The sequence below is a fragment of the Pseudomonas sp. GW821-FHT11D10 genome, assembly GCF_058808435.1.
Map to the genome: position 1 here is coordinate 56314 of NZ_JBXARR010000003.1, position 230686 is coordinate 286999.

Annotated in this window: 209 protein-coding genes and 1 pseudogene (2 of these 210 running past the window's edge); 74 read left to right on the top strand and 136 right to left on the bottom strand. The window is 60.4% G+C overall.

What is annotated here, in order from left to right; genetic code table 11:
* The 5 genes from AC1RT4_RS10400 to sdhC all read right to left on the bottom strand — a co-directional run.
* Window positions 1-1495 carry the 5' portion of a 2-oxoglutarate dehydrogenase E1 component gene (locus AC1RT4_RS10400; protein ID WP_007959032.1) on the bottom strand. It extends 1337 nt beyond the left edge of the window, so only the first 1495 of its 2832 coding nucleotides appear in the window; it begins with the start codon at window positions 1493-1495; its stop codon lies beyond the left edge, outside the window.
* 253 nt (window positions 1496-1748) lie between these two features.
* Complete coding sequence (locus AC1RT4_RS10405) at window positions 1749-2453, bottom strand: succinate dehydrogenase iron-sulfur subunit (RefSeq protein ID WP_007959035.1); 705 nt, start codon at window positions 2451-2453, stop codon at window positions 1749-1751.
* 11 nt (window positions 2454-2464) lie between these two features.
* Window positions 2465-4237 (bottom strand): succinate dehydrogenase flavoprotein subunit, encoded by a 1773-nt coding sequence (gene sdhA, locus AC1RT4_RS10410; protein WP_007959037.1) that lies wholly within the window; start codon window positions 4235-4237, stop codon window positions 2465-2467.
* A gap of 3 nt (window positions 4238-4240) precedes the next feature.
* Entirely contained in the window at window positions 4241-4609 is a 369-nt protein-coding gene (sdhD, locus tag AC1RT4_RS10415) for a succinate dehydrogenase, hydrophobic membrane anchor protein (RefSeq protein ID WP_007959040.1), read from the bottom strand.
* A complete protein-coding gene (gene sdhC / locus AC1RT4_RS10420) occupies window positions 4603-4977 on the bottom strand; it encodes a succinate dehydrogenase, cytochrome b556 subunit (RefSeq protein ID WP_011333113.1) in 375 nt (124 codons plus the stop codon). Before sdhC ends, sdhD begins: the two co-directional genes overlap by 7 nt.
* Before the next feature lie 364 nt (window positions 4978-5341).
* On the opposite strand from sdhC, the gene gltA reads away from it, so the two are divergent.
* The gene (gene gltA / locus AC1RT4_RS10425) at window positions 5342-6631 is read left to right on the top strand and encodes a citrate synthase (RefSeq protein ID WP_007959044.1); all 1290 of its coding nucleotides are present in this window, start codon (window positions 5342-5344) and stop codon (window positions 6629-6631) included.
* A gap of 864 nt (window positions 6632-7495) precedes the next feature.
* Here gltA and AC1RT4_RS10430 read toward each other — a convergent pair.
* The 3 genes from AC1RT4_RS10430 to AC1RT4_RS10440 all read right to left on the bottom strand — a co-directional run bounded on the left by AC1RT4_RS10430 (window position 7496) and on the right by AC1RT4_RS10440 (window position 10544).
* Window positions 7496-9154, bottom strand: a complete 1659-nt coding sequence (locus AC1RT4_RS10430) for a cation acetate symporter (RefSeq protein WP_007959309.1) — start codon at window positions 9152-9154, stop codon at window positions 7496-7498.
* Window positions 9151-9462, bottom strand: a complete 312-nt coding sequence (locus tag AC1RT4_RS10435; RefSeq protein ID WP_007959307.1) for a DUF485 domain-containing protein — start codon at window positions 9460-9462, stop codon at window positions 9151-9153. Before AC1RT4_RS10435 ends, AC1RT4_RS10430 begins: the two co-directional genes overlap by 4 nt.
* 230 nt (window positions 9463-9692) lie before the next feature.
* Window positions 9693-10544 carry a glycine betaine ABC transporter substrate-binding protein gene (locus AC1RT4_RS10440; protein ID WP_007959306.1) on the bottom strand — a complete coding sequence of 284 codons (852 nt, stop codon included), beginning with the start codon at window positions 10542-10544 and terminating at the stop codon, window positions 9693-9695.
* Window positions 10545-10844: 300 nt separating this feature from the next.
* On the opposite strand from AC1RT4_RS10440, the gene AC1RT4_RS10445 reads away from it, so the two are divergent.
* Window positions 10845-12440, top strand: coding sequence for a glycoside hydrolase family 17 protein (locus AC1RT4_RS10445; protein ID WP_493085313.1), 1596 nt, complete (start codon window positions 10845-10847; stop codon window positions 12438-12440).
* Window positions 12441-12470: 30 nt separating this feature from the next.
* Here the strand turns inward: AC1RT4_RS10445 and AC1RT4_RS10450 are convergent, their stop codons facing one another.
* On the bottom strand, window positions 12471-12839 hold the full coding sequence (locus AC1RT4_RS10450) for a hypothetical protein (RefSeq protein ID WP_007959296.1): 369 nt from the start codon (window positions 12837-12839) through the stop codon (window positions 12471-12473).
* A 223-nt stretch (window positions 12840-13062) separates the two neighbouring features.
* Between AC1RT4_RS10450 and AC1RT4_RS10455 the strand changes: the two genes are divergently transcribed.
* From AC1RT4_RS10455 to AC1RT4_RS10485, 7 genes are all read left to right on the top strand, one after another.
* Window positions 13063-14361, top strand: coding sequence for a serine/threonine protein kinase (locus AC1RT4_RS10455; protein WP_115077035.1), 1299 nt, complete (start codon window positions 13063-13065; stop codon window positions 14359-14361).
* Window positions 14354-15142 carry an MlaA family lipoprotein gene (locus AC1RT4_RS10460; protein ID WP_011333106.1) on the top strand — a complete coding sequence of 263 codons (789 nt, stop codon included), beginning with the start codon at window positions 14354-14356 and terminating at the stop codon, window positions 15140-15142. The genes AC1RT4_RS10455 and AC1RT4_RS10460 overlap by 8 nt, the downstream gene beginning before the upstream one ends.
* Before the next feature lie 516 nt (window positions 15143-15658).
* Window positions 15659-16924, top strand: coding sequence for an MFS transporter (locus AC1RT4_RS10465; RefSeq protein WP_493085314.1), 1266 nt, complete (start codon window positions 15659-15661; stop codon window positions 16922-16924).
* A gap of 106 nt (window positions 16925-17030) precedes the next feature.
* Window positions 17031-18230: a hypothetical protein gene (locus AC1RT4_RS10470; protein ID WP_493085315.1), complete on the top strand. Its 1200-nt coding sequence runs from the start codon at window positions 17031-17033 to the stop codon at window positions 18228-18230.
* Window positions 18231-18244: 14 nt separating this feature from the next.
* Window positions 18245-20104 carry an aminotransferase class I/II-fold pyridoxal phosphate-dependent enzyme gene (locus AC1RT4_RS10475; protein ID WP_493085316.1) on the top strand — a complete coding sequence of 620 codons (1860 nt, stop codon included), beginning with the start codon at window positions 18245-18247 and terminating at the stop codon, window positions 20102-20104.
* The gene (locus tag AC1RT4_RS10480) at window positions 20091-20765 is read left to right on the top strand and encodes a formyl transferase (protein ID WP_493085317.1); all 675 of its coding nucleotides are present in this window, start codon (window positions 20091-20093) and stop codon (window positions 20763-20765) included. The genes AC1RT4_RS10475 and AC1RT4_RS10480 overlap by 14 nt, the downstream gene beginning before the upstream one ends.
* A 73-nt stretch (window positions 20766-20838) precedes the next feature.
* Window positions 20839-21663, top strand: coding sequence for a Cof-type HAD-IIB family hydrolase (locus AC1RT4_RS10485; RefSeq protein WP_493085318.1), 825 nt, complete (start codon window positions 20839-20841; stop codon window positions 21661-21663).
* 15 nt (window positions 21664-21678) lie between these two features.
* On the opposite strand, the gene AC1RT4_RS10490 is transcribed toward AC1RT4_RS10485, so the two are convergent.
* On the bottom strand, window positions 21679-22593 hold the full coding sequence (locus AC1RT4_RS10490) for a DUF808 domain-containing protein (protein ID WP_493085319.1): 915 nt from the start codon (window positions 22591-22593) through the stop codon (window positions 21679-21681).
* Window positions 22594-22727: 134 nt separating this feature from the next.
* Here AC1RT4_RS10490 and AC1RT4_RS10495 point away from each other — a divergent pair, with 134 nt between their 5' ends.
* Window positions 22728-23333, top strand: a complete 606-nt coding sequence (locus AC1RT4_RS10495) for a TetR/AcrR family transcriptional regulator (RefSeq protein WP_007959290.1) — start codon at window positions 22728-22730, stop codon at window positions 23331-23333.
* Window positions 23334-23424: 91 nt separating this feature from the next.
* Here the strand turns inward: AC1RT4_RS10495 and AC1RT4_RS10500 are convergent, their stop codons facing one another.
* Complete coding sequence (locus tag AC1RT4_RS10500) at window positions 23425-23865, bottom strand: GlcG/HbpS family heme-binding protein (protein ID WP_011333104.1); 441 nt, start codon at window positions 23863-23865, stop codon at window positions 23425-23427.
* Window positions 23866-24133: 268 nt separating this feature from the next.
* On the opposite strand from AC1RT4_RS10500, the gene gcl reads away from it, so the two are divergent.
* From gcl to AC1RT4_RS10540, 8 genes are all read left to right on the top strand, one after another.
* Window positions 24134-25909 (top strand): glyoxylate carboligase, encoded by a 1776-nt coding sequence (gene gcl, locus AC1RT4_RS10505; protein WP_085747087.1) that lies wholly within the window; start codon window positions 24134-24136, stop codon window positions 25907-25909.
* Between the two features lie 61 nt (window positions 25910-25970).
* Window positions 25971-26753 (top strand): hydroxypyruvate isomerase, encoded by a 783-nt coding sequence (gene hyi, locus AC1RT4_RS10510; protein WP_007959286.1) that lies wholly within the window; start codon window positions 25971-25973, stop codon window positions 26751-26753.
* A gap of 42 nt (window positions 26754-26795) precedes the next feature.
* Window positions 26796-27689 (top strand): 2-hydroxy-3-oxopropionate reductase, encoded by an 894-nt coding sequence (locus AC1RT4_RS10515; protein WP_085605836.1) that lies wholly within the window; start codon window positions 26796-26798, stop codon window positions 27687-27689.
* Between the two features lie 177 nt (window positions 27690-27866).
* On the top strand, window positions 27867-29141 hold the full coding sequence (locus AC1RT4_RS10520; RefSeq protein ID WP_039769767.1) for a glycerate kinase type-2 family protein: 1275 nt from the start codon (window positions 27867-27869) through the stop codon (window positions 29139-29141).
* Entirely contained in the window at window positions 29138-30553 is a 1416-nt protein-coding gene (gene pyk / locus AC1RT4_RS10525) for a pyruvate kinase (protein ID WP_085605833.1), read from the top strand. Before AC1RT4_RS10520 ends, pyk begins: the two co-directional genes overlap by 4 nt.
* 145 nt (window positions 30554-30698) lie before the next feature.
* Window positions 30699-31613 (top strand): urea transporter, encoded by a 915-nt coding sequence (locus tag AC1RT4_RS10530; protein ID WP_493085320.1) that lies wholly within the window; start codon window positions 30699-30701, stop codon window positions 31611-31613.
* 21 nt (window positions 31614-31634) lie between these two features.
* Entirely contained in the window at window positions 31635-32459 is an 825-nt protein-coding gene (locus AC1RT4_RS10535) for an ion transporter (RefSeq protein ID WP_493085321.1), read from the top strand.
* Between the two features lie 106 nt (window positions 32460-32565).
* Window positions 32566-33564: a sulfate ABC transporter substrate-binding protein gene (locus tag AC1RT4_RS10540; protein WP_127797317.1), complete on the top strand. Its 999-nt coding sequence runs from the start codon at window positions 32566-32568 to the stop codon at window positions 33562-33564.
* 55 nt (window positions 33565-33619) lie between these two features.
* On the opposite strand, the gene AC1RT4_RS10545 is transcribed toward AC1RT4_RS10540, so the two are convergent.
* Complete coding sequence (locus AC1RT4_RS10545; RefSeq protein WP_493085322.1) at window positions 33620-34240, bottom strand: hypothetical protein; 621 nt, start codon at window positions 34238-34240, stop codon at window positions 33620-33622.
* A 241-nt stretch (window positions 34241-34481) separates the two neighbouring features.
* Here AC1RT4_RS10545 and AC1RT4_RS10550 point away from each other — a divergent pair, with 241 nt between their 5' ends.
* Complete coding sequence (locus AC1RT4_RS10550) at window positions 34482-35669, top strand: MFS transporter (protein ID WP_258713091.1); 1188 nt, start codon at window positions 34482-34484, stop codon at window positions 35667-35669.
* A 46-nt stretch (window positions 35670-35715) separates the two neighbouring features.
* Here the strand turns inward: AC1RT4_RS10550 and AC1RT4_RS10555 are convergent, their stop codons facing one another.
* On the bottom strand, window positions 35716-36120 hold the full coding sequence (locus tag AC1RT4_RS10555) for a type II toxin-antitoxin system HicB family antitoxin (protein ID WP_085666700.1): 405 nt from the start codon (window positions 36118-36120) through the stop codon (window positions 35716-35718).
* A gap of 102 nt (window positions 36121-36222) precedes the next feature.
* Between AC1RT4_RS10555 and AC1RT4_RS10560 the strand changes: the two are divergent.
* The 3 genes and pseudogenes from AC1RT4_RS10560 to AC1RT4_RS10570 all read left to right on the top strand — a co-directional run.
* Window positions 36223-36315 (top strand): annotated as a pseudogene (locus AC1RT4_RS10560) (LysR family transcriptional regulator); the annotation flags it as partial.
* An 84-nt stretch (window positions 36316-36399) separates the two neighbouring features.
* Window positions 36400-36867, top strand: a complete 468-nt coding sequence (locus tag AC1RT4_RS10565) for a helix-turn-helix domain-containing protein (RefSeq protein WP_493085323.1) — start codon at window positions 36400-36402, stop codon at window positions 36865-36867.
* Complete coding sequence (locus tag AC1RT4_RS10570; protein ID WP_493085324.1) at window positions 36864-37439, top strand: PIN domain-containing protein; 576 nt, start codon at window positions 36864-36866, stop codon at window positions 37437-37439. Before AC1RT4_RS10565 ends, AC1RT4_RS10570 begins: the two co-directional genes overlap by 4 nt.
* Window positions 37440-37491: 52 nt before the next feature.
* Here the strand turns inward: AC1RT4_RS10570 and AC1RT4_RS10575 are convergent, their stop codons facing one another.
* The 10 genes from AC1RT4_RS10575 to ccmA form a co-directional block, all read right to left on the bottom strand.
* Window positions 37492-37899, bottom strand: a complete 408-nt coding sequence (locus tag AC1RT4_RS10575) for a hypothetical protein (RefSeq protein WP_493085325.1) — start codon at window positions 37897-37899, stop codon at window positions 37492-37494.
* Between the two features lie 25 nt (window positions 37900-37924).
* A complete protein-coding gene (gene ccmI, locus AC1RT4_RS10580) occupies window positions 37925-39127 on the bottom strand; it encodes a c-type cytochrome biogenesis protein CcmI (protein ID WP_493085326.1) in 1203 nt (400 codons plus the stop codon).
* A complete protein-coding gene (locus AC1RT4_RS10585) occupies window positions 39124-39594 on the bottom strand; it encodes a cytochrome c-type biogenesis protein (RefSeq protein ID WP_011333089.1) in 471 nt (156 codons plus the stop codon). Before AC1RT4_RS10585 ends, ccmI begins: the two co-directional genes overlap by 4 nt.
* Entirely contained in the window at window positions 39591-40127 is a 537-nt protein-coding gene (locus tag AC1RT4_RS10590) for a DsbE family thiol:disulfide interchange protein (RefSeq protein ID WP_007959246.1), read from the bottom strand. Before AC1RT4_RS10590 ends, AC1RT4_RS10585 begins: the two co-directional genes overlap by 4 nt.
* On the bottom strand, window positions 40124-42112 hold the full coding sequence (locus AC1RT4_RS10595) for a heme lyase CcmF/NrfE family subunit (RefSeq protein WP_127797311.1): 1989 nt from the start codon (window positions 42110-42112) through the stop codon (window positions 40124-40126). Before AC1RT4_RS10595 ends, AC1RT4_RS10590 begins: the two co-directional genes overlap by 4 nt.
* Before the next feature lie 3 nt (window positions 42113-42115).
* Window positions 42116-42571, bottom strand: a complete 456-nt coding sequence (ccmE, locus tag AC1RT4_RS10600) for a cytochrome c maturation protein CcmE (RefSeq protein WP_011333086.1) — start codon at window positions 42569-42571, stop codon at window positions 42116-42118.
* Window positions 42568-42744 (bottom strand): heme exporter protein CcmD, encoded by a 177-nt coding sequence (gene ccmD / locus AC1RT4_RS10605; RefSeq protein WP_011333085.1) that lies wholly within the window; start codon window positions 42742-42744, stop codon window positions 42568-42570. Before ccmD ends, ccmE begins: the two co-directional genes overlap by 4 nt.
* Window positions 42741-43496 (bottom strand): heme ABC transporter permease, encoded by a 756-nt coding sequence (locus AC1RT4_RS10610; protein ID WP_115077018.1) that lies wholly within the window; start codon window positions 43494-43496, stop codon window positions 42741-42743. Before AC1RT4_RS10610 ends, ccmD begins: the two co-directional genes overlap by 4 nt.
* A gap of 78 nt (window positions 43497-43574) precedes the next feature.
* Window positions 43575-44243, bottom strand: a complete 669-nt coding sequence (gene ccmB, locus AC1RT4_RS10615; protein ID WP_007959235.1) for a heme exporter protein CcmB — start codon at window positions 44241-44243, stop codon at window positions 43575-43577.
* The gene (gene ccmA / locus AC1RT4_RS10620) at window positions 44240-44875 is read right to left on the bottom strand and encodes a cytochrome c biogenesis heme-transporting ATPase CcmA (RefSeq protein ID WP_007959232.1); all 636 of its coding nucleotides are present in this window, start codon (window positions 44873-44875) and stop codon (window positions 44240-44242) included. The genes ccmB and ccmA overlap by 4 nt, the downstream gene beginning before the upstream one ends.
* A gap of 197 nt (window positions 44876-45072) precedes the next feature.
* Here ccmA and fliK point away from each other — a divergent pair, with 197 nt between their 5' ends.
* Together fliK and AC1RT4_RS10630 are read left to right on the top strand one after the other, a co-directional pair.
* Entirely contained in the window at window positions 45073-46647 is a 1575-nt protein-coding gene (fliK, locus tag AC1RT4_RS10625; RefSeq protein ID WP_493085327.1) for a flagellar hook-length control protein FliK, read from the top strand.
* Window positions 46644-46973 (top strand): EscU/YscU/HrcU family type III secretion system export apparatus switch protein, encoded by a 330-nt coding sequence (locus tag AC1RT4_RS10630; RefSeq protein WP_007959228.1) that lies wholly within the window; start codon window positions 46644-46646, stop codon window positions 46971-46973. The genes fliK and AC1RT4_RS10630 overlap by 4 nt, the downstream gene beginning before the upstream one ends.
* A 186-nt stretch (window positions 46974-47159) precedes the next feature.
* On the opposite strand, the gene AC1RT4_RS10635 is transcribed toward AC1RT4_RS10630, so the two are convergent.
* The 14 genes from AC1RT4_RS10635 to flhA form a co-directional block, all read right to left on the bottom strand.
* Window positions 47160-47552, bottom strand: a complete 393-nt coding sequence (locus tag AC1RT4_RS10635; RefSeq protein ID WP_085605812.1) for a DUF2802 domain-containing protein — start codon at window positions 47550-47552, stop codon at window positions 47160-47162.
* Entirely contained in the window at window positions 47553-48038 is a 486-nt protein-coding gene (locus AC1RT4_RS10640) for a chemotaxis protein CheW (RefSeq protein ID WP_007959223.1), read from the bottom strand.
* Window positions 48039-48122: 84 nt separating this feature from the next.
* Window positions 48123-49076 carry a CheW domain-containing protein gene (locus tag AC1RT4_RS10645; RefSeq protein WP_493085328.1) on the bottom strand — a complete coding sequence of 318 codons (954 nt, stop codon included), beginning with the start codon at window positions 49074-49076 and terminating at the stop codon, window positions 48123-48125.
* Window positions 49077-49078: 2 nt separating this feature from the next.
* Window positions 49079-49867 (bottom strand): ParA family protein, encoded by a 789-nt coding sequence (locus AC1RT4_RS10650; RefSeq protein ID WP_007959220.1) that lies wholly within the window; start codon window positions 49865-49867, stop codon window positions 49079-49081.
* A gap of 43 nt (window positions 49868-49910) precedes the next feature.
* Complete coding sequence (gene motD / locus AC1RT4_RS10655) at window positions 49911-50801, bottom strand: flagellar motor protein MotD (RefSeq protein WP_007959218.1); 891 nt, start codon at window positions 50799-50801, stop codon at window positions 49911-49913.
* A gap of 12 nt (window positions 50802-50813) precedes the next feature.
* Window positions 50814-51554 carry a flagellar motor protein gene (locus tag AC1RT4_RS10660; protein WP_064384022.1) on the bottom strand — a complete coding sequence of 247 codons (741 nt, stop codon included), beginning with the start codon at window positions 51552-51554 and terminating at the stop codon, window positions 50814-50816.
* A complete protein-coding gene (locus AC1RT4_RS10665; protein ID WP_007959216.1) occupies window positions 51554-52690 on the bottom strand; it encodes a protein-glutamate methylesterase/protein-glutamine glutaminase in 1137 nt (378 codons plus the stop codon). The genes AC1RT4_RS10660 and AC1RT4_RS10665 overlap by 1 nt, the downstream gene beginning before the upstream one ends.
* Window positions 52691-52739: 49 nt before the next feature.
* Window positions 52740-55010 (bottom strand): chemotaxis protein CheA, encoded by a 2271-nt coding sequence (locus AC1RT4_RS10670; protein WP_493085329.1) that lies wholly within the window; start codon window positions 55008-55010, stop codon window positions 52740-52742.
* A 39-nt stretch (window positions 55011-55049) separates the two neighbouring features.
* A complete protein-coding gene (locus tag AC1RT4_RS10675) occupies window positions 55050-55838 on the bottom strand; it encodes a protein phosphatase CheZ (RefSeq protein ID WP_221534229.1) in 789 nt (262 codons plus the stop codon).
* 18 nt (window positions 55839-55856) lie between these two features.
* Window positions 55857-56228: a chemotaxis response regulator CheY gene (locus AC1RT4_RS10680; RefSeq protein ID WP_003183998.1), complete on the bottom strand. Its 372-nt coding sequence runs from the start codon at window positions 56226-56228 to the stop codon at window positions 55857-55859.
* Window positions 56229-56395: 167 nt separating this feature from the next.
* The gene (fliA, locus tag AC1RT4_RS10685; RefSeq protein ID WP_007951959.1) at window positions 56396-57136 is read right to left on the bottom strand and encodes an RNA polymerase sigma factor FliA; all 741 of its coding nucleotides are present in this window, start codon (window positions 57134-57136) and stop codon (window positions 56396-56398) included.
* Window positions 57133-57963: a flagellar synthesis regulator FleN gene (gene fleN / locus AC1RT4_RS10690; RefSeq protein WP_003222917.1), complete on the bottom strand. Its 831-nt coding sequence runs from the start codon at window positions 57961-57963 to the stop codon at window positions 57133-57135. Before fleN ends, fliA begins: the two co-directional genes overlap by 4 nt.
* 113 nt (window positions 57964-58076) lie before the next feature.
* Window positions 58077-59417, bottom strand: a complete 1341-nt coding sequence (gene flhF, locus AC1RT4_RS10695) for a flagellar biosynthesis GTPase FlhF (protein WP_236181608.1) — start codon at window positions 59415-59417, stop codon at window positions 58077-58079.
* Window positions 59418-59428: 11 nt separating this feature from the next.
* Entirely contained in the window at window positions 59429-61558 is a 2130-nt protein-coding gene (flhA, locus tag AC1RT4_RS10700; RefSeq protein WP_011333069.1) for a flagellar biosynthesis protein FlhA, read from the bottom strand.
* 527 nt (window positions 61559-62085) lie between these two features.
* Here flhA and AC1RT4_RS10705 point away from each other — a divergent pair.
* Window positions 62086-62460: a DUF6124 family protein gene (locus AC1RT4_RS10705; protein ID WP_493085330.1), complete on the top strand. Its 375-nt coding sequence runs from the start codon at window positions 62086-62088 to the stop codon at window positions 62458-62460.
* 122 nt (window positions 62461-62582) lie between these two features.
* Here AC1RT4_RS10705 and flhB read toward each other — a convergent pair whose 3' ends face one another.
* The 53 genes from flhB to AC1RT4_RS10970 form a co-directional block, all read right to left on the bottom strand.
* Window positions 62583-63722, bottom strand: coding sequence for a flagellar biosynthesis protein FlhB (gene flhB / locus AC1RT4_RS10710; RefSeq protein WP_127797305.1), 1140 nt, complete (start codon window positions 63720-63722; stop codon window positions 62583-62585).
* Window positions 63723-63725: 3 nt separating this feature from the next.
* Entirely contained in the window at window positions 63726-64511 is a 786-nt protein-coding gene (gene fliR, locus AC1RT4_RS10715) for a flagellar biosynthetic protein FliR (RefSeq protein WP_102717471.1), read from the bottom strand.
* 3 nt (window positions 64512-64514) lie between these two features.
* Window positions 64515-64784, bottom strand: a complete 270-nt coding sequence (gene fliQ, locus AC1RT4_RS10720) for a flagellar biosynthesis protein FliQ (RefSeq protein WP_007951951.1) — start codon at window positions 64782-64784, stop codon at window positions 64515-64517.
* The gene (gene fliP / locus AC1RT4_RS10725; RefSeq protein WP_007951950.1) at window positions 64781-65539 is read right to left on the bottom strand and encodes a flagellar type III secretion system pore protein FliP; all 759 of its coding nucleotides are present in this window, start codon (window positions 65537-65539) and stop codon (window positions 64781-64783) included. Before fliP ends, fliQ begins: the two co-directional genes overlap by 4 nt.
* The gene (gene fliO / locus AC1RT4_RS10730) at window positions 65539-65997 is read right to left on the bottom strand and encodes a flagellar biosynthetic protein FliO (protein ID WP_493085331.1); all 459 of its coding nucleotides are present in this window, start codon (window positions 65995-65997) and stop codon (window positions 65539-65541) included. The genes fliP and fliO overlap by 1 nt, the downstream gene beginning before the upstream one ends.
* Entirely contained in the window at window positions 65998-66456 is a 459-nt protein-coding gene (fliN, locus tag AC1RT4_RS10735; protein ID WP_007951948.1) for a flagellar motor switch protein FliN, read from the bottom strand.
* A 57-nt stretch (window positions 66457-66513) separates the two neighbouring features.
* The gene (gene fliM, locus AC1RT4_RS10740) at window positions 66514-67482 is read right to left on the bottom strand and encodes a flagellar motor switch protein FliM (protein WP_003222890.1); all 969 of its coding nucleotides are present in this window, start codon (window positions 67480-67482) and stop codon (window positions 66514-66516) included.
* 9 nt (window positions 67483-67491) lie between these two features.
* Window positions 67492-67995 carry a flagellar basal body-associated protein FliL gene (gene fliL, locus AC1RT4_RS10745; RefSeq protein ID WP_085666707.1) on the bottom strand — a complete coding sequence of 168 codons (504 nt, stop codon included), beginning with the start codon at window positions 67993-67995 and terminating at the stop codon, window positions 67492-67494.
* 145 nt (window positions 67996-68140) lie between these two features.
* A complete protein-coding gene (locus AC1RT4_RS10750) occupies window positions 68141-69502 on the bottom strand; it encodes a flagellar hook-length control protein FliK (RefSeq protein WP_493085332.1) in 1362 nt (453 codons plus the stop codon).
* A 105-nt stretch (window positions 69503-69607) separates the two neighbouring features.
* On the bottom strand, window positions 69608-69955 hold the full coding sequence (locus tag AC1RT4_RS10755; protein WP_493085333.1) for an Hpt domain-containing protein: 348 nt from the start codon (window positions 69953-69955) through the stop codon (window positions 69608-69610).
* Between the two features lie 30 nt (window positions 69956-69985).
* A complete protein-coding gene (locus tag AC1RT4_RS10760; protein WP_493085334.1) occupies window positions 69986-71689 on the bottom strand; it encodes an ATP-binding SpoIIE family protein phosphatase in 1704 nt (567 codons plus the stop codon).
* Between the two features lie 5 nt (window positions 71690-71694).
* Window positions 71695-71994 (bottom strand): STAS domain-containing protein, encoded by a 300-nt coding sequence (locus AC1RT4_RS10765; RefSeq protein ID WP_011333053.1) that lies wholly within the window; start codon window positions 71992-71994, stop codon window positions 71695-71697.
* Between the two features lie 101 nt (window positions 71995-72095).
* Window positions 72096-72545 (bottom strand): flagellar export protein FliJ, encoded by a 450-nt coding sequence (gene fliJ / locus AC1RT4_RS10770; protein ID WP_493085335.1) that lies wholly within the window; start codon window positions 72543-72545, stop codon window positions 72096-72098.
* 6 nt (window positions 72546-72551) lie between these two features.
* The gene (gene fliI / locus AC1RT4_RS10775; protein WP_493085336.1) at window positions 72552-73910 is read right to left on the bottom strand and encodes a flagellar protein export ATPase FliI; all 1359 of its coding nucleotides are present in this window, start codon (window positions 73908-73910) and stop codon (window positions 72552-72554) included.
* On the bottom strand, window positions 73900-74706 hold the full coding sequence (fliH, locus tag AC1RT4_RS10780; RefSeq protein ID WP_493085337.1) for a flagellar assembly protein FliH: 807 nt from the start codon (window positions 74704-74706) through the stop codon (window positions 73900-73902). Before fliH ends, fliI begins: the two co-directional genes overlap by 11 nt.
* A 4-nt stretch (window positions 74707-74710) precedes the next feature.
* A complete protein-coding gene (gene fliG, locus AC1RT4_RS10785) occupies window positions 74711-75730 on the bottom strand; it encodes a flagellar motor switch protein FliG (RefSeq protein ID WP_007958288.1) in 1020 nt (339 codons plus the stop codon).
* Window positions 75723-77510, bottom strand: a complete 1788-nt coding sequence (gene fliF / locus AC1RT4_RS10790) for a flagellar basal-body MS-ring/collar protein FliF (RefSeq protein ID WP_493085338.1) — start codon at window positions 77508-77510, stop codon at window positions 75723-75725. The genes fliG and fliF overlap by 8 nt, the downstream gene beginning before the upstream one ends.
* Window positions 77511-77525: 15 nt before the next feature.
* Complete coding sequence (gene fliE / locus AC1RT4_RS10795) at window positions 77526-77855, bottom strand: flagellar hook-basal body complex protein FliE (protein ID WP_007958292.1); 330 nt, start codon at window positions 77853-77855, stop codon at window positions 77526-77528.
* 128 nt (window positions 77856-77983) lie between these two features.
* On the bottom strand, window positions 77984-79375 hold the full coding sequence (locus tag AC1RT4_RS10800; RefSeq protein ID WP_007958294.1) for a sigma-54-dependent transcriptional regulator: 1392 nt from the start codon (window positions 79373-79375) through the stop codon (window positions 77984-77986).
* A 5-nt stretch (window positions 79376-79380) separates the two neighbouring features.
* Window positions 79381-80592 carry a sensor histidine kinase gene (locus AC1RT4_RS10805; RefSeq protein WP_493085339.1) on the bottom strand — a complete coding sequence of 404 codons (1212 nt, stop codon included), beginning with the start codon at window positions 80590-80592 and terminating at the stop codon, window positions 79381-79383.
* Window positions 80593-80702: 110 nt separating this feature from the next.
* Window positions 80703-82178, bottom strand: coding sequence for a sigma-54 dependent transcriptional regulator (locus AC1RT4_RS10810; RefSeq protein ID WP_493085340.1), 1476 nt, complete (start codon window positions 82176-82178; stop codon window positions 80703-80705).
* A gap of 172 nt (window positions 82179-82350) precedes the next feature.
* The gene (gene fliT, locus AC1RT4_RS10815; RefSeq protein WP_011333045.1) at window positions 82351-82647 is read right to left on the bottom strand and encodes a flagellar protein FliT; all 297 of its coding nucleotides are present in this window, start codon (window positions 82645-82647) and stop codon (window positions 82351-82353) included.
* Between the two features lie 10 nt (window positions 82648-82657).
* Window positions 82658-83056 (bottom strand): flagellar export chaperone FliS, encoded by a 399-nt coding sequence (gene fliS, locus AC1RT4_RS10820; RefSeq protein WP_493085341.1) that lies wholly within the window; start codon window positions 83054-83056, stop codon window positions 82658-82660.
* Window positions 83057-83185: 129 nt separating this feature from the next.
* Complete coding sequence (gene fliD / locus AC1RT4_RS10825) at window positions 83186-84640, bottom strand: flagellar filament capping protein FliD (RefSeq protein ID WP_493085690.1); 1455 nt, start codon at window positions 84638-84640, stop codon at window positions 83186-83188.
* A gap of 80 nt (window positions 84641-84720) precedes the next feature.
* Complete coding sequence (locus AC1RT4_RS10830; protein WP_493085342.1) at window positions 84721-85077, bottom strand: flagellar protein FlaG; 357 nt, start codon at window positions 85075-85077, stop codon at window positions 84721-84723.
* Between the two features lie 71 nt (window positions 85078-85148).
* On the bottom strand, window positions 85149-86000 hold the full coding sequence (locus AC1RT4_RS10835) for a flagellin domain-containing protein (protein ID WP_011333041.1): 852 nt from the start codon (window positions 85998-86000) through the stop codon (window positions 85149-85151).
* A gap of 243 nt (window positions 86001-86243) precedes the next feature.
* Window positions 86244-86510, bottom strand: a complete 267-nt coding sequence (locus AC1RT4_RS10840) for a hypothetical protein (RefSeq protein ID WP_493085343.1) — start codon at window positions 86508-86510, stop codon at window positions 86244-86246.
* The gene (locus AC1RT4_RS10845; RefSeq protein WP_493085344.1) at window positions 86507-87799 is read right to left on the bottom strand and encodes a motility associated factor glycosyltransferase family protein; all 1293 of its coding nucleotides are present in this window, start codon (window positions 87797-87799) and stop codon (window positions 86507-86509) included. Before AC1RT4_RS10845 ends, AC1RT4_RS10840 begins: the two co-directional genes overlap by 4 nt.
* A gap of 86 nt (window positions 87800-87885) precedes the next feature.
* On the bottom strand, window positions 87886-88812 hold the full coding sequence (locus tag AC1RT4_RS10850) for a ketoacyl-ACP synthase III (protein ID WP_011333038.1): 927 nt from the start codon (window positions 88810-88812) through the stop codon (window positions 87886-87888).
* A 226-nt stretch (window positions 88813-89038) separates the two neighbouring features.
* The gene (pseI, locus tag AC1RT4_RS10855; RefSeq protein WP_493085345.1) at window positions 89039-90091 is read right to left on the bottom strand and encodes a pseudaminic acid synthase; all 1053 of its coding nucleotides are present in this window, start codon (window positions 90089-90091) and stop codon (window positions 89039-89041) included.
* Window positions 90088-91590 carry a UDP-2,4-diacetamido-2,4,6-trideoxy-beta-L-altropyranose hydrolase gene (pseG, locus tag AC1RT4_RS10860; protein ID WP_493085346.1) on the bottom strand — a complete coding sequence of 501 codons (1503 nt, stop codon included), beginning with the start codon at window positions 91588-91590 and terminating at the stop codon, window positions 90088-90090. The genes pseI and pseG overlap by 4 nt, the downstream gene beginning before the upstream one ends.
* A complete protein-coding gene (gene pseF, locus AC1RT4_RS10865; RefSeq protein ID WP_493085347.1) occupies window positions 91587-92282 on the bottom strand; it encodes a pseudaminic acid cytidylyltransferase in 696 nt (231 codons plus the stop codon). The genes pseG and pseF overlap by 4 nt, the downstream gene beginning before the upstream one ends.
* A complete protein-coding gene (locus AC1RT4_RS10870) occupies window positions 92279-92899 on the bottom strand; it encodes a pseudaminic acid biosynthesis-associated methylase (RefSeq protein ID WP_493085348.1) in 621 nt (206 codons plus the stop codon). The genes pseF and AC1RT4_RS10870 overlap by 4 nt, the downstream gene beginning before the upstream one ends.
* 31 nt (window positions 92900-92930) lie before the next feature.
* Window positions 92931-94088: a UDP-4-amino-4,6-dideoxy-N-acetyl-beta-L-altrosamine transaminase gene (gene pseC / locus AC1RT4_RS10875; protein WP_493085349.1), complete on the bottom strand. Its 1158-nt coding sequence runs from the start codon at window positions 94086-94088 to the stop codon at window positions 92931-92933.
* Window positions 94085-95086: a UDP-N-acetylglucosamine 4,6-dehydratase (inverting) gene (pseB, locus tag AC1RT4_RS10880; RefSeq protein WP_129973390.1), complete on the bottom strand. Its 1002-nt coding sequence runs from the start codon at window positions 95084-95086 to the stop codon at window positions 94085-94087. Before pseB ends, pseC begins: the two co-directional genes overlap by 4 nt.
* 29 nt (window positions 95087-95115) lie before the next feature.
* On the bottom strand, window positions 95116-98040 hold the full coding sequence (locus tag AC1RT4_RS10885) for a glycosyltransferase family 2 protein (protein ID WP_493085350.1): 2925 nt from the start codon (window positions 98038-98040) through the stop codon (window positions 95116-95118).
* Window positions 98041-98091: 51 nt separating this feature from the next.
* On the bottom strand, window positions 98092-98820 hold the full coding sequence (locus tag AC1RT4_RS10890; protein ID WP_493085351.1) for a cephalosporin hydroxylase family protein: 729 nt from the start codon (window positions 98818-98820) through the stop codon (window positions 98092-98094).
* Window positions 98821-98850: 30 nt separating this feature from the next.
* Entirely contained in the window at window positions 98851-99516 is a 666-nt protein-coding gene (locus AC1RT4_RS10895) for an acetyltransferase (RefSeq protein WP_493085352.1), read from the bottom strand.
* A complete protein-coding gene (locus tag AC1RT4_RS10900) occupies window positions 99513-100634 on the bottom strand; it encodes a DegT/DnrJ/EryC1/StrS family aminotransferase (protein WP_493085353.1) in 1122 nt (373 codons plus the stop codon). Before AC1RT4_RS10900 ends, AC1RT4_RS10895 begins: the two co-directional genes overlap by 4 nt.
* Window positions 100631-101857, bottom strand: coding sequence for a methyltransferase domain-containing protein (locus tag AC1RT4_RS10905; protein ID WP_493085354.1), 1227 nt, complete (start codon window positions 101855-101857; stop codon window positions 100631-100633). The genes AC1RT4_RS10900 and AC1RT4_RS10905 overlap by 4 nt, the downstream gene beginning before the upstream one ends.
* The gene (rfbC, locus tag AC1RT4_RS10910; RefSeq protein WP_493085355.1) at window positions 101854-102414 is read right to left on the bottom strand and encodes a dTDP-4-dehydrorhamnose 3,5-epimerase; all 561 of its coding nucleotides are present in this window, start codon (window positions 102412-102414) and stop codon (window positions 101854-101856) included. Before rfbC ends, AC1RT4_RS10905 begins: the two co-directional genes overlap by 4 nt.
* Window positions 102411-103493 carry a CDP-glucose 4,6-dehydratase gene (rfbG, locus tag AC1RT4_RS10915; protein WP_493085356.1) on the bottom strand — a complete coding sequence of 361 codons (1083 nt, stop codon included), beginning with the start codon at window positions 103491-103493 and terminating at the stop codon, window positions 102411-102413. The genes rfbC and rfbG overlap by 4 nt, the downstream gene beginning before the upstream one ends.
* Entirely contained in the window at window positions 103475-104248 is a 774-nt protein-coding gene (rfbF, locus tag AC1RT4_RS10920; protein WP_493085357.1) for a glucose-1-phosphate cytidylyltransferase, read from the bottom strand. Before rfbF ends, rfbG begins: the two co-directional genes overlap by 19 nt.
* Window positions 104249-104535: 287 nt before the next feature.
* The gene (locus tag AC1RT4_RS10925; RefSeq protein WP_493085358.1) at window positions 104536-108207 is read right to left on the bottom strand and encodes a beta strand repeat-containing protein; all 3672 of its coding nucleotides are present in this window, start codon (window positions 108205-108207) and stop codon (window positions 104536-104538) included.
* Between the two features lie 230 nt (window positions 108208-108437).
* Window positions 108438-112034, bottom strand: a complete 3597-nt coding sequence (locus AC1RT4_RS10930) for a glycosyltransferase (RefSeq protein WP_493085359.1) — start codon at window positions 112032-112034, stop codon at window positions 108438-108440.
* Between the two features lie 112 nt (window positions 112035-112146).
* The gene (locus AC1RT4_RS10935; RefSeq protein ID WP_493085360.1) at window positions 112147-113718 is read right to left on the bottom strand and encodes a flagellar hook-associated protein 3; all 1572 of its coding nucleotides are present in this window, start codon (window positions 113716-113718) and stop codon (window positions 112147-112149) included.
* Window positions 113719-113731: 13 nt separating this feature from the next.
* Entirely contained in the window at window positions 113732-115777 is a 2046-nt protein-coding gene (gene flgK / locus AC1RT4_RS10940; RefSeq protein WP_493085361.1) for a flagellar hook-associated protein FlgK, read from the bottom strand.
* Between the two features lie 21 nt (window positions 115778-115798).
* On the bottom strand, window positions 115799-117091 hold the full coding sequence (flgJ, locus tag AC1RT4_RS10945) for a flagellar assembly peptidoglycan hydrolase FlgJ (protein WP_493085362.1): 1293 nt from the start codon (window positions 117089-117091) through the stop codon (window positions 115799-115801).
* Window positions 117092-117102: 11 nt separating this feature from the next.
* The gene (locus AC1RT4_RS10950; RefSeq protein WP_045121865.1) at window positions 117103-118191 is read right to left on the bottom strand and encodes a flagellar basal body P-ring protein FlgI; all 1089 of its coding nucleotides are present in this window, start codon (window positions 118189-118191) and stop codon (window positions 117103-117105) included.
* Between the two features lie 27 nt (window positions 118192-118218).
* Window positions 118219-118914, bottom strand: coding sequence for a flagellar basal body L-ring protein FlgH (gene flgH / locus AC1RT4_RS10955; protein WP_493085363.1), 696 nt, complete (start codon window positions 118912-118914; stop codon window positions 118219-118221).
* Window positions 118915-118967: 53 nt separating this feature from the next.
* Complete coding sequence (gene flgG / locus AC1RT4_RS10960) at window positions 118968-119753, bottom strand: flagellar basal-body rod protein FlgG (RefSeq protein WP_011333017.1); 786 nt, start codon at window positions 119751-119753, stop codon at window positions 118968-118970.
* 45 nt (window positions 119754-119798) lie between these two features.
* Complete coding sequence (locus tag AC1RT4_RS10965; RefSeq protein ID WP_007958343.1) at window positions 119799-120539, bottom strand: flagellar basal body rod protein FlgF; 741 nt, start codon at window positions 120537-120539, stop codon at window positions 119799-119801.
* Between the two features lie 204 nt (window positions 120540-120743).
* On the bottom strand, window positions 120744-122306 hold the full coding sequence (locus AC1RT4_RS10970) for a sigma-54-dependent phenylalanine hydroxylase transcriptional regulator PhhR (RefSeq protein ID WP_011333015.1): 1563 nt from the start codon (window positions 122304-122306) through the stop codon (window positions 120744-120746).
* A gap of 280 nt (window positions 122307-122586) precedes the next feature.
* Between AC1RT4_RS10970 and phhA the strand changes: the two genes are divergently transcribed.
* The 6 genes from phhA to AC1RT4_RS11000 all read left to right on the top strand — a co-directional run bounded on the left by phhA (window position 122587) and on the right by AC1RT4_RS11000 (window position 127011).
* Complete coding sequence (phhA, locus tag AC1RT4_RS10975) at window positions 122587-123378, top strand: phenylalanine 4-monooxygenase (protein ID WP_039765515.1); 792 nt, start codon at window positions 122587-122589, stop codon at window positions 123376-123378.
* 110 nt (window positions 123379-123488) lie between these two features.
* A complete protein-coding gene (locus AC1RT4_RS10980) occupies window positions 123489-123845 on the top strand; it encodes a 4a-hydroxytetrahydrobiopterin dehydratase (RefSeq protein ID WP_003222798.1) in 357 nt (118 codons plus the stop codon).
* A complete protein-coding gene (locus tag AC1RT4_RS10985) occupies window positions 123845-125038 on the top strand; it encodes an amino acid aminotransferase (protein WP_493085364.1) in 1194 nt (397 codons plus the stop codon). The genes AC1RT4_RS10980 and AC1RT4_RS10985 overlap by 1 nt, the downstream gene beginning before the upstream one ends.
* Window positions 125039-125343: 305 nt before the next feature.
* Window positions 125344-125475: a hypothetical protein gene (locus AC1RT4_RS10990; protein ID WP_007958347.1), complete on the top strand. Its 132-nt coding sequence runs from the start codon at window positions 125344-125346 to the stop codon at window positions 125473-125475.
* Window positions 125476-125548: 73 nt separating this feature from the next.
* The gene (locus AC1RT4_RS10995; RefSeq protein WP_493085365.1) at window positions 125549-125728 is read left to right on the top strand and encodes a hypothetical protein; all 180 of its coding nucleotides are present in this window, start codon (window positions 125549-125551) and stop codon (window positions 125726-125728) included.
* A 95-nt stretch (window positions 125729-125823) separates the two neighbouring features.
* A complete protein-coding gene (locus AC1RT4_RS11000) occupies window positions 125824-127011 on the top strand; it encodes an MFS transporter (RefSeq protein WP_493085692.1) in 1188 nt (395 codons plus the stop codon).
* Here the strand turns inward: AC1RT4_RS11000 and arfB are convergent.
* The 8 genes from arfB to AC1RT4_RS11040 all read right to left on the bottom strand — a co-directional run bounded on the left by arfB (window position 127008) and on the right by AC1RT4_RS11040 (window position 134707).
* On the bottom strand, window positions 127008-127421 hold the full coding sequence (gene arfB, locus AC1RT4_RS11005) for an alternative ribosome rescue aminoacyl-tRNA hydrolase ArfB (RefSeq protein WP_011333010.1): 414 nt from the start codon (window positions 127419-127421) through the stop codon (window positions 127008-127010). The genes AC1RT4_RS11000 and arfB overlap by 4 nt on opposite strands.
* A gap of 90 nt (window positions 127422-127511) precedes the next feature.
* On the bottom strand, window positions 127512-128930 hold the full coding sequence (locus AC1RT4_RS11010; protein ID WP_493085366.1) for an amino acid permease: 1419 nt from the start codon (window positions 128928-128930) through the stop codon (window positions 127512-127514).
* An 848-nt stretch (window positions 128931-129778) separates the two neighbouring features.
* The gene (gene rluB, locus AC1RT4_RS11015) at window positions 129779-130996 is read right to left on the bottom strand and encodes a 23S rRNA pseudouridine(2605) synthase RluB (protein ID WP_007958356.1); all 1218 of its coding nucleotides are present in this window, start codon (window positions 130994-130996) and stop codon (window positions 129779-129781) included.
* Between the two features lie 154 nt (window positions 130997-131150).
* Entirely contained in the window at window positions 131151-131342 is a 192-nt protein-coding gene (locus tag AC1RT4_RS11020) for a DUF1289 domain-containing protein (protein ID WP_007958358.1), read from the bottom strand.
* Window positions 131343-131344: 2 nt separating this feature from the next.
* Entirely contained in the window at window positions 131345-132370 is a 1026-nt protein-coding gene (scpB, locus tag AC1RT4_RS11025; RefSeq protein ID WP_493085367.1) for an SMC-Scp complex subunit ScpB, read from the bottom strand.
* An 11-nt stretch (window positions 132371-132381) separates the two neighbouring features.
* Window positions 132382-133200, bottom strand: coding sequence for a segregation and condensation protein A (locus AC1RT4_RS11030; RefSeq protein ID WP_007958362.1), 819 nt, complete (start codon window positions 133198-133200; stop codon window positions 132382-132384).
* The gene (locus AC1RT4_RS11035) at window positions 133201-133830 is read right to left on the bottom strand and encodes an L-threonylcarbamoyladenylate synthase (RefSeq protein WP_045121866.1); all 630 of its coding nucleotides are present in this window, start codon (window positions 133828-133830) and stop codon (window positions 133201-133203) included.
* A 13-nt stretch (window positions 133831-133843) separates the two neighbouring features.
* Window positions 133844-134707, bottom strand: a complete 864-nt coding sequence (locus tag AC1RT4_RS11040; protein ID WP_493085368.1) for a PHP domain-containing protein — start codon at window positions 134705-134707, stop codon at window positions 133844-133846.
* Between the two features lie 87 nt (window positions 134708-134794).
* Here AC1RT4_RS11040 and AC1RT4_RS11045 point away from each other — a divergent pair, with 87 nt between their 5' ends.
* From AC1RT4_RS11045 to AC1RT4_RS11070, 6 genes are all read left to right on the top strand, one after another.
* The gene (locus AC1RT4_RS11045; protein WP_085699543.1) at window positions 134795-135391 is read left to right on the top strand and encodes a septation protein A; all 597 of its coding nucleotides are present in this window, start codon (window positions 134795-134797) and stop codon (window positions 135389-135391) included.
* Between the two features lies 1 nt (window position 135392).
* Complete coding sequence (locus tag AC1RT4_RS11050) at window positions 135393-135692, top strand: YciI family protein (RefSeq protein ID WP_011333002.1); 300 nt, start codon at window positions 135393-135395, stop codon at window positions 135690-135692.
* Window positions 135693-135812: 120 nt separating this feature from the next.
* Window positions 135813-136223: an SH3 domain-containing protein gene (locus AC1RT4_RS11055; RefSeq protein ID WP_493085369.1), complete on the top strand. Its 411-nt coding sequence runs from the start codon at window positions 135813-135815 to the stop codon at window positions 136221-136223.
* 7 nt (window positions 136224-136230) lie between these two features.
* A complete protein-coding gene (locus AC1RT4_RS11060) occupies window positions 136231-136908 on the top strand; it encodes a response regulator transcription factor (protein ID WP_007958370.1) in 678 nt (225 codons plus the stop codon).
* Window positions 136909-137044: 136 nt separating this feature from the next.
* A complete protein-coding gene (locus AC1RT4_RS11065) occupies window positions 137045-137494 on the top strand; it encodes a Spy/CpxP family protein refolding chaperone (protein WP_007958371.1) in 450 nt (149 codons plus the stop codon).
* 67 nt (window positions 137495-137561) lie between these two features.
* Window positions 137562-138902 carry a sensor histidine kinase gene (locus tag AC1RT4_RS11070; RefSeq protein WP_493085370.1) on the top strand — a complete coding sequence of 447 codons (1341 nt, stop codon included), beginning with the start codon at window positions 137562-137564 and terminating at the stop codon, window positions 138900-138902.
* A 5-nt stretch (window positions 138903-138907) separates the two neighbouring features.
* On the opposite strand, the gene AC1RT4_RS11075 is transcribed toward AC1RT4_RS11070, so the two are convergent.
* The gene (locus tag AC1RT4_RS11075; protein ID WP_493085371.1) at window positions 138908-139474 is read right to left on the bottom strand and encodes a nitroreductase family protein; all 567 of its coding nucleotides are present in this window, start codon (window positions 139472-139474) and stop codon (window positions 138908-138910) included.
* Between the two features lie 121 nt (window positions 139475-139595).
* Between AC1RT4_RS11075 and AC1RT4_RS11080 the strand changes: the two genes are divergently transcribed.
* Window positions 139596-141050: a TrkH family potassium uptake protein gene (locus AC1RT4_RS11080; protein WP_007958377.1), complete on the top strand. Its 1455-nt coding sequence runs from the start codon at window positions 139596-139598 to the stop codon at window positions 141048-141050.
* Here AC1RT4_RS11080 and AC1RT4_RS11085 read toward each other — a convergent pair.
* Window positions 141007-142068 (bottom strand): AraC family transcriptional regulator, encoded by a 1062-nt coding sequence (locus AC1RT4_RS11085; protein ID WP_493085372.1) that lies wholly within the window; start codon window positions 142066-142068, stop codon window positions 141007-141009. The two genes, AC1RT4_RS11080 and AC1RT4_RS11085, sit on opposite strands and share 44 nt — an antisense overlap.
* 167 nt (window positions 142069-142235) lie before the next feature.
* Here AC1RT4_RS11085 and AC1RT4_RS11090 point away from each other — a divergent pair, with 167 nt between their 5' ends.
* Both AC1RT4_RS11090 and AC1RT4_RS11095 read left to right on the top strand, forming a co-directional pair.
* The gene (locus AC1RT4_RS11090; protein ID WP_493085373.1) at window positions 142236-142547 is read left to right on the top strand and encodes an Mpo1-like protein; all 312 of its coding nucleotides are present in this window, start codon (window positions 142236-142238) and stop codon (window positions 142545-142547) included.
* A gap of 24 nt (window positions 142548-142571) precedes the next feature.
* A complete protein-coding gene (locus AC1RT4_RS11095; protein WP_085605701.1) occupies window positions 142572-143162 on the top strand; it encodes an HD domain-containing protein in 591 nt (196 codons plus the stop codon).
* A 14-nt stretch (window positions 143163-143176) separates the two neighbouring features.
* Here AC1RT4_RS11095 and AC1RT4_RS11100 read toward each other — a convergent pair whose 3' ends face one another.
* On the bottom strand, window positions 143177-143992 hold the full coding sequence (locus tag AC1RT4_RS11100) for a UDP-2,3-diacylglucosamine diphosphatase (RefSeq protein WP_007958385.1): 816 nt from the start codon (window positions 143990-143992) through the stop codon (window positions 143177-143179).
* 132 nt (window positions 143993-144124) lie between these two features.
* On the opposite strand from AC1RT4_RS11100, the gene AC1RT4_RS11105 reads away from it, so the two are divergent.
* Window positions 144125-144889 (top strand): AraC family transcriptional regulator, encoded by a 765-nt coding sequence (locus AC1RT4_RS11105; protein WP_493085374.1) that lies wholly within the window; start codon window positions 144125-144127, stop codon window positions 144887-144889.
* A 72-nt stretch (window positions 144890-144961) separates the two neighbouring features.
* On the top strand, window positions 144962-145855 hold the full coding sequence (locus tag AC1RT4_RS11110; RefSeq protein ID WP_011332994.1) for a DMT family transporter: 894 nt from the start codon (window positions 144962-144964) through the stop codon (window positions 145853-145855).
* Here AC1RT4_RS11110 and AC1RT4_RS11115 read toward each other — a convergent pair.
* Complete coding sequence (locus AC1RT4_RS11115) at window positions 145849-146136, bottom strand: Rdx family protein (RefSeq protein ID WP_011332993.1); 288 nt, start codon at window positions 146134-146136, stop codon at window positions 145849-145851. The two genes, AC1RT4_RS11110 and AC1RT4_RS11115, sit on opposite strands and share 7 nt — an antisense overlap.
* Window positions 146137-146207: 71 nt before the next feature.
* On the opposite strand from AC1RT4_RS11115, the gene AC1RT4_RS11120 reads away from it, so the two are divergent.
* Window positions 146208-148397: a patatin-like phospholipase family protein gene (locus AC1RT4_RS11120; RefSeq protein WP_493085375.1), complete on the top strand. Its 2190-nt coding sequence runs from the start codon at window positions 146208-146210 to the stop codon at window positions 148395-148397.
* Window positions 148398-148403: 6 nt separating this feature from the next.
* Here the strand turns inward: AC1RT4_RS11120 and AC1RT4_RS11125 are convergent, their stop codons facing one another.
* The 3 genes from AC1RT4_RS11125 to recQ all read right to left on the bottom strand — a co-directional run bounded on the left by AC1RT4_RS11125 (window position 148404) and on the right by recQ (window position 153008).
* Complete coding sequence (locus tag AC1RT4_RS11125) at window positions 148404-150182, bottom strand: motility hub landmark protein FimV (protein WP_493085376.1); 1779 nt, start codon at window positions 150180-150182, stop codon at window positions 148404-148406.
* A 127-nt stretch (window positions 150183-150309) separates the two neighbouring features.
* Window positions 150310-150744 carry a MarR family transcriptional regulator gene (locus tag AC1RT4_RS11130; RefSeq protein WP_039765478.1) on the bottom strand — a complete coding sequence of 145 codons (435 nt, stop codon included), beginning with the start codon at window positions 150742-150744 and terminating at the stop codon, window positions 150310-150312.
* A gap of 134 nt (window positions 150745-150878) precedes the next feature.
* Window positions 150879-153008, bottom strand: coding sequence for a DNA helicase RecQ (gene recQ, locus AC1RT4_RS11135; protein WP_127797260.1), 2130 nt, complete (start codon window positions 153006-153008; stop codon window positions 150879-150881).
* 276 nt (window positions 153009-153284) lie between these two features.
* On the opposite strand from recQ, the gene AC1RT4_RS11140 reads away from it, so the two are divergent.
* The 5 genes from AC1RT4_RS11140 (at window position 153285) to AC1RT4_RS11160 (ending at window position 157176) form a co-directional block, all read left to right on the top strand.
* On the top strand, window positions 153285-153872 hold the full coding sequence (locus tag AC1RT4_RS11140; RefSeq protein WP_085710385.1) for a UPF0149 family protein: 588 nt from the start codon (window positions 153285-153287) through the stop codon (window positions 153870-153872).
* A gap of 10 nt (window positions 153873-153882) precedes the next feature.
* Window positions 153883-154278, top strand: coding sequence for a YbaN family protein (locus tag AC1RT4_RS11145; protein ID WP_493085377.1), 396 nt, complete (start codon window positions 153883-153885; stop codon window positions 154276-154278).
* 123 nt (window positions 154279-154401) lie between these two features.
* Entirely contained in the window at window positions 154402-155796 is a 1395-nt protein-coding gene (locus AC1RT4_RS11150) for an AAA family ATPase (RefSeq protein ID WP_493085378.1), read from the top strand.
* A 13-nt stretch (window positions 155797-155809) separates the two neighbouring features.
* A complete protein-coding gene (ptuB, locus tag AC1RT4_RS11155) occupies window positions 155810-156457 on the top strand; it encodes a retron Ec78 anti-phage system effector HNH endonuclease PtuB (protein WP_493085379.1) in 648 nt (215 codons plus the stop codon).
* A gap of 341 nt (window positions 156458-156798) precedes the next feature.
* On the top strand, window positions 156799-157176 hold the full coding sequence (locus AC1RT4_RS11160; protein ID WP_493085380.1) for a DUF6124 family protein: 378 nt from the start codon (window positions 156799-156801) through the stop codon (window positions 157174-157176).
* A 197-nt stretch (window positions 157177-157373) separates the two neighbouring features.
* Here AC1RT4_RS11160 and AC1RT4_RS11165 read toward each other — a convergent pair whose 3' ends face one another.
* Window positions 157374-167531, bottom strand: a complete 10158-nt coding sequence (locus AC1RT4_RS11165) for a retention module-containing protein (RefSeq protein ID WP_493085381.1) — start codon at window positions 167529-167531, stop codon at window positions 157374-157376.
* 531 nt (window positions 167532-168062) lie between these two features.
* Between AC1RT4_RS11165 and AC1RT4_RS11170 the strand changes: the two genes are divergently transcribed.
* Genes AC1RT4_RS11170 through AC1RT4_RS11180 form a run of 3 tightly spaced genes read left to right on the top strand, consistent with a single transcriptional unit; the run spans window position 168063 to window position 172986 of the window.
* Window positions 168063-169421 (top strand): TolC family outer membrane protein, encoded by a 1359-nt coding sequence (locus AC1RT4_RS11170; protein ID WP_493085382.1) that lies wholly within the window; start codon window positions 168063-168065, stop codon window positions 169419-169421.
* A 33-nt stretch (window positions 169422-169454) separates the two neighbouring features.
* Complete coding sequence (locus AC1RT4_RS11175; RefSeq protein ID WP_493085383.1) at window positions 169455-171614, top strand: type I secretion system permease/ATPase; 2160 nt, start codon at window positions 169455-169457, stop codon at window positions 171612-171614.
* A gap of 10 nt (window positions 171615-171624) precedes the next feature.
* Complete coding sequence (locus AC1RT4_RS11180) at window positions 171625-172986, top strand: HlyD family type I secretion periplasmic adaptor subunit (protein WP_085605682.1); 1362 nt, start codon at window positions 171625-171627, stop codon at window positions 172984-172986.
* Between the two features lie 111 nt (window positions 172987-173097).
* Here AC1RT4_RS11180 and AC1RT4_RS11185 read toward each other — a convergent pair whose 3' ends face one another.
* Both AC1RT4_RS11185 and AC1RT4_RS11190 read right to left on the bottom strand, forming a co-directional pair.
* On the bottom strand, window positions 173098-173694 hold the full coding sequence (locus AC1RT4_RS11185; RefSeq protein ID WP_493085384.1) for a tRNA-uridine aminocarboxypropyltransferase: 597 nt from the start codon (window positions 173692-173694) through the stop codon (window positions 173098-173100).
* Between the two features lie 4 nt (window positions 173695-173698).
* Window positions 173699-174592, bottom strand: a complete 894-nt coding sequence (locus AC1RT4_RS11190; protein WP_007956593.1) for a LysR family transcriptional regulator — start codon at window positions 174590-174592, stop codon at window positions 173699-173701.
* Between the two features lie 429 nt (window positions 174593-175021).
* On the opposite strand from AC1RT4_RS11190, the gene speB reads away from it, so the two are divergent.
* The 6 genes from speB to AC1RT4_RS11220 all read left to right on the top strand — a co-directional run bounded on the left by speB (window position 175022) and on the right by AC1RT4_RS11220 (window position 180533).
* Window positions 175022-175972, top strand: coding sequence for an agmatinase (gene speB, locus AC1RT4_RS11195; protein ID WP_003222717.1), 951 nt, complete (start codon window positions 175022-175024; stop codon window positions 175970-175972).
* 10 nt (window positions 175973-175982) lie between these two features.
* Window positions 175983-176405, top strand: coding sequence for a YybH family protein (locus AC1RT4_RS11200; RefSeq protein WP_493085385.1), 423 nt, complete (start codon window positions 175983-175985; stop codon window positions 176403-176405).
* A 56-nt stretch (window positions 176406-176461) separates the two neighbouring features.
* Window positions 176462-177973 (top strand): purine-cytosine permease family protein, encoded by a 1512-nt coding sequence (locus tag AC1RT4_RS11205; RefSeq protein ID WP_007956582.1) that lies wholly within the window; start codon window positions 176462-176464, stop codon window positions 177971-177973.
* 79 nt (window positions 177974-178052) lie between these two features.
* Complete coding sequence (locus AC1RT4_RS11210; protein ID WP_007956580.1) at window positions 178053-179432, top strand: sodium:solute symporter family protein; 1380 nt, start codon at window positions 178053-178055, stop codon at window positions 179430-179432.
* Between the two features lie 82 nt (window positions 179433-179514).
* A complete protein-coding gene (locus tag AC1RT4_RS11215; protein WP_493085386.1) occupies window positions 179515-180240 on the top strand; it encodes an MBL fold metallo-hydrolase in 726 nt (241 codons plus the stop codon).
* A gap of 44 nt (window positions 180241-180284) precedes the next feature.
* Window positions 180285-180533: a hypothetical protein gene (locus AC1RT4_RS11220; RefSeq protein ID WP_007956577.1), complete on the top strand. Its 249-nt coding sequence runs from the start codon at window positions 180285-180287 to the stop codon at window positions 180531-180533.
* Between the two features lie 93 nt (window positions 180534-180626).
* Here the strand turns inward: AC1RT4_RS11220 and AC1RT4_RS11225 are convergent, their stop codons facing one another.
* The gene (locus tag AC1RT4_RS11225) at window positions 180627-180755 is read right to left on the bottom strand and encodes a PA1414 family protein (RefSeq protein ID WP_003184145.1); all 129 of its coding nucleotides are present in this window, start codon (window positions 180753-180755) and stop codon (window positions 180627-180629) included.
* 142 nt (window positions 180756-180897) lie between these two features.
* Entirely contained in the window at window positions 180898-181791 is an 894-nt protein-coding gene (gene ptrR, locus AC1RT4_RS11230; protein WP_007956575.1) for a putrescine utilization regulator PtrR, read from the bottom strand.
* Window positions 181792-181895: 104 nt separating this feature from the next.
* Between ptrR and AC1RT4_RS11235 the strand changes: the two genes are divergently transcribed.
* Window positions 181896-183077 (top strand): MFS transporter, encoded by a 1182-nt coding sequence (locus AC1RT4_RS11235; protein ID WP_493085387.1) that lies wholly within the window; start codon window positions 181896-181898, stop codon window positions 183075-183077.
* Here AC1RT4_RS11235 and AC1RT4_RS11240 read toward each other — a convergent pair.
* From AC1RT4_RS11240 to AC1RT4_RS11250, 3 genes are all read right to left on the bottom strand, one after another.
* Entirely contained in the window at window positions 183022-183954 is a 933-nt protein-coding gene (locus AC1RT4_RS11240) for a DMT family transporter (RefSeq protein WP_493085388.1), read from the bottom strand. The genes AC1RT4_RS11235 and AC1RT4_RS11240 overlap by 56 nt on opposite strands.
* Before the next feature lie 163 nt (window positions 183955-184117).
* The gene (locus AC1RT4_RS11245) at window positions 184118-184507 is read right to left on the bottom strand and encodes a DUF2177 family protein (RefSeq protein WP_493085389.1); all 390 of its coding nucleotides are present in this window, start codon (window positions 184505-184507) and stop codon (window positions 184118-184120) included.
* Between the two features lie 45 nt (window positions 184508-184552).
* Window positions 184553-185389 (bottom strand): CvfB family protein, encoded by an 837-nt coding sequence (locus AC1RT4_RS11250; protein ID WP_127797242.1) that lies wholly within the window; start codon window positions 185387-185389, stop codon window positions 184553-184555.
* 351 nt (window positions 185390-185740) lie between these two features.
* Here AC1RT4_RS11250 and AC1RT4_RS11255 point away from each other — a divergent pair, with 351 nt between their 5' ends.
* The 3 genes from AC1RT4_RS11255 to AC1RT4_RS11265 all read left to right on the top strand — a co-directional run bounded on the left by AC1RT4_RS11255 (window position 185741) and on the right by AC1RT4_RS11265 (window position 187809).
* Window positions 185741-185929, top strand: a complete 189-nt coding sequence (locus AC1RT4_RS11255) for a PFL_1563 family small protein (protein ID WP_016985943.1) — start codon at window positions 185741-185743, stop codon at window positions 185927-185929.
* A gap of 216 nt (window positions 185930-186145) precedes the next feature.
* Window positions 186146-186862, top strand: coding sequence for a TorF family putative porin (locus AC1RT4_RS11260; protein ID WP_493085390.1), 717 nt, complete (start codon window positions 186146-186148; stop codon window positions 186860-186862).
* A gap of 77 nt (window positions 186863-186939) precedes the next feature.
* Window positions 186940-187809, top strand: a complete 870-nt coding sequence (locus AC1RT4_RS11265) for a DUF6279 family lipoprotein (RefSeq protein ID WP_493085391.1) — start codon at window positions 186940-186942, stop codon at window positions 187807-187809.
* A 62-nt stretch (window positions 187810-187871) separates the two neighbouring features.
* On the opposite strand, the gene AC1RT4_RS11270 is transcribed toward AC1RT4_RS11265, so the two are convergent.
* Window positions 187872-188264, bottom strand: coding sequence for a transcriptional regulator (locus AC1RT4_RS11270; protein ID WP_493085392.1), 393 nt, complete (start codon window positions 188262-188264; stop codon window positions 187872-187874).
* A 177-nt stretch (window positions 188265-188441) separates the two neighbouring features.
* On the opposite strand from AC1RT4_RS11270, the gene AC1RT4_RS11275 reads away from it, so the two are divergent.
* The 4 genes from AC1RT4_RS11275 to AC1RT4_RS11290 all read left to right on the top strand — a co-directional run bounded on the left by AC1RT4_RS11275 (window position 188442) and on the right by AC1RT4_RS11290 (window position 190978).
* Complete coding sequence (locus AC1RT4_RS11275; protein ID WP_493085393.1) at window positions 188442-189176, top strand: DUF899 domain-containing protein; 735 nt, start codon at window positions 188442-188444, stop codon at window positions 189174-189176.
* Between the two features lie 80 nt (window positions 189177-189256).
* A complete protein-coding gene (locus tag AC1RT4_RS11280; RefSeq protein WP_007956561.1) occupies window positions 189257-189532 on the top strand; it encodes a hypothetical protein in 276 nt (91 codons plus the stop codon).
* A gap of 249 nt (window positions 189533-189781) precedes the next feature.
* Entirely contained in the window at window positions 189782-190366 is a 585-nt protein-coding gene (locus AC1RT4_RS11285; RefSeq protein WP_207985355.1) for a papain-like cysteine protease family protein, read from the top strand.
* A 12-nt stretch (window positions 190367-190378) separates the two neighbouring features.
* Window positions 190379-190978 (top strand): hypothetical protein, encoded by a 600-nt coding sequence (locus AC1RT4_RS11290; protein WP_493085394.1) that lies wholly within the window; start codon window positions 190379-190381, stop codon window positions 190976-190978.
* Window positions 190979-191041: 63 nt separating this feature from the next.
* Here the strand turns inward: AC1RT4_RS11290 and AC1RT4_RS11295 are convergent, their stop codons facing one another.
* Window positions 191042-192382 (bottom strand): DEAD/DEAH box helicase, encoded by a 1341-nt coding sequence (locus AC1RT4_RS11295; protein WP_375745952.1) that lies wholly within the window; start codon window positions 192380-192382, stop codon window positions 191042-191044.
* A gap of 191 nt (window positions 192383-192573) precedes the next feature.
* On the opposite strand from AC1RT4_RS11295, the gene AC1RT4_RS11300 reads away from it, so the two are divergent.
* Window positions 192574-193872: a mechanosensitive ion channel family protein gene (locus AC1RT4_RS11300; protein ID WP_493085395.1), complete on the top strand. Its 1299-nt coding sequence runs from the start codon at window positions 192574-192576 to the stop codon at window positions 193870-193872.
* Between the two features lie 67 nt (window positions 193873-193939).
* On the opposite strand, the gene AC1RT4_RS11305 is transcribed toward AC1RT4_RS11300, so the two are convergent.
* From AC1RT4_RS11305 to AC1RT4_RS11345, 9 genes are all read right to left on the bottom strand, one after another.
* Window positions 193940-195418, bottom strand: coding sequence for a S41 family peptidase (locus AC1RT4_RS11305; protein ID WP_493085396.1), 1479 nt, complete (start codon window positions 195416-195418; stop codon window positions 193940-193942).
* Window positions 195419-195448: 30 nt separating this feature from the next.
* Entirely contained in the window at window positions 195449-196780 is a 1332-nt protein-coding gene (locus AC1RT4_RS11310; RefSeq protein WP_493085397.1) for a TolC family protein, read from the bottom strand.
* Between the two features lie 73 nt (window positions 196781-196853).
* Window positions 196854-198944 carry a peptidase domain-containing ABC transporter gene (locus tag AC1RT4_RS11315; protein ID WP_493085398.1) on the bottom strand — a complete coding sequence of 697 codons (2091 nt, stop codon included), beginning with the start codon at window positions 198942-198944 and terminating at the stop codon, window positions 196854-196856.
* 12 nt (window positions 198945-198956) lie between these two features.
* Window positions 198957-200207 (bottom strand): HlyD family secretion protein, encoded by a 1251-nt coding sequence (locus AC1RT4_RS11320; RefSeq protein WP_493085399.1) that lies wholly within the window; start codon window positions 200205-200207, stop codon window positions 198957-198959.
* A gap of 18 nt (window positions 200208-200225) precedes the next feature.
* Window positions 200226-201374 carry a JmjC domain-containing protein gene (locus tag AC1RT4_RS11325; RefSeq protein ID WP_493085400.1) on the bottom strand — a complete coding sequence of 383 codons (1149 nt, stop codon included), beginning with the start codon at window positions 201372-201374 and terminating at the stop codon, window positions 200226-200228.
* 37 nt (window positions 201375-201411) lie between these two features.
* Window positions 201412-202407 (bottom strand): radical SAM protein, encoded by a 996-nt coding sequence (locus tag AC1RT4_RS11330; RefSeq protein WP_493085401.1) that lies wholly within the window; start codon window positions 202405-202407, stop codon window positions 201412-201414.
* A 68-nt stretch (window positions 202408-202475) separates the two neighbouring features.
* Window positions 202476-202697 carry a hypothetical protein gene (locus AC1RT4_RS11335; protein WP_410237583.1) on the bottom strand — a complete coding sequence of 74 codons (222 nt, stop codon included), beginning with the start codon at window positions 202695-202697 and terminating at the stop codon, window positions 202476-202478.
* 449 nt (window positions 202698-203146) lie between these two features.
* On the bottom strand, window positions 203147-203968 hold the full coding sequence (locus tag AC1RT4_RS11340; protein ID WP_493085402.1) for a GIN domain-containing protein: 822 nt from the start codon (window positions 203966-203968) through the stop codon (window positions 203147-203149).
* Between the two features lie 177 nt (window positions 203969-204145).
* On the bottom strand, window positions 204146-204790 hold the full coding sequence (locus AC1RT4_RS11345; RefSeq protein ID WP_493085403.1) for a hydrolase: 645 nt from the start codon (window positions 204788-204790) through the stop codon (window positions 204146-204148).
* 169 nt (window positions 204791-204959) lie between these two features.
* On the opposite strand from AC1RT4_RS11345, the gene AC1RT4_RS11350 reads away from it, so the two are divergent.
* Complete coding sequence (locus tag AC1RT4_RS11350) at window positions 204960-205847, top strand: LysR family transcriptional regulator (protein ID WP_493085404.1); 888 nt, start codon at window positions 204960-204962, stop codon at window positions 205845-205847.
* On the opposite strand, the gene AC1RT4_RS11355 is transcribed toward AC1RT4_RS11350, so the two are convergent.
* From AC1RT4_RS11355 to AC1RT4_RS11380, 6 genes are all read right to left on the bottom strand, one after another.
* On the bottom strand, window positions 205810-207399 hold the full coding sequence (locus tag AC1RT4_RS11355; protein WP_493085405.1) for an S-type pyocin domain-containing protein: 1590 nt from the start codon (window positions 207397-207399) through the stop codon (window positions 205810-205812). The two genes, AC1RT4_RS11350 and AC1RT4_RS11355, sit on opposite strands and share 38 nt — an antisense overlap.
* 83 nt (window positions 207400-207482) lie before the next feature.
* The gene (locus AC1RT4_RS11360) at window positions 207483-207758 is read right to left on the bottom strand and encodes a bacteriocin immunity protein (protein ID WP_273902222.1); all 276 of its coding nucleotides are present in this window, start codon (window positions 207756-207758) and stop codon (window positions 207483-207485) included.
* The gene (locus AC1RT4_RS11365) at window positions 207748-210339 is read right to left on the bottom strand and encodes a pyocin-S2/colicin E7-DNase domain-containing protein (RefSeq protein ID WP_493085406.1); all 2592 of its coding nucleotides are present in this window, start codon (window positions 210337-210339) and stop codon (window positions 207748-207750) included. Before AC1RT4_RS11365 ends, AC1RT4_RS11360 begins: the two co-directional genes overlap by 11 nt.
* Before the next feature lie 98 nt (window positions 210340-210437).
* The gene (locus AC1RT4_RS11370) at window positions 210438-211304 is read right to left on the bottom strand and encodes a carboxylate/amino acid/amine transporter (RefSeq protein WP_493085407.1); all 867 of its coding nucleotides are present in this window, start codon (window positions 211302-211304) and stop codon (window positions 210438-210440) included.
* Between the two features lie 212 nt (window positions 211305-211516).
* Window positions 211517-212116 (bottom strand): FMN-dependent NADH-azoreductase, encoded by a 600-nt coding sequence (locus AC1RT4_RS11375; RefSeq protein ID WP_007956545.1) that lies wholly within the window; start codon window positions 212114-212116, stop codon window positions 211517-211519.
* Window positions 212117-212275: 159 nt separating this feature from the next.
* Window positions 212276-212590, bottom strand: a complete 315-nt coding sequence (locus AC1RT4_RS11380; RefSeq protein ID WP_011332961.1) for a hypothetical protein — start codon at window positions 212588-212590, stop codon at window positions 212276-212278.
* A 49-nt stretch (window positions 212591-212639) separates the two neighbouring features.
* On the opposite strand from AC1RT4_RS11380, the gene AC1RT4_RS11385 reads away from it, so the two are divergent.
* The 5 genes from AC1RT4_RS11385 (at window position 212640) to aqpZ (ending at window position 217754) form a co-directional block, all read left to right on the top strand.
* Complete coding sequence (locus AC1RT4_RS11385; RefSeq protein WP_007956543.1) at window positions 212640-213563, top strand: PA3225 family LysR-type transcriptional regulator; 924 nt, start codon at window positions 212640-212642, stop codon at window positions 213561-213563.
* 14 nt (window positions 213564-213577) lie between these two features.
* Entirely contained in the window at window positions 213578-214381 is an 804-nt protein-coding gene (locus AC1RT4_RS11390; RefSeq protein WP_262161366.1) for an alpha/beta fold hydrolase, read from the top strand.
* Between the two features lie 3 nt (window positions 214382-214384).
* Complete coding sequence (locus AC1RT4_RS11395) at window positions 214385-214948, top strand: peptidylprolyl isomerase (protein WP_493085408.1); 564 nt, start codon at window positions 214385-214387, stop codon at window positions 214946-214948.
* An 88-nt stretch (window positions 214949-215036) separates the two neighbouring features.
* Window positions 215037-216869: an ABC transporter ATP-binding protein gene (locus AC1RT4_RS11400; protein ID WP_493085409.1), complete on the top strand. Its 1833-nt coding sequence runs from the start codon at window positions 215037-215039 to the stop codon at window positions 216867-216869.
* Window positions 216870-217058: 189 nt separating this feature from the next.
* Window positions 217059-217754, top strand: coding sequence for an aquaporin Z (gene aqpZ / locus AC1RT4_RS11405; protein WP_064383176.1), 696 nt, complete (start codon window positions 217059-217061; stop codon window positions 217752-217754).
* Between the two features lie 15 nt (window positions 217755-217769).
* Here aqpZ and AC1RT4_RS11410 read toward each other — a convergent pair whose 3' ends face one another.
* The gene (locus AC1RT4_RS11410) at window positions 217770-218894 is read right to left on the bottom strand and encodes a GNAT family N-acetyltransferase (RefSeq protein ID WP_493085410.1); all 1125 of its coding nucleotides are present in this window, start codon (window positions 218892-218894) and stop codon (window positions 217770-217772) included.
* A 283-nt stretch (window positions 218895-219177) separates the two neighbouring features.
* On the opposite strand from AC1RT4_RS11410, the gene AC1RT4_RS11415 reads away from it, so the two are divergent.
* The gene (locus AC1RT4_RS11415; protein ID WP_493085411.1) at window positions 219178-220500 is read left to right on the top strand and encodes a putative porin; all 1323 of its coding nucleotides are present in this window, start codon (window positions 219178-219180) and stop codon (window positions 220498-220500) included.
* A gap of 129 nt (window positions 220501-220629) precedes the next feature.
* On the opposite strand, the gene AC1RT4_RS11420 is transcribed toward AC1RT4_RS11415, so the two are convergent.
* From AC1RT4_RS11420 to aceK, 5 genes are all read right to left on the bottom strand, one after another.
* Window positions 220630-220866: an anti-sigma factor family protein gene (locus AC1RT4_RS11420; protein WP_007956536.1), complete on the bottom strand. Its 237-nt coding sequence runs from the start codon at window positions 220864-220866 to the stop codon at window positions 220630-220632.
* On the bottom strand, window positions 220860-221471 hold the full coding sequence (locus tag AC1RT4_RS11425; protein ID WP_230736075.1) for an RNA polymerase sigma factor: 612 nt from the start codon (window positions 221469-221471) through the stop codon (window positions 220860-220862). The genes AC1RT4_RS11420 and AC1RT4_RS11425 overlap by 7 nt, the downstream gene beginning before the upstream one ends.
* 150 nt (window positions 221472-221621) lie before the next feature.
* Window positions 221622-222743, bottom strand: coding sequence for a beta-ketoacyl-ACP synthase III (locus AC1RT4_RS11430; protein ID WP_115076920.1), 1122 nt, complete (start codon window positions 222741-222743; stop codon window positions 221622-221624).
* 212 nt (window positions 222744-222955) lie between these two features.
* On the bottom strand, window positions 222956-226867 hold the full coding sequence (gene hrpA, locus AC1RT4_RS11435; RefSeq protein ID WP_493085412.1) for an ATP-dependent RNA helicase HrpA: 3912 nt from the start codon (window positions 226865-226867) through the stop codon (window positions 222956-222958).
* A 135-nt stretch (window positions 226868-227002) separates the two neighbouring features.
* Window positions 227003-228724 carry a bifunctional isocitrate dehydrogenase kinase/phosphatase gene (gene aceK, locus AC1RT4_RS11440; RefSeq protein ID WP_007956529.1) on the bottom strand — a complete coding sequence of 574 codons (1722 nt, stop codon included), beginning with the start codon at window positions 228722-228724 and terminating at the stop codon, window positions 227003-227005.
* Window positions 228725-229130: 406 nt separating this feature from the next.
* Here aceK and AC1RT4_RS11445 point away from each other — a divergent pair, with 406 nt between their 5' ends.
* On the top strand, window positions 229131-230686 hold the 5' portion of the coding sequence (locus AC1RT4_RS11445; RefSeq protein WP_493085413.1) for a methyl-accepting chemotaxis protein. It continues 70 nt past the right edge of the window; the window shows 1556 of its 1626 coding nt (coding positions 1-1556); it begins with the start codon at window positions 229131-229133; the stop codon falls past the right edge of the window.

The window sequence follows — 230686 nt, forward strand, 5'->3', positions numbered from 1 at the left end:
GGGTCAGACGATCAGCGTACAGCTCACGGGTGGTGCGCTGCTTGGTGATCTGCTGATACATCAGAGGCTGGGTGCCGCTTGGCTCGTCGGCCTCGTTGTGGCCGCGACGACGGTAGCAGACCAGGTCGATCACCACGTCACGCTTGAACTGCATGCGGTAGTCGATGGCCAGCTGGGTCACGAACAACACGGCTTCCGGATCATCACCATTCACATGGAGGATCGGCGCCTGGATCATTTTCGCAACGTCGGTCGCGTACTCGGTGGAACGCGAGTCCAGCGGGTTGCTGATGGTGAAACCAACCTGGTTGTTGATCACGATGTGCACGGTACCGCCGGTCTTGAAACCGCGGGTCTGCGACATCTGGAAGGTTTCCATCACCACGCCTTGACCGGCGAATGCCGCGTCACCGTGGATGGAGATCGGCAGAACCTTCTCACCGGTCGGGTCGTTGCGACGATCCTGACGGGCGCGAACCGAACCCTCGACCACCGGGGAAACGATTTCCAGGTGGGACGGGTTGAACGCCATGGCCAGGTGAACTTCACCGCCGGTGGTCATTACGTTGGACGAGAAGCCCTGGTGGTATTTAACGTCACCGGAACCCAGCTCGACCTTCTTCTTGCCTTCGAATTCGTCGAACAGCTCGCGCGGGTTCTTGCCGAAGGTGTTGACCAGAACGTTCAGACGGCCACGGTGGGCCATGCCGATGACGACTTCCTTGGTGCCGTAGGAACCGGAACGCTGGATCAGTTCGTCGAGCATCGGAATCAGGCTTTCGCCGCCTTCCAGACCGAAACGCTTGGTGCCCGGGTATTTGGTGCCCAGGTATTTTTCCAGGCCTTCACCGGCAGTCACGCGCTCGAGCAGGTGGCTCTTGATGTCCGCGGAGTATTCCGGACGGCCACGCACGCTTTCCAGACGCTGCTGGAACCACTGGCGCTGCTCGGAATCGGTGATGTGCGTAAATTCAGCGCCGATGGTGCGGCAATATGTCTGCTGCAACGCTTCGTGAATTTCGCGTAGGCTCGCTTCCTCTTTGCCGATGAACAGGTCGCCGGCACGGAAGGTCGTATCAAGATCGGCATTGGTCAAGCCGTAGTGATTGATCGACAGGTCTGCAGGTGCAGGACGCTGCCACAGCCCCAGCGGGTCAAGCTGGGCTGCCTGGTGGCCACGCATACGGTAGGCCTGGATCAATCGCAGCACTTCAACTTGCTTCTTCTCGTGCTCACTGCTCACGCTGCCGGCGGAAACCGGTTGGGCGCGGCGCTGGTTCTTTGCCAGCAGCACGAAATGATCGCGAATTGTGGAGTGCGAAACATCTGTGGCAGAGCTGCCGTCGGCAGGCAGCTTCTGAAAGTAGGTGCGCCACTCTTCTGGCACAGCGTTAGGGTCGTGCAGGTAGAGCTCGTAGAGCTCTTCCACATAGGCAGCGTTTCCACCTGAAAGGTAGGCGCTGTTCCACATGCGCTGCATCACGCTTTCTTGCATGCTTGGTCACCCTCGGTTAGGGGAACACCATCGGTGTCGACACCGAGCAAGCTTGCAGAAGTCCGAATGCAGCGACCAAAACAAGCCACTTAGGATCACACTGATAGTCCGGGTACCAGCCCGGATGCCCCTGCTTGTCTCATTTCTTCAAAATAAGAGCCGCAGCTTATGGCTGCTGCTCTGGTTATAGCCATGGCGCGGGTTGAAGCCCGCGCCTAAGCCCTCTACGGGTACAGCGGTTACAGCAGCTGAATCACACGCCGCTCGAAAGCAGCATGTTACGGATGTGACCGATGGCCTTAGTCGGGTTCAGGCCTTTCGGACATACGTTGACGCAGTTCATGATGCCCCGGCAGCGGAAGACGCTGAACGGGTCATCGAGGGACGCCAGACGCTCGGACGTCTTGGTATCACGGCTGTCTGCCAGGAAGCGGTACGCTTGCAGCAGGGCAGCTGGACCCAGGAACTTGTCCGGGTTCCACCAGAAGGACGGGCAAGAGGTCGAGCAGCAGGCGCACAGGATGCACTCGTACAGACCGTCGAGCTTTTCACGCTCTTCAGGGGACTGCAGACGCTCGATGGCCGGAGCCGGCGTGTCGTTCTGCAGGAATGGCTTAACCTTCTCGTATTGCTTGTAGAAGATGCTCATATCGACAACCAGGTCACGGATAACCGGCAAACCTGGCAGCGGACGAACGATCAGCTTGTTACCTTTTACGACAGCGGACAGCGGCGTGATGCACGCCAGGCCGTTCTTGCCGTTGATGTTCATGCCGTCGGAGCCGCAGACGCCTTCACGGCAGGAGCGACGATAGGAGAAACCTTCGTCCTGCTCTTTGATCAGGGCCAGCACGTCCAGCACCATCAGGTCTTTACCACCGGTATCGACCTGGAATTCCTGCATGAACGGCGCAGCGTCCTGATCAGGGTTGTAACGATAAACACTGACTTGCAACATGGCGGTCACCCTTAATAAGTCCGGACTTTAGGTTCGAAAGTCGGAACAGTCTTCGGCGAGAAGTTCACGGCACGCTTGGTGACGCGCTTGTCACCCGGGAAGTACAGGGTGTGGCACAGCCAGTTTTCGTCGTCACGATCTTCGAAGTCTTCACGGGCGTGAGCGCCGCGGGACTCTTTACGTACTTCGGCAGCGATGGCGGTAGCTTCAGCCACTTCCAGCAGGTTTTGCAGTTCCAGCGCTTCGATACGTGCAGTGTTGAACGCCTGCGACTTGTCGTTGATCTTCACATTCGCGATGCGCTTGCGCAGATCAGCCAGCTGGGCAATACCTTTCTGCATGTATTCGCCGGTACGGAATACACCGAAGTAGTTCTGCATGCAGCTTTGCAGCTCGCGACGCAGGGTAGCGACGTCTTCGCCGTCGGTACGATTGTTCAGGGCGTTCAGACGTGCCAGGGCAGCTTCGATGTCGGCTTCGGTAGCGTCGTCGTATTCGATGCCGTCGGTCAGCGCCTTCTCCAGGTGCAGGCCGGCAGCGCGGCCGAATACCACCAGGTCGAGCAGCGAGTTGCCGCCCAGACGGTTGGCGCCGTGAACCGATACGCAAGCCACTTCACCTACCGCGAACAGACCAGGAATGATCTGATCCACGCCCTCGGCGTCCTGGGTGATCGCCTGGCCGTGAATGTTGGTGGCAACGCCGCCCATCATGTAGTGGCAAGTCGGAACAACCGGAACCGGAGCAACCACCGGGTCAACGTGTGCGAAAGTCTTCGACAGTTCGCAGATGCCTGGCAGACGGCTGTGCAGCACTTCCTCGCCCAGGTGGTCGAGTTTGAGCATTACGTGGTCGCCATTCGGACCGCAACCGTTGCCGGCGATGATTTCCTTAACCATCGAACGGGCAACAACGTCACGACCGGCAAGGTCTTTGGCGTTCGGAGCATAACGCTCCATGAAACGCTCGCCGTGCTTGTTGATCAGGTAACCACCTTCACCACGGCAGCCTTCGGTAACCAGTACACCGGCGCCGGCGATGCCGGTCGGGTGGAACTGCCACATTTCGATGTCTTGTACCGGCACGCCAGCACGCAGAGCCATGCCGACGCCGTCACCGGTGTTGATCAGGGCATTGGTGGTGGATGCGTAGATACGACCTGCACCGCCGGTAGCCAGTACGGTGGCCTTGGCGCGGATGTAGGTGGTTTCGCCGGTTTCGATGCAGATCGCGATCACACCGACGAATTCGCCTTCCTGGTTTTTCACCAGGTCGACAGCGTAGTACTCGTTCAGGAACGTGGTACCGGCTTTCAGGTTGCCCTGATAAAGGGTGTGCAGCAGCGCGTGACCGGTACGGTCGGAAGCGGCGCAGGTACGGGCAGCCTGCCCGCCTTTACCGTAATCCTTCGACTGACCGCCGAACGGACGCTGGTAGATACGGCCTTGCTCGGTACGCGAGAACGGCAGACCCATGTGGTCCAGCTCGAAAACGGCAGCCGGGCCTTCCTGACACATGTATTCGATAGCGTCCTGGTCACCGATGTAGTCGGAACCCTTGACGGTATCGTACATGTGCCAGCGCCAGTCATCGTTCGGGTCGGCCGAAGCGATGGCGCAGGTGATGCCGCCCTGTGCGGACACAGTGTGCGAACGCGTCGGGAAAACCTTGGTGATCACGGCAGTCTTGTGACCGCCCTGTGCCAGTTGCAGCGCTGCGCGCATGCCGGCACCGCCGCCACCAATAATGATGGCGTCGAAAGAAATCGTTGGAATGTTAGCCATGAATCAGATACCCCAGAGAATCTGCACACCCCAGACGAAGTAAGCGAACATCGCGACGCCGCATACTGCCTGGAAAAGGAAACGTACTGCAGTCGCGGACTTGCCCAGCGCCATTGGCGTCAGGTAGTCGGTCGCGATGGTCCACATGCCGACCCAGGCGTGAGCGCCCAGGGCAACCAGTGCCAGCAGACTGAAGATACGCATTCCGTTGTGGGCGAACAGGCCGTGCCATTGGTCGTAGCCAATGCCCGGGTTCGCGACGAGGTAGCCGATCAGGAAGATGAAATAAGCCGCGAGAACGACCGCAGACACACGTTGTGCCATCCAGTCATAGAGGCCCGAACGCGAAAGGTTTGTAACGCTGGTTACCATATCCAAACTCCTGCCAGAACGATCAGCACCACGGAAACGGCGATGATCAGTTTCGAGCCCAGGCGGCCGCCTTCCAGCGTCTCACCGATGCCCATGTCCATGATCAAGTGGCGCACACCGGCAACCAGGTGATACAGAAGAGCGGACAGGAGGCCCCATGCTACGAACTTGGCCAGCGGGCTGGTCAAGCATGCCTTCACCTCGACATAACCTTCCTCGGAACCCAGGGATTTGCCCAATGCATAAAGCATGATGCCAAGGCCCAGGAAGAGGATGATGCCGGAAACACGGTGAAGAAACGACGTAACGCCGGTGATGGGGAGTTTGATGGTCCTTAGGTCTAGGTTTACAGGTCGTTGGCTTTTCACGGCTTTTTTTTCACACTGAAGAGCCCCTAACAATCAGGGCAAAGTTGTTGGGGAGTGCACTGGTCAGGTAACCACCACCCAGGGATGCGACCCCCAATGAAAGCAAGCCCAAAAGCCCTTGGCGGTCGGTCGCCGAGTATAGACAGTTAGGCTACTAATGACAACGCAATCGCCTACCCCCAATAGCGGATTGCACAAGTCGTATAAAAGGCGTAAATGGCAGGCAATTTCGAGGAAAAAGTACGGTTAAAGCCTTCTGGAGCAAGACTTTAGGCAAATTGACATTCGAATTTATCTCACTATAGTGGTGCGGGCCCTGCGTGGGGGGTCTGTCTGATGATTTCAAGCATAAATAGGAGGCCACATGGCTGACAAAAAAGCGCAGTTGATCATCGAGGGCGCAGCCCCCGTCGAGCTGCCCATTTTAACCGGCACCGTTGGTCCCGATGTTATCGATGTTCGGGGCCTGACGGCCACGGGCCGCTTCACTTTCGACCCCGGTTTCATGTCGACCGCTTCCTGCGAATCGAAGATCACCTATATCGACGGCGACAACGGCATCCTGCTGCACCGCGGCTACCCGATCGAACAGCTGGCTGAAAAGTCGGACTACCTGGAAACCTGCTACCTGCTGCTGAACGGCGAACTGCCGACTGCAGAGCAAAAGGCCCAGTTCGTCGGCACCGTGAAGAACCACACCATGGTTCACGAGCAGCTGAAAACCTTCTTCAACGGCTTCCGCCGTGACGCCCACCCGATGGCCGTCATGTGTGGCGTAGTCGGCGCCCTCTCGGCCTTCTACCACGACTCCCTCGACATCAATAACCCGCAGCATCGCGAAATCTCCGCGATCCGCCTGGTTGCCAAGATGCCGACCCTGGCCGCGATGGTTTACAAGTACTCCATGGGCCAACCCATGATGTACCCGCGCAACGACCTGTCGTACGCGGAAAACTTCCTGCACATGATGTTCAACACCCCGTGCGAGATCAAACCGATCAGCCCGGTACTCGCCAAGGCCATGGACCGGATCTTCATCCTCCACGCCGACCACGAGCAGAACGCTTCGACCTCCACCGTGCGTCTGGCGGGCTCCTCGGGTGCCAACCCGTTCGCCTGTATCGCCGCCGGCATCGCCGCACTGTGGGGCCCTGCCCACGGCGGTGCGAACGAAGCCGTGCTGACCATGCTCGATGAAATCGGCGATGTTTCGAACATCGACAAGTTCATCGCCAAGGCCAAGGACAAGAACGATCCGTTCAAGCTGATGGGCTTCGGTCACCGCGTCTACAAGAACCGCGACCCTCGCGCGACTGTAATGAAGCAGACCTGCGACGAAGTGTTGAAGGAACTGGGTATCCAGAACGATCCACAACTCGAACTGGCCATGCGCCTGGAAGAGATCGCCCTGACCGATCCGTACTTCATCGAACGCTCGCTGTACCCGAACGTCGACTTCTACTCGGGGATCATCCTCAAGGCGATCGGCATTCCGACCAGCATGTTCACTGTGATTTTCGCCCTGGCACGTACTGTCGGCTGGATTTCGCACTGGAAGGAAATGCTCTCCAGCCCGTACAAGATTGGCCGTCCGCGCCAGCTGTACACTGGCTACGAGTCGCGGGATATCACCAAGCTGGAAGACCGCAAATAAGGGCTGTCTTGCGATAGCGCCTTAAGTTGTATCGGAAACGGCCTCCATGAGAATGGGGGCCGTTTTTTTTGTGGTTTTTTATTGGGGGCATATCCGTTGCTTCGGGTGCTGCCGCTGGCGGTTTCGCTCTTACAGCGAGTCACTTTTGACAAACGCCTCAAAAGTAACCAAAAAGTCTACGCCCCGGCGTACGGCACTTCGCTTAGGCTCAGTGTTCCCTCGCTACGGTGTCCATCAGGGGGCATCGCCTACGGTTTGCTTCGCTGCACCTCCTCTCGATGTATGCGGCTTCGCCGCACGGCGCTGCGCGCCTCCCCCCTGATGGACACCTCCGCTCGGCCTGCCGAAGGGGCAAAAATCAAAAGCCGAAGCAAAAGCCAGATCAAGAGCCCCTCTCCCTAACCCTCTCAACCAGCCCCGCAGCAAAACCAAAGCCAAACACGCCCCGCCCCCCCCCACTCAAAACGATGAGCGTTAGCTCGAGTACCGCTTTTGATCGCAGGGCCCGTCGGCAGGCTGAGTGGAGGGATTGATCCGGGGGTGGGAGCGCAGCGACCGTGCGGCGCAGCCGCATGCATCGAGAGGAGGTGCAGCGAAGCAAACCGTAGGCGATGCCCCCGGATCAATCCCGGAGCGAAGGAACCCCGAGCCCCAGCGAGGGGCCGAACGCCGGGGCCCAAGACCTTTGGTTACTTTGGGGCGTTTGCCAAAGTGACCCGCCGTAAGGGCGGAACCCCAAGAAGCCGTTACCGCAGCAACGGATATACACCCAACCCCCAAGAACATCCGATAACCGCCCACAAAAAAAATGCCCCAATCTCTCGACCAGGGCATTTCCATTCAACTCAACCTACACAAAAAGCCTCAGTGCGAAACGGCCCCACTAGCCCCCAACCCCGTCTGCGAACGCACAAACTGCGGGAAGAACGCCGCACGCTCGTTCTCAGCCGCCGCCGACTTGTCGGTAACGGAGAAGAACCAGATCCCGATAAACGCAATGATCATCGAGAACAACGCAGGATACTCGTAAGGGAAAATCGCCTTCTCATGATGCAGAATCTGCACCCAGATGGTCGGGCCGAGGATCATCAGACCCACCGCACTCACCAGACCCAACCAGCCGCCAATCATCGCGCCACGGGTGGTCAGCTTCTTCCAGTACATCGAAAGCAGCAGCACCGGGAAGTTGCAGCTCGCCGCGATGGAGAACGCCAGGCCAACCATGAACGCGATGTTCTGGCTTTCGAACAGGATGCCCAGGCCGATGGCCAGAACGCCCAGCGCGATGGTGGTGATCTTCGAAACGCGGATTTCATCCTTCTCGTTGGCCTTGCCCTTCTTGATCACGCTGGCGTACAGGTCGTGAGACACAGCCGAAGCTCCGGCCAGAGTCAGACCGGCCACTACCGCCAGAATGGTCGCAAACGCCACCGCCGAGATGAAGCCGAGGAACACGCTGCCGCCCACGGCGTTGGCCAAATGCACCGCCGCCATGTTGTTGCCGCCGAGCAGCGCGCCCGCCGCATCTTTAAAGGCCGGATTGGTGCTGACCAGCAGGATCGCGCCGAAGCCGATGATGAAGGTCAGGATGTAGAAGTAGCCAATGAAACCGGTCGCGTAAAGCACGCTCTTACGGGCTTCTTTCGCATCGCTGACAGTGAAGAAGCGCATCAGGATGTGCGGCAGGCCAGCAGTACCGAACATCAGTGCCAGGCCGAGGGAGAACGCCGAGATCGGATCTTTTACCAGACCGCCCGGGCTCATGATCGCTTCGCCCTTGGCGTGAACCTTGATGGCTTCGGAGAACAGGGTGTTGAAGTCGAAGTTGACGTGCTTCATCACCATCAGCGCCATGAACGAGGCACCGGACAGCAACAGCACCGCCTTGATGATCTGCACCCAGGTGGTCGCCAGCATGCCGCCGAACAGCACGTACAAGCACATCAGGATACCGACCAGAATCACCGCAACGTGGTAGTCGAGACCGAACAGCAGCTGTATCAGCTTGCCGGCACCGACCATTTGCGCGATCAGGTAGAACGCCACCACCACCAGCGAACCGCAGGCAGACAGAGTGCGGATCTGGGTTTGCCCGAGGCGGTAGGACGCCACGTCGGCAAAGGTGTATTTGCCCAGGTTGCGCAGACGCTCGGCGATCAGGAACAGAATGATCGGCCAGCCCACCAGGAAGCCGATCGAGTAGATCAGGCCGTCGTAGCCGGAGGTGAACACCAGCGCGGAAATACCCAGGAAGGACGCCGCCGACATGTAGTCACCGGCAATCGCCAGACCGTTCTGGAAACCGGTGATCTTGCCGCCCGCTGCATAGTAGTCGGCGGCCGAGTTGTTGCGCTTGGACGCCCAGTAAGTGATGCACAGGGTCGCGCCAACGAACGCCACGAACATGACGATCGCGGAAACGTTGAGTGGTTGTTTGTGGACTTCGCCGGTCAGGGCGTCAGCGGCCCAGACGGCTGGAGCGAACGCTGCGATGCTCAAAAGAGCCAGTAGACGCCGGATCATTGCTGAGCCTCCTTGAGAATCGCGTTATTCAGGTCGTCGAACTCGCCATTGGCGCGGCGCACGTAAATGCCGGTCAGGATGAAGGCCGAGATAATCAGCCCGACACCGATCGGGATGCCCCAGGTGATGGACGATTCGGGACTGATTTTCGTGCCGAGCACTTGCGGCCCGTACGCGATCAGAAGGATGAAGCCGGAGTAGAGCCCGAGCATGATCGCCGAGAGTATCCAGGCGAACCTTTCTCTTTTCTTGACCAGCTCCTTGAAGCGCGGGCTGTTCTGAATCGAGAGGTAAATGCTGTCGTTCATTGTTTTTATCCTCGCAGCACAGATTTTTATTTTTGGAACATATCCACTGTATGCGGCTGCGAGCCGGGTTCCAGACGACCTTAGTAGTAGAACGCCATGACGTTTTTGCCAATTTCCAGACAAGCCGAAAACGCCCATCCCTGCTTATTAATAGTGGGCAAACAAAAAAGGCCGCCCGACTGTCATGTCGGGCGGCCCTGGGAAGCGCAGATTAGACGCTTCGGCTTAAATCACTTGGTCCAGTCGGCAACACGCTCAGGGTGCTTGGCAACCCAATCCTTGGCCGCTGCGTCAGGTTTTGCACCGTCCTGAATCGCCAGCATGACTTCGCCGATTTCGTCTTTCGAAGCCCATTGGAAGTTCTTCAGGAACTTGGCCACTTCCGGCGCCTTGGTCGCCAGTTCCTTGCTGCCGATGCTGTTCACGGTTTCAGCCGCGCCGTACACGCCTTTCGGGTCGTCGAGGAAGCGCAGTTTCCACTTGGCAAACATCCAGTGCGGTACCCAGCCGGTGACAGCGATGGATTCGTTTTTCTTCTCGGCACGGGTCAGCTCGGCAATCATGCCGGCGCCGGAACTGGCCTTGAGTTGATAGCCGGTCAGGTCGTAATCCTTGATCGCCTGATCGGTCTTGAGCATCACGCCTGAACCGGCGTCGATGCCGACGATGCGTTTCTTGAAGGAGTCGTCGGTTTTCAGGTCTTCGATGGTCTTGGCCTTGACGTACTCCGGCACGATCAGACCGATTTTCGCGTCCTTGAAGTTCGGGCCGTAATCGACGACCTGATCCTTGTTCTTGGTCCAGTATTCGCCGTGGGTCACGGGCAGCCAGGCCGAGAGCATGGCGTCGAGTTTGCCGGTGGCAACGCCCTGCCACATGATGCCGGTGGCGACGGCTTGCAGTTTCACGTCGTAGCCGAGTTTCTGCTTGATCACTTCGGCCGCCACGTGGGTGGTCGCGACGCTGTCGGACCAGCCGTCAACGTAACCGATGTTCAGGGTCTTGGTTTCAGCACTGGCGAGTGTGGAGCCCATCGCAAGCACCAGAGCGGCACCTGCGCCTAAAAGTCGTCGCATCTTCATCGTTACTTCCCCGAAATGCTGCGCCCGACGGATGCCGGGCATCGTCAACGTATTGTTATGGTGCACAGCGCCCCCATCACGCCTGACCGCAAACTCGTTAGTACATCAGCCGGATTATCAATAAGGGTACTGACGAGTTCGATCATCAACCTGACGCTCGTTAAGACCTGCTCTGTCAGCGACCTCAAGGCAACGAGAAACGACATCAGAAAGCCATTAACTGCGTCCGGATATTTGGCGCCAGACAATCCGCCCGAACTTTGCATGTCAAAATCGTGCGAGCCACCAACCTGCTTATAAATGCAGGTAACATGCGCCGCTTTGCAGCCACTCGGCCTGACCATGTCCGCGACTTCCCGCTTCCCCTTTCTTCCTTATCTGTTCGCCTGCCTGCTCGGGCTGTTTGCCCTGTGCGGCTTCTGGTACGGCCTGGGCAAACCGGTGATCCTGCCGGACGTCGCCACCCCGACCCTCAAGCTGCAATGCGCCTCCTACACCCCGTTCGACAAAGACCAGTCGCCGTTCGACGTACCGTTCAAACTGCGCCCGGAGCGCATGGACGCCGACCTCGCCCTGCTCGCCACCCGCTTCGAATGCATCCGCACCTACTCGATGACCGGCCTCGAAGCCCTGCCGGAGCTGGCGCGCAAGCACGGTTTGAAGTTGATGATCGGCGCGTGGGTCAACAGCAATCCGGTGGACACCGAGAAAGAAGTCGACTTGCTGATCGCTTCGGCCAATGCCAATCCGGACGTGGTCAACGCGGTGATCGTTGGCAACGAAGCCTTGCTGCGCAAGGAAGTGACCGGCGCGCAACTGGCAAAGCTGATCAACAAGGTCAAGAGCCAGATCAAGCAACCGGTGACCTACGCCGATGTCTGGGAGTTTTGGCAAAAACACCCGGAAGTCGCCCCGGCCGTGGACTTCATCACGATTCACTTGCTGCCTTACTGGGAAGACCATCCATGGGACGTCGACGTCGCCCTGTCGCAGGTAACTGCCGTACGTGAGATGTTCGGAAAAATGTTCGCACCCAAGGATGTGATGATCGGGGAAACAGGCTGGCCAAGCGAAGGACGCCAACGCAAGACCGCCCTGCCGAGTCGCGCCAACGAGGCGAAATTCATTCGTGGTTTTGTGAGTCTGGCGGAACAGAAAGGCTGGAACTACAACTTGATCGAAGCCTTTGATCAACCGTGGAAGCGTGCCAGTGAAGGCGCGGTCGGCGGTTACTGGGGGCTATTCGATGCCGATCGACAGGACAAAGGCGTACTCGCAGGCCCCGTGACAAATGTGCCGTACTGGAAACAGTGGCTGGCGGTCGGCGGGCTGATTTTCCTCGGAACATTGCTGCTGGGCGGTCGGGTTCGCACAACGCGTTCGGCGCTGATCCTGCCGCTGCTCGGCGCCCTCGCCGCCTGTTCGATCGGTGCCTGGGGTGATCTGGCCCGGGTGACCACGCGATTTGCCAGCGAATGGCTGTGGGTCGGGTTGCTGACGGCTCTGAATCTGTTGGTGCTGGCCCATGCCGCGCTGACCTTGAGCGCCCGCAGTGGCTGGCGTGAACGGGCGTTCAACGCTTTCGAGCGACGGGCCGGCTGGCTGGTCGCGGCAGCCGGTTTCGCCGCTGCGGTGATGATGCTGGAGCTGGTGTTCGATCCGCGCTATCGCAGTTTTCCGAGCGTGGCGTTCATTCTGCCGGCGCTGGTTTACCTGTGCCGCCCGGTCAGCGTGGCCCGGCGGGAGATCGCGCTGCTGACCTTCATCATCGGCGCCGGCATTGCGCCGCAGCTGTTCCGTGAAGGATTGCAGAATCAGCAGGCGTGGGGCTGGGCGCTGGTCAGCGTGTTGATGGCCGTCGCGTTGTGGCGCTGCTTGCGGGTTCGCAAAGCCTGATTCACAGAGAATGCCCGCGATGACTGACGATCAGGCCTCGCGGGATTCCCGGACCAGCCGCAACCCGGCAATCACCACCGCAAACACCGCCAAGGTCGTGTTGTACAGCGCCAACGCGGGCAACCCGAACACCAGCGCCAGCACCGCCAGCCACCACCCTGCCCGTCCTGGCACGACAAAACCGATCACCGCAGCCGCGACCGCCGCCCAGCCCAGCATCTGGAAATGAATCATCAGGCCCAGGTTCGAGCGCACCGAGCATTCCCAACGACTCGCCTCATCCACGCAGATGCCCACCCACTGCGCGTCCTCCATGAAGCCATAACGCGCGCCATAACTGGCGGCCAGCCACAACGGCAATAGAACGAGCAGCAGAATCACGGGCAAGCGGCGGGACATGGAACACTCCAATCGATGAAATCGGCGGCCAGCTTAATCTGCCGCCGCGCATACGCAAGGGCTAACAACTCTTAACTGGTCATTCATTCCGTGCAAAGTGTATCGTCCGGCTACTATTACTCCGAATTCCGTCAGTTTGGTGCCGTGGCATGGCACTTTGGCGCAAACCCGGTGGTCATAGCCTGCGAACCTCATTCGGCACCTTCCTCTAAGGGATCTAGTCATGCTCCGTTCCTTGCGCTTCGCCGCCCTGTTTGGCGGCCTTATTCTGAGTGCGTCCGCGCTGGCGGTGGATATCGACGCCGCCAGCTATGGCTATCCCCTGACCAATCCGTTCGAGGCGACCATCGCCACCACGCCGCCGGACTTGCGCCCTGAACTGCCACTGGACGACGACATCGATCAGACCGATCGCAGCGTCACCCTGCGCCCCGAGCGCGAATTCATCCTGCCGGACAATTTCTGGCCGGTGAAAAAACTCACCTACCGTATCGCCACCCAGGACAAGGCCGCGCCGCTGATCTTCCTGATCGCCGGCACCGGCGCGCGCTACGACAGCACGCTCAACGAATACCTGAAGAAGCTTTATTACAAGGCCGGCTACCACGTGGTGCAGCTGTCGTCGCCGACCAGCTTCGACTTCATGAGCGCCGCCTCGCGTTTCGCCACCCCCGGCGTGACCAAGGAAGACGCCGAAGACATGTACCGGGTGATGCAGGCCGTGCGGGCGCAGAACCCGAAACTGCCGGTCACCGACTATTACCTCAGCGGCTACAGCCTCGGTGCGCTGGACGCGGCGTTCGTGGCCCATCTGGATGAAACCCGTCGCAGCTTCAACTTCAAGAAAGTCCTGCTGCTGAATCCGCCGGTCAACCTCTACACCTCGATCACCAACCTCGACAAACTGGTGCAGACCGAGGTCAAGGGCATCAACAACAGCACCACCTTCTATGAGCTGGTGCTGAACAAACTGACCCGCTACTTCCAGCAAAAGGGCTACATCGACCTCAACGATGCACTGCTCTACGACTTCCAGCAGTCCAAGCAACACTTGAGCAACGAGCAGATGGCGATGCTGATCGGCACTTCGTTCCGTTTCTCGGCGGCGGATATCGCGTTCACTTCGGACCTGATCAACCGTCGCGGCCTGATCACCCCGCCGAAATTCCCGATCACCGAAGGCACCAGCCTCACGCCGTTCCTCAAGCGTGCGCTGCAATGCGACTTCGACTGCTACCTCACCGAACAGGTGATTCCGATGTGGCGCGCCCGCACCGACGGCGGCAGCCTGCTGCAACTGATCGATCAGGTCAGCCTGTACGCATTGAAGGATTACCTGCACGACAGCCCGAAAATCGCTGTCATGCACAACGCCGACGACGTGATCCTCGGCCCGGGCGACCTCGGTTTCCTGCGCCGCACCTTCGGCGATCGCCTGACCGTTTACCCGCTGGGCGGCCATTGCGGCAACCTTAACTATCGCGTCAACAGCGACGCCATGCTGGAGTTCTTCCGTGGCTAAATATCTCCTGCTGATTGCAGCGCTCCTCAGTGCAGGTATGGCCCAGGCCGACAACAGCAAAGCCAATGCACCGGTGGTCATCGACAGCGACGGCTTCAAGGAGCCGCTGTCCAAACTCAAGTTCAACCCGGGACTGGATCAGCGCGAGTTCGAACGCTCGACCCTCAGCGCGCTGAACGTCTACGACCCGCTGGAAGAGTGGAACCGCCGCGTCTACCACTTCAACTACCGCTTCGACCAATGGGTGTTCCTGCCGGTGGTCGATGGCTATCGCTACATCACCCCGAGCTTCGTGCGCACCGGCGTGAGCAACTTCTTCAACAACATTGGCGACGTGCCGAACCTGGTCAACAGCCTGTTGCAGTTCAAGGGCAAGCGCTCGATGGAAACCACCGCGCGCCTGCTGCTCAACACCACCATCGGCATCGCCGGGCTCTGGGATCCGGCCACCGCGATGGGCCTGCCGCGCCAGAACGAAGACTTCGGCCAGACCCTGGGCTTCTACGGCGTACCGGGCGGCGCTTACTTCGTGCTGCCGATCCTCGGCCCGTCGAACCTGCGCGATACCGCAGGCCTGGCTGTTGACTACACCGCCGAGTCCGCGATCAACTTCCTCAACGTCTCGGAAGTCAGCTCCAATCACCCGGAAGTCTGGGTACTGCGTGGCGTCGACAAGCGCTACCAGACCAGCTTCCGCTACGGTCAGCTGAACTCACCGTTCGAGTACGAGAAGGTGCGCTACGTCTACACCGAGTCGCGCAAGTTGCAGATTGCCGAATAAACGCTGCATAGCGCTGGCAAGCCTTGATTCAAACCTGGCTTGCCGGCGCCCTCGCTCGCCCCCCGCTCGACACCGACTCATAAGTCACCAGCAAAACCGCATTCGAAATCGAACATGAAAATTTAAAATGTGAATTTTTTATTAACATTTTGTGACATCCTATGTAGACTCGGCTCAACACTGCTAAGGAAGCAATGACGTGTTCAACGATATCCATGGATTGATGTCGGTCCAGCCTTACCCCCCCTCTCGACATTCGCCTGCTTGCCATCTTTGGCAAATTGCTCACTGCGCCATTAGTTCGCTGATGCCCAGCGAAATATGCATATAGCCTGTCGCCCGCGTTATCGGTAAATCATCCGTAGATACGTTCAGACAAGCCCTTTGAAGGGCATGACGTGGCGTGCACTTTAAAATTGCTACGGATAATCACGATAACCAGCGGAGTCTTCAACGCGTTGACTCAACAACTTCAGCCTGCCTTCACACATGGGCTGAACAGCGATCACCATTTATATGAAAATTTCATTGAAAAGCGCTATTACCCGATACCTGTCCGAGATGCCTTTGTTCATTTGGATATTGTTTATTGGCACCTTCGTCACCCGCGCCACTTCGATGATGGTCTGGCCATTCATCTCGATCGTGCTGTACACGCGATTCGGTTTCAGTGCGACATTCATTGGCCTGATTCTGACATTGTCCATCGCACTTTCCTCGGTAGCGAGTTTCTACAGCGGCTATTTATCAGACAAAATCGGCCGTATGAAAATCATCGTCCTCGGGTGCGTGGTAGCGGCATTTTCTTATCTATTGCTGGGTATCAGCAACAGCGTTTACGGCTATATTGCAGGCACTCTACTGGCGAACCTTTCCTGGGCGCTGGTGAACAATCCGATCAAGACTGTTATCGGTGATGTCATCGAATCGCGCGCACTTGTCGAGCGCGCCATGCATCTACGCTACTTTTTCCTGAACGCCGGCGCGGCGATCGGCCCGTATTTCGGTCTCAAACTGGGTATTACTGCTGACTCTGTGTCGTTCGTGCTGGTAACTCTCTCCTATGCGCTACTTCTGGCCGGCGTGCTGATCTTCGGTAAAGGCGTACGCCTGAAGGCGGTCAATTCCACCAGCTTCAAAAGCACCATGGCCGTACTCGCGAAGGACCACTTGTTCCTCGCGCTGGTGGTCAACAACATCATCATGATGTTCATCTTCGGCAGTTTCGACTCAAGTTTGCCGCAACTGATAGCCGCCTTGGCTTTCGACGGCTACCTGCCCTTTGTCGCATCGTTGATTGTCTTGCATGCCTCAACCATCGTAATACTGCAGTTGCCGCTTGCGAGTGCCTTATCGTCAGTATCACTGAACACCAAGATCTATTCAGGCTCAACACTACTAGTGATCAGTGAGATAGGCTTCGCATTGGCCGCGCATTACCAAGACGTCAAACCGTTGTGGTACAGCGCAGTGCTGATCATGAGTATCAGCCAGACCCTGCTGTTTCCGTGCATCAATATGTTTGTCGACAGTCTGGCTCCAGCCAATCTGCGCGGTGCCTACTTCGGTGCAGCTTCGCTATACAGCATAGGCTTTTCTCTATCACCTATCGTAGGCGGATTGTTCATCCAGAAACTGAGCGGAACGGCACTCTATATATTCCTCACATTCGCCAGTGTCTTGATGTTGATTATATTTATGGGGATTTTTCGAAGAAGGTACGCCACCGAAACTTCAGGCGCACCCATACTAAACGTCGGAACCGCGCCCATTAATAACTAACCACTCTTTTCTTGAGAGTTCCCCCTGCGCGCCAAACAAAATGGCGGGAATTTCTTCGCCCAGAAAAAAACAATCCTCTTCAACTTTCACACTTCAGGCAATCATCATGAATACGCCGATTTATGACCTCATTCTATGTGGCGCCGGGCCAGCCAATATTTCGTTGCTGCCGGATCTTATTCAAAATGAAAACATTCAACGCTGTCTGATCCTTGAAAAATCCGCAACGTTGGGCAGCGGTGAAATCGGTCAATACCGGATAACCGCCAACTCGCTCGGGGTGGTTTTTCTGGAAAAATTTCAGGATCGCACGGATGACCTCAGCCTCTTTCTGCAGGGCACGCCGGAGTGGACCTATTTCACCGAGCGACGCGGTGAAGCAGTGGAATTGCGTTATGTCGGGCGCTTCCTGGAAAACATCGGCAACTATGTTGCTCGGGAAAAAACCCTCTACAAGCGCTTTGAAATATCCACGGAGTCGACGGTCTGCGAAATTCGCCTCACCGAGCAAGGTCACTACTGCGTGAGCTATCTGGTTGACGGCCAGTGCGTGCAGGCGACAGGCAAAAAAATCGTCTTCAATATCGGTGGTCGCGCAAGTAACGCCGCCTTGCGCCATCCGCAGGCCAACATCAACTCGGACGCACTTCTCAAGGGTACGCACGACGCGGCACTGCGAAGTGGCGCATACAAAAGCCTGACCATCCTGGGTTCCTCGCACAGCGCAATTTCCTGCCTGATTCGCCTGGTGGAGCAACTGGATTACCAAGGCAGCATCACATTACTGACCAAACGCGACTTCAAATTATTTTTCGATTCTCCCGCCTCTGCGCGTGAGCAGGACTATCCGTTTATCGATGCCGATGTTTGCCAGGCAAGCCAACGGGTCAATCGCTATTCGGGCCTGCGATATGACTCGTTCAAATTCGCTCGCAAGATCACACAAGGGCTGATCCCCAACCTGAACATCGTAAAGATTGCCGATGCTTCTGCCGATGAGGTTCGCCAGCAAGTTGCCCAAACCGACCTGCTGATCCACTGCACCGGATACAAGGCCGAGCTGGTGCCATTGCTGGATGTCGACGGTAAAGCGCTGGAACTTCAACAGGACGCGTTCGGTTTACTCACCAATCAGCAATTAAACCCGGTCACCCGAGACGGCCAGGTACTGGAACACTTCCATACCTTCGGCCTCGGCGCAGGGATCAAGACCGGTGGAGACAGCGGTGGTGAGGAAAGCTTTCACGGAAGAATCGACGGCGTATGGGTATACCAGCACATGGTGCCCGGACTCATTTTTCAATAATAAGGACGTTACCAATGAACAACCAGACAGCCATTATTCTTTGCGCCGGGCGCGGAAGTCGCCTCGGCAAGCGCACGAGCCACACACCCAAGCCATTGGTGAAGACCAACAATATCGCATTCATCGATAATGCCCTGAACAACCTCGAAACGTTGGGCATAACGCGTGTGGTGGTCGTGGTCGGCTATCAGTCCGAGATCATCACCGCCCATCTTCGGGCGATGGACACCGATATAGCGTTCGAATTCGTAAGTAACCCGGACTGGGCAACGACCAACAACATCTATTCCCTGTATCTGGCACGCGAGCACATTACGCAAGACACGCTGATCATCGAGGGCGACATCTATTTCTCGGTTTCCAGCCTGCAACAACTTCTACAAAAGCCCGGTGATCTGGTGGCTTTGGTCTCCCCTCTCGGCAAGAACATGGAAGGCACTTACGCGGTACTCGAAGGGGACCAACTGCAAGGCTTCGGCTCAACCAAGGATATAGGCCATCAAACTCAGGACGGGCAATACAAAACCGTCAACCTGTACCAGATCGGGTCGGCCGGTTTCGCCGAGCACATCAAAAAACAACTCGCCAGTAACGTCAGAAAAAACAACCTCAACGCGTATTACGAGGACGTATTCAAAAAAGCCTCACTTGAAGGCAAGTGGGATATTCAGACCGTCGTGGTCCCGGCCACCGAGTGGTATGAAGTCGACAACTATTACGACCTGACGATCTGCAACTACATTTCCAGCCGTGATCGCCTTGGCCTCGTACAAAATCGTCACGGCGGTTACTGGCGCTATCCGATGCTGGATTTCGCGCTGATCTACAATTTCCACTTCCCACCTCAGCAGATGAAAGACAAGATCAAGGACAACTTTGATCAGATCTTCCTGAACTACCCAGGCGCCCGAAAATTGATCGAGGAGTCGCTCTGCGAGTTCCTCGGGGTTTCCGCAAGGCAGCTGTGCGTATCCAACGGTGCCGCGGAAATCATCAAACTGCTGCCGTCCGTCTATTCCGGCAGTGCTCTCGTCACCGTACCGTCCTTCAACGAATACGCCAACGTGTTCGGTGAGGAGCGGACGCTCTGCCACTACACCCGCGAAGAAGATAATTTCGCTATCGATATCGAGGCACTGCTAGCCACCTGCAAACAGCAGCGTCCAGAGGTGGTGATCATTGAGTCACCTAACAATCCGACAGGCGCACTGACGCCCGCCGCCGCCCTTTCGGCGCTTGCCACCGAGTTGTTGGAACTGGATATCTCGCTGATCGTCGACGAATCATTTCTCGATTTCTCCAGTCACGCCAGCAGCACGCTGCTCAACGTACTCGACGACCACCCCAACCTGGTGGTGATTCGCAGCATGAGCAAGACATTTGGTATCGGCGGTATTCGTATCGGTTACCTGGCCAGTGCCAACCAGACTTTACTGGCGTTGATCAACTCGCTGTTGCCAATCTGGAACATCAATGGTTTTGCCGAAGAGTTCCTGTTGCACCTGCCGCAATATCGACAAGAGTATCTGGCAAGTTGCCAACAAGTGATCAGCGACACCCGCGCGTTTCAGCAAGCGCTGAACGCAATCGACGGCATCAGCGGTTTTGAGACCGAGTCAAACTTCATTTACTGCAAGGCTCATTACGCGGACGCCGAGACCATCACCAGGTTGTTGCTGGACAAACATCACATGTACATCAAGGAATGCTCTGGCAAACGCAATTGCGATTCCGATAAATATTTCCGCGTGTCTTGCCGTACGCCCGACGAAAATGCCCGGTTGATCAAGGCCCTGACCAGCGTCATGCAAGAGCTTGCACATAGCAAAGACACCCGCATCCAGCCGCAGGAGAGCGCCTTTGAAATTGCCTAAAAAAGTAGTGATTTGCGGCAAGGGTGAACTGGCAATTTTCGCTTGCGAGTATTTCAACGCATCCCCCGAGCATGTTGTGTCGTACGTGGTCGCAGACCCTTTCGAGCCCGTCAGCACGGAACAAACACTGATTGAGTACTGCCGCCAGCACGCGATTGAGGTGATCGACAGCGGCCTGGTCGAGCACTTGCCCGGTTATGCAGATGGAACGTTCGCTTGCGACATCTGCATGGTGATCTTCCACAAGAGAATATTGCCCAAGCGTTTCATCGATTGCTGCTCGAAGATCATCAATCTGCACCTTTCCTATTTGCCGCGATATCGCGGCGTGCGCCCGGTCAACTGGGCATTGAAGAATGGCGAGCGGACTCACGGCGCGACGCTGCACGAGATCACCGAGGGCATCGACGAGGGCCCGATCATCAATCAGGTGGCGTTCGGCATCTATCCTGAGTTTGAAGAAGTGATCGACACCTACACCCGCGCGATGGGCTATGCCCGTCAGTTGCTGGTGGATACCTTGCCGCTGATCGAGCGTATCGTCCCGGTCCCGCAGCAACATGCCGAGATGAGCATCTACTACGAAAAGGATAACCACCGACTGGAAGAGCGCATGACCTTCACCAAAGAACAATCCCTGAAACTGCTCGAGCGCCAGTAGCTTTTGCAACACGGCTCGATTGCATGCACCTGCGGCAATCGAGCGGACGGCTGATCACTCCCGAGGAATCACAATGTACTCGCTAATTGCCTCTGACCTGGATGGCACGCTGCTGCTGCCGGGCGATACCTTCGGCGCCTTTACCCAAAGCGTGATTCACAGCCTGAACCGTGCAGGCCATCACATCGTGCTGGCCACGGGCCGACACCAAGCCGATGTCGAGTCGCTGCTCGACAGTCAGTCGCTGCCAGTTCATCTGATCACCTCCAATGGCGCTCGCATTTCCAGCGCCTGCGGTGGTCTTTCACTGAGCAAAGAACTACCCGCCGTCGTTGCTCAGACACTGCTTGAGGCAACCCGAGATGATGCGGGCTTGACCATCAACCTATACTGCAAATCCGGCTGGCTGATGAACAGCGAAGACCCGAACCTGCGCGACTTCAGTCAGAATCAGGGCTTCCAGCCGGTGCTTTGTGCTACGGACAAGCTGCCGCTGGTCGGCGTGGAGAAGGTGTTCTTCTTTCAACGGAACAAGGATCATGACGCCCTGATCGGGCTACAGGCCCGGCTGCATGAGCTGCTGGGCAACCAGATCGGCACTGTCTTCACGTTTCCATGGTGTCTGGAAGTCATGAGCGCAGATGTGTCCAAGGGCAATGCTCTGAAGCAGCTCGTCGACTTCCTCAACGTCCCGATTCATACATGCATCGCTTTCGGCGACGGCCTGAACGACCTCGACATGCTGTCCGGGGTCGGTAAAGGGCTGTTGATGGGCAATGCTCATGCCGAGGTCATGCTTGCGCTTCCCGATGTCGAGGTTATCGGCCACTGCACAGAGGAAGCCGTCGCGCACTACCTCTCCCGACACTTGCTCCAGAGCACCCCACTCCCGGTATGAAACAGCGCGGGCAACTTATGCCCGTGCGGCTTTCCAGACCCTGCCGATCACGGACACGCCCGCCAGCACCACTGCACCCGCGATGATCCCCGCCACGCCGTTCAACAGCATCGGCACCACAAACCCGGCGCCACCGGCCGCTGCGCCGACGCTTTCGATCCAGTGATGCACCACCGGTACGCCGTGGGTCAGGATGCCGCCACCGACCAGGAACATCGCTGCGGTGCCGATCACCGACAGGCTTTTCATCATGTACGGCGCCGCGTGCAGGATGCCGTTGCCGATACTTTTGGCCGTCTGCCCGGGCTTCTGAGTCAGCCACAGACCGAGGTCATCGAGTTTGACGATACCGGCCACCAGGCCATACACGCCCACGGTCATGACAATGGCGATGCCCGACATCACGATCACTTGCTGGGTCAGCGAAGCATCGGCCACGGTACCGAGGGTGATGGCGATGATTTCCGCCGAGAGAATGAAGTCGGTGCGAATCGCGCCTTTGATCTTGTCCTTCTCGTACGCCACCAGATCGGTTGCCGGATCAGCCACGGCCTCAACCAGTTGCGCATGCTCCGCTTCATCTTCGGACTTGTTGTGCAGGAACTTGTGCGCGAGTTTTTCGAAACCTTCGAAACACAGGTAGGCACCACCGACCATCAACAGCGGCGTCACCAGCCACGGCACGAACGCACTGATCGCCAGCGCCGACGGCACCAGGATCAGTTTGTTGACGAATGAACCCTTGGCCACCGCCCACACGACGGGGATTTCCCGCTCCGCGCGTACGCCGGAGACCTGCTGGGCATTGAGCGCCAAGTCGTCGCCGAGCACACCGGCGGTCTTCTTGGCAGCCATTTTGGTCATCAACGCAACGTCGTCCAGAACGGTCGCGATGTCGTCGATCAGCACCAGCAAACTGCTTCCTGCCATGAATCTTGTTTCCTTATGTGAATAATGCCGCGCAGCATACCGCGACTGCAGGCCACACGGGGCATTGTTGAGCGCCGCGCGAGGCCGGTGCTACCATGCGCAACCGCCAGAACAGGCAAGGAACCACCGGGTTTATGAGCACAATCCGCGAGCGCAACAAAGAACTGATCCTGCGTGCAGCCAGTGAAGAGTTTGCCGACAAGGGCTTCGCTGCGACCAAAACCAGCGACATCGCCGCCAAGGCAGGACTGCCCAAGCCCAACGTCTATTACTACTTCAAGTCCAAGGAAAACCTCTACCGCGAGGTGCTGGAAAGTATCATCGTGCCGATCCTGCAGGCCTCGACCCCGTTCAACCCGGACGGTGTACCGAGCGAAGTGCTGAGCGGCTATATCCGCTCGAAGATCCGCATCTCCCGCGACCTGCCCTTCGCCTCCAAGGTGTTCGCCAGCGAAATCATGCACGGCGCCCCGCACCTGAGCGCCGACCTGGTCGAGCAGCTCAACGGCCAGGCCAAGCACAATATCGACTGCATCCAGACCTGGATCGACCGCGGCCAGATCGCCCCGATCGACCCCAACCACCTGATGTTCAGCATCTGGGCCGCAACCCAGACCTACGCCGACTTCGACTGGCAGATCTCCGCCGTCACCGGCAAGGACAAGCTCGACGAAGCCGACTATGAAGCGGCAGCACAAACCATCATCCGGTTGGTGCTAAAGGGCTGCGAGCCGGACTGAAGTCCGCACCTCCAGACACAAACAAGCCCGCCCCCACATCATCCTGTGAGGGCGGGCTTGTGCGTTTCAGCGACTATCCGGTTCTAGCCACTCAGGCAGCCACCCCCGCATCCGCCCGCAGGTCCAGGGCCTCCACGGCCTTGATTGCCACCTGCTCATCGATGTCCGACAGATCGCCGCTGATGCCGATCGCACCCAGCACATTCCCCGCCTGATCACGAATCAACACACCACCCGGTGCCGGCACGACGCTGCCCTGCCCCATGCTGTTAAGTGCGGCGATGAACGCCGGGCGTTGTTGCGCGTCCAGCGCCAGCAGGCGTGAACCCTTGCCCAGGGCGATGGCGCCCCAGGCTTTGCCGATGGCGATGTTCGGGCGCAGCAGGCTGGCGCCGTCTTCACGTTGCAAGGTGACCAGATGGCCGCCGGTATCCAGTACCGCAATGGTCAGCGGCGCAGCGGAGATGGCCCGCCCTGCATTGATGGCTTCGTTGACCAGCTTGACTGCGACTTTCAAGGTTAAAGCGCTCATGGTGCCGTCCTCATTTTGTTATTGGGAAAGTCGTTGGGCTGCGCTTTTCTGCCGCAGCCCGATGCAACAAATAGAACACAATGAATTATTTTTTTGTATACAATAATTCTCGAAAAGCGCCTCATGCGACGAAAAGCCACAGCAGAACAGGCTTCCGACGAATGAAACAGGCGCTTGAGAAAATGGATTGACCTGCGCCGTCCGCCGTGAATACACTCTGCGCAAAGCCACTTGTATACAATTACAAAACGTAAAGAGGCACAAAACCATGAGCAAAATGAGAGCAATCGAAGCCGCCGTTCTGGTGATGCGCCGTGAAGGGGTTGATACCGCTTTTGGCATTCCAGGCGCTGCAATCAACCCGCTGTACTCCGCCCTGCAGAAAGTCGGTGGCATCGATCACGTCCTCGCTCGCCACGTTGAAGGCGCCTCGCACATGGCCGAGGGCTACACCCGCACCAAGGCCGGCAACATCGGCGTGTGCATCGGTACTTCCGGCCCGGCCGGTACCGACATGGTCACCGGTCTGTACAGCGCCTCCGCGGACTCGATCCCGATCCTCTGCATCACCGGGCAAGCACCGCGTGCCCGGATGCACAAGGAAGACTTCCAGGCCGTCGACATCACCAGCATCGTCAAGCCGGTGACCAAGTGGGCGACCACCGTTCTGGAGCCGGGCCAGGTGCCTTACGCCTTCCAGAAAGCCTTCTACGAAATGCGCTCCGGCCGTCCAGGCCCGGTTCTGATCGACCTGCCGTTCGACGTGCAGATGGCTGAAATCGAATTCGACATCGACGCTTACCAGCCACTGCCGCTGGCCAAGCCGAGCGCCACCCGCGTGCAAGTCGAAAAAGCCCTGGCGATGCTGGATCAGGCCGAGCGTCCATTGCTGGTCGCCGGTGGCGGCATCATCAACGCCGACGCCAGCGAACTGCTGGTCGAGTTCGCCGAGCTGACCGGCATTCCAGTGATCCCGACCCTGATGGGCTGGGGCACCATTCCTGACGATCACCCGCTGATGGTGGGCATGGTCGGTCTGCAGACTTCGCACCGTTACGGCAACGCCACGATGCTGAAATCCGACGTGGTACTGGGCGTCGGCAACCGTTGGGCGAACCGCCACACCGGCTCGGTCGACGTTTACACCGAAGGCCGCAAGTTCATTCACGTCGACATCGAACCGACCCAGATCGGCCGCGTGTTCACCCCGGACCTGGGCATCGTTTCCGACGCCGCCGCCGCGCTGACCGTGTTCATCGAAGTCGCCCGTGAATGGCAAGCCGCCGGCAAGCTGAAAAACCGCTCTGCCTGGCTGCAGGACTGCCAGCAGCGCAAAGCCAGCCTGCATCGCAAGACCCACTTCGACAACGTGCCGGTCAAGCCGCAGCGCGTTTACGAAGAAATGAACCAGGTGTTCGGCAAGGACACCTGCTACGTCAGCACCATTGGTCTGTCGCAGATTGCCGGCGCGCAGTTCCTGCACGTCTACAAGCCGCGTCACTGGATCAACTGCGGCCAGGCCGGCCCGTTGGGCTGGACCATTCCGGCAGCGCTGGGCGTGGTGAAGGCCGATCCGAACCGTAAAGTCGTGGCCCTGTCGGGGGACTATGACTTCCAGTTCATGATCGAAGAACTGGCGGTCGGCGCTCAGTTCAAACTGCCGTATATCCACGTCGTGGTGAACAACTCGTACCTGGGGCTGATCCGTCAGGCCCAGCGCGGGTTCGATATGGACTACTGCGTGCAGCTGTCCTTCGATAACCTGAACGCGCCGGAACTCAACGGTTATGGTGTCGACCACGTCGCAGTCGCCGAAGGCCTGGGCTGTAAAGCGCTGCGTGTGTTCGAACCGGCTGACATCGCCCCTGCCCTGCGCAAGGCCGAAGAGCTGATCGAAGAGTTCAAGGTGCCGGTGATCGTCGAGATCATTCTGGAGCGTGTGACCAACATCTCCATGGGGACCGAGATCAACGCCGTCAACGAATTCGAAGACCTGGCGCTGGTCGGCAACGATGCGCCAACGGCGATTTCGCTGCTCGATTAAAACTGCTTGCCGTTCGTTCCCGCGCCGGGCGCGGGAACGATCAATCCAACGGGAGACCACCATGCCGCGTTTCGCAGCCAACCTGTCCATGCTGTTCACCGAACAGGATTTCCTTGCCCGTTTCGACGCCGCCGCCAAGGCTGGCTTCAGCGGTGTCGAGTACCTGTTCCCGTACGATTTCAGCTCTGCCGAAATCAAGGCCAAACTCGACGCCAACGGTCTGACCCAAGTGCTGTTCAACCTGCCGGCCGGTGACTGGGCGAAGGGCGAGCGCGGTATCGCGTGCCTGCCGGACCGGGTCGAAGAGTTCCGCGCCGGGGTCGATCTGGCCATCGCTTACGCACAGGTTCTGGGCAACACCCAGGTCAACTGCCTGGCCGGTATCCGTCCGCAGGGCGTGGACGATGCCACCGTTGAAAAGACCTTCGTCGCCAACCTCAAGTACGCCGCCGACAAGCTGCAAGCCGTCGGCATCAAACTGGTGATGGAAGCGATCAACACCCGCGACATCCCGGGCTTCTACCTGAACAACACGGCGCAGGCCCTGTCGATTCGCGAGCAGGTCGGCAGCGCCAATCTGTTCCTGCAATACGACATCTATCACATGCAAATCATGGAAGGCGATCTGGCCCGCACCCTGCAATCGCACCTGGCCGAGATCAACCATGTGCAGCTGGCCGACAACCCGGGCCGCAACGAGCCGGGCACTGGCGAAATCAACTACCGCTTCCTGTTCGAACACCTCGATCGCATCGGTTATCAGGGCTGGGTCGGCTGCGAGTACAAACCGCTGACCACCACTGAAGCAGGCCTCGGCTGGCTGAAGACCCACAACGCGATCTGACCCTTATTTGCTTGAGCAAGACAAAAACAAGAGGATTTTCTCATGGCTAAAATCGGATTCATCGGCACCGGCATCATGGGCCACCCAATGGCGGCGAACCTGCAGAAAGCCGGTCACAGCCTGTTCCTGTCGGCGCACCACGACGCCGCCCCTGCCGACCTGGTCGCCGCTGGCGCCGTCGCTCTGGCCAACCCACGCGAAGTGGCCCAGGAAGCTGAATTCATCATCGTCATGGTGCCGGATACCCCGCAGGTCGAAGACGTGCTGTTCCGCGCCGACGGCGTCGCTGCCGGCATCGGCAAAGGCAAAGTCGTGATCGACATGAGCTCGATCTCGCCGACCGCCACCAAGGCCTTCGCGGCGAAGATCAACGAGAAAGGCGCGCAATACCTCGACGCCCCGGTGTCCGGTGGTGAAGTCGGTGCCAAGGCCGCGACCCTGAGCATCATGGTCGGTGGCGACGCCGATGCCTTCGAACGCGCACTGCCGCTGTTCCAGGCCATGGGCAAGAACATCACCCTGGTCGGTGGCAATGGCGACGGCCAGACCGCCAAGGTGGCGAACCAGATCATCGTTGCCCTGAACATTCAGGCCGTGGCCGAAGCCCTGCTGTTCGCTTCGAAAAACGGTGCCGATCCGGCCAAGGTGCGTGAAGCGCTGATGGGCGGTTTCGCCTCCTCGAAGATCCTCGAAGTACACGGCGAGCGCATGATCAAGGGCACCTTCGATCCGGGCTTCCGCATCAGCCTGCACCAGAAGGACCTGAACCTGGCCCTGCAAGGCGCCAAGGAGCTGAACATCAACCTGCCGAACACCGCCAACGCCCAGCAAGTGTTCAGCACCTGCGCGGCCATCGGTGGCAGCAACTGGGACCACTCGGCGCTGATCAAGGGCCTGGAACACATGGCCAACTTCTCGATTCGCGACAAGAAGTAAGCCCTGCCCCGTCGCTCGTTCCCACGTCGAGGCGTCGAACCGTCTGCGTGGGAATGCAGCCCGGGACGCTCCGCGTCCCTGCCGAAGCGGACGCAGAGCGTCCATTGAGGCATTCCCACGCAGAGCGTGGGAACGATCACCTGCACTAACCAAGAACAATAAGAATGGGAGCCCGCCATGTCGGTCGATCCGCAACAACTGCTGCGCGAGCTGTTTGCCACAGCCATCGACGCGGCCCATCCGAACCAGGTCCTCGAAGCGCATCTGCCGGCTGATCGCACAGGTCGCGTGATCGTCATCGGCGCCGGCAAGGCTGCCGCTGCCATGGCGCAAGTGGTCGAGCGCTGCTGGGAAGGTGAAGTCTCGGGCCTCGTGGTGACCCGCTACGGTCACGGCGCCCCGTGCGAAAAAATCGAAGTGGTCGAAGCCGCGCACCCGGTGCCGGACGCTGCCGGTCTGGCCGTGGCCAAACGCGTGCTGGAACTGGTCAGCAACCTGACCGAAGACGACCGCGTGATTTTCCTGTTGTCCGGCGGCGGCTCTGCCCTGCTGGCGCTGCCGGCCGAAGGCATCACCCTGGCCGACAAACAATCGATCAACAAAGCCCTGCTCAAATCCGGCGCGACCATTGGCGAGATGAACTGCGTGCGCAAGCACCTCTCGGCGATCAAGGGCGGACGCCTGGGCAAAGCCTGCTGGCCAGCGACTGTTTATACCTACGCGATTTCCGATGTACCGGGCGACCTCGCCACGGTCATCGCCTCCGGCCCGACCGTGGCCGACCCGAGCACCAGCGCCGAAGCGCTGGCCATCATCAAGCGCTACGGCATCGAGATTCCGGCGTCGGTGCGCAGCTGGCTGCAAAGCCCGGAATCGGAAACCGTCAAACCCGGCGATCCGAGCCTGGCCCGCAGTCACTTCCAGTTGATCGCCCGCCCTCAGCAATCGCTGGATGCCGCGGCGGTGAAATGCCGTCAGGCCGGTTTCAGCACGCTGATCCTCGGCGACCTGGAAGGCGAATCCCGCGAAGTGGCGAAAGTCCACGCCGGCATCGCCCGCCAGATCATCCATCACGGCCAGCCACTGGCGGCGCCGTGCGTGATTCTCTCCGGCGGTGAAACCACGGTGACCGTGCGCGGCAATGGCCGTGGCGGACGCAACGCCGAATTCCTCCTCAGCCTCACCGACAGCCTCAAGGGCCAGCCCGGCGTTTATGCGCTGGCCGGTGACACCGACGGCATCGACGGCTCGGAAGACAACGCCGGCGCGATCATGACCCCGGACAGCTACGCCCGCGCCGCCGCCCTCGGCCTGAGCGCCAGCGACGAGCTGGATAACAACAACGGTTACGGCTACTTCGAGGCGCTCGATGCGCTGATCGTCACCGAGCCGACCCGCACCAACGTCAACGACTTCCGCGCCATCCTGATCCTCGAGAGCTCTAAATCATGACGCCTGATAAAAAGGTCAAAATCCTCGCCACCCTCGGGCCTGCCGTCGACGGCATCGAAGACATCCGCGAGCTGGTCGAGGCCGGGGTCAATATCTTCCGCCTCAACTTCAGCCACGGCGATCACGCCGACCACGCCAAGCGCTATCAGTGGATCCGCGAAGTCGAGCGCCAGCTCAACTATCCACTCGGGATCCTGATGGACCTGCAAGGGCCGAAACTGCGGGTCGGCAAGTTCGCTGACGGCAAGGTTCAGTTGCATCGCGGTCAGGCGTTCCGCCTCGATCTGGACGCAACACCGGGCGACGAACGCCGGGTGAACCTGCCGCATCCGGAGATCATCGCCGCGCTGGAAGCCGGGATGGATCTGCTGCTCGATGACGGCAAACTGCGCCTGCGGGTCGTCACCAAATACACCGACGCGATCGACACCACCGTGCTCAATGGCGGCGAGCTGTCGGATCGCAAAGGCGTGAACGTGCCGCAAGCGGTGCTCGACCTGAGCCCGCTGACCGCCAAGGATCGTCGCGACCTGAGCTTCGGTCTGGAGCTGGGCGTGGACTGGGTCGCACTGTCGTTCGTGCAGCGTCCGCAAGACATCATCGAGGCTCGCGCGTTGATCGGCGACAAGGCGTTTCTGATGGCGAAAATCGAGAAGCCGTCGGCCGTCGAGCAACTGCGCGAAATCGCCGAACTGAGCGACGCGATCATGGTGGCTCGCGGTGACCTGGGCGTGGAAGTGCCGGCCGAAAGCGTGCCGCAGATCCAGAAAAACATCATCACCACCTGCCGCCAGCTCGGCAAACCGGTGGTGGTGGCGACGCAGATGCTCGAGTCGATGCGCTTCTCCCCGGCACCGACCCGCGCTGAAGTCACCGACGTGGCCAACGCCGTGGCCGAAGGCGCTGATGCGGTGATGCTGTCGGCAGAAACCGCGTCCGGCGAGTACCCGCTGGAAGCCGTGCAGATGATGAGCAAGATCATCCGCCAGGTCGAAAACGGGCCGGACTATCAGACCCAGCTCGACGTCAGCCGACCGAAAGCCGAAGCGACCGTGTCCGATGCGATCAGCTGTGCGATCCGCCGCATCAGCAACGTGCTGCCGGTGGCGGTGCTGGTCAACTACAGCGAGTCCGGCGCATCGAGTCTGCGTGCGGCGCGGGAGCGGCCGAAAGCGCCGATCCTCAACCTGACGCCGAACCTGCAGACCGCCCGCCGCCTCAGCGTGGCGTGGGGCATTCACTCGGTGGTCAATGATCGCCTGCGTCAGGTCGACGAGGTGTGCTCGACCGCGCTGGAAATCGCTCAGGCTCAAGGAATGGCCGAGCGTGGCGATACGTTGCTGATCACCGCGGGTGTGCCGTTTGGCCAGCCGGGATCGACTAATTCGCTGCGTATCGAAACATTGATTTAAGCAACACCTGTGTGGCGAGGGAGCGTGCTCCCGCCGCCCGGCATGACGGTTTCCACAAGAGACACCGCATTCACCGGGCACGAGCTCCCTCGCCACCGCTTCACGCAAGACCTTTTGATTTTCCTACTGCCCAGATTCTCCAGACATGCCTGCCAATCATTTCAACACCCACTGCCCTGACTGGGCCGAGGCTTTGCTCAACGGCTTCAGTCAAATCTTCCTCCAGCGCCATCCGCTGTGTGGACTCCTGTGCCTTTTGGCCATTTTATTCACCGCCCCGGTGCTGTTTGCCGGTGCGCTACTGGGCGCTGTCGCCGGTTTGCTCACCGCGCAACGGCGCAACTACGCGAAGGCGGATCGTCAGGCCGGACTGTTCAGCTACAACGGCGTGCTGGTCGGCCTGTTGCTGAGCCTGTATTTCCCCTGGTCGCCGATGCTGCCGCCGCTGATTCTGGCGGCCGGCGGTCTGAGCGCGATGATCACGCAGCAGTGGCTCAAACGCGCACGCCTCACCGAGTACCTGCCCGCCTACACGGCGCCGTTCGTATTGTTGAGCTGGGTGTTCCTGTGTTTCGCCGAGCCTTCGACGCCGGCTCCGGCGCTTGAACTGAACACCGTGAACCTGCTCAGTGCCGCCCTGAAAGGCTTCGGTCAGGTGATGTTCCTCGACCATCCGTTGGCCGGTGGATTGATCGCTACCGGTTTGCTGATCGCCGATCGCCGGGCCTTTGCCTGGGCGCTGCTGGCTTCGGTAATCGGTCTGGGTTCCAGTCTGTTGCACCACGACAGCCAGGTCGCGCTGCTGGGTCTGGGCGGCTACAACGCCGTCCTCGCCGCGCTCGCCTTCAGCGCCCAGCGCCAGCAACCGTGGTTGCCGCTGTTCGGCATCGGCCTGGCGCTGCTGCTGACGCCGCTGTTCAGTGCCCTGGGTCTGGCGACTCTCACGGCACCGTTCATTCTTGCCTGCTGGCTGCTGCGTACCGGCATTCGCCTGATGCGCCAACCGGAGATCAATGTCACGCCTTGCGCTAACGGGGAGAATCAACCTAGGCTGCGCTGATTGATGGCCAAGGCGATGTGCATGAACGGCAACAACACGTGGCGTGATCGCCTGTACGTGATCATTTTCCAGACCGACACGGTGGCGGGCCGCCGTTTCGACAAGACCCTGCTGCTGATCATTCTCGCCAGTCTGGTGATCGTGATCCTCGACAGTATCGATGAAGTCCACCAGAACTACGCCAATGTGCTGGCGTACATCGAATGGGGCTTCACGATCATCTTCCTCGGCGAGTATTTGCTGCGCCTGTACTGCTCGCCCAAGCCTTTGCGCTACGCCTTCAGTTTCTACGGGCTGGTGGACTTGCTCGCGATCGTGCCGGGCATCCTCGCGCTGTATTACAGCGATGCCCAATACCTGCTGATCATCCGGGTGATCCGGATGCTGCGGATCTTCCGCGTACTCAAACTCGGGCCGTACCTGAAACAGGCGCATTACCTGCTCGATGCCCTGCGCGGCAGCAAGCAGAAAATCCTCGTGTTCCTGCTCAGCGTCTGCACCCTGGTCACGGTGTTCGGTACCTTGATGTACGTGGTCGAAGGCCCGGAACATGGCTTCACCAGCATTCCCAAAGGCATCTATTGGGCTATCGTGACGCTGACCACCGTGGGTTACGGCGACATCGTGCCGAGGACCGTGCTGGGACAAGTGATTTCGTCGCTGGTAATGGTCACCGGTTACTCGATCATCGCCGTCCCGACCGGGATTTTCACCGCTGAACTGGCCACGGCCATGCGCGGCGGTCAGTTGCAACACGACTGCCCCGTGTGCAAGAAAAACAGCCACGAACATGAAGCGTCGTTCTGCTCCCGTTGCGGCAATGCGCTGTTCAAGAAAATGGAATAAGCAAAGTTCTTTTTAATCTTTAAACGACTATGCGTGCCCCGCTATAGTCGCTGGCAAATGGCCTCATCTTTGTAAAAAAACACCCCCACAGAACAAGGAATGCGCAGTGAAAAAACTCTTTGGCGCCTCACTTCTCGCCGCTGGTCTTGCCTTCGGCAGCGTGGCTCAGGCCGCACCGACCCTGCTCAACGTTTCCTACGACGTGATGCGCGATTTCTACAAGGACTACAACGCTGCCTTCCAGAAACACTGGCAAGCCGAGCACAAGGAAGACATCACCGTGCAGATGTCTTTCGGCGGTTCGAGCAAGCAAGCCCGTTCGGTGATCGACGGCCTGCCGGCTGACGTCATCACCATGAACATGGCCACCGACATCAACGCCCTGGCCGACAACGGCCAACTGGTACCGAAGGACTGGGTTACCCGTCTGCCGAACAACAGCGCGCCATTCACCTCGGCCACCGTGTTCATCGTCCGCAAGGGCAACCCGAAAGCCCTGAAAGACTGGCCTGACCTGCTCAAGGACGGCGTGCAAGTGATCGTGCCGAACCCGAAAACTTCGGGTAACGGCCGCTACACCTACCTGTCCGCCTGGGGCTACGTGCTGAAAAACGGCGGTGACGAGAACAAGGCCAAAGACTTCGTCGGCAAGCTGTTCAAGCAGGCGCCAGTGCTGGATACCGGCGGCCGCGCTGCGACCACCACGTTCATGACCAACCAGATCGGCGACGTGCTGGTGACCTTCGAAAACGAAGCCGAAATGATCGCCCGCGAGTTCGGCCGCGACCAGTTCGAAGTCATCTACCCAAGCGTCTCCGCCGAAGCCGAGCCACCGGTGTCGGTGGTCGACAAAGTGGTCGAGAAGAAAGGCTCCCGCGCCGCTGCCGAGGAATACCTGAAGTTCCTGTGGTCGCCGGAAGGTCAGGAAATCGCGGCCGCCAACTACCTGCGTCCACGTGACCCGGCGGTATTGGCCAAGTACACCGACCGTTTCCCGAAAGTCGACTTCCTGTCGGTCGAGAAGACCTTCGGCGACTGGCGCACCGTGCAAAAGACCCACTTCAATGACGGCGGGATCTTCGACCAGATCTACTCGGGCCAGTAAGGTTTGAGCTGACATGAAAAAGGCGACCTGAAGAGGTCGCCTTTTTTGTGGCCGGTTACATGGGCGGCTTGACGCCATCCTTGCCCGCCGAAATCGACTGTGCGGTCAGCGTGCCGTCCGCGCTCTGGGTCACGAAGGTGACGATCTTCACCCCGACCTTGAGCAGGCTGCGATCGCCCGGCGTCAGGTTGACGATCGGTACGTCCTCCGGCACCAGGATCTTCTGCTGGCCGCCCTTGTAGTTGACGGTCAGCACCCGGCCGTTGCTCACCACCAGATCACCGACGCTGCCATTGGTCATGCTGCTGCCCTTGGTCAGGTCGAACGGCCGATGGCCATCGCCGCTGCCGGCCAGCTCCGGCGGGAACACGTGAACCTCCAGCGCCTTGAGCGTGCCATCCTCCTGGGGAATGGCGGCCGAGCCGATGTAGCTGCCGGGCTTGATGTCTTCAATATTGGCCAACGTGACCGCGCGGACCTTGGTGTCCGGGGTCAACTGGACCACCACGTTTTCACCGCTGTTGACGTGGACCTTGAGCGAGTCGGTGCTGACTCCGGTGATCTCGCCGCGCACGCCCATGCGCATGCCGGGCGCTTCGGCGGCCTGTGCGGCAGTGGCGCCGAGCAGACTGATCAGGGCAATCGTTGTGGTGTGGCGAAGCAACTGACGAAACATCGCAATCCTCCGTTGATGAACGCTGAAACCCGGTCACAACATAAGCACGCTATCGAACAAGATGTAAGTGAATGTATCATCGCCACTCAACGGTCGGACGCAAGGTTCGCCGATGAACAATGGATTGTTCGGCGCCACCTATTCCGCAACGGAATAACTGATATCGATCAGAAGCCTCTACTGCCGGCTCGGCCCGTCCCTTAGCCTCACCGCATTCCTTTTCGCTGGATCGAGAAACCCTATGACCGCCACAACTCACGCAATGACCCGAGGCATGGTGCTGCTGTTCGCTTTCTGCTGCGGCGCCATCGTTGCCAACATCTACTACGCCCAGCCGATCATCGGCCTGATCGCGCCGGACATCGGCCTGACCGACACCATGGCCAGTTTCATCGTGTCGCTGACCCAGATCGGCTATGCGCTGGGCCTGTTCTTCCTGGTGCCGCTGGCGGACCTGCTGGAAAATCGCCGACTGATGATCATCACCACCGTGGTGGCGATTGCCAGCCTGCTCGGCGCGGCGTTTACCGATCAACCGAATGTGTTCCTGCTGATTTCGTTGCTGGTGGGGTTCAGCTCGGTGTCGGTGCAGGTGCTGATTCCATTGGCGGCGCATCTGGCGCCGGAAGAATCCCGTGGCCGGGTGGTCGGCGGGATCATGGGCGGTCTGCTGCTGGGGATTCTGCTGGCGCGGCCGGTGTCGAGCGTGGTCGCCGACCATCTCGGCTGGCGGGCGATGTTCATGATCGCCGCAGCCTTGATGGCGGCGATTAGCGTGGTGCTGGCGTTGACCGTGCCCAAGCGCCAGCCGGATCACAGTGCCTCTTACGGCCAGTTGCTGGGTTCGTTGTGGACGCTGCTGCGCAAACAACCGGTGCTGCGTCAGCGGGCATTTTACCAGGCCTGCATGTTCGCCACGTTCAGCCTGTTCTGGACCGCCGTGCCGCTGGAACTGGCGCGCAACCATGGCCTGTCCCAGAGTGAAATCGCGATCTTCGCCCTGGTCGGCGCCATCGGTGCCATCGCCGCGCCGATCAGCGGACGCCTGGCCGACGCCGGTCACACCCGCATCGCCTCGCTGCTGGCCATGCTGTTCGCCAGCCTGAGCTTCCTGCCCGCCTTCATCCACCCGGCCTACAGCGTGATCGGCCTGGCCGTGACCGGCGTGGTGCTCGACTTCTGCGTGCAGATGAACATGGTGCTCGGCCAGCGCGCGGTCTACTCCCTCGACGCCAAAAGCCGCGGCCGCCTCAACGCGCTGTACATGACCAGCATCTTCGTCGGTGGCGCCTTCGGTTCGTCGGTAGCCAGTGCGGTGTACGAGCATGGCGGCTGGTTGTGGATCGTGATTGTTGGCAGCGCGTTCCCGCTGCTGGCGCTGGTGCGGTTTTTGAGTGCTTCGCAGAAGCCTGTTCTGGCAACGGCCTAAAATCTGAAAAGCACTGCCGGATCGCTGATCCGACAGTGCTCGAGGCTCAATGCCGGACCAGCTTCTCCATGGCGGCATCCGCCAGAAAGGAAGAGCGGCTTTTGACGTTGTGCTCACGCACGTAGCGGTCGATCCGCTGGATGACATAGCCGGGCAACGTCACATTGACCTTTTCCGTCTTGCCCATGTACGGCGAGATGTCCAGCTCGAGCATGCCCCAGCCCATGTCGGCAAACTCCGGGTTATTGCGGTGGGTGGCCGCAGAAGTCGGCATCGGAATCGAATCACCATCCGCCGCGATCTCCTGCAGCATGATGTGGGCAATCTCGACGGCCGCGTTGTAGGCATCCTCAAACGTATCCCCGGCCGTTACCGCGCCGGGAATATCGGGGATCTGAATCCCGATGGCGGTGTTCTCGTCACCCCACTCGATGCAGATTGGGTATTGCATTGTGAAATTGCCTCGACCATTAAAGTAACTCTAGAGATACCTTTAGTAGCCTGCGGAAGCCTGTGACACAACGTTGGTTGTTTTGCAGGATGTTTTGACTACCTGTCGGCGGTGTTTCCGACGGTCAGGCTGGCCAGTGTCAAGGCTCGGGCGTTCGTTGAATATGTGCAGGATTTGTTGGCGAAAAAACCATAAAACCCACACTTGTTTCGTTTATTGCGATTTTCGCTTATTTCGAATAACGTTCCGGCATTCCTCATTTCCAAAGCCGGACTCGCCATGTCGACCGTTATTCATCACTCCATCAGCCTCCCCGTAGAACGCGAAGTAAAAGCCGCCATTGAAGGGCAGCGTGCCCTGGCGGCTTACCTCGCGACCCATTTCGAGACTCAGCACATCCAGATTTTCGACGAACAGAACGAAGCTCATCGCGTCGAACTGCCCACCTCGGCCCTGCGCTTGCTGATCGACATTCTGGCGGAGCTGGCAGCCGGCAACGCGGTTCAGGTCGTCCCGGTGCATGCCGAATTGACGACCCAGGAAGCCGCCGACCTCCTCAACGTCTCACGTCCACACCTCATAAAACTGCTGGAAAGCGGCGAGTTGTCCTACCACAAAACAGGCAAGCACCGACGTGTGCGTTTTGCCGATCTGATGGACTATAAGACCCGGCGCACCACCGCCAGCGAGCAGGCAATGGCGCTTCTCGCAGAGCAGGCTCAGGCGTTAAGGACAGGATACGAGTGAGGCATTCCTCTTTTACAGCTTTGTACGATGCATGCGTCTTGTACCCCGCCCCCTTGAGAGATTTTCTGATGTGGCTTGCGCTCTCAGGAAGATTTCGGGCGCGATGGACCCAGGAGATTCACTGCGAATGGAAACGCAATCTGCTGAAGAACCGCCCTGACCTGACGATGGAACAGCTGGATCGTACGTCCGGCCTGATGGATCAAGCGATACCCGACGCCTGTGTCCATGACTATGAAGACCTGATTGCCGGACTCAGCTTGCCCGACTGCGATGACCGTCATGTTCTGGCGGCGGCAATCCGTTGCGGCGCAAGCGTGATAGTGACGTTCAACCAGAGAGACTTTCCCTGCAAAGCGCTCGAGCCTTTCGGCATCGAAGCGCAACATCCGGACGAGTTCGTCGACAACCTCTTGGGGCTTGATCCGGCAGCAGTGGTTGCAGCGGCCCCAAAACAGCGTCGGCAGCTGAAAATGCCTGCCATGGACGTCGAACCCTTTCTTGATCTGCTGCAACGACAAGGCCTGATTAAATCGGTCCAGGCACTCAGCGGCTATCACACGATTCTTTGAAAGCTCATTACTCCACACAGCAAAACGGCGATCCAAAGATCGCCGTTTTTCATTACTGCCCGAACTGCTTGCCCAGTCCCGCCGGTACGCCGTGGATGTTGGTTTCTTCCCATGGGCCGTTGGGGCTGATCGACCGGCTCCAGCCGTTGTTCCAGCGGTAGTAGGTGCGCTGGCGGTAGAAGGTGTTGGTCTGGTCATCCAGCACGTACACGCCCAGCTTCTGGTCCCAGTGGCTGTTGCCGCCCGGGGGCGGGGCGAAGCTGGCGGAGGTGCGCGGGACCGGTTTGGCGGGTTTGGCCGGGATGCCCGGTTTGCTTGGCGTCGGGGTGGTCGACGGGGTCGGGCTGGGTTGTGACGGCGGGATCGGCGGCAGCCGTGTGGTGGGCTCCGGTCGTTGCACCGCACATGCGCTCAAGCCCAGGGCCAGTGTGAGGACTGTGATTCGGGCGATGGCGTTCATGGCGGTGCGTTCCTGTTGTGTCCGGCTATTTGTCCGGGCTGTCGATGGTCAATGTCTGCGGCGCGGTGGTGCTGCTGGCCAGAGGCCCGCTGCGGCCGACCCACTCTCCAGCGGTCGGCTGACCGGCACGAGAGATGCGCGCAACCAGTTGGACTTCGGGGAAGTTCGACAGTTTCAATTGCGGCATCATCGCGTCGGCATCGCTCAGTTCCACGGTGACCGGCAGATCGGCGACGGTCAGGCGCTTGGCCGCCAGCGGTGCCGGCGGGCCCGAAGTGGCGCGGGCAAAAATGAACACGCTGTCGCCCGGTTGCACCTTGGCTTTGAGCTCGCTGGCCAGATCCACACGCACTTTCAACAACGCCGCCGCTTTCGCCGCCGGTGCCTGGGCGACCTTGCCGCCGCTGGCCTGCAGTTTTTCGGTGGCGCGGGTGATGCCGCCCTGCAGGGCCTCGCGGGATTTGTCCTGTGGCGGCAGTTGCACCAGCAGACGGTTCCAGTAGTCGATGGCTTCCTGATAACGCTCGCCTTCGAACGCGGCGATGCCCAGCAGGCCGAGGCTAGTGACTTCCTTCGGATCGGCTTTCAGCGCTTCGTCGGTCAGAGCCTGAACCTTGTCCGACCATTTTTTGTTGTCGGCAAAGTACTGGGCCTGCGCCCACTGGCCGAGCAGTTCCGGCTGGCGACCGGCAAGATTGACCGCGCGTTCGAACATCTTCGCCGCGTCCGCCGGACGATCCTGGGCCATGTAGGTGCGACCGAGGAAATACACGCCTTCAGCCGAATCCGGTTGCGCGGCAACTGCGCGCTCCAGACGCTGAGTCATCTCTTCCATCGACTGCGGCGCCTGGGCGAACTCGCGGGTCAGTTCGACCTTGTCGCTCGCGCCAAAGTGCAGATACAGACCGAGGCCCAACACCGGCACCAGCACGGCTGCCAGCAATGGAAGTGGTTTACCCAAACGCGAAACCCGCGCCGGCGCCACACCTTCGGTATCGGCCAGCAACTCACGGGCTGCTTCGGCACGGCCGCTGTCCATTTGCGCAGCATCGAGCACGCCTTCGGCCTGCTGCGATTGCAGTTCGGCGACGCGTTCCTGATACAGGGCGACGTTGAGAGCGGTTCGATCCTCTTCACGCTGGGCGCGACGCTCACGCAGGACAGGGATCAACAGAAAACTCAGGGCGACCAGAAGCAACAGCCCTGCGGCAAGCCAGAAATCAATCATTCTTGGTTTTTATCCAACAGTTGGTCGAGGCGCTGACGCTCTTCAGGGGACAGCGATTGCGGCGTCTCGGCGCGTTGCCCGCGACGGCGGCGGACGATCACGGCGATGACGACAAAACCGCCCAGCAACAGTCCCGCAGGGCCAAACCACAGCAGTGCGGTCTTGGCATTGAGCGCCGGTTTGTAGCGGACGAAATCACCGTAGCGGTCGACCATGAAGTCGATGATCTGCTGATTGTCCTTGCCCTCGCCGAGCATGCGGAAAATCTCTTTGCGCAGGTCAGCGGCAATCGGCGCGTTGGAGTCGGCGATGTCCTGGTTCTGGCACTTGGGGCAGCGCAGTTCCTTGGTCAGCTCGCGGAAACGCTCGCGATCGCCTTCTTTGGCGAACTCGTAGGTGTCGATGGCGGCGTGGGCCACACCGGCCAGGCTCAGGCCCAGCACCATGGCAGCTAAAAAGCGCTTCATGGCTTGGCCTCGTCGACCAGTGCCTGATATTTGGCCGCCAGTTTTTCCCGCCAGACCTGCTCGTCGATCACGCCGACGTACTTGTCGCGGATGATGCCCTTGGCGTCGATGAAGAAGGTTTCCGGCGCGCCGTAGACCCCGAGGTTCAGGCCCAGGGAGCCTTCGTCGTCGCGGATGTCCAGTTGATACGGATTGTGGAATTCGGCCAGCCACTTCAGCGCATCGGCGTTGGTGTCCTTGTAGTTGATGCCGTAGATCACCACGCCGCGCTCGGCGAGTTTGTTCAGCACCGGATGCTCGACCCGGCAGGAAATACACCAGGTACCCCAGACGTTGACCAGTGCCGGTTTGCCGAGGATGTCGGCCTTGGTCAGGGTCTTGTCACCCTGCACCGCCGGCAGCGAAAACTCCGGGAACGGCTTGTTGATCATCGCCGACGGCAGTTCCGCCGGATCCAGGTACAGACCGCGATAAAGGAATACGGCCACCAGCAGGAAAATCGCCAATGGCACCAGCATCAACCAACGTCTCATGCAGCGGCTCCTTCCATGCCCAGCGCTTCACGCACTTTGGCTTTGACCTTGACCCGGTAACGCCGATCCAGCGCCGCCAGCAGACCACCGAAACCGGTCAGCAGACCGCCGAACCAGATCCAGCGCACGAACGGTTTCACATGCACCCGCACCGCCCAGGCGCCATCGCCCAGCGGTTCGCCCAGGGCGACGTAGAGGTCGCGGGTGAAACCGGCGTCGATCCCGGCCTCGGTCATCACCGAGTTCTGCACGGTGTACAGACGTTTTTCCGGGTGCAGCACGCTGACTTCCTGACCGTTGCGGATCACCCGGACGGTGCCCTTGTCGGAAGTGAAGTTCGGGCCTTCGAAGTGCTTGGCGCCTTCGAACACGAACTGATAACCGGCCAGGTCCATCGACTCGCCCGGTGCCAGACGCAGGTCACGCTCGGCGCTGTTCTGACTCGACAACACCACGCCCAGCGCGCAGACGGCGATCCCGAGGTGGGCGATCTGCATGCCCCAGTAACTGCGGGTCAAGGTCGGCAGGCCTTTGATCAGACCTTTGTGGCGAGTCTTGTCGAAGATGTCGCGCACACCGGCCAGCAACACCCAGGCGGCGAGCAGGAATGTCGCAATCACCGCCCAGTTGAAATCGCCGTAAGCGACACCGGCCACCACCGCCAGCGCAACACTGCCCAGCAGCACCGGGGTCAGCATGCTGACCAGCCATTTCACCGGGGTGTCTTTCCAGCGCACGATCACACCGACCGCCATCACCAGCATCAACAGTGCCATCAACGGAATGAACAGCGCGTTGAAGTACGGCGGGCCGACCGACAGCTTGGCGCCGCTGATCGCATCAAGAATCAGCGGATACAGCGTGCCGAGCAGGATCATCGAAGCCGCCACCACCAACACCAGGTTGTTACCCAGCAACAGCGTTTCCCGCGACCACAGGTTGAAGCCGACCTGGCTCTTGACCACCGGCGCACGCAGCGCAAACAGGGTCAGCGAACCACCGACCACGAACAGCAGGAAGATCAGGATGAACACGCCGCGCTCCGGATCGGAGGCAAACGCGTGCACCGAGGTCAGCACGCCGGAACGCACGAGGAACGTCCCGAGCAGGCTCAGGGAGAACGCGGCAATTGCCAGCAACACCGTCCAGCTCTTGAACACACCACGTTTCTCGGTGACCGCCAGCGAGTGAATCAGCGCCGTGCCCACCAGCCATGGCATGAACGAGGCGTTTTCCACCGGGTCCCAGAACCACCAGCCGCCCCAGCCGAGTTCATAGTAGGCCCACCACGAACCGAGGGTGATGCCGATGCCGAGGAAGGCCCAGGCAACGATGGTCCAAGGACGCGACCAGCGTGCCCACGCCGCATCGAGACGACCGCCGAGCAATGCAGCGATGGCGAACGCGAAGGCCACCGAGAAACCGACGTAGCCCATGTAGAGCATCGGCGGATGCACGATCAGACCGATGTCCTGCAGCAACGGATTAAGGTCACGACCGTCGGCCGGGATCTGCGGCAGGATCCGCGAAAACGGGTTGGAGGTGAGGATCAGGAACAGCAGGAAACCGGTGCTGATCATGCCCATCACCGCCAATACGCGAGCGAGCATGACTTGTGGCAACTGCCGGGAGAACACCGACACCGCGAAAGTCCAGCCGCCGAGGATCAACGCCCATAGCAGCAGCGACCCTTCGTGGGCGCCCCACACCGCGCTGAACTTGTAGTACCACGGCAGCGCGCTGTTGGAGTTCATCGCGACGTAAGCCACGGAGAAATCGTCGGTCATGAACGCATAGGTCAGGCAACCGAAGGCGAACAGCAGGAATGCGAACTGCCCCCACGCTGCCGGCTGGGCCAGGCCCATCCACAGACGGTCGCCGCGCCAGGCACCGAGCAACGGCACCACGGCCTGCACCAGCGCGAAACACAGCGCGAGGATCATGGCCAGATGGCCGAGCTCGGGAATGAATATGGTGGATGTCATCGATCAACCCTCCTTCGCAGGGGTTGGCGCGGATTGACCGCTGTCCTTCAGGGCTTTGGTCACTTCCGGCGGCATGTATTTCTCGTCGTGCTTGGCCAGCACTTCATCGGCAACCACCACGCCATCGGCGTTGAGCTTGCCGAGCGCGACGATGCCCTGCCCTTCGCGGAACAGGTCCGGCAGGATCCCGCGATAGGTGATGGTCACGGACTTGTTGAAGTCGGTGACCACGAATTTGACGTCCAGCGAATCCGTAGAGCGTTGCAGCGAGCCCTTCTCGACCATGCCGCCGGCGCGGATGCGGGTGTCCTGCGGCGCTTCGCCGTTGGCGATCTGGGTCGGGGTGTAAAACAGGTTGATGTTCTGCTGCAGGGCGCTCAGGGCCAGGCCGACGGCAGCGCCGACCCCGACCAGAATTGCCAGGATGATGATCAGACGCTTTTTACGCAGCGGATTCACTTGCCGTTCTCCCGGCGCAGACGACGCGCCTCTTGTTGCAGATAACGCTTGCGGGCCGCGATCGGCGCCGCCACGTTGAGGATCAGTACCGCCAGACAGATGCCGTAGGCTGACCAGACATACAGGCCGTGATGGCCCATGGCGAGGAAGTCGCCGAATGACGCGAAACTCATCGAGCGGCCTCCAGGCTGTTCTGCACTTCTTCTTTCACCCAACTGGCGCGGGCTTCGCGCTTGAGCACTTCAAGGCGCATGCGCAGCAACAGCACGGCGCCGAAGAAACAGTAGAAACCCAGCACGGTCAGCAGCAGCGGCAGCCACATCTCGACGGGCATCGCCGGTTTTTCGGTGAGGGTGAAGGTCGCGCCCTGGTGCAGGGTGTTCCACCACTCCACCGAGTATTTGATGATCGGGATGTTGATCACGCCGACGATGGCCAGCACCGCGCAGGCCTTGGCGGCGCTGTCGCGATTACTGATCGCGTTGCCCAGCGCGATCACGCCGAAGTACAGGAACAGCAGAATCAGCATCGAGGTCAGTCGCGCGTCCCAGACCCACCACGAACCCCAGGTCGGCTTGCCCCAGATCGCCCCGGTGACCAGCGCCACGGCGGTCATCCACGCGCCGATCGGTGCGGCACATTGCAGGGCGACGTCGGCCAGTTTCATCTTCCACACCAGCCCGACCACGCCGCACACCGCCAGCATCACGTAGATCGACTGAGCAAGCATCGCGGCGGGCACGTGGATATAGATAATGCGAAAGCTGTTGCCTTGCTGATAGTCCGGCGGCGCGAAGGCCAGGCCCCAGATGACGCCAACGGAGATCAGCAACAACGCTGCGATGCTCAACCACGGCAGAAACTTGCTGCTGATGCCGTAGAACCACTTGGGCGAGCCGAGCTTGTGAAACCAGGTCCAGTTCATACTGTTTCCATCACGGGTGCCGCTCATCGGTGTGAGCAGTCTCAGGGTCTTTGCTGGTTAAATTTTAACCAGACCTCATTATTCGCCGACGCTGATCTTCAGGCCAGCAGCTATTGCAAAGGGTGTCAGGGTTATTGCCAGGGCGGTCAGGCTACCAAGCCACAACAGATAACCAATCGCCGGCATGCCCTGCAACGCCGCCTGCAAGGCGCCACTGCCCAGGATCAACACCGGGATGTACAACGGCAGAATCAGCAGCGCCAGCAACAGGCCACCGCGTTTCAGACCGACCGTCAGCGCCGCGCCCACCGCGCCGAGCAAGCTCAGCACCGGTGTTCCCAGCAGCAACGAAAGCAGCAAAACCGGCAGACACGCAGCCGGCAACCCGAGCATCAACGCCAGTAACGGCGAGAGCAAAACCAGTGCCAGCCCGGAAAAAAGCCAGTGTGCCAGCACCTTGGCCAATACCAGAAGTGGCAGGGGGTGCGGCGAAAGGACCCACTGTTCAAGGGAGCCATCTTCGAAATCACTGCGGAAAAGCCCGTCCAGCGAGAGCAGGACCGACAAAAGTGCCGCCACCCAGACTAACCCCGGGGACAAGTTTTGCAATACTTGAGTTTCCGGTCCGACGGCCAGCGGGAACAACGCGATGACGATGGCGAAGAAAATCAGCGGATTGGCCAGTTCCGCCGGGCGGCGGAACAGCAGTCGGGATTCACGGGCAACCAGCAGGCCGAACACACTCATACCGCCCAATTCCCCAGATCGATGTCGCGATAACCGGCTGGCATCCGGCTCAGCGTGTGGTGCGTGGTGAGCACCACCAGGCCGCCCCGTTCGCAGTGCCCGGCCAGGTGTTCTTCAAGCTGCGCCACGCCCTGTTTGTCCAGCGCAGTGAACGGTTCGTCGAGAATCCACAACGGCGGACTGTCCAGATACAACCGCGCCAGCGCCACGCGGCGCTGCTGGCCGGCGGACAGGCTGTGGCAGGGAACATCCTCGAAACCACGCAATCCAACCGCTGCCAGGGCCTGCCAGATCGCGTCGCGTTCGGCGGGTTGATGCAGGGCGCAGAGCCAGGCGAGGTTTTCTTCCGGCGTGAGCAAGTCCTTGATCCCGGCGGCGTGGCCGATCCACAACAGATTGCGCGCCAGCTCGCTGCGTTGCTCGCCCAGCGGCTTGCCGTTGAGCAGCACCTGACCGTCGGTCGGCTGCATCAGACCGGCCAGCAAACGCAGCAGGCTGGTCTTGCCGCTGCCGTTGGGACCGCTGATCTGCACCATATCGCCACTGGCCAGTCTCAATTCGAGATTGTCGAAGAGCAGTCGCAGATCACGTTCACACGCGAGGGCAACGGTTTGCAGGACAGGACTGGTCAAGGGATCACGGGCCTTATACGGTTCAAGTCGGCTCTGGCGCGGCCGTTAAAGAGTTGCAGCATAAATGCAATGACGGCTCAATCCAGAGAGCTGCGTCAAACAATTGCTATGTTTTTTGAACGAATGGAAGGACGGGCGGCATTATACATGTCGCCATCCTCTCTCCAGAGTGCATTTTCCTCAGGTTGTGTCCGCGTATGACAGGCGAAATGAACATCCTCCCGCTCCCGCCCACCACTCCGGCGACCGTTCGCCCGCAGGTGGGTGAGCTGCTGAAGTTGCTGACGCCGGTCGACGGGCTGATTGCCGCCGGCCAGAGCGCCAAGGCCGAGGTGTTGTCGCTCAAGCAGGCGGATCAGACCTTTCAGTTGCTGCTCAAGGTGACACTGGACAGCGGCCGTCAGACCACCGTGCAGGCGACCAGCAATCTGCCGCTGCCTCAGGGCACCAGCCTGGCGATCACCCAGCCGTCGGCGGGCAATCTGGCGATCACCGTGCAACAGGCCATCGCCAGCAGCGTCGCCACCCTCACCCGCATCGACACCGCGCAATTGCCGGTCGGCACGCTGCTGCAAGGCAAGGTGCTGACGGCTCAGGCACTGCCGCAGGTGCCGGGGCAACCGACGGTGTACCGCTCGATGGTCAGCCTGCTCAACACCGCGTTGAGCGGCAGCACCCTGAGCATCGACAGCCCGCAACCGTTGCGCATCGGCACCTTGCTGTCGGCGCTGGTGCAGGATTCGCAGACCCTGAAGTTCCTGCCGCTGAGCAATCGCCAGGAACAACTGGCGGTCAGCCAGCAGCTGGTCAGTCAGCAAAGCCGTCAGGGCTCGCTCGACGGCTTGCTGAAAATGCTCCAGAGCCTGCCCCCCGCCACCGATCAGACCCCCCAGGACTTGCGCGCGGCCGTGGACAAACTGCTCGCCAATCTGCCGGACGTGCAGCAACTGAGCACTCCAAAAGGTCTGGCCCAGGCGCTGGCCAACAGCGGCGTGTTCCTCGAGACCAAACTGCTGACCGGGCAAAACCCGACGCTGGCCCCGGACATGAAAGCCGATCTGCTCAAGCTGATCGCCCAGCTCACCCCCGGCCTGCCCGGCAACACCAACCTGAACGCAATCATCGCCGCCAACACACTGGCCCAGGCATTGCCGAGCTTCGTGCGCAACGCCCTCGGCATGCTCGGCCAGGTCAGCGCGAAACCGGTGCCGAGCAGTTTCCCCCTGCCCGACCGGCTGCTGCAAAGTCTGGAGGGCGAAGGCGATCTGGAGCATTTGCTGCGCCTCGCCGCAGCCGCCGTTTCGCGCCTGCAAAGTCATCAGCTGTCGAGCCTGGAACAGACCGGCGTGACCGACGATGGCCGCCTGCTCAGCACCTGGCAACTGGAAATCCCGATGCGCAATATGCAGGACATCGTGCCGTTGCAGGTCAAGTTCCAGCGCGAGGAAGCACCGGAGAAACAGGACGCGAACGAGCAGCGCCGCGATGAGCGCGAACCGAAACAACAACTGTGGCGCGTCGATCTGGCGTTCGACATGGAACCGCTGGGGCCGATGCAGATTCAGGCACAGTTGATCAGCGGCAGCCTGTCCAGCCAGTTGTGGGCCGAGCGGCCGTATACCGCGAGCCTGATCGAAAGCAACCTGACCGCACTGCGTCAGCGCCTGCTGGATTCCGGGCTGAACGTCGGCGACATCGACTGCCACCTCGGCACCCCGCCGCAAGGCATCCAAACCCGCCTCGAACACCGCTGGGTCGACGAAACCGCATGAATGACACCACCGCTCCACGCCAGGCCATCGCCCTCAAATACGACGGCAGCCACGCCCCGACCCTTACCGCCAAGGGCGACGAAGAACTGGCCGAAGAAATCCTGCGGATCGCCCGCGACTGTGAAGTGCCGATCTACGAGAACGCCGAGCTGGTGAAGTTGCTGGCACGGATGGAACTGGGCGACAGCATCCCTGAAGAGCTGTACCGCACGATCGCCGAAATCATCGCGTTTGCCTGGAATCTCAAGGGCAAGTTCCCGGCGGGACACAATCCGGATGCACCGATGGTCGAGAAAGACGTCACCGAACGCGGCGACGATTACTGAAGGCAAAAAAAACGCAGTCATCGATGACTGCGTTTTTTTTCGCTGATTGTTCCCACGCTCTGCGTGGGAACACCCGCCCGTGACGCTCTGCGTCACCCTTCATACGCGGAACGCGGAGCGTCCCAAGATGCATTCCCACGCAGACGCGTTCGACGCCTCGACGTGGGAACGATCCCGGTGCGACAACTAGTTCTTGTGCAACTTGCGCATCAACTCCGCCTCAGCCTGGGTCAACCCGCAGGACTGGGTCAGCTCATCGACGCTCGCGCCCATCCCGACCAGTTTCGCCGCCTGGGCGAATGACAGGCTGGAAGGATCGCGCTGTTCGAGCTGGGCGAGTTTGTCCGGGATCGGACCGACCACCGAGCGCAGCTCGTGCAGGGCTTCGCCCATGCGCACGTTGCCGTTCTGGTAATCGTCGACACGCTTGGCCAGGTCTTTGATGCGCTGATCACGCAGCGCATCGCCCTGGGCCTGTTGCGCAGCGATCACGCGCTGCGCCTTGATGTACGCCAGAAACATCGCCAGCGTGCCTGCCCAGAACAGGAACAGGACAATGACCGCTACCTCGAGAATCAATCAGATGTTCTCCAGTTCCGACCATTCTTCTTCGCTCATCATCTTGTCCAGCTCGACCAGGATCAGCAACTCGTTGTTCTTGTTGCACACGCCCTGGATGAACTTGGCCGACTCTTCGTTACCGACGTTCGGTGCGGTCTCGATTTCCGACTGACGCAGGTAAACCACTTCGGCCACGCTGTCGACCATGATGCCAACCACTTGCTTGTCGGCTTCGATGATGACGATACGGGTGTTGTCGCTGATCTCACCGCTCATCAGGCCGAAGCGCTGACGGGTATCGATCACGGTCACCACGTTGCCGCGCAGGTTGATGATGCCCAGCACGTAGCTTGGCGCACCCGGAACCGGAGCGATCTCGGTGTAGCGCAGGACTTCCTGAACGCGCATCACGTTGATGCCGTAGGTTTCGTTGTCCAGCTTGAAGGTCACCCATTGCAGGATCGGATCTTCGGAACCCTTTGCCGCCGTAGCCTTGTCGTTCATACCCTAGCCCCTCGAAATACCGCAATGGCGGTGTGTGTCTCGTGTGCCGGCGGTGAATGCCGGTACATGTCTGTTATGTAAGTGTTATGTCGGTTTGTGGTTCGGCTTACTGCCGGACATGTGCTTTGCCCCACCGCTGGCGATCAACTCGGCCAGTGCGGAGACATCGAGCAAGGCGCACATGTGTTCAATCACCGTGCCGGCGAGCCATGGCCGCTGACCCCGGTGACTTCTCCATTTGATTTCATTCGGGTCCAGGCGCAACGAGCGACTGACCTGATGCACCGCCAGGCCCCACTCGTAACCCTGCACCGAAATCACGTACTGCAGGCCCTGACGGAAGTCATCGCGATAGCGATCCGGCATGACCCAGCGTGCGGTGTCCAGCACCTTCAGATTGCCGGCTTGGGAAGGCAGGATGCCGAGGAACCATTCCGGCTGACCGAACAGCGGCGTCAGCTCATGGCCGGCCAGCGAATAGATCGAGCCCAGGCACACCAGCGGCACCGCCAACGTCAACCCGGCCACGTCGAACAACAGGCATTCGAACGCTTCCGAAGCCCAGGCTGGACGGCCATCGGTTTCCACCGGTGGCGGCGTGTTGCTGGGTGGCAAATGTACTTCCACCAGCGGCGCAACCAGGGTCGGTTCGACCGGGGCTGGCGCAGGCGCTTCAGGTTCTGGCTCTGCGACTACGGGAGCCGGAGGCGTTTGCAGAAGTTGGGTTTGCAGCAGCGGCGCCAGCGTCGAGACCACGCGCACCGGCTCAGGCTCTTTGATCAACGTCGCAGGTGCCTTCGCTACTACAGCGGCAGGCGCTGCAACCGGGGCGATCGGCCGGGCGGCTTTTTGCGCATCCCGGGCCTGCTCTTCAAGCACGGCGGCCTGGAATTCATCGAGCGCCGCAGCGGTCTCGACCACCTCGACCGGAGCTGCGACTTCCTGCTCGACCTCGTCTGTCACTTCCTGCAGCAAGCCGTCCAGATAGGACTGCAGCGCCAGTTGCGGCTTCGACGTCAGCTTGATCGGCCGATTCATGTTCAAGCCACCTGCGGAACGAGTTGCTGCGCCAGCAGATGCTTGAGCAGCGCGCGGTAAGCCAGCACGCCACGGCTCTTGCCGTCGAACTGCGAAGGGGTGACACCGGCACGACTGGCGTCGCGCAGACGGGTATCGACCGGGATGTAACCCTGCCAGATCTCGTCGGGGAATTTGTCGCGCAGCACGCGCAAGGTGCCCATCGACGCCTGGGTGCGGCGGTCGAACAGGGTCGGCACGATGCTGAACGGCAGCGCCTGTTTGCGCGAACGGTTGATCATCGCCAGGGTGTTGACCATGCGCTCCAGGCCTTTGACGGCCAGGTGTTCGGTCTGCACCGGGATCACCAGTTGCTGACTCGCGGCCAGGGCGTTGACCATCAGCACGCCGAGCAACGGCGGGCTGTCGATGATCGCGTAATCGAAGTCCTGCCACAGCTGCGCCAGACTCTTGGCGATCACCAGGCCCAGGCCACTCTGCCCCGGCGACTGGCGCTCGAGGGTGGCCAGCGCAGTGCTCGATGGCAACAGGGAAATGCGTTCATCACTGGTCGACAACAGCAGTTGGCCCGGCAGGCCTTGGGGCACGCTGCCCTTGTGCAGAAACAGGTCATAGTTGCTGTGTTCCAGGCTGTCGGGGTCGTAACCGAAATAGCTGGTCATCGAGCCGTGCGGGTCGAGATCGACCACGACCACGCGCTTGCCCGCCTCTGCCAGCAAACCGGCTAAAGCGATGGAAGAAGTGGTTTTACCAACACCACCCTTTTGATTGGCGACTGCCCAGACTCTCATTCAGATCGTTCCTCCCGGCCGGGATACTCGGCCGAGACATGGTTCAGCGTATTAATGCGGGCGACGGAGAATTGACGGCACTCTCGCGTCCCGGCGTCTTGACCGGGGTCGGTGCAGTTTGTGTGCCAGCACGCTTCAACGCGGCATCCGGTTGCGCATGGGCGGTTCCGGTGCCGGTCAGGCTGCGGCGCACATCGAGATTGCGCGACACCACCAGCACCACACGACGGTTTTTCGCCCGGCCTTCGGCGGTGGCGTTATTGGCCACCGGCTGAAATTCGCCGTAGCCCACCGACGCCATGCGGCCAGGGTTTACGCCCTGCATCGCCAGCATGCGCACGATGCTCGCCGAACGCGCCGAGGACAGTTCCCAGTTGGTCGGGTACTGCGCGGTGCGGATCGGTTGATCGTCGGTGAAGCCTTCGACGTGGATCGGGTTGTCGAACGGTTTGAGGATCGCTGCGACCTTGTCGATGATGTTGAACGCGATGTCACTCGGCATCGCATCACCGCTGCCGAACAACAGGCTGGAGTTGAGTTCGATCTCGACCCACAGCTCGTTGCCGCGCACGGTCATCTGGTTCGAGGAGATCAGGTCGCCGAACGCGGCGCTGATGTCATCGGCGATGCTTTTCAGCGGATCGCTGGCTCCGGCGATGCCGGCGTCGACCTGTTCGGCGTCCTTGACCAGCGGCTTGGCCGGGGTCACGGTCTTCGGTCGTTCTTCACCGATCGGGATCGGCTTGAGCGCGCGGTCGGAGTCGGTGAAGACCCCGATCAGCGCTTCGGAGATGATCTTGTACTTGCCTTCGTTGATCGACGAGATGGAGTACATCACCACGAAAAAGGCAAAGAGCAAGGTGATGAAGTCGGCGTAGGAAACCAGCCAACGTTCATGGTTTACGTGCTCTTCATGCTGGCGACGACGTGCCATGAGGTTAGTCCCTTAATCCATGAAGCCCTGAAGCTTCAACTCGATGGAGCGTGGGTTTTCACCTTCAGCGATCGACAAGATCCCTTCCAACAACATTTCGCGATAACGCGACTGTCGCAACGCGATTGACTTGAGCTTGGCGGCCACCGGCAGCAACACCAGGTTGGCACTGGCCACACCGTAGATGGTGGCGACGAACGCGACCGCAATACCGTTGCCCAGTTGCGACGGATCGGCCAGGTTGCCCATCACGTGGATCAGGCCCATCACCGCACCGATGATGCCGATGGTCGGCGCGTAGCCGCCCATGCTTTCAAACACTTTGGCTGCTTCGACGTCGCGGGCTTCCTGGGTGTAGAAATCCACTTCGAGGATGCTGCGGATCGCTTCCGGCTCGGCGCCGTCGACCAGCAATTGCAGGCCCTTGCGCGAGTAGGCGTCGGGTTCGGCATCCGCCACGCCTTCCAGGCCCAGCAGGCCTTCCTTGCGCGCGGTGAGGCTCCAGTTGACGACGCGGTCGATGCCGCCGGCCAGGTCCACACGCGGCGGGAAAAAGATCCAGGCCAGAATCTGCATGGCGCGCTTGAACGCGCTCATCGGCGATTGCAGCAGCGCGGCACCGATGGTGCCGCCGAGCACGATCAGCGCCGCCGGGCCGTTGGCCAGCGCGCCGAGGTGACCACCTTCAAGGTAGTTGCCGCCGATGATGGCGACGAACGCCATGATGATCCCGATAAGGCTTAGAACATCCATCAGACGCATGCCTCGACGATGTGCTTGCCGATATCGTCCAGGCTGTACACCGCGTCGGCGAGGTCAGCTTTGACGATGGCCATCGGCATGCCGTAGATCACGCAACTGGCTTCGTCCTGAGCCCAGACCGTGCTGCCGCCCTGCTTGAGCAGGCGTGCACCTTCGCGGCCGTCGGCGCCCATGCCGGTCAGTACGACCGCCAGAACTTTGTCACTGTAGGATTTGGCTGCAGAACCGAAGGTGATGTCCACGCACGGCTTGTAGTTCAGACGCTCGTCGCCCGGCAGGATTTTCACCGCGCCACGGCCGTCGATCATCATCTGCTTGCCACCCGGTGCCAGCAGCGCCAGGCCCGGACGCAGGATGTCGCCATCCTCGGCTTCCTTGACGCTGATGCGGCACAGCTTGTCCAGACGTTCGGCGAAGGCCTTGGTGAAGGCCGCCGGCATGTGCTGGATCAGCACGATCGGCGCCGGGAAGTTGGCCGGCAACTGGGTCAGAACCCGTTGCAGCGCTACCGGGCCGCCGGTCGATGTACCAATCGCCACAAGCTTGTAGTTTTTGCGTTTCGGGGCCGGCGACGAAGCGCTGGCCGCTGGCGCGCGAGTCGGTGCAGGCGCAGGTGCCGGACGGGCCGGAGCACTGTGGCTGCCAAAGCTCGACGGCGCTGCTGCCGGAGTCGGCGCAGGTGCAGGTGCAGCGGCAGGCGCCGGCGCACTGTAGGCACTGAAACGACGGTTGCTGCGCGAGATGCTGTGGACCTTCTCGCACAGCAGTTGCTTGACCTTCTCCGGATTGCGGGAGATGTCTTCGAAATTCTTCGGCAGGAAATCCACCGCGCCGGCATCCAGCGCATCCAGGGTGACCCGGGCGCCTTCGTGCGTCAGCGAGGAGAACATCAACACCGGCGTCGGGCAGCGCTGCATGATGTGCCGCACGGCCGTGATGCCATCCATCATCGGCATCTCGTAGTCCATGGTGATCACGTCCGGCTTGAGGGCCAGGGCCTGATCGATCGCCTCTTTACCGTTGGTTGCCGTGCCGACAACCTGGATGCTCGGATCCGCTGAAAGAATTTCCGAGACGCGGCGGCGGAAAAAACCCGAATCGTCCACCACCAGGACTTTGACTGCCATAAACACTCCATTAGGTGCGGCGGGACGTTGTCGCCCCGCCGCCCCGGATTCAAATACGCCGTGCGGCGTAACGCTTGAGCATGCTCGGAACATCGAGAATCAGTGCAATGCGGCCGTCACCGGTAATGGTGGCGCCGGACATGCCCGGAGTTCCCTGGAGCATCTTGCCCAATGGCTTGATGACCACTTCTTCCTGACCTACCAGTTGATCGACGACGAAGCCGATCCGCTGGGTGCCCACCGAAAGGATCACCACATGGCCTTCGCGCTGCTCTTCGTGAGCGGCGGAGCTGACCAGCCAGCGCTTGAGGTAGAACAATGGCAGCGCCTTGTCCCGCACGATCACCACTTCCTGGCCGTCCACCACGTTGGTGGTCGACAGGTCGAGGTGGAAGATTTCGTTGACGTTCACCAGCGGGAACGCGAACGCCTGATTGCCGAGCATCACCATCAGGGTCGGCATGATCGCCAGCGTCAGCGGCACCTTGATGACGATCTTCGAGCCCTGGCCCTTGCTCGAGTAGATGTTGATCGAACCGTTGAGCTGGGAAATCTTGGTCTTCACCACGTCCATGCCGACACCGCGGCCGGACACGTCGGAGATCTCGGTCTTGGTCGAGAAACCCGGGGCGAAAATCAGGTTGTAGCACTCGGTGTCGCTCAGGCGATCGGCGGCATCCTTGTCCATCACACCGCGTTTCACGGCGATGGCACGCAGGACGTTCGGGTCCATGCCTTTGCCGTCGTCGGAGATCGACAGCAGGATGTGGTCGCCTTCCTGCTCGGCCGCCAGAATCACCTTGCCGCCACGGGCCTTGCCCGAGGCTTCGCGTTCTTCCGGCGACTCGATGCCGTGGTCGACCGCGTTGCGCACCAAGTGGACCAGCGGGTCGGCCAGTGCCTCGACGAGGTTCTTGTCGAGGTCGGTCTCTTCGCCCACCAGTTCCAGGTTGATCTCTTTCTTGAGCTGGCGCGCCAGGTCGCGAACCAGACGCGGGAAGCGGCCGAAGACTTTCTTGATCGGCTGCATCCGGGTCTTCATGACCGCGGTCTGCAAGTCGGCGGTGACCACGTCGAGGTTCGACACGGCCTTCTGCATCGACTCGTCGCCGCTGTTCAGGCCCAGGCGCACCAGACGGTTACGCACCAGCACCAGCTCGCCGACCATGTTCATGATTTCGTCGAGACGTGCAGTGTCCACACGCACGGTGGTCTCGGCTTCGCTCGCCGGTTTTTCCGGTGGCGGGGTCGCCGGTGCACGGGCCGGAGCCGGTGCCGCAGCGGCAGCCGGTTTGGCCGGTTCGGCTTTCGGCTCAGGCGCTTTCGCAGCAGGTTTTGCCGCAGCGGCCGGGGCCTTCGCAGCAGGCGTTGCAACCGCCGAAGCATTGCCGGCAGTCACGACGGCACCGGTGGCGACGTCAGTGAACTTGCCTTTGCCATGCAGATCGTCGAGCAGCGATTCGAACTCGTGGTCGGTGATCAGATCGCTACCGGCCGCAGCGGCTGCCGGAGCAGTCGTCGCAGGAACCGAAGCAATCGCCGACTCCAGCGCATCGACGGCAAAGTTGCCTTTGCCGTGCAACTGATCGAGCAAGGCTTCGAATTCGTCGTCGGTGATGTCCGAGCTGTCGCCCGCCGCCGGAGCAGCCGGTGCAGCGGCGGCCGGAACCACGGCGTCGGCCGCGAACTGGCCCTTGCCATGCAACTGGTCGAGCAGCGACTCGAATTCTGCGTCGGTGATTTCATCGCTGGCCGCTTCACCGGAAGCAGGCGCAGCGGCAGCCGCCGGGGCTTCGGCTTCGGCCTTGACGGCGTTCAGCGAGTCCAGCAACTGTTCAAATTCGTTATCGGTGATGTCGCCCGAATCGCCTTCGACGACCAGTTCTTCGATCATCTCGGCAACAGGCGAAGCCGGGGCCTCATCCGCCGATTGCGGTTCGGCCAGACGCGCCAAGGCGGCCAGCAGTTCCGGGGTGGCGGCGGTGATCGGGCTGCGATCGCGGACTTCGCTGAACATGCTGTTCACCGCGTCCAGCGCTTCGAGCACCACGTCCATCAGTTCTGCATCGACGCGTCGTTCACCCTTGCGCAGGATGTCGAACACGTTTTCGGCGATGTGACAGCACTCCACCAGCTCGTTGAGCTGAAGGAAGCCGGCGCCCCCTTTTACAGTGTGGAAACCGCGAAAAATTGCGTTGAGCAGATCTGCGTCATCCGGGCGGCTTTCCAGCTCGACCAGTTGTTCGGACAGTTGCTCAAGAATCTCGCCGGCCTCAACCAGGAAATCCTGAAGGATCTCTTCATCGGCGCCGAAGCTCATTAATGGGGTGCTCCTACAGGTCTAAAAACCCAAAAAAACTCAAAATCCAAGGCTGGATAGCAAATCGTCCACATCGTCCTGACCGGACACAACGTCTTCTCGTTTATCGGCATGAATCTGCGGACCTTCACCCTGCGAGAGATGTTTTTGTGGATCTTTTTCAGCAAGCATCGCCGCACGGTCATGTTCGATGCCCGCAAAGCGGTCCACCTGGCTGGCCATGAGCACGAGCTTGAGCAGGTTGCTTTCGACTTCGGTGACCAATTGGGTCACGCGCTTGATCACCTGGCCTGTGAGGTCCTGGTAATCCTGGGCGAGCAGAATGTCGTTCAGATTGCTCGACACCGCGCGGTTGTCCGCGCTGCTGCGTGCCAGAAAACCGTCGACCCGGCGCGCCAGTTCACGGAACTCTTCAGCCCCGACCTCACGGCGCATGAAGCGGCTCCAATCGGCGCTCAAGGCCTGGGCTTCGTCAGCCAGGCCATTGACCACAGGGGTCGCGCTTTCCACCAGATCCATGGTGCGGTTGGCGGCAGCTTCGGTCAGTTTGACCACGTAGCCCAGGCGCTCGGTAGCGTCGGTGATTTGCGACACTTCCTCAGCCTGCGGCATGTGCGGATCGATCTGGAAATTGACGATCGCACTGTGCAGTTCACGCGTGAGCTTGCCCACTTCCTGGTACAGGCCACGGTCACGGGTCTGATTGAGCTCATGGATCAGTTGCACAGCGTCGCCGAACCTGCCCTTTTCAAGGCTTTCGACCAGTTCGACCGCGTGTTTTTTCAGGGTCGACTCGAAGTCGCCCTGTGAAGATTCTTTATGCTCCATAGCTCCCCCGCGCGTTCATCAGCCGATGCGTTCGAAAATCTTCTCGATTTTTTCTTTCAACGCCTGGGCCGTGAAAGGTTTGACCACGTAGCCGTTCACGCCGGCCTGGGCCGCTTCGATGATCTGCTCGCGCTTGGCTTCAGCGGTCACCATCAGTACTGGCAGGTGCTTGAGCTTTTCATCGGCGCGCACGTGGCGCAGCAGGTCGATACCGGTCATGCCGGGCATGTTCCAGTCCGTTACCAGAAAGTCGATGCTGCCGCTGTTGAGCACCGGAATGGCAGTGGTGCCATCGTCGGCCTCGACAGTGTTGGTGAACCCGAGATCACGCAACAGGTTCTTGATGATCCGCCGCATCGTTGAGAAGTCATCAACGATGAGGATTTTCATGTCTTTGTTCAATTCGACCTCCAAGCAGTCTTAAACGCGTCCAGCACCTGGACGCGCCATTTCAATCAATCCGGCAAAACACTCGATGACTGTCTGGAGCACAACAGAGCAAGACCGGTGCCGTTCACCACCGCACCAGCCTCGTTCGCAGTGTCCCCACACTGCCTTCAGCGCGCTCGCCACTCCCCCAAACGCCCCCGCAAGCGGGCCGCGCACTGGCTGTGTAACTGGCTGACCCGCGATTCACTGACGCCAAGGACTTCACCGATCTCCTTGAGGTTCAGCTCTTCGTCGTAGTACAGCGCCAACACCAGTCGCTCACGCTCCGGCAAATTGGCAATCGCGTCCGCCAGCGCGGCCTGGAAACGTTCGTCTTCCAGATCGCGCGACGGCTCCAGATGAGCACTGGCGCCATCCTCGTGCAGCCCTTCGTGTTCGCCGTCCTGCAACAGGTCGTCGAAACTGAACAGCCGGCTGCCCAGGGTGTCGTTCAAAATCCCGTAGTAATCGTCGAGACTCAATTGGAGTTCGGCCGCAACTTCGTGATCTTTAGCGTCACGGCCGGTTTTAGCTTCAATCGAGCGAATCGCGTCGCTGACCATACGGGTATTGCGGTGAACCGAGCGTGGCGCCCAGTCCCCCTTACGGACTTCATCGAGCATCGCACCGCGGATCCGGATGCCCGCGTACGTTTCAAAACTGGCGCCCTTGCTGGCGTCGTATTTGGTCGAGACTTCGAGCAGGCCGATCATGCCGGCCTGGATCAGATCTTCGACCTGCACACTGGCCGGCAATCGCGCCAGCAAGTGGTAGGCGATGCGTTTGACCAGTGGCGCGTAACGCTCGATCAGCTCGTACTGCGCGTCACGCGCCGACTTTTTGTAAAGGTTCATACCGCTGGCGGTCATAGCACAGGTCCTGCCGTTTGCTGCACGAGGCGCTCGACGAAAAATTCGAGGTGACCGCGCGGGTTGGCGGGCAGCGGCCAGGTGTCGACCTTCTGTGCGATCGCCTTGAACGCCAGTGCGCACTTGGAACGCGGGAAGGCTTCATAGACCGCACGCTGCTTCTGCACCGCCTTGCGCACGCTTTCGTCGTAGGGCACTGCGCCGACGTATTGTAGGGCGACGTCGAGGAAGCGATCCGTGACCTTGGTCAACTTGGCGAACAGATTGCGACCTTCCTGCGGGCTCTGGGCCATGTTGGCCAGGACGCGGAAGCGGTTCATGCCGTAATCGCGGTTCAGCAGTTTGATCAGCGCGTAAGCGTCGGTGATCGAGGTCGGCTCGTCGCAGACCACCAGCAACACTTCTTGCGCAGCGCGAACGAAACTGACTACCGAGTCACCAATACCCGCAGCGGTGTCGATCACCAGCACGTCGAGATTGTCGCCGATGTCGCTGAACGCCTGAATCAGGCCAGCATGCTGGGCCGGGCTCAGGTGAACCATGCTCTGGGTGCCGGAAGCGGCCGGCACGATGCGGATCCCGCCGGGGCCTTGCAACAGCACGTCGCGCAGCTCGCAGCGGCCTTCGATCACGTCGGCCAGGGTGCGTTTAGGTGTGAGGCCCAGCAGAACGTCGACGTTCGCCAGCCCCAGGTCGGCGTCCAGCAGCATGACCCGACGGCCAAGCTCTGCCAGCGCCAGGGACAAGTTCACTGACACATTAGTCTTGCCGACGCCACCTTTGCCGCCGGTCACCGCGATCACCTGTACGGGATGCATGCTGCCCATGTTATTTCTTTACCTTGTCTTGCATAGACGGAGGCCACATTACTGGCTGCGCGTTCACAACCGGAACAATGCGTGGCAGGCCATCGATGTAGGTACGAAAACTGTTCATTACCTCAGCCAACCTGCTTGGTCGGACTGTGGTAGATATCAGCGAACATGTCAGCCATGGCTTCTTCGCTGGGTTCTTCCTGCATTTGCACGCTGACGGCGCGGCTGACCAGTTGATGACGGCGCGGCAGATGCAGATCATCCGGAATACGCGGCCCATCGGTCAGGTAGGCGACCGGCAGTTCGTGACTGATCGCCAAGCTCAGCACTTCGCCAAGGCTTGCCGTCTCATCCAGTTTAGTCAGGATGCACCCGGCGAGCCCGCAACGCTTGTAACTGTGATAAGCGGCGGTTAGAACCTGTTTCTGGCTGGTGGTTGCCAGCACCAGATAATTTTTCGACCGAATGCCACGACCGGCCAGACTTTCCAGCTGCATGCGCAGGGCTGGATCGCTGGCCTGCAGGCCGGCGGTATCGATCAGCACCACGCGTTTGCGCAGCAGTGGATCCAGCGCCTGCACCAGGGACTGGCCCGGATCGACGTGGGTCACCGACACATTGAGGATGCGACCCAGCGTCTTGAGCTGCTCCTGCGCGCCGATGCGGAAACTGTCCATGCTCACCAGCGCGATGTTCTGCGCGCCGTACTTGAGCACATAGCGGGCGGCCAGCTTGGCGAGGGTGGTGGTCTTGCCCATGCCGGCAGGACCGACCATGGCAATCACACCGCCCTCTTCCAGCGGCTCGACTTCCGGTACGGCAATCATCCGCGCCAGGTGCGCCAGCAGCATGCGCCAGGCCTGACGAGGTTCATCGATCTCGGTGATCATCGACAGCAGGTCACGGGACAACGGGCCGGACAAACCGATGCGTTGCAGACGACGGTACAGATTGGCCTGGGCCGGACGGCTGCCTTGCAGCTGGTTCCAGGCCAGGGTGCCGAGTTGCACTTCCATCAGTTCGCGCAGGCTGTTGAGTTCGAAACGCATCGAGTCCAGTGCACGCGGGTCAACACCCGCAGCAGCCGGTGCAGGCGCTGGCACCGGACGGGCCGGCGCTTCGTAGGTCGGTTCGGTCAGCGGCTCGGCAGCGGTCAGCGGCAGGCCGGCCGTCAACGGCAGCCCGGCGAACAACTGGCGATTGGTGTTGCCGTCGGCTTCGCCACGCAGGCTCAGCTCGGCCTGGGCGGTAACGATGCGCGACTGGGTCTTGCGCAGCTCATCCTCGAGTTCCATGTTCGGAACACGCGGGGCCAGCGCCGACAGTTTGTAATCGAGCGCCGCCGTCAGCTCGACGCCGCCGGCGATGCGGCGGTTGCCAATGATGGCGGCATCAGCGCCCAGCTCATCACGAACCAGCTTCATGGCCTGACGCATATCGGCGGCGAAAAAACGCTTAACTTGCATAAACCACTACCTCAGCCGTTGGGCCCTACTGTCGCAACGATGGTCACTTGCTTGTTGTCCGGAATTTCCTGGTAGGCCAGCACATGCAGTCCGGGAACTGCCAGGCGACCAAAGCGCGAGAGCATCGCGCGAACCGGGCCTGCTACCAACAGGATCACCGGCTGACCTTGCATTTCCTGGCGCTGCGCCGCTTCGATCAGCGAACGCTGCAGCTTCTCGGCCATGCTCGGCTCCAGCAGAACGCCCTCTTCCGAGCCTTGTCCTGCCTTCTGCAGACTATTGAGCAATATTTGTTCCAACCTTGGCTCCAGCGTGATAACTGGCAGCTCCGACTCAGTCCCTACAATGCTTTGGACGATGGCGCGTGATACGCCGACCCGCACAGCGGCCACCAAAGCGGCGGTATCTTGACTCTTGGCGGCATTGTTGGCGATGGCTTCGGCAATGCTGCGGATGTCGCGCACCGGCACGTGTTCGGCCAGCAACGCCTGCAATACTTTGAGCAACTGCGACAACGTGACCACGCCCGGCACCAGCTCTTCAGCCAGTTTCGGCGAGCTCTTGGCCAGCAATTGCATCAATTGCTGCACTTCTTCGTGGCCGATCAGCTCGCTGGAGTGCTTGTACAGAATCTGGTTCAAGTGGGTCGCAACCACGGTGCTGGCATCGACCACGGTGTAACCGAGCGACTGCGCCTGGGCGCGCTGGCTGACTTCGATCCACACCGCCTCCAGGCCGAAAGCCGGATCTTTGGCGGTAATGCCGTTGAGCGAGCCGTAGACCTGACCCGGGTTGATCGCCAGTTCGCGATCCGGGTAGATCTCGGCTTCGGCCAGGATCACACCCATCAGGGTCAGGCGATAGGCGCTCGGCGCCAGGTCGAGGTTGTCGCGGATATGCACGGTCGGCATCAGGAAGCCCAGATCCTGCGAGAGCTTCTTGCGCACGCCCTTGATCCGCGCCAGCAGTTGCCCGCCCTGGTTGCGGTCCACCAACGGAATCAGGCGGTAGCCGACTTCCAGGCCGATCATGTCGATCGGGGTCACGTCGTCCCAGCCCAGCTCCTTGGTTTCCATGGCGCGGGCCGGCGACGGCAGCAGTTCCTGCTGACGCTGAACCTCTTGCAGCGCCTGCACCTTGGCCACGTTCTGCTTCTTCCAGAACAGGTACGCGCCACCGGCAGCCAGGGCGGCCATGCTCAGGAACGAGAAGTGCGGCATGCCCGGCACCAGGCCCATGACCGCCATCAGACCGGCAGCCACCGCCAATGCTTTGGGCGAGGCGAACATCTGGCGATTGATCTGCTTGCCCATGTCTTCCGAGCCGGAAGCACGGGTCACCATGATCGCCGCAGCTGTAGATAACAACAGTGATGGCAATTGCGCCACTAAACCGTCACCGATGGTCAGCAAGGCGTAAACCTTGCCCGCGTCAGCGAAAGTCATGTTGTGCTGGAAGATACCGACGGCCATGCCGCCGATCAGGTTGATGAACAGAATCAGCAAACCGGCGATGGCGTCACCGCGCACGAACTTGCTGGCACCGTCCATCGAACCATAGAACTCTGCCTCCTGGGCGACTTCCTGACGACGGGCCTTGGCCTGGGCCTGATCGATCAGACCGGCGTTGAGGTCGGCGTCGATCGCCATTTGCTTGCCGGGCATCGCATCGAGGGTGAAGCGCGCGCTCACCTCGGAGATCCGGCCGGCACCCTTGGTTACCACGACGAAGTTGATGATCATCAAAATCGCGAAGACCACGATACCGACCACGTAGTTACCGCCGATCACCACCTCACCGAAGGCCTGGATCACCTTACCGGCAGCGGCGTGGCCGTCCTGACCGTGGAGCATCACCACCCGCGTCGACGCCACGTTCAGCGCCAGTCGCAACAGCGTCGCCACCAGCAGGATCGTCGGGAACACCGCGAAATCCAGCGGCCGCAAGGCGTACACGCAGACCAGCAGTACGACGATCGACAGGGCAATGTTGAAGGTGAAGAACACGTCGAGCAGGAACGGCGGCACCGGCAACATCATCATCGCCAGCATGACCAGCAGCAACAGCGGCACACCCAGATTGCCCCGACTGAGGTCGGCAATGTTCGAGCGAGCACTGTTGATTAACTGAGAGCGATCCACCGGTTTTCCCCGTTCCTTTAAAGCAAACTTTTGACGCCCAGAGCGGGCGCACGGCGGCTACTGCAAGAAGCCTTCCAACTTTTGCCGATGATTGAAACAGAGGGGTTTGAGCGTGGTTTTTCTGCTGACCGGGGTGCCGCCTTCGCAAGAAGTCAGCAAAAAGTGCCTTTTAAACTCGGGTGTTTAAAAGACACCTTCAGACACGCCTTACAGGCTACGAATCCTTGCGCCGTTGCCTACAGCTACGCCAGAATCCGCCGGCTTGTGCGCTGTGGGGTCGGGTTCTATTGTGGGTCGGTCGCTGACGAATCAGCGATCGGGTTTAGCGACTCGAACTTTCTCAGCGCATCAGCGTTCATGGCTTCGTTGTGGGACTCTTCGTCCGCAATTACGTTATGGCGGCTGTATGCGGGAGACCTTCGGGTCTACCGGGGTGCCTGAGACCGGTTCGCTAACCTGCGTACAGCTGCCACCTTCACCTGTTTAGCGACAGGGAAAAAGTGGCTCCATAACTCAGGAGCTTCACCATGATCAAACCAACACCCAATCCACCCGAAACCGACCCCGCCTCGCCCTACGAATCCCTCGACTCAAGAAAGCTTCACGAAGCCGCCGACCGCGCCCTCGATCACTATCTCTGCCCGCCCGGCTCCACACCACCACCGCGCAAGACCCGCAGAATGTACGCCATCACCGCGGACTTCAAAAACGAAGAGCTGCTGGCCGATGCCTGCGAGACCCTGGCTTCCGCCAGAACCATCGTCAATGACTTCACCCACCTCATGCCCGCCTCGCAGCGCAGGACGCTGGTGGGGATTGCGCAACTGATCATGCTCGGGGAACTGGCAGTGAATCGGGTGCTGGATAATCTGGAAATACCGCCGTCGCCGAACCCTGTGTAAGGGCTTGAGTGATGTGCCGTGGTTGCTGACGCCTTCGCGGCCTCACAAGAACCACAGATCATCGGGCGAAAAAAACCGCCATCAGGTTCAACCGGATGGCGGTTTTTTTTGCTTCATCACGATCAGGAATCGCGCCGCAGATCCGGCGGAATCGGCAGGTCGTCCTTGAGCGGTTCCGGGAACTTGCCCTTGCCCGCGCGGTGCTGGCGGATCTGGTAGACGTAGGCCAGTACCTGAGCGACCGCCAGGTACAGACCGCCGGGAATTTCTTCTTCCAACTCGGTGGAGTAATAGATCGAACGCGCCAGTGCTGGCGATTCGAGCAGCATGACGTTGTTGGCCACGGCGATTTCGCGGATCTTCAGCGCCAGGAAGTCGCTGCCCTTGGCCAGCAGCATCGGCGCCCCGCCCTTCTCCGCGTCGTACTTGAGCGCCACGGCGTAGTGGGTCGGGTTGGTGATGACCACGTCGGCATCCGGAATCGCCGCCATCATCCGGCGCTGCGACATCTCGCGCTGAACCTGGCGAATCCGTTGTTTGACCTCCGGCCGACCTTCCTGGTCCTTGTGCTCGTCGCGCACTTCCTGCTTGGTCATCTTGAGCTTCTTGATGCTCTCCCAGATCTGCACGGGCACGTCGACGGCGGCGATGATGATCAACCCGCACGCCAGCCACAGAGAACTCCAGCCCACCAGTTGCAAGCTGTGAATGATCGCCCGGTCCAGCGGCTCGTGGGCGATGCGCAACAGGTCGTCAATGTCCGAATTGAGCACCACCAGCGCCACACCCAGCGTGATGAGAAACTTGGCCAGCGCCTTGAGCAGCTCGACCACGGCCTTCATCGAGAACATCCGCTTGAGGCCTGCCGCCGGGTTCATCCGGCTGAACTTGGGCGCCAGCGAACCGGCGGCGAACAACCAGCCACCCAGCGCGATCGGTCCGAGGAAAGCCGCCAGCAACAGGGTGATCATGATCGGCTGAATCGCCAGCAATGCCTGCAACCCGGAACTCATCAGGAACGTCGCCATGGAGCGCTCGTCCATGATCACTTCCCGCGACAGCGTGAAGTTCTGGCGCATCAGGTCCATCAAATCCTGCGCCAGCATCCCGCCAAAAATCAGCAGTGCAGCAGAGCCGGCGAGCATGATCGCCAGGGTGTTGAGCTCCTTGGAGCGCGCAATCTCACCCTTTTCCCGGGAGTCCTTTTTGCGTTTCTCCGTGGGGTCTTCTGTTTTGTCCTGACCGCTCTCGCTCTCAGCCATGACTCAGCGCGCCTTTGCCAGTTCGCGTAAAAACTGCAAGGCCTCGGTGGCCAGCGGTTGATACTGATTGAGAATGTCCGCCAGCCCGACCCAGACAATGAACAGGCCGAGTACGAGAGTCAGCGGAAAGCCGATGGAGAAAATGTTGAGCTGCGGCGCGGCCCGGGTCATCACGCCAAAGGCGATGTTGACCACCAGCAGCGCGGTGACCGCCGGCAGCACCAGCAACAAGGCGGCGCCCAGCACCCAGCCGAGTTTGCCGGCCAGTTCCCAGTAATGCGTGGTCATCAGCCCGCCGCCGACCGGCAGCGTGGTGAAGCTTTCGGTGAGCACTTCGAAGACCACCAGGTGCCCGTTCATCGACAGGAACAGCAAGGTCACCAGCATCGTGAAGAACTGCCCGATCACCGCCACCGACACGCCGTTGGTAGGGTCGATCATCGACGCGAAGCCCATGCCCATCTGGATCGCGACGATCTGCCCCGCCACCACAAAGGCCTGAAAGAACAATTGCAGAGAGAAACCCAGCACCGCACCAACGAGAATCTGCTCGGCAATCAGCAGCAGACCGCTGAGGTCCAGAGGACTGACGGCCGGCATCGGCGGCAAATTGGGCGTGATCACAACAGTGATCGCGAAGGCGAAGTACAGACGGATCCGCCGGGGCACCAGCGTGGTTCCGAAGACCGGCATCACCATCAACATCGAGGCGACGCGAAACATCGGCAGCATGAACGACGCCACCCAGGTGCTGATCTGGGTATCGGTCAACTGAAGCAGCGATTGCATGGCTTAGCCGATGACCATCGGAATGTTTTTGTACAACTGCGTGATGTATTCCATGAACGTCTGCACCAGCCACGGGCCGGCGACGATCAGCGTGACCAGCATCACCAGCAGACGCGGCAGGAAGCTCAGGGTCTGTTCGTTGATCTGGGTGGCAGCCTGGAACATCGACACCAGCAGGCCCACCAACAGACTCGGCACCACCAGGATCGCCACCATCATGGTGGTCAGCCACAGGGCTTCGCGAAAGATGTCGACCGCTACTTCTGGCGTCATGGCGATACACCTCCGAAACTGCTGGCCAGGGTGCCGATGATCAGCGCCCAGCCATCCACCAGCACGAACAGCATGATTTTGAACGGCAGCGAAATGATCAGCGGCGACAGCATCATCATACCCATCGCCATCAGCACGCTCGCGACCACCAGGTCGATGATCAGGAACGGGATGAAGATCATGAAGCCGATCTGGAACGCGGTCTTCAGCTCAGACGTCACGAATGCCGGCACCAGAATCGTCAGCGGCGCCTGATCCGGCGTCGCGATGTCGGTGCGCTTGGACAGGCGCATGAACAGCTCCAGATCGCTGGAGCGGGTCTGGGCGAGCATGAAGTCCTTGATCGGCACCTGAGCCTTTTCCACCGCCTGCTGAGCCGTCAACTTTTCCGCGAGGTACGGCTGCAAGGCATCGTTGTTCACGCGATCGAACACTGGCGCCATGATGAACAGCGTCAGGAACAGCGCCATGCCGGTGAGGATCTGGTTCGACGGGGTCTGCTGCAGGCCCAGGGCCTGACGCAGGATCGAGAAAACGATGATGATCCGGGTGAAACTGGTCATCAGGATGACGGCGGCCGGAATGAAGCTCAGCGCCGTCATGATCAGCAGGATCTGCAGGCTGACCGAATACTCCTGCGCGCCCTCGGCGTTGGTGCCCAGGGTGATCGCCGGGATCGACAACGGATCGGCGGCGAATGCCAGCGGCGCGGCCAACATCAAGGCCAGGGTCAAGACGATGCGCAACGCACCCATTACTTCTTATCCTTCTGATCCTTGCCGAGGATCTTCAACAGATGCTGGGCAAATTCCGGAGTCGCTTTGTCGGCGGTGCTCGGCACCTCGACCGGCTCTTTGAGCACGTGCAACGCAGTGATGGTTCCAGGGCTGAGACCGAGCAGGATCTGCTCGTTGCCGACCTGCACCAGCATCAGACGGTCACGCGGCCCGAGCGCGCGGGAGCCGATCAGCTCGATCACCTGGCCCTTGCCGGCGGGACCTGCCTGCTGCACCCGGCGCAACAGCCAGGCGAGAAAGAAGATCAGGCCCAGCACCAGCAACAAACCCAGCACCAGTTGCGTCAGCTGACCCGCCACGCCGCTGTTGACGGCCGGCGCAGCCGCCGCTGCCGTGGTCGCCACTGGCTCGGCCGCCAGCACGCTGAACGGCAACGCCAGTGTCAGACCGAACAAAGCCCCCAGAACCTTTTTCACTCAGCGCAGCTTCTTGATGCGTTCGCTCGGGCTGATCACGTCGGTCAGACGGATGCCGAACTTTTCGTTGACCACAACCACTTCGCCGTGGGCGATCAGAGTGCCGTTGACCAGCACGTCCAGCGGCTCGCCGGCCAGACGATCGAGCTCGATCACCGAACCCTGGTTGAGTTGCAGCAGGTTGCGGATGTTGATGTCGGTGCTGCCCACTTCCATCGAGATCGACACCGGAATGTCGAGAATCACGTCCAGGTTCGGACCGTCGAGGGTCACCGGATCGTTGTTCTTCGGCACGCTGCCGAACTCTTCCATCGGCAGACGGTTGGAGCTCGAAGCACCCGCATCGGCGGCCAGCAGCGCGTCGATGTCGGCCTGCCCGGCTTCACCGGTTTCTTCCAGGGCGGCAGCCCATTCATCGGCCAGTGCCTGATCGTCCTGGGTGTTCATATCGTCGTTCATCATTTGTCCTCGGCGGGCAAAAAACCGGTAAAAGAATCAGGGAGTGAGGGCGCCGCTTCAGCGGCGCTCGATCGGCTCGATAACCTGCAACGCGAGGTTGCCTTTGTGCGAGCCCATCTTGACCTTGAAGGCCGGCACGCCGTTGGCGCGCATGATCATGTCTTCCGGCATCTCCACCGGAATCACATCACCCGGCTGCATGTGCAGGATGTCGCGCAGTTTCAACTGGCGGCGAGCCACGGTGGCACCGATCGGCACGTCGACATCCAGCACGTCCTGGCGCAGGGCGTTGACCCAGCGCTCGTCCTGGTCGTCGAGGTCCGACTGGAAACCGGCGTCGAGCATTTCGCGCACCGGCTCGATCATCGAGTACGGCATGGTCACGTGCAGATCGCCGCCACCGCCGTCGAGTTCGATGTGGAACGTGGAGACCACGATCGCTTCGCTCGGGCCGACGATGTTGGCCATGGCCGGGTTCACTTCCGAGTTGATGTACTCGAAGTTGACTTCCATGATCGCCTGCCAGGCTTCCTTCAAATCGACGAACGCCTGCTCCAGCACCATGCGCACCACGCGCAGTTCGGTCGGGGTGAATTCGCGCCCTTCGATCTTGGCGTGACGGCCGTCGCCGCCGAAGAAGTTGTCCACCAGTTTGAACACCAGTTTGGCGTCGAGGATGAACAGCGCGGTGCCGCGCAGGGGTTTGATCTTGACCAGGTTGAGGCTGGTCGGCACGTACAGCGAGTGCACGTATTCGCCGAACTTCATCACCTGTACGCCACCGACGGCAACGTCCGCCGAGCGGCGCAGCATGTTGAACATACTGATGCGGGTGTAGCGGGCAAAACGCTCGTTGATCATTTCCAGAGTCGGCATGCGTCCACGGACGATGCGATCCTGGCTGGTCAGGTCGTAGCTTTTGACACTGCCGGGTTCGGCAGCGTTATCGGTCTGTACCAGACCATCGTCGACGCCATGCAACAGCGCGTCGATTTCATCCTGGGACAGCAGATCCTGCACGGCCATGTCGTGTTCCTACTGCAGTACGAAATTAGTGAAAAGCAACTGTTCGATCACCACTTTGCCCAGCTCCTTCTGCGCCACTTCCTGGACGCTGGCTGTGGCCTTCTGGCGCAACATCTCTTGACCGACCGGCGTCGCCAAAGTGGCGAAATCCTGACCGGAGAAGAGCATCACCAGGTTGTTGCGGATCACCGGCATGTGCACTTTGAGCGCTTCCAGATCCGCCTGATTGCGCGCCAGCATGGTGATGCTCACCTGCATGTAGCGTTGACGGCCGTTCTGGTTGTAGTTGGCCACGAAGGCCGGCGCCATCGGCTCGAAAATCGCCGGTTGCTTGCCGACCGGGGCCGCTTCGGCCGCCGCCTCGGGCTTGCTCTGGGCACTGTGCATGAAGAACCAGGTCGCCCCCACGGACGTGCCGATGGCCAGCAACAGACCCAGCACGATCATGATGATCAGCTTGAGTTTGCCTTTGGTTGCGGGGTCTTTTACTGCTGCAGCTTCGCTCTTCGCCATGCCAATAATCCGTCACTAATCGGGTTTTCACAGTCGCACGGCAAGGCAAGAGCAAGTGTTATGCCAGAAGTGTCGGAGGGAAATGGTGAGCGGTGGCAAAACGGACGAGGGAGCGGACAGGGCCGCTCCCTCGGGGGAGGATGAATCAGGCGTAGTAGTCGACGGCGCTGGAGCCGATCACGTGAGTCGCCGTTGTTGCCGCTTCAGCGACGGCTGCCGGCGTCAACTCTTCTTCAGCCGAATCCAGGCGACCGCCGGCAGCGCTGGTACGACCGCCCTGCCCCTGCTGTGCCTGTTCCTGGCCTTGACCCTGCCAGCCACGGTTCTGGTCGGACACGTTGACGTCGACCTGCCCCATGCCTTGCTGGTTGAACATGTCGCGCAAGCGGTGCATCTGACCGTCGAGGGCTTCACGCACGCTCGGATGCGCGCTCATGAAGGTCACCTGGGTCTGCTGGTCCGGGACCATGTTCACCCGGATATCCAGACGCCCGAGCTCGGCTGGCTGCAATTGGATGTCAGCCGCCTTCAGGTTGTTGCTCGACAGGTACATGACCCGGTTGACCACTTCTTCGGTCCAGCCGTTCTGGTGCATGGCAATCGGCTGGTTCACCGGCACCGCGTTGGCGGTTTTCGGCGTGGCAGCCTGGGTCAGCGCCGCCAGACGGTTAGCGAAATCATCCACGCGGGTGTCGCTGGTGGCGGTCTTCAGGTCTTTCAGGCCGTCATCGATCAGACCGCTGAACGCCTTCTCACCGCCCTGACTGGTGCTGTCCTTGTCAGCCTGCACATCAAGCATGCTGGCCATGCCGGCAGCGAAGTTCTGCGCCGAGGTCAATTCGCCGTCAGCCTGAGCCTGGGCCGGGGTGGCCTTGGGCTGGGACTGGCTGGAAGCGGAAATGTGACCACTCTGCTCCATGGCCATGCGCACGGCAGGCAGCGAATCCAGTGGATCCGCCTCGGGGTCGAAAGCCGGGTCAGTGGCCGGCGCCGGATCCTTGACCATACCCGGCAATGCCGCCACGGCAGGTTGATCGGTTTCCGGTTTTGCGGCGGTATCGACGACAGGGGTGGCTGCTACCGGCGCGGTAACGACAGGCTCTACCGCCGCCACCAGTGCCGGGTCCACCGGCGCCGTTTCCGCAACAGGGGCCGGCGCGGTGTCGGCCGTGTCGTCATCCGTGGCGGTCTTGTCGTCCGTTGCTGCCGTCGCCGGTTTGTCGGCGGGCAAGGCTTTGCCGCTATCGGCAACCGCCGGCTCCGGGGCGGCAGACTGATCCTTGCCCACGTCTTTCTTGCCGCTGTTGTCGGCCACCTTGTCACGAGCAGGCTTGACCGAATTATCGACGGTCACCGAGGGCTTGTTCGAGCCTTGATCGGCGAACACCTGAGCGAAGCTGGAGGCCTTGTCCCCGGGCTCTGCGGCCACTGCCGATGATTTGGCTGAGGCAGCTTGCGCCTTGGCCTGGGCGGCGGTCTGAAGAAGAATGTTGGGGCTTGCAGGCATGGCACGGTCTCCGCTGCACTGGGATCGTAGGTACAGTTGGGATAGATGACTGCAAGTGCCGGGCCAGTTTCGCCAGAAATCCGGCAAAACCGCCCGGCGGCAGGATCAGTGCGTCAGCGAGCGCTGCCGCTCGGCGACATAAACGGGCCGCACATTGGCGAATTCGCTATGGATGTCGGCGACCAGCTTGATGATTTCAGAAGGGCTTTTGTCTTTGGCATGCTGCTCCAACTCCTGGCACAGCACGGCAAGACGGGTCGCACCCATGTTGCTGCTGCTGCCCTTGAAGCTGTGCGCAACGGAAGACAATGCGTCGGCATCGGCGGTCTGCTGCAACTCGCGCAGGCGATTTTCGGAATCGGCGAGGAAGGTATCCAGCAATTCCGGATAGCTGTCTTCCATCACTTCCCGCAGCGCGCTTAGCGCCTCGTGGTCCACATGTGTATCAGCCACTTGTTCACTCCCTGATCAAGAATGCGCGGATTATGCCAGAGCCTCCCAGAAAAACTCCACGCGAGCAGTTCGACCATCGTCTGACCAGCTGGCATTACGCGCCAATTGGCGGATCAGGCTGACTCCACGCCCCGACAGACGGACACCGTCGAGCGGCCGCTCCATCACGCGCGAGACATCAAATCCCCGGCCGCTGTCTTCGACCCGCACCACCAGACAACCGCCCTCGCCTTCCGGCCGCACCTGCAAATGCACGCGCACGTAACCGTCCTGCAGAGCCTCGAGGCGTGCATTGCGCTGCTCGTAATAACGGGCGAAACCCGACGCATCGCGCTTGAGGCTTGAATCCAGACCCAGCACGCCATGCTCCAGCGCGTTGGAATAAAGCTCGACCAGCACGCTGTACAGTGCGCCACTCTGCGCCCGCAATCCATGCACCTCAAGCAGCAACTGCAACAGATAAGGCAACGGATTGAAGCGTTTGAGCGTGGCACCGCGAAATTCGAAGCTCACCGACCAGTCCAGCGGACAGGACTGGCCACTGTCGGAATACACCGGCGCCGACGGATTGACCTGCGCCATCTCCAGCAGGCTGACCTCGACCATGCTCACATCGTCCCGGGCCTCACCGCGAAAGTCCTGTAACGCCTGCTCGATTTCCTCGAACAGCCGATCCGGCTGGCGATTGGCGGCGAACACCTTGTGCAAGCGCTCGACACCGAACAACTGATCATTGGCATCGCAGGTGTCGATGACCCCGTCCGAGAGCAGGAACACGCGATCGCCCACCGCCATCGAGTGAACCTCGGTGCGGTCATCGAAGGTCTGCGGACTGAGCACTCCCAGCGGCAAATGCCGAGCCGCCAGCGGCTTGCGCTCCCCGGTGGCGAGGCAATGCAGATAACCGTCGGGCATGCCGCCGTTCCAGACTTCCACCGAGCGCCGCTGGAAACTCAGGCACAACAGCGTCGCGCAACAGAACATGTCCACCGGCAGGATGCGCTTGAGCTTGGCGTTCATTTCCCGCAGGGTTTCGGCCAGACCGTAACCCTTGGCGGTCATGCCATAGAACACCTCGGCCAGCGGCATGGCGCCGACCGCCGCCGGCAGACCGTGACCGGTGAAGTCACCGAGCAACACATGCATGTCGCCGGCCGGGGTGTACGCGGCCAGCAGCAAGTCGCCATTGAACAGCGCGTAGGGCGATTGCAGGTAACGGATGTTCGGCGCGCTCAGGCAGCCGGAATGCGCGACCTTGTCGAATACGGCCTTGGCGACCCGCTGCTCGTTGAGAAGATAGTCATGATGTTTGGCGATCAGATCGCGCTGCTGAAGGACGGTGGCTTGCAAACGGCGCAAGCGATCCATCGCCTTGATTTTGGCGGACAGGATCACCTGGTTGTAGGGCTTCGCCAGAAAGTCGTCACCACCGGCTTCAAGGCAGCGAGCCAGGGCTTCACTTTCCGTCAGCGAGGTGAGGAAGATGATCGGCACCAGGTTTTCACCCGCCAGCTTCTTGATCTGGCGTGCGGCTTCGAACCCGTCCATCACCGGCATCATGGCATCCATCAATACCAGATGCGGTTTTTGCCGGATAAATGCCTCGACCGCCTCCGCCCCGTGGGTGGCCGTCAGCACTTCATGCCCCTGACGACGGACGATGGTCGACAACAACAGCCGGTCAGCGGCGCTGTCTTCGGCGATCAGGATCGTCAGCGGCTCTAGCGCCTGCATGACCGTCAACTGATGTCGAACAGTTTGTCGAAGTTGGAGATGGCGAGGATTTTCTTCACGTCGGAACTGCTGTTGACCACGCGGATTTCCGAATCGTCGCCACCGACATGATCACGCAGCAGAAGCAACATGCCGAGCGCCGAACTGTCGAGATAGGTCGCCTCCTTGAGGTCGACAATCACCGATTCGGGCTGCTCTTTTTCGTAGGATTGGCGAAATTCCTGATGCTTGGCGAAATCGAATCGCCCCTTGACCGAAATCGTCAGCTTTTTCTTGTCCGCAGAGACTTCTGTAACGACTGACATGTACTGGCTTCCTTGTCATTGACGAACGTGTACAAGGTTTAGCACTTGGAGGAGCCATGGGCAAGGCGCGATGGCGTCGGGATCTGTGCGAGATCTGCCCGTCAAAACGCCTCGTGGCGCGGCAAACGCTGGGACAACTCGTCCAGCAGCTTCTGTTCGCGCTTGTCTTCGGCGCGCTGCGCTTCATCCAGATAACGTTGTACAAGCTTGCGCAGACCTTCGACCCGGGCGAATGCCTGCTGCCAGGCATCGCGAGCCTTGTCCAGGTTGTTCTGGTGCCACTGCAGGCTCTGGCGCTGTTGATCGACAGCGGTGTCGAGCTGCGCCAGGAAGCCCTGAAAACCCAGCAGCCATTGCCCGGTCACGCCGGTGCTGCCGCGCACGATCCACTGCTGCGAGTAATCCAGGCGAAAGGCGTTGAGGTCGGCGAGCTTGCTCTCGGCCACTTTCACCTGACCCTGAAAGTAGCCCAGGCGCTGCACGGCGGTTTTCTCGGCCTTCTCGGCCATGTCCACCACCGGCGCCAGACGCGCGGCTCGACTCTGGGCCATGACCGGTTACCCGCCGGCCGCCGGGGCGAAAATCGTTTCGAGGTACGCCTCGCTTTCACCCAGGCTGATGTTGTCGTTGAGGCCCTGACGCAGGTATCTGACCAATTGCGGTTGCAGATTGATGGCAAGGTCAGTCTCGCGGTCACCGCCCGCGACATAGGCGCCGACGCTGATCAGGTCGCGGCTCTGTTGATATCGCGACCACAGCTGCTTGAAGTATTGCGCACGCTGCATGTGCTCCGGCGACACCACCGCCGGCATCACCCGACTGATCGAGGCTTCGATATCGATGGCCGGGTAATGCCCTTCTTCGGCCAGGCGCCGCGACAGCACGATGTGGCCGTCGAGCACACCCCGCGCGGAGTCGGCGATCGGATCCTGCTGGTCATCACCCTCGGACAATACGGTGTAGAAGGCAGTGATCGAGCCACCACCCTTCTCCGCATTACCGGCGCGCTCCACCAGTTTCGGCAGTTTGGCGAATACCGACGGCGGATAACCCTTGGTCGCCGGCGGCTCGCCGATGGCCAGGGCGATTTCCCGCTGGGCCTGGGCGAAACGGGTCAGCGAATCCATCAGCAACAGAACGTTCTTGCCCTTGTCGCGGAAATACTCGGCGATCCGCGTGCAGTACATCGCCGCGCGCAGACGCATCAAGGGTGCATCGTCCGCAGGCGACGCCACTACCACGGAACGCTTGAGGCCTTCTTCACCGAGGATGTGCTCGATGAATTCCTTAACTTCTCGACCCCGCTCACCGATCAGGCCGACGACGATGATGTCGGCCTCGGTGAAGCGGGTCATCATGCCCAGCAACACCGATTTACCGACACCGGTACCGGCGAACAGACCCAGACGCTGACCGCGACCGACCGTCAACAAACCGTTGATGCAACGGATGCCGACGTCCAGCGGTTCGCTGATCGGGTCACGGTTGAGCGGGTTGATCGTCGGGCCGTCCATCGGTACCCAGTCTTCAGCCTTCATGCCGCCCTTGCCGTCCAGCGCGCGTCCGGCGCCGTCCAGCACGCGACCAAGCATGCTCATGCCCATCGGCAAACGACCGGTGTCGGCCAGCGGCACGACGCGGGCGCCCGGGGCAATGCCGGCCACGCTGCCGACCGGCATCAGGAACACCTTGCTGCCGGAGAAACCCATGACTTCGGCTTCAACCTGGGACGGGTGATAGGTGTCGTCGTTGATCACCATGCAGCGGGTGCCCATGGCGGCGCGCAAGCCTTCGGCTTCGAGCGTCAGGCCGACCATGCGCAGCAGGCGCCCTTCGAGGATCGGCGCGCCGGCGATTTCGGTGGCCTCGGCGTAGGTGCTCAGGCGCTTGGCGAAACTGGTGCGTTCAAGGCGCATCGGGGGCGTCCGCGAGCGGCTCTTCTGCGACCGGTGCCGGTTTTGGCGACTCCGGCAGGTCCAGGCTCAGGTCCGGTGCGGCCGGGTGCAGGGCCTGTTCGTGCAACTGGTCGAACAGTTTGGCCATGACCTGGCTGACGCGGGTTTCGATGCTGGCGTCGATCCGGCTGTGGTCGGTCTCGACCCGGCAACCGCCCGGCAGCAGGGCTTCGTCTTCGACGATGCGCCAGGTTTCCTCATGACGTTCGCGCAGGGCTTTGACCTGTTCGAAATCCTGCGGATTGACGTACAGCCGCACATTGCCCACGCCCAGCGGCAACAGCTTGAGGGCGTCGCGCATGACGTGTTCGATCTGCGTCGAGTCGATGGCCAGCTCGCGCTGAATCACCTGTTTGGCGATGTGCTGCACGAGGTCGACCAGCGACTTTTCGATCTGGGTGTCTTGCTCGGCGATGGGCTCGAACAGGTGACCCATCAGTTGCTCAAGGCTGTTGACCTTGGCCGTCAGGACCACTTCGGCTTCCTGGCGCACCTTGAGGGTGGCGCTGTGAAAGCCTTCCTTTTCGCCGATGGCGAAGCCCTCGTTGTAGGCCTCCTGACGGATGCTTTCGAGTTCTTCCAGAGTCAGTGGCTGGACTTCCTCCAGCGGCACCTCTTCCATTTCCGGCGGTTCAGGCTCCGGTTCCGGCTCGGGCTCAGGTTTCGGCGGGTCGAAGCTGGGCAACGCCCAGGATTCGAAACCACGGACGTCCCGGGCACGGATCAGGTCCGTCACATCGTCGTCATGCTTGTCCATGGGCTTAGATCATTTCCTCGCCGCCCTTGCCACCGAGCACGATTTCTCCGGCTTCGGCCATACGGCGGGCGATGGTGAGGATTTCCTTCTGCGCGGTCTCCACGTCGCTGACGCGCACCGGGCCCTTGGCCTCGAGGTCGTCGCGCAGCAGTTCGGCGGCACGCTTGGACATGTTCTTGAAGATCTTCTCCTTGACGCCTTCGTCCGAACCCTTGAGGGCCAGCACCAGCACGTCGGAAGAGACTTCGCGCAACAGCGCCTGGATCCCGCGGTCGTCGACATCGGCCAGGTTGTTGAACACGAACATGAGGTCTTCGATCTGACCGGACAGGTCTTCGTCGACTTCGCGGATCGAGTCCATGAGCTGGCCTTCGATCGAGCTGTCGAGGAAGTTCATGATGTCCGCCGCCCGCTTGATACCACCCAGGGTAGTGCGCGAGGCGTTCGAGTTGCCGGAGAACTGCTTCTCGAGAATCTGGTTCAATTCTTTCAGCGCGGCCGGCTGCACGGTGTTCAACGACGAGACGCGCAGGATGATGTCCAGACGCACCTTGTGGTCGAAGTTGCCCAGCACTTCACCGGCTTGATCCGGATCGAGGTACGCCACCACGATCGCCTGGATCTGCGGGTGCTCGTAACGGATCACGTCGGCAACGGCGCGCGGCTCCATCCATTTCAGGCTGTCGAGGCCACTGGTGTTGCCGCCCAGCAGAATGCGATCGATCAGGCCGTTGGCCTTGTCTTCACCCAGGGCCTGGGTGAGCATTTTGCGCACGTAGTCGTCGGAGCCGACGCCCAGGCTGGTCTGATCGCCGACGATGTCGACGAACTCACTCATGACCTGCTCGACCTGCTCACGGTGGACGTTGCCCATCTGGGCCATGGCCACGCCGACTCGCTGGACCTCTTTGGGGCCCATGTGGCGCAGCACTTGTGCGGCATCGGTCGAACCCAGGGACAGCAGCAGAATCGCGGCTTTATCGACCCGGGACAGTTTGGCGACGGCGGCTCGGTTATCACTCATCTGCGTTAATCCACTCTTTCACGACCTGGGCCACACGACCCGGGTCTTCTGCCACCAGACTCTTGATTGCGTTCAACTGAGCGTCATAACCCTCGCTCGGGCTCGGCAGCAGAATGCTGGTCGGGCCACCGAGGCTGACGCGATCGTTGGACAGTTCACCGTCCAGACCGCCCATGCCACCGAGTTCCATGTCGCCGCCCAGACCGGCCAGCTCCTTGCTTTTGCCGCCACCGGTGATGTTGTTGAGCACCGGACGCAGCACGCCGAACACCAGCACCAGGATGAACAGCACACCCAGCACTTGTTTGACGATGTCCCAGAACCATGGCTGGGAGTAGAACGGAATGTCGGCGATCACTTCGCCGCGCTCGGCGGAGAACGGCATGTTGATCACGCTGACGCTGTCGCCACGGCTGGCGTCGAAGCCGACGGCGTCCTGTACCAGACGGGTGAAGCGCGCCAATTCGTCGGCGCTCCACGGCGCGCGAGTCGTTTCGCCGTTGGCCGGGTTGATCTTGACCTGATCGTCCACCACCACCGACACCGACAGGCGATTCAGGCGACCCTGCTGCTGTTTGGTGTGGCTGATGGAACGGTCGAGCTCGAAGTTCTTGGTGGATTGTTGACGCTTGTCCGCCGGGTACGGCGCGAGCATCGGCTGGCCGGTGGCCGGGTCCATGATCTGCTGACCGTTGGCGTCAACCAGTGGCTGACCAGGCTGCACCATGCTCGCCGGGGCGGCTGCGCCACCGGTGGTCTGCGGCGCCGTAGCCGGCGACGGTGGCTGGTTGCTCAGGGCACCCGGCACACCTTGCGGGCCATTGCTGGCGGTGCGTTGTTCGTTGACCGACTGTTCGCTGCGCAGGGCCGGTTGATCCGGGTTGAACTGCTCGGCGGTCGATTCGACGGCACTGAAATCGACGTCGGCCGAGACTTCAGCCTTGTAACGATCGTTGCCCAGTACCGGTTGCAGAATGTTGTGCACGCGCTGGGTGAGCATGCTTTCCATGCGGCGGCTGTAGTCGAACTGCTTGCCGGCCATGGTCATTTCGGAGTTTTCCGCCTGATCCGACAGCAGGTTGCCCTTCTGGTCGACGACGGTGATCTGCGATTTGCTCAGCTCAGGAACGGAGGTCGCCACCAGATTGATGATGGCAACGACCTGGCCTGGCTCCAGCGAACGACCGGAGTACAACTCGACCAGTACCGAAGCGCTTGGTTTGCGTTCGTCACGCACGAACACCGAGCTTTTCGGGATGGCCAGGTGAACGCGCGCACCCTTGACGTTGTTCAGGCTGGAAATGGTGCGGGCCAGTTCGCCTTCGAGGCCGCGACGATAACGGGTCGCTTCCATGAACTGGCTGGTGCCCAGACCCTGTTCCTTGTCGAGGATTTCAAAACCGATGTTGCCGTCGCTGGGAGTGACACCAGCGGCCGCGAGCTTGAGCCGCGCACGGGACAGGTCATCGGCCTTGACCAGCAAGGCGCCGGAATTCGGTTCGACGGTGTAGGGAATGTCGGCGGAGGCCAGGGTATCCATGACCTGTTTGGCGTCCATGCCGGCAAGGCTGCCGTACAGAGGCCGGTAGTCCGGTTGCTGCGACCACAGCACCACGGCAAAGCCAATCGCCACGCTCGCGGCCAGGCCGACCAACAGGCCCACCTGACGCAGCACGGTCATCTCGGAGAGGTTTTCCAGGAAGGACAGGCCGAACAGCGGCGGTTTGCCGTCTATCGGGGTGGCCTTGGCCGGAACGTTATCGGCGACTGCTTCTGCCATGACTCAATCTCGTCCTTAAACCGGCATCTGCATGATGTCTTGATAAGCCTGAACCAGCTTGTTGCGCACCTGGGTCAGAGCCTGGAACGACACGCTGGCTTTTTGCGAGGCAATCATCACGTCCGTCAGATCGACGCCGCTCTTGCCGATTTCAAATGCGTTGGCCAACTGAGTCGACGCCTGCTGGGTATCACTGACTTTGTTGATGGCCTGACCGAGCATGTCGGAAAAGCTGCTGCCTGCCACTTCAGGGGCAGCAGCGATCGATTTCGGCTTCGACATGGCGTCCATTTGCATGGCCTTCATGTCCATCATCAACCGATTAAATTCAATACCTTGGCTCATGGTCTACTCTCTTGGGCGGCCCGCAATTTTTTGACACTCACTCGGCGGGTACTCAGGTGTTAGCAACAACGGTGCCAGCTCATGGGCACCGCTTTCAGAAAAGCCGTTTCAAACGTTTGCGCCACCCGTCAGGTCGCGAACAGATAGCCTTCGACATCCATGCCCGCATCGCGCATTTGCGCCAGTTTGTAACGCAGGGTGCGCGGGCTGATGCCGAGTTTTTCGGCGGCTTCCTTGCGGCGACCACGCTCGGTACGCAGGGTGTCGATGATCATCTGGAACTCGCGGCGACGCAGGTCATCGCCCAGCGCACCGGCCGAATCCGCCTCGATCTCGACTTCACGAATGACCGGCGCAACCGGCACCACCGCCGGCAATGGCGCAAACAGCGCAGGCCCGGAGAGACAGAAATCCTGCGGCTGGATCAACCCGCCCTGCTGCAGAATCAAAGCGCGCTGAACCGCGTTATCCAGCTCGCGCACGTTGCCCGGCCACGGATAACCGATCAGGCACGCTTGCGCCTCGGGCGAGAACTTCGCCATCGCGTGCTTCATTTTATTGACGTGTTTGGCCAACAGACGCTCGGCCAGCGGCAGGATATCGGCGGTGCGCTCGCGCAACGGACGCCAGGCCAGCGGAAATACCGACAGACGATAATAGAGGTCTTCACGGAACCGCCCCGCCGCCACTTCACCGGCCAGATCACGGTTGGTGGTCGCGACCACGCGGATATCAAGGGTGATCGGCTTGCGGGCGCCGACCCGCTCCACTTCCCGCTCCTGCAACACCCGCAACAGCTTGGCTTGCAGGCCGAGGGGCATTTCGGAAATTTCATCGAGCAGAATGGTGCCGCCGTCCGCCTGTTCGAACTTGCCGGCCTGGGCCGCGATGGCGCCGGTGAACGAGCCCTTTTCGTGACCGAACAGGGTGGCTTCGAGCATGTTGTCCGGGATCGCCGCACAGTTGATCGCAATGAACGGCTGACTGGCACGATGGGATTGCTGGTGGATGTAGCGCGCCAGCACTTCCTTGCCGGTGCCGGACTCGCCGGAAATCAGCACGGTGGAATCGCTGCGTGCGACCCGCGCCGCCAGATCCAGCAACTGCGCACTGGCCGGCTCCACCGCGACCGGCCCTTCGGCGTCACTGGCGCCAAGGCTGCCCAAGGCGTGGCGCGCCACCAGATCCAGCAGAGCCTTGGGCTCGAACGGCTTGACCAGATAATCCGCCGCGCCCTGGCGCATCGCATCGACCGCGCGCTCGACCGCGCCATGGGCAGTCATCAGCAGCACCGGCAATTGCGGTTGCCGCGCGCGCAGCAGGCCGAGCAGTTGATGGCCGTCCATGCCCGGCATGTTGACGTCGCTGACCACCAGACTGAACGCTTCGCGCTCGACGGCGTTCAGCGCCTCTTCGGCCGAACCCACCGCGTGATAATCGTGACCGGCCAGCAACAGCGTATCGGCCAGCGCTTCGCGCAACGAGCGGTCATCCTCGACCAGCAGAACCTTGATGCCCATGACCTTCACTCAGCTCCCTGTACAGCAGAAAACAACGGCAGGATGACCTGCGCGCACGTACCGCGCCCGACCCGCGAACGCAGCTGCAATTCTCCCTGATGCGCACGTGCCACGGCCTTGACCACGGTCAGGCCCAGGCCGGTCCCGGTGACTTTGGTGGTGAAAAACGGCTCGCCCAGCCGCGCCAGCACCGCCGCATCAATCCCGCTGCCACTGTCACTGACACACAAACGCAGAGTGTTTTCGCGGGTATAGCAATGCACCTTCAGACGCACCTCGCCGGTACTCGCCTGAATGGCGTTTTCAATCAGATTGAGCAGCGCCCCGACCAGCGTGTCGCGATTGCACAGCAACTCGCCGGCATGGCTGTCGCACTGCCAGCGGATCGGCAGATCCTGCACATGAGTCAGCGCCGCGGCCTGCAACGACTGCATCAAGGCATTCGGTGTGACACGGTCGGTCAGTGGCAGCTCGCCGCGAGCGAACACCAGCATGTCGCGCACCTGATGCTCCAGCTCGTGCAGACGCTCCTTGAGGCGCCCGGCAAAACGCTGCTGGGTGGCGACCGGCAATTCCTGCTCGGTCAAATGACTGGCGTACAGCAAGGCGGCGGACAATGGCGTGCGGATCTGATGAGCGAGCGAAGCGACCATCCGCCCCAGGGACGACAGTCGCTCGTGGCGCGCCAGTTGATCCTGCAAGTGACGGGTTTCAGTCAGGTCGTTGAGCAGCACCAACTGCCCAGGCTCGGCATCCAGCGAGCGGGTGGCAATCGACAGGCGTCGACCGTTTTTCAAGGAAATTTCGTGGCCGTCGTCTTCACGGGGCGCGAAGCAACGGGCAATGACATGACGCCACAGTTCGCCTTCCAGTGGCAGGCCGAGCAATTCGATGGCGGCAGGATTGGCCTCGCACACAATGCCGTGACCGTCGATGACGATCACGCCACCGGGCAACAGATCGAGGAGGTTTTGCAGGCGGTTGGCCAGGCGTTCTTTTTCCGCCAGTTCCTGCATGCGCTGGGCACTGACTACGGCCAGCTCGCCCTTGAGCTCGGTGACCCGCGCTTCGAGCATGCTGTAGGAGTCGGTCAACTGGCTGGACATCTGGTTGAACAGGGCGAATGCCTGCTCAAGCCCCTGGCGGCTCGCCTGCTCTACGGACGGCAGTTGCCCCGAGGACTCGGGAACAGAAGACATCTGGGAGGCTTGGGGCATTGTGCTCTCTCGCTTGGCTGACCGTCAGTTAAACGGAACGTTGCGAGGGATGTAGCAATACCCGTGCCTAAAAAAAACCGCTTATAAATGAAGCAGTTGAAAAACAGGCGTCAATCATCCGCCTGTTCATCACCTTCACGACGGCTCATGCCGTACTTGCGCATCTTCTCCACCAGCGTGGTGCGGCGAATGCGCAGGCGTTCGGCGGCGCGGGCCACGATGCCATTGGCGTCGTCCAGCGCCTGCTGGATCAGCCCCTGCTCCAGACCACCGAGGTAGTCCTTCAGGTCGAGACCTTCCGGCGGCAGCATGGCGTTGGCGGTGAAGTCCGGCGTATGGCCGTTGATCGCCACGCGCTCTTCCAGATCGCTGCGCAGGCTGTCGACCATTTGCTCGTCTTCGTCGTCGACGTAGCGGAATTTCTTCGGCAACTCGACCACGCCGATCACCCCGTACGGATGCATGATCGCCATGCGCTCCACCAGGTTGGCCAGCTCGCGGACGTTGCCCGGCCAGCCGTGGCGGCACAGGGACATGATCGCGGCGGAGTTGAAGCGGATCGAACCGCGCTTCTCGTGCTCCATGCGCGAGATCAGCTCGTTCATCAGCAGCGGAATGTCTTCGACGCGCTCACGCAGCGGCGCCATCTCGATCGGGAACACGTTCAGGCGATAGTAGAGGTCTTCGCGGAAGGTGCCGATCTCGATCATGCTTTCGAGATTCTTGTGGGTCGCGGCGATGATGCGCACGTCGACGCTCTGGGTCTTGTTGCTGCCCACGCGCTCGAAGGTGCGCTCCTGCAGCACGCGCAGCAGCTTGACCTGCATCGGCAGCGGCATATCGCCAATTTCGTCGAGGAACAGCGTACCGCCGTTGGCCAGCTCGAAACGGCCGGCACGGCTGGTGATCGCGCCGGTGAAGGCACCCTTCTCGTGGCCGAACAGTTCGCTTTCCAGCAACTCGGCCGGGATCGCCCCGCAGTTGACCGGTACGAACGGCGCGTCGCGACGCTTGGAATGGTAATGCAGGTTGCGCGCAACCACTTCCTTGCCGGTCCCGGACTCGCCGAGGATCAACACGCTGGCGTCGGTGTCGGCCACTTGCTGCATCATCTGACGCACGTGCTGAATCGCACGGCTGGTGCCGACGAGGCTGCGGAACAGGTTGGGTTCGCGATGACGGCCGCGCTCGCGGGCCTGATCGTACATCTCGCGATAGACCTGGGCACGGTGCAGGGAATCCAGAAGTTTGCTGTAGCTCGGCGGCATTTCGAGGGTCGAAAGTACCCGGCGGCGCTGGTCTTCAGGCAGGTCCACCGAAGAATTATCGCCCATCAGCAAAACCGGAAGGAACTCATCCCAGGTCGAGAGTGTCTTTAACAGGCCCAAAAGCGAACCAGGAGCATTGACCGTCCCGATCAGTACGCAAATGACCTCACGACTAGACGACAAAGAGCCGACTGCCTGCTGCCAGTCATGGCTTCCGCAGGGTAAATTTTCTTCGCCAAGAAAATTTAAGATCACCGCCAGGTCGCGGCGGCGGACGCTATCGTCATCGATCAGCAGAATTTTGGTTTCACGCCACATGCAATAGCAACTTCCCTAGTCAACTCAATGCCCAAAATGAGGGGCAAGCGAGACGCTTGCAGGACACCTTGTGCCTGTAGACGCCTGAAATCTGAAAACAGCCACTAGTTAAGTCAAAAAACCGTGCACAGTCAAATTTATGGCGCACATGTCTGGATTAACTGAGGGTTAATTAACCAAACAGATGGTAAACCTTTGCCGCGTTCTGCGCTTGGGTGATCTGCGACATCTCGTCGACTATCGCCTGACGCTCACCCATCGCCACTTCAAGAAGCTGCTTGTAGACATGCAGCAACTCCTCAAGATTATCGCGCAACGCCACTTCATCAAGCGAAGCCTCACTCAAGACATCTTCCATGCAGGAACGGCAATCGAGATCCAATTGACCGATGGCTTCCCAGTTGCGCTCGGCCAGGGCACCGACCAGCGCTACTCGGGTTTCTTCGATTCGCTGCAATACAAGACTCATGATGATCCCCTCAGAACTGCGGAGCAGGCGCAGGCGCGATTGCGTCCCAGCCTTCCTTGACAGTGCTCAGCAAGCCGGCGACCTCATCAAGGATGCGTGGATCGCTGTCGATGTTCGCCTCGGCGAGACGCTTCATCATGTAGATATAAAGACCGTCCAGATCAGCCAGCGTATCGGCGGACTTTTCCAGATCCAGACCTTCACGCAAGCCGCTGACGATGCCGATAGCCTTGCTGATCGCCGTGCACTTGCCGGCAATGTCCTTGCGCTCGATGGCACCCTTTGCCTGAGCGATACGGTCCAGACCACCTTCCATCAGCATTTGCACCAGACGGTGGGGACTCGCTTCGGACGTCTGGGCCTGAGCGCCGACTTTCTGGTATTGCCGAAGGGCCAACATCGGATTCATGTTCTACCTCATTTGCAACTATGACTCGTATGAGCAGTGTATCGCCCGCAAGCCAGAAAACTTTAGACCAAAAGACAAAAACCCGGCACACGCTCGAAAGCGTAGCCGGGTTTTTGTCGCTCTTGCATGTTACTTCGCGGATTGCTGCGCGTTGAGCGAGGCGAAGAACGACGTGATATTGCTCGCCGTCGCTTTCATTTGCCCCACCAGCAAGTCCATGGCGTTGTACTTGGCAGTCAACGTCTTGGTCAGGTTGGCCACACGCAGATCCAGCGCCAGCTGCTGGGAAGTAATATTGCGGGTGTTGTTGTTCAGGATCGTCATGCGCTGATCAAGCAGACCGTTGGTCGTCTTGCCGTCAGCCGATGGCTTGAGATACGGATCCACCGCCTTTTTCATCCGCGCCAGCAGACCGTTATTGTCGTCAGTGCCGGTGAACATCTTCTGAACTTGACCGGTCATGCCCGGCGTGGCCATCGCCTTGTTGAACGCCGTCGTGTCGAGGGTCAGGTTGCCGGTGAGCCGGTCGGTCATAACGCCCATTTGCGACAGGTATTTCAACGTATCGCCTGCGCCGCCCTCAGTCAGCTGAGCACGGATATCGGCAATCAGAGAACGCGGCAGGGAGTCACCAGTGAAGGCCGCCTGAACGGTCAGCTTGCCATCTTCGTCCGGCGTCGCCTTGGACAAGGTATCGATGGTGCTCTTCAAGGTGTTGAAGGCGTCGACGAAGGCCTGAACCGACGTCTGCAAGCCTTTGGTGTTGGTGTCGACAGTGACCGTGACTGGCGTACCCGGCGTAGCAGGGACCGTCAGCAGGTTCATCGTCAAACCGCTGATGGCTCCGGTTACCGTGTTGCTTTTGCTGCTCACCGAAAGACCGTCGATGGTCAGCTGTGCATCCTGTGCAAGACCATTGACGGAACCGGCCGCGCCAGGCGCCGGAGTCGCACCCAACTGCTGGGTACCGTCAATTTCCAGACCGGCAATGCCACTGACACTCAGGTCAGTACCCGCACCCGTTTTGCTGGAGCTGATCACCAGGCGCGAAGCACCAGTGCTGTCAGTCACGATGTTGGCAGAAATACCATTGACGCCCTGAGCCGTGTTGATTGCGTCACGAGTGCTCTGCAAGGTCGCGTTGGCCGGGATCGTGACATTGTAATCAGTGCCATTCTGACTGATTTTCAGGGTACCACTCGGAATGGCACTGGCCGCACCGCCGGCGAAGGATGCACTGGCTACTTTCGAGCCGGTGGCCAGCTTATTCACAACAACACTGTAAGTACCGGAAACGGCGGTGTTATCCGAAGTCACACCCAAAACCGCAGGCGTGCCCGAAGTCGCGGTATAACCGGCAAACGCAGGACTGGTCTTGCTGCCCAGGTTGGTCATCGTCGTCTGAAATGCGGTCAGCGCACTCTTCAACGAGCCAATACCGGAAATCTTCAGCGTGTTGGTTTTTGTCGCGTTATCGATCTGCGTCTGCTTCGGCGACTTGTCGGCGTTGACCAGCGCAGTAACGATTGCACCGATGTCCAGGCCGGAACCCAGGCCCGAACCCGGTAAAATTGGACTTGCCATGTGCATCTCCCTTGGGTTGTTGCCAGTCTTTTGACCACTACCTGCGTCTAAAGAACTTCAAACACTATTCATGCCAGCTATCAGACTTTGGCGTCGAACAACACGTGACTCGCGTTGGCAAGGCTGTCTGCCAGCTTGAGCGCTTCTGCGGAAGGGATCTGTCGTACGACCTCGCCCGTCTCGCTCGCGATCACCTTGACGATGACCTTTCCGGAATGCTCGTCGATCGAGAACTCCAGATTGCGCTTGATCGACTGAACGAACTTCTCGATCTCCTGCACCGCCAACTTCAGCTTGGTTTCATCTGTTTCCTGGCTCTTTTTCGAGGCAGGAACAGCTTCAACGGTCTGAGGCTTGGTTTCCGACGGTTTGTCGGTAACGGTATTGGCTGGCTTGGGAGCCGGATAAGACACGTTAAGCTTGACGCTCATGTCCATGCTCATCACCTCATAACGTAAAAAGCGAGAGAGCACGCAAGCGCACTCCCCCGCCAAAACTCATTCCGAAATTACTGAAGCAGCTTCAGTACAGCGGAAGGCAGTTGGTTGGCTTGAGCCAGAACAGAGGTCGAAGCCTGTTGCAGGGTTTGCTGCTTGGTCAGGTTAGCAGTCTCTGCGGCGAAGTCGGTATCTTGTACGCGACCTTGTGCAGCAGTGGTGTTCTCGGTGATGTTCTGCAGGTTGGAGATGGTGCTGGTCAGACGGTTTTGCGAAGCACCCAGAGCAGCGCGGGTGGCGTTGATGTTCGCAATTGCAGCGTCGATTGCAGTGATCGCGTTGTCGATGTTCGAAGCGGCGGCTGCGGAAGTAGCACCGGTCAGAACAACAGTACCGCTACCTACCGACAGGCTTGCAGCGTCGAACTTGCCGCTCAGTACCAGGTCGATGTGGTTGGCGGAGCCAGTGTTGGCGCCAACTTGCAGAGTTACAGTACCAGCCGAACCGTCCAGCAGGTTTTTGCCGTTCAGGTTGGTAGCAGCCGAGATACGGGTGATTTCGTCAGACATCTGAGCGAATTCAGCGTTGGTTGCGGTCTGGTCAGCAGTGCCGTTGGTACCGTTACGAGCTTTAACAGCCAGTTCACGCATACGCTGCAGGATGTCGGTCGAAGCTTGCAGAGCGCCTTCAGCGGTCTGAGCAACGGAGATACCGTCGTTGGCGTTCTGGATCGCCTGAGTGTTACCACGGATCTGCGAGGACATACGGGTAGCGATCTGCAGGCCAGCGGCGTCGTCTTTAGCGCTGTTGATTTTCAGGCCGGAAGACAGGCGCTGCATCGAAGTCGACAGAGCGTCGGAAGCGCGGTTCAGGTTTTTCTGAACGTTCAACGACGTGGTGTTGGTGTTTACTGTTAAAGCCATGACGAATTCCTCGTTGGTTGGGTACTGCGGCTTCCGGCCCTGGCAACCGCCGGGTATGGCCTAGAGAACCTTCGTAATAGTTATCGTCGGGTTTGCAGGTTGCTTGAGGGCTTTTTTGAAAAAATTTGCCATCAACCTGCCACCCCCTAGAAAACAAAGACTTAGCAGCACTTTACCTTCGAAAAAATGACGTCATAAAACCGTCCGTGGCGCAAACCTGCGGGCCAGCGCCTTCGACCTGCTTCAGGCGGGCGGTTCCTCCAGTAATTGAATCAACTCGTACTCCATGAAATCGGCAAGTCCCAACCAGTCCTGACGCTCCTGGCACTCGAGCATTTGCGTGAGCAACTGCGCCCAGACCTGCTGCGCCTGCGTGCCCGCCGACAGCAATGACTGCTGAGCGCCCTCGAACACATCGACCATGGTCAACGCGGCCTCGACATCACGCCCCAGGCGGAACAGCCCGGCGCACTGGTGGCATTCATCTACCCAGCCTTGCAGCGCAGTCATTGCACAAACTCCTGATCGAACGCTGTACCGGCAATCTGCGCGCCCGCGCGGCTACTGTTGAAAAACGCCACCTGCGGCTGACTGGCGATGTATCGCTCAAGCACGCACAGATAACCGCGAAAATTGAGCTGGGTACTGACGCGCTGGCCATACCCGTCTCGTACCCAGTGCCGCGCCTGATTCACCGAAGGCCCCAGATCACCATCATTCCAGCCGGCATGGGTCTTGTTCATCGGGAAGGCAAAATCGACGCCGAACAGGGTGATGCGTGCAGCGCCCATCTTCACCGCCAGGTCCACGGCCGGGTGAATCACGCTGCCGCCCACATGCAACAACGCCCGCGGGTGCTGCTCACGCAATGCCGCATAGACCGGACTGACCGAGTAGCCGCCATAACGCTTGCCCTTCCAGGCCCTCAGCACCTCAGGGTCACTCATGGGCAGATACACCAGCGGAATGCCGTCGGACTCTTCAAAAGGCAGATGCCGGAAGCTGATGCGTTGATCGATGCTCACCACATAGTCGGGCACGATCCCGTGCTCGCGCAGCGGCCGGTACGCGGTATCGACACAAATGAACAACGGACGCTCGGCCCGTCCGCGAATGGCGGCCAGACGCTCGAAATGCTGCTCCAGCGTCGGCCCGGTGCCGATCACATAAATGTCCCGACCGGTGCAGGTGCCGAACAACGTTGCCACATCATCGTCAGCGAGCAATACCGGCAAGCAGTCCTGCAGACGCTGCTGTATGAACGGTGACTGCGGATCGAATTCACGGTTGTTGAAGCTCAGGTGTACTTCGCTGACCAGCCGATCGCGGATCTTCGCGTTGAAGTCATCAGCCAGCAACATCTCGGCAGGCAATGCGAAGAACGGCGTGCAGATGTCGGACAGGTCGCCGGCGTACAACAACTCAACCCGAGAATCCTGCAGCCACTCACGCTGATCGATCAATTGCAGCACCAGCGCGAACAGCGCGCCGTTGAGGATGTGCACATACAGCCGCTCGAGCCCGGTGCGTTCCAGCAGCACCGTGGGCAAATCCCCGAGGCCGGTGCCGTAGACATGCAGTTGCGACTTGTCCGCCGGCAGGCTGGCGGCCTGAATCTGCGCTTCGCGGACACGGTCATGCCGGCTGGTGAGCTGAATGCCGCCAATGCTCAACGTCGAGCCCAGCCCTTGCGTCAGCTCGGCCTCGATCACCGAACCGTCTTCGTTCAGCAATCGTGCGAACAGCGCCGGCCAGCGTCGCTCGATGACCTCAGCATTGGCCTGGAAAAACTCACTCATGGCGCCTCGCGCTCCCGTCAGGCAAAAAAATAGCGTTCAAGGTTAACCCTTGAACGCTATTTTTGTATCCGTCGTTCTTAGCGGATTCAAGGACGATAAATAATCGCCGAACCCCACGACAGACCGACGCCGAAACCACTGATCGCAATGCGATTCCAGTCGGAATCCATCACGTGTTTTTCCAGCAGCAGCGGCACACTGGACGACACGGTGTTGCCGGTCTCGACCATGTCCTTGATGAACTTCTCCGGCTCGCCTTCGAAGCGCCGCGCCACGGCATCGACAATCGCCGCACTGCCCTGGTGAATGCAGAAGGCATCGATGTCATCGGCCTTGAGGCCGGAATCGTCGAGCAGTTCGTGCAGGTGCGCCGGCACCTTGAGCAGCGCGAAGTTGAACACCTGACGCCCGTTCATGAAGAACACGCCATCGGTGACTTTCAGGTGCGGCGCGCCGGAACCGTCGGTGCCGAACTTGGCCTTGCCCAGCGCCCACACCGGGTCTTCACCCATCCAGGTCGCGGTGGCAGCATCGCCAAACAGCATGGTGGTGTTGCGGTCTTCCGGATCAACGATCTTCGAATACGGGTCAGCGGTGATCAGCAGGCCGTTCTTCAGGCCGGCAGCTTCCATGAAGCCTTTGATCGCGTAGATGCCGTAGACGTAACCGGAGCAGCCCAGGGAAATGTCGAACGCGGCCACGTTGGTTGGCAGGCCAAGCTTGTCCTGAACGATGGCAGCGGTGTGCGGCAAGCCCTCTTCATCACCGTTCTGGGTGACGACGATCAGTGCGTCGATGGACTCGCGTTTCAGATCCGGATTGCTGGCAAACAACGCATTGGCCGCTTCAACGCACAGATCGGAGGTTTCCTGTTCCGCGTCTTTGCGCGGCAGGAAGGCCGAACCGATCTTGCCAAGGATGAACTCTTCATCCTTCTCGAATTTTGCACCTTGTGCGTAGTTATCCACGCCGGCTACAGGAACGTAGCTCGCAATGCTTTTTATGCCAATCATTACGGCTTCCCAATAATAAACAGCCCAATACCACCGCTCGCAAGGATTCGAGGGGCGCCGACAAACAGAAAACGGCCGCCACAACGGGCAGCCACGGGGAGCGCAAAGGGCTATCACTGGAACCGAAAACGGGCCAGGCGCCATCTCCCCGGTCATTACAATACAGTGAAGATGCGCGTTATGACTCGCAGGTCACGCTATTTTGCCGAATCGGTGCCAGATTGGGTCATTCGACCAATGACCAGTCCAGCGGCGTACCGCGTTTGATCGCCTGGCGCGCACGGCGCCCGAGGACGGCATCGGTGTGCTTGGGCGGCAGACCGAGACCGGGACGAATGGCGCGCAGGTTGGCCGCCGAGAAGGGTTCACCGGCCGCCATATCGGCCGTGACGTACAGCGACCGGCGGTAAACCAGCGACTTCTGCTCAGCCTCGGTCACGCCGTAATGCACCTGGCCCATGGCCTGCCAGGCGCGTTCGGTTTCGACCACCAGGCTGGCCAGTTCCCCCGGTTCCAGCGAGAAACTGGCGTCCACCCCACCGGCTGATCGGTCGAGGGTGAAGTGTTTTTCCACCACCGTCGCGCCAAGTGCAACGGCCGCCACAGACACGCCGACGCCCATCGAATGGTCTGACAGACCGACCTCGCAGCCAAACAGCTCACGCAGATGCGGGATCGTGCGCACGTTGCTGTTGATCGGGGTCGCCGGATAGGTGCTGGTGCATTTGAGCAGCACCAGATCCTTGCACCCGGCCTCACGGGCAGCGCGCACGGTTTCGTCGAGTTCGGCGATGCTGGCCATGCCGGTGGAAATGATCAACGGTTTGCCGGTCGCCGCGACACGGCGGACCAACGGCAGATCGGTGTTTTCGAAACTGGCGATCTTGTAGGCCGGCACATCGAGGCTTTCAAGGAAGTCCACGGCGCTGTCGTCGAACGGCGTCGAAAACGCGAGCATGCCCAATTCCCTGGCCCGGGCGAAGATCGGCGCATGCCATTCCCAGGGCGTGTGGGCCTTTTCATACAGGTCGTAGAGCGAAGTACCGGCCCACAGACTGTTCGGATCCTTGATGAAGAACTCGCCTTCCGCCAGATCCAGGGTCATGGTTTCGGCGGTGTAGGTTTGCAGCTTCAAGGCATGGGCGCCGGCCTTGGCCGCCGCTTCGACAATCTGCAAGGCGACGTCCAGCGACTGGTTATGGTTGCCGCTCATTTCAGCGATGATGAACGGCGGCGCATCGGCACCGATCCGGCGGTTGCCGATCTTGAAACTGCTCATTGACGGGATTCCTTCAAAACCTTGGTGAACGCGCAGGAACTCTGAGTGAACCCGGCGTCACGAAAAACATTCATCGAGGGTCGATTGGCCGGCAACACCTGGGCGGTAATGGCGGTCATTTGCGGCCAGTGCCCAGCCACGAATGCCTCACCCTGCGCCAGCAGCGCCCTGCCCCAGCCGAGGCCGAAACGCCCCTCGAGCAGATACAGCGAAACCTCCGCCTCAAAGCCGCGCAAATCGTAGCGCAGGACACCGACCGGGCCATCATCTGCCTCGGCCACCAGCAGCAGCCGCTGAGGATTGCGCAGGCTCGCGTCCAGCCAGTTCACATGTTGCGACCAATCGATTGCCCCGCTGTCCAGCGACCAGCGGCGCACCACCTCGGCATTGCGTCCGTCGAACAGCAACTGCGCGTCATCCTGCGTCGCCAGACGCAACTTGAGCACCGCGCCGGCCAGTGCCGCCGCCACCCGCAACGCGCCGCGCCCGTCGACCAGTTGCCGCGAACGCTCGGCCAGGCTCTGGCGCAGATAAAAGTTGCCCACGACAAAGCCGATGGCATCGCGCAGTTGCTCGACACTGACCTGCTCTCGCGCGCCCATGAACACATGCGCCCCGGCCGCCGCCATCACCTCGCCGTTGGCCTGCTGGTTGTTCGACACCGCGATGCAGATCGTCGGCAGGCCCAGGGCCGCGCGCTCCCAACTGGTGCCGCCGCCGGCGCCGATAAACAGGTCGGCCTCGGTCATGCGCCGATGAAAATCGCTGACGAAACTGTGCAGGCGCCAGTGCGGCCGCGTTTCGACCAGCGCCTGCATCTCTGCCCAGGCCGGGTTGTCGGCACCGGCGACGAAATCCACTTCAAGCGCCGAAAAATCCGCCAGCGCCAGCATCGCGTGATGAGTCTGGCGCGCCGCATCGAAGCCGCCGAAATTCACCAGCACCCGACGCGCCACCGGTTTGATCTCGATGGCCGGGCCACTGAACTCTTCACGCAGCATGGCGAAGCGTGGACCGAGCAGCGTTCGGCAACCGGCCGGCAACAGCGGCTGATAGTTCTCGCTGAGCCCGGAGAGGTTCTGATTGAGCAACAGGTCCACGCTGTAGCTTCGGGTCGCCAGATCATCGACGGCGGCAATCCGTGGTGCAAATCGACGGGCAGCGGTCTGCCAGTGATGGTCGAGGCCGTAATGGTCGGCGATCACCCAGTCAAATCCGGGCTGCCCTTCCAGCTGCGCCGCCAGCGCATCGATATCCGCCTGCCACGGCAGCATCGATTCAATGGCCTGTTCCGGGTCTTCATCGGCATAGCGATCCGGCAACGCGAAGGTCTCGAAGCCTTCGCTCTGTAACGCATCAAGCCGATGCCCCGGCAAACGACGACAGGCGAACGCGACGTGACTGCCCTGCGTGCGCAGTACTCGCGCCAACGTCAGGCACCGGGCGATGTGGCCACTGCCGATGGTCGGCGAGGCGTCGGCGCGAATCAGCACTCTCATTGCAATTCCCCGCCGGCCTTGAGTGCCGCATAAAGGTACTCGGCGCGCGTCCAGTCTTCGGCGGTATCGATGTCCTGCACCAGATGCCGCGGCAGAATCACCGGCAGACTGGCCGGCGAATACAGCACCTCGCCACCCAGCCACGCCTCGCGGCGGCCCCAATAGAACTGACCGGCATCCTGAAAGGCAGCCGGCAGATCCTGCGAACGGGTATTGCGAAATTCGGGGTACAACGCCGTCAGCGCGCCCTGCCCGTCGAGGGTCAACGCGCGCTGCACTGGAAAGCCGAAATCGGTGACTGAAAAAGCAAAGGACTTGTCCGGATGCTGCGCCAGCAATTCAAAGCCCTGACGCAGAAACCGCGCCTGCAACAGCGGCGCCGTGGCGTACACACAGCAGGCGTAATCGAAGGCTGGCAGTTGCTGCAAGGCATGCACGATCACCGCTGCAGTGCCGGTGAAATCATCAGCCAGCTCCGCCGGACGCATGAACGGCACGTGAGCACCGTTGGCCCGCGCCACGTCTGCGATCTCTGCGTCGTCGGTGCTGACCACGACCTGCTCGAACAACCCTGAATCGAGGGCCGTACGAATCGAACGGACAATCATCGGCACACCGTCGAACGGCTTGAGATTCTTGCGCGGGATGCGTTTGCTGCCCCCGCGGGCCGGGATGATTGCGACGTTGTTCAAGGACGTTTTTCCAGCAGGAACCAGGTGATGTCGTCCACCGGAAACTGCGGATCGCGGTGATAACCGAAGCCGTAGTCCAGCAGTTGCAGATCAGGATAGCGATCGAGCATTTCCCCGGCGAAGTCGCGCTTGAACAGCTTGCCGCTGTTGCCGCGATAGAACACTTCCACCGGCGAGGGATTGTAGTACTCGGCGATCAGGATGTAGCGCGAACTCAACTCATACAACTGCGCATACGCCGTCGCCAACAGCTCCGGTGCCAGATGAATCAGCACGCCTTTGCTCAGGGTCAGGTCGTATTGGCGCTCACGGGGAAAGTCGAACAGCGAGCCGTGCCAGATATTCGCAATCTCCAGCGCACGCGCCTGGGCGCAGGCACTGGCATTGATTTCGACGCCGCACAGCTCGCAACGCGGTAGCAACTGACGCAGCGCCTGCAAGTTGTTGCCGGCGTTGGTGCCCAGTTCCAGCAGGCTGTCGATCCGCCCGGCCCGGGTCAGCGCCTTGGCGAACAACGCCAGATTGGCCGCCACCAGTGGCTGGCCGACGTTGCGGTCAACGTACTGGTTGCCGAATTCGCCCTGCCAGAATTGTTCCTGCTCGCTCAGATCACGCATTACCGTTTTCCATCCACCGCCGCGGCGGCAATCATTCGGTCAACCGACGCAATTGCTCGACCACGAAGTCCTGCTGCTGATCGCTCAGCAACGGGAACAGCGGCAGGCTGATCGCTTCGGCGTAATAACGCTCGGCTTCGGGGAAGTCACCCTCGGCGAAACCCAGGTCACGATAGTACGGCTGCAAATGCACCGGAATGTAGTGCAGGTTCACGCCGATGCCGGCGGCACGCAAGCCTTCGAACACCTGACGGTGGCTGAGGCTGATGCGCTCGGTCTGCAAACGCACCACATAAAGATGCCAGGCCGATTCGGCGTCCGGCTGGAGGCTCGGCACGGTGACCGGCAAGTACGCCAGCAGACGGTCGTAACGCGCGGCCAGCGCCCGGCGACGGGCGATGAACTCGTCCAGTTTGCCCAGCTGTGACAGGCCCAGCGCGGCTTGCAAGTCTGTGATCCGGTAATTGAAACCCAGCTCGACCTGCTGGTAATACCACGGGCCGTGGCTGGGTTCGGTCATCTGCTGCGGATCGCGGGTCATGCCGTGGCTGCGCAGGCGTTGCAGGCGCTCGGCCAGCTCCGGGCGATTGGTCAGCACCATGCCGCCTTCACCGCTGGTGATGATCTTCACCGGGTGGAAGCTGAACACGGTCATCGCGGCAAATTCACCGCAGCCCACCGGACGCCCGGCATAGCTTGCGCCGACCGCGTGGGAAGCGTCTTCAATCACCGTGAAGTTGTAGCGCTCGGCCAGTTCGGCAATTCGCCGCATGTCGCAGCTCTGCCCGGAGAACGCCACCGCCACCAGCACTTTGGGCAAGCTGCCGTCGCGCTCGGCGGCATCGAGTTTGCTCGCCAGAACTTCAGCATCGAGGTTCCAGGTCAGAGGGTCGATGTCCACGAAGTCAACATCGGCACCGCAATAACGGCCGCAGTTGGCCGACGCAAGAAAGGTGTTCGGCGTGGTCCACAAACGGTCGCCCGCGCCGAGCCCCGCCGCCAGGCAGGCAATGTGCAGCGCCGCCGTGGCGTTGCACACCGCCACGGCGAAGTCGGCCTGACAACGCTCGGCCATCGCCTGTTCGAAGCGCTCGATGGTCGGCCCCTGGGTCAACCAGTCGGACTGCAACACCTCGACAACCGCGTCGATGTCCGTCTGGTCGAGGCTTTGCCGACCGTAGGGAATCATACCGACAGCTTCGCGTGCAGGTCGGCGATCTGCCCCACCGAAAGGAAGTGCGGGTTGGTGTCGGAGCGGTACTCGAAATCTTCGCCGACCGGCACGCCACGCTCACCGAGTTTGTCCTCGGAGAAATCCACGTCGACGCTGGTGAAACGAATCGACGGCTGGATGGTGTAGTGATCGGCGAACTCCAGAGTCATCCGCGCATCGTCCAGCGGCACCATCAACTCGTGCAGCTTTTCGCCCGGACGAATGCCGACGTTCTTGTGCGGCAGGTGCTCGGCCATTCCCCGCGCGAGATCGACCACGCGAATCGACGGGATCTTCGGCACGAACACTTCGCCGCCGTGCATCCGCGCAAAGCTGTCGAGCACGAATTGCACGCCGTGATCGAGGGTGATCCAGAAGCGGGTCATGCGCTCGTCAGTGATCGGCAGCTCTGTCGCGCCGTCGGCGATCAGTTTGCTGAAGAACGGCACCACTGACCCGCGTGAACCGGCGACGTTGCCGTAGCGCACCACGGCAAAACGCGTCTGCTGTTCGCCGGCGATGTTGTTGGCCGCGACGAACAACTTGTCCGACAGCAACTTGGTGGCGCCGTACAGGTTGATCGGGCTCGCGGCCTTGTCGGTGGACAGCGCGACGACTTTCTTCACGCCGTTGTCGATGGCGGCAGCGATGATGTTTTCCGCGCCGTTGACGTTGGTGCGGATGCATTCGGTCGGGTTGTATTCCGCCGCCGGCACTTGCTTCAACGCCGCGGCATGCACCACGTAATCGATGCCGCGCATGGCCTGACGCAGACGATCGGCGTCGCGCACGTCACCGAGGAAGTAACGCATGCACGGCGCGTTGAACGTCTGCTGCATTTCGTATTGCTTGAGCTCATCCCGGGAGAACACCACCACACGCTTGGGCTGGTATTGCTCGAGCAGGCGCGCGATGAACTTGCGCCCGAACGAGCCGGTGCCACCGGAGATGAAAATCGATTTACCGTTGAACATGTCTTGAATCCCGTTCTCTGTGCGTAGGCTTAGGCGAGCAACTGCGCCCAGTCCAGCGAAGCACTTTGGTTGAGAACAAAGCCTTTGCCGCTCAGGCTCAGGTTCGGGTTGTACGCCGTATCCCGGGCGAAAGCACCGCACCATTTTTCACGCAGCGCCTGCAGCGCCTGTGGCGTGTGCGGCACTTCGCCCGAATGGATGACCTGAACCAGCGGCGTCCACACGGTGAGCAAACCGGCTACACCCGCCTTCAGGCACAGGTCGACATCGCTGAAGCCGTCGGCAAACTGCGCTTCGTCCAGACCCTCCAGCGCATTGAACAGTGCCTTGCCGATCATCAGGCAGACGCCCGAGACCGCCGAGTAGTTCTGCTCCACGGACAGACGCTGCATGTAGCCGTCAGCGTCATGCTTCTCACCGATGAAGGGGGAACCGACGCCATCGTTCAGACCCAGTATCAGACCGGCCTGAGCGATCTTGCCATCGCGGTCCACCAGTTTCGCACCGACCACGCCGACTTCCGGACGCTGGGCATGGTTAAGCAGAGACTCGATCCAGTTCGGATTGACCACTTCGCTGTCTGCGGCCATCAGCACCAGGTATTCGCCCTGAGCCTGCTGGCTGGCGGCGTTGCTCAGCGCCACGGCACCGAGTGGCTGATCGGCATGCAGGACCCGCACCTTGGCGTGCTGCAGTGTGCCCAGCCAGTCATTGACGGCGGCGGACAGATTGGAACCTGCGGCGATCAACACTTCATAGCGGGTGTAGCGGGTTCGCAGCAGTACGCCTTCAATGCAACGCTGCAGCGCAGGAAGATCATCGATTGCCGGCACGATGACCGACACCAATGGCTGTTCGCCGTGACGGTAGTCGACCTGATAAGTGCCCGGTTTCGACGAGGTGATTTTTGCCTTGTAGCCACGATTGCCCAGATGACGCAGCAGCGCCTGACGCTCATCGGCGTTCTCTTCCAGCACCGAAGCCCTGGCAATCAACAGTGGTTCGTCGAGGTGAGCCAGACCATCCAGGCCACCTTGTTCGATGATGCGCAGCAACAGGTCGAATTCCAGCGCCTTGCTGAAGTCGGCCTGGTAACCGCCCGCCTCGATCAGCACGTCACGGCGAATCAGCCAATGCCGCGCCATGAGGGCCGGCAGACTTTGCAGCAGATCGAGGTTGAAGCCCGGACGGAAGACATCCACCAGTGCGCCATCGGCGGTGCGCTGGATTTCATCGGTGGCCACCGCGCGGCAGCCGTCGGCCGATTGCAGTTCCAGACCGGCACGCAGCAGACCGCCGGCGGTGAACTCGTCCCCCGCCTCGGCCAGCAACAGCCAGTCGCACGGCGACTGATTGACGCTCAGGTTCAGCTTGTCGACGAAGTTGCTCGGCGAGACCCGGACAAAGTGCAAGGTGTTTTGCGCAGTAGTCGCGGCCGGCGGTTCGCCGGTGGTGAACACCACCACCTTGAAGGCCTTGCTGTGACCTTCGAGCAGGCTGTCCAGTGTGGTCTGCAACTTGCCGATGTCGTTGTCCAGGTCGAGCAGGAAAATGCCGAACTGCGGACCGCCGTCATGGGCCGCCAGATGACGAGAAATCGCCTCGGCCTGCCCGGCATCCGGTTGACGTGCCGCGAGCCACTCGAGCAAGCGGCCAGTCAGCATCTTGCCGAAGGCCTGCTCGTTGCCCATGAGCGATGCCGCTTGCAGGCGCGCAGTCCAGTCGCGCAGTTTTTGCGCGTCTTCTTCCTCGCCCATCGATTGCAGCTGGTCAATCAGGCGACTGATGACCTGGCGGTTGAACACGTTGCTGTCGTGGGCCTGCCACAAACGATCGACAACGCTTTCCGGGGTGTCGTTGTTGCGGGCCAGCATCAGGTTCTGCTGACGCGCCCAGATGCCTTCCAGGCCTTGCAACTGCAGGCGTCCTGCCGGCATCGAGTGCAGCAGGAATTCGAACTGGGTCAATTGATCGAAGAACGCCTGATTGTAGAACGGCATCTCGACGTACTGTTTCGGGCCGAAACGGCGCTGTGGGCCCGCCTCGATATCGGTCCAGGCCGACTCGAATACCAGCTCGGCAGTCAACGCGCGACCGGCGCGCAGGCTGTCGGCCAGTGCTTCGAAGCTGTCCAGCACGAACTGTTTGCCCTGCACCGGATCCTGATGTTTGACCTGGGTCGGCAACCCGGCAAGGAAACCGGCAAAGGCTTCGCGTTCGGCGACGTGCCTGGCGTCGGTGTAGGCCAGCGAGTGATAAATCTCGGTGTTATGGTCGGAGTGCTGATAGTTGAGCTCACGCACCACGTACGGGATCGGCAGAATCCGCGCCTTGCCCCGCGCCAGCATGTAGTAGGTGTGACCGACTTCCTGCCACTGGAAGATCGTGTCTTGCGGCATGGCCGCATACCAGTCGCGCAGAATCTCCGTACGTTGCACGGCATAGAACGGCGGCAGGTACTGATACATGTAGTCGATCAGGCGATCCTGGGCGAGATCGGCCGAGTAGTCCTCACAGACCTTCTTGTCGCGACGGTAGTAGCTGACGCTGTTGGCCAGCGACAGGTACATCATGCTGTAACCATGGCACAGGCTGTAATCGGGGTTGGCATTCATGAAGGCCACGGCTTCATGCAAGGCATCGTGCACGAGGAAGTCATCGTCCGCCGCAAACACCATGTACGGCGTCTGCAACTGCTCGACACCGTAGGCCAGCTTGGCGCGGATGCCCCAGTAGCCGTACTGCGGCAAGTGCTGGTAGTCGACGTTGGCAAACTGCCCGAGCATGTCCGGTTGTGCCTCGGCCGAAGAATCCAGCACCAGGATCCTGCACGGCAGGGTGCTGTAGAAACGCACGGCCCTGCGCAAAAACGCCGGGCGTTCGTGAGATATCAGCACAACGGTCAACTGTTCGTTGAGTGCCAAACCGTGTCCAGAACTGTTCTTGCCTTGCATAAATTCCCCACAAGCGGCGAGTCGCCGAAAACTCAACGTTGTTTTTGTCGATTAACGAACGCGACGCAGATAGCCATCCGGCGCGACAGTGATCAGCAACTTGCTGTGAATGGCCTGATCGATCTCGAAATCGCGATTCTCTTCCAGGTAGGCCCACACAGCGGTTTTCGGGTTGTCGCCCTTGCCCCACGGACGATCCGGGAAGGCGTCCGCCGGCATGTCTTCGACCACGGTGTCCATCACCACGCAATAGCTGCCCACCGACACCAGTGGTGCGTACAGGCGCAGCTCTTCGAGGACGTGTTCGTGGGTATGGTTGGAGTCCAGCACCACCAGCACTTTCTTGCCCTGCACGCGTTCGCGCACCTGATCGACGATAGCGGTGTCGATGCTCGAACCCTGGATCATGCTGATCCGCTTGAACATCGGGTGAGCTTCGATGGCTTCGCGGTTGTGCTGGCGGATGTCGATGTCGACGCCCAGCACTTCACCGTGACCGATCAGTTCGAGGATCGAGGCGTAGAACACCAGCGAACCGCCGTGGGCGATCCCGGTTTCAACGATCACGTCCGGACGCAGGTTCCAGATGATTTCCTGCATGGCGACCATGTCCTGCGGGAACTGAATGATCGGCCGGCCCATCCAGCTGAAGTTGTAGGTGTACTTGTGTTTTGCGGTGGTGCCGACCCAGTCCAGCGACTCGGTTTGCAGCGCCTTGTCCTGTTGCAGGCCTTCAATGTTGGCTTTTACTTCTTCGCGAAACTGCTCGTGTGGATTCATTGCGACTCTCCAAAAATTCGGGAAAACGGCTTACCTGAACACCCTGGCGTCAGGGTATGGCACGGTGTTGGTCTTGATGATCCTGGCGGGATTGCCCACCACGACCGAAAAATCCGGGACGTCTTTGGTCACCACGGCGCCGGCACCGATGGTCACCCAGCGGCCGATGCGCAGGCGCGGCAGAATCGTGGCGTTGGTACCGATAAACGTACCGTCGCCGATTTCCACACAGCCGGCGATGCACACGCCCGGCGCCATGAATACCGAGTGACCGATCCGCCCCTCATGCCCCACGACGCTGCCGGCGCTGATGCTGGTGTTGTCGCCGAGTTCGACTTCGGCCTGCATCAACACGCCTTCCTGCAGGTAACTGCCCTGCCCCATGCGGATCATGCTCAGGTCGATACCGGGATGAACGAACTGTCCGAGCCGCGCGCCTGCCTCCACCAACTGGCAGGTTGTTTCGTAGCGTAACCGGGTACTGCCGGTGATCAGATTGACGAAGCGCACGTCCGGGCCATTGAGTTCGGCGACCCGCTCCGAACCACCCACTACCGGCACCCCGTAAAACAGCGTGTCGTGCTTGCGCGGATCGTTGTCCAGAAACGCGAATTCGACATTCGGCGTACTGCGCTTGACCGCGTGCAGCATGCGCACCGCTTCCGGGTTGGCGGCCCCCAGCAGATACATCTTCACAGCGCGCACCTGCTTGCCAGCAGGTCCAGCACCACTTGCACGACGCGCTGCTGATCGGCGTCGGTCATGTCGTGGTAGCTCGGCAGGTTGAAGGCGCGCTCCGGCAGGGCGAATGACACCGGCGTGTCAACGTTGTGCCCGCTGAACATCGGCAGCGTCGACAGCGGCCAGAAGAACACCCGGGCATCGATGTCGGCGGCCTGGAACGCTGCGATCAGTTGGTCGCGATGGATACCGGTGTCGGCATCGAACACCACGGTCGGCATCCAGTAACCGTTGCGCCCGTGAACCGGCTCGGGATTGAGCGACACCCCCGGCACGCCTTCCAGCGCCTGCGCATAGTTGGCAAAGATCGCCCGCTTGCGCGCGATCAACTCTTCGATCCGCTCGACCTGCGCGCAACCGACCGCCGCCTGCAGGTTGCTCATCTTGTATTTGAAACCGACGAACTCCGGCCAGAACTGCTTGGTGCAACCGGCCACGCGACCGTGGTTGGACAGGGTCAGCACGCGCTCGTACAAGGCCTTGTCCGAGGTGACAAACATGCCGCCCTCGCCAGTGGTCATGGTCTTGGTGCCATGGAACGAAAAGGCCCCGAAGGCACCGAGCGAGCCCGCCGCCCTGCCGCGCCACTGCGAACCGATGGCTTCGGCTGCATCCTCGATCACAGGAATGCCGAATTCCTTGCCGATGGCCAGCAAGGCATCCATGTCGCAAAGATTGCCGTACAGGTGCACCGCCAGGATGGCTTTGGTGCGCGGGCCGATCGCGTTTCTGACCTGCTGCGGGTCGAGGCACCAGCTGTCGGCCAGCACATCGACGAACACCGGCGTGGCGCCCAGATAAGTGATGGGCGCCGCTGAGGCGATCCAGTTGGTGTTACCCAGGATCACTTCATCGCCTTCGCCGATACCCAGCGCCGCCATGCCCATGTGCAAGGCCCCGGTGCAACTGGAGGTGGCGATGGCGTAGGTCGCGCCCAGGTGCTCGGCAAAACCATGCTCGAAGCGGGTCAGGTATTCGTAGCAACGCGCGCCCCAGCCGTTCTGCACGGCATCAAGGGTGTAGCGGGCTTCGAGTTCGCCGACGCTTGGTTTGGTGTAATGAATTCTGCTCATCGAATGCTCAACTCCGGAACGGCGACGACAAAGCGTGCGCCCCACGTTTTGGCCGAGGTCAGTTGCTGCGTCACTTCACTCAACAGGTTCCACGGCAGCACCAGGATGTAGTCGGGCTTTTCCAGCTCGATGCGTTCGGGCGCGACAATCGGAATGCGGCTGCCCGGCAGGAACTTGCCCTGTTTGTGCGGGTTGGCATCGGCGACCCAGGCCAGCAGATCCGTCCTCACGCCGGCGAAGTTGAGCAAGGTATTTCCTTTGGCTGCCGCGCCATAGCCGACCACGCGCTTGCCCTCGGCCTTGGCCTGCAACAGGAAGCGCAGCAGCTGGTGCTTGATGTTTTCGGCGGCCGGCGCCAGCGTCGCGTAGTACCCGGTGGTTTTCACCCCGGCGTCGAGCTCGGCCTGCAACTGCTGTTGCACGGCCGGCTGTACGGCGCGGCGTTCGCCGTCCTTGCGCTGGACGAACACCCGCAGCGATCCGCCATGGGTGGTCAGCTGGCTGACGTCGAACACTTCCAGGCCGTTGCGTTCGCACAGGGTCTGCACGGCAGTCAGGGACAGGTAGGAATAGTGTTCGTGATACAGCGTGTCGAACTGCGCGCCCGCCATCAGCGTCAGCAGTTGCGGGAATTCGAAGGTGGCGACGCCGGTCGGTTTGAGCAGCGTGGCGAAACCGCCGAGGAAATCGTTGATGTCCGGCACGTGAGCGAGCACGTTGTTGGCGGCCATCAGGTCGGCGGCCCAGCCTTCGCTTTTCAGCTGCGCGGCGGTGTTGCGACCGAAGAACAGTTCACGGATCTCCAGTCCTTTTTCCCGGGCCGCCTGCGCGGTGCTGCGGGTCGGCTCGACGCCCAGGCACTGAATGCCGCGACCGGCCACGTATTGCAGCAGGTAGCCGTCGTTGGCCGCGACTTCCACCACGCGGCTGTCGACGCTCAGGCCGAAACGCTCGGCCATCTCCGCCACATAACGCTCGGCGTGGGCCAGCCAGGTGCTGGAGAACGAACTGAAGTAGGCGTATTCGGCGTCGAACAGGCTGTCGGCAGAGGTGTAATCCTCGGTCTGCACCAGCCAGCATTGCTGGCACACGGCGACCTTCAGCGGCACCCATTGTTCGGCCTGCTCCAGCCGATCGGCGTGCACGTAGGCGTTGGACGGTGGCGAGGTGCCGAGGTCGATCAGCGGCAGACTCAGCGGTGCGGAGCACCCACGGCAGTTCATAGACGCACTCCAGCAAAGTGTTGATCGAGCGCGGGATGGCTGGAATCACGCGCTGACAGATTATTGACAGGCAACGGCCAGGCAATCGCCAGCCGTGGATCGTTCACCGACAGACCGCCCTCATGCTCCGGCGCGTAATCGGCGCTGTGCAGGTAAAGCAGTTCGGCATCCTCGGTGAGGGTCTGGAAACCGTGAGCGAAACCGGCCGGAATCAGCAGGCTGCGACCGTCGCCGGCCTTCAGGTGCTCGGCGTGCCAGTGCAGGAAAGTTTCCGAGTCCGGGCGCAGGTCCACCGCCACATCCCACACTTCACCGCGCAGGCAGGTGATCAACTTGGCTTCCGGCGCGTTGGCATTCTGGTAATGCAGACCGCGCACGCTGCCCTTCTCGCGGGTGCAGGAATGGTTGATCTGACGGATGTGAAATTCGCTGCCGAATGCCTGCAGACTGCCCTCGCAGAACAGCCGGGCGAAATGCCCGCGCTGATCTTCGAAGCGCTTGTGCTGGACGCTGAACAATCCGGCCAGCGGTAACGGTTTCAAGGAAAACTCGCTCACAGCGCGCCCCGGTACAGGTTCAGTTGGCCGAGGGTCACGGTGCGCATGTCGTCGCCGTTCTGCCACGCCAGATGCCAGTCGAGGGTCTGGGTCAGACATTGCTGCAACGTCCAACGCGGTTGCCAGCCCAGCACCTGACGGGCGCGGCTGCTGTCCAGGCGCAGCAGACCGGCTTCGTGCAGGTCACTCTTTTCGAGGCGCAGGCCACGGGCCTGAGGCCAGCGGTTGGAGAGCAGTTCGACCACTTCGCCGACGCTGCACATGTCCGTTTCACCCGGGCCGAAGTTCCACGCACCAGCGTATTCCGGGCCTTCTTCATAGAGCCCGGCGGCCAGTTGCAGGTAGCCGGCCAGCGGCTCCAGCGCGTGCTGCCACGGGCGCACGGCTTGCGGATAACGCAGGGTCACCGGCTCGTCGGCCGACCAGGCTTTCAGTACATCGGGAATCAGCCGTTCAGGGGCGAAATCACCGCCGCCCAACACATTGCCGGCGCGCGCGGTGGCCAGAGCCAGGCCGTGCTCGGCGTACTTGTCGGCCGGGAAGAACGATGCCGCGTAAGACTGTGCCAGCAACTCGCAGCACGCCTTGCTGCTGCTGTAAGGGTCGTGGCCACCGAGGGCTTCGTCCTCGCGATACGGCCACAGCCATTCCTTGTTGGCGTAGACCTTGTCGGTGGTCACCAGCACGCAGGCCCGCACGCAACCGACCTGACGAATCGCTTCGAGCAGGTTGAGGGTGCCCATGACGTTGCTCGAATAAGTGCCGAGCGGATCGCGATAACCTTCGCGCACCAGCGGCTGGGCTGCCAGGTGCAGGACGATCTCCGGCTCGGTGTCGGCGATGATCTCGAGCAAGGCGCCGAGGTCACGCAGGTCGCCGCGCTGATCGTTGATGCCTTCGCTCACGCGCGCGAGTTCGAACAGGCTCGGCTCGGTCGACGGATCGAGGGAAAAACCGCTGACTTGCGCGCCGAGGCTTTGCAGCCACAGGGTCAGCCAGCTGCCCTTGAAACCGGTGTGGCCGGTGACCAGAACCCGCTTGCCACGCCAGAATTCCGGACTCAGTCCCATTGCTTCCATGGGGCCTCCCCGCTCTGCCACAAGGCTTCGAGGTGGTTCTTGTCACGCAGGGTGTCCATCGGCTGCCAGAAGCCTTCGTGCTGGTACGCCATCAACTCGCCGCGCTCGGCCAGACCGTCGAGCGGGCCGGATTCCCACGAGGTTTCGTCGCCTTCGATCAGCGGCAGAACCTTGGGCGAGAGCACAAAGAAACCACCGTTGATCCAGCCACCGTCGCCGCGCGGTTTTTCGGTGAAACCCAGTACACGGTCTCCGTCACGATCCAGCGCGCCGTAGCGTCCCGGTGGTTGCACGGCAGTCACTGTCGCCAGTTTGCCGTGGGTCAGGTGGAAATCCACCAGCGAGCTGATGTTCAGATCGGAGACACCGTCACCGTAGGTGAAGCAGAACGCTTTTTCGTTTTCCAGATAACGCGCGGCGCGGCGCAGACGGCCACCGGTCATGGTCTCCTCGCCGGTATCGATCAGCGTCACGCGCCACGGTTCGCTGTAGTTCTGGTGAACGTCCATGCGATTTTCGCGCATGTCGAATGTCACGTCGGAGGTGTGCAGGAAGTAGTTGGCGAAGAAGTCCTTGATCGCGTAGCCCTTGTAGCCAAGGCAAATCACGAAGTCATGAATCCCGTGGGCGGAATACTGTTTCATGATGTGCCAGAGAATTGGCTTGCCACCGATCTCGATCATCGGTTTCGGCTTGAGATGCGACTCTTCACTGATGCGCGTGCCCAGGCCACCCGCCAAAATAACTGCCTTCATGGTCTCCCCTCTCGTTCGTCACAGGGCTGCGCGCCGTTTTTTTGCGCATTGCGGCCTTCTGGCTAAACCTTTCTGCCGGTCCGGGCGCAGGGGCAATGACCACGAGCGCTCGTTTTATGGCGATTTGAGGGGGACTTGCAGGAAACGCGCCAGCTAGCTCGACTGCCAAATGCCTGCGTCGCAAGTAGCGACGAACGCTCAAAATAAAAAAAGGAAGGCCGATCCACCAGGATCGGCCTTCCTTCATTTCGGCTCAAAATGCCTTCGATGTACGCAAGGCAAATGAATCAGCCAAACATGGCAAACCCATCACCATTGAGCGGCAGAACATCACCGTTGGCTGCCTTGAAGTGTTCAATGGTGTTGCCACCGGCGAACCAGTCCAGCAGTTTGACACCTTGCTTGGTCGGGTCGGACGGCGGGAAGTAGCCATCGTTGAGGTACAGGTCATCGCCAACCCGCGCCAGTTGCAACGTACTGGCCGAGCGGATGTTATTCAGGATCAAGGTGTCATTGGTGCTGAGCCCGTCATCCCGAATCGTCACCAACATGCCGGTGTTGACGAAATAGGTGTCATCCCCCTCGCCACCATTGGCGAAACCGGTGGCCTTCATCTGCCCGTAGGCAGTCCCCAGGGCGCCAAAGGTCAACGCATCGTTGCCAGCACCACCGAGCAGGACAAAGTTCGCGCCCGTACCGAGCAGATCGTCATTGCCTTCTCCGCCATCTGCGGTGCCACTGACAACATAAATCGTGTCATGACCGGCTTCACCATAGGCGATGGTGCCACGGTCGTCCGGAGCACTGACGATCATGTCGTTGCCATTGCCGCCGTACAACATGTCGGCTTGTGGGCCAGCGGCAGCCACGTCGACCGCGAACGGTCCGAGCTGGGTATAGAAGCTGCCGTAGATGACGTCATTGCCATCGCCGCCATAAATGGTGTCATTGCCGAGACCGCCTTCAAGCCCGTTGGCCAGCGCATTGCCGGTCAGAGTGTCATTGAAGTGGGTGCCGATAATGCTCTCGACGTTGATCAGCACATCGCCCTGCGCATCGCCGCCCTGATTGACGCCGGTTTGCAAATTGATGTTCACCGCTGCGGCACTGTTGAGGTACCAGACGGTGTCGATCCCTTCACGACCGTCAATCACATCGGCGCCACCGCCACCGACGAAGTTGTCGTTGATCGCAGTACCGGACAGGGTGTCGGCAAAATTGCTGCCCTGAAAGATCTCTATCCCGGTAAAGGTATCGCCAGCGGCATCACCGGCGTTGACGTTGGTTTTCAGGTCGATGGTGACGCCACTGGCGGACGACTCGTAGCTGACCAGATCGAAGCCCGTACCGCCATCGAGCGCCAGAGCGGCAGCACTGCCAACAAAGACGTCGTTGAAGTTTGAACCACGCATCGCTTCGATGCTGTTGTAGGTATCACCCAGCGCGATCCCGGTATTGATCCCGGTTGTCAGGTTGACGCTGACGCCCACGGTGCTGTCGAGGTACGACACGGTGTCCATGCCGGCGCCACCAATGAACTGGTCGGCACCACCCCCGCCATACAACACGTCGTTGCCGTTGCCGCCAGTGATGATGTTGTCGCTGGCATTGCCCCAGCCGGTAAACGAACCGGTGCCGGTGTAGGTCAGGCGCTCGACGTTGGCCGCAAGCACATGGTCCTTGTAGCTGACCCGCACTTCATCGTTACCGCCGCCAGCCTGCTCGATGACGGTGACGCCGCCACCGTTGACGTAGTAGATATCGTCCCCTGCACCGCCGTCGTAAGTGGCAAAAAGGTAGGCGTCGGTGGTGAAGGTATCGTTGAAGGCAGAACCGATGACTTTCTCGACGTTGGTCAGGGTCACGCCCTGCGAATCGCCACCGACACCAGGCAAGCTGACGCCCGGACGGATGTCGATGTTCACGCCGGCAGCCGACGTCGAGTAATCGACGGTATCGAAACCTTCACCGCCATCGACGCCCGAGATCCGGCTGTCGACCACGAAGGTATCGTTGTATTTGGAGCCGGCGATGACTTCGATACTGTTGAACGTATCGCCTGCACCGATCCCCGAAATAACGCCGGTTTTCAGATTGATGTTCATGGCGACCGTGCTGTCCAGGTACGACACGGTGTCGCGACCCGCACCACCGAAGAACTGGTCGGCACCGCCACCGCCATAGAACATGTCGTTGCCGTTACCGCCGGTGATGATGTTGTCGCTGGCATTGCCCCACCCGGTAAACGAACCCGTGCCCGTATAGGTCAGACGCTCGACGTTGGCCGCCAGCGTGTGATCCTTGTAGCTGACCCGCACTTCATCATTGCCGCCACCCACCTGCTCGATGACGGTAACGCCGCCACCGTTGACGTAGTAGATGTCGTCACCGGCACCACCGTCGTAAGTGGCGAAGAGGTAGGCGTCGGTCGTGAAGGTATCGTTGAATGCCGAACCGATGACTTTCTCGACGTTGGTCAGGGTCACACCCTGCGAATCGCCACCGACACCTGGCAAACCGGTGCCCGGACGGATGTCGACGTTCACGCCGGCAGCCGACGTCGAATAATCAACAGTATCGAAACCTTCACCGCCATCGACGCCCGAGATCCGGCTGTCGACCACGAAGGTATCGTTGTATTTGGAGCCGGCGATGACTTCGATACCGTTGTAGGTATCGCCCGCGCCGATCCCCGAGTTGACCCCGGTTTTCAGGTTGATATTCACCGCCACCGTGCTGTCCAGGTACGACACGGTGTCGCGACCTGCACCACCGAAGAACTGGTCGGCACCGCCACCGCCATAGAACATGTCGTTGCCGTTACCGCCGGTGATGATGTTGTCGCTGGCATTGCCCCAACCGGTAAACGAACCGGTGCCGGTGTAGGTCAGACGCTCGACGTTGGCCGCCAGGGTGTGCTCTTTGTAGGTGACGCGTACCTCATCGTTGCCACCGCCCGCCTGCTCGATGACGGTCACGCCACCGCCGTTGACGTAGTAGATGTCATCGCCGGCACCACCGTCGTAAGTAGCGAAGAGGTAGGCGTCGGTCGTGAAGGTATCGTTGAATGCCGAACCGATGACTTTCTCGACGTTGGTCAGGGTCACGCCCTGCGAATCACCGCCAACGCCCGCCAGCCCGGTGCCCGGACGGATGTCGACGTTGACGCCGGCAGCCGACGTCGAGTAATCGACGGTATCGAAACCTTCACCGCCATCGACGCCGGTGATTCGGCTATCGACCACGAACGTGTCGTTGAATTTGGAACCGGCGATCGCTTCGATGCTGTTGAACGTATCACCTGCTCCGATCCCCGAAATAACGCCGGTTTTCAGATTGATGTTCATGGCGACCGTGCTGTCGAGGTACGACACGGTGTCGCGACCTGCACCGCCGAAGAACTGGTCGGCACCGCCGCCGCCATAGAATAGGTCGTTGCCATTGCCGCCGGTGATGATGTTGTCGCTGGCATTGCCCCAGCCGGTAAACGAACCCGTGCCGGTATAGGTCAGGCGCTCGACGTTGGCTGCCAGGGTGTGCTCTTTGTAGGTGACGCGTACCTCATCGTTGCCACCGCCCGCCTGCTCGATGACGGTCACGCCACCGCCGTTGACGTAGTAGATGTCGTCACCGGCACCGCCGTCGTAAGTGGCAAAAAGGTAGGCGTCGGTCGTGAAGGTATCGTTGAACGCCGAACCGATGACTTTTTCGATACCCGTCAGGGTATCGCCCTGCGCATCACCACCGACACCCGCCAAACCGGTACCCGGTCGAATATCGACGTTGACTCCCGCAGCGGAAGCCGAGTAATCGACCGTATCGAAACCCTCACCACCATTCAACTTGTCTGCACCGGCCCCTCCGATCAGGATGTCATTTCCTGCCAGACCGTTGATCTCGTCATCACCACTGGTACCCGTCAGCGTATCCGCGCCGTTTGTCCCGTTTATAACTGCCATTACTTCTTCCTTGCCTTGTTTGTGAACCGGTACAGGCCAGCGTGGCGATCACACGTCATCGCGGCGCAATTTTCTGGAACAGCGAATGTGTTGATATCGACAGGAAATAGCCAATCCTTGAGCCCGCCGAAAAGAAATGTATCGGGAATGAAACAAAGACGAATGGGCAGGCAAAAAAAAACAGGCGACTGTCAACGTCGCCTGTTTTTTTGCCTGCATGTACGAACCGATCAGTCCGCCAGCCAGCCGTTTTCCCAGTACCGCAGGTTATCCCCACGCAGCACGTAATCGCGCAGCACGACTTCACGCAATTCGTCGCCCATGCGATAGCTGGCATCCGGGTCGGCCAGGTGCATGCGGATCGCTTGCAGCCATTCATCCGTGGTGTTGGTCTTGATCCGGGTGCATGGCAGATAACCGCGATAGGCCTCGGTGTCGGTGCAGATCACCGGGTATCCGCAGGCACCGTACTCCAGCAGACGCAGGTTGCTCTTGCAGTCGTTGAAGATGTGGAACTCCAGCGGTGCCAGGGCCAGGTCGAGGTTGAGGCTCGCCAGTTTTGCCGGGTAGACGTCCAGGCCGATCACGCCGTGGAATTCGTGCATGTAAGGACGCAGGTCATCCGGGCACATGCCGAAGAACACCCAGTCGACTTCATTGGCCAGTTCACGAACCACGTCGGCAATCACGGCCAGGTCGCCGTGGTGGCTGGTGCCGCCACCCCAGCCGACCCGCGGTTTTTTCGAGGTGCGGCGCTGGCTGCGCAAGTCGCACCACATGTGTCGGGACAGCATGTTCGGGACCACCCGAATGTCGTTGTGCATGCTCGACAGCGCATTGCCCAGCGGCGCCGTGGACACCACGACCCGGTCGCACATGGCAATCGCCCGGCGAACCAGCCTTTCCATTTCGTCCTTGTTCGGCATATTGCGGATATGCGCATTGCGGTGAGGCACATCGATGACGTAGTCATCGAGCTCATAGATCCGTCGCGCACTGGAGTACTTTTGCAGGCCCGGGATTTCGTTGATCGGCGCTTCGGCGTAGCGCCCCTGCAAGATGATCACGTCCGGAGACTGGCGCTCGACCTCAATGATGGTCGGCAGGTTGTAGTGAATGCGCCCCAGCGCACGCCCCGCCGCTTCCAGCTCGATCAGCGGCTGCGTCACGCGGTAGTGACCGATGGCGGAGGCGTTGACCGGCAGCGCAAGGATCTTCGGCAGTTGCGGCTGGGAAAACGGACTCCAGCCAGTACGCAGGCCCGGATCGAGACTGAAGCTCGAACCGCCCAGCCCGTTCAGCGACAGGTTCTTGTTGTAGGCGGGATCCCGCGCAACGATCGGCAACCAGCGCTTGTAGAACGTTTCCTGTTCCAGGCCGAGCTGCGCTTGCTCACCCTCCTTCGGCGTGCCGGCCGACTGCGCGCCCAAGGCCAACTGGGCATAAGGCGTCCAGACCACCAGATACCCCTGCTGACCGATGCGCAGGCACAGATCCACTTCGTTCAGAGACTGCGCCAGATCCTGTTCGTCGAGACCGCCGACCGCCTCGAAAACCGCATTGCGCACCAGCAGGCAATCGCTGCCGACGGCGCTCAAGTCATGCGCCGCCAACAGACGATACATGTAACCCGTCGCCTGCAGCGACTCACCGAAAAACGGCACGCCTGCCGGCCCGTGCAGACCCAGGATCAGCCCGGAATGCACGATCCGGCCATCCGGGTTGAACAGTTTGGCGCCCACCACACCGACTTCCGATCGTTGTGCATGATTAAGCATTTCCGCCAGCCAGTCGCCGTGGGTGATCACGGCGTACGGATTGAGCAGCAGGACGTACTCGCCACGGGCCTGACTCACCGCGACATTGCGCACGGCCGCCAGGTTGTCCTGCCGCGGGCAATCCAGCACGCGAATCCGCTCGCTGCCCAATTGCGCCATGCCGTCGAACCAGACCTGCGCCTCGGCGCTCTCGCTACCATTGTCCACCAGCAGCAGCTCGTACTCGGCGTAGGCGGTTTTCTCCAGCAGGCTTTCGACGCAGCGCTGCACCGCCGCCGTCTGATCCTTGCTGACGATGACGATCGACACCAGCGGCCGACGGGCATGGTGATAATCGACCCGGTTGAGCAGCGTCGATGCACCCCGGCGGATCTCATGAGCAATGCCCAGGCGATCCAGATGCGCACCGACCAGTTGTGCATTGCTGTCCGCCATTTCCGGCCCCGACAGCCACTTGGCCAGATCAAACGTCGACTCCAGCAGCACCTCGGCGATATGACCGACCACTTGTGTGCCGTCATCCTCGACCATGCGCCACAGCACATCGTGGGGCGCCAATTCACCGAACGAAGAGTCGAAACCACCGAGGGTCAGGAAGCGCTCACGCTCGAACGCCAGCGCCCTGCCGACGTAGGGGTAGCTGCGCATCAGATCGAGGTTGAAGTCCGGTTTGAACACCGGCTCGGTCGATTCGCCCTGGGACAGGCCGCCTTCATCGCTGTACAGGCACGTCAAGGTGCGCGACAACGCAATGCGTTCGGCCATCACCAGCAGCGCCGGCACCACCAGTCGATCGCCGGCACGCAACAGGTAGAACCAGTCTGCGCCATCGAGTTGCGGCAACAGATCATTGACTTGTTGTTGCCAGTCATCCTGGAGCGGCATGCGCACCACACGCTCGTCCAGGTGCGGCTCGATGCAGGACGCAGACAATACGATGGTCAGCTCAGGCAAATACTCCTGGGCTGCGAGCGATTGCAATGTCAGGTCCAGTGCCGAGCGGCTGCCCTGCTCGTCGATGATCAGCGGAACGATTTTCGGCGTACGCGGCCACGCGGCCAGCGTATCGGGCAGCAACTCACGCTGGCCCTCGGTCAGGTTGCGGCATTCGAGCCACTGCGCGTACAGCTCGGCGAAGCTGACACTGGAGATGCCCACGTGCCAATCCTGGGTCGTCTGTTTGGTGCCCAGTGTCCGGCTCAGCGGCAACTCTTCCCATACGCGCGGTATTTCGGCTGCCTTGGTCATCGGCACATGACGCACCCAGCCCGGCGCCGGCGCCGACTCGCCACTGCGCGCCTTGAGCATCTGCGTCAGCCATTGCCGCTCGGCCTCGACCGCGTCGCGCATGGCCTGCTGACCGCTCAAACGCTCGGGATACAGGCGCTCGACACTCATGACATGGTTCGAGACCACCACATTGCCCCGACGCAGCAGGCAGACATACAGGGCAAAGTCCAGGCTGGCGACAAAGCAATGCCCGGGCTGGGTCAGCGCCGGCAGCAACTCCAGGACATCGGCCCGGCGAAACAGGGCATTGCTGAAACCGCCCAGAATGTTGACCGGGAAGTTCTCGAAGATCGCCAGCAGGTCTTCACCCTTGAACAGCCCGCAGGTCGGAGACAGCGGCGTGTTTTGCAGGCGTGACGGCAACGGCCGGTCGTCGGCATCCCAGAACAGGCGCTGGGCCAGGACCAGATTGACATCCTGATGATCGATGAGCGCCTGTGCCTGACGCTCGACGCAGACGCTGAACAACTGGTCGTCATCGCACAGGAATTTTATGAACTCACCCTGAGCCTGCTCAAGACAGGCATGCAGGTTGCCGACCAGCCCCAGCGTCCGGGGATTGCGCACATAGCGCACAGCCACACCGCTGCTCTCGTTCACCGAGTCGACGATGGTTTCGATTTCGTGACCACGACTGTCATCGCAGACAATGATTTCGAGATTGCCGTAGCCCTGGCTCACGGCACTTTGCAAAGCCCGTTCGAAAAAACGCGGATTGAAGGCTGGAATGACGAGGCTGACGAGGGGAAGTGAATTCACGGCGGGCTCACAGGCGGTGCGAACCCGCCCAGAAAAGCGAGCTCTTGAAACCGCTAAGACATTAACTATTGAAGGAACAAGGCAACGCGGGCGCTTGCGCGCCCGCCTGCCGTCAGATCTTGTTGAACAGACCCAACTGGCTGATTTTGCTGAACGCCAGTTGCGAGGCCTGCAGCATGGTTTGCTGCAGGGTCAGGCGGGTCATCACCTCGGCCGGATCGGAATCGCGGATCGAGCCCTGAGTGGTGGTGTTCGCCTGGATCAGGGTCTCGTTGGTGGTGGTCTGGTCATCCAGCGACTGGCCACGGGCACCGATCGAGGTGACGGCGCTGCCGATCTGGTTGGCGGCACTTTCGATGTTGCCGAGCGCCGACTCCATCGCACCCTGGAATTTCTGCTTGGCGACCGGATCACCATCGATCGGCGTGTTCAGTGCAGTGACCATCTGGCCCAGGGTGTCGAGCACGTTCTGGGTCTGGTGGTTGTTGGACTGAATCGAAAACTGGTCACCGGCGGCTGGCGTGCCACCGATGGCGAAAGTAACGCCCGCAGCCGTAGCGTTGCCACCGACCACCGTGCCCGAAGACACCGGTTTGCTGTCGGCAGTGACAGGCGCCGCGTACAGGTCGAATGCCGTGGCACTCGTGAACTTCAGAACGGCGCCGCCGCCCGACGGGAAGGCGCCGTTGTAGGCCGCCTGGTTGGTCACGTTCGAACCGGTGATGACCGCGGTCGACGGGTTGCCCGGGCTGCGCACGGAGGTGAACGAATCCGGTGTGGCCGACAGCTGGAAGCTGTGACCGGCGATGACCGCGTCCGGGTTGGTATCACCTGGCTTGAGGTTGATGTTCAGTTTCAGATCGACACCACGGAAACTGACCGTCTGGTTGGCACCGTTGCTGTTGGTGATCGCACCGTTCTGACTGGCTTCGGTGGTTACGTCATTGCCCAGGGCATCGGTGATCTTGATCTGAGTGCTGCTGATGAAATCCACGGTGTACGGCTGGCCGGCCGTGAATTTGGCGTTGTAAGTCGCAGCGGTACCCACGATACCGTTGGTCAGCACCACACGACCGTCATCGACAGCCGGAGCCGTCATGCTGGTCTGGGTCCGGGCGGTATTGATGGTCTGCTGGAAAGCATCCCAACCGGTGGTGTTGGTCGCCACCGACAGGCCGTCGCCAATACCCAGGTTGATCTGGGTCTGGTCACCGTTGTAGGTGTAGGTGCCATCGGCGTTCTGCGAGTACGGCGCGGTATCGGTCTTCGAGCCGGAGAACAGGTAGTTGCCGTTGGCGTCCTTGGAATTCATCAGGCCCAGCACCTGCTGCTGGATCTGGGTCAGTTCCGCCGCGTAAGCCTTGCGATCCGTATCGGTGGCGATGCCGTTGTTGGCGGCCAGGCCGATTTCCTTGGCACGTGCCAGGGCGGTGGTGATGGACGTCAGGGTGGATTCCTGAACGGTCAGTGAACTCTTGGTGGTGTCGATGTTGCCTTTGTACTGCTCGAGCATCGCGGCCTGCTGGCCCAGCTTGAGCAAGCGACCGGCGCCGATCGGATCGTCGGCGGCAGTGTTGATGCGTTGCAGGCTGCTGGCTTCGTTGGCGGTCGCGACCGTCTTGCTGTAGTTGCGCTGATATTGAGCAGCTTGTGTCGCGTAATACTGGGCGGTGGAAATGCGCATGAATTACGGCTCCTTAAAGGCTGTTGATCAGCGTGGCGAAGGTTTCCTGCGCAGCTTTGATGATCTGCGAAGACGCTGTGTAGTACTGCTGATACTTGACCAGATTGCCGGTCTCTTCATCCAGGTTGACCTGGGACAGGGAATCGCGCGCACCCTGGGCCTGATCCAGAATCACCGTGGTGGCTGCGCTGTCGGACTTGCTCTGGGCAGCCTGGGTACCGACGTTGGTCACCAGTTTGTTGTAGGCGTCGGTCAGGCTGATGCCCTTGCTCGCCGTACCGGTGTCCACTGTCTGTTTGGTTTGCAGGCCGACCAGCGCCTGGGCGTTGCGGTTGTCCGAAGAAGCCGCACCGGTCAGGTTGATGGTGAAGGTTTCACCGGACTTCGGCGTCGCGCCCACGGTGGTCTGCACGGTGAACGTCTTTTGCACGTTCGGGATCACGGACGTATCCATCACCGCAGCACCGGTGGAGTCGACCATGCCGATCTTGAGGTTCAAGGTGTTCGACTGACCGGGAACGATGACGCCGGAACCGATCGTGAAACCCTTGGCGTCAACCATGTTGTAAGACTGACTGCCACCGCTGGTGGCGCCGAATACCAGTTTGACCGGGGTCGAATACTTGAGCGCGTTCTGCAACTCTGCCTGGGACGCCGGGTTGTAGATATCGACAACGTCGGTCAGTGTCGGCTGAGTGTAGGTACCGGAGTTGTTGGCACTGGCCACGCCGGTCAACGGTGCGGCGGCCGCGATTTTCTTCGGGTCGGTGAGCACGGTCTGGATGCTGGCTGCCGCATTGCGGGTCGGGGTGATCTTGAAGGTGTCACCGGCGCTCAGGGCACCACCGTTGAGGGCCAGGGTAAAGCCGTCGATGACCGGAGGCGGCGTGGTCGTGGTGCTGAACGCCCCCATGTCGGTGCCGTCGGAGCGCTTGACCGTGTAGTTGGTCGCGCTGGTGAAGGTGACCTGGTAGTCGCTGGTCGTCAGCTTGCCGGTGTCCTTGATGGTGACATCAAGGTTGCCCGAACCTGCACTGTTGCCGGACTGGGCAATGCTGCGCTGACTGATCAGGGCGGCACTGTTGATGTTGTTGAAAATGGCCGCGCCAAAGTCACCGTTCTTGTCGATGCCCTGGGCTTGCTGGCGATTGATCTGGTCGGCGACCACCAGTGCCACACGGCCCAGCTCGTTGAGCGCCGGGTCCAGGACTTCCTTGCGATAACTCAGCAGACCGCCGATTTCACCGCCGGTCATTGCCGAGGTGATGTCGATGGTGCTCGAACCGCGATCCATCTGGATGCCCATGCGCGACGGGTCACCCTTGACCGGCACGGTGCTCAGGGTATTGATGGTGTTGCCGATGACCAGCGGCTGACCGCTGCCGATGTAGATGTCGAAGCTGGTGCCACGCTCGACGACTTGTGCACCGGTCAACTCGGAGAGCTGACGCACGGCTTCGTTGCGGCTGTCGAGCAGGTCGTTCGGCTGGCCGCCGCTGCTGGAAATCTCGCCGATCTTCTGGTTCAGCGTGGCAATCGAAGTCGCCAGCTTGTTCACCTGAGACGCCATGTCGGACAGGTTGCCATTGAGCGTGGCGTTCTGATCGTTCATTTGCTTGGCCAGGGCATTGAAGCGACTGGTCAGCGCCTGTGCGCCGGTCAGCACCGACTGACGGGAAGTGTCGTCGGTCGCCGAGGTCGATACACCTTGCATCGAGGTGAAGAATTTCTGCAGCACGCCGGTCAGGCCGGTGTTGGTGTCGGACAGCGAGCCGTCCAGTGCAGTTGCCTGCGCACCGAAAGCGGCCGCTTCGCTATTGAGCGACGTGGCGGTACGCAGCTGCGATTCGAGGTAGGAGTTGTACACCCGGCGCACGTCGGCGAGGGTCGTACCGGTACCGATGAACACGTTACCGTACTGGATCGAGGACTTGGTGCCCTGCACGGTTTGCTGGCGTGAATAACCGGCGGTGTCGACGTTGGCAATGTTGTTACCTGTCACAGCCAGAGAGGATGAACTGGCGTTCAACCCCGACATCCCGATATTGAGCAAACTCATGATTCAAACCTTACCTTGTGTTTATAAGGGCGTTGTTGAAACGCCGGCCGCAGCGTAGTTCTGATTGACCGTCATCTGCCTGGCAATCTGCGAAATCTTCGTCGCGTAGTTCGGGTCGGTCGCGTAACCGGCCTTCTGCAATTCGCGTACAAACTGTTCTGGGTTATCGGCCGACTTCAGCACATCTTGATAGCGATTATTGCTCTGCAGCAAAGTCACCAGATCGTGGAAGCTGTCTTTGTACGAGGCGTAGGAACGGAACTCGGCCGTCTCCTTGACCATCTGCCCGTTGCGGAATTCGCTGGTGATCGCCCGGGCCGAATCGCCCTTCCAGTTGCTGCTCGCCTTGATGCCGAACAGGTTGTGACTGCTGCTGCCGTCCTGGGCACGCATGACCGATTTGCCCCAGCCGGTTTCCAGTGCAGCCTGAGCCACCAGATAACGCGGATCGACGCCAATGCGTGCGGCGGCTTCCTGAGCCATCGGCAACATGGTGTTGACGAATTCGTCGGCATTGCCGAACGCCTTCTTCGCCGGTGCCAGCGGGATCTGCGCCATGGCACGACCGTAAATCTGCATCTGCCCGCCGGAGGCCTTGTCCGCCTCGGCGCGGTCCAGCCAGTCGCCGTTGTACAGCGGGCCGGAACCGGTGACAGCGGCGGTCGTGGCACGTTGCGGCAGTTGCGTGGCCGCTGCCGGCGTAGCCGACGGCACCAGACCGGCGAGCAAGCGATCCGCCAGTTTCGGCGGCAACGCCAGACGACGCTGGTTGATCAATTCCATGTCATTGCGATGGGTCAGCTCGGTGTTCGGCGCATGCACCGAACGCGACGCCCACAACGGACGCTCGCCATTGAGTCGCGACAACGGGCCATGGGTGGCCACGGTACCGGCGGCAATCGGCGTGGTCACGGCAGCGGCCTTGGCTTTGGCTTCTTCCTGCTTGGCGGCGGACGCGGCCGCAGCCTCGCCCGGCGCCATCGGTTTGTTCTTCGACATCTGGCGCATCAGCACGTCGGCGAGGCCGATACCCCCGCCCTCGCGGGACATGGAAACCGCCAGTTGCTGGTCGTACATTTCCTGATACTGCTTGGCGGCCGGCGTGTTGAGCGGATTGTCCTGGCCCAGCGCTTCGGTGGCCGAACGCATCGACTTGAGCATTTCACCGAGGAACAGCGATTCGAATTCCTGCGCAACCTTGCGCATGTTCGCATCGCTGTTCTTGTCGCCGACCTTCAGCTGGTTCAGGCGATTGAGGTCGGAGTACGAACCCGAATCGCTGCTGCTGACCAGACCGCTTTTGCGCATATCCATGGTCGCCGTCCTCAGATCACGATCAGGTCGGCTTGCAACGCGCCGGCCTGCTTCAGAGCTTCGAGGATGGCCATCAGGTCACCCGGCGCTGCGCCGACCTGGTTCACCGCCCGGACGATCTCGTCGAGGGTGGTGCCCGGGCCGAACTTGAACATCGGCTTGGCTTCCTGCTCGGCATTCACCCGCGAGCGCGGTACCACGGCGGTCTGGCCGTTGGACAGCGGGCCCGGCTGGCTGACGATCGGGTCTTCGGTGATGGTCACGGTCAGGCTGCCGTGGGTCACGGCGGCCGGCGATACCTTCACGTTCTGACCGATGACGATGGTGCCGGTACGCGAGTTGATGATGACTTTCGCCACCGCCTGACCCGGATCGACTTCGAGGTTTTCCAGGATCGACAGATAGTCGACACGCTGGCTCGGATCGAGCGGCGCGGTCACACGGATCGAACCGCCGTCAATGGCCTGAGCCACGCCAGGGCCGAGCATGTCGTTGATCTTGTCGACGATGCGCTTGGCAGTGGTGAAGTCGGAACGGTTGAGGTTCAGCGTCAGGCTGTTGCCCTGGTTGAAACCGCTCGGCACCGAACGCTCGACCGACGCACCGCCCGGGATGCGACCGGCCGACGGAACGTTGACGGTGATCTTCGAACCGTCACGACCTTCGGCATCGAAACCACCGACCACCAGGTTGCCCTGGGCGATGGCGTAGACGTTGCCGTCGATACCCTTGAGCGGGGTCAGCAACAGGGTGCCGCCGCGCAGGCTCTTGGAGTTGCCGATGGACGACACGGTGATGTCGACCTGCTGACCCGGCTTGGCGAACGCCGGCAGATCGGCACTCACCGATACCGCCGCAACGTTTTTCAGCTGCACGTTGCCCGATCCCGGCGGCACCTTGATGCCGAACTGCGAGAGCATGTTGTTGAAGGTCTGCAGGGTGAACGGGGTCTGCGTGGTCTGGTCGCCGGTGCCGTTAAGACCGACCACCAGGCCATAGCCGATCAACTGGTTGGAACGCACGCCGGAAATGCTGGCGATGTCCTTCAACCGTTCGGCTTGTGCATTGAAGGCCGCAGACAGCAACAGCGCAGCCACCATAAAGCTTTTCAGATTCAACGTAGCCACCTAGAAAGGGAACAGCGGGCTGAGGAAGAAACGGTCGAACCAGCCTGGCTGACTCGCATCGGCGAACGAACCGGTGCCCGAGTAGGTGATGCGCGCATCGGCAACCCGGGTCGAGGACACGGTGTTGTCGGTGGCGATGTCATCGGCCCGTACGAGACCGGCGATCCGCACCAGCTCGTCGCCGGTGTTGAGGGTCATCCACTTCTCGCCACGCACGGCGATGATGCCGTTGGGCAACACGTCGGCGACGGTCACGGTGATCGAGCCGGTCAGGGTGTTGCCCTGGGCGGCCTTGCTGTCACCCTTGGTCGCACGATCGCCTTCGTAGCTGGCGCTCAGGCTCAGGTCGCCATCACCGAACGGACTGTTGGTGGTCGCGCTGCCGCCGAACAGCGACGTCAGGCCGATGCCGGTCTTGCTGTTCTTGGCCACCTGCGAGTTGGCGTTCTTGCTGGCCTGGGTCTTCTCGTTCAGGGTGATGGTGATGATGTCACCGACCCGGAACGCCTTGCGGTCGCTGTACAGGTTCTGTTCGAAACCGGCCTGATAGATCGAGCCGTTGTTGGCGGCCGACGGCAACGGTGTGCGCGGCAACACCGGGGCGTAGTAAGGATCATTGGGCTTGGGCGTCGGAGCGACGCAGCCCGCGAGCGAGACGACCCCACTCAATGCCACAACAGATACAAAGCGCTTCATGACCCTTACCTCACGGTGTTGCAGGCGACCTCATGGCCGCCTCATAGACTTGATTACAGATTCTGCGTTACGAACGAGAGCATCTGGTCGGCGGTGGAGATCACCTTGGAGTTCATCTCGTACGCGCGCTGGGTGGTGATCATGTTGACCATTTCTTCCACAGTGCTGACGTTGGAGGTTTCCAGGGTGTTCTGCAGGGTGGTACCGAAACCGTTCAGGCCCGGAGTACCGACTTGCGGCGCACCGGAAGCGGCGGTTTCCAGGAACAGGTTGTTGCCCACCGCTTGCAGACCGGCCGGGTTGATGAAGTCGGCGGTTTGCAGGTTGCCGATCACCTGGGCGGCAGGGTTGCCGGCAACGGTGATCGACACGGTGCCGTCGCGACCTACGGTGAAGGTCTGGGCGTTGTTCGGGATGACGATGGCCGGCTCCAGGGCGAAACCGCTGGCGTTGACGATCTGACCGTTGGAGTCGAGGTGGAAGGTACCGTCGCGGGTGTAGGACGTGGTGCCATCCGGCTGCAGGATCTGGAAGAAACCGCGACCGTCGATGGCCATGTCCAGCGGCTGCTCGGTGGTCTGCAGGCTGCCGGCGGTGAAGTTTTTCTGGGTGCCGACGATGCGCACACCGGTACCCACTTGCAGACCCGACGGCAGTTCGCTGTCCTGGGTCGACTGGGCGCCTGGCTGACGCTTGATCTGGTACAGCAGGTCCTGGAACTCGGCGCGGTCACGTTTGAAACCCGTGGTCGACACGTTCGCCAGGTTGTTGGAAATGGTGGTCAGGTTGGTGTCCTGGGCGGACAGACCGGTTTTGGCAACCCATAGAGCCGGAAGCATTCGATTCTCCTCGTGCGCCTGTTTTACGGCGCGACGTTCTGATAATTAGCTGATCTGCAAGACCCGAGCCATGGCCTGGTCGTCGTCTTTGGCGGTGTTCATCATCTTGACGTGCAGTTCGAACTGCTTGGCCAGGGCCAGCACCGACGTCATCTCTTCCACGGCATTGACGTTGCTCGACTCCAGGAAACCCGACACCAGTTTGACGTTGGCATCGGCCGGCGCAGGCTGGCCGTCCTTGGTGTAGATCGAACCGTCCAGGCCCTTGTTCATGTTCTTGATGTCCGGGTTGACCAGCTTGATGCGGTCGACTTCGGCCATGACGCGCGGGCCCTCGCCCATCGCGCGGATACTGATGGTGCCGTCTTCACCGACTTCCACCTGCTGCTCCGGCGGCACGGCGATCGGCCCGCCATTGCCCATGACCGGCATGCCGTTGCCGGCACGCAATACGCCGAGGGCGTCGATATTGAGGCTGCCGGTGCGCACGTAGCTTTCACCGCCGTTGGGGTTCTGCACGGCGATCCAGCCGTTGCCCGACACGGCCACGTCGAGGTCACGGCCGGTCTGCACCAGCGAGCCCGGCGTGAAGTCGGTGGCGGGCCGTTCGCTCATGGCAAACGCACGCGCCGGAAAGCTGTCACCGAACACCGGCATCGAACGCGCCTGTTCAAGGTCGCGCTGAAAACCGTTGGTGGAGATGTTCGCCAGGTTGTTGGCATGAGCCTTTTGCGCCAGTGCGTTCTGGCTGGCGCCGGTCATTGCCACATAAAGGTACTTGTCCACACTCTTTCCTCTGCATGCCGGACGTTTGCCGCCCACCGCTGTACTGCTGAGCCATAAGCAATTTGCAGACCAACTTTTTTCTGGCGGCCGAGGGCCCGGTAAACAAAGGACTTGAGGGATTTTGCGCAGAGGAGGGAAATGTATCGAAGACGAAAAACCGGCGGTGTCATGCCGCTTGGCGGCAAACACCCGATCCGGCCGTGATCATTCGGACGCGTCCTTGCCGACTTCGTACTCACGCAGCTTGTTGGCAATCGTGGTGTGCGAAACCCCGAGCCGCTTGCCCAGTTGCCGGCTGCTCGGATGCTCGGAATACAAGCGTTCCAGCACCGCCTTCTCGAAGCGCCCGACAATCTCGTCCAGCCCGCCTTCGAGGGAGAAATCGCCGAGCGGCTGACGCACGCCGTAATCCGGCAGGCGAATGTGCTCGGCCTTGACCGTGCCGCCGTCGCACAGCGAAACCGCCTGGAACAACACGTTCTCCAGTTGCCGCACGTTGCCTGGCCAATGGTAATGACTGAGCCGGTCCATCGCCGCCGGCGCCAGTTTCGGCAACGGGCAGCCGATCTGCCGGCTGGCCTGATCGAGAAAGTGTTCCACCAGCGGCGTCAAACCGTCGAGGCATTCGCGCAGTGGCGGGATGTGCAGCGACAGCACGTTCAAGCGGTGATACAGATCCTGGCGAAACTCACCTCGTGCGCACAGCTCCGACAGGTCGACCTGGGTTGCGCAGATCACCCGCACATCCAGGTAAACCTCTTCATCACTGCCCACCCGCCGGAAGCAACCGTCCTGCAGGAAGCGCAGCAATTTCACCTGCAAGCGCGGACTCATTTCGCCAACGCCATCGAGGAACAGCGTGCCGCCCGCCGTCAGCTCCAGCAGCCCGAGCTTGCCTTCGGCCCGCGCGCCTTCAAAGGCCCCGGGGCCGTAGCCGAACAGTTCGGTCTCGGCCATCGACTCCGGCAGCCCCGCGCAGTTGAGCGCCATCAACGGCGACTGACCGCGCGGGCTCGCCAAATGGCAGGCCCGCGCCAGCAATTCCTTGCCGGTGCCGGTTTCACCTTCAATCAATAGCGGTGCATCCAGCGGCGCCATACGTCGCGCTTCACGCACCACCGCTGCCATCACTTTCGAGCTCTGGAAGATGCTGTCGAAGCCACGCAACTCTTGTTTGCGCACGTTATAGATGCGCTCACCGACGCGGTCCGCACGGTGCAAGGTCAGCACGGCACCGGCCATGGCCTCGCTGTCGTCGTGCTCCGATTGCAGCGGCGCGATGTCGGCCAGAAAGATGTCACCCTTGACCTTGACCCGCATGCCGTTGATTCGCGATTTGTTGGCGCGCACCAGTTCCGGCAGGTCGAAATCCTCGGCGTAACGCGACAACGGAATTCCCGGCACCTCGTCCACCCGCACCCCGAGCAACTGCGCCGCCGCACGGTTGGCGGCAACGATGGAGCCGCCCATGTCGATCGACAGCACCGGAAACTCCAGCGCACCGAGCAGCGCATTCAACTCCATGTGCCGCCGCTCGCTGGGCATCAGCCCTACCCGCTTGACGCCGAACACCCCGGCAATCGCCTCGAACTTGGGTCGCAACGCCTGGAACTGAATGTTGATCAGGTTCGGGCAATGCAGGTAGATCGCGTTGCCATGCTCACCGCCCACCTCGCCACGGGCGACGTTGATCCCGTACTCCACCAGCAGATTGAGAATGTCGCGCAGGATGCCGATGCGGTTCTGGCAGTGGACTTTGATACGCATATAAAGGCCCGAAACAGGTGAAGAGGCGGTCTGACGCCGGAATTTTCTGCGCAGCGCGCAAGATAGTCGTCAAGATTATGTGACAGCTATCGGCCTTTTCAAACCCGACAGTCACCGCAAACACGACTTATCGCACGAAGCGTAACGAAAATTTTACGAATTAAAGAGACTTTTCCTACTCGACCGGTCTTCAACCTGCTGCAACAACGAACGTTCCGGGGTATTTCTCAGTCCATCGCAGGACATAACAAGAACGAAATTCCCCTCGCAGGAGAGCAGTATGAAGCAGACGCAATACGTGGCCCGCGAGCCCGATGCGCAAGGTTTTATCGACTACCCCGCCGAAGAACACGCGGTGTGGAACACGCTGATCACCCGCCAGATGAAAGTGATCGAGGGTCGCGCGTGCCAGGAATACCTGGACGGTATCGAAAAACTCGGTCTGCCCCACGACCGCATTCCGCAACTGGGCGAGATCAACAAGGTGCTCGGCGAGACCACCGGTTGGCAGGTTGCCCGCGTTCCCGCGCTGATTCCCTTCCAGACCTTTTTCGAATTGCTCGCCAGCAAGCAGTTTCCGGTGGCCACGTTCATTCGCACCCGTGAAGAACTGGACTACCTGCAAGAGCCGGACATTTTCCACGAGATCTTTGGCCACTGCCCGCTGCTGACCAACCCGTGGTTTGCCGAATTCACCCACACCTACGGCAAACTCGGCCTGCAAGCGACCAAGGAAGAACGCGTTTATCTGGCGCGCCTGTACTGGATGACCATCGAGTTCGGCCTGGTCGACACCCCGCAAGGCAAACGCATCTACGGCGGCGGCATCCTGTCTTCGCCGAAAGAAACCGTTTATTCGCTGTCGGACGAACCTGAACATCAGGCCTTCGATCCGCTGGAAGCCATGCGCACGCCGTATCGCATCGACATCCTGCAACCGCTGTATTTTGTCCTGCCGAACCTCAAGCGCCTGTTCGACCTGGCCCACGAAGACATCATGGCCATGGTCAAGCAAGGCATGCAGCTGGGTCTGCACGCACCGAAGTTTCCGCCGAAACCAAAAGCCGCGTGACCCGCGACTTTTGCTTACAAGTGAGTCTGTCCGTCGTCGCCGCTTTGGTTTAGCGTGGCGACATTGACCGCCAATATAAAAAAACATCTTCAGATTTCAGGAAGTCCACCATGTCCACTTTGAACCAAGCCCATTGCGAAGCCTGCCGTGCCGATGCCCCACAAGTCAGCGATGAAGAACTGCCGATCCTGATCAAGCAGATCCCTGACTGGAACATCGAAGTCCGCGACAGCATCATGCAGCTGGAAAAAGTCTTCCTGTTCAAGAATTTCAAGCACGCGCTGGCGTTCACCAATGCCGTCGGCGAGATCTCCGAAGCCGAAGGTCATCACCCGGGTCTGCTGACCGAGTGGGGCAAAGTCACCGTGACCTGGTGGAGCCACTCGATCAAGGGCCTGCACCGCAACGACTTCATCATGGCCGCGCGCACTGACGAAGTGGCCAAGACTGCAGAAGGACGCAAGTAATGCACTTCGACGCCATCGGCCGGGTGCCCGGCGACCCGATCCTCGGCCTGATGGAGGCCTACGCGCAGGACTCCAACCCGCGCAAGTTCGACCTCGGCGTGGGCGTCTACAAGGATGCCCAAGGCCTGACGCCGATTCCCGAGGCGGTGAAAATCGCCGAGGCGCGTCTGGTCGAGAGCCAGGACACCAAGACTTACATCGGTGGCCACGGCAATCCGCTGTTCGGCAAAGTCATCAACGAGCTGGTGCTTGGTGCCGATTCGGCGCTGATCGCCGAGCAACGCGCCGGCGCTACCCAGACCCCGGGTGGCACGGGTGCCCTGCGTCTGGCGGCGGATTTCATCGCGCAATGCCTGCCAGGCAAGGGCGTCTGGCTGAGCAACCCGACCTGGCCGATCCACGAAACGATTTTCGCGGCCGCCGGAGTCAAGATCAGCCATTACCCGTACGTCGGCAGCGACAACCGTCTCGACGTCGATGCGATGCTCGCCGTGCTCAATGAAGTGCCGAAAGGCGATGTGGTGCTGCTGCACGCGTGCTGCCACAACCCGACCGGTTTCGACCTGAGCCATGACGACTGGCAACGAGTGCTGGAAGTGGTGCGCCGCCGCGATCTGCTGCCGCTGATCGACTTTGCCTATCAGGGCTTTGGCGACGGTCTGGAGCAGGACGCATGGTCGACCCGGCTGTTCGCAGCAGAGTTGCCCGAGCTGCTGATCACCAGTTCCTGTTCGAAGAACTTCGGCCTGTACCGCGACCGCACCGGTGCGTTGATCGTCAGCGCGAAAACCGCTGACAAGCTCATCGACATCCGCAGTCAGTTGGCGCACATCGCCCGCAACCTGTGGTCGACGCCGCCAGATCACGGCGCGGCTGTGGTCGCCACGATCCTCAACGACCCGGACCTGAAACGCCGCTGGGCCGACGAAGTGGAAGCCATGCGCCTGCGCATCGCCCAGTTGCGCAGCGGTCTGGTGGAAGCGCTGGAACCGCACGGTCTGCGCGAGCGCTTTGCGCACATTGGCGTGCAGCGCGGGATGTTCTCCTACACCGGCTTGTCGCCGGAACAGGTGAAAAACCTGTGCGAGCATCACAGCGTGTATATGGTCAGCTCGGGCCGGGCCAACGTTGCGGGGATTGACGCGACCCGCCTCGACCTGTTGGCCGAAGCGATCGCTACTGTCTGCAAATAACCCCCTCCGTGATCGTTCCCACGCTCCGCGTGGGAATGCATCCCGGGACGCTCCGCGTCCCTGCCGAAGCGGACGCGGAGCGTCCATTGAGGCATTCCCACGCGGAGCGTGGGAACGATCATCGCGAGCACGCTCGCTCCCGCATTTGCCCTGCGTCACCCTGTCGCACTTGTCTAGACAATCCCGCCCGTCGAAACAAATGGATTTAAAAATCTGTTTGTCACTTTTCCTGCTGTATCCTTCGCAGGCTTTCTGAAAGCGCGGATCTACCAGATCTATCAACAGACTTAGCGAGGAGCGCAACCATGCACGAGATTCCGAATCTCCCCTTCCCAAGCCTGCACGAAACTGAGCAGACGACCACGCAACAAGCCGGTGCCCAACAGCCCGAGCCGAAAGAAGCCGCCGAGAGCCGTCCGGCCGACAGCGAAGAGTAAGCAACACCCGCCGTACAGACCGTGTGGAAAGCGCTAACATGCGCTTTCCACACTGCCTGAAACCTGAGCTGCCATGTCCAAAGAATTCGATGAACAACAGGCCGAGATCCTTATCGGTGCCACCGAGAAGATGATCGAGATCTGGAGCCGTCTCTCGCCCGAGAAACAGGCCGCCCTGCTCGCCCGTTTCGGCAGCGAGGAAAACGCGCTGGCCGCACTGGTCGCCACGCAATTGGTCGCCCCGGCCAAATAGTTTTACTTTTCCCCGCCCCAGACGCGTCCGCATCGGTATCATGAGCAGCCTATCTATTCTGCTCTTCCCGTGGATCGTAATTCATGTCGTCCTCTATGCCAGAACCCCAGCGCCCCCTGGCGGTCACGCTGCAAGTCGTTTCCATCGTCCTGTTCACCTTCATCGGCTACTTGAACATCGGCATTCCGCTGGCGGTGCTGCCAGGTTATGTGCACAGCGACCTGGGCTTCGGCGCGGTCATCGCCGGGCTGGTGATCAGCGTGCAATACCTGGCCACTCTGCTCAGCCGTCCGTATGCCGGCAAGATCATCGACAACCAGGGCAGCAAACGTGCGGTGATGATTGGTCTGGCCGGCTGCGGCTTGAGCGGTGTGTTCATGTTGATTTCGGCGTGGACACCCAACTTGCCGCTGCTGAGCCTGATCAGCCTGTTCGTCGGCCGACTGGTGCTGGGCAGCGCTGAAAGCCTGGTCGGCTCAGGCTCGATCGGTTGGGGCATCGGCCGCGTCGGCGCCGCCAACACCGCCAAGGTCATCTCGTGGAACGGCATCGCCAGTTACGGTGCGCTGGCGGTCGGTGCGCCGCTGGGGGTGTGGCTGGTCAGCCGTTTCGGTCTGTGGAGCATGGGTGTGAGCATTCTGCTGCTGGCCACGCTGGGGCTGCTGCTGGCCTGGCCGAAAACCGCCGCGCCGATCGTGGCCGGCGAGCGTCTGCCATTCATGCATGTTCTCGGCCGCGTCTTCCCGCACGGTTGCGGTCTGGCGCTGGGCTCGATCGGTTTCGGCACCATCGCCACGTTCATCACTCTGTATTACGCCACGCAGCACTGGGATAACGCGGTGTTGTGCCTGAGCCTGTTCGGCGCCAGCTTCATCGGCGCGCGACTGTTGTTCGGCAACCTGATCAACCGCCTCGGCGGCTTCCGCGTGGCGATTGCCTGCCTGTCGGTGGAAACCCTCGGCCTGTTGCTGCTATGGATCGCACCGGATGCACACTGGGCACTGGCTGGCGCGGCATTGAGCGGTTTCGGTTTCTCGCTGGTGTTCCCGGCGTTGGGCGTGGAAGCGGTGAATCTGGTTCCGGCTTCCAGCCGTGGTGCGGCGGTCGGCGCCTATTCGCTGTTCATCGACTTGTCATTGGGGATCACCGGGCCGCTGGCCGGGGCGATTGCGGCGGGCTTCGGTTTTGCCTCGATCTTCCTGTTCGCCGCCCTCGCCGCGCTGAGCGGCCTGGCACTGAGCGTCTATCTGTACCGCCACACGGCGAAGTACCGCGAAGACTAGAAATCCACCTTGCCGCGCCCGGCCTTGATGCTGCCGCGCTTGGTTTTCGACTCGAGCCGACGCTTCTTTGAACCCAGCGTCGGCTTGGTTGGCCGGCGCTTCTTCTCGACCTTGGTGGCGCTGAGAATCAGCTCGGTCAGACGCTCCAGCGCATCGGCGCGATTCTGTTCCTGCGTGCGGTACTGCTGGGCCTTGATGATCAGCACACCGTCGCCGGTGATGCGACTGTCGCGCAGCGCCAGCAGCCGCTCCTTGTAGAATTCGGGCAAGGACGAGGCCGGAATGTCGAAACGCAGGTGCACGGCGCTGGAGACCTTGTTGACGTTCTGCCCTCCGGCGCCCTGGGCGCGGATGTACGTCAGTTCGATCTCGGCATCCGGCAGATGCACGTTGTTGGAAATCACCAGCATGGAAAAGCGTCCGTATTCAGAACCCGCAGGATAACGCGAAAGTACAAAAAACCCGGCACTTGGCCGGGTTTGCTGTTTCTGCAACGACGCTTACTTGGCAGCGCTCGCTGCGTGCAGTGCCTGTTGTGCACCGCGCTTGTTCTTGATCACGTAGCAGACCCACATGAACACCACCCACACCGGGATCGCGTACACCGAGATCTGAATGCCCGGGATCAGCAGCATCACGCCGAGAATGAACAGGACGAACGCCAGGCAGATGTAGTTGCCGTACGGGTACCACAGCGCCTTGAACAGCGGCTTCTGGTTGGTCTTGTTCATGTGCTGGCGGAACTTGAAGTGCGAGAAGCTGATCATCGCCCAGTTGATCACCAGCGTTGCAACCACCAGCGACATCAGCAGTTCCAGCGCGTGTTGCGGGATCAGGTAGTTGAGCAGCACCGCCACCAGGGTCACGGCCGCCGACGCCAGGATCGAACGCACCGGCACGCCGCGCTTGTCGATCTTCGCCAGCGCTTTCGGCGCATCGCCCTGCTCGGCCATGCCCAGCAGCATGCGGCTGTTGCAGTAGGTGCCGCTGTTGTACACCGACAATGCCGCGGTCAGAACCACGAAATTGAGGATGTGCGCAGCGGTGTTGCTGCCAAGCATCGAGAACACCTGCACGAACGGGCTGCCGCTGTAGGAATCGCCCGAAGCGTTGAGGGTTTCCAGCAGGCTGTCCCACGGGGTCAGCGACAGCAGGATCACCAGTGCGCCGATGTAGAAAATCAGGATCCGGTAGATCACCTGGTTGATCGCTTTCGGGATCACGGTTTTCGGCTTGTCGGCTTCGGCTGCGGTGAAACCGAGCATTTCCAGGCCGCCGAAGGAGAACATGATGATCGCCATGGCCATCACCAGACCGCTGACGCCGTTCGGGAAGAAGCCGCCGTGAGACCACAGGTTGCTCACCGCCGCCTGCTCGCCGCCATGGCCGCTGACCAGCAGGTAGCTGCCCAGGGCAATCATGCCGACGATTGCCACGACCTTGATGATCGCGAACCAGAATTCGGCTTCACCGAAGACTTTGACGTTGGCCAGGTTGATCGCGTTGATCAGCACGAAGAACGCGGCGGCGGTGACCCAGCTCGGGATCTCCGGAGCCCAGTAGTGGATGTATTTGCCGACTGCGGTCAGCTCGGACATGCCCACCAGGATGTACAGGATCCAGCAGTTCCAGCCCGACAGGAAACCGGCGAAACCACCCCAGTATTTGTGCGCAAAGTGGCTGAAGGAACCGGCCACCGGCTCTTCGACGATCATTTCGCCGAGCTGGCGCATGATCATGAAGGCGATGAAGCCGCAGATGGCATAGCCGAGGATCATCGACGGGCCGGCGGATTTCAGCACCCCGGCCGAGCCGAGGAACAATCCGGTACCGATCGCGCCACCGAGGGCGATCAGTTGAATATGGCGATTTTTCAGGCCGCGTTTCAGCTCGCCTGATTGCGAGTTTTGTCCACTCATGAAAAAGGTCTCACGCAAGGTTTGATGATGTTCAGTAGACGTTGCTGCAAGGTTGCGATTTCAGCCAACCTTGATCAAACCCCAGCGCAGGCACCAGGAATTCAGCTTTTTTACAACGGTCATGCGTCACCTGTTTGTTTTTATCTGTGACGAAATCGAACCCGACACGCTTGTGACGCGGCGGAGTGAACAAGGCGGATAAACCTTGAGGTTTGCGCGATTACGCAGAGGGTCACAGTTAAAACGCGGCGCATTGTACACCGCTAACCCCCTGCTGCCAGACCTCGCCGGATCAGCGTGTCGGTTGCCGGGATTGCATGTGTCCACCCCGGGAGGCCCGGGCGGCTGCAAAAATTGAGTCAGGCCTTTGCAGGCCATCGGCGTGGACGATGGAAAATCCGCCCCACGTGGAGAAGTGAAATTGGATAACGGCGTTCATTGCGCCTCCTTCTTGTTATGCACCTGCACGACAGGCATGCAGCGCATCTCACCTTCCAAACGACGCTGAAACAAGCGCGCCAGAGCGCTGCGCAAGGCCCGGCGGGCCTGGCTCCGGCAGATTTTCCTTACAGTCAGGCAAAGCCACCCGATTCATGGGACGGCGAGGGTTTTTTCGTAAACATTCACTGACAGTGCGTAACGTAAAGTTTCCACCCCAGACCCATCGAAGTTCCCTCCGGTGATTGACGTTAGCTGGCTAACTATTTGAAAGGCGTTAAGTTTTTTTGTTTTAAAACAAGAAAAACACGCCCGAAAAAAAGAAATAAAAAGTCCAAAAAAAAACGCCAACCCTGAGGTTGGCGTTCTGTTTTCAGCTTGAAGCTTGCCGCTTGAAGCTTACAACCGCGTTATTCCGGCTTCTTGCGACCGAAACCCGGACGCTGGCCGGAACCGGCCGGTGCGCCACGGCGCTTGCCCGACGGCTTGTCATCGTCAGCCAGCTTGATGCCTGGACGCTTCGGCGATGGCTTGGACGGACGCTTGGTGTCGACTGGACGATCCGCCACCGGCGTACCGCGACCTTCGCCCCGCTCGGTACGGCCATTGGCCGGACGCGGAGTGCGTGGACCGCGCTCGCCATCCGGACGCGCTGCCGGCTTGCGACCTGGACGCTCGCCTTCGATCTGCGGCTCGCGAACCGGACGCGGGCCGGCGCCAATCGGTGCACCGTTGGCCGGACGCAGGGTGCGCACGCGCTCGGTGCGGGCCATCGGACGCGACGACTTGCGCTGCATGCGGTCGAGCTTGTCTTTGCTCTTGGCGTTCAGTTGCGGCATGGCCACCGGGGTCAGACCGACTTCGGCGCTCAGCACGTCGACTTCGTACTGGCTCATTTCACGCCAGCGGCCCATCGGCAGGTCGGAGTTGAGAAACACCGGACCGAAACGCACGCGCTTCAGGCGGCTGACCACCAGGCCCTGGGATTCCCACAGGCGACGCACTTCACGGTTACGGCCTTCCATCACCACGCAGTGATACCAGTGGTTGAAGCCTTCGCCGCCCGGTGCCTGTTGAATGTCGGTGAAACGCGCCGGGCCGTCTTCCAGCACAACGCCGGCCTTCAGGCGCTCGATCATTTCGTCATCGACTTCGCCACGTACACGCACCGCGTACTCGCGGTCCATCTCGTAGGACGGGTGCATCAGACGGTTGGCCAGTTCACCGTCGGTGGTGAACATCAGCAGACCGGTGGTGTTGATGTCGAGACGACCGATGTTGATCCAGCGGCCTTCTTTCGGACGCGGCAGCTTGTCGAACACGGTAGGACGGCCTTCCGGGTCGTCACGGGTGCAGATCTCGCCGTCGGGCTTGTTGTACATGATCACGCGGCGAACCGACTCGGCGGCCTCTTCGCGCTTGATGACCTTGCCATCAATGGTGATGGCGTCGTGCATGTCGACACGCAGGCCCAAGGTGGCGTCTTTGCCATTGACCTTGATGCGGCCGGCAGCGATCCAGGATTCGACGTCACGGCGCGAGCCGACGCCGATACGGGCGAGGACTTTCTGCAGCTTTTCGCCTGCTGGGCCGATTTCCTGGTCGTCTTTCTGATTGATGTCACTCATCTGGGCACCTCCCGGTGTGGTCTGTTCAGCGGCGCTGAATTGAGCCGCTGAAGCGTTGAAATCTGGGTTTTCGGGCGAAGGGATCGCCGAAGGGTCGCGAATCATACGCGGATGTGGCCGCGCGCGCATCAGAGACTAGTCGATCAGGGCAAGGTTATTTCTTTTTCCGCCGACCGGTGGCCCCGAGCTTGATCAGGCGCAACGCGGCTTCAGCCAGTACGGTGCGCTTGTCGTCCTTGTCGAGTTTCTTCCAGGCGCGGATCTCGCGCTTGCTGCGACCGCAGCCGAGACAGATGTCGTCACTGAACTTGCAGACGCTGATGCACGGATCCTTGGTCGAGCTCATGCTCAATCCTCGAACTCGCGGCGTTCGGCTTCGATGGCTTCGGCCAGGGCGCGGGCTTCGGCTTCTTCTTCGCTCAGCTCTTCCTCAGGGGCGGCTTCTGGGGCGGGCTGTTCAAGCCGGGCGACGGCGGCCAGCAGCTTTTCCCGGGCTTCGGCCACGCCTAGCACATCGTCTTCCTGCTCAGACTCAAATTCGGGCTCGAATTCAGGCTCATGCTCAAACTCAGGCTCAAACTCAGATTCTGGCTCACCCTCGTCCGGCGGCTCGACCGGATCGGACTCAACCCCGGTCGGCATCGATTCGCCGCCCAGCCCGTCACGCAGCAAGTCGTCGAAATCGGTCTTGATCCCCTCCTCCATGCTGTCCAGTTCCAGCAGCAGGGTGTGGAAACTGGTTTCTTCCTTCGGCTCTTCCGGCTCGGCGCTGGCGTCGGCCAGTTCCTGCAAGCCCGGTGGCACCGGGGCGTCATCGAAGTCGAGCACCGGATCCGCCTCGATCTCGCGCAACTCGGCCAGCGGCGGCAGGTCGTCGAGGTTCTTCAGGTTGAAGTGGTCGAGAAACGCCTTGGTGGTGGCGAACATCGCCGGTTTGCCCGGCACGTCGCGGTAACCGACGATGCGGATCCACTCGCGCTCCATCAGCGTCTTGACGATGTTGGTGTTGACCGCCACGCCCCGCACGTCCTCGATCTCGCCCCGGGTGATCGGCTGGCGATAGGCGATCAGCGCCATGGTTTCCAGCAGCGCCCGGGAATAGCGCTGCGGACGTTCTTCCCACAAACGACCGACCCACGGTGCGAACTTCTCGCGGATTTGCAGGCGATAGCCGGAGGCGACTTCCTTGAGTTCGAATGCCCGGCCCTCGCAGGATTTGCCGAGCAGGGTCAGAGCTTTCTTGAAGACCGGCGGTTCCGGGCGCTCGCCTTCTTCGAACAGTTCATACAGGCGCTCAAGGGATTGCGGCTTTCCCGAGGCCAACAGAAAGGCTTCAAGCAGGGACGCCAGCTCGCGGGGTTCAGTCAGGTTCATATCGGGACTCGTTATTCGGCTCGGGCTCGCACGTGGATCGCGGCGAACGGCTCATTCTGCACCAGCTCGATCAGGGATTCCTTGACCAGTTCAAGGATCGCCATGAAGGTCACCACCACACCGAGCTTGCCCTCCTCGGCGGTGAACAGCTCGACGAACGGCACAAACCCGCCGCCCTTGAGCCTTTCCAGCACGTCGCTCATGCGCTCGCGGGTGGACAGCGCCTCACGGCTGACCTGATGGCTTTCGAACATGTCGCCCCGGCGCAGCACTTCGGCCATGGACATCAGGATTTCTTCCAGCGCCACATCGGGTAACAGCTTGCGCGCGCGGGCTTCCGGGGCGTCGAGCTTGGGCACGATCACGTCGCGACCGACCCGGCTCAGGCCATCGATGCCTTCGGCAGCGGCCTTGAACCGTTCGTACTCCTGCAGGCGGCGGATCAGTTCGGCACGCGGGTCGTCTTCTTCGTCCTCGACGGTTTCGGCCCGGGGCAGCAGCATCCGCGACTTGATCTCGGCCAGCATCGCGGCCATCACCAGGTATTCGGCGGCCAGTTCCAGGCGCACCGACTGCATCAGCTCGACATAACCCATGTATTGGCGGGTGATTTCCGCCACCGGGATGTCGAGGATGTTGATGTTCTGTTTGCGGATCAGGTACAGCAGCAGGTCGAGCGGGCCTTCGAAGGCTTCGAGGAAGACTTCCAGCGCATCGGGCGGGATGTACAGGTCCAGCGGCATTTCCGTGACGGCCTGGCCATAGACCATGGCAAACGGCAGTTCCTGCTGGGCACCGGCCTGGGGATCAACGGTTTCCACTGCGGACATTCAGGCCTCGACCATGAATGGGGCAGGATCGCCGCAACCGACGCGGATCACTTCCGGATCGTCGCCCGTGAGGTCGATCACGGTGGAGGCCTTGATGCCGCCGAAACCGCCGTCGATGATCAGGTCGACCTGATGCTCGAGCAACTGGCGCATTTCGTACGGATCGCTCAGCGGGTCTTCTTCGCCCGGCATGATCAGGGTCACGCTCATCAGCGGCTCGCCCAGTTCGGCCAGCAGCGCCAAGGCGATGGGATGGCTCGGCACCCGCAGACCGATAGTGCGCTTCTTCGGATGCAGCAGCAGGCGCGGTACTTCGCGGGTAGCGTTGAGAATGAAGGTGTACGGCCCCGGCAAGTGGGCCTTCAGGATTCGAAAGGTCCCGGTGTCGATCTTGGCGTAATTGCCCAGTTGCGACAGGTCGCTGCAGATCAGCGCGAAGTTGTGCTTTTCGTCGAGCTGACGCAGGCGTCGAACCCGCTCGATGCCGTTCTTGTCGCCGATCTGGCAGCCGATTGCGTAGGAAGAGTCCGTGGGATAGACCACCACCCCGCCCTTGCGGATGATCTCGACCGCCTGTTTGATCAGGCGCGCTTGCGGGTTTTCCGGATGAATCTGGAAAAATTGACTCACATTCTCTACCTGTTCAGACGGCGGCAATAACTGTGTCATGTTTGAACCGACACCACAGGGGTGGAAGGTCCTCCGGCACCGGCCGGTACTGGCCGATCTCGGACCAGCCACCAGGGCCATGGAAATCACTGCCGGCGCTGACCAGCAGACCGAACTCACGGGCAAGGATTGCCAGGCTGCCCACCTGTTCCGCAGGCTGATGACCGTTGACCACTTCGATCGCCTGCCCGCCCGCTTGAATATAGTCGGCAATCAGCTTTCGGCGCTTGCTGCGGGTGAAATCGTAGTGCCACGGATGCGCCAGGCTGACCCAGGCGCAGGCGGCACGCAGCGTGCCGACGGTGTCTTCGAGGGTCGGCCAGTGCTGCTTGACGTCCCCCAGCTTGCCGGCGCCGAGCCATTTGCGAAACGCCTCGGCGCGATCCTTTACAAAACCTTCACGCACCATCCAGTCGGCGAAATGCGGACGGGCCGGCGCGTTGCCGCTGTCGCCCAGTTCCTGCTGGATCTGCCGCGCGCCCTCGAGCGCATTCGGCATGCCCTTCAGGGCGAGCTTGCGGCTTATTTCCTCAGACCGCAGCCAGCGGCCGTCGTGCAACTTCGCAATCGCCTCGACCAACGGTGCGGCGTTGACGTCGAAACCGTAGCCAAGCACGTGAATGGTCGCCCCGCCCCAAGTGCAGGACAACTCGACGCCGTTGACCAGTTGCATGCCCAGCGCCTCGGCGGCCGTGCGCGCTTCGGCGAGGCCTTCGAGGGTGTCGTGATCGGTCAGGGCCAGGACTCGCACGCCGTTCTCGAACGCACGCGCAACCAGTGCCGCAGGCGCCAGGGCGCCATCGGAGGCCGTGCTGTGGCAGTGCAAATCAACATTCACGGGGATGTGTAACCTCAAATCAGCTGGCGCTATCGCGCGCCCATATGTTTGTTATTATGCCGCCACATCCAGCTTCTGGCTCTCACTGTGAAACAATTCATCGATTTCATCCCGCTTCTGCTGTTCTTCATCGTCTACAAACTCGATCCACGCACCGTCGACGTTGCCGGCCATGAACTGACGGTAGGCGGCATTTACAGTGCCACCGCCATGCTGATCATCAGCTCCCTGGTGGTGTATGGCGCGCTCTTCATCAAGCAGCGCAAGCTGGAGAAGAGCCAGTGGCTGACGCTGGTCGCCTGCCTCGTGTTCGGCAGCCTGACCCTCGCCTTTCACAGCGAAACCTTCTTGAAATGGAAAGCCCCGGTGGTCAACTGGCTGTTCGCCCTGGCCTTCATCGGCAGCCACTTCATCGGTGACCGCCTGCTGATCAAGCGCATCATGGGCCACGCGCTGACCCTGCCGGATCCGGTCTGGACCCGACTGAACATCGCCTGGATCGCCTTTTTCCTGTTCTGCGGGGCCGCCAACCTGTTCGTCGCCTTCACCTTCCAGAGCATCTGGGTGGACTTCAAGGTGTTCGGCAGCCTGGGCATGACCGTGCTGTTCCTGGTCGGTCAGGGCATCTACCTGTCCCGTCACCTGCACGACGCCGATACCACAACGCCAAAAACCGAGGACTGACATGCTCTACGCCATCATTGCCACCGACGTCGCCAACTCTCTGGAAGCCCGCCTCGCTGCGCGCCCGGCACACCTTGAACGCCTGCAAGTGCTCAAGGGCGAAGGCCGCATCGTGCTGGCCGGCCCGCACCCGGCAGTCGACAGCAATGACCCTGGCGCAGCAGGTTTCAGCGGCAGCCTGATCGTTGCCGAATTCGACTCCCTGAGCGCAGCGCAAGCCTGGGCCGATGCCGACCCGTATATCGCCGCAGGCGTCTACGCCAACGTGATCGTCAAGCCGTTCAAGCAAGTCCTGCCGTAACCTCCCCCGCCGATACCCCCACGCGATGAACCTTGTCGGTTCATCGCGTTCTCAATCGCTCATTATTCTCGTTTGCCGGCCGACAACCTGCCCAATATCCATTTGGAAACAGGAGTCGCGATGCGCAAGGGTCCGTTGTGTCTGATGTTGGTCACGTTGTCGATCATGGCGCCCGCCCATGGTGAAGAAAGCACCGAAGGCGGCAACTCCACGCCGCTTTCATTGAGCGCCGGCAGTCAGATCACCGAGTTGCAGCAGCGTCTGAAGGCCAGCGAGCAGCAACGGGAAGAACTGAGCAAACAACTGCAAAATGCCGACAACACCCGCGAAAGCGCCCAGCTCGCCCGGCTGCGCCAGGAGAACCAGCGTCTGAAGCTGCAACTCAAGGAAGCCCAGGCCAGCCCGCTGCCGCGCCTGCTGACCGAACAGCAGCAATGGTTCGTCACCGGGGCCGGGGTAGCGCTATTGGCGCTGCTCTGCGGTATCTTTGCCAGTGGAGCAAGCCGAAAACGTCGGCAATGGCTAAATTGAGTGAGTCATGAGCGAGCTGTTACTGATTGATGATGACCAGGAGTTGTGCGAACTCCTGAGTAGCTGGCTGAGCCAGGAAGGCTTTCAGGTCCGGGCCTGCCACGATGGTCAGAGCGCCCGCAAGGCGCTGGCCGAAACCGCGCCGGCGGCCGTGGTGCTGGACGTGATGCTGCCCGACGGCAGCGGTCTGGAACTGCTCAAGCAACTGCGCAGCGATCACGCCGATCTGCCGGTGCTGATGCTCTCGGCCCGGGGCGAGCCGCTGGACCGGATCCTCGGCCTGGAACTGGGCGCCGACGATTACCTGGCCAAACCCTGCGATCCGCGCGAACTGACCGCCCGCCTGCGCGCCGTGCTGCGCCGCAGTCATCCGGCCGCCGTGTCGACCCAGCTCGAACTGGGCGACCTGAGCTTCAGCCCGGTGCGCGGCGTGGTCAGCATCGACGAAAAGGAATTCACCCTCACCGTCTCTGAAAGCCGCCTGCTCGAAGCCCTGCTCAAGCAACCGGGCGAGCCGCTGGACAAACAGGAACTGGCGCAGATCGCCCTCGGCCGCAAGCTGACCCTGTACGACCGCAGCCTCGACATGCACGTCAGCAACCTGCGCAAAAAGATCGGCCCGCACCCCGACGGCCGCCCGCGCATCGTCGCCCTGCGCAGCCGTGGCTACTACTACAGCCTCTGATCGTCTGTCAGTTTTGTCAGGTCGGCGCGAAAACGTGTTTACCCAAGCTTTACACAGCGCTGACCGCCGCTGACCTTGATCTCCGTAATCTGTACTCATCCGGAACGTACCGGGAACGAGACAAAGGAGATTCACCATGCGCAAGACTCTTATCGCTCTGATGTTCGCCGCTGCCCTGCCGACCGTCGCCATGGCCATGCCACAGGATGGCGGCCCGATGGGTGGCCCGCTGGACGGCCCGCGCCATGGCGGTCAGATGCACGGCATGCACGGCAAAGGCCCGTACAGCCAGCTGGACCTGTCCCGCGAACAGCGCGAGCAGATCCGCAAGATCATGGGCGAGCAGATGCACGAGCGTAAGCAGACGGTCGAAAAATACCTGGAGAAACTCTCGCCAGCCGACCAGAAAGCCATGAAGGACGAGATGGCGGCCAACCACAAGAAAGCCGAATCCGATGTCCGCGCCGTGTTGAAACCGGATCAACAGAAGAAATTCGACGAGATCCAGAAGAAACAGGCCGAGCGTCGCGCCGAATGGGCCGAGTTCAAAGCCTGGAAAGCGCAACAGCCGCAAAAGGCGCAATAATGTTCTAGCGTCACGCCCCGACCCAACGGCTCACCGCCGTTGGGTTTTCTTTGTTTGAGGATTTTCTGTGCGTTCATTGTTCTGGCGTATCCTCGCCAGCTTCTGGCTGGCCATCGCTCTGGTTGCAGGGCTTTCCATTCTGCTGGGGCACATGCTCAACCAGGACGCGTGGATCCTCAGCCGCCACCCGGGCCTCAACACCCTGGCCGCCGAATGGACGCAGACCTACGAAGCCCAGGGCGAAGACGCCGCCCAGGACATCCTCGAACAGCGCAAGCGCCAGTACCACATCGATGTGCAAGTGCTGAACGAAAGCGGCGACCCGGTGGTGCGCGGCACCTTCCCCCGGCGCGCGGCAGCCTTCGAGGCGCGGCAGAACAACGATGACCGACGTCTGCCCTGGCGCCGTCTGACCGACGAATTCACCAGCGACAAAAGCGGCGACACCTATCTTTTCATCTACCGCATCCCGCACCCGGAACTCGACGCCTGGCACCGCGAAAGCCTGCTCTGGCCGTTGAGTGCACTGGGCATTGCATTGGTGGTGCTGACCCTGTTCAGTCTGCTGGTGACCTTTTCCATCACCCGCCCCCTCAGTCGCCTGCGCGGCGCGGTGCATGACCTCGGCCAGACCACCTATCAACAGAACAGCCTGGCGCAACTGGCCAACCGCCGCGATGAATTCGGCGTGCTGGCCAACGACTTCAACCGCATGGGCGCACGCCTGCAAAGTCTGATCGGCAGTCAGCGCCAATTGCTGCGCGACGTCTCCCACGAATTGCGTTCACCGCTGGCCCGGCTGCGCATCGCCCTGGCTTTGGCCGAACGGGCAAGCCCCGAAGAACGGGAAAAACTCTGGCCACGCCTGACGCGCGAGTGCGACCGGCTGGAAGCGTTGATCAGTGAAATTCTGGTACTGGCGCGGGTCGATGCCGACAACGCCAGCGCCGAAGACGTGGATCTGAATGCCTTGCTCGCCACCCTGCAAAAGGACGCGCAGCTCGGATCGACGGAGCAGACCGTGCGCCTGGAAGCCGAGCCTGCGCTCAATCTGACAGGCTGGCCGACCATGATCGAGCGCGCCGTGGACAACCTGCTGCGCAATGCCCAGCGCTTCAACCCGGTGGGGCAGTCGATTGAAATGCAGGCGTCTCGTCAGGGCGAGCGGATTGTGGTCAGCGTGCGTGACCACGGGCCGGGGGTGCAGGCCGAGCACTTGAGCCAATTGGGCGAACCGTTTTATCGGGCGCCGGGGCAGACTGCTGCCGGCCATGGCCTGGGGCTGGCGATTGCCCGGCGGGCGGCGGAGCGGCATGGCGGGACACTGGTGCTGGCCAATCATCCGCAGGGCGGGTTTGTGGCCAGTCTTGAGTTACCGCTGGAGCCGGGGGCTGTTGTTCAGCCCTGATGGAGTCAGGCTTTACCCGACCAGGCGCTGACAAACTCCGCCAGATCAACCTTCTCGGCCACCCGCGGTTCTTTCTGCGGCGTGCCGAGGTACAGGAACGCAATCACCTCTTCGTCATCCGTCAGGCCCAGACCCTTGGCGACATGTTTCGAGTAAGCCAGATCACCGGTGCGCCACACCGCACCAATCCCCTGCGCGTAAGCCGCCAGCAGAATCCCGTGCGCCGCACAGCCTGCGGCCAGCAACTGCTCGGCCTTCGGGTATTTGACGTGATCCTGCAATTTGGCGATGACCACGACCACCAGCGGTGCCCGCAGCGGGCCGTTGCGCGCCTTGTCGACCATCGCTTCGTTGACTTCGCCTTCCTGCATTTGTGCAGCTTCGGCCAGCAACTCGCCCATCTGCTCACGCGCCGCGCCTTCGACGGTCAGGAAGCGATACGGCTGCAAATGGCCGTGATCCGGTGCGCGGGTCGCGGCGGCAAACAGCACTTCGCGCTGTTCGGCGGTGGGGGCCGGATCGATCAGTCGTGGAACGGAAACACGGTTGAGCAAAGCGTCGAGAGCCTGCATCGGCCACCTCCTGAAAAAAATGTCCGGCTATTCTAGCTGCAAGTGATCCAGACGCGTCGGTTTACATGCCTTGCACCGCAGGTAGAATGGCGCCCTTCCCACATCAGCCCGAGCGGACTTCATGGCGTTGCCGACCTTACGGATCATTGGTTTCATCATCGGCATCTTCCTGATCACCCTGGCCATCGCCATGGTCGTGCCCATGGCCACCCTGGTGATTTTCGAGCGCACCGGCGATCTGCCGTCGTTCCTCTGGGCGAGCATGATCACCTTCGTCGCCGGCCTCGCGCTGGTGATTCCCGGTCGCCCGGAACACATTCACCTGCGCCCCCGGGACATGTACCTGCTGACCGTCAGCAGCTGGCTGGTGGTGTGCATCTTTGCCGCGCTGCCGTTTTTGCTGACCCAGCACATCAGTTACACCGACTCGTTCTTCGAAAGCATGTCCGGCATCACGGCCACCGGGTCGACCGTGCTCAACCATCTGGACGACATGTCCCCCGGCATTCTGATGTGGCGCTCGCTGCTGCACTGGATCGGCGGCATCGGCTTCATCGGCATGGCGGTGGCGATCCTGCCGCTGCTGCGCATCGGTGGCATGCGGCTGTTCCAGACCGAATCCTCGGACCGCTCGGAAAAGGTCATGCCCCGCTCGCACATGGTGGCGCGGCTGATCGTGGCGGCGTACGTCGGCATCACGATTCTCGGCAGCCTGGCGTTCTGGTGGGCCGGAATGAGCCCGTTCGATGCGATCAACCACGCGATGTCGGCGATTTCCACCGGCGGATTCTCGACCTCCGACCAGTCCCTGGCCAAGTGGACGCAACCGGCGGTGCACTGGGTGGCGGTGGTGGTGATGATCCTCGGCAGCCTGCCGTTCACCCTGTACGTGGCGACGCTGCGCGGCAACCGCCGGGCGCTGATCAAGGATCAACAGGTGCAGGGTTTGCTCGGGATGTTGCTGGCGACCTGGCTGGTGCTCGGCACCTGGTACTGGTGGACCACCAACCTGCATTGGCTGGACGCGCTGCGCCACGTGGCGCTGAACGTGACGTCGGTGGTCACTACCACCGGCTTTGCGCTGGGGGATTACAGCCTGTGGGGCAACTTCTCGCTGATGCTGTTCTTCTATCTGGGCTTCGTCGGTGGCTGTTCCGGCTCGACGGCGGGCGGGATCAAGATCTTCCGTTTCCAGGTTGCCTACATTTTGCTCAAGGCCAACCTTAACCAGTTGATTCACCCGCGTGCGGTGATCAAGCAGAAGTACAACGGTCATCGCCTCGACGAGGAAATCGTCCGGTCTATTCTGACGTTCTCGTTCTTCTTCGCGATCACCATTTGCGTGATCGCCCTGCTGCTGTCGCTGCTGGGCGTGGACTGGATGACGGCGCTGACCGGCGCCGCCAGCACCGTGTCCGGCGTGGGTCCGGGCCTGGGCGAGACCATCGGCCCGGCCGGCAACTTCGCCAGCCTGCCGGATGCGGCCAAGTGGATTCTGTCGTTCGGCATGCTGCTCGGCCGACTGGAGATCATTACGGTGTTTGTACTGTGTATTCCGGCGTTCTGGCGTCACTGATCGCGGTCGGTGCTTCCAGCAAGCGCGCCCGGTAATCGCCGGGCGTGGTGTCGAACCAGCGGCGGAAGGCGCGGAAGAAATTGCTCGGATCGGCAAACCCCAACAGGTAGGCAATCTCCAGCAGGGTCATGCTCGGCTGTGCCAGGTATTGCTCGGCGAGTTCGCGGCGGGTGTCGTCGAGCAACTGCTGAAAACTGGTGCCCTCCTCCTGCAAGCGCCGTTGCAAGGTTCGCTGCGACAGATGCAGCGTCTGCGCCACCGTATCGCGCTTGGGTTCGCCCTGCGGCAGCAGACGACACAACACTTGACGCGCCTTGTGGGTCACGCGGCTTTCGGAAAACCGTGCCAGATATTCCCCGGCAAACCGGTCGTGCAACAGCGCCATCGCCTCGTTGGCGGTGGGCAGTGGCGCTTCCATGTCGGCCCGTTCGAAGATCAGCGCGTCATACGGCGCGTTGAATACCAGCGGTGCATGGAAGGCTTGTCTGTAGGGTTCAAGATCATCCGGCTCGTCGCCCTGCACCAGCACTTTGCGCGGGTGCAGCGTGCGCCCGGTCAGCCAGCCGCACAGCGCGAGTGCGCAGGCCAGCGAAGCTTCGGCACTTTGCCGGGTCGGCGGCAGGTGATCGCCGTGCACCGTCAGGATCAGCGCATAACCTTCATCGAGCAGGCGAAAACTCAGGTCGGCACTTTCGGCGATGATCCGCTGATAACGCACCAGTCGCTGAAAACCTTCCGCCAGCGTATTGCTGGACATCAGCGCGTAGCCCGCGACATGGAACGAAGCCGGCCGCACCACCTTGCCCATGTTCAGGCCGATGGCGGGATTACCGGACAGCTCGACCGCCCGTTGCCAGAGTCGGGTCATGGAATCCTGTGGGAAGCGTGCGTCCGGATCCTCCAGCGCCGCGTAGTCGAGCCCCAGCTGTCTGAACAAAACCCGGCAATCCAGGCCGTCCATTTCCAGTGCTTTGACAATCCCCATCGCCCAGCTTGCAGATGTCGTTCGTTCGCTCATGGCGTTTTTTCTTGGATGACATGGTGAGCCGCATACTACGGCCGATTTCCCAAGGATAGTAAAGTGGCGCCGATTGTCACTGGCCGACGCCATTGATCACTCTAGACTCAAATAAGCTACCCGCCGAAGAACTTGCAATCAGAACAATAACCACAGAGATCGCAGTCGTGGAAACCATCAAGCATTTCAACAGCTTCGCCGAGTTCTATCCGTATTACCTCAGCGAGCACAGCAACAGCACCTGCCGTCGCCTGCATTTCATCGGCACGACACTGGTGATCTTCATTCTCGCCCTGACCATCGCCAAGGGCGCCTGGCTGCTTTTGCTTGCGTTGCCGCTGGCCGGCTACAGCTTTGCCTGGGTCGGCCACTTCTTTTTCGAGAAAAGCCGCCCGGCCACCTTCCAGCACCCGTTCTACAGCCTGCTCGGGGATTTCGTCATGTACCGCGATATGATCCTGGGCCGCGTGCCGTTCTAGAAATTCCGACCAAGAGGACTGCCGATGAATGCCACTGCCCGTTTCACCCACATGAAGGACGGCACACAGGACGACTGGGCGATCATTGCGGCGGATTTCAGCGCCTACGCCCGTCAGTTGCCGGGCCGGATCATGGCCCACCTGAAACTGCTCGAAGGCGATTTCGGCGGTTTCCCGGTGGATCGCCTGACCCACTCGCTGCAAACCGCCACCCGCGCCTTTCGCGACGGGCGCGACGAGGAATACGTGGTCTGCGCCCTGCTGCACGACATCGGCGACACCCTCGGTTCCTACAATCACCCGGACATCGCTGCCGCCATCCTCAAGCCGTTCGTCAGCGCCGAGAACCTGTGGATGGTGGAAAAGCACGGGATCTTCCAGGGCTACTACTTCTTCCATCACCTGGGCATGGATCGGCACCTGCGCGAGCAATTCAGCGACCACCCGCAGTTCCTGGCAACCGCGGAGTTCTGCGCCAAATACGACGCGGCAGCATTCGACCCCGAGTACGACACCCTGCCGCTGAGCTTCTTCGAGCCGATGATGGAAAGGCTGTTTGCCCAGCCGAAAAACTCGATCTACAAAGCGGCGATGGAAGAGCACAGCCCGGCCTGAGTTGATTTGAAAACTCAGGCCAGCTCGGCAACCTTCGCCGCTTTCAGTTCGGCCTCCCGCGCCTGCGCATCGGCCAGGCGATACAGCTCGATCGTGCCGTCCCAGTGCTCGATCAGCGCCGTGCATGACTCCACCCAATCGCCACAGTTGAGGTAGTCCACTTCACCGACCTTGCGGATCTCGGCGTGGTGAATATGCCCGCAGACCACCCCGTGCAGCTCGCGCTTCACGCATTCGTGGGCGATGGCTTCTTCGAAGTCGCTGATGAAGCTGACCGCGGTCTTCACCTTGTGCTTGAGATAGGCCGACAGCGACCAGTAGCCGTAACCGTATTTCGCCCGCCAGTGATTGAGCCAGCGGTTGAGGGTCAGGGTGAACTCGTAGGCTGAATCGCCGAGGAACGCGAGCCAGCGGTGATAGCGGGTGATCACGTCGAACTGGTCACCGTGAATCACCAGCAGATGCCGGCCATCGGCTGTAACGTGCACCGCTTCGTCGACCAACTGGATATTGCCCAGAATCAGTTTTGAATAGCGGCGCAGGAATTCGTCATGGTTGCCGGTGACGTAAATCACCTCGGTGCCGCGCTTGCTCATGGTCAGCAGGCGGCGGATCACGTTGGTGTGCGCCTGGGGCCAGTACATGCCGCCGCGCAGTTTCCAGCCGTCGATGATGTCGCCGACCAGGTAGATCTTGTCGGCATGGTAGCCCTTGAGAAATTGCGACAGATGCTCGGCCTGGCAATCCCGCGTGCCCAGGTGCACGTCGGAGATCCACAGGGTGCGAACCCTTTGTTTACGGCTGGGTCTGGCGAGCTCGGCGCTGGTCATGGGCAACCCTCTGCGATGTTTTCGCCACTCTGCGCGCGCCCGGTTAATCGACCATGACAGGTATGCGTCAGTCGTGTGACAAACGCGTCGCCCCTGCGCCGGTGTAGACTGGCGGTTCGCCCGGAGACCGCCATGCAACCGATCCTGACCCTGCGCCATTACAGCCACGACCTGATCGCCCACAGCCACGACCACGCGCAACTGGTGTTCGGCCTGTCCGGCGCGCTGGATTTCGAAGTCGAAGGGCGTGGCAGCCAGGTATTGCAGCAGAGCTTCGTGGTGATCCCCGCCGGCGCGCATCACGCGTGCGGCAGTCCCAAGGGCAGCCGCTGTCTGGTGCTCGATGTGCCGGACGAACAATGGCTGACGCGCTCGCTGGGCAATCACGCCGATGCCAGCCGCCGTCTGCTGGACAGCGCGGCCCGGTTGTCGCTGGATGCCGGGCAAGGTCAATTGGTCAACTGGCTGGCGAACAGTCCGGTGGACGACCCGCTGATTGCGCAACAGGGCGCGGTGTTGCTGCTGGCGAGCCTGAACCACGTGCCACCCGCCGAAATCGTCGCGCGCCGCCTGCCCTACGCGGCACTCGATGCGCACATCGAGCAGTACGCGGCCTATCCGCTGCAAGTCGCGGATCTGGCGCGCGTCGCCGGGTTATCCAGCGCCCGGCTGCATGCGCGATTTGTCGCCGAATGCGGGCAGACACCGATGGACTACATTCGCAGTCGCCGACTGCACAAAGCCGTGGCGCTGTTGCGCAACACCACGCTGCCCATCGGTGAAGTGGCCAGCCGTGTCGGCTACAACTCGCAAAGCGCGTTTTCGGCCGCCGTCCTGCGTGAATTTGGTACCTCTCCTACACAATTGCGACGCGAGGCTGACGACAAAAGTCGATAGCCTGCCGACAGACTTTTGCGTCGTGACACGCTTCAATGTGTGCCTGTAATGGTGTTTGGAAAAAGGACTGCAATGACTCCCCGTACCGCCCTCGGCGCCCTGCATATCGGCGCACTGATGTTCGGCCTCACCGGCGTCTTCGGCAAACTCGCGGCCGCAACGCCCGCCGTCATCGTGTTCGGTCGCGCCGCGTTTGCCGTGCTGGCTCTGGCGTTTTTCGCCCGCTTCGCCCAACAGGGCGGCTGGCAGAAATTGCAGGCCGTGGACTGGCGACGACTGGCCCTGAGCGGCGTGCTGCTGGCCGGGCACTGGGTGAGCTTCTTTATTGCGGTCAAGGTCGCGGGTGTCGCCATTGCGACCTTGGGCTTCGCCAGTTTCCCGGCCTTCACGGTGATCCTCGAAGGGCTGATCTTCCGCGAACGCATCCGCGCCAACGAAATCGTGCTGGTAGCGCTGGTCAGTATCGGGCTGGTGCTGGTGACACCGGCGTTCGATCTGGCCAGCGGCGCAACCACCGGCCTGCTCTGGGCGATCCTGTCCGGGCTGCTGTTTTCCCTGCTGTCCCTGACCAACCGCGCCAGCTCCGGACGCATCCCGGCGGTGCAGGCGGCGCTGTGTCAGAACGTGGTGGTGGCGTTGTGTCTGCTGCCGGTGGCGGCGCCGCAACTGAGCGAAGTGCGCGCCATCGACTGGTTATGGATCGGTCTGCTCGGGGTGTTCTGCACTGGCGTCGCCCACAGTCTGTTCGTTGCCAGCCTCGCGGTAATCAAGGCGCGCACCGCCGCGGTGGTGTTCGCCATGGAGCCGGTGTACGGGATTACTGTGGCCTGGCTGCTGTTCGATGAAGATCCGACCCTGCGCATGCTGATCGGCGGCGCGCTGATCATCGTCGCCATCGTGGTATCGAGCCGAATGTCAGGCAGCAACGACAAGAAAACCGTCGCGGCCGAAGCCGCCTCTCACTGAGTACGGTCGTTGTGGCCGAGGTCGCGGTCAGGGTCGATCTGGTCGCGCACCCGCTGCTTGAGCACCTTGGCCTCGGGGAAACCGCCGTCGGCCTTGCGTTCCCAGATCTGCACGTCGTTGCAGGTAATGTGGAATATCCCGCCGGTGCCCGGCACCAGTGACACTTTGCCTAAATCGTCGCCGAAGGTGCTGAGCAACTCCTGCGCCAGCCATGCGGCGCGCAACAGCCACTGGCATTGCGTGCAATAGGTGATGACGATTTCCGGTTTTGTGACGGTCATGATCGCTGAAACTCCTGAGCCAGAGGGCGCCGCTATAATAGCCGGCTTTATCGCTCGCCCCGAGACTCACGATGCGTCGTCTTCTGATCTGCCTGTTGCTTGGTTTCCTACCGCTGTTCGTTCATGCCAGTGAGGCAACGCGCCCCAAAGTCGGCCTCGTTTTGTCCGGCGGTGCGGCCCGAGGGCTGGCGCACATCGGTGTGCTCAAGGCCCTGGAAGAACAAGGCATCAAGATCGATGCGATTGCCGGCACCAGCATGGGCGCGGTGGTCGGCGGGCTGTACGCCTCGGGCTACAAGATCGACGAGCTGGAAAAACTCGCCCTGACCATCGACTGGCAGCAGGCGCTGTCCGACGCCCCGCCCCGCGAAGACGTGCCGTTCCGGCGCAAACAGGACGACCGCGATTTTCTGGTGAAACAGAAACTGAGCTTTCGCGATGACGGCAGTCTCGGCCTGCCATTGGGCGTGATTCAGGGCCAGAACCTCGCGCTGCTGCTGGAAAGCCTGTTGGCCCATACCAGCGACACCCGGGATTTCGACAAGCTGCCGATCCCGTTCCGCGCCGTGACCACCGACATCGCCAACGGCGAAAAAGTGGTGTTCCGCAAGGGCCATCTGCCCCAGGTGATCCGCGCCAGCATGTCGATCCCGGCAGTGTTCGCCCCGGTCGAACTCGACGGCCGATTGCTGGTGGATGGCGGTATGACCGACAACATTCCCCTCGATGTGGCCCGTGAAATGGGTGTCGACGTGGCCATCGTGGTCGACATCGGCACCCCGCTGCGCAACCGCAAGCAACTGGTGACCGTGGTCGATGTGCTGAACCAGTCGATCACCCTGATGACCCGGCGCAACTCCGAAGAGCAACTGGCGACCCTGCATCCCGATGACGTGCTGATCCAGCCGCCGCTGGCGAGTTTCGGTGCCACCGACTTCGGTCGCGGCCAGGAGATGATCGACGCCGGCTACCGCGCGACCCAGGCCCTGAACGTGCGCCTCGCTCGCCTCAAACCCGTGCAGTCGCAGGACGCCGAACTCAACGCCGCCCGCGCGCCGGGCCAGCGCACGCCGATCATCACCGCGATCAAGGTCGAGAACGACTCGAAAGTCGGCGATGACGTGATCCGCTATTACATCCGCCAGCACATCGGCGAACCGCTGGACCTGGGTCGTCTGCAAACCGATATGGGCACTCTCTACGGCCTCGATTACTTCGAGCAGGTGCAATACCGCGTGGTGCACAAGGGCGCGGATCACACGCTGGTGATCAGCGCGCGCGGCAAACGCACCGGCACCGATTACCTGCGGGTCGGCCTCAACCTGTCGGATGACATGCGCGGCGACAGCGCCTTCAACCTCGGCGCCAGTTACCGCATGAACGGCATCAACCGACTCGGCGCGGAATGGCTGACCCGGGCGCAGATCGGCGACAAACAAGAGTTGTACAGCGAGTTCTATCAGCCGCTGGACGTGGGCTCTCGCTACTTCGTCGCGCCTTATGCGTCGTTTGCCGCACAGAACGTCGACGCAGTCCTGGACAACGATCCGATCGCCCAGTATCGCGTCGAGCGCTACGGCTTCGGCCTCAACTTTGGCCGGCAGATCGGCAACAGTGGCGAAGTGCGTTTCGGGGTCGGCGAGGCCTGGGGCAAGGCGGATGTGCGGATCGGCGATCAGGATCTGCCGAGCGAAAACTTCAACGAAGGGTTTTATGCGCTGAAGTATTCCTTCGACTCGCTGGACAACGTCTACTACCCCCACGAGGGCGAAGACATCGGCCTGACGCTGGTGCAGTTCGAGCCGAGCCTGGGTTCCGACACGCGCTACCGGCAGTGGGAGTTCAAACTGGACAAGGCCATGAGCCGTGGCCCGGATACGCTGATTCTGGGTGGCCGTTACGGCCGCACGCTGGACGATGCCAATGTGGTGACCTCCAGTTTCCTGCTCGGCGGCGCCCGGCAATTGTCCGGTTTCCGCGAGGACGCGATCTCCGGGCAGAACGTCAGTCTGATGCGCGCGGTGTATTACCGCCGCCTCACGCCGCGTTCTTACCTGCCGCTGGACTTCCCGCTGTACGCCGGCGCATCGCTGGAACGCGGTCGGGCATGGAACAACGACAATGAGTTCGACAGCGGCTACATCAACGCGGCCAGCGTGTTCATCGGCTTCGATACGCCGCTGGGACCGCTGAATTTCAGCTATGGCCTGAACGATGCGGATGAACAGGCGGTGTACCTGAACCTCGGGCAGACCTTCTGACAGCGTTCAACGAATCCCCGCCAACAGCGTGCGCGCCGTTTGCTTGAGGGGTTCGTCGGCTTCCTTGAGCAGTTCGTTGAGCAAGGCAATGGCGCTGTCGATATCGCCGTCGTCGATGCAGGTCTGGGCCTGTTCGAGCTTGCCGGCGCTGGCGGCGTCCGAGGGTTCGGGCTCCAGAGCTTGCAGTTCCAGCGGCTCCAGCGAGAGCGACGTGCCGGGATCGCCAAACTCGTTGAGAAAGTCCTCGTCGAGCGGCTGCGTTTCCGGTTCAGCGATCCATTCCAGCTCGGCGGTTTCGGCATCGTCGGCCAGGGTTTCCGGCAATTCGAAATCCTGTGGCAATACCTGCAGATCTGAGCCCAGCGTTGATGGTGCCTGTTCAGGTGCTGTGGTGGCCGGGCGCGTTTCCTCAAGATCCCAACTGGAATCCATCGAGAGCTGATCCAGATTCAGCTCGAAATTGTCTTCGGCTACCGGGTCCACAGGCGTGGCGGGGGCGAGCGGCATCGCGGCGATCACCGGGGCCGCCGCCAAAGGTGCGGCGCTGACCAGTTTCGGGTAGCGGGCGCGAATCTCCTGCAAGCGCTGATCCTCAACCCCAAGCTCACGCAGGCGATTTTCCTGCTCGTCGTAGGCCGGCGTGTCGCCCTGTCGCCCCAGCACTTCAAGCAACTGCACGCCAAGGTCGATGCGCTCCGGCTCCCGCTGCAACGCATCGCGCAACAGGCCGGCGGCCTCGCCCAAGCGTCCGTAGGCCAGATAGATGCCGACCGCTTCCAGCACATCGCCGTTGGCGTGTTCCTCGCGATGTTCGACGGCACTGTGAACGGTACTCGGCTGCACCGGTTCGGCGTCGTCGACCGGGGGTTCGTTTCGTACTGGCAGGAACGGTGTCGGCACCTCAGCCCCTTGCGACTGTTGGCGTTGCCGGCGCACGTACAGCCCTGCCACCAACAACCCCAGTACCAGCAGCAGTCCGCCGAGCAGCGGCCAGTTGAGTGAATCCTCCTGAGACTCGACCGGGGCAGTGACCGGCGTCGGCACAGGCGTCACGGGCGCTACCGGTACCGGCGGCGCCTGTTGCACTTCAATCAGACGGGCCTGCAAATCACCGAGCTGTTTCTTGCCGTCAGCGATCAGCACTTCCTGGGCCTGAAGCTTCACGTTCAATTCATCGATGGTTTTTTGCAGTTGCTGATTCTGCACAAGGCTCGCCGCCAGTTGCTCAGCCTGCGCGTCGGCGACCGGAGCCGGTGGCTGCACCGGCGCAGCAGGTTTGGCCGGCGTAGTTGCGGACGGAGCCTCGGGGGTCGGGAATTCCGACGATTGCGCACGCGCAGTTGGCTCGTCGGTGGCCGGGACGATTCCCGGCGAACCCGGCGGGTCGATCAGCACGGTGTACTCGCGCAGCAGGTGGCCGTTGGGCTGATCGAGTTGCACCAGGAAATTCAGAAAGGGTTCGTTGACCGGTTTGGTCGAAGTCACCCGGATCATGTTGCGATTGCCACGCAGGATCGGGGTGAACTTGAGGTCATTGAGAAAGAACACGCGCTCGATGCCGGCGCGGCCGAATTCGTCCGCCGAGGCCAGACGAACCGCCAGTTCGCTTTCGCTGACACTCCCGACATCCACCAGGGCGATGTCAGCCTTGAGCGGCTGATTGAGGGCTGAATGCACGGTGATGTCACCGAGCCCCAGCGCCAATGACGCAGTGGACCAGGTGAGAACACCGGCCACCAACAGCGAGTTGGCGCAACGCAGTACCACGTGCCGACTTCCGAGCATGAGCATCCCTTAAATAAGCAAAACCGACTTCTATGCGTTCGCACATCCGGTACGAACACGATATTGCCCAGTAGTTCTTATAGTCTGCCCAGCGCGATCTCTCAAAAAAACGGCACGCGGTTGTGCCTCAAGACTTTTCCAGGTTGGCCAGAATGTGCCCGTGAACCCGCATGCACACCTTCAGATCCGCCTCGTCGACGCCTTCGAACAATTCCTTGCGCAGTTGTGTAGCGATGGTTTCGATCTGTTCGATCAGCGGCAGGGCCGGTGCGCACAGCACGATTTTTTTCGCCCGGCGGTCTTCCATCACGGACTGGCGTTGCACCAGGCCCTGGCTTTCCAGGCTGTCGAGCAGGCGGGCCAGGGTCGGCCCTTCGACGCCGACGCTTTGCGCCAGCTCCCGCTGGGTCGGCGCCTCTTCGAAGCGCGCCAGATGCAGCAGCACCAGCCAGCGTGCCTGGGACAAGCCCAGACCGGCGAGCCGGCGATCCAGTTCGGCACGCCAGCCACGGGACATCTGGGCCAATTGCATGCCAAAACGGTGTTGATCGGTTAACGGCATAAAACACTCATGATTAGACTGAACAAATAGAGAAAAACTAATTATTAGTCAGCTAAGCATGACATTTGCCTATAGGCAAGAGGCGTCCTGTACTGAATCGTTACAACCGTATAACGGTTGGCACAAACGCCCTCTTACATTTCAAACTCGGATTGCAGCGCAGCCCGCACGCAGTAAAGCACGCCCTCCGGTACGCGACCGGCAAACAGCTCGGCTACTTCGGCGACCGACGGCAACTCGCCTTCGCCATCGAGAAACGCATCCTGGACTTCGCCCATCAGGTCTTCCGGCAGATCCAGCGCCTGTTCCAGCGACAGCTGCTGCTTGCCGATGGCTTCGGCGAGCATGGTGTAGACGTTCTTTTCCGAGCACTGCAACTGACCGGAGATCTGCAACGGCGTCATGCCGGCGCGGGCCAGGGTGATCAGTTCGTGGCGCACGTCGGCCACCACTTTCGGCGCCTCGGCCTCGCCGCCGAGCACTTCGAGGAAGGCCTCGCCGTAACGCTCCAGCTTGCGCGCGCCGACGCCGCTGACCCGGGCCATGTCCGCCAGGGAGGTCGGCTGGCTGCGGAGCATTTCCAGCAGGGTCGAATCCGGGAAGATGACGTACGGCGGCACGCCATGTTCTTCCGCCAGTTTGCGCCGCAGGGCACGCAACGCTTCCCACTGCTCACGTTCTTCGCCGCGCACCAGTTGGCTGGCCGGGCTCTTGCTGCCGCTCTTGGCGGCGACTTGCGGCTTGAGGTCGCGGCGCAGCTCCAGGCTCACTTCGCCCTTGAGCAGCGGCCGGCAAGTGTCGCTCAGGCGCAGCCCGCCGTAGCCTTCGTGATCGACATCCGCCAGGCCGCGAGCAACCAACTGGCGGAACAACGAGCGCCATTCGCTCTCGCTCAGCGCCTTGCCGACGCCGTACACCGATAAGTGCTGATGGCCGAAGCTGCGGACCTTTTCGTTGTCCTTGCCCAGCAATACGTCTACCAGATGGCCGACGCCGTAACGCTGGCCGGTGCGATAGATCGCCGACAGCGCCTGACGCGCAGGCTCGGTGGCGTCCCAGGTCTGCACGCCGTCGGTGCAATTGTCGCAGTGGCCGCACGGCTCGGGCATGTCTTCGTCGAAATACGCCAGCAGCGCCTGACGGCGGCAGCGAGTTTCTTCGCAGAGCGAAAGCATGGCGTCGAGCTTGTGTTGCTCCAGACGCTTGTGGCGCTCGTCGCCTTCGGAGTTCTGCAGCATCTGCTTGAGCATCACCACGTCTTGCAGACCGTAGGCCATCCACGCGTCTGCTGGCAGACCGTCACGGCCGCCGCGCCCGGTTTCCTGGTAATACGCCTCAAGGGATTTCGGCAGGTCGAGGTGGGCGACGAAGCGCACGTTGGGTTTGTCGATGCCCATGCCGAACGCCACGGTGGCGACCATGATCAGGCCTTCCTCGTTGAGGAAGCGCTTCTGGTGATAGGCGCGCAGATCGTTGGGCAGACCGGCGTGATACGGCAGCGCCGGGAAACCCTGCTCGGTGAGAAACGCGGCCACCTCTTCCACCTTCTTGCGCGACAGGCAGTAGACGATGCCGGCGTCGCTGCGCCGCTCGGCGAGAAACGCCAGCAACTGCTTGCGCGGCTGCTCCTTGGGCACGATGCGGTAGAAGATGTTCGGCCGGTCGAAGCTCGAGAGGAAGCGCTCGGCGTTCTGCAAATGCAGGCGAGTGACGATTTCTTCGCGGGTGCGTTTGTCGGCGGTGGCGGTCAGGGCGATGCGCGGCACGTCGGGGAACATTTCCGCCAACTGCCCCAGTTGCAGGTATTCCGGGCGGAAGTCGTGGCCCCATTGCGACACGCAATGCGCTTCGTCGATGGCGAACAGCGCAATGTTCAAACCTTGCAGGAACGACAGCATGCGCGGCTGCACCAGGCGCTCCGGCGCCAGATACAGCATTTTCACTTCGCCGCGCTTGATCCGGTTGGCGAGGTCGCGCTGCTGTTCAGCGCTTAATGTGGAGTTCAACGCGGCGGCGGCCACGCCGAGCTCTTCAAGGGTGGCGACCTGGTCGTCCATCAGCGCGATCAGCGGCGACACCACCACCGCCAGGCCGTCGCGCAACAACGCCGGCACCTGGAAGCACAGGGACTTGCCGCCGCCGGTCGGCATCAGGACAAGGGCATCACCGCCACTGGCCACGCGCTCAATGATTGCACCCTGACGGCCACGGAAACTGTCGTAGCCGAAGATGTCCTTGAGGACGCGTTGAGCCTGTTCGAGCATAAAAACTCCAAAAATCCACCGAAACATCCCTGCACAGGCTGGTTCAAGACAGCCGAGGCTGCTTTAAACAAAACGTAAGCACGCATTGCATCGCACCCACAAAATCAGCCGCGACACCGGCAGGGATCGCAAAGCGCGGCAGTATACCCGAGCCCTCCCCGGCAAAGGGCACCGCCGATAAGAAGCTTGTACGGGCAAATCTGCCGTGCGGCTGGCTTGAGGGCTCAAGAAGGCCTAGAATTCCCGCATTGTTTATTCCCCCAAGGTAGCCCTTTAATGTCCTTCGCCGAGCAACTAACCCGCCTGCAAGTCTTCCTCGACGCCGACGAGCTGCATGAAGAGGCGCTGGACTACGTGGCCGCTCACGGCTACCTGACTGCGCTGTCGATCTGCGCCGACGTGGTACCGGATCGTGAGTGGATCGACGCCCTGTTCGCCGAAGAGCCGCATTACAGCAGCGAAGCCCAGCGCGAAGAGATCGAAGCCACGCTGATCGGCCTCAAAGCCCACATCGCCCGCCAACTGGCGTCGGATGAAGAGTTCGAGCTGCCATGCGAACTGGACCTGGGCGACGAGCCGGACGATTCCGAACTGCGCGGCTGGTGCATCGGTTTCATGGAAGGCGTGTTCCTGCGCGAAGCGGCCTGGTTCGAAACCGCCGAAGAAGAAGTCAGCGAAATGCTTCTGCCGATCATGGTCGGTTCGGGTCTGTTCGACGAACAGCCTGAGTTCGAAGACATCGCCAAGGACGCCAATCTGATGGACGACATGATCGTCCAGATCCCGGAAGCCCTGACCGCGCTGTACCTGCTGTGCCAGGCGCCCGACGAAAAACCGGCGATCCTCAAGCCACGTCACCACTAAGATCCGGCCTATGGACAACCCCATAGGCAACCGTCCCCTGATGTTGCGCTACATTCTGCTGGCCATCGGCTGGCTCAGCGTGGCATTGGGGGTGATCGGGATTTTCCTGCCTGTTCTCCCCACTACCCCCTTCCTTCTGCTGGCAGCCGCCTGCTTCGCCCGCAGCTCTCCGCGCTTCTATCAATGGCTGGTCGAGCATCCCCGGCTCGGGCCATGGATCCGTGATTATCTCGATGGCAACGGCATACCGCTCAAGGGCAAGGTCTACGCGATCGGGCTGATGTGGGCGAGCATTCTGTTCTCGTGCTACCTGGTGCCGCTGGTGTGGGCGCGGGGGTTCATGTTGACCAGTGCGGTGTTGGTGACGGTTTATATCTTGCGGCAGAAGACCCTGAATAAATCTTGAAGCATTACGGGATGGCGAACAGGTATTCACCTGTTTTCATTCACAGTAGAATTTGCGCCAAATTGGTTCCCGCAAATACAGCGACTGCCGTAGCCTGGCATCGGTCTACATGGAGGAAAGTCTTTGAAACTGATCAGGCTCGAGCTGGAAAATTACCGCTGCTTTCCTGCACTGACGGTCGAACTGGACCCGCAGCTCACCTTACTGGTTGCGCGCAACGGCCAAGGCAAAACTAGTTTGCTTGATGCTCTCAAGGTGGCGCTGTGGCCCTTTGTGCGCGGTTTTGATTTGGGTAACGCTCCCCTGACCGGCATTCAGCCCGACGATGTTTTTTTACGTCCGGTCAAAGCACATCAAATGGAACCCGCCCTTCCGGCTCGATTGACGGCTCATGCTGACTTCCAGGACACCGAAACTTCTTGGTCGCGCAGTCGAATCAGCATCCGTAAGGGGACGAAAACCCGTAGCGATCCGGGCGCGCGAGCTTTAGAAAACAGAGCTCGCATTCTACAAGGCTGGATCTTTCATAACGTTTTGATGGATGTCAGCGAACCGATCAATCTGCCCGTTCTAGCGTATTACGGTACGAGTCGCCTGTGGAGGGATAACACCCCCACTTCCGATCCCGTCGATAATGCAGAGCTTTCCAGAACCTATGCTTATCGGGACAGTCTTGACCCAGCGTCCAATTACAAGCAGTTCAGCAAATGGTACACACGAATTTTTCGCAGCTATCGCGAAGAACAAATTCGCAGTCTTGAACGTGGACAAGCCACTTTCGATGTTAAAGACGATTTTTTGAATCCGGTCAAAGCAGTCCAATACGCAGTTAACTCGATGCTTGAATCACAAACTGGATGGAGAAACCTGGCCTACAGTAGTGAATTCGCAGATCTGGTGCTGGAACACCCAATACATGGAATGCTGAAAGTCAGCCAGCTCAGCGATGGTATCCGCAACATTGTTGCCTTGGCAGCCGATATCGCCTATCGCTGCGTAAAGCTGAACCCCCACTTTGGCAGCACCGCATCACACCAATGCAAGGGCGTGGTTTTGATCGACGAAGTCGATATGCACCTTCACCCTGCGTGGCAACAAACTGTCATACCTGATTTACTTGTCGCCTTCCCGAATATCCAATTCGTTGTCACGACACATAGCCCGCAAGTACTTACCTCCGTTCAGGCAAAGTGTATCCGTGTGCTGCACACCGAAAATGACGACAATTGCGCGCAAGTCAAAATCAGTAATGTCGACCAACAAACTCAGGGCGTTACCAGCACACAGGTTTTGGCATACATCATGGGTACTGATCCCACTCCGGACAATGAACCCTCTCGCAAATTGAGCGAGTACGTGGCGCTTATTCAGCAAGATCTGCATGAGTCGGAAAAAGGGTGGGAGCTGCGCAATTACCTGAACAAGCATTTTGATGCTCAAAACCCCGTCATGCTTGATTGTGATCGATTGATTCGACTCGAAAATTTCAAACGCAAACAACTGACACAACCAAAATAAGGAAGTCGGGCGAATGCGAAAACTGGTTCGAGGTGCAGGCCCAGGTTGCCTTACTCGCTATAGACATGGATTGCATAATTGGTCTGATGTGACGCACTCGGATAAAGCACAGATCCGCCTATACCTTCAAACCATGCAAGATACGCGCTGCGCCTACTGTGAGGCAGACATCAGCAATTCGGGGCAAGCACATATCGAACACTTTCGACAAAGAGAGGGATATCGACAAGGCACCTTCGAATGGACGAATCTCTTCAACTCATGTTGTCGGAAACAGAGCTGCGGAAAATTCAAAGACACATGCAAATCCTATGTTCATACCAACCTGCTCAAGCCTGACGTAGATGATCCAGACGACTTTTTGCTTTTTGTGAGTGACGGCACAATCAGCCCACTCGCCAATCTGGATAATCGGGCAAAGATTCGTGCTGTCGAAACGTTGCGTATATTCAATCTTGATGCACAAAACGGAGCGCTGCGTGCCATGAGGCGTGAGGCCATCCGCCCCCACCTGAAAACCCTCCTGGAGCTCATGGAGATATCCGAAGGGCTTTCAGTGGACGACGTACGGGAATTCCTGGAGCACGAAATTCAAAGCACCACACACTTGCCATTCTCTACAGCTATCCGCCATACGCTGTCGAAATCTCAGATTGTTTAAAAGACACCTCCAGATATGCCTTTCAAGCTACGGTTCCTTGCGCCTTTGCCTACAGCTACGCCAGAATCCGCCGGCTTGTGCGCCTTGGGGGCGGGTTCTATTGTTTGGCGGTCGCTGAAAAGCAGCGATCGGGTTTAGCGATCCGGCTCCAGACAGACGCAACAACGCCCAATCCCGATTGCAGTATTTTCTCTGCACTTGGCGTAATGGTGGCTGTGCGTGGGAGACCTTCGGGTCTACCCGGGGTTTCTGTGACCCGGATCGCTAACCTGCGTACAGCCGCCACCTTTACTTGTTTAGCGATGAGTCGTGGCGGCTAAATCCAATCACGGAGATTCGCCATGATCAAACCAACGCCAAACCCACCCGAAACCGACACCACCTCGCCCTACGAAACCCTCGATTCAAAGAAATTCCACGAAGCCGCCGAGCGCGCCCTCGATCACTACCTCAATCCCCTCCTCCCCCGAAAACCGCTGCTCAAACCCAACACCCGCTACCTCATCGCTCCCGGCATCGACAGTGAAGAACTGCTGGCCGATGCGTGCGAAACCCTGACCTGCGCCAAAACCATGGCCACCGACTTCGCCGGGCTGGTGGACGGGTCGCAGCGGCATGTGCTGTTGGGGATTGCGCAGCTGATCATGCTGGGTGAGCTGGCGGTGAATCGGGTGCTGGATAATCTGGAAGTGAAGGCTGAGGCGCCTGCTGTGGCTTGATCGCCGCCTGATCGTTCCCACGCTCTGCGTGGGAATGCCTCAATGGACGCTCTGCGTCCGCTGTTTGGGACGCGGAGCGTCCCGGGCTGCATTCCCACGCGGACGGTTCGACGCCTCGACGTGGGAACGATCAATCCAAGAAAAAACCCGCCGTCCCGTTTGATCGGGGCGGCGGTTTTGTCGTTTCAGCGTTCAGATCAAACCGTGTCCACCTTCAACGAATGATCATTGAGCATCCCGTTGATGATCGTCGCCGTGTCATGTCCGCTGGCGATCAACCCACCCGCCCCCGGTGTCACGCCGTAGTGGCTGGCCAGATTGACGCCGGCCAGGTCGATGGTCTGGTTCGGCGTGGCGCCGGCCATGGCGCTGACGTCGATGCTGGTCATGACCGAGGCGCCGCTGCCGGTGACGGTGAAGTGCAGGTAGTCATCCAGTGACGCCGACGTGCCGTTTTCACCTTGCAGCAGTTGCGACAGATCGAGCTTGTCGGTGCCGGGGGTGAAGTCGGTGACGAGGTCGTGTCCGCTGTTGCCCTTGAGCCACTGGAAGGTGTCGGCGCCCGGCCCGCCGGTCAGGGTGTTGTTGCCCATCCCGCCGATCAGCAGGTCATCGCCCCCGCCGCCGTTGAGGATGTCGTTGCCCAGGCCGCCGTTGATCACGTTGTTATTGTTGTCGCCGGTGAGGGTGTCGTTGAAGTTCGAGCCGACGAGGTTTTCGATACCGGTCAGGGTATCGGTGCCAGCACCGACGGTGTTTTGCGCACCGAGCAGGCCGAGGTTGACCGTCACCCCGGCGGTGGCGTGGGCGTAGCTGGCGGTGTCGATGCCGCTGCCACCGTCGAGCAGGTCGTTGCCCGGGCCGCTGTAGAGCAAGTCGTTGCCGGCGCCGCCGTGCAGTTCGTTGTTGCCGGAGCCTGCGGTGAGCACGTCGTTGCCGTCGCCACCGTTGAGGATGTTGTCGCCGGTGCCGGCCACCAGTACGTCATCGCCCGAGGTGCCGGTGAGGGTGTGGCCGTCCTGATAGCTGATGGTCACGTTCGCCGTGTCGCTGCCGCCGTGGTTGTCGTTGGCGGTGTAGGTGCCGTGGTAGTCCGGGGTGATGTCGTGGGCCCCGGCGTAGTTGAGGGTCATGGTCAGCTGGTAGTTTTCCGCCGCGTTGGCGTTGCTGCCCGTGGTATTGGTGATGTTGGTGATGTGGATCTGGTAGACGCCATCGGACGTCGCGGTCAGGGTCTGGCCGTCCGCGAGGGCGATGTAGGCGCCGCCGTTGATCGAGTACTCCATGGTGATGTGACCGGCCGCCAGGTTGTGGTCCAGGTTGAGGGTTTCGCCCTGGCGCAGGTTGACGGTGATGCGGTCTTCATCGTTGGCGTTGGTGTTGGTCACCGCGCCGAGGTAACCGCTGACCACCAGCACGGCGGTCATGGTCGCGGCGTTGGCGCTGAACGAATTGCGCACGTTGGCCAGGTTCTGGTTGGCGGCGGTGTTGGCGTTGGTGCCGGTGAAGCTGATCGCGCCGGTGCCGGTGAAGTCCGCTGATTTGGAGATCCAGCCAGTGTTGAACGAGGTTGGCGTGGCGTTGAGGGTGTCGCCGTTGGGGTCGGTGTCGTTGGCCAGCAACAGTTCGCCCGGCACCACGATGTTGCCCGACAGCACGTTGGTGATGATGTGGTCGTCCGCCGCCACCGGAGGCGCGTTGGGGATCACTTTCACGGTCAGCGTCGAGCTGGCGAGGTCGCCATCGTTGTCGCTGAGGGTGAAGCCGATGTTTTCGGTGATCACCACAGCGGTGGTTTTCTGCGAGGTGTAGCTGTAGTCGCCGGTGTCGAGGTTGACCACCAGGGTGCCGCTGTTGTTGGTGGCGATGCTCAGGGTGTTGTTCACCGTGTTGAAGGTGCCGTGGTTGGCGCCGCCGCTGGCGACCAGTGAACCCTGGCCACCGTTGGCTTTCGGGTCATAGGTGTAGGTGGTGCCGTCGACCACGATGGATTTGATGAACCCGCCATCGGCGCCGAACGTGCCGCCCTCGCCGATGAACGAACCGGTGACCGGCGCGCCCTGCACCGTGCCGGACAACACCGAGTTCAGTTGATTGAGGTCGGTGACCACCACCGCGTTGGTGTTGGTGTGCGTGATGCCGTCGTACGCCAGCGGATCGAGGTTGGCGTTGCTCACGCCGCTGCCCAGGCCGATCGCGTAGTTCTTGATGTTGTTGGCATCGAGGAACGCCTTGAGCGTCGCTTCGTCGGCGGTGCCGATGTCACCCTCGTTGGGTTTGCCGTCGGAGAAGAAGTAGCCGACGTTCTGCGCCCCGGTGAGTTTGCCCGAGGTGTTGAACGCGTTGTACATGGTCGCCACGGCGGCGTCGTAGTTGGTGCCGCCGCCCGCGCTGAGGCCGGCCAGGAGGGTCTTGGCCGTCGCGACATCGACCCACACCGAAGTGCGGTCAGTGGCGTTGCTGCTGAAGGTGACGAGCTGCACTTTCACATCGCCCAGATCGTCGTACTTGTCGAGCAGGGCACTGATCGCCTGCTTGGCCAGTTCCAGCCGCGACAGACCCGGTACGCCGGAGGCGTCGGCCATGCTGCCGGAGATGTCGAGGACGATGAGGATGTTGGAGTCGATCTCCACCGCCGCCACCGAACGATCCGACGCCACTGCTTTGGGCACGTCGTCGACGATGTTGACCACGATGGTGCTGGTGGTGCTGTTGCCCAGCGCATCGGTGGCTTTGTAGGTGAAGCTTTCGCTCAGGGTGTTCGGCCCGTCGTTGGCGTTCGGCGTGGTTTTCGGCGCCGAGGTCAGGGTGTAGGTGTAGGTGCCGTCGGCGTTGAGCTGGATCTGCCCGTAAATCCCGGTGGCGCTGCCGACCAGGGTGTAGGTGATCGCCCCGCTGCCACCGCTGACCGAACCGACCAGCGTGCCGGTCGCGGTTTCGCCGGTATTGGAAGGATCGCTGCCGGTGACCGTGCCGGGGGCCAGGTCTTGCCCGTCCTTGGTCAGGTCGAGGGCTTTCTCGTAGACGGTCACGTCCTGATCGGTCGAGGCCACGAGTTTGCTGTCGGCGACGTTGACGGTGATGGTGGTGGTGCTTTCGTCGCCGTCACTGTCGCGGATGGTGTAGGTGAAAGTGTCGGTGGCGCCCGGCGGGCTCACCGAGTTCGGGTTGCTGTGATAGACCGCGTTGCCGTTGGCGTCGAGGGTCAGGTAACCGTAGTTGCCGTTGATGTTGCTGTTGAGACCGCCGATGGCCGAGGTCGCGGTGTTGCTGCCGGCGCGCACGCCGACCACGATCGCCGCGCCATCCGCGCCGCTGATGTCATTGCCCAGCACGCTGATATTGACGGTGCCGCCCTCCGCCACCGAGCCGGTGTCGGCCTTGGCAGTCGGCAGGTCGTCGATGATGTTGACGTTGATCTGCCCGGTGGCGGTGCTGCCGTCGGTGTCCGTCGCCACCACGTTGAAGTTCTCGGTGATGCTGTTGGCGCCGTTGGCGTTCGGGTGGGTTTCGTTATCGACCAGGGTGTAGCTGTAACTCACCACCCCGGTAGTCGGGTTGTAACCGGTGATGGTCAGCGTGCTGCCCAGCGGCGTGACGGTCGATTGCGGGAAGCCGGCGGCTACGCCGTTGGTCATCACGGCGATGCCGCCCACGGTCAGGGTTTGCAGACCGTCGAGCGCCGTCACGGTGAAGGTGCCGCTCTGGGTCAGCGCCGGGATGTTGGGGCTGGTGCCGTCGCTGAGGTTTTTCTCGTAGACGGTCAGCTCGCCGCCATTCACGTCGAGGCCGTTGAGGACCACCGGATCGTCGTTGTTGTGGATGTTCAGCACCAGGTTGGCGGTGCTGGTGTCGCCGTCGGCATCGGTCAGGGTGTAGGTGAAGGTCTCGGTGCCATTGCCACCGCCGTGCAGGTTTTTGAAGTCCGCATCGTTGGTGTTCAGCGTGTAGGTGTACGTGCCGTTGGCGTTCAGCACCAGAGTGCCGTAAGTGCCGGTGAAGGTGCCGGGGGTGATCGGGCCGGCATTCGGGCCGGTCGCCACCACGTCGGCGCCTTGCACGTCGTTGGTCAGCACGTTGCCGTTGAGGGTCAACTGGCTTTCCGACGCGGTGCTGGCGTTGCTGTCGTTGATCGCCTTCGGCACGTCATCGACGATGTTGACCACGATGGTGCTGGTGACGACGTTGCCCAGCGAATCGGTGGCCTGGTAGGTGAAGGTTTCGGTCAGGGTGTTGGCGCCGTCATCGGCGTGCGGGGTGGTGCTGGCCGGTGAGGTCAGGGTATAGGTGTACGTGCCGTTGGGGTTGAGCACGATCTGCCCGTAGTTGCCGGTGGCGCTGCCGACCAGCGCATAGCTGATCGCACCGACCGCGCCGGTGACCGAGCCGACCAGCGTGCCGGACGCAGTTTCCCCGGTGCTGGTCGGATCGCTGCCGGTGACCGTACCTGGGGCCAGATCTTGCCCGTCCTTTGTCAGGTCGAGGGCTTTTTCGTACACGGTGACGTCAGTGTCGCTGACCGCGCACAGTTGGCTGTTGGACACGTCGATGGTGATGGTGGTGGTGCTTTCATCGCCGTCGGAATCGCGCACGGTGTACACGAACACGTCCACCGCACCCGGGCCGCTCACGGCATTCGGGTTGCTGTGATAGACCGCGTTGCCGTTGGCGTCGAGGGTCAGGTAGCCGTAGGTGCCGTTGATGTTGCTGTTGAGCCCGCCGATGGCCGAGGTCGAGGTGTCGGAACCGGCGCGCACGCCCACTACCGCGCCACCCGCTGCCGGGCCGTCGGCGCCGCCGATGTCGTTGTCCAGCACGTTGCCGCTGACGGTGCCGCCCTCCTGCACCGACGTCGCGTCAGGTTTGGCGGTCGGCAGGTCGTCGATGATGTTGACGTTGATCTGCCCGGTGGCGGTGCTGCCATCGGTATCGGTCGCCACCACGTTGAAGTTCTCGGTGATGCTGTTGGCACCGTTGGCGGTCGGATGGGTTTCGTTATCCACCAAGGTGTAGCTGTAGCTGACCACACCCGTGGCCGGGTCGTATCCGGTGATGGTCAGTGTGCTGCCCAGCGGGGTGACCGCCGATTGCGGGAAGCCGGCCGCCACGCCGTTGGTGATCACGGCAATCCCGCCCACGGTCAGGGTTTGCAGACCGTCTAGAGCGGTGACGGTGAAGGTGCCGCTCTGAGTCAGCGCCGGGGTGTTGGGGCTGGTGCCGTCGCTGAGGTTTTTCTCGTAGACGGTGAGTTCGCCACCGTTGACGTCGAGGCCGTTGAGGTACACCTGATCGTCGTTGTTGTGGATGTTCAGCACCAGGTTCGCGGTGCTGGTATCGCCGTCGGCATCGGTGATGGTGTAGGTGAAGGTCTCGGTGCCGTTGCCACCACCGTGCAGGTTTTTGAAGTCCGCATCGTTGGTGTTCAGCGTGTAGGTGTACGTGCCGTTGGCGTTCAGCACCAATGTTCCGTAAGTCCCGGTGAAAGTGCCGGCGGTGATCGGGCCAGCATTTTCTCCGACAGGCACGCGGTCGGCGCCTTGCACGTCGTTGGTCAGGACGTTGCCGCTCAGCGTGAGATTGGTTTCCGAAGCGGTGCCGGTGTTGCTGTCGTCCACGCCTTTTGGCAAGTCGTCGACGATGTTCACGTCCAGCGTCGCGTTGGCGGTGGTGCCGTTGTCATCGACCACGGTGACGGCGAATTGCTCGTTGAGCACGTTGGCGCCGTTGGCAGTCGGGTGCGCTTCGTTATCGACCAGGGTGTAGCTGTAGCTGACGACGCCGGTGGCGGCGTTGAAACCGGTGATGGTCAGCGTGCTGCCCAACGGGGTGACGGTGGATTGCGGGAAGCCTGCTGCCACGCCATTGGTGACTACGGCAATTCCGCCAATGGTCAGCGTGGTAACGCCGTCGAGTGCAGTGATGGTGAAGGTGCCGCTTTGGGTCAGGGCTGGCGCATCGGGGCTGCTGCCGTCGCCGAGGTTTTTTTCGTAGACGGTGAGTTCACCGCCATTCACGTCGAGGCCGTTGATGATCACCGGGTCGTCGTTGTTGTGGATCTGCAGGACGAGGTTCGCGGTGCTGGTATCGCCGTCGGCATCGGTGATGGTGTAGGTGAAGGTTTCAGTGCCGTTGCCGCCGCCGTGCAGCGCTTTGAAATCGGCGTCGCTGGTGTTGAGGGTGTAGGTGTAAGTGCCGTTGGCGTTCAGCACCAATGTTCCGTAAGTCCCGGTGAAAGTGCCGGCGGTGATCGGACCAGCGTTTTCACCGACAGGCACGCGGTCGGCGCCTTGCACGTCGTTGGTCAGGACGTTGCCAGTCAGCGTGAGATTGGTTTCCGAAGCAGTGCCGACGTTGCTGTCGTCCACACCTTTTGGCAGGTCGTCGACGATGTTCACGTCCAGCGTGGCATTGGCGGTGGTGCCGTTGTCGTCGACCACGGTCACGGCGAATTGCTCGTTGAGCACATTGGCGCCGTTGGCGGTTGGGTGCGCTTCGTTATCGACCAGGGTGTAGCTGTAACTGACGACGCCGGTCGCCGCGTTGAAGCCGGTGATGGTCAGCGTGCTGCCCAGTGGTGTGGTTACCGATTGCGGGAAGCCTGCCGCAACACCGTTGGTGACCACGGCGATGCCACCGATGGTCAGGGTGGTGACGCCATCGAGAGCAGTGATGGTGAAGGTGCCGCTCTGGGTCAGGGCAGGAGTGTCAGGACTGCTGCCGTCGCCGAGGTTTTTCTCGTAGACAGTGAGTTCACCGCCGTTCACGTCGAGTCCGTTGATGATCACCGGATCGTCGTTGTTGTGGATCTGAAGGACGAGGTTCGCGGTGCTGGTGTCGCCGTCGGCATCGGTGATGGTGTAGGTGAAGGTTTCAGTGCCGTTGCCGCCGCCGTGCAGCGCTTTGAAATCGGCATCGCTGGTGTTGAGCGTGTAGGTGTAAGTGCCGTTGGCGTTCAGCACCAGAGTGCCGTAAGTCCCGGTGAAAGTGCCGGCGGTGATCGGGCCAGCATTTTCTCCGACAGGCACGCGGTCGGCGCCTTGCACGTCGTTGGTCAGGACGTTGCCAGTCAGTGTGAGATTGGTTTCCGAAGCGGTGCCGGTGTTGCTGTCATCCACACCTTTTGGCAGGTCGTCGACGATGTTCACGTCCAGCGTGGCGTTGGCGGTGGTGCCGTTGTCATCGACCACGGTCACGGCGAATTGCTCGTTCAGCACGTTGGCGCCGTTGGCATTCGGGTGCGCTTCGTTATCGACCAGGGTGTAGCTGTAGCTGACGACGCCGGTGGCGGCGTTGAAACCGGTGATGGTCAGCGTGCTGCCCAACGGGGTGACGGTGGATTGCGGGAAGCCTGCTGCCACGCCATTGGTGACTACGGCAATTCCGCCAATGGTCAGCGTGGTAACGCCGTCGAGTGCAGTGATGGTGAAGGTGCCGCTTTGGGTCAGGGCTGGCGCATCGGGGCTGCTGCCGTCGCCGAGGTTTTTTTCGTAGACGGTGAGCTCACCGCCATTCACGTCGAGGCCGTTGATGATCACCGGATCGTCGTTGTTGTGGATCTGCAGCACGAGGTTCGCGGTGCTGGTATCGCCGTCGGCATCGGTGATGGTGTAGGTGAAGGTTTCAGTGCCGTTGCCGCCGCCGTGCAGCGCTTTGAAATCGGCATCGCTGGTGTTGAGGGTGTAGGTGTAAGTGCCATTGGCGTTCAGCACCAGGGTGCCGTAAGTCCCGGTGAAAGTGCCGGCGGTAATCGGGCCAGCATTTTCTCCGACGGGTACGCGGTCGGCGCCTTGCACGTCGTTGGTCAGGACGTTGCCAGTCAGTGTGAGATTGGTTTCCGAAGCGGTGCCGGCGTTGCTGTCGTCCACGCCTTTTGGCAGGTCGTCGACGATGTTCACGTCCAGCGTGGCGTTGGCGGTGGTGCCGTTGTCGTCGACCACGGCCACGGCGAATTGCTCATTCAGAACGTTGGCGCCGTTGGCATTCGGATGCGCTTCGTTGTCGACCAGGGTGTAGCTGTAGCTGACGACGCCGGTGGCGGCATTGAAGCCGGTGATGGTCAGCGTGCTGCCCAACGGGGTGACGGTCGATTGCGGGAAGCCTGCTGCCACGCCATTGGTGACTACGGCGATGCCGCCGATGGTCAGCGTGGTGACGCCATCCAGCGCGGTAATGGTGAAGGTGCCGCTTTGGGTCAGCGCTGGAGCATCGGGGCTGCTGCCGTCGCCGAGGTTTTTTTCGTAGACGGTGAGCTCACCGCCATTCACGTCGAGGCCGTTGATGATCACCGGATCGTCGTTGTTGTGAATCTGCAGCACCAGGTTCGCGGTGCTGGTATCGCCGTCGGCATCGGTGATGGTGTAGGTGAAGGTCTCGGTGCCGTTGCCACCACCGTGCAGGTTTTTGAAGTCCGCATCGTTGGTGTTCAGCGTGTAGGTGTACGTGCCGTTGGCGTTCAGCACCAATGTTCCGTAAGTCCCGGTGAAAGTGCCGGCGGTAATCGGGCCGGCGTTTTCTCCGACGGGTACGCGGTCGGCGCCTTGCACGTCGTTGGTCAGGACGTTGCCGGTCAGCGTGAGATTGGTTTCCGAGGCAGTCCCGGCGTTGCTGTCGTCCACGCCTTTTGGCAGGTCGTCGACGATGTTCACGTCCAGCGTGGCGTTGGCGGTGGTGCCGTTGTCATCGACCACGGTCACGGCGAATTGCTCATTCAGCACGTTGGCGCCGTTGGCAGTCGGGTGCGCTTCGTTGTCGACCAGGGTGTAGCTGTAGCTGACGACGCCGGTTGCCGCGTTGAAACCGGTAATGGTCAACGTGCTGCCCAGTGGTGTGGTCACCGATTGCGGGAAGCCTGCCGCAACACCGTTGGTGACCACGGCGATGCCACCGATGGTCAGCGTGGTGACGCCATCAAGAGCTGTGATGGTGAAGGTGCCGCTCTGGGTCAGGGCTCCAGAATCCGGGGCGCTGCCGTCGCCGAGGTTTTTCTCGTAGACGGTGAGCTCACCGCCCTCGACGTTCAACCCGTTGATGACCACCGGATCGTCGTTGTTGTGGATCTGCAGGACGAGGTTCGCGGTGCTGGTGTCGCCGTCGGCATCGGTCAGGGTGTAAGTGAAAGTCTCAGTGCCATTGCCACCGCCATGCAGATTCTTGAAGTCCGCATCACTGGTATTCAGCGTGTAGGTGTAAGTGCCGTTGGCGTTGAGCACCAATGTGCCGTAAGTCCCGACGAATGTACCGGGGGTGATCGGGCCGGCGTTTTCGCCGACGGGCACGCGGTCGGCACCTTGCACGTCGTTGGTCAGCACGTTGCCGGTCAGCGTCGGTTGAGTCTCTGTCGCCGTACCATTGTTGTCATCGAACGCTTTCGGCACGTCGTCGGTGATGTTGACGTCCAGCGTGCCAGTGGCGGTGTCGCCGTTGCTGTCGCCGGCGATCACGGTGAATTGTTCGCTGAGGTTATTGGCACCGTCGCCCGCCGCGTGGGTTTCGTTGCCGTTGAGGGTGTAGCTGTAACTGACCGTGCCGGTGGCCGGGTTGTAACCGGTGATGGTCAGGGTGTTGCCCAGTTGCGTGGTGATCGATTGCGGGAAACCGATCGGCACGCCGCCGACAATCACGTTGATGCCGCCGATGCTCAGGCTGCTCAGGCCGTCCGGCGCCGACACCGTGAAGCTGCCGGTCTGGGTCAGCGCGCCAGGGTTGGCGGCGGAACCGTCGGGCAGATTGGCTTCGTTGAGAGTCAGTTCACCGCCAGGTACGGACAGGCCGCCGAGGCTCACCGGATTGTTGACCGGTGGTGGTGGCGGAACAATCGGGGCGGCCTGGCCGTCACCGTTGTCGATCACGGCGTTATGCCGCTCTTCGGGAAACTCGGGGATGCCGTTGAAACCGGCAGTAGGGAAACCAATGACCGGATCGACCCGGCCCGCCACTTCGGTCAGCAACACAAAACTGTGGCCACCACCCAGGCCACCTGGCGCGCCACCGGTGGCTCCGGGGCCGGCCGCTGTCGCTTCGGCGGTTTTGGTCGGGTCATCGCCGGCGGCAATGGCTTTCTGGATCTGTTCGACGTCGGTCAGTTGCGACTCGCTCGGGGTCACCGCTTCCGGGGCATTGACGTGGGCGGCCTGATCGGCGAGCAACTGCCCGGTCATGGTCAGGCTGCTGTCCCGACCGAGGGTCAGTTCCTGGCCATTTTGCAGATGGACGGCAACCGCCCCCTCCGCCCCGGTGATCAATTGATCCCCTGCAAACAGCCGATCGCCTTCGACCAATGCGCGCCGACTGCCGTCTGCCGATTGAGCGAAAACCTGACCAATGACTTTAGTGACGATCCCGATGAGCGTTGCCATGTGCATTCCTCCGCTGCCGACCACCGTCGGCGCTGGTTCGCGAAGCAGCCCATGGCTCAAGCGGGTTGTCGGGGCGACGCTCGCACCTCGACAGTTCGTTTCGCAGGTTGCGCAAATCCAGAAACTCCAGCGCCATCAATCACTTGGAATCTCTGTTCGATGCAGCAGGCCCACTAACGCTACGTAACGGTGGTGAAACACCCGAGTGACAAAAAACTGTCGCCCCTTAGCCGCTACGCGTCCCTCCCCTTTAGCAGTACTTCGCCGTATGTCGCAAAGTGAGTGGAACTTTCCTCAAGCCTTTCTGTGCTCCCTAAAGCGCATAAAACAAAGGCTTTCGAGTGGAACAATGTGCTGGATTTGGCGAACCGCATAAGTTTTTTTTGGCATAACCCATATGAAAATTTTTTCTTAGCTACGCTTCAGGATGTTCTTAGCTCTGTTGTTACAGGCATGAAACGCTTTCTACTAAAAATATCGTCAATAAATTGGCGACAGCGAAATACCATCAGGACTCAGGGAGATGCACCCATGCGCGTTCTAACCCCCCTCTGCAGCGCGGTTTTGCTGGCCATGGCTTGCACTTCCCAAGCCCAGGCCATGAACCTCACCGAAGCGATCCAGAGCACCATCGCCACCCACCCGGAACTTGCCTCGCGCGTGGACGCGCGCCTGTCAGCTGATGAACAAGTGAAAGTCGCCAAGGGCGGCTTCTATCCGTCGGTGGACTTGAACGCTGCCTACGGGCGCGGCTACAGCGACAACACCAACACCCGGGCCTTGGGTAACCACCACACCGAAATCCTCAATTACACCCAGTCCGAGCTGCGGCTGCGGCAGATGCTGTTCGATGGTTTCAACACTGCCAACGAAGTCGAGCGCACCAAAGGCGTGTCCAACTCGCGCGCCTATTACGCGCAAGGCACCGCCCAGGACCTGGCCCTGCGCACCATCGAGGTCTACCTCGAAGTGCTCAAGCGCCGTGAACTGGTGACCCTGGCCAAGAACAACCTGCAGGCGCACTTGCGCGTCAACGACCAGATCGGCCTGCGCACCGAGCGCGGCGTGGGCAGCACCGCCGACTCCGATCAATCGGTCGCCCGTAAGGCGCTGGCACAGAACAACCTCGACACCGCCGAAGTCGATCTGGCCGACGCCGAATCGAACTTCTACAGCGTGGTCGGACGCATGCCCGATGAGCTGGAAGCGCCCGCTTCCACCCGCGGCGAATTGCCCGCCACCCTGCCCGAAGCCCAGCAGAGCATGGTCGAGAACAACCCGTACCTGAAATCCGCCCAGGCTGACGTGCAATCGGCCGAGAGCCAGTACGAGGTCGCCAAGTCGCCGTTCTACCCACGCTTCGATGCGGAAGCGGCGGTCGGCGCCAACAACAACGTGCAGGGCGACGAGGGCCACGACAACGAATGGCGGGTCGGCGTGGTGATGAACTACAACCTGTTCCGTGGCGGCAGCGACAAAGCCCGACTGGCCTCCGATGCGCACCAGATCAACCAGGCGATGGACATCCGCAACAACGCCCTGCGCCAGCTCAACGAGAACATTCACCTGGCCTGGAACGCCATGGTCAACGCCAAGAAACAGACCCCGACCGCCCGCGAATACGCCGAAACCACCAAGCGTGTGCGCGCCGCGTATCAGGATCAGTTCGGCCTCGGCCAGCGCACCCTGCTCGACCTGCTCGACAGTGAAAACGAGCTGTACAACGCCAACCGTCGCTACACCGAGATCCGCTACACCGAGGAATATTCGATGTACCGCGTGCTGGCGAACATGGGCCAGTTGTTGAACAAGCAGCGGATCGTGCTGCCGGCCGATGCGATTGCCGCGACCGAGGTGAAGAACGAAGCGCGCTTGCCTGAACTGAAGTAGTCCCGATGATGTAGTGCCAGGGGAGCGATCAATATGACCAGCATGCAACCCGGTAACACCGGGATCGATCCGCGGCTGAGTTTCGATGACCCATTGCTCGACGGTCTGTTGATCCTCTGCAAACTGCATGGCGCGACGGTCAGTCGCGCCAGTCTGAGTGCCGGGCTGCCTCTGGACAAACAACGCCTGAGCCTGGACCTGCTGCCCCGCGCCGCAGCCCGGGCCGGGTTGCAGGCGCGCTTGCTGCGCCGGGAACTCAAAGACATCTCACCGCTGAACCTGCCGGTGCTGTTGCTGTTGGGCAACGGGCGCACGGCGGTGCTGCGGCGGTTTGCCGAAGACGGCAAGGCGCTGATCCTGCCCAGTGAAGCCGACGGCGGCGAGCAATGGGTCAGTCGTGAAGAACTCACCGAACACTACAGTGGCCAGGCCCTGTTCGCCCGGCCACGGCATGAACTGGAAGACCTGCGCTCACCGCTGGTGCCGAGGGTGCAGGCGTGGTTTCGCGACACCCTGAAGCTGTCGAAATGGCTGTACAGCGACGCGATCCTCGCCAGTTTCCTGATCAACCTGCTGGGCCTGATGGTGCCGCTGTTCGTCATGCAGACCTACGACCGCGTGGTGCCGAACCAGGCCACCTCAACGTTGTGGGTGCTGGCGATCGGGTTGCTGATCGGCACCGGTTTCGAACTGGTGCTGCGGGTGGTCCGCGCGCACCTGCTGGACACCGCTGGCAAGAAAACCGATGTGATCCTTTCCGCCACTTTGTTCGAGCGCATCACCGGCATGGCGATGAAGGCCCGGCCGGCGACCATCGGCGGATTCGCCCAGAGCATTCACGACTTTCAGGGCCTGCGGGAATTTCTCACCGCAGTGACCCTGACCAGCCTGATCGACCTGCCTTTCGTGGTGCTGATGCTGGTGGTGATCGGCCTGCTCGGTGGCTGGCTGGTGGTGATTCCGCTGCTGGCGTTTCCGATCACGATCGTGTTCGCGATGATCATTCAGGCCCGCCTGCGTGACACCGTGCAGAAAAGCCTGAGCCTCGGCGCTGAGCGTCAGGCATTGTTGATCGAAACCCTCGGCGGCCTGGAAACCCTCAAGGCGTGCAGCGCCGAAAGCGAGCGCCAGCACAAATGGGAAAGCACCCACGGCGCCCTTACCCGCCTCGACAGCCACGCCCGTAATCTCTCGGCGCTGGCCACCAACGGCACGCTGTTCATCCAGCAGTTTTCGGGGATGGCGACGATTGTGGCCGGGGTCTACAGCATCATCGCCGGTAATCTCAGCGTCGGTGCGCTGGTGGCCAGTTACATGCTCGGCAGTCGCGTGCTCGCGCCGCTGGGCCAGATCGCCGGGCTGATCACCCGCTACCAGCAAGCGCAACTGACCATGAAAAGCACCGACGCGCTGATGTCCCTGCCTCAGGAGCGCGACGGCAAACAGCGGCCGCTGGAGCGCACGCAACTGCAAGGCGCGCTGGACGCCAACGCCGTGACCTTCCACTACAACGGCCAGAACGCGCCGGCCCTGAGCAACGTCAGCTTCAGCGTCAAACCCGGCGAGCGGATCGGCATCATCGGCCGCAGCGGTTCGGGCAAGAGCACCCTGGCGCGGCTGGTGATGGGCTTCTACGAACCGGAAGAAGGCCAGTTGCTGCTCGACGGCCTCGACCTGCGGCAACTGGATGTCGCCGACCTGCGTCAGCAGATCGGCTACGTCGCCCACGACCTGCCACTGCTGGCCGGCAGCCTGCGTGACAACCTCACGCTCGGCGCCCGCTACATCAGCGATTCGCGGATGCTCGAAGTGGCCGAACTGACCGGCGTCACCGAGCTTGCCCGCCAGCACCCGCAAGGCTTCGACCGGCCGGTGGGCGAGCGCGGGCAACTGCTCTCCGGCGGCCAACGCCAAGCAGTCCTGTTGGCGCGGGCGCTGTTGCTCGACCCGCCGATCATGCTGCTCGACGAACCCACCAGCGCCATGGACAACAGCAGCGAAGACGTCCTGCGCCAGAAGCTGCACGGCTGGGTGCAGGGCAAAACCTTGCTGCTGGTCACCCACCGCACTTCGATGCTGAGCCTGGTGGACCGGTTGCTGGTTCTGGACAACGGCCGGATCGTCGCCGACGGTCCGAAAGAAGCGGTCATCGATGCACTGCGCAAGGGCCGGGTCGGCTCGGCGGCGGTCTAGGAGTTGCCCCATGTCTGCTTCCTCCTCTTCAAAACCGCGCGGCTACTTCGACAGTTTCGGTAAAAGCGCAGAAGCCGAATTCATGCCGGAAACCGCCGGCGCCTCGTTGCAGGATTCGCCGCGCTGGTCGCGCATCACCGTGTGGCTGGCGGCGGCGCTGCTGATCAGCGCGCTGGTCTGGGCCAAGTTCGCCGTGCTTCAGGAAGTGACCATGGGCGAAGGCAAGGCGATTCCGTCGAGCAAGGTTCAGGTGATCCAGAACCTCGAAGGCGGGATCGTCACCGAAATCTTCGTACGCGAAGGGCAGATGGTCAGCAAGGGCGATACCTTGCTGCGTCTGGATGACACGCGGTTTCTGTCGAACAAGGGTGAAAGCGAGGCCGATCGTTATGCCCTGACCGCGCAGGTCGAACGCCTGTCCGCCGAAGCCGAAGGCCGGCCGTTCAAGCTCTCGGACGAGGTGATTGCCAAGGCCCCGCAAGTCGCCGAGGACGAGCGCTCGCTGTACGAGCAACGGCAACGGCGGCTGGCCAGTGAGCAACGCACTCTCAGCGAACAGCTGCGGCAGAAGGCGCAGGAGCTGGCGGAGTTTCGTTCGAAACAGGGGCAATACAGTTCGAGCCTGGCGCTGCTGCAACAGGAAATGAACATGTCGGAACCGCTGGTGAAAACCGGCGCGGTTTCGCCCGTGGAGATCCTCCGTCTACGTCGTAGCGCAGTGGAAATTCGTGGCTCGTTGAATGCCACGACCCTCGCCATTCCCCGGGCCGAATCGGCGATCAACGAGATCAAGAGCAAGATCGACGAATCGGAACAGACCTTCCGCTCCGAGGCGGCCAAGGAGCTCAACGAGAAACGCACCGACCTGTCGAAAATCACCGCCTCGAGTATCGCCATCGACGACCGTGTCAGCCGCACCACTGTGACTTCACCGGTGCGTGGGGTGATCAAGCAGATGAAGGTCAACACCATCGGCGGCGTGGTGCAGCCGGGCAGCGACATGGTGGAAATCGTGCCGCTGGAAGACAACCTGCTGATCGAAGCCAAGGTCCGGCCGCAAGACGTGGCGTTCCTGCATCCGGGCCAGAAAGCCATGGTCAAGTTCAGCGCCTACGACTACACGATCTACGGCGGGCTCAGCGCCAAGCTTGAACTGATCGGCGCCGACACCATCACCGACGACAAGGGCAACAGCTTCTACCTGATCCAGGTGCGCACCGACAAAAACCACTTGGGTGGGGATGTGAAACCGCTGCTGATCATTCCGGGGATGGTGGCGACGGTGGACATCATCACCGGGGAGAAAAGCGTGCTGGATTACCTGCTCAAACCGGTGCTGAAGGCCCGGACGGAGGCGATGCGCGAACGCTAGCCGCGATCGTTTGATCGTTCCCACGCTCCGCGTGGTAACGCAGCCCGGGACGGTGACGCGGAGCGTCACTGGATGCATTCCCACGCGGAGCGTGGGAACGATCAACACCGCTTACTTTCCAGAATGATTACGCAGGAAAGTCTCCTCCCCCATCGCCGCAATCTGCCCTTCAATCAACGCCTCGAACGGCTTGAGCAACGGCTCGAACGACGTCGGCGCTTCCAGCGTCTGCAACGCCTGAACAATCGCCTCAATCGTCGACAACGCCCCCGGCCCCGGTGCCTTGCGCAGCCGATACCGGGAAACCCCACCCTCGGCCAGCGTCACCCGCGGCAACGCCGCCAGCAACGGATTGAGGTGCAACATCTTGCGCGCCTTGCGCCACGTGCCGTCCGGCACCACCAGTAACAGCGGCTCATCCGACGCAGCGTAAGCCTGCATCGGCTGCGCGTCCTCCGCCGGGAACAGCAATCGCGCCCGATACCCTGGCCGGTTCAGCAGCGCGGGTAAATCCTCGAACACTTCACCGACAATCAGCTCGGCATTGTTCAAACCGAGCGCCGCCAGCCGTGCAGTGTTGAGTGCGTGATTGACCTCGCTCGGGTGCTGCAACAGCAACACCCGGGTGCGGCTGTCGAGGCTGGGGATCAGCGGGCAAAGGCAGTGGGTTTGTGGGCGCAGGCAGCGCGGGCATTGGGGTCTGGACATTGTCTTATGCCTGATTGAGCTGCGCTTTGAGCAGATCGCGGAAAGTCTGGATCAGCGGCTCGCGGCTGCGGCCCCGACGCATGATCATGGAAAACGGCGCCTGATAACCGAAGGTCGCCGGCAGCAGCACCCGCAAATCCCCCTTGTCGGCCCAGGCCTGGGCGTAGTGCTCCGGCAGGTAACCGATGTAAGCGCCGGACAGCACCAGAATCAGCTGCGCTTCCATACTTTCCACGGTCGCCGCGCTGTGTTTGAAACCGTGGCGTGCCAGTTCCGCCTGGCTCCAGTAACCGCGACCGACCATGCGCTGCTGGGTAATGACCTGCTCGGGAATCCGCCGCTCGTTGAACAACGGGTGACGGCTACTGCAATACAGCCAGTGCTGCTCGCGGTACAGCGGCATGTACACCAGACCGCTCATGCGCGTGGAGAATGCGCCGATGGCCAGATCGAGGCGGTTGTCCTGCACGCCGAGTTGCAGTTCATATGGGCTCATCACCGACAGATGCAAATGCACCGCCGGGTGTTCCTGGCTGTAGGCGCCGATGGCTTCGGCGAACGGCAGGGCCTTGTCGCTGACCGTGGAGTCGATCACCCCGAGGTTGAGCGTACCGCGCAATTCGCCCTTGAGCGCTGCCGCGTATTGCTCGAAACCTTCGAGTTCGGCCAGCAGGCGGAGGGTTTCCTGATGAAACAGCTCGCCCTTGCTGGTCAGGCTGAAACCACCGCGCCCGCGATGGCACAGCACCAGACCCAGCGCGGCTTCAAGCTGGCTCATGTAGGTGCTGATCGCCGAGGTCGACAGGTTGAGTTCCTGCTGCGCGTTGGCAAACCCCTGATGACGCACGACGCTGACAAAGATGCGCAAAAGTTTCAGGTCGGGTAAAGCGTTGGCCATGTCTACTCCGGGGCTGGGAACTGTGTCGTCTGTTGGAACCACCCCTCACCCCAGCCCTCTCCCCAAGGGGGAGAGGGGGAAAGGGAGCCGATCTCCATGGCCTTCAAATCCTGCGTCTGCCTTAAGACTATCTTGAGTTCAGCTCGATATTTCAGGTCGATGAAGCTCCTGAGAACAACTCCGTAGGCCCCCTCTCCCTCCGGGAGAGGGCTGGGGTGAGGGCTACGATCCCGAGCCGAACGAACATCCAGAGAAGCGCAAAGTCTATCCCGCCCCTCTCCATTAGTTTAGAAATTTCTGAACTAAGTATTTGCCCGTAGCGATTCTTCCCCGCCACTACATTTCGCAGAATCGGCCCACAGCGGTGCCCGTGACCTTGCGAATGCGGTGCGCCGACATAAATAAAACAAAGACGATGAGGCCCTACCCGTGGACAAGATTCTTCACCAACCACTGGGCGGCAACGAAATGCCGCGCTTCGGCGGCATCGCCACCATGCTCCGACTCCCCCATGTACCGACCGCTGCCGGCCTGGACGCTGCCTTCGTTGGCGTGCCACTGGACATCGGTACTTCGCTGCGTCCCGGCACCCGCTTCGGGCCGCGCGACATCCGCACCGAATCGGTGATGATCCGCCCGTACAACATGGCCACCGGCGCTGCGCCGTTCGACTCGCTGTCGGTTGCCGACATCGGTGACGTTGCGATCAACACCTTCAACCTGCTCGACGCCGTGCGCATCATCGAAGAAGCCTACGACAACATCCTCGAGCACAACGTGATCCCGATGACCCTGGGTGGCGACCACACCATCACCCTGCCGATCCTGCGTGCGATCCACAAAAAGCACGGCAAGGTCGGTCTGGTACACATCGATGCCCACGCTGACGTCAACGATCACATGTTCGGCGAGAAGATCGCCCACGGTACGACCTTCCGTCGCGCCGTCGAAGAAGGTCTTCTGGACTGCGACCGCGTGGTGCAGATTGGTCTGCGTGCGCAGGGTTACACCGCTGACGACTTCAACTGGAGCCGCGATCAAGGCTTCCGCGTTGTTCAGGCCGAAGAGTGCTGGCACAAGTCGCTGGCACCGCTGATGGCTGAAGTGCGCGAGAAAGTCGGTGGCGGCCCGGTGTACCTGAGCTTCGACATCGACGGCATCGACCCGGCCTGGGCGCCAGGCACCGGCACCCCGGAAATCGGTGGTCTGACGACCATTCAGGCGATTGAAATCGTTCGCGGCTGCCAGGGCCTCGACCTGATCGGCTGCGATCTGGTAGAAGTCTCGCCCGCTTATGACACCACCGGCAACACCTCGCTGCTGGCCGCCAACCTGCTGTACGAAATGCTCTGCGTACTGCCGGGCGTGGTCCACCGCTGAGGGTCGGGTCATGAACGAAAGTGATCAGGTTCTGAAAGCGGCCGCCGATCTGGTGTCCGCCTTCGCCCGCAACGATCGCGAAGCCTACTTCGGCGCGTTCAGCGCCGATGCCAGCTTCGTGTTCTACACCCTCGAACAGCCCCTGCTGTCGCGCGATGCCTATCAGGCGTTGTGGGACAGCTGGCGCGCCGAGGATGGCTTCGAGGTGCTGTCCTGCACCTCGAGCAACGCCTTCGTCAGCCTGCAGGGTGACGTGGCGATTTTCATCCATGACGTGGCCACCGAGCTGCGCATGCAAGGGGAGCAACACTTCAGCCAGGAGCGCGAGACGATTGTTTTCAGAAAACAAGCGTCGAGCCTAGAACAACAAGGCCATTGGCTGGCCTGCCACGAACATTTGTCCGCAATGCCGGAAGGGCTGCCATCCCCTTAGCCAAACGGGTGACGCCTCACACACGATGAGGCGCGCCTTTATGATCGGAGCAGATCATGAATAACAACAACAAAGACCAAAGCCTTACGCAGATTGAAACCCACGGGGTCGAACAGATCCCGGACAACGAACGCACCGCCGGTCCCGTGGATTTGTTCCGCATGATCTTTGGCGGCGCGAATACTTTTGCCACCGCCGTGCTCGGCAGTTTCCCGGTGCTGTTCGGCCTGTCCTTTCAGGCGGGCGTCTGGGCGATTGTCTCGGGCGTGCTGCTTGGCTCGCTGATCCTCGCACCGATGGGCCTGTTCGGTCCGCTCAACGGCACCAACAATGCCGTGTCGTCCGGTGCGCACTTCGGCGTGCACGGGCGGATCGTCGGTTCGTTCCTGTCGCTGCTGACCGCGATCGCCTTCTTCTCGCTCTCGGTGTGGAGTTCGGGAGATGCGTTGATCGGTGGTGCGAAACGCCTGATCGGCCTGCCGGAAACCGACCTGACCCTGGGCCTGGCCTACGGTCTGTTCGCGATTCTGGTGCTGACCGTGTGCATCTACGGCTTCCGCTTTTTGCTGTGGGTGAACAAGGTCGCGGTGTGGAGTGCGAGCCTGCTGTTCCTGCTGGGCATCTTCGCTTTCGCAGGCCCCTTCGATTCGCACTACGCCGGCACTGTCAGCCTCGGTCAGCCGGGCTTCTGGGCCGCGTTCATCGGCGCTGCGCTGGTGGCCATGAGCAACCCGATTTCCTTCGGCGCGTTCCTCGGCGACTGGGCCCGCTACATCCCGCGTGAGACCTCGCGTCAGCGGATCATGGCGGCGGTGGTTCTGTCGCAGATCGCCACCTTCATCCCGTTCCTGTTCGGCCTGACCACCGCGACCATCGTGGCGATCCAGGCGCCGGACTACATCGCAGCCAACAACTACGTCGGCGGTCTGCTGGCGGTGTCGCCGAGCTGGTTCTTCCTGCCGGTGTGCCTGATTGCGGTGATCGGCGGCATGTCCACCGGCACCACGTCGCTGTATGGCACCGGGCTGGACATGTCGAGCGTGTTCCCTCGCCTGCTGTCGCGAGTGAAGGCGACGTTGCTGATCGGCGTGCTGTCGATTGCCTTCATCTTCATCGGGCGCTTCGCGGCGAACCTGGTGCAGAGCGTGTCGACCTTCGCCGTGCTGATCATCACCTGCACCACTCCGTGGATGGTGATCATGATCATCGGCCTGGTGGTGCGTCGCGGCTTCTACTGCCCGGACGACCTGCAAGTGTTCACGCGCGGCGAGCAAGGCGGGCGCTACTGGTTCAGCCACGGCTGGAACTGGCGTGGTCTGGGCGCGTGGATCCCGAGCGCGGCGGTCGGCCTGTGCTTCGTCAACCTGCCGGGGCAGTTCGTCGGCCCGCTGGGTGAACTGGCCGGCGGCATCGACATCAGCCTGCTGGTGACCCTCGGTCTGGCCTCGGTGATGTACCTGATGCTGCTGAGCCTGTTCCCGGAACCGGCGCTGGTCTACGGCCCGAAGGATCCCCGCAGCAAAGGCGCCCATGCGCCGGCTGAAGCGGCGCTGCGTCAGGCTGCCTGAATAAACGAATCGCCTGTGGGGGTCAGCCTTCTCCCACAGTGTTCCACCCCATAAAAAAGACAATCGGAGACACGCCATCATGGCTTTGGATTTATTCGTCGTCCTCATCTACGCCGCCGGCATGCTCTTGCTCGGCTACTTCGGCATGCGCAAGGCCAAGACCAACGAGGACTTCCTGGTCGCCGGGCGTAACCTCGGCCCGAGCCTGTACATGGGCACCATGGCCGCGACCGTTCTCGGTGGCGCGTCCACCGTCGGCACCGTCCGCCTGGGCTACGTGCACGGCATTTCCGGTTTCTGGCTGTGCGCGGCACTGGGTTGCGGCATCGTGGCGCTGAACCTGTTCCTGGCCAAGCCGCTGCTGAAACTGAAGATCTACACCGTTACCCAGGTCCTGGAAAAACGCTACAACCCGATGGCCCGCTCGGCGAGCGCGGCGATCATGCTGGCCTACGCACTGATGATCGGCGTGACCTCGATCCTCGCGATCGGCACCGTGCTGCAAGTGCTGTTCGGCCTGCCGTTCTGGATCTCGGTACTGCTCGGCGGTGGCGTGGTCGTGGTGTATTCGGCCATCGGCGGCATGTGGTCGCTGACCCTGACCGACATCGTCCAGTTCATCATCAAGACCGTCGGCCTGATGTTCATCCTGTTGCCAATCTGCCTGTACCGCGTCGGCGGCTGGGACGAGCTGGTGCTGAAACTGCCGGCCACCGCCTTCAGCTTCACCACCATCGGCTGGGACACGATCATCACCTACTTCATGATCTACTTCTTCGGCATCCTGATCGGTCAGGACATCTGGCAACGGGTGTTCACCGTCAAGACTGCCAAAGTGGCTCAGTACGCCGGTAGCATCGCGGGCATCTACTGCATCCTCTACGGCCTGGCCTGTGCCCTGATCGGCATGGCGGCGCACGTGCTGATCCCGGATCTGGACAACGTCAACAACGCCTTCGCCGCGATCGTCAAACTGTCGCTGCCGGACGGCATCCGTGGTCTGGTGATCGCTGCTGCCCTGGCCGCGATGATGTCCACCGCCAGCGCCGGCCTGCTCGCCGCTGCCACCACCCTGACCGAAGACCTGCTGCCGAAACTGCGTGGCGGCAAACAGTCGAGCCTGGGTGTGAACCGTCTGTTCACCCTGCTGACCGGCATCGTGGTGCTGGGCATCGCGCTGGTGGTCAACGATGTGATCAGCGCCCTGACCCTCGCTTACAACCTGTTGGTGGGCGGCATGCTGATCCCGCTGATCGGTGCGATCTTCTGGAAACGCGCGACCACCGCCGGCGCCATCGCCAGCATGGGCCTGGGTTTCGCCACTGCCCTGCTGTTCATGTTCAAGGACGGTCTGGATGCCAACACGCCGATCTACTACAGCCTGGCTGTGGGCCTGGTGAGTTTTGTGGTGGTCAGCCTGATGTCCCGTCGCCCAAACGTGGTGGCCAGCGCGATCTAAGCTGAAGCGGTAGCAACAACTTTCTTCGGCGGGTGTGGCGTCGGTTGCCACACCCGTTTTTTTCGTCTCAAGGAAAGTGCTTATGAAGATTGTTTCTCGCGATCAGTGGTTCGAAGTGCAGCACCTGAGCGACGGCATTCGGCTGATTCACGAGCCGTTCATCCGCCCGTTCTATCGCTGCAACCTGTGGCACGTTCAGGGGCGGGACAAGGATCTGCTGCTCGACAGCGGTTCCGGGCTGGTCAGCCTGCGCGAGCAACTGCCGTGGCTGACCGAGCGACCGCTGGTGGCGGTGGCCAGTCATTGCCATTTCGACCATATCGCCGGGCATCACGAATTTGCCGAACGGCTGGTGCATCCCGCCGAGGCGGACATTCTGGCGGCGCCGGATGGCGAGAACGATCTGAGCCGGGCCTTCGTCGGCGACGACATGTTCGAAGCGCACCCGGATTGCCCGCTGTGCTACGCCGAGTATCGGGTCAAGGCTGCGCCGGCCACCGGTTTTGTCGAGGACGGCGATGTGCTGGACCTGGGCAATCGCACGTTGCAGGTGCTGCACACGCCGGGGCATTCACCGGGCGGGATCAGCCTCTACGAAGCGGCCAGCGAAACCCTGTTCAGCGGCGACATCATTTACGACGGGCCGTTGATCGAGGACGCCTACCACTCCAACCTTGATGACTACGCCACCAGCCTGCGCCGATTGCAGGGCTTGAAGATCCGCACGGTGCATGGCGGGCACTTCGGCAGTTTTTCCGGAACGCATTTACGCTCGATGATTGACGAATGGTTGCGCCGGCACGCCTGAGGCCTGCTGTACTCCAGTCAGACCAACAACCATAAAGATCTGCCATGAGAAGAGCTGCCGTGCGTGCTGCCGTGCACCGGTTCATCCTGCGCCTGCTGGAAAATCGTGAATTCGACGACAACACCAGCCTCGCGCAACTGGGGCTGGAAAAAGCCGATATCGAGGATCTGATCTTCCATCTGGAAGATGAATTCGGACTGACGGCCTTCACCGCCGAAGAGGACCGGATGCTCAAGACCGCGAAAACCGCGAATGACCTGAGCCGGTTTCTGATGGAAATCGGGCGTCACTGAAAACAAAAGATCGCACCCGGCCGCCACTCCATGGAGCGACGGCCGGGTGCGATCTTTTGTCGTTTAAATCCTTTGATCCTTCAAAGCGGGGCATTACCGCCGACGTGGCTGACGCCGACGCTGTTCGTCATCGGTGCGAATCGGGACCGGTTGCAGAGGCGGTTCGATCAAGCCGAGGGCAACACCCAAATCGTGCAGCCAGTTTTGAATTTTCTCTTTCATCGTCATGCCCCCTTCAGGGTGGTGCTGAGCGTCCGGAATTCTGAGGCCGCTTCGCACTGATAATAGTCCGAAGTCCTACGCAATGCTCGGCCAAATCCGCAATGATCTGTTACTGAATTGATCCAAATCCCTGACCGTTCGTTCAAGCCGTTTCCCGCACGTCTTCGCCAGCCACGGGATAGAGCGCCTGCTGCTGTTCGATCCACGCATTGAGGTTGGCTCCGACCATGCCCCGCCGCCACATGAGCCATGTTGTCGCACTGGCAAAAGGCTCGGCCAACGGGTGCACCGCCACGCTTTCGCGCCCCGGCAGGCTGGCGAGCATCGACTCCGACATCAGCGCCACACCGCTGCCGGCAATCACGCAGGCGAGCATGCCCTGATAGGACTCGATCTCCATCGCCCGGCCCATCGCCGCCTGATAATGCGCGAACCACGCTTCCAGCCGCGCGCGATAGGCGCAGCCATGACGGAAGGTGAACACCGCCCGCCCTTCGACATCCCTGGCGCTGCGTATCGGCGGGTGATCGGCCTCGCTGATCAGCACCAGCCGTTCGTTGCACAGCGGCACACCGTCGATCCCGGCCAGTTGTGGCGGACCATCCACCAGCGCCGCGTCGAGACGACCGGTGAGCAGGCCTTCAAGCAATTCACCGCTGGGCCCGGACTGCACCTGAAGATTCACCGCCGGATATTGCTTGTGATAGCGCGCCAGCAGCGCCGGCAAATGAATCGCCGCCGTGCTGTACAGCGTGCCGAGCACGAAATCCCCCGCCGGTTGCCCGCCCATCACCGCTGCACTGGCCTGATCGCGCAAGGCGAACAATTTGCCGGTGTAGTCCAGCAGGACTTTTCCCGCAGGCGACAGCTGCAAACGCTGACGTTCGCGGACGAACAGTTCGACGCCCAGTTGCTCCTCCAGCTGTTTGAGCCGGGTCGAGAGGTTCGACGGCACGCGGTGCAAACGTTCGGCGGCGCGGGTGATCGAGCCCTCCTCCGCCACGGCCTGGAAGATCCGCAATTGGCTGAACTCCACAACCTTTCTCCTGAACAGAACAAGTTACTCACTATTATTCAATTTTAAAGAAAGTCAATCAGTCCTAGCCTGACGGTCATTGAACCTCCAACGGAATTCAGACCATGTCCCCGCTGATTCGCTTATCCGCCTGTTTCATTGCCCTGATGATGGCCATGGGCATCGGGCGTTTCGCCCTCACCCCGCAACTGCCGCACCTGCTCAGCGAAGGCCAGATCGACCTGACTGCCGCCGGTCTGATTGCGGCGGCCAACTACCTCGGTTACCTGCTCGGCGCGGTGGATGCGATGTTTTCCCGTCGGCCGGATCAGGTGCAGCGGCGCCTGCATGGCGGTCTGTGGTTGTGTGTGTTGCTGACGCTGGCGTCATTCTGGGCCAACGGTTTCTGGTCGCACCTGCTGCTGCGCTTCGGCACGGGTGTGGCGAGTGCCTGGGTGCTGGTGATGATTACCGCGCTGAGTCAGCCGCTGGCTGCGGCGGCGGGTCGTCCGCGATTGGGAGCGCTGGTATTTGCCGGGCCGGGGCTGGGAATTTTTCTGACGGGATTGCTGGCGCTGTTCTCACATCTGGCGCAGCAGACTTCCGCCACCCTGTGGCTGATTTACGCCGCGGTGGCGCTGGTGATGTTGCTGGGAATCGTGCGGATCCTGCCGCAACCGGGCGTCGGTGTGCCGGTCGTTCCGGCTGCCGTGAGTTCATCGAATCGTGGCATTGGGCGTTTGGCGGTGGTGTATGCCTTGTACGGCGTGGGCTACATCATCCCGGCCACGTTTCTGTCGCAGATGGCCAACGCGCAGTTTCACGGGCAATGGCAGGCCGATCTGTTCTGGCCATGCTTCGGCCTCGGCGCTGCGATCGGGGTATTGCTGGTGAGTTTGCGGCGGCACGATCCGGAAACCACCCGGCACTGGTTGATGGCGACGTTGTGGCTGCAGGCTGCCGGGGTGTTCGCTTGCCTGTTGGGCAGCGGCCTCGGCCTGGCATTGGGCGTGATCCTGTGCGGCACGCCGTTCCTGGCTTGCATGCAACTGGTGATGCAACGCTCCCGGGAACTGGCGCCCCACGCCACCCAGCGCAACGCCGGCCTGCTCACCGCATGCTTTGCCGTCGGTCAGCTCAGCGGGCCGTTGCTGGCGGCGGTCAGCAGCCACTTCAGCGGTGGCCTGCAACCGGCGCTGGTGATCGCCGGCAGCGGCCTGCTGATTGCCGGCGGTCTGGCGTGCAAATCGGTTACGGCTGACCGAGGGCTTTGCGCAAACGCCGACGCACCCACTGTTCCGCGCTGACGAAAGTGATGCCGAGCAACACCAGCACGGCGCCGATGATGAAGTTCATGCTCAGTTCTTCGCCGAGCAGCACCACGCCGAAGGTCACGCCGAACAATGGCGTCATGAAGGAAAACACTGCGAGGTTGGCCGCCAGATAACGGCGCAGCAACCAGAACCAGGTCAGGTAACTGAAGAACGACACCACCAGCCCCTGGAACAGCACACTGCCCACGGCGACGACGGTCAGACTGACGTGGGTGATCTGGCCGCTGAGCAGCGCGATCAGCAACAGGCCGATGAAGCCGACGATCAGTTGATAGAACAGGGTCAGGGTCACCGGCGCTTCCGACAGGCGCGAGGCGCGCACCACCACGGTGGTCGCGCCCCAACTGGCGCCGGCCAACACGCCGAGGGCATCGCCCATCAACATCCGGCGGTCGAGGTTGTCCCACGACACGCCGCCGGCAAACGCCACGGCAATCCCGACGAACGCCATGAAGATCCCCAGCCATTGCACCGGCCGCAAGCGCTCGCTCGGCAACAGGAAATGCACGCCCAGCGCGGTGAAGATCGGCGCGGTGTAGAGGAACACCGACATGTGCGCGGCGGTGGTCAACTGCAAGCCTTCGGAGATGAACAGGAACTCGAGCCCGAACAAGGCACCGGCCAGCAAGCCGCCGCGCCAAGTGTTGCCGACCTGATCCCAACCGCCCTTCCAGCAGATCAGCAGTCCTACGAGCAACGCGGAAATTCCCGACCGCCCCGCCGCCTGCATCACCGGCGCAATGTCGGTCGCCGCCCACTTGATCATCACCTGCTGCACGCCCCAGATCAGGCACAGGCCGATCATCACTTGCAGGGCAAACCCGTCGGCACTGCGCCGACTGACGCTCACCTCGACACCTCGAACACACACAACATGGCAGTTTTTCCAATGGTCAAACAAAGCCCCGGCTCTTTGTCCGGGGCGAAAAAGGATGGCAGGGATTATCAACTAGTCGGACAGAAATTGCCGCCCGGCAAAGACATGCAATTGCCCTGTTGCGTCATGCCTGCCGTCAGCTTCGGCGAGCGGCCCGGAACCCGACCGAACAGGCCAGCGCCGTGGCAAACGTCCCCCAGGCCCAATCCATCAGCGACACCTGCGCCGACCAGCCGCGCAATGTCGCCCAATTGGTCAGGTCATAGGTGCCATAAGCGACCAGCCCGAGCAGCGCCCCCATCCGGGCGGCGCGTTGCCAGGTCAGCGATGGCAACACCACAAACACCACACAGCCAAAAACGTACAGGCAATAAAAAACCGCTGCTGGCACCAGCAACGGTTTTTCGAGCATCAGCGAACCGAGCAGTTCGCGATAGGTCGGCGCCATCAGCACGCCGAGCCAGAGCCCGTCGAGCAGAAGAAACGTCAGCAGCGTGGCGACGTAGGCAATCAGTGCTTTTTTCATCTGCCCGACCTCAAGTAAGCCCATGCAAGATGGGCCACGTCAGGCTCAGGTTAGTTCAATGCGATCGGCATGAATGACGATCTTGCCTTCCTTGTACAACGAACCGATGGCCTTCTTGAAGTTGCCCTTGCTGACACCGAACAGGCTGCTGATCAGTGCCGGATCGCTCTTGTCGCTGACGGCCAGGGTGCCATCATTTTCGCGCAACTTGGCGAGGATCTTCGAGTTCAGGCTGCTGGCTGCTTCCTGCCCTACCGGTTGCAGGCTCAGGCTGATCTTGCCGTCGGCACGCACTTCCTTGATGAATCCTTTCTCGCGCATGCCGGAACGCATGAACTTGAAGATTTCATTCTTGTGAATCAGACCCCAGTGCTTGTTGTTGATGACGGCCTTGAAGCCCATGTCGGTGGATTCGGCCACCAGCAGATCAACTTCCTGGCCCACGCTGTAGTTGGCCGGGGTCTTGTCCAGATAACGATCCAGGCGCGCGGTCGCGGTGATGCGGCGGGTGTGCTTGTCGAGGTAGACATGCACCACGCAGTACTCGCCGGCGGTCATCTGGCGTTTTTCTTCGGAGTAAGGCAGCAGCAGATCCTTCGGCAGGCCCCAATCGAGGAACACGCCGATGCTGTTGACTTCAACAACTTTCAAACTGGCAAATTCACCGACCTGAACTTTTGGTTTTTCAGTGGTGGCAATAAGTTTGTCGTCACTGTCCAGATAAATGAAAACATTGAGCCAGTCTTCATCTTCGCTGGGAATATCTTTGGGGATATAACGGTTGGGCAAAAGAATTTCGCCGTCGGCACCGCCGTCCAGATATAAACCGAAGTTAGTGTGTTTAACCACTTGCAAACTGTTGTAACGCCCGACTAAAGCCATTTCCAATACCCTCATTGCGTGGGCGGCATTCTACCCGGTTTTGCCGGGTTCGTTGGCCGTCCGATCAGCCGGCGGAGTGAAAATCTGCGGGAGGCCTTGATTTTCCTGGATTTCGCGCCGCACGCGCGCCACTCGTCAGGCCAGTGCGACGGCTATCGCCTGATCCGGACGCCGGCCGACATCCTCAAATCGAATAAATGTTGTTATTTAAAACAGCAGGTTAGCGGGATATTTCGAATAATTAATCGAGAATAATCCACCTGCACGCTGGGTTATTCCGGGGGATATTTACCAAGCAATTGTCAAGTTATTCCTGTACGATGCTTGGCCGAGTTACTTTTCTACAGGTTAATGGCCGCCATGCGTGTAAAAGCATCCACCAGCAAAGCAAAGCCAGCTCCAGCCGTTGAAACCAGCGAATCGATCAACGATCAGATCGCGGCATTCCTCAAGTCCGGCGGCGAGATCCAGCAAATTGCCAAGGGCGTCAGCGGCCAGACGTTCGGCCCGTCCAAGCAGATCAGCCTGGGCAAGAAGTAACACCCCGCAGCACACCTGTCCAAAGGCGCTTTGAGCTTCGAAGCGTCTGGACCGGATCCCTCGCAAGACCTCTCTTACGTTTAATCAAATATTCAAAACAGCAAAAATCGACGAACGGCCCTCGATGCCGATCATTCGCCGGTATCCTTGCACGCGTCTGGATCAAGCGTTTCAGCAGGGTTGTCGCACCTGCGCTCGCTGCTCAAGGAGTGACGCATGCTCAAATCTTCCTGTTTATTGCTTGTAGGCCTGCTGGCGAGCCCGGCGGCGCACGCGCAGATTTTCCAGCGTGAGCTCGGTGACTTCGACCTCAAGCTCGGCACCACACCCAGCCGCAGCATGGCCCAGGGGCTGGTCAAGCCTTCGGCGGTCGGCTCGTTCCATGGCGGCCTGGACCTGAGCCACGACAGCGGCCTGTATGTCGGTCAGTACGCACCAAGCATGGGCCTCACGCCGGGGAAAAATCTCGAAATCGATTCCTACGTCGGCTTTAAACAACCTTTCGATCAGACCCTCGGCTACGAAGTCGGGATAATCCATTACAGCTATCCCAAGGTCGACACCCTCGACAGCCAGGAACTGTTCGGCGGCCTGACCCTGCTCGGCAGCCGGATCGGCATCGCCCTGAGCAACGATCCGGATAAACAGAACAACACCCTGTTTGCCGACCTGGGCGGCAATCAGCCGTTCGGTATCGGGATCAGCATGAAATACACCACCCATCAGCTCAACACGCCGGTCTCGGTGGACGGGGGTTATGTCAGCAGTTTTACCGATTGGTCGGTGAAATTTTCCCGGCCGTTCATGGGCATCGACCTCGACCTGATCTATAGCAATTCAAGCCTCAGCGGCAGCGATTGCTCGGCCTATTCCGGGCATAACAGTCAGTGCGACGGACTGGTAACGCTCAAGGCCGAACGACCATTCTATTGATTGGCTGAACTGCCGGGTCCATCCTGCGTTCACATGAGAATCAGACCCTCAAGGCTGGCTTTCGCAAGGACTCGCCCATGTCTAGCTGGTTCAAACGCCTCGCCGTTCTACTGATCCTGACCCTCGCCCTCGGCGCCTGCAGCCGCGTCGGCCTGGCCTATCGCAATCTCGACGTGATCATTCCGTGGACGCTCAGCGACTACCTGGACATGAACGGCGAGCAGAAAGGCTGGTTCAACGAACGGCTCAAGGAACACCTGAGCTGGCACTGCACTACGCAGTTGCCGGGTTATCTTGACTGGCTCGATCGCCTGCAAACCATGGTCGAGACCAATCAGGTCACCGACGCCGCGCTCCAGGCCCGCACCGCAGAGGCCAAGCAGGCAATTGCCGAAACAGCCCGGGAAATCACCCCTTCAGCGATTGAATTGCTGCAAGGGCTGGATGACAAACAGGTCGCTGAAATGAACGACGCCTTTGCCAAAGACCTGCAAAAGCGCCAACAGGAATACCTCAAACCGCCGCTTTCGCAGCAGATTGCCGAGCGTGGCGCGCGCATGGACAAACGCCTCAACGATTGGCTCGGCCCGTTGAGCGCCAAGCAGGAACAGCATGTGATGGCCTGGTCGACCGCCCTGGGCGATCAGAACACACAATGGATCGCCAACCGCGCCCACTGGCAGAAGCAGTTCAGCGCGGCGGTGGCGCAACGCAACAGTCCTGAATTCCCACAACGGATCGAGACGCTTCTGGTCAATCGCGAGCGTTTATGGACAGCGGATTACCAAAAGGCCTACGCCAATACCGAGGCGCAGGCCCGTTCGCTGTTCGTCGATCTGATGGCCGACAGCACGCCGCAGCAGCGCCAGCGCCTGTTGAAAAAGATCGAGGGAGTGCGCAAGGACTTCAATGATTTGAAGTGCCTGAAGGCCGCACAAAAAAGCTGAGATCACTGCAAAACCCATGTGGGAGCGAGCACGTTCGCTCCCACATTTTTTTGTGCAAAGCCTCAGGCAATCTGCGCCTTGGAGGCCACCTCATCGAACGTCAGTTCATCCAGCGCATCTGCCTGATCATCCAGAACTTCACGCGGATGATCATTGCCGGGAATGCTGCTGTCGATCAGGCTCAACAGGCTGGAGCCACGTGGGGTCAGGCTGAAGTTATTGCCGGTGCTGCCCTCGTCTTCACCACGGGGCTGGATGTAACCGCGCAACAGCAGCAATTGCTCATAGTCGCAGGCGAGCGTTTTCAGGTGATCCAGATTCTCGATCGGCTCGCCCGCCGCCGCTTTCTCCGCCGCATAAACTTCTGCAACAGACCGTGGCGCAAAGCTTTGTCCCGCGCCGTTCTGCACTTCATGCAGCAGGCGTTCAATCAAATCCCAGTTGTAAGTCGTCATCCTGATTCAACCTCCGGTGCGCGTGATTTTTTGGCGCGTTCACAGGTTGTGACCGGAGCGCTGCGCCACCGTTCAGGATTATTCGGTGTCCCGACCGACCGGCGGTCTGTCGATTTCCCGGGTGGTTGAACGACTAGTCTGAGACAGACGGTTTCAACCCCCGCAGGAGAAATCATCATGAACGTTGAGAATCATCCGGTGGTGTCGCGCGAAGAATGGCTCGCCGCCCGCAAGCAGCATCTGGCCGATGAAAAGGCCTTTACCAAGGAACGCGACCGCCTCAGCGCCAAACGCCGCGCCCTGCCCTGGGTGAAGGTCGACAAGGATTACCGCTTCATGGGGCCGAACGGCGAATTGAAACTTGCCGATCTTTTCGGCAAACACAGCCAACTCGTCGTTTACCACTTCATGTTCGCCAAGGGCTGGGAGGAAGGCTGCCCGGGTTGTTCATTCCTCAGCGACCACATCGACGGCGCCAACCTGCACCTGGCCCATCACGACATTGCGCTGGTGGCGGTGTCCCACGCACCGTTCGCCGAATTCCAGGCTTTCAAGCGGCGGATGGGCTGGACATTCGACTGGGTGTCGTCGGTCGGTTGCGATTTCAACTACGACTTTGCCGTGTGCGCCCGTGCTGAAGATGTCGAAGCAGGCAAGGCTACGTACAACTACGAAAAGACCGACAGCGCCGAGGAAGAAATGCCCGGTCTCAGCGTGTTTTATCGCGCCGAAAACGGCGACATTTTCCACACCTACTCAACCTATGCCCGGGGCCTCGACCTGCTGGTCGGCGCCTACAACTACCTAGACCTCACGCCCAAGGGCCGGAACGAGGACGAGATCATGGAATGGGTGCGGCACCATGACCGCTATGACGGGGCAGCAAAATCCAGTTGCTGCCATGGAGACTGAGCCCCAAACACACTGAACTTTTCACGGTGGAAAGCCCTCAACCGGTTAACCCGCCTTAACCGGAACTGAGGCCTGCCCCCATGAAAACCCTGCTCAAGCTCACCCTCGCCGCCACGCTCGCCTGCGCCCTGCCCGTCTGGGCCTGTACGCCGGAAGAAGCCACCGCCAAACGCGAGCAACTGGCCAAGGAAGTCGCGAAGCTCACCGAGCAAAACCCGACCAAGGCCAAGGAGATCAACGCAGAGTTGCAGAAAATGGATCTGGGCACTGCCTCTGCCGATCTGCCGGACAAATGCCAGTTGATCGATCAGCGGTTGAAGGAACTGGGTTCGGCCGAGAAGAAAACCGAGGGATAACACCCGCTCAGACAACGGCAGGCTTTGGCCTCGATCAGGCTGGATCGATGCCAAAGCCTGCTTCCTTTTGTCCGGAAGTTTGCATTAGTGCATTTTGTTATTTGCACAAATGCATATTCACACCTAGGGTTACCCCGAGCCTGATCGGAACCGGCCATCGGAGATGGCAACCCTTGAACACCGATCGCTCGGCAATACCGTTATCCCGCAAACGCGGAACGTTTGTTTTCATTCATGGAGGATTGAAAAATGTTAACCACTGAAACAACGGCATTCACCGGCAACACCCTGCCCGAATGTCTGATCGGCCATCTGCTCGACCCGCAACTGGTCGAGGTCGAGGCGGCTGTACAACAACGCGCCCTGGCGGCCGCCAGCCTGAACTTCACGATGCAGCAACAGACCCAGACCAACTGGTGCTGGGCCGCCGCTTCCGCCTCGGTCGGCAATTATTACGGCACCGGGTCCTGGACCCAATGCGCCGTTGCCAGCGCCGCGCTGGACCGCAACTGCTGCAATCAACCGGGGCCGTGCAACGTGTACGGCTATCTGGACGTTGCGCTGAAGATCACCCGCAGTTTCAACGGCATGAATTCGGGCTCGCTGCAAATGTCGGCCATCCAGAACCAGATCAACATGGGCCGCCCGATCGGCCTGCGTTGCGCCTGGTACGGCGGCGGTGCGCACTTTCTGGCGATCTACGGCACCAACGGCAATTACGTGCTGGTCGCGGATTCGATCTACGGCTATTCGACCCGCGCGCTGAGTTCCTTCCCCGGTTCCTACAACGGCGGCGGCAACTGGACCCACACTTACTTCACGGCGAAAAACTAGGAGGGCGACATCATGCAACTGACTTATCCAAAGGCGCCCTCCAACGGCGTACAGACCTTGCGTCCGGCCCTGCAGGCCGCGTTGCAGACCCAGGGTTTCGGCGTCAATCGCCAGTTCGCCAATGCTGCGCCTGCCGGGATCAGCCTCAGCGAGGCCTATCGCGGCTACTCGCTCAGTCTGGACGACTTGAGCCAGGGCAAAGGCCTGAAAAACGCCCGAGTGGGCGACTGGCATTACCTGGTGTTTTCCGGCGGTGTGTCGATTGCCGATGCGCAATTGGCCGAAGTACGCGGTCACGTCGAGTTTGCCTCGTTGAACCACGGCAACCTGGCGAGCGCCACGGTCGATGCGCTGAAACTGGCAGAACAATCGCCGCAGCTGAAGGGCAAAACCGTTGAGCTGCGGATGCTGTTCGTATCGGCGCTGCACCTCGTGGCGATCTGGCTGCACGCGGCGGGCGAAGACGTGCTGATCCCGATCGAGCCAACGCCAAAAGAGCTGGCACTGACCGGGCTGTACAGCGAGGCCGCTCTGCTCGCACAGCTCAAACCGGCAGCCGATCAGGCCAAGCGGCGCTTTGATGCCGACACCACTGGCTTGCTGGGCAGTTGATAAACGCTGGCGATAAAAAAACCCGGACCATGTCCGGGTTTTTCTTTGCCTGCCTGAAACGACTTACTCAGCCGCCGGCGCTTCCGGCTTGCGGCGCTTGAGCGGAGCCATGCCGTCGCTGCTCACCAGAGAATCCGGCTTCGGACGGTTGGCGCTCTTGCGCTTGGTCGGGGTCTTGGCGGCGGTTTTCTTCTTGTCGCCCTTGGCGTCGGTCTTTTTCTTTTTCACGCCGACGGCTTTGCCCGAGGCCTTGACCTTTTTCGGCCCGCCGTAGGTGCCTTTGACTTCCTTGATGGTGCGGCGCTCGAAGCTCTGCTTCAGATAGCGCTCGATGCTCGACATCAGGTTCCAGTCGCCGTGGCAGATCAGCGAGATCGCCAGACCGTCGTTGCCGGCACGGCCGGTACGACCGATGCGGTGTACGTATTCGTCGCCGCTGCGTGGCATGTCGAAGTTGATCACCAGATCCAGGCCATCAACGTCCAGACCACGGGCCGCCACGTCGGTGGCCACCAGGATCTTCACGCCGCCCTGCTTCAGACGGTCGATCGCCAGCTTGCGATCCTTCTGGTCTTTCTCGCCGTGCAGCACGAACGCCTTGTATTCCTGGGCGACGAGGCGACCGTAGATGCGGTCGGCCATGGCCCGGGTGTTGGTGAAGACGATGGCCTTCTGGTAGGTCTCGTTGGCCAGCAGCCAGTTCACAATCTGTTCTTTGTGCTGGTTGTGGTCGGCGGTGATGATCTGCTGACGGGTGGTGTCGTTCAGCTGGCTGACCGCGTTGAGCTGCAAGTGCTCAGGGTTGTTCAGCACCTTGGCGATCATCTCGCGCAGGCCGGAACCGCCGGTGGTGGCGGAGAAAAGCATGGTCTGCTGACGGTTCGGGCATTCGTCGACCAGACGCTGCACGTCTTCGGCAAAACCCATGTCGAGCATGCGGTCGGCTTCGTCGAGCACCAGCACTTCGACTTCTTTCAGGTCGAGGTTGCCGGCGTTCAGTTGCTCGATCATCCGGCCCGGGGTGCCGATCAGGATGTCCGGCACCTTGCGCAGCATGGCGGCCTGGACCTTGAAGTCTTCACCGCCGGTGATCAGGCCGGACTTGATGAAAGTGAACTGCGAAAAGCGCTCGACTTCCTTCAGGGTCTGCTGGGCCAGCTCGCGGGTCGGCAGCAGGATCAGGGTCTTGATGCTGACGCGGATCTTGGCCGGGCCGATCAGGCGGTTGAGGATCGGCAGGACAAAAGCGGCGGTCTTGCCGCTACCGGTTTGCGCCGTCACCCGCAGGTCACGCCCCTGAAGCGCCAGCGGAATGGCCGCGGCTTGCACAGGCGTTGGCTCGACAAATTTCAGCTCGGCCACGGCTTTGAGCAGGCGTTCGTGCAGGGCGAATTGGGAAAACACGGGTGCTACCTCGAAGATATGCAAAAAATCAGCTGCATAGGTTACCGGTTTCGAGCGCTCAGGCCGAGTTTCTTTGTGAAATCCGCCGTAATCAGTGGCTTTTTTGTTGCTCGATTTGTCTCCAACGGTAATACACAGCGTCTTAAATGCTCTAATCGCCCGTCGCGTCTTACAGAAGAATCGTCTCGCTCATGGATTTCAAACAGCTCTGGCTCAACGCCCAAGACCTCTGGGGTGCCCTCGAACAGCACCCGCTCCTGCACGCCGGCCTGGCTTTGGTCCTGCTGCTGGTGATCGCGCTGGTCCTCGGACGAGTGGCGCGCTACCTGATCCTGCATGCCAGTCGCATGCTCGGTCGCCAACCCGCCCTGCACTGGATCAACGACTTTCGGCATAACAAGGTGTTTCAACGTCTGGCGCAGATGACGCCGTCGCTGGTGATCCAGTTCGGCCTGCATCTGGTGCCGGAACTGAGCAAGACCGCCACGGTGTTCCTCGGCAACGTCGCGCTGGCGTTCACCATTCTGTTCCTGCTGCTGTCGGTCAGCGCCCTGCTCAATGCGCTGCTGGACATCTACGCCCGCACCGAACACGCCCGCACCCGCTCGATCAAGGGGTATGTGCAACTGGCGAAAATGGTCCTGTACGTGTTCGGCGCGATCATCATCGTCGCCACGCTGATCGACCGTTCGCCGCTGTTGCTGCTGTCCGGTCTGGGTGCGATGTCGGCGGTGATCCTGTTGGTCTACAAGGACACCCTGCTGTCGTTCGTCGCCAGCGTGCAACTGACCAGCAACGACATGCTGCGGGTCGGCGACTGGATCGAAATGCCGCAGGTCGGCGCCGATGGCGACGTGGTCGACATCACCCTGCACACGGTCAAGGTGCAGAATTTCGACAAAACCATCGTCTCGATCCCGACCTGGCGCCTGATGTCCGAGTCGTTCAGAAACTGGCGCGGCATGCAGCAGTCCGGCGGGCGGCGGATCAAGCGCAGTCTGTTCATCGACGCCAGCGGTGTGCGGTTCATCCGCGACGATGAAGAAGAGAAACTCTCCCAGGTGCACCTGCTGACCGCCTACATGGGCCGCAAGAAAGCCGAGCTCAAGGCCTGGAACGAGGCACAGGGCAATGTCGCGGCGATGTCGGCCAACCGCCGGCGCATGACCAACATCGGCACTTTTCGCGCGTACGCACTGGCTTATCTGAAGAGTCACCCGGAGATTCAGCCGAACATGACCTGCATGGTCCGCCAGATGCAGACAACGGCCCAGGGCATTCCGCTGGAAATCTACTGCTTTACCACCACCACGGTGTGGGCCGATTACGAGCGGATCCAGGGGGATATTTTCGATTACCTGCTGGCAGTGTTGCCGGAGTTCGGGTTGAGCCTGTATCAGCAGCCGAGCGGTGGTGATCTACGCTCCGGGTTGTTGCCGGCAGTTCTTGGTGCGAGCCACATCCCCGACGCCGGGAAACACGTCATGTAATGACACAACACCTCCGGAAACGCTCGGCAAAATGCTTCGAGTGACCGGAGGTTTGGAGCCGGCCTGTTCAAAAGTGACCCAGCACCCACTTTTGAACAGCGGGCGTGTCATTTATGTCGCCATCGAAAACATACCGCGGTTCATAACTCTGATTGTTTCCCCGCACCCGGCCTCTCCAGACTTTCAATGGCAACCAGAACTGGGCCCCGCTCGGCAAAACCTGAGCGCCAATATCGATATATACGGTGTCAGCACTCGTCGGTAATCCGAACTGGATCGCTCCTGGAACGGCCAGAACGGCGTCTGCAAAATCCAGACAGGCACTCGCACAAAACGAATCGGTCACCAGCACGAGTTGACCCTTGAAAACTTTCTGCTTCAGGTCTTTCGAGCGATCTTGATCGAGCGAAGATGTCTCGGGCTGTCGCAACCAGTCGGTCTTCTCCTTCAGTGCTGCGTTCATGGACTTACGCAAGCCTGAAACAAAGGTATAGGCATCGCTGCCTTTTCCGTAATTACGTTCAGTACTGGCCATAGCGTTATCAAGCGTTGAAAGCGCAAGAGGAGAAACCCTCCACATGGCATACGAACGAGAGGATCGGTCCAGACTTTCTACAAACTTTTCACCCAACAACGCAGACAGAATCCTCGCTCCGACCAGACTGTTACCGCCACGATTACCGCGAGTATCGAGTACAACCAGGCTGGCATCATCGATACTTTCGAGAACATCGAGCATCTTCTCGAGGGACGCATTTTCGGATGCCGAAGGTGCGAAATTCGAAGCATGAACCCAATAACGTCCGTTGCCGAGGTTCAGGACCGTCTGAGGTGGTTGAGGTTGATACAGAAAATCCGCTAACTGCCCGCCATCCTCCTGCCATAACAGATCGTAGTTTTGCTTTACTCCACTCGACAGAACAACCTGGCATTTGCCCGCCCGTTTTCTGGCCAGTACTGGATAGTCCGCATCATCAACAGTCAAATGCTTCGCAAGGTGATTCCAGGTGGATTGCAAATCCAGTCGGCGATCTATGTAGGGTGATATCTCATTGCTCACTATCTCGCGAACTGTTTTACCGTCACATGAAATGACGCTGGAACCGATTGGCGGCAAAGGTACCGGCCAGCCCTTCGCAACACGGCTGACAACAAATTCCTCCCCTCTCTTGTCCAGAATGAAACCGGCCCACGAAGAACTGCCTTTTTCGGATTGATAAATGCCTACATGGCCATCCTTGAACCCTGAAATATAGAAACCCAGAACAGCTTGGGCATCTCTCCTGGAACCGACCAGCAGGGACAATTGCCTTGCCTCCAGATAGCCCCGTTCGACCCAGTCAGTGAAGTCTTTATTCTCTTTGTCTATGGCCCCCGGATGGGAGCTGACTATCAGTTGATGAACCGCAGCAAGGTCTTTGACAGCCAGGTCTGCAAACCCGGCCTTGCGAGTATCCTCAGCCAATACAGAACCGGCAGCAGCGATACTCATCAGAACAATGGCCAAAACTTTATTATAAAAATTCAAATCGAAATGATTAATCATGCAAAAACACCAAACCAAAGAAAATCAAGATCACATGGATATATTCTGGTCATTGCGTACAAGTACGCCAACGCTCGCAGCCAATCGAATTCTCGCGGCTCTCCATCGTGCCAGCGACTGTACATACTGCTGGTTTGCATTGGCGAGTGCAGTCTGAGCGTTCAAAAGCTCGATGATTGAACCTACCCCGGCCCTGTATCGCCCCTTGGCCACTCCCGAAGACTCCTCGGCCGAACGCACCAGGCTTTTGGCTATGTTGATACTCTCGTTCTCGGTTTTTAGATCCGAGTAATTCACCCATATGGCATTGGTAACGCTCAGCTCAGCCTGTCTTAGCAGAGCCTCTTGAAGCTGTATGTTTTCGTACGCTTCGGAAACTCTTGAACTGTTTCGAAACCCTTCAAATAACGGAAATGTCAGTTTTAGCCCAACTTCCATCGCGTTGTAGTCCTTGGAGTTCTCCTGATTGTAACGTTTCTCGGAATAAGAACTTACAAAAGACAGACTGGGCTTCCCTTCGGAGATGACCGTTTGCAGATGAAACCTACTGGCCTCAAGCTGGGCTCTGGCAGAAAGAACGGATGGATGCTGCGCTACCGCCTTCTGAATCAATAATTCCAGAGACTTGTTCAAGTCATCAGAAAAGACAGACTCATCAAGCTTGTCGATCGCTATTTTCGCTCCCGGATCCACACCTAATGTATAGGTTAATTGCGCCACTGCCTTTTGGTAGTTTCCTTGTGCTCTGACGCGATCAAGGATGGCTTCGGAGTGAGCCGTTTGAGCCTGCAACAAATCGGCTCGTGCGCCCACTCCCGCAATGTATTTGGCCTGCGCAGCCAGAAAGCTTTCTTTGGCCGCCGATTCATTATCAAGACTTGAGGCAATCACACCTTTCGCCGCAGCAACGGCAAAATAGTCTCTGGAAACATCGGACACCAGAGACAACGATTCTGAATCCTGAGCCAGGACTGCCGACAGTAATAGACTATTGTTCTCCTCAACACTGCCGCGCCGTCCACCAAAATCCAGCAGAAGCCACGACAGATTCAACGAAGAGCCCCATGAAGACTGTTCATTTGAAGCGGCCACTTCCTTGAGTGCGTCACTGTTCAAGTAAAGGTTTGGCAGATAGGCAGACCTGGCCGCGGCTACCTTGTACTTCTGGATTTCTATATTGGCCCTCGCCTTGGACAAACCTGGATTAGCACAAAGCGCGAGCTCCAATGCCTCATCAATACTCAGAGATTCATCCCATGCACAACCAGAAGAGAAATTTCCCCTCGATTGCCCGAAACTCCCGCTTCGCGTTTTTGATGTGTCGAGATAAGCCAGCCCTGCGGGCCGGGAAACGTCAGACATCGACTCCGCGCGAGAAAGCAAAGGCATCAGAACAAGTACTGCCAATAACGCAGGCGATAAGCACTTGTACATATCAAGACCGCCTCATCTGAATCACACGGTCGGCTGCTGCAATGGTATCAGGTCGATGTGCAACGATAATCCGTGTCATATTCAAACCAGCCACAGCACTGTTTACTTCTTTTTCCTTCTCCAGATCGAGGTGACTCGTCGCCTCATCGAGTAAAAGAATTCTAGGACGTTTATACAAGGCACGGGCCAGAAGAATTCTTTGTTTCTGACCGCCGGAAAGAACACTTCCCATGTCGCCAATCGATGTATTGTAGCCCATCGACATTAACCGTATGTCCTCATCGATAGCGGCCATCTTCGCACACGTCTCTATCCACTCCTGATCAGGTTGATGATCAAAAAAGCAAATGTTATCGGCAATCGATCCAGAGAACAGATCATCATCCTGGAGAACAGTACCGATCATACCTCGTAAATTCTCGACCCCCACCTTGTTAATATCCAGACCGCCGACCAGAACTTCTCCAGAAGTCGCCTTGAAAATACCAAGCAACAAATTCAGCAAGGTCGTTTTGCCACAACCAGAAGGCCCGGTAATGGCTACAAATTCACCTGGAAGCACTTTGAAATTTACATCCGACAGAACTTCCTTTTCATGATCACCATACTTGTAACTGAGCCCAGACACTTCGATACTTGGCTCGACAGCTTTACCGCAAGACCCGGCCTCTTCAACCATGAGTTCTGGCTTCGTCAACACTATATCTGCAAGCCGCTCACCTTGAACCTGAAGCATCTTTACTTCGAAACCCTTATTGATCAGCGCGGTGAGTCTCAAATTGAAAATTGACTTATAGGCTATGAACGCCATCAAAAAACCGATAGAAAACTTCCCATCAATTACCATACTGACACCATAGTAGATGATCAATATGTTCTCTATACCCGTAATTACACCTATTGCGCCATGATATAAAATATGAATCTGCTGCGCTTTCAAGTCCAGATTAACCTGGCTTACAAGCATCGATAGCCAGGACGCCCTTCTATCTTCCTGACGTTGGAATAATTTTATTGCACGAATACCCCTCGCTGTTTCCAGAAAATGGGTTTCCTGCCGCGCGGAATGTATGATTTGCTCTTCTGTTGCCGTCTTCAAAGGCACAAACCATAAAAAACGTATTGCCAGATACAACCCAAGAGCCGTAACGGAAATCGATGCAAGGAATGCACTGTAGTAAAACATCATGCAGACAATCGCGACCGACATGACACCGTCGAGCAGCGCTTCCAACAGCGATGTAGTGAGCGTTCTCTGAACCTGATCAATAGAAGAGAATCTCGAGGTTATATCGCCGAGACTCCGCTTCTCGAAGTACTCGATCGGCAAACTTATAAGATGCTTAAATATATTGGCCTTGAGCTGTATATTCAAATGCGTACCAAAATACAACAGCATTCGAGCTCTTATGAGCTTCATGAACTCCTGGGCCAACATAAGCCCACCAAAAGCCAGCGCAAGCATGACTAGCAGATCGACATCAAACGCCGGCAAGACATTATCCAGCGTCAGTTGCAAAAACAAAGGGGACATGAGTGACATTAATTCTAATGCTGATGCTACCGCCAGAACCTTTGCCGCTGATCGATAGGCTCCACGAACATTACCGATGACCGATGTTATTCCAACACGTGGCGGTTTTTCCTTTAATTCGAAGCCTGGGTTCGGCCACAGCTCAAGGGCGATACCAGTGAAAAATTTTGAAACTTCTTCGTATGCAACCGTCCGCTTTCCAAGCGCAGGGTCATGGATGACAAATCCCGTCTTGTTGACCTCTACCAACACCACGAAGTGGTCAAAATTCCAATGGAGTACACAGGGTAACTTGAGACTGCTCAAACCGGCCATTTCCAGCTTCACCGGACGGCTATTAAGATTCATCGCATTTGAGATCTTTACGAGCCCACGCAAAGTCAATCCTTGCTGGGAAACCGAAAATCGCTGACGAATCTCTCTTAAATCCGTGTGATATCCAAAATGACTCGCAATCATCGCGACGCACACCAACCCGCACTCCGAACGCTCGGACTGATGAATGACAGGCGTACTGTTTTCGGAATGAAAATTGATTTTTCCAAGCAACTCTTTCATTGTCACTTCCAGTTATATCTTGCCCGTTATCGAATAGATCGGTTCAATAATCCACTCGTATAACTTTCGCTTGTCCAGCATGACATCCGCGTCCAGCAGCATTCCCGCTCGCAAAGGCGTGACGTCGCCGTAGGCTTTTACATACTGACGTTCAAGTTCAACCGTCACTCTGTACATTGGTTCTTTGCTGGATTCAGGATTCGCTATTGGCGGCAACTCAGTAGGAAGAAGAGGAGCCTCCGATATCTCCAGAACCGATCCTTTGGCCTGTCCGAACTTCTGATAAGGAAAGGATTGGTATCTCACACCCACCACCGCACCTTTGCGGATAAATCCGATTGCACGACTTGGAACAAACAAATGAGCCTGAAACTTTGATCCACTTGGCACAATGGCTGCGAGTGCCTCGTCAACCTTTGCCGTCTGACCAACGTTTCCTCTTATCGCTGTGACAATGCCATCACTTGGAGCGGAAACAACGGTTTCATATTTCGCTTCATTCTCGACTACTTCCTGATCGATAACCTGCAAGCTGCGTACGAGTTCCTCTTTGACATTCGATTGCGTCAGCGGCGTGCTTGAGATATTACGTACAACGGTCGCATATTTATAATCGACATCTGCACGACTCCGCTCCAGGTCCTTCAGGCGAATTTTCTGCTCAAGCAACTCTTCCTGTTTCTGATCAAGTTGTTCTGGAGCAATATACCCTTGCTCCATCAACCCTTTGTAGCGTTTCACCGAGCCTTCCGACAACGCCATCTTTCGGACAGCGAGCGATATCTGCTGATCAAGATTATCTCTTTCACGCGTCAGCGTAGCGGCATTATTACGTAACGCTTCCATCTCTAGTTCATGAATATGCTCTGTCGTCCTTATTGCAGACGCCAAACTACTTCGTTTGTCTTGAAGAGCAGCATTGATGGTTTCCTGTATGGCCAGTTTCTTTTGGCTCTTCCTGTCACTGGACAAAACAAAAAGTGTGTCACCGGCCTTGACTGTCTGCCCTTCACTGACAGATCTGGTCTTGATCAAGCCGCTTTGGACCGCATATATCTGGGTAACACCACTCTCTGGAATAAGCTCTCCATGCGCTGTCACACGCTTCGTGTAATGCCCACCGAACAGAAATGCAATTGTTATCAGGGTAAATACAATAGCAAAAATGGATATCAGCGTATGATTGATCGGGCTCGCAAGTATAATTTCTCCGTAGATTTCATTTTTGCTCGCCTTGGCAACCAGTGCCTCTTTCCTGAACATAATATTACTCATGAAAATTTACGCACTGGCAAGATACAGAACATCATGAAAAATCAATGAGCTTACAATTTTGTTCAGAGGCGCTGGTGGTACACGAAGTTGCACCGACAACTCTTCAATGGACAGGCCGCTCTGCGTTGAAAGCAACTTGATCACTTTCCACTCAATACTATTGATCGGAATTTTTACTCCATTGACCACGCAGCTTTCATCACTAACAGCAGCGTAATGACTGCTCAAGTTTAATTTCGAACTCGCAGACAGATTATCACCCTGCCCAAACACATTCGTATTTATGTCAAATCTCGTATTCGTTCTGCTTGAGGAAATAATTGTCTGCTTGAACAGACTGAGATTCTCTTCACTCATGACTTCCTGTCTGACTTTTTCAAACGCCAGCTCGAGATCATTAGAGTCGTTTTCCGAAAAGCCAATTCTTTTTCGGCATTCAAGATGCTTTTCGAGAAACTTGTTACATACCCATTCGACATAGGTGCTGATATGCGTAGTGTGCACCCCTACCGCCACATGAAAAGTCGGCTCCCCCAGGGCTATTGCACTATGCCACCAGCCACGAGGGACATATAGAAGGTCACCCGCCTCCAGAACCGTATCCAGGACAGGTATTTCAGAGCACTCGCTCTTGAATTCCCTGCTGGTTTGTCCTGGCATCGGAAGTTCGAACGTAGGTGGGTAGATCCTCCACCTTTTCCGCCCTACCAACTGAATGGCAAAAACATCATGGCAGTCCCAGTGATTTCCAAAGGCTGCCTGCGGATTGAACGCCAGGTAGCCGTTGCCCAGCGTTTCCTGATTCACCACGCCGGAAATTTCCTTACAGAGGCCATCTATGTAATGAGAGCTTTTGTGCACTCTATTTAGAATCAGCGTTGCCCCTTCCTGCATCAGTTTGTAGAATTTAGGCTTGATGATCGTCTTGCGTGGCTTTCCTACTTCGTTATAAGTAAAAACGTACTCGCTCTCCGGTATAAACGTACCATTATGGAGATTGACATCGGGGGCTTCCGGCTCGATCGCTCCAAGAATATTATCTATATCGGCGAGCGTGAAGACGTCGGTTTTAACCGCGCCCCGACGAAGGTAAAAGTTTTTTTCCTGAATATTATTCAAGAAATACTCATTCGACACTCCAAGATCAATAAGCATTCAAATCTCTCGACTGCGGCAGGATGACAATTACAGGTTAGCTGGCACTTACAACAGGAATCAGGTTTGGTAATTTCGGCAAACCAACTGCTGGACAACTTAGTATTTTCTTGTCATCCGAGTATCCCCTCATCCATAGATTCATCCGTTCCGAATCCAGCTCGACAGTTCCGTTCTCATTTATTTTCCCGACGGAGTTTCTGTCATCTGAAAGCATCACAGTACATTTCTGTATCGTTCCATCTGCACGTATCGCGAGAGAGTTGGGACGCGACGCATAACAAACGTAAATACCGTTATCAGACTTACTGACGGTTTTGTCATTCAACAGCTCATTCAGCTCTGCAATCGTTGTGAGTCTTTCGCTTTTTGACAGCAAAACTCCTGACGTATCGTTCGGACCGCCCAGGTTTTCAATGGTCTTCAGAAATACCTTGAATCTCGAATCAGACAAGAATGTCTGCTTTATTTCTTCAGCCAGTCGTTTTACAGACGAGACGTTTTCTTTGGTGAGATGAACCCTGAGAGTAACGTTGAAATCCAGGGCTGAATCTTTCAATGACAAGAGGTTTGACCATATCCTGGTAAACGTGCCAGCGCCTGAGGCAAGCTTTCTGGTCTTGTCGTGGCCCGCCTCAAATCCGTCCAGCGAGATCTGATAGTTCCGCTGATTCAAGCCACACAGTTTTTCTGCCAGATCGAGTGTCAGGAGATATCCGTTGGTGGTCAGAGCCCCGCTGAAATTCACACCGGCCTGATCACAAGCTTTTTTTGCGAATTCACTTAATCCGAGAACCAGATCTTTCGCTGCAAGCGGCTCGCCACCAAACCACTGGAGATGGAGATTATCCAGCTTTGGCAACCGCCTGCCGATGAGATTCCTTATTCCTTCCTGAGTCTTTTCATCCATTCGCCCTATCAGAAAATCCTCATAACAGTAGGTGCACCTAAAGTTACACTGCTCGGTAGGATAAAGAATGAGCTCCAGGCTTTTCGGATTGAGTGTTGCCAGAATATTTTTATCTAGATCCATCTAACTTACTCATCATTCTATTTATGTGAGTGGAGTACCAGACTGGTACTCCACGTTTATCACATCAATCAACCATCCTGGTCATCACCGCAACTCGAGTTAACAGGTGGCGAACCGCAACCACCGTTCACCGGAGTATCTCCGCACTTGGCATTGACCGAACCACCGTTACAGCCAATGTTGACTTCCCAGCCACCGGCAACGGCATCCAGTACTTCCAAGTCTGTAATTTCATACGATCCATACTCGTCAAACTCGACGAGTTCAGTACCACTGGCTTTATTTTCCACGGCTATTCCTTGCTTTCTTAATGTTGCGGGCACGCTTAAATTTGACTAAACACGCCCATTTATTCGTGAAAACAGTTTCACGAAAACTTAGATAGAGGTAAATTTCGCGCACAGGCATGCCGACTCACAGCGTGTCACTGGAATCGATATGCGTGTGTTAGTTAAATGTTTGGAGAGGAAGTCATAGCCAATCCCTAGCTAATAGAAGTACCGTTCAAAGACGGCTGGTCCGAGGCGCGGGATCATAATTGCGTTACAAGCCGAACGCAATACCAGCCGATAGTAATTATTACTATTTTTTTCAATAACTAGGCACCCATCTCGCGCACCATAAAAAAGACCTAGCAAAGGCTTCTGACCTTTAGCAAGTGCATTCTTTGCAAAATCAAAAAACTTACACTTTACTTTACACTTTCACTTACTAATCGATAACTAACGGATCCGCTCTTTTAACCTTGCGGGCTATTCGGGCGTCCCATGGCTGTTATGTCACCTGAACCTTGTAGCTTCGATTGCAATTGGCCGCTGGCCATCACCGTGACGTCGCCCGATCCCTTTGAAAGGATCGAAACCTTGTCCGCCGACATTTGTGTCGTGTTTACATCACCCGACCCATGAGTCTGAATCGACAACTCCTTGACCTTGCCATCAGCCGAAATATCTCCGGCACCATAGATGTTCAAAGCAAGCCGCTCCTGATCCACGCCCATCACTTTTACATCACCACTGCTCTTGACCATGATGTCAGGGACTTTCCTGACTCCGATCCTGACCAACGCACAAGGAAGAGTCTTGCTTTCTGTTCGTACATTGATGACCAGAGACCTCTCGGTCGAATCCGTCGATAACGGAGTGCTCCCACACTTGAGTTTGAGCGGCGAACTCAATTCGTGGCTGAGTATCAGGTCGCCCTCCGCGAAGTCCGCTTTTATCGAGTCGATGAACGCCTGACTTTCGCCCACGATCTCGAAAACAGGATGTTCAGATTTGAAGACTTCGACATCCACAATGGTGGCTACGGTCAAGGACGTTGCGCCCTGCAACAGGCGGGCATCCAGGATTCTGGAATGGCTCGCTGCAGGCCTTTTTTTTGTAATTGCCGACGCCGGCGCTCCATTTTCAGCAACCGACTGCTCCTTTTCGAATGAAGCCGTCGAATTTGCCTTGGCTGAATCGCTTTTGTCTTGATGTTTCATTCCCATATGGCCTAGTTCCAGCAGGCAGCCCAACAGGAAGACAGCCAAAACCACTTTGCGGTGCGCAGATCTCACACAAGTCATCCTTTAGTTCCGTGCTCATCTATAGCCGCAGGGTCGCCATAGTCGCCTCGATTACGAATGGCGGCGACGATAGCGGCTTTTACTTCAGACTACGAATCCTCAAACGACAGTAGACCCTGTGGGAGTGGCTCCCACAGGGTCTACTGTCTTCAGTTTCGAAATGTCGAGTTACTTGACCTGCCGTTGCGGCGCCTTGTGCACCATGGTGTAAGCGTAATCAACCCCCATGCCGTACGCGCCGCTGTGTTCCAGCACCAGATCCATCACTGCCTGATAAGTGTCTTTGTGCGCCCAGTCACGCTGGTACTCAAGCAGCACTTGCTGCCAGGTCACCGGTACTGCGCCGGCCTGAATCATCCGTTGCACCGACATGTCGTGGGCTTCTTTGGTGGTGCCGCCGGACGCGTCGGTGACGATGTACACCTCGTAGCCTTCGGCCAGGGCTTCCAGGGCCGGGAAGGTCAGGCAGACCTCGGTCCACAGCGCGGCGATGATCAGTTTCTTGCGCCCGGTGGCCTTCACCGCGTCAACCAGCGCCTTGTCTTCCCAGGAGTTCATCGAGGTGCGCTCGATCGGCTTCTGCTCAGGGTGTACCGCCAGCAGTTCCGGCCAGATGTAGCCGCTGAAGCTTTCGGTTTCGACCGAGGTGTAGATGGTCGGCACGTTGAAGATCTTGGCAGCCTTGGCCAGGCCGACGGTGTTGTTCTTCAGGGTCTGACGGTCGATCGACTGTACGCCGAAAGCCATTTGCGGCTGGTGGTCGATCAGGATCAGGGCGGAGTTGATTGGGTTCAGCAGTTCACGGATAGACATGGCGCGTTCCTTTTGATGTCGTTTCAGAGTTTCGATTGGGTAATGGGTGAGTCGAGTGGCGTGCCGTCTGCGGCGTTGTTGTCTCGGCTTGGATGTCACTTTAGGGGCTAGCCGATAAAGGGACAATTCCCTAAAATCGAGAATCATTGATTCTAAAAAAGGGACAATCATGGATCGCATCGAATGCATGCGCGCCTTCGTGGTGACGGTCGGCGAGAACGGCTTTGCAGCCGCCGCCCGGGCCATGGACGTGCCCCGCTCGAAAGTCAGCAAACAGATTCAGGCGCTGGAAGAAGCCATCGGCGTGCAGCTGCTGCAACGCACCACCCGCAGCCTGCACCTGACCGAGGCTGGTGCCGAGTATTTCGAAGCGGCGCGGGAAGTGATTGCGGCACTGGACGAGGCCGAGCAGCGAGCGCGGGACGGGGTGGGCGAATTGCGCGGGGTGTTGCGGGTCAACGCGCCGATGTCGTTCGGCCTGCGGCGCTTGGGCAAGCTGATTCCGCTTTTCCACGAACAGCACCCGAACATCGAGCTGCAACTGGTGCTCAGCGACCAGCAGGTCGATCCGGTGCGCGGCGGATTCGACGTGACGATCCGTATCGCCAGCCTGCCCGACTCGACCATGATCGCCCGGCAACTGGCGCCGGCCCCACGAATCATGGTCGCCTCCCCTGCTTACCTCGAACGCGCGGGCACGCCGCAGACCCCGCAGGATCTGCGCTCACATCAATGCTTGAACTACGGCTATCTGCAGAGTGGGGTCAGCCTGCAACTGTGCAACGGCAAGGAAACCCAGCGCGTCAACGTGACCGGGCCGTTGCACGCCAACAACGGCGACCTGCTGGCGCAAGCGGCCGAGGCCGGGATGGGCATTGCGCTGCTGCCGGACTTCATCGTCGAAGAGGCGTTGGCGGCCGGGCGACTGGTACCGGTGCTGTGCGAATGGCAAGCCCCGGCGATCACCATCAACGCGGTGTATTCATCAGCGCGGCGGGTGCCGCAAAAGACTCGGGCGTTTATCGAGTTTCTGGTGGGGCAAATGGCGCCGGAGTAGTGCCGGCTGCCGGGGCAAACTCCAATGGATTCCTGAACATGACATACACAGGCTCCAGGCCCGAATCGGCAGGGAACACCACGACATAGTCATCGAAGACCACGGTTGAGGGCTCGGTGAACGTTTCCAGCAACGGCACCGCTGCCGAGCGCAGGAACCCCAGGCGATGATCGGCGAACGTTGTCCGTGTTTGGGAACTTTCATGTCCACCCGCAGGAGCCCAGATCACAGTCAGCGGTGCAGTTCCTTCGGCCGTGAACGAGTAAGTTTGTGTGTTCTCACTCCAGACGGCCGGGCGAACTCTGACACCCGATGACGAGTCGCCCGTACTCACCGGTGAAAGGGCCACCTGGTGCAAGGTTTCGATTTCCCTGATGCCCTGGGACAAGGTTCCGGGCGGTACGGAACAGGTGCCGCTGCTCATTCTGAACGGGACATCGACCGCACCCTGCGTTTGCGCAAGGTATTGCCAATCCAGACCTTCAATCGGGAGAAGGTCCGCCAGCGGAACGCACACCCCAAACCGGCCCACCTCCGCGCGACTGCGAAACTCGAACTGCAGCACAGCGGCATACTGCCCTTGATGCGTCGGAGCACTGGAGGTGATCTGCCAGGTGAACTCCGCCACCGCCGAACGAATCGCCTTCTGCAGATCGACGCGATGGTTTTCCAACGGTGGCGACAGTGCGCCTTCAACGATGATGGCCGGACGCGCATCGGCGAAAACCAGAGGGGAAAACATCTGAGCCCCGACCTGCGCGGGCCCGAGTTGCTGCTGATTGCGCAGCCCTACAAGTTGAGTCTGTGCCGTAGACAACAGCGCTTCGGCCTCCATTTGAAGTTGCCTGAGACGCGAATTGAGGTGATTCAACTTCGCCACATAACCGTCGTAAATGGCACCGATCTGCTGCGCAAGGCTTTGCCATTGCCCTCGCTCCACGCCTGCGTACGTGACTTCGCGCTGCGCGTTGTCTCTTTTGAGTTGCACGTTCAACTGCCAGAATCGAAAGCGTTGCATGGCAAGGCGTGAATCAAATTCGCTACCTTCCAGCGCACGAATATCCAGCTCTCGTTGGGCAAGGAGCGCTTGCGTACTCAGTTGCTGGCGCAAATGGCTGATGCGCAGTTGCAGATCCGCGAGTGCCACCTGGGCGGCGCGCTCGGAAACGTCCAGATCGGCAATGAGTTTTTGTACCTCGGCCTGAGTCTGGGCAATGCGTTGTCGGGTGATCTGCGCCCAGTCCATCGGCGCCGGCGGCCATTGCGCAGGCGCAACCGCCGGGGACGCGGCCTGTCCCTTGAACGCAACCCGGCCCTGTTTCCGGTGCCAGTCTTTGACGTAATAAACGACCGAGCCACTGGAGTTCGGATTCGGATCATCCTCGGGGTGATAGAACAACAGATCCGCTCCTTTGGGATGACCTGAAATCCGGTCAAAATGATTGATCAATCGGTCGTGATCCGCTTTGGGCATATCGACGGCCCAGATCCGCTCGACCAGCGCCTGGAACTCCGGCTCGGTGTAATCGCCGAGGGTTGATTTGAGTTTCATGGTTTTTAACTTCCTTGTAGGTACGCATGACACCGGAGGGCATTCAAGCGAATGCCCTCCATCCTTGGTCACTTGCTTCAAAGTTACTCAGGTTTGAAGCCAGGTTTGTTATTGAGGGCGCGCCACTCTTTCACTTCTTTCAGGATGCCTTCGGGGCTGTCTTCACGTCCTTCCTTGGGGTAGAAGATGACGTCTGAGCGGTCGGGGTGTTCGGTGATTAGCTCGAAATGATCGACTAGTCTGTCCAGATGGACCTCTAACGCCGCCCCCTCTAACTCACTGGGAAAGTGCACGAATCCTTGTAGAAAAGATAAAAACTCGGCTTCGGTGTAGTGCTCAAATTTATCTTTAAATTTCATTTCCTTTTCTCTCCTGGTGCAGTTGTATGTGTCGCCGTGGTGTCATCACAAAAATATTGTCGATCCCATAAACTTCACCTCCGCTTATAACTTCCACATCATGATGAAGTTCAAACGTCTTTCTTCCTCCTCTCTGATCTGCAACCGGTGGGAAAGGAGCAATGCCGGCCTGCATTCGCCTTAAATTGTGATCAGAAAACTGAAAGCTGAGATCTGAATCAGCAGCCACAGCCCTCCAAAACGCCTCCCTGAACCGATGAAAATTGGCAAATTCCTTCCCTCTCAACTGATCGGCAATCTGCACAGGAATTGACGCCCCTACAGTTCTCGCCGCCTCCCCCAACCAAACTCCCGTAACCGCCTTTCCGAATCCCGTCGCAACCCCCGGATCATCCCTTCGATCCAGAAACAGAACATCCGGAGCAGGCAGCTCCATATCCCCCGGAAACCCCGGAATACTCGCACCCGCCTGCCCTTCATCGACAGCCGGAAACGTCTCGTTTGCCGGTAGGATCGGGATGAGCGGGTTGCCGGGATAAGCCGTGGGGGTCGAGGGGGAAATCGGTGTGGTGGTCGGCCCGAGGTGTTCGCTGCCCGGCGGCACCAACGGGGTCCAGGTTCCAATGCCCACTGGAGGAATCGGCCAAGGCTGGACGGCAGGTAGAACGCCACGTCGTCCGTGGGCACTTTGCGGCGCAACGATGCTGACCCGGTCGAGATTGAACGGGTTCGCGCCGACTGATGCATCATCCTGAAAGCGCAGTTCGAACTCGCGGCGTTCGCCCACCCAGGTACTTTTCGGCGCATAAGGAGCGAAGCCTTGCTCGACGCGTTTTTTGTTGACCTCATCGAACTGGCTGGTGAGTGCAGATTGCTCACCCAATGTCCGCCACAGCGCGTCGCCAAATGCGCCGAAAGACTGAATCTCACGCCCGCGCAACTGGTCGCCGATCTGACTGGGAATCGTCGCACCGACGATGCGACTGGCCGTGTTCCACCAGTCAGCCGTCGCGGGTTGCCCCTTGCCGGTTACGACGCCCGCGCCCAACGGTGGCAGGTTGAAGGACAGGTACATCGGCGCCGAACCCGGCACGCAGATGATGCAGTCCTGAATGCGCAGGTCGACGCCCTTCGGCAAGTCCTGAACAACCGGTGGCAGCAGCGCTATCCGGCCCTGACTCGGAACCTCTTTGGTGATGCTCGCATCGGGCGTGAACTGCAGGTGTCGGGCCGGTGAACCGGGGACTTCTGCGGTGTAGTTGCCCGTCAGCGGATCAAGCACCGCGTTGATGACCGGCACACTGGCGCTGATCTCATTGCCGGTGGTGACCGCAATGACGGCGGTGCCTTGCGCTACGGCCTCAGGCTTGAGCCGATAAGGCATGTCCACCGATCCGCCGGAATCGGCAATTGTGCGCAGCGCTTGCTCATCAGAAAGCCCCAGCGCCTGGGCAGGTACGGCGACGGACTGAAACAATCGTCGTCGCTGCTCCGGCGTCAGTTCTCCATTGCCCAGCGTTGGCGAATACACCAACCCGCCGATCAACACCGTGGACGGATGGGGAACCAACTTGGCGAGGGGAAGGTGTTTGACCGCTTGCCGTACACCTGCCTCGATGAATGCACCCGCTTGCTGGGCGACGAGTGCTCCGGAACGCGTCAACACCATCGCGCCGTGCGTCATCGACGACAGCGGAACGGTCAGCGTATTGGCTTGCCGGGTTCGACTTACCCGCGCATCTTCATCAGCCTGCTGCTTGAATCGAACCCGTGCTTCACGCTGCGCAGCGTATTGACGCTGAGCCTCCCAAACCGCGTCCCTGGCACGCCAGACCACGGTCTGCTCCGCGTGATGTCTGGCCACTGCTGCGGATTTTTCCCGCAGGGCGTGAATCTGCGAGCTAAGTAATCGCGCTTCATGGGCGGCGGTGTAAGCGCTCTCCCAGATCCGGTGCCCATCGTCGTGCGCTTCGCCGAACTGGCCAAGTCGTGTCACATAATCTTGGGAGGTGCGCGTCAGCGGATCATGGCCATCGAAGGATGAGGCCACCGCCATGTTCGCATTGAGGTCTGCGGATTTGCGGGCGATCAGCCCGTCGATTTCGCTTTTCTGCTTGCTGATCTGGTAGAGCTGCCAGCGCTCGCTGTGATTGGGGTCGGATAACGTGCTCGCCGCCCGAATTTCCTGCTCCAGTGCAGGTGCGAACTGCCCGGCCCTTTCGGCAAAGCGACGATCGACCTCGGCCCTGATGGCGTCATATCGCTGAACCAGCCCCGCCAAAAACTGCCTGTGCGCCAGTTGGCGGGCCTGCTCCTGAGCCTGTGCGGCGGCGGCCTGTGCCTGGTTTGCAGCTTCCTGTGCCTGAGCCGCCGCTTGGGCTTGCTCTTGCTGTTGTTTTTGCCGGTGCGCCGCCTTGGCCCGCGCCCGAGCCTTTTGTTTGCTCTTGCTGACCTTGCCGAAGCCGCCCGAAACCCCGCCACCGCCACCAAAACCACCGCCCGATCCGCCACCCGAAGCGGGCGGCCCGGTTCGGATGACGACGCTTCCCGACGTTCCATCGTTGAAATTGTTCTGTGCCATACAGTCACTCCTTGTCTGTAGGGCACAGCGTGTCGATCAAGCGGTAGTCAGGTGCGGTACATAGCTATCGCGGTGGAAATAAGGGGTTGATTGACGTTTCAGCCAATGGCCAACGGCTTGCGAATCCCCAACCGGCTGATCCACACCGCCGCCAGAATCACGCTGCCACCGAGGAACAACCGCCCGAGCTCTTCATGCTGATTCCAGATCAGCAGGTTCAGCAGCAAGCCCACCGGCACGTGCAGGTTATTCATCACCGCCAGGGTGCCGCCGTTGACCAGGCACGCGCCCTTGTTCCACCAGTACAGACCGAGCGCGGTGGAGACCAGACCAAGGAACACCAGCACGCCCCATTGCAAAGGGGCTTCGGGCAAGAAGTTGGATTTGCCGAACAACAGGAACGCCGGCAACGCCACCGCCAGTGCGCCGAGGTAGAAGAAACCGAAACGTCGGTAGTGCGGCAGATCGCTCGGGTGCTTCGCCACCAGATGTTTGTAGAGCACCTGCCCGGCGGCGTAGGTGAAGTTGGCCAGTTGCAGCAGCAAAAAGCCCATGAAGAAGTCCGGGTTGATCCGGTCATAGCGAATCACCGCCGCGCCTGCGACCGCCACCAATGCGGCGATCAGCGCCCACGGGTTGAAGCGTCGGTTGAGCGCGTCTTCGATCAACGTCACATGCAATGGCGTGAGGATGGTGAACAGCAACACTTCCGGCACCGTCAGCACACGGAAGCTCAGATACAGGCAGACGTAAGTCACGCCGAACTGCAACGCGCCGATCAGCAGCATGCCGCGCATGAACGCCGGCTCCACAGAGCGCCAGCGGGTCAGCGGAATGAACACCAGCCCGGCCAGCACCACCCGCACCAGCACCGCGAAGTAGCTGTCGACATGACCGGCCAGGTATTCGCCGATCAGACTGAAGGAAAACGCCTGGATCAGCGTGACAAAAAGTAGATAGCCCATGCTCGCCTCGATTTCGAATGGCGGCGACGATAGCGTTTTTTGCCGGCCATCGCTAAATCCCGGACAAAAAAAAGCCCGATCTCGCTAAAGCGTTCAATCGGGCTACAGCACTCAGGAGCAACAAGTGCAAAGGGAGGTTCGATGCGCGTAGAGCCTTGAAGGGGTTGCGCCAGGTCACTAGAACAATCGGCGATTATCTGGCGATTAACATATCAAGCGACCTGGGACAGTTTGGCGTTGGCCTGGTTGAGGCCTTTCTCCTGGAAGTCGCCGCCCAGGTTCATGCCTTCGGCGTGGATGAAGGTCACGTCGTGGATACCGATGAAACCCATCACCTGACGCAGGTACGGTTCCTGATGATCCGCCGGGCCGCCGGCGTAGATGCCGCCGCGAGCGGTCAGCACGTAGGCACGCTTGCCGCTGAGCAGGCCTTGCGGGCCGGTTTCGGTGTACTTGAAGGTCACGCCGGCACGCAGTACGTGGTCGAGCCAGGCTTTCAGGGTGCTCGGGATGGCGAAGTTGTACATCGGAGCGGCCATCACCAGCACGTCGGCGGCCAGCAACTCATCGGTCAATTCGTTGGAACGGTCGAGCGAGGATTGCTCGCTGTCGTTGCGCTGCTCGGCGGATTTCATCCAGCCGCCCAGCAGGTTGATGTCCAGGTGCGGTACCGGGTTCACGGCGAGGTCACGTACGGTGATCTGATCGGCCGGATGCGCCGCTTTCCACTGACTGATGAAGGTCTGGGTCAGTTGACGGGAAACCGAGTCTTGTTGGCGGGCGCTGCTTTCGATGATCAGAACGCGGGACATGTTGTGTAGCCTCCATCCGAGAATGTTGTAAGTCGATGGAGTGAAGGTTAAACAGAGTCGTATCGATGAAAAAGCGCAAATAATTGCTGCAAAGCATCGAAAAATTCGTTTAGATGCAAGCCATACCCTGTGGGAGCCCGCCCCCACAGGGCCGTGACGCTATTTCGGGGTGCAGCTCAGCTTGATGCGCAGCTTGATGATGGTCCGGGTGAACTTGGCCGTGGCGTTCTTGTGCTTGCCCGCCGCCACTTCGATATTGCGGGTGCGCGGCGCTTCCGGGCCGTTGGTGAACACCACCTTGCAGGTCGCGTCGACGTCGCCGTAGTTGTTGACCTGGATGGAGCCGATGTCGTTATCGGTGTCGAACGCGTTGTAGTCGATCTTCAGGCCGTTGAGGTCCTTTTCCACATCGATCGGGTACGCGAACGCAGTCAGCGGAAGCAGCGCCAGCAACACACAACAGAATTTTTTCATTCGGCAGTCTCCATGAGGGACCGCCAGCTTAGGACAAGAGGAGCTATTGATGAAAGCGCCCCGCGTGACCCTTGATCAATGGCGAACGTTGCAGGCCGTGGTCGACCACGGCGGATTCGCCCAGGCCGCCGAGGCCCTGCACCGCTCGCAATCGTCGGTGAGCTACACCGTCGCCCGCATGCAGGATCAGCTCGGCGTGCCGCTGTTGCGCATCGACGGTCGCAAGGCTGTGCTGACCGAAGCCGGCGGCGTGTTGCTGCGCCGCTCGCGACAACTGGTGAAACAGGCCAGCCAGCTGGAAGACCTCGCCCATCACATGGAGCAGGGTTGGGAAGCCGAAGTGCGGCTGGTGGTCGACGCTGCCTACCCGAGCGCCCGCCTCGTCCGCGCCCTGACCGCGTTCATGCCGCAAAGCCGTGGCTGCCGCGTGCGTCTGCGTGAGGAAGTGCTGTCGGGGGTCGAAGAAGTGCTGCTTGAAGGCGTGGCCGACCTGGCCATCACCGGCCTGAGCATTCCCGGTTACCTCGGCGCGGAATTGAGCGACGTGGAATTCGTCGCCGTCGCCCACCCCGAACACGCGCTGCACCGGCTGAACCGCGAGCTGAATTTCCAGGACCTGGAAACCCAGATGCAAGTGGTGATCCGCGACTCCGGCCGCCAGCAACCGCGGGACGTCGGCTGGCTCGGTGCCGAACAGCGCTGGACCGTCGGCAGCCTCGCCACCGCCGCCAATTTTGTCTCCAGCGGTCTGGGCTTCGCCTGGCTGCCACGGCACATGATCGAGCGGGAATTGAAGGAAGGCCTGCTCAAGCTGCTACCGTTGGATCAGGGCGGCAGCCGCAATCCGAGCTTCTATCTGTACTCGAACAAGGACAAACCCCTGGGCCCGGCTTCGCAGATCCTCGTCGAACTGCTGCGCACCTTCGACACTCTGCCGCTGGACGCACCGTTTGCCGCCCCCGAACAAGCCTGACACGGAGTTCACCGATGGCGTATTTCGAGCATGAAGGTTGCAACCTGCACTACGAGGAATATGGCCACGGCGATCCATTGCTGCTGGTTCACGGTCTCGGTTCCAGCACCCTGGACTGGGAAATGCAGATTCCCGCCCTGGCCGCGCATTACCGGGTGATAGTTCCGGACGTGCGCGGTCACGGCCGCTCCGACAAGCCCCGCGAGCGCTACAGCATCGCCGGGTTCAGCGCCGACATCGTCGCCCTGATCGAGCATTTGAAGCTCGGCCCGGTGCACTATGCCGGGCTGTCCATGGGCGGCATGATCGGCTTCCAGTTCGCCGTCGATCAGCCGCGGATGCTCAAGAGCCTGACCATCGTCAACAGCGCGCCCGAGGTCAAGGTGCGCAGCCGCGACGATTACTGGCAGTGGTTCAAGCGCTGGAGCCTGATGCGCCTGCTCAGCCTCGCCACCATCGGCAAAGCCCTGGGCGCCAAGCTGTTCCCCAAACCGGAGCAGGCGGATTTGCGCCAGAAGATGGCTGAACGCTGGGCAAAAAACGACAAACGTGCTTATCTCGCCAGCTTCGATGCGATTGTTGGCTGGGGGGTTCAGGAACGACTTTCCCGGGTCACCTGTCCAACCCTCGTCGTCAGCGCCGACCGGGATTACACCCCCGTTTCGCTGAAAGAAACCTATGTCAGACTGCTGCCCGATGCGCGGCTGGTGGTGATCGCCGATTCGCGCCACGCCACCCCGCTCGATCAGCCCGAACGCTTCAATCAAACGCTGCTGGAGTTTCTCGCCACAGCCGATAATCACCCTCAGGATCACTGACCCATGCTGAAAAAACTCGCCCTCGCCGCCGGCACCGTGCTGTTCGCTGCCAACCTGATGGCTGCCACTGCGGAAAAAGCGCCGCATGTACTGCTCGATACCACCAACGGTCAGATCGAACTCGAACTGGACCCGGTCAAGGCGCCGATCAGTACCAAGAATTTTCTTTCGTACGTTGACAAGGGCTTCTATACCAACACGATCTTCCACCGTGTGATCCCGGGTTTCATGGCTCAGGGCGGCGGTTTTACCCAGCAGATGGTGCAGAAACCAACTGACGCTCCGATCAAGAACGAAGCCAGCAACGGCCTGCACAACGTTCGCGGCACCCTGTCGATGGCCCGTACTTCGAACCCGGATTCGGCCACCAGCCAGTTCTTCATCAACGTCGCCGACAACGCCTTCCTCGATCCGGGCCGTGACGCCGGTTACGCGGTGTTCGCCAAAGTGGTCAAGGGCATGGACGTGGTAGACATCATCGTCAACTCCCAGACCACCACCAAACAGGGCATGCAAAACGTGCCGGTCGACCCTGTGATCATCAAGTCGGCCAAGCGCATCGACTAAGCTTTACAGGGCATATCGAGCGGTGCTGACCTGACGTCACGCCGCTCACACTGATAAAAGGAGAGCCCGTGCTCCGGGCGGTTATCTGATGCTCTATCGCCGTTTCGAACAACTGATCGACATATTCCGCGATGCCCCGACGGCATCCCCGCCGGACCGCGTTCTGCCCTTCTATACCTATTACCTGAAGCAGGTCTGGCCGAGTTTCGCCGCCCTGCTGATCGTCGGCCTGTTCGGTGCCTTGATCGAAGTGGCGCTGTTCAGTTACCTGAGCCGCATCATCGACCTCGCCCAGGGCACGCCGAACGTCGATTTCTTCAAAGTGCATGGCGCCGAACTGGCGTGGATGGCGGTGGTAGCTTTACTGCTGCGCCCCCTGTTCCTGGCGCTGCACGACATGCTGGTGCACCAGACCCTGAGCCCGAGCATGACCAGCATGATTCGCTGGCAGAACCACAGCTACGTGCTCAAGCAGAGCCTGAATTTCTTCCAGAACGACTTCGCCGGGCGCATTGCCCAGCGCATCATGCAGACCGGCAACTCGCTGCGCGATTCCGCCGTGCAAGCGGTGGATGCGTTGTGGCATGTGCTGATCTACGCGATCAGTTCGCTGGTGCTGTTCGCCGAGGCCGACTGGCGCCTGATGATCCCGCTGCTGACGTGGATCGCCGCCTACATCGGCGCGCTCTATTACTTCGTACCACGGGTCAAGGACCGCTCGGTGGAAGCCTCCGATGCGCGCTCGAAACTCATGGGCCGGATCGTCGATGGCTACACCAACATCGCCACCCTGAAGCTGTTCGCCCACACCAACTTCGAACAGCACTACGCCCGCGAGGCGATCCAGGAACAGACCGAAAAAGCCCAGATGGCGGGCCGCGTGGTCACCAGCATGGACGTGGCGATCACCACCATGAACGGCCTGCTGATCGTCGGCACCACGGCGCTGGCCCTGTGGCTGTGGACGCAGTCGCTGATCAGCGTCGGCGCGATCGCCCTGGCCACTGGCCTTGTGATCCGCATCGTCAACATGTCCGGCTGGATCATGTGGGTGGTCACCGGCATTTTCGAAAACATCGGCATGGTCCAGGACGGTCTGCAGACCATCGCGCAACCGGTCAGCGTCACCGACCGGGAGCAGGCCAAACCGCTGGCCGTGGCCCGTGGCGAAGTGCGTTTCGAGCACGTGGATTTTCACTACGGCAAGAAGAAAGGCATCATCGGCGACCTCAACCTGATCATCAAACCGGGTGAGAAAATCGGTCTGATCGGCCCGTCCGGCGCCGGCAAATCGACCTTGGTCAACCTGCTGCTGCGTCTCTACGACGTAGAGGGCGGAAGGATCCTCATCGACGGCCAGAACATCGCCGAAGTCGGCCAGGAAAGCCTGCGCGCGCGGATCGGCATGATCACCCAGGACACCTCGCTACTGCACCGCTCGATCCGCGACAACTTGCTGTACGGCAAGCCCGACGCCACCGACGCCGAGCTCTGGGAAGCGGTACGCAAGGCCCGCGCCGATGAGTTCATCCCGTTGTTGTCGGATGCCGAAGGACGCACCGGATTCGACGCGCATGTCGGCGAACGCGGGGTGAAACTGTCCGGTGGTCAGCGTCAGCGGATCGCGATTGCGCGGGTACTGCTCAAGGACGCGCCGATCCTGATCATGGACGAAGCGACCTCGGCGCTGGACTCTGAGGTTGAAGCGGCGATTCAGGAAAGCCTCGAAACCCTGATGCAGGGCAAGACCGTGATCGCCATCGCCCACCGCCTCTCGACCATTGCCCGCATGGACCGGCTGGTGGTGCTGGAGAACGGCAAGATCGCCGAAAGCGGCAACCATGCCGAACTGCTGGCGCACGGCGGATTGTATGCGCGGCTGTGGGCGCACCAGACCGGAGGGTTTGTCGGCATCGACTGATGACTGCGTCAAAACACAAAAACCGCCAGAGCCCTTTACCCACGGGCTCTGGCGGTTTTTTATCGCCTGCTGGAAATCCACAAAATCCCTGCTGTACTGATCCAAGGCTCCGGAACGGAACCTGTCGTAAATCTGCAGGGACGCACCACTCGATGCAGTCTCGATAGCACGCCTATCAAGGACTCTCTCATGTCTCTGTTCAAACGTTCAGTTACTGAGTTGTTGGGTACGTTCTGGTTGGTGTTGGGCGGTTGCGGCAGTGCGGTCATCGCCGCGTCTTCACCTTTGGGAATCGGGGTGCTGGGGGTGGCCCTGGCGTTTGGTCTGACGGTGCTGACCATGGCGTTTGCCATCGGCCACATCAGCGGCTGTCACCTCAACCCGGCCGTGTCGGTCGGACTGGTCGTCGGCGGTCGGTTCCCGGCCAAAGAACTGCCCGCCTACGTCATCGCCCAGGTGATCGGCGGGATTCTGGCAGCGGCACTGCTCTACCACATCGCCAGCGGCAAGGAAGGATTCGACATCGCTGCCGGCCTGGCCTCAAACGGTTATGGCGAGCACTCGCCGGGCAAATACTCGATGGCATCCGGCTTCGTCACCGAGCTGGTGATGACCGCCATGTTCGTGGTGATCATCCTCGGCGCCACCGACAAACGCGCCCCGGCAGGACTGGCACCGATCGCCATCGGCCTGGCCCTGACGCTGATCCACCTGATCTCGATCCCGGTCACCAACACATCGGTCAACCCGGCCCGCAGCACCGGCCCGGCGCTGATGGTCGGCGGCTGGGCCATCGCGCAGTTGTGGATGTTCTGGGTCGCGCCGCTGCTCGGTGCGGTGGTCGGCGGCGTGCTCTATCGCTGGCTGGGCAAGGAAGACAGCTGAGGGTGCCGGCGAGGATCAGGCTTGCCGATACGGCAAGGCGCTCCTCGCCTCTTCGGCATAGGCCAGTACACCGGCGCGTTCCTGGTGCAGGAAGTCTTTGACCGCGGCTTTCAAACCGGGATGGCGCAGGTAATGCCAGGAATGGGTGATCACCGGTTCGAAGCCGCGAATCAGCTTGTGCTCGCCTTGGGCACCGGCATCGAAACGTTGAAATCCATTGGCAATCGCATAGTCCATGCCCTGATAGAAACAGGTCTCGAAATGCAGCCGGTCGAACTCGGCCAGGCATCCCCAGTAACGCCCGTAAAAGCTGTCGCCGCCCACCAGGCTGAACGCCATCGCCACCGGCCGTGAGCCCTGCCGGGCCAGGACCACGCGAATCGATTCCGGCATGCGCTCGGCCAGCAGGCTGAAGAATTCCCGGGTCAGATACGGTGCCTGCCGGCGTACCGCGTAGGTGTTGGCGTAACAGGCGTAGACAAAATCCCACTGCGCCTCGTCCAGCTCGCGGCCCTCCAGCCATTCGAACTCGAAGCCCTGCCCCGCCACTTGCTCGCGCTCCTTGCGCATCTGCTTGCGCTTGCGCGAGGCAAGCACGTCGAGGAAATCCTGAAAATCGCGGTAGCCGCGATTCTGCCAGTGGTACTGACAGCCGATGCGTTGCAGCCAGCTCGGCTGCTCGGCCATTGCAGCATCGGTGAAAGCGTCGGTGAAGTTGATGTGAGCGCTGGAGAGCTCTTCGATTTCCAGATACCCCGGCAGGCTCTTGAGCAGTTCGAATCCGTCCTCGAGATTCGCTGCCAACAACCGTGGGCCGCTGACCGGACTGAACGGCACCGCGCTCAAAAACTTGGGGTAGTAATCGATGCCGGCCCGGGCGCAGGCATCGGCCCAGCCGTGATCGAACACGTACTCGCCGTAGGAGTGCCACTTGCGATAACCGGGCAACGCCGCGATCACGCGCCCCGCTTCAACGTGCAGCAAATGCTCCGCTTGCCAGCCCGTGTGCGGGCCGACGCTGCCGCTGTCCTCCAGCGAAGCCAGAAAGGCGTGGCGCAGAAACGGCTGGTTTTGCGGGACCAGAACATCCCAGTCGGACGCTGGAATTTCCGACAGTTTATGCAGACGTTGCAGCGGCATTTTCCTCTCCACTTTCGGGCGTGAACGCCCGGCGAGTATCGCTGATCGGCCGGGCGTTGCCCACGCCCGAATGCGCGACAGCGCTCTAGATCAATAGTTCATGGCAGTTTTGTATCGTCATCAACCTGCCATCATCGTGCCACTGCTCTGTCATAAACCATCGCGATACTGGCGCCTGTTTTTAGAGCGCCGGGTTCTACCCCGGACACTGTTTTCCGACCGTCAAACCGTCGGTTGTGCCCAGGATGGTTCAGCCATCCCCTTTTCATCTTCGGAGATTGCTATGCGTCTTGCTTCCACGAAAACTGCGGCGGCCCTGTGCGGTGGCCTGTTGCTGGCCATGAGTGTACCGGCCAGTGCCGCAGTCGACGCCAAACTGCTCGACATGCTCAAGGCTAACGGTTCGATTTCCCAGGCGCAGTACGTTGAACTGCAAACTGAACTGGCCAAGGATCAGAAGGCCCAGCAAATCGCGCAGCAGGCGCAGCAAGAGACCAACGAGCAAATCGCGGCGACCGCGAAGAAAACCAACGAACTCAGCAGTTTCGACCAGAAACTGGCCTGGGCCGCCAAGACCCAGTTCAAGGGCGACGTGCGTATCCGTCAGGAAACCATCAAGATCGATGGCGAGCCGAACAACGGCGGCCGCGACAAGGATCGCCAGCGCATCCGTGCCCGTCTGGGTGCGTACACCGAGATCAACCCGCAAGTCGACACCGGCATCCGTATCGCCACCGGCGGCGGCGACGACGCCCGTTCGACCAACCAGGATCAGGACAACTACTTCGACAAGAAGCAGATCTGGCTCGACCTGGGCTACATCGACTACCACCCGGACCAGATCAAGAACCTGCACATCATCGGCGGCAAGATGCTGCAACCGTGGGTGAGCATGGGCGATGTGATCTGGGACAGCGACATCAACCCGGAAGGTCTGGCTGTTACCTACAAATATCCATTGGGCAGCAGCGTCGAACTGTTCGGCAGCCTGGGTAATTACAACCTCAAGGACAACGTCGACGGCGACGGCGTGCAGTTCCGTCACGACCTGCGCCTGACCGCCGGCCAGCTGGGCAGCCGCTTCACCATTACCGACAACCTCAAACTGACCCTGGGCGGCAGCGTCTACGCCTACCAGAACGACGAAGACAGCCGTTGCACCGGAACCTCTACGCCGTGCGCCCTGGCCGTCAACGGCAACTCGGCGAACAACGAATTCCGTCTGTACGAAGGTTTCAGCCAGGTCGACATCGGCGGCCTGCCAATGCCGCTGTCGTTCTACGGTCAGTACGTGAAGAACAACGATGCAGTGACCGATCAGGACACCGCGTGGCTGGTGGGTGCCAAGTCGAAAGTCTTCGGCCTGAACCTCGACTACAACTATCGTGACGTGCAGCGCAACGCTGTGGTCGGCGCCTTCACCGATTCGGACTTCGCCAACGGCACCACCGGTTCCCGTGGCCACAAGTTCAAGGTCGGTTACGACATCGACAAGAACTTCGCCATCGGTGCGACTTACTTCCTGACCAAGGCCGACTTCTCCAGCCGTACCCGGCGTGATGCAGACACCAACACCCTGCAGCTGGATGCGGAAGCGAAGTTCTAAGCAACCCGGCAACAGACTTCAAACGATGGGTTGTACATCCGGTTCCATCGTTTGAAGAGTCTTCAACAGACTGGCGCGGCCGCAGCGATCCCCATCATCCGTTCGCTGCGGCCGCGCCAGTCTGTGTTTTCAGGATCGATCCTTGCGCCGCAGCTGTGCCAGCTGCTCGGCCAACGCGTCCACGCCCTCTTCAGGCTTTTGCGGCATCGCCCGCAACGTCGCCTGCATCAAACGCATCTGGCGAATGAAACGCCGGCAATTGCGGCAGAACATCAGGTGATGACGCACCATCAGCTTCTCGCGAAAGCTCAGCTGGCCATCAAGATAATCGCTGGATCGCGCCACTTGCTCCTTGCACGTCAACATTCGCCGGTCTCCTCAAAATGCTCCACGGTCGCGAAGACCTTCAAGCGTGCCCGATGCAGCAGCACGCGGACATTGGAGAGCGAGATCTCCAGAAGATTACAGATCTCCTCCAGCTCCAGCCCCTGGCGTTCGCGCAGCAACAGCACGCTGCTTTGCAGTTCCGACAGGCTCAACAATGTGTGCTCGAGGCATTCACGCAGCTCGCCTTCCGTCAGCAACGCTTCGGGCGTGTCCTGGTGCCAGGCGAACGGTGCGACCAGCCAGTGGCCGTCGCCGGGGGAAAAACGATCGTCGTCGATGGTGCCGTGGGGGGACGGCAGATCATCCAGCAACACTTCGCGACGATTGAGTTTGTAGCGGCTCTTGGCCGAGTTGGCGGTGATGGTCAGCAGCCAGGTCTTGAGGCTGGAGCGCCCCTCGAAACGGCCGATATTGCGCACCACCGACAGCCAGGCATCCTGCACCACTTCTTCGACATGGCGCTGGCCGACAATCGCGTAGGCCACTGCGCGCATGGGGCTTTGATAGGTGCTGACCAGTTCCTTGAAGGCTTTCTGTTCGCCTGCCAACAACCGCTCGAGCAGTTGTGTGTCGTCAACCGCCATCCATCAATCCCCTTTTTCCCGCCTCAAAAATGATTGCGGCAGGAGGACGCTTCAAGCGTCGTCCTGCCGCAGTCTCCGAAAATCACAGCGTTCTCGCTGATTCGGATGTAGGAAAGATTAGCGCGATTAAGAGGACATGAACGGGTCCACTCAACGTTTACGCAGAATCACGCTACCAATGGAGTAACCGGCACCGAACGAACTCAGCACTGCCAGCGAACCGGCCGCCAGATCGTCCTGGTATTTGTGGAACGCGATCACGGAACCGGCGGAGCTGGTGTTGGCGTAGGTGTCGAGAATCACCGGGGCTTCTTCTTCGGTGGCTTCGCGGCCCAGCAGCTTGCGCACGATCAGGTGGTTCATGCTCAGGTTGGCCTGGTGCAGCCAGAAGCGCTTCACGTCACCGACGTTGAGCTTGTTCTCTTCCAGGTGTTCGCCGATCAACTCGGCCACCATCGGGCAGACGTCCTTGAACACCTTGCGGCCTTCCTGCACGAACAGTTTGTCGCGGGCACCGATGCCCTCTTCCGCTGCGCGGTTGAGGAAGCCGAAGTTGTTGCGGATGTTGTTGGAGAACTTGGTCAGCAGTTTGGTGCTGACCACGTCGAACTGGTGTTTCGACGTCGCCGTATCGGCACGCTCGATGACGACGGCGGTAGCGGCGTCACCGAAGATGAAGTGGCTGTCACGGTCACGGAAGTTCAGGTGACCGGTGCAGACTTCCGGGTTGACCATCAGGATCGCCCGGGCCTGGCCCAGTTGCACGGTGTTGGCCGCTTGCTGGATGCCGAAGGTCGCCGACGAGCAGGCAACGTTCATGTCGAAACCGAAACCCTGGATGCCCAGCGCTTCCTGGACTTCGATGGCGATGGCCGGGTAGGCGCGCTGCAGGTTGGAGCAGGCAACGATCACACCGTCGATGTCAGCGGCGGTCTTGCCGGCGCGCTGCAGGGCTTGTTCGGCAGCGCCGATGGCCATCTGGCAGAGCACCGACCATTCGTCGTTGGAACGCTCCGGCAGGCGTGGCGCCATGCGCGCAGGGTCGAGGATGCCGTCCTTGTCCATGACAAAGCGGCTCTTGATGCCGGAAGCTTTTTCGATGAACGCGGCGCTGGACTCGGTCAGGGCCTGGACTTCGCCACTGGCGATGGCTTCGGCGTTGTCCGCATTGAACTGGGCGACGTAGGTATTGAAAGACTGCACCAGCTCTTCGTTGGAGATGCTGTTGGCCGGGGTATACAGGCCGGTGCCGCTGATGACGACGTTATGCATGGTCGTTTCTCTAATCTGTTCAGGCAGAAAGTGCTGGCACCGACGTGCCAACACGCAAAGGGTCCATTCCCGTATAAGGGACGCAAAAACCTGGCATCGCTTTATTCCGACCTCGCCCGCGGTTGAGAAGGCTCAAAACCGCGGGGCCGGCGTTTATAGGCGCGAAGTTTGCCATAAACCTTGGCTTTTGGCGCCTTTTGCAGGATCGGAGGTCAGGCCTCGACCTGCGTCCACTGTTTGTTCAGCCGCTTGTCGGAGATCGGCACTTTCGTCCCCAACTGCTGGGCGAACAGCGAAACGCGATACTCCTCCAGCCACCAGCGATAAAGCTCGAGCTGCGGATCGCGTTTGCCTTCCTGGGCATGTTTGGCGGCGCGGGTCTGGTATTGCGTCCAGAGCCCGGCGAGCTCGCCGCTCCACACCCGATCCTTCTGCACCTGCGCACCCAGCTTCTCGAAACGCTGCTCGACGGCCTTCAGATAGCGCGGCAACTCCTTGAGCCAGAGCATCGGCGTTTCCCGGACGAAGCCCGGATACACCAGATGACTGAGCTGCTGCTTGATGTCGTTCAACGCCACCGCCTGAGCCAGGTCGATCTTGCCCTTGAAGCGTTTTTGCAGGCCGTGCCAGAGCTTGAGGATTTCCAGGGTCAGACGCGCCACGCGCTCGGCGTGCTCGGTCCAGCTGCCACGCTTGCGCTCGGCCAGTGCCGCCAGCCCTGCGCCGTCACGCGGCAACGGGTCTTCGCCGTCGAGAATGCAGCTGTCGAGGCTGGCCAGCAGAATGTCTTCTACCAGCGCATCGACGCGACCCAGTTCGCGGTACAGCAGGCCCATTTCGGTCAGGCCCGGCAACTTGCCGCGCAGGAACTTGGCCGGTTCGGCCAGTTGCTGCATCAGCAGTCGCTGCAAGGCGCGGCGGTGCTGGAACTCGGCTTCGGCGGGGGTCGAGAAGCGACCTTCCTTGACCGTGCCGCCCTCTTCCACCAGCGCCGGATAAACCGTCATCGACAGCCCGGCGATCTTCTGCTGAGTCTTTTCCGCCACCGGGGCGAAGACCTTGGCCTCCACCGGCTGTTGGCTTTTCGCACTCTGCGGTACGGCCAACGCAGCCTGGCTGGCTTCGGCGAAACGTGCGGTCAGTTCTGCCAGATCCCGTCCTTCGCCGAGGAACTTGCCTTGGCCGTCGACGATTTCCAGGTTCATCCGCAGGTGGCTTTCAACCTGCTGCGCCGCTTCCGCCCATGCCTCGTCGCTGACCCGCGCACCGGTCATGCGCAGCAGTTCGCGGCCCAACGCTTGCGGCAACGAACCTTCGGCAAAGGTCATGCGTTGCAGCGCGGCCTTGATGAAGTCCGGCACCGGCACGAAGTTCTTGCGCAGGGCCTTGGGCAGGTTGCGCACCAGCGCAATGCACTTGGCCTCGATCAGCCCCGGCACCAGCCATTCCAGGCGCTCCGGCGGCAGCATCGGCAACAGCGGCGCCGGCACACGCAGGGTCACACCGTCGCGCGGGTGATTCGGTTCGAAGTGGTAACTCAGGGCCAGTTCCAGATCGCCGATGTGCAGCGTGTCCGGGTAATGCTGGGCGGTGACTTCACTGGCTTCGCGAGCCAGCACGTCTTCCTCGCGCATGATCAGCAGCTGCGGGTCTTTCTGGCTGTTGACGCGGTACCAGCTGTCGAACGTCGCGGTCTGGTGAATTTCCGCCGGCAGTCGCGCATCGTAGAACGCGTAAAGGGTTTCCTCGTCGGCCAGAATGTCCCGGCGACGGGCCTTGGCCTCCAGTTCGTCGAGCTGTTCGAGCAATTGCTTGTTGGTGGTCAGGCACTTGGCCCGGGACTGAATCTCACCCCGCACCAGGCCTTCGCGAATGAACAGCTCGCGCGATACCACCGGATCCACCGGGCCGTAATGCACCGGTCGACGACCGACCACGATCAGGCCGAACAGGGTGATCTGTTCGAACGCAACGACCTGGCCGCGTTTCTTCTCCCAGTGCGGTTCGAAGTGGTTCTTCTTGATCAGGTGCCCGGCCAGCGGTTCGATCCAGTCGGCGTCGATCTTCGCCACCATCCGCGCGTAGAGCTTGGTGGTTTCTACCAGTTCGGCGGTCATCACCCACTGCGGGCGTTTCTTGCCGATACCCGACGACGGGTGAATCCAGAACCGCCGCTGACGGGCGCCAAGGTAATCGCCGTCCTCGGTTTTCTGGCCGATCTGGCTGAGCAGGCCGACCAGCACCGCTTTGTGCAGCTTCGGATAATCCGCCGGCTCTTTGTTCAGGCTCAGTTGCAAGTCGCGGCAGATCAAACTCAACTGACGGTGGGAGTCGCGCCACTCGCGCAACCGCAGGTAGTTGAGGAAATTCTTCCGGCACCAGTTGCGCAGCGGGCTCGCCGTCAGCGCCTGGCGCTGCTCTTCAAAACCGCGCCACAGATTGACAAGTCCGGCGAAGTCGGAGTCGGCGTCCTTCCACTGGGCGTGAGCCTGGTCGGCAGCTTGCTGACGCTCCGGCGGACGCTCGCGCGGGTCCTGAATCGACATGGCGCTGGCGACGATCAGCACTTCCTGCAGGCTGCCGAGTTTCGCCGCTTCGAGCAGCATGCGGCCCATGCGCGGGTCCACCGGCAGGCGCGCCAGCTGACGGCCGAGCGGCGTGAGCTGACTATTGCGGTCCACCGCCGAGAGTTCTTGCAGCAGGTTGAAACCGTCGCTGATCGCCTTGCCGTCCGGCGGCTCGATAAACGGGAAATCGGTGATCTCACCGAGGCGCAGATGGAGCATCTGCAAAATCACCGCCGCGAGGTTGGTGCGCAGGATTTCCGGGTCGGTAAATTCCGGACGACCGAGGAAATCCTCTTCGCTGTACAAGCGCACGCAAATGCCCGGCTCGACCCGGCCGCAGCGACCTTTACGCTGGTTGGCGCTGGCCTGGGAAATCGCTTCGATCGGCAACCGCTGGACCTTGGCGCGGTAGCTGTAGCGGCTGATGCGCGCGGTGCCGCTGTCGATCACGTAACGGATGCCCGGCACGGTCAGCGAGGTTTCGGCAACGTTGGTCGCCAGCACCACACGACGGCCCGGATGGGACTGGAAAATCCGCTGCTGCTCGGCCGGCGACAGGCGCGCGTACAACGGCAGGATTTCGGTGTGTTTGAGCTGGGCCTTGCGCAGCATGTCGGCAGCGTCGCGGATCTCGCGCTCACCCGGCAGGAACACCAGCACATCGCCGGGACTGCGGCGTTCGCTGCGTTCATAGGCGGCGATTTCGTCGAGGGTGGCGAGGATCGCCTGATCGACGGTCAGGTCGTCTTCGACGCGGTTGCCCTCTTCGTCCTGCTCAAGCGTCAGCGGGCGATACCAGGTTTCCACCGGGAAGGTGCGGCCGGACACTTCGACAATCGGTGCATCGTCGAAATGCTTGGAGAAGCGCTCCAGATCGATGGTCGCCGAAGTGATGATGACTTTCAGGTCCGGACGACGCGGCAGCAGGGTTTTCAGGTAACCGAGCAGGAAGTCGATGTTGAGGCTGCGTTCGTGGGCTTCGTCGACGATGATCGTGTCGTAGCGTTCGAGGTAGCGGTCGTTCTGGGTTTCCGCCAGCAGAATGCCGTCGGTCATCAGTTTGATCAGGGTGTTGGAATCGCTCTGATCCTCGAAACGCACCTGATAGCCGACCAGTGCGCCCAGCGGTGTACCGAGTTCTTCAGCGACCCGGCTGGCCACGCTGCGCGCCGCAATTCGACGAGGCTGGGTGTGGCCGATCAGACCATGCTGGCCGCGACCAATCTCCAGACAGATTTTCGGCAACTGGGTGGTTTTACCCGAGCCGGTTTCGCCGGCGATGATCAGCACCTGGTGCTTTTCCAGGGCCTTCTTGATTTCGTCACGCTTGGCTGCAATCGGCAGGCTGTCGTCGTAACGGATCACCGGCAGGCTGACCTTGCGCGCCAGCACCTGCTCGCAGGACGCCTGCATCCGCGCTACCCACTGGGCCAGCTTGGCCTCGTCGGGTTTCTTGCGCAGCTCAAGCAACTGCCGCCGCAGCCGGTGGCGGTCGGCGAGCATGGCGTGATCGAGGTTTTTCAGCAGTTTGTCGATGGAGGGCGATTCGTCGGTCATCGGGTACGCAATTCGGTCGTCTAGTGGCGCAAGGACGCGATTGTCGCAGAAAAGCAGCTACAAGCGGCAAGCTACAAGCCGCAAGTTGAATGCGGTCTTTGACTTGAGGCTTGTAGCTTGCGGCTCGCGGCTGCTTTATTCGTTATCAAGGCCCTTTCGCCGATATGGAAAGACATCAATCACTTTCCCCGCCCGAATCGCCTCCTGCAAACCCTTCCAGTAATCAGCGTTGTACAACTCGCCATGCAGCTGATCGAACAGTTTGCGCTGCGCCGAATCGGCAAACAGAAACGGCGGAAACTCCTCGGGGAACACGTCCAGCGGCCCGATCGAATACCACGGTTCGGAGGCCATTTCATCCTCCGGCGTGCGCGGTGCCGGGATGTGGCGGAAGTTGGCTTCAGTGAGGAAGCAGATCTCGTCGTAGTCGTAGAACACCACCCGGCCATGGCGGGTGACGCCGAAGTTCTTCAGCAGCATGTCGCCGGGGAAGATGTTGGCCGCCGCCAGTTGTTTGATCGCCAGCCCGTAATCCTCCAGCGCTTCGCGCACCTGGGCTTCGTTGGCGTTGTCCAGATAGAGGTTGAGCGGGGTCATCCGGCGTTCGGTCCAGCAGTGGCGGATCAGCACGGTTTCGCCTTCCAGCGACACCGTGGACGGCGCAACTTCCAGCAATTCCGCCAGACATGCCGGCTCGAACTTGCTCAGGGGAAAACGGAAGTCGGCGAATTCCTGGGTATCGGCCATGCGCCCTACCCGGTCGACGCTTTTCACCAATCGATACTTCTCGATCACCGTGGCGCGGTCGACGTTTTTCGATGGCGAGAAACGGTCCTTGATGATCTTGAACACGGTGTTGAAGCCCGGCAGCGTGAACACGCTCATGACCATGCCGCGCACGCCCGGCGCCATGATGAACTGGTCGTCAGTGTTGGCCAGGTGATTGATCAGGGCGCGGTAGAACTCGGACTTGCCGTGCTTGTAGAAGCCGATCGAGGTGTACAGCTCGGCGATGTGCTTGCCCGGCAGGATGCGCTTGAGGAAACCGATGAACTCCGCCGGCACCGGCACATCCACCATGAAATACGAACGGGTGAAGGAGAAGATGATCGACACATCGGCTTCGTCGGTGATCAGCGCATCGATCTGAATCCCCCGCCCTTCGCGGTGCAGCAGCGGAATCACCAGCGGCCACTGATCGTCGTTGGTGTAGATGCGTCCGACCAGGTACGCGCCCTTGTTGCGGTACAGCACCGAGGAAAACAGCTCGACGCTCAGTTCCGGATCCTTGCACACCCAGTCCGGCAGGTTTTCGCGCAGTTGCGCTTCCAGGCGATGCAAGTCACCGGGCAGATCGGCGTAGGCCTCGTTGAAGCGGTAATCGGCAAAGATGCTCGCGAGCATGCCCGAGATCTGCCCTTGCGGTTTATAGGTACGGGTCTGCGCGGCCCGTGCCCGGCGCAGGCTCGGGCGGGTGGTGTGGATGAACATGCAGCCGTCGCTGATCAGGTCGTGGCTGAACAGGCCGCAGAAAATCGAGTTGTACCAGGTCTCGGACAGTTCATCGTCGAAGCGCAGGTCGATGATGCTGATGTAGGCGCTTTTCACCAGCGGCCAACAGGTGACGTCCATCAAGGTGTCCGGCTCGAAATACTCGCGCAGGCGGGCGACGGTTTCACCGACCTTTTCTTCGTAGAGGTTGATCCGTGCCGCCGACGCGGTTTGCGTGTCCTGCCAGCGAGCCTGCTCGAAGCGCTCCCGGGCGCCGTCGGTGATCCGCCGAAAATGCTCGCGGTAATCGTCAAAGCCATCGAGGATCAGGCGGGCGATGTCAGTGGCTGGCCATTGCTGCGGCATAGATGAGACCTCTGCGGGAATTGGAGAATCTGTGCTCGAAGGCCTGAGCTTAGCCACGGAAGCGGGCGCAGGAGAAGCGCAATTTCTGCCAAATCCTCTTGCGGCTTGTACAGCGACACAGTTTTTATCAAAGTTTTTTTAATCGACCGTTCGGTCAATAAACGTCCACTTCGGTTCTCCCCACCACTGGGCGCCAGCCCGCGTTTTCTGTGGGTTTCGGATCCAATTCAGCGGCGACGTCTCTAGCCTGCGCTTTTGCCCGAGTTATTCATGCCTGTCCATTCCCGTCAGCGACTGGCCTTACCAAGATAGTGGCACTTTGATATACAGCCCGCCATCACCCGCCTCACAACAAGATCCTCGCTTACGAGGACGACCTCTCCCAAAACGCCCAAGGAGCACATTGATGTCTATCCGGAATCTGCGCATCGGTTTGCGCGCCAGTTTGTGTTTTGCCGTTCTGGCCAGTCTGCTGGTGGTGGTCGGCCTGTTCGGTCTGGGCCAGATGAAAACCCTGCGCGAGAGCGCGGCGGTGATCGAGGAATCGTGGATGCCCAGCATCGAAAGCATCCATGACACAGCGGCCAACATCGCCAGCATCCGCCTCGAATCCCTGCGCCTGATCACCAGCACCCAGGCTGCCGTTCGCGAACGCAGCAAAGGCCTTCTCACGGCGCAACGCCAGGAGTTGCTCAAGCGCCTCGACGATCACAAAGCCCTGATCGCCAACGATCAGGAAAGGGCGATGCTGGAAGGCCTGAGCGCCGACACCGCCAAGTACCTGAGCATCCTCGACCAGATCATCAAACAGATCGACGCCGGGCAAAACGAACAGGCCTACACGCGCCTGACCACCGAACTGGCGCCCCAGGGCACGGTGCTCGACAAGACTCTGGAGCAAATGATCAGCCTCAATCAGCAAGGCGCGGACGTCGCGGCCAGGTCCGCGGCGGCGATGTACCAGCAGGCGCTGTGGATCGTCGCCACGATCATCGTCATCGCCCTGATTGCCACGTTGCTACTCGCCTGGCTGCTGACCCGCAGCATTACCGCGCCAATCAATCAGGCGCTGAACGTGGCACGGCGGATTGCTTCGGGAGACCTCAGCGGTCGCATCGACAGCGAGGGTCGCGATGAAGCGGCGCAGTTGCTCACGGCTCTGGCGGAGATGCAGGGCAATCTGCGCTCGACCATTCGCAGCATCAGCGAGTCGGCTCAGCAACTGGCCTCCGCTGCCGAGGAAATGAGTTCGGTGATGGAACAGAGCACTCGCGGCCTGCAACAGCAGAATGACCAGATCGAACAGGCTGCCACCGCAGTTACCGAAATGAGCACGGCGGTCGATGAAGTGGCCGCCAATGCGGTGTCCAGCGCCGAAGCATCCGAAGCCTCGAACGAGGACAGCAAGCACGGACATGTGCAGGTCAGCGAGACCATCAGTTCGATTCAGGAACTGGTCAGCGCGGTGCTGGGTGCGTCCGAACAGGCCGAGGGCCTTGCGACCCAGGCCCAGGACATCAGCAAGGTGCTGGAAGTGATTCGCGGCATCGCCGGGCAGACCAACCTGCTGGCCCTGAACGCCGCCATTGAAGCCGCGCGGGCCGGCGAGGCCGGACGTGGGTTTGCGGTGGTCGCTGATGAAGTCCGCTCGCTGGCCCAGCGCACGCAGAACTCCACCGAAGAAATCGAGCTGATGATCAGCAGCATCCAGCAAGGCACCGGTGCCACCGTCGACGCCTTGCAAAGCAGCGCCGAACAGGCCAGCCACACCCTGCGCCGGGCCAACAGCGCCGGCCATGCACTGGAGAAAATCACCGCATCGATTTCGCAGATCAATCAACGCAACCTGGTGATCGCCAGCGCCGCCGAGCAACAGGCGCTGGTGGCCCGGGAAGTCGACGAAAACCTGGTGACCATCCGCGATCTGTCGACCCAGACCGCTGCCGGCGCCACCCAGACGTC

Excerpts from the sequence above, each read along its gene's own strand:
- AC1RT4_RS10405 (WP_007959035.1), bottom strand. The coding sequence starts at position 2,453 with ATGTTGCAAGTCAGTGTTTATCGTTACAACCCTGATCAGGACGCTGCG.
- sdhA (WP_007959037.1), bottom strand. The coding sequence starts at position 4,237 with ATGGCTAACATTCCAACGATTTCTTTCGACGCCATCATTATTGGTGGC.
- sdhD (WP_007959040.1), bottom strand. The coding sequence starts at position 4,609 with ATGGTAACCAGCGTTACAAACCTTTCGCGTTCGGGCCTCTATGACTGG.
- gltA (WP_007959044.1), top strand. The coding sequence starts at position 5,342 with ATGGCTGACAAAAAAGCGCAGTTGATCATCGAGGGCGCAGCCCCCGTC.
- AC1RT4_RS10430 (WP_007959309.1), bottom strand. The coding sequence starts at position 9,154 with ATGATCCGGCGTCTACTGGCTCTTTTGAGCATCGCAGCGTTCGCTCCA.
- AC1RT4_RS10435 (WP_007959307.1), bottom strand. The coding sequence starts at position 9,462 with ATGAACGACAGCATTTACCTCTCGATTCAGAACAGCCCGCGCTTCAAG.
- AC1RT4_RS10440 (WP_007959306.1), bottom strand. The coding sequence starts at position 10,544 with ATGAAGATGCGACGACTTTTAGGCGCAGGTGCCGCTCTGGTGCTTGCG.
- AC1RT4_RS10445 (WP_493085313.1), top strand. The coding sequence starts at position 10,845 with ATGCAGGTAACATGCGCCGCTTTGCAGCCACTCGGCCTGACCATGTCC.
- AC1RT4_RS10450 (WP_007959296.1), bottom strand. The coding sequence starts at position 12,839 with ATGTCCCGCCGCTTGCCCGTGATTCTGCTGCTCGTTCTATTGCCGTTG.
- AC1RT4_RS10455 (WP_115077035.1), top strand. The coding sequence starts at position 13,063 with ATGCTCCGTTCCTTGCGCTTCGCCGCCCTGTTTGGCGGCCTTATTCTG.
- AC1RT4_RS10465 (WP_493085314.1), top strand. The coding sequence starts at position 15,659 with ATGAAAATTTCATTGAAAAGCGCTATTACCCGATACCTGTCCGAGATG.
- AC1RT4_RS10470 (WP_493085315.1), top strand. The coding sequence starts at position 17,031 with ATGAATACGCCGATTTATGACCTCATTCTATGTGGCGCCGGGCCAGCC.
- AC1RT4_RS10475 (WP_493085316.1), top strand. The coding sequence starts at position 18,245 with ATGAACAACCAGACAGCCATTATTCTTTGCGCCGGGCGCGGAAGTCGC.
- AC1RT4_RS10485 (WP_493085318.1), top strand. The coding sequence starts at position 20,839 with ATGTACTCGCTAATTGCCTCTGACCTGGATGGCACGCTGCTGCTGCCG.
- AC1RT4_RS10490 (WP_493085319.1), bottom strand. The coding sequence starts at position 22,593 with ATGGCAGGAAGCAGTTTGCTGGTGCTGATCGACGACATCGCGACCGTT.
- AC1RT4_RS10495 (WP_007959290.1), top strand. The coding sequence starts at position 22,728 with ATGAGCACAATCCGCGAGCGCAACAAAGAACTGATCCTGCGTGCAGCC.
- AC1RT4_RS10500 (WP_011333104.1), bottom strand. The coding sequence starts at position 23,865 with ATGAGCGCTTTAACCTTGAAAGTCGCAGTCAAGCTGGTCAACGAAGCC.
- gcl (WP_085747087.1), top strand. The coding sequence starts at position 24,134 with ATGAGCAAAATGAGAGCAATCGAAGCCGCCGTTCTGGTGATGCGCCGT.
- hyi (WP_007959286.1), top strand. The coding sequence starts at position 25,971 with ATGCCGCGTTTCGCAGCCAACCTGTCCATGCTGTTCACCGAACAGGAT.
- AC1RT4_RS10515 (WP_085605836.1), top strand. The coding sequence starts at position 26,796 with ATGGCTAAAATCGGATTCATCGGCACCGGCATCATGGGCCACCCAATG.
- AC1RT4_RS10520 (WP_039769767.1), top strand. The coding sequence starts at position 27,867 with ATGTCGGTCGATCCGCAACAACTGCTGCGCGAGCTGTTTGCCACAGCC.
- pyk (WP_085605833.1), top strand. The coding sequence starts at position 29,138 with ATGACGCCTGATAAAAAGGTCAAAATCCTCGCCACCCTCGGGCCTGCC.
- AC1RT4_RS10530 (WP_493085320.1), top strand. The coding sequence starts at position 30,699 with ATGCCTGCCAATCATTTCAACACCCACTGCCCTGACTGGGCCGAGGCT.
- AC1RT4_RS10535 (WP_493085321.1), top strand. The coding sequence starts at position 31,635 with ATGAACGGCAACAACACGTGGCGTGATCGCCTGTACGTGATCATTTTC.
- AC1RT4_RS10545 (WP_493085322.1), bottom strand. The coding sequence starts at position 34,240 with ATGTTTCGTCAGTTGCTTCGCCACACCACAACGATTGCCCTGATCAGT.
- AC1RT4_RS10550 (WP_258713091.1), top strand. The coding sequence starts at position 34,482 with ATGACCGCCACAACTCACGCAATGACCCGAGGCATGGTGCTGCTGTTC.
- AC1RT4_RS10555 (WP_085666700.1), bottom strand. The coding sequence starts at position 36,120 with ATGCAATACCCAATCTGCATCGAGTGGGGTGACGAGAACACCGCCATC.
- AC1RT4_RS10565 (WP_493085323.1), top strand. The coding sequence starts at position 36,400 with ATGTCGACCGTTATTCATCACTCCATCAGCCTCCCCGTAGAACGCGAA.
- AC1RT4_RS10575 (WP_493085325.1), bottom strand. The coding sequence starts at position 37,899 with ATGAACGCCATCGCCCGAATCACAGTCCTCACACTGGCCCTGGGCTTG.
- ccmI (WP_493085326.1), bottom strand. The coding sequence starts at position 39,127 with ATGATTGATTTCTGGCTTGCCGCAGGGCTGTTGCTTCTGGTCGCCCTG.
- AC1RT4_RS10585 (WP_011333089.1), bottom strand. The coding sequence starts at position 39,594 with ATGAAGCGCTTTTTAGCTGCCATGGTGCTGGGCCTGAGCCTGGCCGGT.
- AC1RT4_RS10590 (WP_007959246.1), bottom strand. The coding sequence starts at position 40,127 with ATGAGACGTTGGTTGATGCTGGTGCCATTGGCGATTTTCCTGCTGGTG.
- AC1RT4_RS10595 (WP_127797311.1), bottom strand. The coding sequence starts at position 42,112 with ATGACATCCACCATATTCATTCCCGAGCTCGGCCATCTGGCCATGATC.
- ccmD (WP_011333085.1), bottom strand. The coding sequence starts at position 42,744 with ATGAGTTTCGCGTCATTCGGCGACTTCCTCGCCATGGGCCATCACGGC.
- AC1RT4_RS10610 (WP_115077018.1), bottom strand. The coding sequence starts at position 43,496 with ATGAACTGGACCTGGTTTCACAAGCTCGGCTCGCCCAAGTGGTTCTAC.
- ccmB (WP_007959235.1), bottom strand. The coding sequence starts at position 44,243 with ATGAGTGTGTTCGGCCTGCTGGTTGCCCGTGAATCCCGACTGCTGTTC.
- fliK (WP_493085327.1), top strand. The coding sequence starts at position 45,073 with ATGACAGGCGAAATGAACATCCTCCCGCTCCCGCCCACCACTCCGGCG.
- AC1RT4_RS10630 (WP_007959228.1), top strand. The coding sequence starts at position 46,644 with ATGAATGACACCACCGCTCCACGCCAGGCCATCGCCCTCAAATACGAC.
- AC1RT4_RS10640 (WP_007959223.1), bottom strand. The coding sequence starts at position 48,038 with ATGAACGACAAGGCTACGGCGGCAAAGGGTTCCGAAGATCCGATCCTG.
- AC1RT4_RS10645 (WP_493085328.1), bottom strand. The coding sequence starts at position 49,076 with ATGAATCGGCCGATCAAGCTGACGTCGAAGCCGCAACTGGCGCTGCAG.
- AC1RT4_RS10650 (WP_007959220.1), bottom strand. The coding sequence starts at position 49,867 with ATGAGAGTCTGGGCAGTCGCCAATCAAAAGGGTGGTGTTGGTAAAACC.
- motD (WP_007959218.1), bottom strand. The coding sequence starts at position 50,801 with ATGGCACGTCGTCGCCAGCATGAAGAGCACGTAAACCATGAACGTTGG.
- AC1RT4_RS10660 (WP_064384022.1), bottom strand. The coding sequence starts at position 51,554 with ATGGATGTTCTAAGCCTTATCGGGATCATCATGGCGTTCGTCGCCATC.
- AC1RT4_RS10665 (WP_007959216.1), bottom strand. The coding sequence starts at position 52,690 with ATGGCAGTCAAAGTCCTGGTGGTGGACGATTCGGGTTTTTTCCGCCGC.
- AC1RT4_RS10670 (WP_493085329.1), bottom strand. The coding sequence starts at position 55,010 with ATGAGCTTCGGCGCCGATGAAGAGATCCTTCAGGATTTCCTGGTTGAG.
- AC1RT4_RS10675 (WP_221534229.1), bottom strand. The coding sequence starts at position 55,838 with ATGGAGCATAAAGAATCTTCACAGGGCGACTTCGAGTCGACCCTGAAA.
- AC1RT4_RS10680 (WP_003183998.1), bottom strand. The coding sequence starts at position 56,228 with ATGAAAATCCTCATCGTTGATGACTTCTCAACGATGCGGCGGATCATC.
- fliA (WP_007951959.1), bottom strand. The coding sequence starts at position 57,136 with ATGACCGCCAGCGGTATGAACCTTTACAAAAAGTCGGCGCGTGACGCG.
- fleN (WP_003222917.1), bottom strand. The coding sequence starts at position 57,963 with ATGGGCAGCATGCATCCCGTACAGGTGATCGCGGTGACCGGCGGCAAA.
- flhF (WP_236181608.1), bottom strand. The coding sequence starts at position 59,417 with ATGCAAGTTAAGCGTTTTTTCGCCGCCGATATGCGTCAGGCCATGAAG.
- AC1RT4_RS10705 (WP_493085330.1), top strand. The coding sequence starts at position 62,086 with ATGATCAAACCAACACCCAATCCACCCGAAACCGACCCCGCCTCGCCC.
- flhB (WP_127797305.1), bottom strand. The coding sequence starts at position 63,722 with ATGGCTGAGAGCGAGAGCGGTCAGGACAAAACAGAAGACCCCACGGAG.
- fliR (WP_102717471.1), bottom strand. The coding sequence starts at position 64,511 with ATGCAATCGCTGCTTCAGTTGACCGATACCCAGATCAGCACCTGGGTG.
- fliQ (WP_007951951.1), bottom strand. The coding sequence starts at position 64,784 with ATGACGCCAGAAGTAGCGGTCGACATCTTTCGCGAAGCCCTGTGGCTG.
- fliP (WP_007951950.1), bottom strand. The coding sequence starts at position 65,539 with ATGGGTGCGTTGCGCATCGTCTTGACCCTGGCCTTGATGTTGGCCGCG.
- fliN (WP_007951948.1), bottom strand. The coding sequence starts at position 66,456 with ATGAACGACGATATGAACACCCAGGACGATCAGGCACTGGCCGATGAA.
- fliM (WP_003222890.1), bottom strand. The coding sequence starts at position 67,482 with ATGGCCGTGCAGGATCTGCTGTCCCAGGATGAAATCGACGCGCTGTTG.
- fliL (WP_085666707.1), bottom strand. The coding sequence starts at position 67,995 with ATGGCGAAGAGCGAAGCTGCAGCAGTAAAAGACCCCGCAACCAAAGGC.
- AC1RT4_RS10750 (WP_493085332.1), bottom strand. The coding sequence starts at position 69,502 with ATGCCTGCAAGCCCCAACATTCTTCTTCAGACCGCCGCCCAGGCCAAG.
- AC1RT4_RS10760 (WP_493085334.1), bottom strand. The coding sequence starts at position 71,689 with ATGCAGGCGCTAGAGCCGCTGACGATCCTGATCGCCGAAGACAGCGCC.
- AC1RT4_RS10765 (WP_011333053.1), bottom strand. The coding sequence starts at position 71,994 with ATGTCAGTCGTTACAGAAGTCTCTGCGGACAAGAAAAAGCTGACGATT.
- fliJ (WP_493085335.1), bottom strand. The coding sequence starts at position 72,545 with ATGGCCCAGAGTCGAGCCGCGCGTCTGGCGCCGGTGGTGGACATGGCC.
- fliI (WP_493085336.1), bottom strand. The coding sequence starts at position 73,910 with ATGCGCCTTGAACGCACCAGTTTCGCCAAGCGCCTGAGCACCTACGCC.
- fliH (WP_493085337.1), bottom strand. The coding sequence starts at position 74,706 with ATGGACAAGCATGACGACGATGTGACGGACCTGATCCGTGCCCGGGAC.
- fliG (WP_007958288.1), bottom strand. The coding sequence starts at position 75,730 with ATGAGTGATAACCGAGCCGCCGTCGCCAAACTGTCCCGGGTCGATAAA.
- fliF (WP_493085338.1), bottom strand. The coding sequence starts at position 77,510 with ATGGCAGAAGCAGTCGCCGATAACGTTCCGGCCAAGGCCACCCCGATA.
- fliE (WP_007958292.1), bottom strand. The coding sequence starts at position 77,855 with ATGAGCCAAGGTATTGAATTTAATCGGTTGATGATGGACATGAAGGCC.
- AC1RT4_RS10800 (WP_007958294.1), bottom strand. The coding sequence starts at position 79,375 with ATGGGCATCAAGGTTCTGCTGGTCGAGGATGACCGCTCGTTGCGCGAA.
- AC1RT4_RS10805 (WP_493085339.1), bottom strand. The coding sequence starts at position 80,592 with ATGCCCCAAGCCTCCCAGATGTCTTCTGTTCCCGAGTCCTCGGGGCAA.
- AC1RT4_RS10810 (WP_493085340.1), bottom strand. The coding sequence starts at position 82,178 with ATGTGGCGTGAAACCAAAATTCTGCTGATCGATGACGATAGCGTCCGC.
- fliT (WP_011333045.1), bottom strand. The coding sequence starts at position 82,647 with ATGAGTCTTGTATTGCAGCGAATCGAAGAAACCCGAGTAGCGCTGGTC.
- fliS (WP_493085341.1), bottom strand. The coding sequence starts at position 83,056 with ATGAATCCGATGTTGGCCCTTCGGCAATACCAGAAAGTCGGCGCTCAG.
- fliD (WP_493085690.1), bottom strand. The coding sequence starts at position 84,640 with ATGGCAAGTCCAATTTTACCGGGTTCGGGCCTGGGTTCCGGCCTGGAC.
- AC1RT4_RS10830 (WP_493085342.1), bottom strand. The coding sequence starts at position 85,077 with ATGGACATGAGCGTCAAGCTTAACGTGTCTTATCCGGCTCCCAAGCCA.
- AC1RT4_RS10835 (WP_011333041.1), bottom strand. The coding sequence starts at position 86,000 with ATGGCTTTAACAGTAAACACCAACACCACGTCGTTGAACGTTCAGAAA.
- AC1RT4_RS10840 (WP_493085343.1), bottom strand. The coding sequence starts at position 86,510 with ATGACTGCGCTGCAAGGCTGGGTAGATGAATGCCACCAGTGCGCCGGG.
- AC1RT4_RS10845 (WP_493085344.1), bottom strand. The coding sequence starts at position 87,799 with ATGAGTGAGTTTTTCCAGGCCAATGCTGAGGTCATCGAGCGACGCTGG.
- AC1RT4_RS10850 (WP_011333038.1), bottom strand. The coding sequence starts at position 88,812 with ATGATTGGCATAAAAAGCATTGCGAGCTACGTTCCTGTAGCCGGCGTG.
- pseI (WP_493085345.1), bottom strand. The coding sequence starts at position 90,091 with ATGAGCAGTTTCAAGATCGGCAACCGCCGGATCGGTGCCGATGCGCCG.
- pseG (WP_493085346.1), bottom strand. The coding sequence starts at position 91,590 with ATGAGAGTGCTGATTCGCGCCGACGCCTCGCCGACCATCGGCAGTGGC.
- AC1RT4_RS10870 (WP_493085348.1), bottom strand. The coding sequence starts at position 92,899 with ATGCGTGATCTGAGCGAGCAGGAACAATTCTGGCAGGGCGAATTCGGC.
- pseC (WP_493085349.1), bottom strand. The coding sequence starts at position 94,088 with ATGATTCCCTACGGTCGGCAAAGCCTCGACCAGACGGACATCGACGCG.
- pseB (WP_129973390.1), bottom strand. The coding sequence starts at position 95,086 with ATGTTCAACGGTAAATCGATTTTCATCTCCGGTGGCACCGGCTCGTTC.
- AC1RT4_RS10885 (WP_493085350.1), bottom strand. The coding sequence starts at position 98,040 with ATGCAAGGCAAGAACAGTTCTGGACACGGTTTGGCACTCAACGAACAG.
- AC1RT4_RS10890 (WP_493085351.1), bottom strand. The coding sequence starts at position 98,820 with ATGAATCCACACGAGCAGTTTCGCGAAGAAGTAAAAGCCAACATTGAA.
- AC1RT4_RS10900 (WP_493085353.1), bottom strand. The coding sequence starts at position 100,634 with ATGAGCAGAATTCATTACACCAAACCAAGCGTCGGCGAACTCGAAGCC.
- AC1RT4_RS10905 (WP_493085354.1), bottom strand. The coding sequence starts at position 101,857 with ATGAACTGCCGTGGGTGCTCCGCACCGCTGAGTCTGCCGCTGATCGAC.
- rfbG (WP_493085356.1), bottom strand. The coding sequence starts at position 103,493 with ATGGAAGCAATGGGACTGAGTCCGGAATTCTGGCGTGGCAAGCGGGTT.
- rfbF (WP_493085357.1), bottom strand. The coding sequence starts at position 104,248 with ATGAAGGCAGTTATTTTGGCGGGTGGCCTGGGCACGCGCATCAGTGAA.
- AC1RT4_RS10925 (WP_493085358.1), bottom strand. The coding sequence starts at position 108,207 with ATGGCAGTTATAAACGGGACAAACGGCGCGGATACGCTGACGGGTACC.
- AC1RT4_RS10935 (WP_493085360.1), bottom strand. The coding sequence starts at position 113,718 with ATGCGCATTTCCACCGCCCAGTATTACGCGACACAAGCTGCTCAATAT.
- flgK (WP_493085361.1), bottom strand. The coding sequence starts at position 115,777 with ATGAGTTTGCTCAATATCGGGATGTCGGGGTTGAACGCCAGTTCATCC.
- flgJ (WP_493085362.1), bottom strand. The coding sequence starts at position 117,091 with ATGGATATGCGCAAAAGCGGTCTGGTCAGCAGCAGCGATTCGGGTTCG.
- AC1RT4_RS10950 (WP_045121865.1), bottom strand. The coding sequence starts at position 118,191 with ATGGTGGCTGCGCTGTTGCTGTCTGCGGCCTTCAATGCACAAGCCGAA.
- flgH (WP_493085363.1), bottom strand. The coding sequence starts at position 118,914 with ATGAAGCGCTTTGTATCTGTTGTGGCATTGAGTGGGGTCGTCTCGCTC.
- flgG (WP_011333017.1), bottom strand. The coding sequence starts at position 119,753 with ATGCTTCCGGCTCTATGGGTTGCCAAAACCGGTCTGTCCGCCCAGGAC.
- AC1RT4_RS10970 (WP_011333015.1), bottom strand. The coding sequence starts at position 122,306 with ATGCGTATCAAAGTCCACTGCCAGAACCGCATCGGCATCCTGCGCGAC.
- phhA (WP_039765515.1), top strand. The coding sequence starts at position 122,587 with ATGAAGCAGACGCAATACGTGGCCCGCGAGCCCGATGCGCAAGGTTTT.
- AC1RT4_RS10980 (WP_003222798.1), top strand. The coding sequence starts at position 123,489 with ATGTCCACTTTGAACCAAGCCCATTGCGAAGCCTGCCGTGCCGATGCC.
- AC1RT4_RS10985 (WP_493085364.1), top strand. The coding sequence starts at position 123,845 with ATGCACTTCGACGCCATCGGCCGGGTGCCCGGCGACCCGATCCTCGGC.
- AC1RT4_RS10990 (WP_007958347.1), top strand. The coding sequence starts at position 125,344 with ATGCACGAGATTCCGAATCTCCCCTTCCCAAGCCTGCACGAAACTGAG.
- AC1RT4_RS10995 (WP_493085365.1), top strand. The coding sequence starts at position 125,549 with ATGTCCAAAGAATTCGATGAACAACAGGCCGAGATCCTTATCGGTGCC.
- AC1RT4_RS11000 (WP_493085692.1), top strand. The coding sequence starts at position 125,824 with ATGCCAGAACCCCAGCGCCCCCTGGCGGTCACGCTGCAAGTCGTTTCC.
- arfB (WP_011333010.1), bottom strand. The coding sequence starts at position 127,421 with ATGCTGGTGATTTCCAACAACGTGCATCTGCCGGATGCCGAGATCGAA.
- AC1RT4_RS11010 (WP_493085366.1), bottom strand. The coding sequence starts at position 128,930 with ATGAGTGGACAAAACTCGCAATCAGGCGAGCTGAAACGCGGCCTGAAA.
- rluB (WP_007958356.1), bottom strand. The coding sequence starts at position 130,996 with ATGAGTGACATCAATCAGAAAGACGACCAGGAAATCGGCCCAGCAGGC.
- AC1RT4_RS11020 (WP_007958358.1), bottom strand. The coding sequence starts at position 131,342 with ATGAGCTCGACCAAGGATCCGTGCATCAGCGTCTGCAAGTTCAGTGAC.
- scpB (WP_493085367.1), bottom strand. The coding sequence starts at position 132,370 with ATGAACCTGACTGAACCCCGCGAGCTGGCGTCCCTGCTTGAAGCCTTT.
- AC1RT4_RS11030 (WP_007958362.1), bottom strand. The coding sequence starts at position 133,200 with ATGTCCGCAGTGGAAACCGTTGATCCCCAGGCCGGTGCCCAGCAGGAA.
- AC1RT4_RS11050 (WP_011333002.1), top strand. The coding sequence starts at position 135,393 with ATGCTCTACGCCATCATTGCCACCGACGTCGCCAACTCTCTGGAAGCC.
- AC1RT4_RS11055 (WP_493085369.1), top strand. The coding sequence starts at position 135,813 with ATGCGCAAGGGTCCGTTGTGTCTGATGTTGGTCACGTTGTCGATCATG.
- AC1RT4_RS11060 (WP_007958370.1), top strand. The coding sequence starts at position 136,231 with ATGAGCGAGCTGTTACTGATTGATGATGACCAGGAGTTGTGCGAACTC.
- AC1RT4_RS11065 (WP_007958371.1), top strand. The coding sequence starts at position 137,045 with ATGCGCAAGACTCTTATCGCTCTGATGTTCGCCGCTGCCCTGCCGACC.
- AC1RT4_RS11075 (WP_493085371.1), bottom strand. The coding sequence starts at position 139,474 with ATGCAGGCTCTCGACGCTTTGCTCAACCGTGTTTCCGTTCCACGACTG.
- AC1RT4_RS11080 (WP_007958377.1), top strand. The coding sequence starts at position 139,596 with ATGGCGTTGCCGACCTTACGGATCATTGGTTTCATCATCGGCATCTTC.
- AC1RT4_RS11085 (WP_493085372.1), bottom strand. The coding sequence starts at position 142,068 with ATGAGCGAACGAACGACATCTGCAAGCTGGGCGATGGGGATTGTCAAA.
- AC1RT4_RS11095 (WP_085605701.1), top strand. The coding sequence starts at position 142,572 with ATGAATGCCACTGCCCGTTTCACCCACATGAAGGACGGCACACAGGAC.
- AC1RT4_RS11100 (WP_007958385.1), bottom strand. The coding sequence starts at position 143,992 with ATGACCAGCGCCGAGCTCGCCAGACCCAGCCGTAAACAAAGGGTTCGC.
- AC1RT4_RS11105 (WP_493085374.1), top strand. The coding sequence starts at position 144,125 with ATGCAACCGATCCTGACCCTGCGCCATTACAGCCACGACCTGATCGCC.
- AC1RT4_RS11110 (WP_011332994.1), top strand. The coding sequence starts at position 144,962 with ATGACTCCCCGTACCGCCCTCGGCGCCCTGCATATCGGCGCACTGATG.
- AC1RT4_RS11115 (WP_011332993.1), bottom strand. The coding sequence starts at position 146,136 with ATGACCGTCACAAAACCGGAAATCGTCATCACCTATTGCACGCAATGC.
- AC1RT4_RS11120 (WP_493085375.1), top strand. The coding sequence starts at position 146,208 with ATGCGTCGTCTTCTGATCTGCCTGTTGCTTGGTTTCCTACCGCTGTTC.
- AC1RT4_RS11125 (WP_493085376.1), bottom strand. The coding sequence starts at position 150,182 with ATGCTCGGAAGTCGGCACGTGGTACTGCGTTGCGCCAACTCGCTGTTG.
- AC1RT4_RS11130 (WP_039765478.1), bottom strand. The coding sequence starts at position 150,744 with ATGCCGTTAACCGATCAACACCGTTTTGGCATGCAATTGGCCCAGATG.
- recQ (WP_127797260.1), bottom strand. The coding sequence starts at position 153,008 with ATGCTCGAACAGGCTCAACGCGTCCTCAAGGACATCTTCGGCTACGAC.
- AC1RT4_RS11140 (WP_085710385.1), top strand. The coding sequence starts at position 153,285 with ATGTCCTTCGCCGAGCAACTAACCCGCCTGCAAGTCTTCCTCGACGCC.
- AC1RT4_RS11145 (WP_493085377.1), top strand. The coding sequence starts at position 153,883 with ATGGACAACCCCATAGGCAACCGTCCCCTGATGTTGCGCTACATTCTG.
- ptuB (WP_493085379.1), top strand. The coding sequence starts at position 155,810 with ATGCGAAAACTGGTTCGAGGTGCAGGCCCAGGTTGCCTTACTCGCTAT.
- AC1RT4_RS11160 (WP_493085380.1), top strand. The coding sequence starts at position 156,799 with ATGATCAAACCAACGCCAAACCCACCCGAAACCGACACCACCTCGCCC.
- AC1RT4_RS11165 (WP_493085381.1), bottom strand. The coding sequence starts at position 167,531 with ATGGCAACGCTCATCGGGATCGTCACTAAAGTCATTGGTCAGGTTTTC.
- AC1RT4_RS11170 (WP_493085382.1), top strand. The coding sequence starts at position 168,063 with ATGCGCGTTCTAACCCCCCTCTGCAGCGCGGTTTTGCTGGCCATGGCT.
- AC1RT4_RS11175 (WP_493085383.1), top strand. The coding sequence starts at position 169,455 with ATGACCAGCATGCAACCCGGTAACACCGGGATCGATCCGCGGCTGAGT.
- AC1RT4_RS11180 (WP_085605682.1), top strand. The coding sequence starts at position 171,625 with ATGTCTGCTTCCTCCTCTTCAAAACCGCGCGGCTACTTCGACAGTTTC.
- AC1RT4_RS11185 (WP_493085384.1), bottom strand. The coding sequence starts at position 173,694 with ATGTCCAGACCCCAATGCCCGCGCTGCCTGCGCCCACAAACCCACTGC.
- AC1RT4_RS11190 (WP_007956593.1), bottom strand. The coding sequence starts at position 174,592 with ATGGCCAACGCTTTACCCGACCTGAAACTTTTGCGCATCTTTGTCAGC.
- AC1RT4_RS11200 (WP_493085385.1), top strand. The coding sequence starts at position 175,983 with ATGAACGAAAGTGATCAGGTTCTGAAAGCGGCCGCCGATCTGGTGTCC.
- AC1RT4_RS11205 (WP_007956582.1), top strand. The coding sequence starts at position 176,462 with ATGAATAACAACAACAAAGACCAAAGCCTTACGCAGATTGAAACCCAC.
- AC1RT4_RS11210 (WP_007956580.1), top strand. The coding sequence starts at position 178,053 with ATGGCTTTGGATTTATTCGTCGTCCTCATCTACGCCGCCGGCATGCTC.
- AC1RT4_RS11215 (WP_493085386.1), top strand. The coding sequence starts at position 179,515 with ATGAAGATTGTTTCTCGCGATCAGTGGTTCGAAGTGCAGCACCTGAGC.
- AC1RT4_RS11220 (WP_007956577.1), top strand. The coding sequence starts at position 180,285 with ATGAGAAGAGCTGCCGTGCGTGCTGCCGTGCACCGGTTCATCCTGCGC.
- AC1RT4_RS11225 (WP_003184145.1), bottom strand. The coding sequence starts at position 180,755 with ATGAAAGAGAAAATTCAAAACTGGCTGCACGATTTGGGTGTTGCCCTC.
- AC1RT4_RS11235 (WP_493085387.1), top strand. The coding sequence starts at position 181,896 with ATGTCCCCGCTGATTCGCTTATCCGCCTGTTTCATTGCCCTGATGATG.
- AC1RT4_RS11245 (WP_493085389.1), bottom strand. The coding sequence starts at position 184,507 with ATGAAAAAAGCACTGATTGCCTACGTCGCCACGCTGCTGACGTTTCTT.
- AC1RT4_RS11250 (WP_127797242.1), bottom strand. The coding sequence starts at position 185,389 with ATGGCTTTAGTCGGGCGTTACAACAGTTTGCAAGTGGTTAAACACACT.
- AC1RT4_RS11255 (WP_016985943.1), top strand. The coding sequence starts at position 185,741 with ATGGCCGCCATGCGTGTAAAAGCATCCACCAGCAAAGCAAAGCCAGCT.
- AC1RT4_RS11260 (WP_493085390.1), top strand. The coding sequence starts at position 186,146 with ATGCTCAAATCTTCCTGTTTATTGCTTGTAGGCCTGCTGGCGAGCCCG.
- AC1RT4_RS11265 (WP_493085391.1), top strand. The coding sequence starts at position 186,940 with ATGTCTAGCTGGTTCAAACGCCTCGCCGTTCTACTGATCCTGACCCTC.
- AC1RT4_RS11270 (WP_493085392.1), bottom strand. The coding sequence starts at position 188,264 with ATGACGACTTACAACTGGGATTTGATTGAACGCCTGCTGCATGAAGTG.
- AC1RT4_RS11275 (WP_493085393.1), top strand. The coding sequence starts at position 188,442 with ATGAACGTTGAGAATCATCCGGTGGTGTCGCGCGAAGAATGGCTCGCC.
- AC1RT4_RS11280 (WP_007956561.1), top strand. The coding sequence starts at position 189,257 with ATGAAAACCCTGCTCAAGCTCACCCTCGCCGCCACGCTCGCCTGCGCC.
- AC1RT4_RS11285 (WP_207985355.1), top strand. The coding sequence starts at position 189,782 with ATGTTAACCACTGAAACAACGGCATTCACCGGCAACACCCTGCCCGAA.
- AC1RT4_RS11290 (WP_493085394.1), top strand. The coding sequence starts at position 190,379 with ATGCAACTGACTTATCCAAAGGCGCCCTCCAACGGCGTACAGACCTTG.
- AC1RT4_RS11300 (WP_493085395.1), top strand. The coding sequence starts at position 192,574 with ATGGATTTCAAACAGCTCTGGCTCAACGCCCAAGACCTCTGGGGTGCC.
- AC1RT4_RS11305 (WP_493085396.1), bottom strand. The coding sequence starts at position 195,418 with ATGATTAATCATTTCGATTTGAATTTTTATAATAAAGTTTTGGCCATT.
- AC1RT4_RS11310 (WP_493085397.1), bottom strand. The coding sequence starts at position 196,780 with ATGTCTGACGTTTCCCGGCCCGCAGGGCTGGCTTATCTCGACACATCA.
- AC1RT4_RS11315 (WP_493085398.1), bottom strand. The coding sequence starts at position 198,944 with ATGAAAGAGTTGCTTGGAAAAATCAATTTTCATTCCGAAAACAGTACG.
- AC1RT4_RS11320 (WP_493085399.1), bottom strand. The coding sequence starts at position 200,207 with ATGTTCAGGAAAGAGGCACTGGTTGCCAAGGCGAGCAAAAATGAAATC.
- AC1RT4_RS11325 (WP_493085400.1), bottom strand. The coding sequence starts at position 201,374 with ATGCTTATTGATCTTGGAGTGTCGAATGAGTATTTCTTGAATAATATT.
- AC1RT4_RS11330 (WP_493085401.1), bottom strand. The coding sequence starts at position 202,407 with ATGGATCTAGATAAAAATATTCTGGCAACACTCAATCCGAAAAGCCTG.
- AC1RT4_RS11345 (WP_493085403.1), bottom strand. The coding sequence starts at position 204,790 with ATGTCTATCCGTGAACTGCTGAACCCAATCAACTCCGCCCTGATCCTG.
- AC1RT4_RS11350 (WP_493085404.1), top strand. The coding sequence starts at position 204,960 with ATGGATCGCATCGAATGCATGCGCGCCTTCGTGGTGACGGTCGGCGAG.
- AC1RT4_RS11355 (WP_493085405.1), bottom strand. The coding sequence starts at position 207,399 with ATGAAACTCAAATCAACCCTCGGCGATTACACCGAGCCGGAGTTCCAG.
- AC1RT4_RS11360 (WP_273902222.1), bottom strand. The coding sequence starts at position 207,758 with ATGAAATTTAAAGATAAATTTGAGCACTACACCGAAGCCGAGTTTTTA.
- AC1RT4_RS11365 (WP_493085406.1), bottom strand. The coding sequence starts at position 210,339 with ATGGCACAGAACAATTTCAACGATGGAACGTCGGGAAGCGTCGTCATC.
- AC1RT4_RS11370 (WP_493085407.1), bottom strand. The coding sequence starts at position 211,304 with ATGGGCTATCTACTTTTTGTCACGCTGATCCAGGCGTTTTCCTTCAGT.
- AC1RT4_RS11375 (WP_007956545.1), bottom strand. The coding sequence starts at position 212,116 with ATGTCCCGCGTTCTGATCATCGAAAGCAGCGCCCGCCAACAAGACTCG.
- AC1RT4_RS11380 (WP_011332961.1), bottom strand. The coding sequence starts at position 212,590 with ATGAAAAAATTCTGTTGTGTGTTGCTGGCGCTGCTTCCGCTGACTGCG.
- AC1RT4_RS11385 (WP_007956543.1), top strand. The coding sequence starts at position 212,640 with ATGAAAGCGCCCCGCGTGACCCTTGATCAATGGCGAACGTTGCAGGCC.
- AC1RT4_RS11390 (WP_262161366.1), top strand. The coding sequence starts at position 213,578 with ATGGCGTATTTCGAGCATGAAGGTTGCAACCTGCACTACGAGGAATAT.
- AC1RT4_RS11395 (WP_493085408.1), top strand. The coding sequence starts at position 214,385 with ATGCTGAAAAAACTCGCCCTCGCCGCCGGCACCGTGCTGTTCGCTGCC.
- AC1RT4_RS11400 (WP_493085409.1), top strand. The coding sequence starts at position 215,037 with ATGCTCTATCGCCGTTTCGAACAACTGATCGACATATTCCGCGATGCC.
- aqpZ (WP_064383176.1), top strand. The coding sequence starts at position 217,059 with ATGTCTCTGTTCAAACGTTCAGTTACTGAGTTGTTGGGTACGTTCTGG.
- AC1RT4_RS11410 (WP_493085410.1), bottom strand. The coding sequence starts at position 218,894 with ATGCCGCTGCAACGTCTGCATAAACTGTCGGAAATTCCAGCGTCCGAC.
- AC1RT4_RS11415 (WP_493085411.1), top strand. The coding sequence starts at position 219,178 with ATGCGTCTTGCTTCCACGAAAACTGCGGCGGCCCTGTGCGGTGGCCTG.
- AC1RT4_RS11420 (WP_007956536.1), bottom strand. The coding sequence starts at position 220,866 with ATGTTGACGTGCAAGGAGCAAGTGGCGCGATCCAGCGATTATCTTGAT.
- AC1RT4_RS11425 (WP_230736075.1), bottom strand. The coding sequence starts at position 221,471 with ATGGCGGTTGACGACACACAACTGCTCGAGCGGTTGTTGGCAGGCGAA.
- AC1RT4_RS11430 (WP_115076920.1), bottom strand. The coding sequence starts at position 222,743 with ATGCATAACGTCGTCATCAGCGGCACCGGCCTGTATACCCCGGCCAAC.
- hrpA (WP_493085412.1), bottom strand. The coding sequence starts at position 226,867 with ATGACCGACGAATCGCCCTCCATCGACAAACTGCTGAAAAACCTCGAT.
- aceK (WP_007956529.1), bottom strand. The coding sequence starts at position 228,724 with ATGCCGCAGCAATGGCCAGCCACTGACATCGCCCGCCTGATCCTCGAT.